General features: G+C 42.2%; 153 protein-coding genes, 1 tRNA gene and 1 riboswitch. Of the genes, 13 read left to right on the plus strand and 141 right to left on the minus strand.

Annotated features, from left to right (window positions below):
* Positions 1-90: 90 nt before the first annotated feature.
* The 17 genes from BUB77_RS06155 to BUB77_RS06240 all read right to left on the minus strand — a co-directional run bounded on the left by BUB77_RS06155 (position 91) and on the right by BUB77_RS06240 (position 20369).
* Positions 91-645, minus strand: a complete 555-nt coding sequence (locus BUB77_RS06155; protein WP_073273984.1) for a Holliday junction resolvase RecU — start codon at positions 643-645, stop codon at positions 91-93.
* A 5-nt stretch (positions 646-650) separates the two neighbouring features.
* Positions 651-1664: an RluA family pseudouridine synthase gene (locus tag BUB77_RS06160; protein ID WP_073273985.1), complete on the minus strand. Its 1014-nt coding sequence runs from the start codon at positions 1662-1664 to the stop codon at positions 651-653.
* A gap of 193 nt (positions 1665-1857) precedes the next feature.
* Positions 1858-2529, minus strand: a complete 672-nt coding sequence (locus BUB77_RS06170; RefSeq protein WP_073273988.1) for an HAD family hydrolase — start codon at positions 2527-2529, stop codon at positions 1858-1860.
* Positions 2526-3260 carry a pseudouridine synthase gene (locus tag BUB77_RS06175; protein WP_073273990.1) on the minus strand — a complete coding sequence of 245 codons (735 nt, stop codon included), beginning with the start codon at positions 3258-3260 and terminating at the stop codon, positions 2526-2528. Before BUB77_RS06175 ends, BUB77_RS06170 begins: the two co-directional genes overlap by 4 nt.
* A 32-nt stretch (positions 3261-3292) precedes the next feature.
* Entirely contained in the window at positions 3293-4699 is a 1407-nt protein-coding gene (locus BUB77_RS06180) for an RsmB/NOP family class I SAM-dependent RNA methyltransferase (protein ID WP_073273992.1), read from the minus strand.
* A gap of 232 nt (positions 4700-4931) precedes the next feature.
* Entirely contained in the window at positions 4932-5735 is an 804-nt protein-coding gene (locus tag BUB77_RS06185; protein WP_073273994.1) for a GTP pyrophosphokinase, read from the minus strand.
* Positions 5736-5940: 205 nt separating this feature from the next.
* Positions 5941-6936: a M23 family metallopeptidase gene (locus BUB77_RS06190; protein WP_242962400.1), complete on the minus strand. Its 996-nt coding sequence runs from the start codon at positions 6934-6936 to the stop codon at positions 5941-5943.
* A 108-nt stretch (positions 6937-7044) separates the two neighbouring features.
* A complete protein-coding gene (locus BUB77_RS06195) occupies positions 7045-8301 on the minus strand; it encodes an LCP family protein (RefSeq protein ID WP_073273996.1) in 1257 nt (418 codons plus the stop codon).
* A 103-nt stretch (positions 8302-8404) separates the two neighbouring features.
* Positions 8405-9634, minus strand: a complete 1230-nt coding sequence (locus BUB77_RS06200) for a CapA family protein (RefSeq protein WP_139241124.1) — start codon at positions 9632-9634, stop codon at positions 8405-8407.
* The gene (locus BUB77_RS06205; RefSeq protein WP_170866597.1) at positions 9631-11088 is read right to left on the minus strand and encodes an aminoacyl-histidine dipeptidase; all 1458 of its coding nucleotides are present in this window, start codon (positions 11086-11088) and stop codon (positions 9631-9633) included. Before BUB77_RS06205 ends, BUB77_RS06200 begins: the two co-directional genes overlap by 4 nt.
* 39 nt (positions 11089-11127) lie before the next feature.
* The gene (locus BUB77_RS06210) at positions 11128-12492 is read right to left on the minus strand and encodes a PFL family protein (protein WP_073274543.1); all 1365 of its coding nucleotides are present in this window, start codon (positions 12490-12492) and stop codon (positions 11128-11130) included.
* Positions 12493-12794: 302 nt separating this feature from the next.
* Positions 12795-13067, minus strand: a complete 273-nt coding sequence (locus tag BUB77_RS06215) for an ACT domain-containing protein (protein ID WP_073274545.1) — start codon at positions 13065-13067, stop codon at positions 12795-12797.
* A gap of 70 nt (positions 13068-13137) precedes the next feature.
* Positions 13138-13947: an MBL fold metallo-hydrolase gene (locus BUB77_RS06220; protein ID WP_073274547.1), complete on the minus strand. Its 810-nt coding sequence runs from the start codon at positions 13945-13947 to the stop codon at positions 13138-13140.
* 203 nt (positions 13948-14150) lie between these two features.
* Positions 14151-16385: a cell division FtsA domain-containing protein gene (locus BUB77_RS06225; RefSeq protein ID WP_073273999.1), complete on the minus strand. Its 2235-nt coding sequence runs from the start codon at positions 16383-16385 to the stop codon at positions 14151-14153.
* Between the two features lie 27 nt (positions 16386-16412).
* Positions 16413-17051 carry a dephospho-CoA kinase gene (gene coaE / locus BUB77_RS06230; protein ID WP_170866598.1) on the minus strand — a complete coding sequence of 213 codons (639 nt, stop codon included), beginning with the start codon at positions 17049-17051 and terminating at the stop codon, positions 16413-16415.
* On the minus strand, positions 17020-19683 hold the full coding sequence (gene polA / locus BUB77_RS06235; RefSeq protein ID WP_073274001.1) for a DNA polymerase I: 2664 nt from the start codon (positions 19681-19683) through the stop codon (positions 17020-17022). Before polA ends, coaE begins: the two co-directional genes overlap by 32 nt.
* Before the next feature lie 98 nt (positions 19684-19781).
* The gene (locus tag BUB77_RS06240; protein WP_073274002.1) at positions 19782-20369 is read right to left on the minus strand and encodes an anti-sigma factor family protein; all 588 of its coding nucleotides are present in this window, start codon (positions 20367-20369) and stop codon (positions 19782-19784) included.
* A gap of 261 nt (positions 20370-20630) precedes the next feature.
* Here BUB77_RS06240 and BUB77_RS06245 point away from each other — a divergent pair.
* The 3 genes from BUB77_RS06245 to BUB77_RS06255 all read left to right on the plus strand — a co-directional run bounded on the left by BUB77_RS06245 (position 20631) and on the right by BUB77_RS06255 (position 22148).
* Positions 20631-20714 (plus strand) — tRNA-Leu (locus BUB77_RS06245).
* A 154-nt stretch (positions 20715-20868) separates the two neighbouring features.
* Positions 20869-21780 carry an AraC family transcriptional regulator gene (locus tag BUB77_RS06250; RefSeq protein ID WP_073274004.1) on the plus strand — a complete coding sequence of 304 codons (912 nt, stop codon included), beginning with the start codon at positions 20869-20871 and terminating at the stop codon, positions 21778-21780.
* 128 nt (positions 21781-21908) lie between these two features.
* Positions 21909-22148 carry a ribonuclease HII gene (locus BUB77_RS06255; protein WP_073274006.1) on the plus strand — a complete coding sequence of 80 codons (240 nt, stop codon included), beginning with the start codon at positions 21909-21911 and terminating at the stop codon, positions 22146-22148.
* A gap of 65 nt (positions 22149-22213) precedes the next feature.
* Here the strand turns inward: BUB77_RS06255 and BUB77_RS06260 are convergent, their stop codons facing one another.
* The 47 genes from BUB77_RS06260 to nrdR all read right to left on the minus strand — a co-directional run bounded on the left by BUB77_RS06260 (position 22214) and on the right by nrdR (position 68771).
* Positions 22214-23524: an MFS transporter gene (locus BUB77_RS06260; protein WP_073274008.1), complete on the minus strand. Its 1311-nt coding sequence runs from the start codon at positions 23522-23524 to the stop codon at positions 22214-22216.
* Positions 23525-23845: 321 nt separating this feature from the next.
* Positions 23846-25159, minus strand: coding sequence for an aspartate ammonia-lyase (locus BUB77_RS06265; protein ID WP_073274010.1), 1314 nt, complete (start codon positions 25157-25159; stop codon positions 23846-23848).
* Positions 25160-25200: 41 nt separating this feature from the next.
* Complete coding sequence (gene hydF, locus BUB77_RS06270) at positions 25201-26415, minus strand: [FeFe] hydrogenase H-cluster maturation GTPase HydF (protein WP_073274012.1); 1215 nt, start codon at positions 26413-26415, stop codon at positions 25201-25203.
* A 433-nt stretch (positions 26416-26848) separates the two neighbouring features.
* A complete protein-coding gene (locus BUB77_RS06275) occupies positions 26849-27808 on the minus strand; it encodes a 3-oxoacyl-[acyl-carrier-protein] synthase III C-terminal domain-containing protein (RefSeq protein WP_073274013.1) in 960 nt (319 codons plus the stop codon).
* Between the two features lie 100 nt (positions 27809-27908).
* Positions 27909-27991, minus strand: a riboswitch (cyclic di-GMP riboswitch).
* Positions 27992-28219: 228 nt separating this feature from the next.
* Positions 28220-28822, minus strand: a complete 603-nt coding sequence (locus tag BUB77_RS30270) for an endolytic transglycosylase MltG (protein WP_207650834.1) — start codon at positions 28820-28822, stop codon at positions 28220-28222.
* A 142-nt stretch (positions 28823-28964) separates the two neighbouring features.
* A complete protein-coding gene (locus tag BUB77_RS06285; protein ID WP_073274017.1) occupies positions 28965-29609 on the minus strand; it encodes a DUF6115 domain-containing protein in 645 nt (214 codons plus the stop codon).
* Positions 29610-29656: 47 nt separating this feature from the next.
* Positions 29657-29968: a hypothetical protein gene (locus BUB77_RS06290; RefSeq protein ID WP_073274018.1), complete on the minus strand. Its 312-nt coding sequence runs from the start codon at positions 29966-29968 to the stop codon at positions 29657-29659.
* A 13-nt stretch (positions 29969-29981) separates the two neighbouring features.
* On the minus strand, positions 29982-31586 hold the full coding sequence (locus BUB77_RS06295) for a DUF342 domain-containing protein (RefSeq protein ID WP_073274020.1): 1605 nt from the start codon (positions 31584-31586) through the stop codon (positions 29982-29984).
* A gap of 14 nt (positions 31587-31600) precedes the next feature.
* Entirely contained in the window at positions 31601-32368 is a 768-nt protein-coding gene (locus BUB77_RS06300) for a FliA/WhiG family RNA polymerase sigma factor (RefSeq protein ID WP_073274022.1), read from the minus strand.
* A 79-nt stretch (positions 32369-32447) separates the two neighbouring features.
* Positions 32448-32660 carry a hypothetical protein gene (locus tag BUB77_RS06305; protein WP_139241125.1) on the minus strand — a complete coding sequence of 71 codons (213 nt, stop codon included), beginning with the start codon at positions 32658-32660 and terminating at the stop codon, positions 32448-32450.
* A 226-nt stretch (positions 32661-32886) separates the two neighbouring features.
* Entirely contained in the window at positions 32887-33372 is a 486-nt protein-coding gene (locus tag BUB77_RS06310) for a chemotaxis protein CheD (protein ID WP_073274026.1), read from the minus strand.
* Positions 33373-33381: 9 nt separating this feature from the next.
* On the minus strand, positions 33382-33996 hold the full coding sequence (locus tag BUB77_RS06315; protein WP_242962402.1) for a chemotaxis protein CheC: 615 nt from the start codon (positions 33994-33996) through the stop codon (positions 33382-33384).
* Between the two features lie 12 nt (positions 33997-34008).
* A complete protein-coding gene (locus BUB77_RS06320; protein WP_073274028.1) occupies positions 34009-34461 on the minus strand; it encodes a chemotaxis protein CheW in 453 nt (150 codons plus the stop codon).
* 12 nt (positions 34462-34473) lie between these two features.
* Positions 34474-36585, minus strand: coding sequence for a chemotaxis protein CheA (locus tag BUB77_RS06325; protein ID WP_073274030.1), 2112 nt, complete (start codon positions 36583-36585; stop codon positions 34474-34476).
* Between the two features lies 1 nt (position 36586).
* The gene (cheB, locus tag BUB77_RS06330; protein WP_073274031.1) at positions 36587-37783 is read right to left on the minus strand and encodes a chemotaxis-specific protein-glutamate methyltransferase CheB; all 1197 of its coding nucleotides are present in this window, start codon (positions 37781-37783) and stop codon (positions 36587-36589) included.
* Between the two features lie 100 nt (positions 37784-37883).
* Positions 37884-38645 carry a flagellar brake protein gene (locus BUB77_RS06335; protein ID WP_073274032.1) on the minus strand — a complete coding sequence of 254 codons (762 nt, stop codon included), beginning with the start codon at positions 38643-38645 and terminating at the stop codon, positions 37884-37886.
* Positions 38646-38660: 15 nt separating this feature from the next.
* Positions 38661-39542, minus strand: coding sequence for a MinD/ParA family protein (locus tag BUB77_RS06340; protein ID WP_073274034.1), 882 nt, complete (start codon positions 39540-39542; stop codon positions 38661-38663).
* Positions 39542-40774: a flagellar biosynthesis GTPase FlhF gene (gene flhF, locus BUB77_RS06345; RefSeq protein ID WP_073274036.1), complete on the minus strand. Its 1233-nt coding sequence runs from the start codon at positions 40772-40774 to the stop codon at positions 39542-39544. Before flhF ends, BUB77_RS06340 begins: the two co-directional genes overlap by 1 nt.
* Positions 40774-42807 (minus strand): flagellar biosynthesis protein FlhA, encoded by a 2034-nt coding sequence (gene flhA / locus BUB77_RS06350; protein WP_073274038.1) that lies wholly within the window; start codon positions 42805-42807, stop codon positions 40774-40776. Before flhA ends, flhF begins: the two co-directional genes overlap by 1 nt.
* A gap of 29 nt (positions 42808-42836) precedes the next feature.
* Positions 42837-43943: a flagellar biosynthesis protein FlhB gene (flhB, locus tag BUB77_RS06355; protein WP_073274040.1), complete on the minus strand. Its 1107-nt coding sequence runs from the start codon at positions 43941-43943 to the stop codon at positions 42837-42839.
* Between the two features lie 20 nt (positions 43944-43963).
* Positions 43964-44728 carry a flagellar biosynthetic protein FliR gene (gene fliR / locus BUB77_RS06360; RefSeq protein WP_073274042.1) on the minus strand — a complete coding sequence of 255 codons (765 nt, stop codon included), beginning with the start codon at positions 44726-44728 and terminating at the stop codon, positions 43964-43966.
* Positions 44725-45000, minus strand: coding sequence for a flagellar biosynthesis protein FliQ (gene fliQ, locus BUB77_RS06365; protein ID WP_073274044.1), 276 nt, complete (start codon positions 44998-45000; stop codon positions 44725-44727). Before fliQ ends, fliR begins: the two co-directional genes overlap by 4 nt.
* Positions 45001-45014: 14 nt before the next feature.
* On the minus strand, positions 45015-45917 hold the full coding sequence (fliP, locus tag BUB77_RS06370; RefSeq protein ID WP_073274553.1) for a flagellar type III secretion system pore protein FliP: 903 nt from the start codon (positions 45915-45917) through the stop codon (positions 45015-45017).
* An 11-nt stretch (positions 45918-45928) separates the two neighbouring features.
* Positions 45929-46366, minus strand: a complete 438-nt coding sequence (locus BUB77_RS06375) for a flagellar biosynthetic protein FliO (protein ID WP_073274045.1) — start codon at positions 46364-46366, stop codon at positions 45929-45931.
* Entirely contained in the window at positions 46366-46728 is a 363-nt protein-coding gene (locus BUB77_RS06380) for a response regulator (RefSeq protein ID WP_073274046.1), read from the minus strand. Before BUB77_RS06380 ends, BUB77_RS06375 begins: the two co-directional genes overlap by 1 nt.
* Before the next feature lie 142 nt (positions 46729-46870).
* Complete coding sequence (gene fliY / locus BUB77_RS06385) at positions 46871-47974, minus strand: flagellar motor switch phosphatase FliY (protein WP_073274048.1); 1104 nt, start codon at positions 47972-47974, stop codon at positions 46871-46873.
* A gap of 4 nt (positions 47975-47978) precedes the next feature.
* Positions 47979-48956, minus strand: coding sequence for a flagellar motor switch protein FliM (gene fliM / locus BUB77_RS06390; protein WP_073274050.1), 978 nt, complete (start codon positions 48954-48956; stop codon positions 47979-47981).
* Positions 48957-49033: 77 nt separating this feature from the next.
* The gene (locus BUB77_RS06395) at positions 49034-49552 is read right to left on the minus strand and encodes a flagellar basal body-associated FliL family protein (RefSeq protein ID WP_084123958.1); all 519 of its coding nucleotides are present in this window, start codon (positions 49550-49552) and stop codon (positions 49034-49036) included.
* Between the two features lie 100 nt (positions 49553-49652).
* Entirely contained in the window at positions 49653-49853 is a 201-nt protein-coding gene (locus BUB77_RS06400) for a flagellar FlbD family protein (protein ID WP_073274052.1), read from the minus strand.
* A gap of 114 nt (positions 49854-49967) precedes the next feature.
* Positions 49968-51443, minus strand: a complete 1476-nt coding sequence (locus BUB77_RS06405; protein ID WP_073274053.1) for a flagellar hook protein FlgE — start codon at positions 51441-51443, stop codon at positions 49968-49970.
* Positions 51444-51525: 82 nt separating this feature from the next.
* A complete protein-coding gene (locus BUB77_RS06410) occupies positions 51526-51918 on the minus strand; it encodes a TIGR02530 family flagellar biosynthesis protein (RefSeq protein ID WP_073274055.1) in 393 nt (130 codons plus the stop codon).
* Positions 51919-52000: 82 nt separating this feature from the next.
* Positions 52001-52819, minus strand: coding sequence for a flagellar hook capping FlgD N-terminal domain-containing protein (locus BUB77_RS06415; RefSeq protein WP_073274057.1), 819 nt, complete (start codon positions 52817-52819; stop codon positions 52001-52003).
* 16 nt (positions 52820-52835) lie between these two features.
* A complete protein-coding gene (locus BUB77_RS06420; RefSeq protein WP_073274058.1) occupies positions 52836-54245 on the minus strand; it encodes a flagellar hook-length control protein FliK in 1410 nt (469 codons plus the stop codon).
* A gap of 88 nt (positions 54246-54333) precedes the next feature.
* On the minus strand, positions 54334-55110 hold the full coding sequence (locus tag BUB77_RS06425) for a MotE family protein (protein WP_073274060.1): 777 nt from the start codon (positions 55108-55110) through the stop codon (positions 54334-54336).
* 11 nt (positions 55111-55121) lie between these two features.
* Entirely contained in the window at positions 55122-55568 is a 447-nt protein-coding gene (gene fliJ / locus BUB77_RS06430) for a flagellar export protein FliJ (protein ID WP_073274062.1), read from the minus strand.
* A gap of 59 nt (positions 55569-55627) precedes the next feature.
* Positions 55628-56932, minus strand: coding sequence for a flagellar protein export ATPase FliI (gene fliI, locus BUB77_RS06435; protein WP_073274557.1), 1305 nt, complete (start codon positions 56930-56932; stop codon positions 55628-55630).
* A gap of 31 nt (positions 56933-56963) precedes the next feature.
* Positions 56964-57788, minus strand: a complete 825-nt coding sequence (locus BUB77_RS06440) for a FliH/SctL family protein (RefSeq protein WP_073274064.1) — start codon at positions 57786-57788, stop codon at positions 56964-56966.
* Positions 57772-58782: a flagellar motor switch protein FliG gene (gene fliG, locus BUB77_RS06445; RefSeq protein WP_073274066.1), complete on the minus strand. Its 1011-nt coding sequence runs from the start codon at positions 58780-58782 to the stop codon at positions 57772-57774. Before fliG ends, BUB77_RS06440 begins: the two co-directional genes overlap by 17 nt.
* A gap of 13 nt (positions 58783-58795) precedes the next feature.
* A complete protein-coding gene (locus tag BUB77_RS06450; RefSeq protein WP_073274068.1) occupies positions 58796-60391 on the minus strand; it encodes a flagellar M-ring protein FliF C-terminal domain-containing protein in 1596 nt (531 codons plus the stop codon).
* A gap of 24 nt (positions 60392-60415) precedes the next feature.
* On the minus strand, positions 60416-60727 hold the full coding sequence (fliE, locus tag BUB77_RS06455) for a flagellar hook-basal body complex protein FliE (protein WP_073274069.1): 312 nt from the start codon (positions 60725-60727) through the stop codon (positions 60416-60418).
* Positions 60728-60741: 14 nt separating this feature from the next.
* Positions 60742-61182: a flagellar basal body rod protein FlgC gene (flgC, locus tag BUB77_RS06460; protein ID WP_073274070.1), complete on the minus strand. Its 441-nt coding sequence runs from the start codon at positions 61180-61182 to the stop codon at positions 60742-60744.
* A gap of 14 nt (positions 61183-61196) precedes the next feature.
* Positions 61197-61589, minus strand: coding sequence for a flagellar basal body rod protein FlgB (flgB, locus tag BUB77_RS06465; RefSeq protein ID WP_073274072.1), 393 nt, complete (start codon positions 61587-61589; stop codon positions 61197-61199).
* A gap of 308 nt (positions 61590-61897) precedes the next feature.
* Positions 61898-62668: a GTP-sensing pleiotropic transcriptional regulator CodY gene (gene codY, locus BUB77_RS06470; protein ID WP_073274074.1), complete on the minus strand. Its 771-nt coding sequence runs from the start codon at positions 62666-62668 to the stop codon at positions 61898-61900.
* A gap of 194 nt (positions 62669-62862) precedes the next feature.
* On the minus strand, positions 62863-64923 hold the full coding sequence (gene topA / locus BUB77_RS06475) for a type I DNA topoisomerase (RefSeq protein ID WP_139241126.1): 2061 nt from the start codon (positions 64921-64923) through the stop codon (positions 62863-62865).
* A 62-nt stretch (positions 64924-64985) separates the two neighbouring features.
* Positions 64986-66074, minus strand: coding sequence for a DNA-processing protein DprA (dprA, locus tag BUB77_RS06480; protein ID WP_073274078.1), 1089 nt, complete (start codon positions 66072-66074; stop codon positions 64986-64988).
* Between the two features lie 44 nt (positions 66075-66118).
* Positions 66119-67648: a YifB family Mg chelatase-like AAA ATPase gene (locus BUB77_RS06485; protein WP_073274080.1), complete on the minus strand. Its 1530-nt coding sequence runs from the start codon at positions 67646-67648 to the stop codon at positions 66119-66121.
* A gap of 664 nt (positions 67649-68312) precedes the next feature.
* Positions 68313-68771, minus strand: a complete 459-nt coding sequence (nrdR, locus tag BUB77_RS06490; RefSeq protein WP_073274081.1) for a transcriptional regulator NrdR — start codon at positions 68769-68771, stop codon at positions 68313-68315.
* Positions 68772-68930: 159 nt separating this feature from the next.
* On the opposite strand from nrdR, the gene BUB77_RS06495 reads away from it, so the two are divergent.
* The gene (locus BUB77_RS06495; protein ID WP_073274083.1) at positions 68931-69194 is read left to right on the plus strand and encodes a PRC-barrel domain-containing protein; all 264 of its coding nucleotides are present in this window, start codon (positions 68931-68933) and stop codon (positions 69192-69194) included.
* 11 nt (positions 69195-69205) lie between these two features.
* On the opposite strand, the gene BUB77_RS06500 is transcribed toward BUB77_RS06495, so the two are convergent.
* The 31 genes from BUB77_RS06500 to BUB77_RS06650 form a co-directional block, all read right to left on the minus strand.
* Entirely contained in the window at positions 69206-70252 is a 1047-nt protein-coding gene (locus BUB77_RS06500) for a ComEC/Rec2 family competence protein (protein WP_073274085.1), read from the minus strand.
* Between the two features lie 61 nt (positions 70253-70313).
* Positions 70314-70466: a transposase family protein gene (locus BUB77_RS30870; protein ID WP_334293041.1), complete on the minus strand. Its 153-nt coding sequence runs from the start codon at positions 70464-70466 to the stop codon at positions 70314-70316.
* Between the two features lie 632 nt (positions 70467-71098).
* Positions 71099-71878 (minus strand): RNA polymerase sporulation sigma factor SigG, encoded by a 780-nt coding sequence (gene sigG, locus BUB77_RS06510; protein WP_073274088.1) that lies wholly within the window; start codon positions 71876-71878, stop codon positions 71099-71101.
* Between the two features lie 154 nt (positions 71879-72032).
* Positions 72033-72773, minus strand: a complete 741-nt coding sequence (gene sigE, locus BUB77_RS06515) for an RNA polymerase sporulation sigma factor SigE (protein ID WP_073274090.1) — start codon at positions 72771-72773, stop codon at positions 72033-72035.
* 174 nt (positions 72774-72947) lie between these two features.
* The gene (locus BUB77_RS06520; protein WP_073274091.1) at positions 72948-74108 is read right to left on the minus strand and encodes a sigma-E processing peptidase SpoIIGA; all 1161 of its coding nucleotides are present in this window, start codon (positions 74106-74108) and stop codon (positions 72948-72950) included.
* 287 nt (positions 74109-74395) lie between these two features.
* Positions 74396-75595: a cell division protein FtsZ gene (ftsZ, locus tag BUB77_RS06525; RefSeq protein WP_073274093.1), complete on the minus strand. Its 1200-nt coding sequence runs from the start codon at positions 75593-75595 to the stop codon at positions 74396-74398.
* Between the two features lie 151 nt (positions 75596-75746).
* The gene (locus BUB77_RS06530; protein WP_073274095.1) at positions 75747-76478 is read right to left on the minus strand and encodes a cell division protein FtsQ/DivIB; all 732 of its coding nucleotides are present in this window, start codon (positions 76476-76478) and stop codon (positions 75747-75749) included.
* 41 nt (positions 76479-76519) lie between these two features.
* Positions 76520-77776 carry a UDP-N-acetylglucosamine 1-carboxyvinyltransferase gene (gene murA, locus BUB77_RS06535; RefSeq protein ID WP_073274097.1) on the minus strand — a complete coding sequence of 419 codons (1257 nt, stop codon included), beginning with the start codon at positions 77774-77776 and terminating at the stop codon, positions 76520-76522.
* Positions 77777-77880: 104 nt separating this feature from the next.
* Positions 77881-79026, minus strand: coding sequence for an FtsW/RodA/SpoVE family cell cycle protein (locus tag BUB77_RS06540; RefSeq protein ID WP_073274099.1), 1146 nt, complete (start codon positions 79024-79026; stop codon positions 77881-77883).
* A 23-nt stretch (positions 79027-79049) separates the two neighbouring features.
* Positions 79050-80405 (minus strand): UDP-N-acetylmuramoyl-L-alanine--D-glutamate ligase, encoded by a 1356-nt coding sequence (gene murD, locus BUB77_RS06545; RefSeq protein WP_073274101.1) that lies wholly within the window; start codon positions 80403-80405, stop codon positions 79050-79052.
* Positions 80406-80615: 210 nt separating this feature from the next.
* Positions 80616-81584 (minus strand): phospho-N-acetylmuramoyl-pentapeptide-transferase, encoded by a 969-nt coding sequence (mraY, locus tag BUB77_RS06550; protein ID WP_073274102.1) that lies wholly within the window; start codon positions 81582-81584, stop codon positions 80616-80618.
* Positions 81585-81742: 158 nt separating this feature from the next.
* A complete protein-coding gene (locus BUB77_RS06555) occupies positions 81743-83692 on the minus strand; it encodes a penicillin-binding transpeptidase domain-containing protein (RefSeq protein ID WP_073274104.1) in 1950 nt (649 codons plus the stop codon).
* A 77-nt stretch (positions 83693-83769) separates the two neighbouring features.
* Complete coding sequence (locus BUB77_RS06560; protein WP_073274105.1) at positions 83770-85854, minus strand: peptidoglycan D,D-transpeptidase FtsI family protein; 2085 nt, start codon at positions 85852-85854, stop codon at positions 83770-83772.
* A 17-nt stretch (positions 85855-85871) separates the two neighbouring features.
* Positions 85872-86444, minus strand: a complete 573-nt coding sequence (locus BUB77_RS06565; protein WP_073274106.1) for a septum formation initiator family protein — start codon at positions 86442-86444, stop codon at positions 85872-85874.
* A gap of 38 nt (positions 86445-86482) precedes the next feature.
* Positions 86483-87418 (minus strand): 16S rRNA (cytosine(1402)-N(4))-methyltransferase RsmH, encoded by a 936-nt coding sequence (gene rsmH / locus BUB77_RS06570; protein ID WP_073274559.1) that lies wholly within the window; start codon positions 87416-87418, stop codon positions 86483-86485.
* A gap of 37 nt (positions 87419-87455) precedes the next feature.
* The gene (mraZ, locus tag BUB77_RS06575; protein WP_073274108.1) at positions 87456-87884 is read right to left on the minus strand and encodes a division/cell wall cluster transcriptional repressor MraZ; all 429 of its coding nucleotides are present in this window, start codon (positions 87882-87884) and stop codon (positions 87456-87458) included.
* 269 nt (positions 87885-88153) lie between these two features.
* Entirely contained in the window at positions 88154-89086 is a 933-nt protein-coding gene (gene lgt / locus BUB77_RS06580) for a prolipoprotein diacylglyceryl transferase (protein WP_073274110.1), read from the minus strand.
* Positions 89087-89103: 17 nt separating this feature from the next.
* Complete coding sequence (gene ychF / locus BUB77_RS06585) at positions 89104-90201, minus strand: redox-regulated ATPase YchF (RefSeq protein WP_073274112.1); 1098 nt, start codon at positions 90199-90201, stop codon at positions 89104-89106.
* Positions 90202-90214: 13 nt separating this feature from the next.
* A complete protein-coding gene (locus BUB77_RS06590) occupies positions 90215-90871 on the minus strand; it encodes a thiamine diphosphokinase (protein ID WP_073274114.1) in 657 nt (218 codons plus the stop codon).
* Positions 90868-91536 carry a ribulose-phosphate 3-epimerase gene (rpe, locus tag BUB77_RS06595; protein WP_073274561.1) on the minus strand — a complete coding sequence of 223 codons (669 nt, stop codon included), beginning with the start codon at positions 91534-91536 and terminating at the stop codon, positions 90868-90870. The genes BUB77_RS06590 and rpe overlap by 4 nt, the downstream gene beginning before the upstream one ends.
* 38 nt (positions 91537-91574) lie before the next feature.
* Positions 91575-92456, minus strand: a complete 882-nt coding sequence (gene rsgA, locus BUB77_RS06600) for a ribosome small subunit-dependent GTPase A (protein ID WP_073274116.1) — start codon at positions 92454-92456, stop codon at positions 91575-91577.
* Positions 92457-92534: 78 nt separating this feature from the next.
* The gene (gene pknB / locus BUB77_RS06605; protein ID WP_073274117.1) at positions 92535-94730 is read right to left on the minus strand and encodes a Stk1 family PASTA domain-containing Ser/Thr kinase; all 2196 of its coding nucleotides are present in this window, start codon (positions 94728-94730) and stop codon (positions 92535-92537) included.
* A gap of 14 nt (positions 94731-94744) precedes the next feature.
* Positions 94745-95473: a Stp1/IreP family PP2C-type Ser/Thr phosphatase gene (locus tag BUB77_RS06610; protein ID WP_073274118.1), complete on the minus strand. Its 729-nt coding sequence runs from the start codon at positions 95471-95473 to the stop codon at positions 94745-94747.
* Positions 95474-95501: 28 nt separating this feature from the next.
* Positions 95502-96548: a dual-specificity RNA methyltransferase RlmN gene (gene rlmN / locus BUB77_RS06615; protein ID WP_073274120.1), complete on the minus strand. Its 1047-nt coding sequence runs from the start codon at positions 96546-96548 to the stop codon at positions 95502-95504.
* 38 nt (positions 96549-96586) lie between these two features.
* Positions 96587-97957, minus strand: coding sequence for a 16S rRNA (cytosine(967)-C(5))-methyltransferase RsmB (rsmB, locus tag BUB77_RS06620; RefSeq protein ID WP_073274122.1), 1371 nt, complete (start codon positions 97955-97957; stop codon positions 96587-96589).
* Entirely contained in the window at positions 97950-98651 is a 702-nt protein-coding gene (locus BUB77_RS06625; protein ID WP_073274124.1) for a zinc metallopeptidase, read from the minus strand. The genes rsmB and BUB77_RS06625 overlap by 8 nt, the downstream gene beginning before the upstream one ends.
* 15 nt (positions 98652-98666) lie before the next feature.
* Entirely contained in the window at positions 98667-99641 is a 975-nt protein-coding gene (gene fmt / locus BUB77_RS06630) for a methionyl-tRNA formyltransferase (protein WP_073274126.1), read from the minus strand.
* A gap of 14 nt (positions 99642-99655) precedes the next feature.
* Complete coding sequence (gene def / locus BUB77_RS06635; protein ID WP_073274128.1) at positions 99656-100129, minus strand: peptide deformylase; 474 nt, start codon at positions 100127-100129, stop codon at positions 99656-99658.
* A gap of 63 nt (positions 100130-100192) precedes the next feature.
* Positions 100193-102478 (minus strand): replication restart helicase PriA, encoded by a 2286-nt coding sequence (priA, locus tag BUB77_RS06640; RefSeq protein WP_242962404.1) that lies wholly within the window; start codon positions 102476-102478, stop codon positions 100193-100195.
* 91 nt (positions 102479-102569) lie between these two features.
* Positions 102570-104045 (minus strand): UDP-N-acetylmuramoyl-tripeptide--D-alanyl-D-alanine ligase, encoded by a 1476-nt coding sequence (locus BUB77_RS06645; protein WP_073274130.1) that lies wholly within the window; start codon positions 104043-104045, stop codon positions 102570-102572.
* 27 nt (positions 104046-104072) lie between these two features.
* A complete protein-coding gene (locus BUB77_RS06650; RefSeq protein ID WP_073274132.1) occupies positions 104073-105554 on the minus strand; it encodes a UDP-N-acetylmuramoyl-L-alanyl-D-glutamate--2,6-diaminopimelate ligase in 1482 nt (493 codons plus the stop codon).
* A 637-nt stretch (positions 105555-106191) separates the two neighbouring features.
* On the opposite strand from BUB77_RS06650, the gene BUB77_RS06655 reads away from it, so the two are divergent.
* From BUB77_RS06655 to BUB77_RS06665, 3 genes are all read left to right on the plus strand, one after another.
* Positions 106192-106569, plus strand: a complete 378-nt coding sequence (locus BUB77_RS06655) for a zinc ribbon domain-containing protein (protein WP_073274134.1) — start codon at positions 106192-106194, stop codon at positions 106567-106569.
* 282 nt (positions 106570-106851) lie between these two features.
* Positions 106852-107766: an ArsR/SmtB family transcription factor gene (locus BUB77_RS06660; protein WP_073274136.1), complete on the plus strand. Its 915-nt coding sequence runs from the start codon at positions 106852-106854 to the stop codon at positions 107764-107766.
* Between the two features lie 294 nt (positions 107767-108060).
* Positions 108061-108618 (plus strand): zinc dependent phospholipase C family protein, encoded by a 558-nt coding sequence (locus BUB77_RS06665; RefSeq protein WP_073274138.1) that lies wholly within the window; start codon positions 108061-108063, stop codon positions 108616-108618.
* Positions 108619-108716: 98 nt separating this feature from the next.
* Here the strand turns inward: BUB77_RS06665 and BUB77_RS06670 are convergent, their stop codons facing one another.
* Both BUB77_RS06670 and BUB77_RS06675 read right to left on the minus strand, forming a co-directional pair.
* The gene (locus BUB77_RS06670) at positions 108717-109061 is read right to left on the minus strand and encodes a YmaF family protein (protein WP_242962406.1); all 345 of its coding nucleotides are present in this window, start codon (positions 109059-109061) and stop codon (positions 108717-108719) included.
* A gap of 88 nt (positions 109062-109149) precedes the next feature.
* The gene (locus BUB77_RS06675; RefSeq protein ID WP_073274140.1) at positions 109150-109704 is read right to left on the minus strand and encodes a hypothetical protein; all 555 of its coding nucleotides are present in this window, start codon (positions 109702-109704) and stop codon (positions 109150-109152) included.
* 600 nt (positions 109705-110304) lie between these two features.
* On the opposite strand from BUB77_RS06675, the gene BUB77_RS06680 reads away from it, so the two are divergent.
* On the plus strand, positions 110305-111333 hold the full coding sequence (locus BUB77_RS06680) for a 3-deoxy-7-phosphoheptulonate synthase (RefSeq protein ID WP_073274141.1): 1029 nt from the start codon (positions 110305-110307) through the stop codon (positions 111331-111333).
* A 195-nt stretch (positions 111334-111528) separates the two neighbouring features.
* Here the strand turns inward: BUB77_RS06680 and BUB77_RS06685 are convergent, their stop codons facing one another.
* The 23 genes from BUB77_RS06685 to BUB77_RS06780 all read right to left on the minus strand — a co-directional run bounded on the left by BUB77_RS06685 (position 111529) and on the right by BUB77_RS06780 (position 137054).
* Entirely contained in the window at positions 111529-111903 is a 375-nt protein-coding gene (locus BUB77_RS06685) for a nuclear transport factor 2-like protein (protein WP_073274143.1), read from the minus strand.
* Between the two features lie 64 nt (positions 111904-111967).
* Positions 111968-112852, minus strand: coding sequence for a tyrosine recombinase (locus BUB77_RS06690; protein ID WP_073274145.1), 885 nt, complete (start codon positions 112850-112852; stop codon positions 111968-111970).
* A gap of 84 nt (positions 112853-112936) precedes the next feature.
* Complete coding sequence (locus tag BUB77_RS06695) at positions 112937-113542, minus strand: stage II sporulation protein M (RefSeq protein WP_073274147.1); 606 nt, start codon at positions 113540-113542, stop codon at positions 112937-112939.
* Between the two features lie 85 nt (positions 113543-113627).
* The gene (locus BUB77_RS06700) at positions 113628-114170 is read right to left on the minus strand and encodes an NUDIX hydrolase (protein ID WP_073274150.1); all 543 of its coding nucleotides are present in this window, start codon (positions 114168-114170) and stop codon (positions 113628-113630) included.
* A gap of 48 nt (positions 114171-114218) precedes the next feature.
* Positions 114219-115019 carry a pyrroline-5-carboxylate reductase gene (gene proC / locus BUB77_RS06705; RefSeq protein ID WP_073274152.1) on the minus strand — a complete coding sequence of 267 codons (801 nt, stop codon included), beginning with the start codon at positions 115017-115019 and terminating at the stop codon, positions 114219-114221.
* Positions 115020-115423: 404 nt separating this feature from the next.
* Positions 115424-115594, minus strand: coding sequence for a hypothetical protein (locus tag BUB77_RS29815; protein ID WP_170866599.1), 171 nt, complete (start codon positions 115592-115594; stop codon positions 115424-115426).
* Positions 115595-115651: 57 nt separating this feature from the next.
* A complete protein-coding gene (gene nifH / locus BUB77_RS06710; RefSeq protein ID WP_440198556.1) occupies positions 115652-116494 on the minus strand; it encodes a nitrogenase iron protein in 843 nt (280 codons plus the stop codon).
* A gap of 20 nt (positions 116495-116514) precedes the next feature.
* Positions 116515-117300 (minus strand): ABC transporter ATP-binding protein, encoded by a 786-nt coding sequence (locus BUB77_RS06715; RefSeq protein ID WP_073274156.1) that lies wholly within the window; start codon positions 117298-117300, stop codon positions 116515-116517.
* A complete protein-coding gene (locus BUB77_RS06720; RefSeq protein ID WP_073274158.1) occupies positions 117290-118354 on the minus strand; it encodes an ABC transporter permease in 1065 nt (354 codons plus the stop codon). The genes BUB77_RS06715 and BUB77_RS06720 overlap by 11 nt, the downstream gene beginning before the upstream one ends.
* Positions 118355-118366: 12 nt before the next feature.
* The gene (locus tag BUB77_RS06725) at positions 118367-119503 is read right to left on the minus strand and encodes an ABC transporter substrate-binding protein (protein WP_073274160.1); all 1137 of its coding nucleotides are present in this window, start codon (positions 119501-119503) and stop codon (positions 118367-118369) included.
* Between the two features lie 134 nt (positions 119504-119637).
* A complete protein-coding gene (locus tag BUB77_RS06730; RefSeq protein WP_073274162.1) occupies positions 119638-120942 on the minus strand; it encodes an O-acetylhomoserine aminocarboxypropyltransferase/cysteine synthase family protein in 1305 nt (434 codons plus the stop codon).
* Between the two features lie 49 nt (positions 120943-120991).
* On the minus strand, positions 120992-121348 hold the full coding sequence (locus BUB77_RS06735) for a NifB/NifX family molybdenum-iron cluster-binding protein (RefSeq protein ID WP_242962407.1): 357 nt from the start codon (positions 121346-121348) through the stop codon (positions 120992-120994).
* Positions 121341-121499: a hypothetical protein gene (locus BUB77_RS29820; RefSeq protein ID WP_170866600.1), complete on the minus strand. Its 159-nt coding sequence runs from the start codon at positions 121497-121499 to the stop codon at positions 121341-121343. Before BUB77_RS29820 ends, BUB77_RS06735 begins: the two co-directional genes overlap by 8 nt.
* An 81-nt stretch (positions 121500-121580) precedes the next feature.
* Positions 121581-122918 (minus strand): nitrogenase component 1, encoded by a 1338-nt coding sequence (locus BUB77_RS06740; protein WP_073274163.1) that lies wholly within the window; start codon positions 122916-122918, stop codon positions 121581-121583.
* A complete protein-coding gene (locus BUB77_RS06745; RefSeq protein WP_073274165.1) occupies positions 122915-124390 on the minus strand; it encodes a nitrogenase component 1 in 1476 nt (491 codons plus the stop codon). Before BUB77_RS06745 ends, BUB77_RS06740 begins: the two co-directional genes overlap by 4 nt.
* Positions 124347-124523, minus strand: a complete 177-nt coding sequence (locus tag BUB77_RS29825; protein WP_170866601.1) for a hypothetical protein — start codon at positions 124521-124523, stop codon at positions 124347-124349. The genes BUB77_RS06745 and BUB77_RS29825 overlap by 44 nt, the downstream gene beginning before the upstream one ends.
* Positions 124520-125815 carry an O-acetylhomoserine aminocarboxypropyltransferase/cysteine synthase family protein gene (locus BUB77_RS06750; RefSeq protein WP_073274566.1) on the minus strand — a complete coding sequence of 432 codons (1296 nt, stop codon included), beginning with the start codon at positions 125813-125815 and terminating at the stop codon, positions 124520-124522. The genes BUB77_RS29825 and BUB77_RS06750 overlap by 4 nt, the downstream gene beginning before the upstream one ends.
* A 360-nt stretch (positions 125816-126175) precedes the next feature.
* Entirely contained in the window at positions 126176-129754 is a 3579-nt protein-coding gene (locus tag BUB77_RS06755; protein WP_073274167.1) for a DUF4132 domain-containing protein, read from the minus strand.
* Positions 129755-129927: 173 nt separating this feature from the next.
* Positions 129928-130248 (minus strand): hypothetical protein, encoded by a 321-nt coding sequence (locus tag BUB77_RS06760; RefSeq protein ID WP_073274169.1) that lies wholly within the window; start codon positions 130246-130248, stop codon positions 129928-129930.
* Between the two features lie 277 nt (positions 130249-130525).
* Positions 130526-132433, minus strand: coding sequence for an SWIM zinc finger family protein (locus BUB77_RS29830; RefSeq protein ID WP_073274171.1), 1908 nt, complete (start codon positions 132431-132433; stop codon positions 130526-130528).
* On the minus strand, positions 132430-133578 hold the full coding sequence (locus BUB77_RS06770; RefSeq protein WP_330392511.1) for a VWA domain-containing protein: 1149 nt from the start codon (positions 133576-133578) through the stop codon (positions 132430-132432). The genes BUB77_RS29830 and BUB77_RS06770 overlap by 4 nt, the downstream gene beginning before the upstream one ends.
* 6 nt (positions 133579-133584) lie before the next feature.
* Entirely contained in the window at positions 133585-135978 is a 2394-nt protein-coding gene (locus tag BUB77_RS06775) for a DUF5682 family protein (protein WP_073274175.1), read from the minus strand.
* Positions 135939-137054, minus strand: a complete 1116-nt coding sequence (locus BUB77_RS06780; RefSeq protein ID WP_073274177.1) for an ATP-binding protein — start codon at positions 137052-137054, stop codon at positions 135939-135941. Before BUB77_RS06780 ends, BUB77_RS06775 begins: the two co-directional genes overlap by 40 nt.
* Before the next feature lie 307 nt (positions 137055-137361).
* On the opposite strand from BUB77_RS06780, the gene BUB77_RS06785 reads away from it, so the two are divergent.
* Positions 137362-139080 carry an FAD-binding oxidoreductase gene (locus BUB77_RS06785; RefSeq protein WP_073274178.1) on the plus strand — a complete coding sequence of 573 codons (1719 nt, stop codon included), beginning with the start codon at positions 137362-137364 and terminating at the stop codon, positions 139078-139080.
* A 141-nt stretch (positions 139081-139221) separates the two neighbouring features.
* Here the strand turns inward: BUB77_RS06785 and BUB77_RS06790 are convergent, their stop codons facing one another.
* The 14 genes from BUB77_RS06790 to BUB77_RS06855 form a co-directional block, all read right to left on the minus strand.
* Positions 139222-140079: a bifunctional 5,10-methylenetetrahydrofolate dehydrogenase/5,10-methenyltetrahydrofolate cyclohydrolase gene (locus tag BUB77_RS06790; RefSeq protein WP_073274180.1), complete on the minus strand. Its 858-nt coding sequence runs from the start codon at positions 140077-140079 to the stop codon at positions 139222-139224.
* Positions 140079-140693, minus strand: coding sequence for a cyclodeaminase/cyclohydrolase family protein (locus tag BUB77_RS06795; protein WP_073274182.1), 615 nt, complete (start codon positions 140691-140693; stop codon positions 140079-140081). The genes BUB77_RS06790 and BUB77_RS06795 overlap by 1 nt, the downstream gene beginning before the upstream one ends.
* Positions 140694-140928: 235 nt before the next feature.
* Complete coding sequence (locus tag BUB77_RS06800) at positions 140929-141279, minus strand: hypothetical protein (protein WP_073274183.1); 351 nt, start codon at positions 141277-141279, stop codon at positions 140929-140931.
* Positions 141280-142205: 926 nt separating this feature from the next.
* The gene (locus BUB77_RS06805) at positions 142206-144215 is read right to left on the minus strand and encodes a beta-galactosidase (RefSeq protein WP_170866602.1); all 2010 of its coding nucleotides are present in this window, start codon (positions 144213-144215) and stop codon (positions 142206-142208) included.
* A 152-nt stretch (positions 144216-144367) separates the two neighbouring features.
* Positions 144368-146113 carry a glycoside hydrolase family 35 protein gene (locus tag BUB77_RS06810; RefSeq protein WP_073274567.1) on the minus strand — a complete coding sequence of 582 codons (1746 nt, stop codon included), beginning with the start codon at positions 146111-146113 and terminating at the stop codon, positions 144368-144370.
* A gap of 187 nt (positions 146114-146300) precedes the next feature.
* Positions 146301-147938, minus strand: coding sequence for an ABC transporter substrate-binding protein (locus BUB77_RS06815; protein ID WP_084123961.1), 1638 nt, complete (start codon positions 147936-147938; stop codon positions 146301-146303).
* A gap of 55 nt (positions 147939-147993) precedes the next feature.
* On the minus strand, positions 147994-148899 hold the full coding sequence (locus BUB77_RS06820; protein WP_073274187.1) for a carbohydrate ABC transporter permease: 906 nt from the start codon (positions 148897-148899) through the stop codon (positions 147994-147996).
* Between the two features lie 11 nt (positions 148900-148910).
* Positions 148911-149873 (minus strand): ABC transporter permease, encoded by a 963-nt coding sequence (locus BUB77_RS06825; RefSeq protein ID WP_242962409.1) that lies wholly within the window; start codon positions 149871-149873, stop codon positions 148911-148913.
* A 327-nt stretch (positions 149874-150200) separates the two neighbouring features.
* Positions 150201-151238 (minus strand): LacI family DNA-binding transcriptional regulator, encoded by a 1038-nt coding sequence (locus BUB77_RS06830; RefSeq protein ID WP_073274188.1) that lies wholly within the window; start codon positions 151236-151238, stop codon positions 150201-150203.
* A 304-nt stretch (positions 151239-151542) separates the two neighbouring features.
* Entirely contained in the window at positions 151543-152592 is a 1050-nt protein-coding gene (locus tag BUB77_RS06835) for an HRDC domain-containing protein (protein ID WP_073274190.1), read from the minus strand.
* Between the two features lie 279 nt (positions 152593-152871).
* Positions 152872-153273, minus strand: coding sequence for a VOC family protein (locus tag BUB77_RS06840; protein WP_073274192.1), 402 nt, complete (start codon positions 153271-153273; stop codon positions 152872-152874).
* 18 nt (positions 153274-153291) lie between these two features.
* On the minus strand, positions 153292-153690 hold the full coding sequence (locus tag BUB77_RS06845) for a hypothetical protein (protein ID WP_073274194.1): 399 nt from the start codon (positions 153688-153690) through the stop codon (positions 153292-153294).
* Positions 153691-153864: 174 nt separating this feature from the next.
* A complete protein-coding gene (locus BUB77_RS06850) occupies positions 153865-154431 on the minus strand; it encodes a rhomboid family intramembrane serine protease (RefSeq protein WP_073274196.1) in 567 nt (188 codons plus the stop codon).
* Between the two features lie 391 nt (positions 154432-154822).
* Complete coding sequence (locus BUB77_RS06855) at positions 154823-155284, minus strand: ferritin-like domain-containing protein (RefSeq protein WP_330392512.1); 462 nt, start codon at positions 155282-155284, stop codon at positions 154823-154825.
* 369 nt (positions 155285-155653) lie between these two features.
* On the opposite strand from BUB77_RS06855, the gene BUB77_RS06860 reads away from it, so the two are divergent.
* On the plus strand, positions 155654-157429 hold the full coding sequence (locus tag BUB77_RS06860) for an oleate hydratase (protein ID WP_073274198.1): 1776 nt from the start codon (positions 155654-155656) through the stop codon (positions 157427-157429).
* Positions 157430-157539: 110 nt separating this feature from the next.
* Here BUB77_RS06860 and BUB77_RS06865 read toward each other — a convergent pair whose 3' ends face one another.
* The 5 genes from BUB77_RS06865 to BUB77_RS06885 form a co-directional block, all read right to left on the minus strand.
* Positions 157540-158247: a hypothetical protein gene (locus BUB77_RS06865; protein ID WP_139241127.1), complete on the minus strand. Its 708-nt coding sequence runs from the start codon at positions 158245-158247 to the stop codon at positions 157540-157542.
* A gap of 132 nt (positions 158248-158379) precedes the next feature.
* Positions 158380-160392 carry an alpha-amylase family protein gene (locus BUB77_RS06870; RefSeq protein ID WP_073274202.1) on the minus strand — a complete coding sequence of 671 codons (2013 nt, stop codon included), beginning with the start codon at positions 160390-160392 and terminating at the stop codon, positions 158380-158382.
* Positions 160393-160528: 136 nt separating this feature from the next.
* A complete protein-coding gene (locus tag BUB77_RS06875) occupies positions 160529-161359 on the minus strand; it encodes a carbohydrate ABC transporter permease (RefSeq protein ID WP_073274203.1) in 831 nt (276 codons plus the stop codon).
* Positions 161352-162257 (minus strand): carbohydrate ABC transporter permease, encoded by a 906-nt coding sequence (locus tag BUB77_RS06880; protein WP_073274205.1) that lies wholly within the window; start codon positions 162255-162257, stop codon positions 161352-161354. Before BUB77_RS06880 ends, BUB77_RS06875 begins: the two co-directional genes overlap by 8 nt.
* A 279-nt stretch (positions 162258-162536) precedes the next feature.
* Complete coding sequence (locus tag BUB77_RS06885; protein ID WP_073274207.1) at positions 162537-163892, minus strand: ABC transporter substrate-binding protein; 1356 nt, start codon at positions 163890-163892, stop codon at positions 162537-162539.
* A 204-nt stretch (positions 163893-164096) separates the two neighbouring features.
* On the opposite strand from BUB77_RS06885, the gene BUB77_RS06890 reads away from it, so the two are divergent.
* Positions 164097-165812, plus strand: a complete 1716-nt coding sequence (locus BUB77_RS06890; protein WP_084123962.1) for a cache domain-containing sensor histidine kinase — start codon at positions 164097-164099, stop codon at positions 165810-165812.
* On the plus strand, positions 165809-167323 hold the full coding sequence (locus tag BUB77_RS06895; protein WP_073274209.1) for a response regulator: 1515 nt from the start codon (positions 165809-165811) through the stop codon (positions 167321-167323). The genes BUB77_RS06890 and BUB77_RS06895 overlap by 4 nt, the downstream gene beginning before the upstream one ends.
* A 37-nt stretch (positions 167324-167360) precedes the next feature.
* Here BUB77_RS06895 and BUB77_RS06900 read toward each other — a convergent pair whose 3' ends face one another.
* Positions 167361-167822, minus strand: a complete 462-nt coding sequence (locus BUB77_RS06900) for a DUF1634 domain-containing protein (RefSeq protein ID WP_330392513.1) — start codon at positions 167820-167822, stop codon at positions 167361-167363.
* Positions 167822-168658 (minus strand): sulfite exporter TauE/SafE family protein, encoded by an 837-nt coding sequence (locus BUB77_RS06905; RefSeq protein ID WP_073274211.1) that lies wholly within the window; start codon positions 168656-168658, stop codon positions 167822-167824. Before BUB77_RS06905 ends, BUB77_RS06900 begins: the two co-directional genes overlap by 1 nt.
* 179 nt (positions 168659-168837) lie before the next feature.
* Here BUB77_RS06905 and BUB77_RS06910 point away from each other — a divergent pair.
* On the plus strand, positions 168838-169017 hold a 180-nt coding region (locus BUB77_RS06910; protein WP_207650835.1), incomplete at its 3' end, for a helix-turn-helix domain-containing protein.

A 169017-nucleotide genomic window follows, 5' to 3' on the forward strand; every position in this document is an offset into this window, starting at 1 on the left:
CTAGGAACAACTGCTGCCAGTTAAGTGTCATTAAGAACCCTTCAATGGAAAATTCTTAAATGTAAGCCAAACTCATCTGGTTAATTACAATTAATTCCTTCCTGCGTTTGCCGTGTCTCTGCCATCGGCATCTTTTGCAAGGTTGACCAGATAATGTATGTATATGCTGTTCATACAGGATATAGAATTTTCCGAATCCAGCTCTTCAAAACGAAAGCTCTTTCTTCCTCCCTCTTTCGCCCGGTTCCAGAATACCAGGAAATCCTTGAGGGGAAGGTAATGGTAATAATTTCTTTTGGAATAATAGATTAACAGAAAGGCAATACCCCCCTGATTCTCAAAATCCTTCATGAACTCTACCTGGTGCTCATGGACATTTTGCAGGGAAAAGGTATCGCTGGCACATTCCTTGGCGTCAAAGCACACCGGTATTCCCTGGGCAGTGCCAATATAGTCGACGGTACTCTTTTCCTCAAAATAGGCCAGTGTAATATGGCGGTTTTCCTTATCTATGTTAATTGGTGTAATGGGTGTCGGTATTTTCTGTATGAGAGCCAGGTTTCTTTCCCGGTACTTAGTGTTGGTCAGATTGATCAGTTCTTCCAGGGCGGAACCTCTAAGACCTCTTGAATTCCATGAGGGCATTTACATTACCTCCCTTTTCTTTCTATACATGCCTTTAAGATATCTTCAAAATACCCAGGCGGTTCAGCCGTAAGCTTCATTCCGGACAGATTCGCCAGTTCCCCTTCCAAGCCCTCAGGAAATATCATCTCATAGGAATGGAGCAATTGATGGGAAAGTTTAAACTGCTTTTTGAATTTATCATTGACAGCCCTGTCGCCATACTTGCTGTCTCCAATGATAGGATATCCCATACTGCTTAAGTGGGCCCTTATCTGATGGGTCTTTCCGGTTATCAGTTTAACCCTTAAAAGAGTATAGTCATCATTTCCTTTTAGGGGGATGTATTCTGTTTCAATATAATCGGCATTTTCTTTTTGTTTCGATAATATAGTAACCTGATTTGTTCTTTCATCCTTCAGGAGATATCCGGTTATCTTTTTCTTCTCCTTTACAGCTCCTTTTACAAGGCACAGGTAGTACTTGGAAAGGGTCCTTTCCCGAAAAAGCTCCGACAAAGTCTTAAGCCCTGCCAAAGTCTTTCCTGCCGCTACAAGACCGCTGGTATTCCTGTCAAGACGGTTGCAGATTCCCGGTTTAAAGGTCTCTAGTTCCTTTAAGGTTATGCTGTTTGTATCTAAAAGGTAAGAAATCAGATATTCCACCAGGGAAATGTCCGTCTCCTTTGCCTTTTGCGACAGCAGACCGGCAGGCTTATTTACGACCAGAACATTGCTGTCCTCGTATACCACCTGGATAGCAGCCGGTTTCATATTTTCCTTTTGCTCCGGCCTTTGTCCCACTAATGGACTCACATAGCTTTCCGAGAATTTTTCCACGGTTTCATCGGAAAGAAACAGCTTTATCTCATCCTCTGGCTGTACCATCTCGGAGCCTTCCGCCTTTTTCCCGTTTAAGGTTATGTTCTTTTTGCGCAGCATCTTGTAAACAAAGCTTTTGGGAGCTTTGTTTAACAGCTTAAACAGCAGCTTATCAAGCCTTTGTCCCGCCTCATTTTTCCCTGCAATTATGGTTTTCATTTCTTACCTCTTTCGCAAATATCCTATTTTGTCTGATATTCTTGAACCTGTCTCTTTTTACCGGATAAACCGAATTTAATTTATCCTTTTCCAGGTGTAAAAAAACTGGAATATATATGGCATTTTTATACCTGGAAGTTATGCAACTCACAAGGTTACTCACAAAGCTGCCTGAGTACTAAGTGAAAATTTCTTATTCATCTTCTATTAACTCCAGATAGGTATGGATATAGTAGTCGGAAAGCTCTTTCTTTTTGTCGTCGTCTTCCTCTGAGTTCCTGTCGTAAACGCTGCACACCTTCATTCCTGCATTCTTTCCCGCCTGAATTCCCTGTATGATGTCTTCAAATACCAGACAGTTCGCTGACTTTGCTCCCAAGTCCTCTGCCACCAGAAGGTAAATATCCGGGGAGGGCTTTCCCTTAGCCACTTCACAGGAGGTTCTGATGGAATCAAAGTAATCCCTTACTCCCAATTTAGTTATGACAAGCTCCACCAGCTCCTTGGAATTGCTGGTGGCAATCCCCATTAAGATTCCCTTTTCCTTTAGCTTTTTTAGAAAAGGCAGAACGCCTTCCTTTAAGGGCACCTCATTGGAATACTTATCCCAGGCCATTCTATTCCATTCCGCTTTAATATCCTCTAATGAATGAGGGATTAAAAACCGCTCTTTGAAATACACTGCCGTTTCTGAAAAGCTCATCCCCTGTATCAGATCCTGAAGGTCTCCCGGCAGTTCAATGCCAAACCGTCCCAAATACTCTCTGTCTATATCCTCCCACATCCACATGGAGTCAACTAATGTTCCGTCCAAATCGAACAAAACTGCTTCTATTCCCTGAAATAATTCATCCTTTAATGTCATATTTGTTCATTCCTTTGTTGATTCTGTAAAAGCTCGATTTCTTCCCTGGTAAGCTTTCTGTATTCCCCGGGGCTCAGCCTTTCGTCAAGGGCAAGTTCACCCATCTTAAGCCTTTTTAAGTACAGGACTTCTTTCCCTACTGCCTCAAACATACGCTTTATCTGATGGAACTTCCCCTCACTGATCGTAACAAATACCTCCGACTCCTCTTCTGCTTTTAGAATTTCAAGCTCTGCGGGAAGCGTGGTAAAATCCTCTTCCAGGCTTATTCCTTCCCGGAATTTTTTAACATCGTCCAAGGTTACTCTTCCCTGCACTTTGGCAAAATAAAGCTTCTTCACATGCTTTTTGGGGGAGAGCAGCCTGTGGGCAAGGTCCCCGTCATTTGTAATCAGCAAAAGCCCTTCCGTGTCCTTGTCCAGTCTTCCAACGGGAAATAAGTCCTTTCTCTTCCCTTCTTCGATAAGGTCTACAACAGTAGCTGCAAGCTTATCTCTGGCAGCAGATACTACTCCCGCCGGTTTATTCAGCATAAAATACTCTGTTTCTATATAAGAAATACATCTTTCATCAAAGGAAACCGTGTCCTCAGAGGCAATTTTACACTCCGGCTGCTTCGCTACCTGGCCGTTTACCTTCACTCTGCCTTTTCTGATGTATCCCTTCACCTCACTGCGGGTACCTACTCCCATATCAGCAAGGTATTTATCTAATCGAAGGTATTCTCCCATCTAATAACGGTATCCTTTCCAGTGTTATTTTATTACATCCATCTCCAGCCGGGAAGGTATTTATTTTTAATGGAGGTTCCCGTAAGCTTCCCCCATCCCAAGGAATAGGCATCTGCTGTTATCAGGTGATATCCGTCTCCAAAGGAGCTCTTTCCTTCAACGGTCTCACATTTCAGATATTTTATGGCCTGGGGACTGTCTCCGGGGAAATCGATTGTTTTTTTATAATCTCCCTTGTATAAGGCACATGCCAGCGCCTGGCTTGGCTCGAACCGCCCCTTCTTCATCTCTCCCAGTAAAAGCCCCTGGCGGAGAAGGCGAAGTCCCTTTAGTGACGGAAGTCCCTTGAGGGATGGTAGTCCCTCTGGAAGCAGATACAGCCTGTCCTCTTTTACCATAAGGTTTTCTTCTTTAAAAGGTATGACTAGCTCTGACAGGAACTCTTCCGCTTCCTTGGTCAGCTTTGCTTTGCCCAGATAGCTTTCCGGCTGTCCTGTCTGTCTGGGGGTATCCTCCGAATCTCCTTTTCGTAAAAGAGCAATAAAATGTCCTTCCCCTTTTATCTTATGGGGCCATAACCGGATACAGTTCTTAAGCTCTTCCCTGCCCTTTACCCATTCGGGTCTTCCGTGGGAAAAGCCCTCATAGGATACACTGCTGTCTGCAAGGGGATTTACCACCTGGAATTCCGGAAACTGCTCCAGGAGATATGAGATGGTGCCTTCGTTTTCCTCCGGAGAAAAGGTACAGGTGGAATATAAGAGATATCCGCCGGGTTTTAGCATTTTAGCCGCCTGTACGATAATTTCCTTTTGCAGCTTATTATAATAGTCAACTCCGTACTGTTCCCAATTCTTCATGATGGCAGGACTTTTGCGGAACATTCCTTCACCGGAGCAGGGGGCATCCACCAGGATTTTATCAAAATATCCGGTAAAGTAATCCACCAGCTTGCCGGGTGCTTCACTGACCACTATGGGGTTGCGGATTCCGAATAACTCTATATTCTTTAGAAGAGCCTTTGCCCTGGAATTGGATATATCATTGGATACCAGAACACCCTTACCGCAAAGCCTTGCTCCCAACTCCGTACTCTTTCCTCCCGGTGCAGCACAAAGGTCCAGGACCTTGTCCCCCGGTGTAACAGGCAGCAGGCTTGCCGGAGTCATGGCACTGGGCTCCTGTATATAATAAAGACCTGCAAAGTAATAGGGATGCCTTGCGGGCTGTTCATTCTGCTCATAGTAATAGCCATTCTTGATCCATGGAATCCGGGTTATCCCAAAAGGTGCTATCTTCTCGAATTCTTCCGGAGTTATCTTTAGCGTATTCAGCCTGATGCCGCTGTTATGCTTCTCTTCCAGGCTCTTTTCGTACTCCCCGTATTCCTCCCCCAATAATTCTCTCATTCGTGTTTCAAAGGTCTGTGGTAATTTCATTCTTTCCTCTTTCTATCCTTATAAATTATCGATTTTCTATTCATTCTTACATCCTTGGACTGTATTTTCCTATCCATTGAGCCGCAAATAATCATCCTTCGGCCAAGGTCTGTCAGATGAAGTGCCCTAAGGCTTGTTATATGGGGCTTTTCTGCTATCTGAAGCCTGAGCCGTTATACGAAGGGAACTGCTATCTGAGGCTTTGAGCTGTTATACGAAGCTTGTTAGCCAGCTATCTAAGGCTTTGAGCCCGGTAACCTTCCGATATCTTATCCAGTTCTTTATTAAACCGTTCCAGCTGTTCCAGATCTCCGGTCTCATATATATTAAAGAATTCATCCTGTATTTTTACGACTTCTCTCTTATTTGCCACCTTATAAAGGTTCTGGATATTGGTCAGTATATCTGCTACCATATTGGCCTTTACCTTAAAGGAGTTCTGCGCATCCATGATTTCATCCCTAACAGAAGACATTTCCTGGTCTAAGGATATGATGGCGTCGGCTGCCTTGCTAAGCCTTGCCCGTATCTGCTCCGGCATATTTTCCTTATATTTATATTGAAGAGAATGTTCGATGGTCGCCCAGAAATTCATAGCCAGAGTACGAATCTGTATCTCTGCCTGTACCTGCTTGGTTCCGTTTAAGGTCTCCACCTTGTAATAGATAATCATATGATAGCTCCGGTAGCCGCTTGGCTTCATGTTGGTAATGTAATCCTTCTCACTCTTTACCTCCATGTCCGTACGCATCTTTATGATTTCAACCACTCTCTCTATATCCTCAACAAACTGGCAGATGACACGGATACCGGCAATATCCTCCATCTTTTCTTCAATATCCTGCAATGGAATGCCCTTCTTCTGTGCCTTTTCCAGAATACTTGAAATCGTTTTGACTCTGCCGTTGACCTGCTCTATCGGTGAGTATTCCCCTTTCTTCTTATACTCTTCAATAATATGATTGAATTTAACCACCAGTTCATCTACTGCCAAAGCATAAGGATCCAGAATTTCTCTCCACAACTGTATTTCCATGTAAACCTCTTTCCGAATACGAACAGTACTTTCGCATCCCTTTATATAGCATATTATATTATGAAAGCTTATCTTTTGTAAGTATGAAATATTTCTGCCATTCCCAATATAGCTATAATAATCTCAAGATTATTATAACACAAATTCCCTCCTGTGGAAATAAATTAAAGGTCTTACTCGGGCAGATTCAGTATGGATTCTCTTTTCAATCACTATGCTTCTTTTCCAGATAAAGCAGGCTTCTGTAGGGATTTACACTTAATTCCCCTAAAACGGTATCCGCATAGATGCCAAAGTGCAGATGTACCGGAAATTTCCCCCTGGTTCCTTCCTTTCCGTATCCGCTGTCACCCATATACCCCAAAAGGTCTCCCGCTTTTATAATATCGCCTATTCCCAGGCCTTTTGCATAGGAATCCAGATGGGCATAATAAAAATAGGCTCCGTGGGGAGCTCTTATTCCAACCCTGTAGCCTCCCTTTTCCAACCAGCCAAGCCTTTCTACTACTCCGTCCGTAGCACTGATCACCTTATATTTGCCTCGGGTATTTTCTTTGGGAAAGATATCCGTTCCTTCATGTCTTCTATTACCGCCGTAATTTCTCAATTCGCTCCAGGTATCAACATAGGATACCTTTTCTGCTTCCTCAATCTTTACCGGAAACAGCTTGATGTCCGATAAAATCGATTCATAATAGCCCGTTAGTTCCTGACAGGACTTATTTTCCTGAAGCCGCTCCTTTAAGTAATCAAATTTTCCTGCGGAAACATTGTCTCCCTTTATCAATTTATTCTGCTTGAGCAAGGTGTATATTGCCGCATACTCCGCCTTGCATTCACTTTCTTTTTCCTCACCGCTTTGATAGCAGACATTAATATCCCTGTAAATATCCTCCGGCAGCAGCATTTCCCGGAAATAATCATAATCAATGCCCTCTTTTACGATAATTCGCGAGGTCCTATTAAGATTATAGGCGTCCAGCCAGATTACCATCCGAATTAAAGCAATGACCAGTATGATTAAAAGAGCCCCTATCCAGATTTTATGCCTGCTGCGCAGAATGTGTTTTTCCTTCCAGGCAAAAGGAAGCCTCCGTGGGTATGCGCTTTCTAAAGCCAACGGCCTTATTTTGTTTTCAGCCTTTTTCTTATTTCTACTGCTTATCCTGTAAAGTTGTTTTTTTATTTGATTATTGTTCATAGCACCATTTTATTACCAGATATCCCTAACATTATATGCCTGTCTATGAAAACTATGACACAAGGGACGAAAAAATGCCAAAAGCAAGGCTTTTGACATTTGTCCCAATTATTTCTTCTCTTCCGTTTCATTGATAAAGTTTTGAAGGAGTTCTTTATTTTCTTTCATATCGGGTATTAAGACGGACATTCCTCTGACCGTTCCCACATCGTAGGCATTATCTGCCGGTATTCTTAAGGTCTCCAGGGATTTCCCTTTAATCTCCGATACTTCCTTTAAATATTCCGTAAATTTCTCTTTCGTTAAGTCCGTTGTAATATCCGGCAGGATGTTATTAGCAATCAAAGCCAGCTCAGGCAGGCTTTTCGTCTTATATTTTTCATAAATGGCATTCAGTACAATTCTCTGCCTTGAAGTTCTTCCAAAATCATTGAGCTCATGATCTCCTGTGGCAACATAGCGTACCCTGCAATAGCCCAGAGCCTGATTGCCGTTCAGCTTCTGTGAACCGGCCACAACATGGCGGAATTCTTCTTTTGAAATATAGTTCGTAGTATTTAGATAGTCAGCTTCCTTTTGGGTCAAACTAATTGTTACTCCCCCAAGACTGTCAATAATATCCTCAAAGGCTTCAAATCCTACCAGCATATAGCCATCCAGATGAATTCCAAAATTGGCAGTAAGGGTTTCATATAAAAGCGGCACCCCTCCGTATTCATAAGCCGTATTTAATTTATTATCCCGAAATCCAGGTATCTGTACCAGCATATCTCTCATAAGGGAGGTCAGCTTTATACTGTTGGTCTTTTTATCCAGTGTGGCTATCATCATGATATCTGTCCTGCCCTTGGCGGAGCCTGAATCAATTGCTTCTTCACCCAATAACAGGATATTTACAGTGTCCTTCTCTTCCTGAGCCACAGAATTCACCTCAGGGGTCGGACTCAGGGCCGGCACCGTAGTTACCACAGAAACAGGATTGATATTTCCCTCCTGCAGGGTATTGCTGCTGTCATCATGAACCATCTTTCCATAGGCATAGCCCGATATGGCATTAAACAGAATACCTCTTCCGTAAGGTGTAATCAAAAGAAGTACTATAACAAGAGAAAGAACAGCAAGAGTTCCAAGGAAAACCTTTAATCCCGTCCTCTTCTTTCTTTCCGGCCTCTGTTCTTCTTTTATATCCGGAGCTATCTCAGCAGTCACCTGTTCCTTTAAGCTTTCCGTAATATCAGTTAACAGCTCGTCTTCCTGTCCTCTGATCAAGATTTTCATTCCCAGGGGCTCTTCAGGTGACTCCCCGTATGTTTCTTCCGTAATTGAATCTTCTTGTTTCTCCGTATCTGACTCTGGTATTTGCATAAACAGCTCCTAAATATAGATTACCATATCCTGGCAGAAAGTATTATAACATGGGGACGCCTTGTTGTAAAATCTTTTTACAATTTGTTCACGTTATGTAAAGTTATTGGGTCGCTGAAGCATATCCCGACTCTCCAAAATTTACATCAAAGGAAATGCTTTTCATATAATCATAAAACTCACGAATCTTTTCAGAATCATTTAGAAGCTGCGTCTTCCCATTGTAAGCATATGCCGGAAGCAGTTGTATTTTAGTGTTCAGCTCCTTATCCAAGGTTACCTTTAACACAGCCGTACTCTTTATATTACTGTAAAAAATGTAATTGCCAAGACTATAAATGATAGGTTTGCCTTTATAGTATTCCACTCCCTGTAGGACATGGGGGTGGCTTCCGATTACCAGGTCAGCTCCTGCGTCTATGTACTGCTTTGCCAGGTTTCTTTGATAATCCTTCGGCGTCTGCATCCTCTCTACTCCCCAATGAAGATATACAATTACATAATCACTGTTTTCCTTTGCTGTCTTAATATCCTCAAGCAAAAGCGATGGGTCATAGGTAGTCAGCATTCCTGCCTTTGTTTTCGTGGCATTCCATTCAGGAACCGGAATAACTCTGGAAGCAGCCAGAAAGGCAAGGGTCTTTCCATGTTCCTGCACATAATGGATTGTTCTAGCTTCAGTGAGATTATTACCGGCACCTACATAGGATATTCCGGCAGCTTTCAGGGCATCAAAAGAGTCTTTAAGAGCATCTGTTCCAAAATCCATGGAATGGTTATTGGCAAGGGTTACAACATCAATGCCCATATCCTTAAAAGCCGAAACATAATCCGGATTCACCCGGAAAGTATACTGCTTGTCCTCTGCCGCCTTTCCTCTGGTACTGAAGGTAAATTCCTGGTTCACCATGGCAACATCGGCAGTTTTCATAGCATTTAAAAGACTGTCATCTAAAATTCCTGTAATTCCCTGCTTATTATAGATACCTGCTACCGCGTCAGACAGATAGATATCCCCGCCAAAGAATAAATGAATATCCTTAGCTTCCTCCTCTGCAGGCTTATTGTCATTCCCTGATTTATCCGAATCATCCTTAGAGGTGTCTGAATCTCCGCTTTTCGTACCTTCCGCCGGATTTTGCGCTGCCCTATTCGGCGCAGAAGTTGTTTCCTCCGCCTGCCCGGACACTGATGCCTGGTCTCCCTCTATGGAATTGTTTTTTCCTTCCCCGTCCCATGGATAGCCCTTTATCTCGAAACGGATTACCAATGCCAACAGGCCAAAGGTAAACAGGATAAAGGCCAGGAGACCGTACATCTTGCGTTTACTCATAGATTCTTCATTCCCTCAATTACTTTCTCAAGATATTTATAAACTCTGACAGTAGAGGATATGCTTAGTCTTTCCTTTGGTGTATGGATATCCCACATATCAGGTCCCAGGGATACCATGTCAATACCGGGCACCTTTTCTGCAAAGAAGCTGCACTCAAGCCCTGCATGGATTGCTTCTAATTTTGGTTCTTTTTTATATTCCTCTTCATATACCCTGGAGAGATACTCCCTTAAAAGGGAATCCTTTTTATATTCCCAGGCAGGATATTGGCCTCTTATAAAAAATTCCCCGCCCATGAATTCACAGATATACCGAAGCTGCTTTGCGATAAATTCCTTGTAGCTGTTCACGGAGCTTCGAACCGAAAAACAGATAACTGCTTTTTCCTGTTCCATATGGAAGATTCCAAGATTTAAAGAGCTTTCTACCAGTCCGGGAATATCACTGCTCATATTTTGTACACCGTTTGGTGTATTCAATAAGATAAACAGCAGCTTTTCAAAGGAGGTCGGGTGAAGTACCCTGTATTCATCCTCTTCCCCTTTCATTACTCCAATGGTAAGGTCCGGTTCATTGGTTATATACTCATTCTTATATTTTCTGGACAAGCCGCCAATGATATCGGAAAAGCGCTCATATTCGTCTTCTTCTATCACAATTTCCGCCTTGGAGTCTCTTGGTATGGCATTATCCTTAAGACCGCCGCTGAGCTCTGCCAGATGGAAATCCATGGCTTCCTTCAGTTCAAATAAAAGCCTTGCCATTAATTTGGTAGCATTAACATGGTTCTTATGAATCTCTGCGCCGGAATGACCGCCCTTTAAATCAGATATGGCTATTACGACCTTAAGACCCTGTTCCTTCATTCTCTTTACAGGCAGCTCACAGGTTGCTGTCAGCCCTCCTGCGGAGCTGGTAAGAAGTATTCCTTCCTCCTCCGAGTCAATATTTAAAAGAATTTTTGCCTTCAGGTCTGATACGTCAAGTCCGATAGCTCCGTCCATGCCGGTTTCCTCATCGGTAGTTATAACAGCTTCCAGCCTTGGATGCTGTAAGGTATCATCATCAAAAAGAGCCAGAATATAGGCCAGAGCTATTCCGTCATCCCCTCCCAGGGTGGTGCGGTCTGCATGGATGTTATCCCCGTCCACAAACAGCTCAATGCCTTCCTTTCCAAAATCGTGTGTACAGTCATTGGTCTTTTCACATACCATATCCATATGTCCCTGTAGGATTAAGGCCGGTGCATTCTCATAGCCCGGTGTAGCTTCCTTTATCATTACCACATTCTCATGTTCATCCTGGCGGTGGGACAATCCCTTTTTTTCCGCATATTCTACCAGATAGTTACTGATTGCCGTATTGTGCCCGGAGCCTCTTGGAACTGCTGAAATCTCACTAAAATATTGAAATACCTTTTTATAATCAAGTTCTTGCAATGTCTGATTCATAATACCTTCCTTTCTGCGTTAATCTGCGCTTGCAAACTTTTAATTTTTAAAGCTGTGTATGGGAGCCGGAATTCTTCCTCCCCTGTTAATGAAATCATCACAGGAGAAACGGTTCACCGGCATAACCGGAGCATACCCAAGAAGTCCTCCGAATTCTACCATATCACCGACTTTTTTTCCAATTACTGGTATGAGCCTGACGGCTGTTGTCTTTTGGTTTATCATGCCGATTGCCATTTCATCCGCTATAATTCCTGAAATGGTAGTCGCTTTGGTATCTCCCGGTATCGCTATCATATCAAGTCCTACGGAGCAGACACAGGTCATGGCTTCCAGTTTCTCAAGGGACAAAGCTCCCAATTGAACTGCTTCTATCATGCCTTTGTCTTCACTGACAGGTATAAAAGCACCGCTTAAGCCTCCTACATAAGAGGATGCCATAACTCCGCCCTTTTTCACATTGTCGTTGAGCAATGCCAGTGCTGCCGTAGTTCCCGGTGCTCCCGCCTGTTCAAGCCCCATTTCCTGGAATATTTCCGCAATACTGTCCCCTACTGCCGGAGTCGGAGCCAGGGAAAGGTCAATAATACCAAAGGGGATATTTAATCTTTTGGAAGCTTCTCTTGCAACCAGCTGGCCGACTCTTGTAATCTTAAAGGCTGTTGTCTTTACTGTTTCGCAAAGAGTTTCAAAATCAGCACCCGTTACCCGCTTTAGGGCATTCTTTACAACGCCGGGTCCGCTGACACCTACATTTATTACGGCATCCCCTTCTGTTACACCATGAAAAGCGCCTGCCATAAAAGGATTATCATCGGGTGCATTGCAAAATACCACCAGCTTGGCACAGCCGATTGAATCTCTGTCTTTGGTATATTCCGCTGTTTTTAAAATGATTTCTCCTAAGAGCTTAACAGCATCCATATCAATACCGGTCTTGGTTGAGCCTACATTAACAGAGGAGCATACCCGCTCGGTAACGGAGAGTGCTTCCGGTATGGACTGAATCAGGTGATGGTCACCTGTGGTCATTCCCTTGGATACCAGGGCAGAATAACCGCCTATAAAGTTAACACCGACCTCCTTGGCAGCCTTATCCAGAGTCTTTGCTATGGTAACGTAATCTTCTGGTGACTTGCAGGCACAGCTTCCCACCAATGCAATGGGAGTTACGGAAATCCTCTTATTGACAATCGGTATTCCTAATTCCCTTTCTATGGCTTTTCCTGTTGCTACCAGCTCTTTAGCTACCGTTGTTATTTTATCATAAATCTTTTTATTTAATACTTCCAGATTATTATCAGCACAATCCAGCAAGCTTATTCCAAGGGTTATGGTTCTGACATCCAGGTTTTCCTGCTCTATCATTTTATTGGTTTCAATAACCTCATTTATGTCGATCATATTTACACCCATTGCATATTGCAGAATCTCCTGCAATACTGCCACAAATAAAAATCTGTGAAAGAATCTGTATGTGGCTTCCTTTCGTATCTGAATTTTCTTTCACTCATGTTCCCATTGCATTGAAAGCGCTTTTTCTTTCACATGTTCCCGTTGCATACCGCAGACTTGTCTGCGGTACTGCCATAGATAATAGAGTGTGAAAGCGCTTTTTCTTTCACATGTTCCCATTGCATACACTGTGGTAGTTATATTTTTCACGCATTGCCAGTACATCCTTTTGCAAATAACCGGACTGATTACTAGAGTCTGTGCATCACATTAAAAATATCCTCATGCTGGGCTTTTATAACAACGCCGATTTCCTTACCCAATTCCTCCAACTCTGTTGCGATGACATCAAAGCTCTTCGTCGCTTCATTGGCATCCACAATCATCATCATATTAAAATAGCCCTGAACGATTGTCTGTGAAATATCCATAATATTAATCTTATTCCCGGCAAGATAAGTGCAAACCTTTGCAATAATTCCAACCTGGTCTTTTCCCACAACGGATATGATTGTTTTTTTCATAATTTCCTCTTTCCTGAATATTTTAATATTCTTATTATGTAGTTGAATTGGGCCGGATACTGCTGCCACACTAAACAGTGCAGAGCATTTCCGACGGAACATCTCTTTTGGCAACACTTAACAGGGAATCTGTTTTTAAAGAGTAGGCGTTGTCTGAAATCACTTTATTCAGCTCAAGTCTTACTGTCTCATATGCCAGATCCTCAAAATTGTTCTCCCTGCTTAAATGGGCAAGTGTAATGTGGCAGATCTTATCGTGAAGAATTCTTCCGATGAGCCTTCCCGAATTCTCATTGGACAAATGTCCCCGCTCTCCCAGTATCCTCTGCTTCAGATAATAAGGATAAGCACCTGCCAGGAGCATATTCTCATCATGATTAGCCTCCATCAAAAGAATCTCCGAGCCGGACAGCTTTGATATAATATAGTCATCATAGACACCCAGATCCGTAGCCATGCCGATTTTATGTCCTTCCGAGGTAAAGGTGTAGCAGACCGGATTGACCGCATCGTGAGAGGTACTAAAGGGTTCCACTAATATATCGCTTATATAAAAACCTTCATCCGGTAAAACCGGGCGAAAGAGTTCTGACGGAATATCTCCCATATTTTTCATCCTGCTTATTGCCTGAAGGGTTTCCTTCGTGCCATAAATAGGTGTGTGGTAACGCCTGGCTAAAACTCCAATTCCCTGAATGTGGTCCGAATGCTCATGGGTAATTAAAATTCCTTCCAGGTCAGCCGGTTTGACATCAATACAGCTTAATCCATATTCGATTTTTTTCCCGCTGACTCCTGCATCAACAAGTATATTGGCATGGCTGCTGCCAACAAAAGTGCAATTGCCGCTGCTGCCGCTTGCCAGACTGCATAACTTCATAATTTTCTCCATTCCTGCCAGCTCTTAGCGAATCCAGGGCTCAAGCCGGGTGTTTCCGCATAAAGCTTTCTGCTCTTAAGACAGCTCCTGTCTTTTCTGTCACGTAAGTTCCTTTCTTTCAGGCCCTTTTTATGTCATTATTGTCAACCGTATTATGTAACTCATGAAAAGTATCCCTTATTCTTTCCGGTTTGTCAATAAAATTATTCCTTCCAATAAAGCTCTATTATGTCATTGTCCTTTATGGGAGCCGTAAAATCCGTTTTTTCTCCGTTCAGGGTAACAATCAGTTCAGAGCCTCCTACTTTGGTCAAATCAAAGGGATAGAAATCGAATACATCCACAAAGATATACTGCTTCTTACCAGTTAATCTGATGGGTTCTCTGTTTACGATAATATAGATTTCTGCGGCAGCCGAAGTATTTCCCTGCCCTTGAATTTCCATCCCGGAAGGAAGGGCTTCTCCCTTCTTCCCGTCTTCTCCCGAGGATTGTTCCTGGGATTGTTTTTGGGATTGTTTTTGGGATTGTTCCTGGGATTGTTCCTGGAATTCTTCCCTGGAAGAATTCCTCTCCTCGGAAGCTTCTGTGGTATATTCCTCCTGGTACTCCTCTGCTTCCTCTGTTACGGCTTCAAAGGAGTAATCCTCTTTTAGCCTCTCTGCAGCCCTCATGGCCTCCAGAGAATCGTATATTTCACATTTTACAGTAAAATTTTCGTATATCCTTTCCTCTTCCTCCGCAGGCATATTATTTACATAGATGGTTCCGGTATACTCGATATCCATAAATTTCAATACCTGCTTCAGAGTGTAATAATTCAATATTTCAACGGCATCCCCGTCTTTTATCTCATAAAATTCTGTTACCAGCCCCTTATTTACCTCCGCAAATTTGGGGCAGAGAATTCTGGTCCCATTCAAAACAAAGGTAATGCTGCTCTTGTATTCCGGAAGCTCTCCCACGGTAATCCTGGCATCTGCGCCTACTGTAGATTCCGTGATCTCTATGATATCATTCTGCTCAATACTGTGGCTGATACCAACAATTTCACCATTTAATTTGATCTGAGCCGCTTCCCCCAGTTCTCCTCTTAGCAGGCGCTTCACACCGTTTACCGTGTAATTTAATGGATTTCCCCTTCTGGGAAAGAGGCTTTCGTTGGGGAGTCCTGTCTGGATAGCCGTATCGGCAATTGTAAGCTTGCTGTTATCATATAGCTTTACTCTCTCTCCGTTTACCTGCACCAGAATAAAATTATTCTTCTGGTCATAGAAGTTAAGGCAGATTCCCACTGGTGTTACCAGCAGAGGGTCCTTTTTAATATTTTCCTGCAGGAAGGTAACCTCACCAAGTACCTCTTCTCCCCTCAGGGCAACCCTGTCCTTATTCAGATTCAGGTATTTTGCAAGGTTTTCCGTAAAGCCCGGCACCTTTCCGCCGCCGCCTACTACAAATACGGCACTGACGGACTTTCCGCCATTTAGCTCGATAATCTTATCTGCAACACATTTTGTGATGCTCTCTATGGTGGGCCTCAGCTCTTCTATAACCTCTTCCGTTGTTATCTTCTGGCTCATGCCCATAATATCCTTGTAGGAAACCTTCTTCTTTCTCAGGCAGGCCTGCTTTATGGTTTCCGCTGTCTTAAAGTCTACCAGGTAGCTTTTTGCAGCCGCTTCCGTTATCTCATCACCGGCTCTCGGAATCATTCCATAGGCGGTAATGCTCCCATCCTTTGTAATGGAAATATCGGAGGTACCTGCGCCGACATCTATCATAGCAATATTTAAAAGACGGAATTTCTCCGGAATGGCAACATTGATAGCGGCAATGGGCTCCAGGGTCAGATTGGCAACATAAAGACCGGCCTTTTCCACCGCAGCATAAAGGCTGTCAATAACCTCATCGGGAAGAAAGGTCGCTATGAGATTCGTTCCTATCCGGTTGGCTTTATGCCCCTCCAGCTTACCAATAGAATAGCCGTTCAAGGAATACTGGATAACGGAATAGCCCACGCAGTAAAAGTGGATTTTCTCCTCCTTCATCTCCTGCCGCAGGGTATCATAGGCCTTTTCTACACCAATTAAGTCCAGCGAATGTACATGCTCCTCCGTTACCACGGTTTCCCCTGAAAATTCAAATTCCGCTTCTACCGTCACTGTTTTGAGTACACGTCCCGCAGCGGCAATGCAGACATCCGTAAGCCGTCTGCCTACCTGCTCCTCCAGTTCCTTTTTTACATCCTCTATGGTCTCTGCCACCTTGTAAATATCATGAATCTGACCATCCAGCATGGCACGGGTTTCATGCTCCCTGACGCACTGGGCTACCACGATGAACTGTTTGTCCTCCTTATAGCCCACTGTGCCCACTATGCTCCTGGTTCCAATATCCAGTCCAAAAACCAGATGTTCCGGGTATCTTTTGTTTACCATCTTTTGTGTCCTCCGTAAAGTAGCTGCTTACTTTCGATTCTCACCATTTAATAATTTTTCCACCTGAGCCTTCAGCCCCTCTAAAGTACCGTTGTTGGTAAGAATATGGGTGCTTGCGGCTTCGTATTCCTCTTCCGAGAGCTGGTTTATAAGTACCTGCTCAAATTTCGTCCTGTTAAAATTCCGGGAGTTTTTCAGTCTTTCTTCCCTTACCTGCTTATTTGTGCTGACATACCATATTTCATCACAAAAATCTTTGAGCGCTGCTTCCCTGGGAAGGGCTGTTTCTACACAGATAAATGGATAAGAGTTCTTCTCTTTTACCTCTTTAATCCTGTTTCTCACGTAATCCAGCACATAGGGATGGGTAAAGGAATTGAGTATTTTTAACTTTTCTGCGTTCTGATAGACTTCCTTTCCAAGCTTTCCTCTGTCGATATTTTTATCATCATTCAGGATATCTCTTCCGAAATACTCCACAATCAGCCTGTAGGATACGCCGCCTTCCGTCATAAGTTCATGGGCAATGCGGTCCATGTTCAATAACAGTGCTCCGTAGGTCCCTGCCAGTATTTCTGCTGCTTCGGATTTGCCGCTTCCGATACCGCCGGTAAGGCCGATTACTTTTATCCCATTATTTTGCTTCATACCAGTTAGGTCCTTCATTGACATCTACCTCTAAGGCTACAAGCAAGTCCGCCGCATGCTGCATTTCTTCCTGCAACAGCTTTCTTACCTCTTCTATTTCATCCTTGCTGGCTTCAATTAAGAGTTCATCATGAATCTGCAGTAACAGTCTTGAGCGGAGCTTTAATGCTTTTAACTTCTCATTTACACGTATCATGGCAATCTTTATAATATCTGCCGCCGTTCCCTGAATCGGTGAATTCATTGCCACCCTTTCACCAAAGGAGCGGGTCATAAAATTGGAGGAGGCAAGCTCCGGTATGGGTCTTCTTCTGCCATACAGAGTAGTTACATAGCCTTCCTTTTTCCCTTCACTTACCAGGTCGTCCAGAAAGGCCTTTACCCCCGGATAGGTGTCAAAATATCTGTTGATATAGTCTTCCGCTTCTTTTTTGGAAATATTTAACCCCTGTCCAAGGCCGAAGGAGCTGATTCCGTAAACAATACCAAAATTAACTGCCTTGGCACTGCGCCTTTGTTCCGAGGTGACCTCCTCAAAAGGAGTATGGAACACCAGTGATGCCGTAATCCGGTGAATATCCTCATTCTGCTTATAGGCTTCAATCAGCCTCTCATCCCCTGACATATGGGCCAGTACTCTCAGTTCAATCTGTGAATAATCCGCATCCAGGAAAACATACCCCTCTTCCGGTATAAATACCTTCCGGATTTCTCTTCCCAATTCCATACGGATGGGAATATTCTGGAGGTTCGGCTCCGTACTGCTGATACGTCCGGTTGCAGCAATTGTCTGATGGAATTTTCCGTGTATTCTGCCATCTGTGCCTATATAAACAGCCAGTCCGTCCGCATAAGTGGACTTTAGCTTGGTCAGCTGCCGGTACTCCAGTATCTTTCCAACAATGGGGTACTCTGCCTGAAGCTTTTCCAAGACATCTGCCGAGGTAGAATAGCCTGTCTTGGTTTTCTTGCCGTTAGGAAGCTGCAGCTTTTCAAACAGGATGACCCCTAACTGCTTCGGGGAATTGATATTGAATTCCTCTCCGGATAATTCATATATCTCCTTTTCCAGCCGGTCTATACCAACTGTCAGCTTATCTCCGTATTCCTTTAATTCTTCCCTGTTGACCTTTATACCTCTTTGCTCCATGTCATATAAGGTATATACCAAGGGCATTTCAATGGTCTTATAAAGGGAATCCATCCCTTTCAGCTTTAATTCCTCCAGAATGAAAGGCATTGCCTTTAGTGCCGTGTAGGCATGGTTACAGAAGAAAGCCGTACTTTCTTCTTTTTTAAGCTTTAAAAATTCCTTATAGGAGCCCTTCCCAAGAATCTCACTTTGTGAGGGCAGTGTAAGCTTTAAATAATCTCTCGCAATATCATCACATTCATAAGAAGACTGCAGCGGATTTAACAGATAGGAGCCTATGGCCATATCAGATATCTTTTCTTCAGTTCCCTCAGGAAGATAGGGGAGCTGTTCCTTTAAATGAATGGTTGCAAAGGAGCTTCCTGCCCCAAAGAGCCTGCCAAGACCGGCTGCTATATCCTGTGCAGCTAAGTCTTCTGATTCTTCTCCGCAGAGGAAAAGACAGGTGTTCTCTCCGTAAGAAAGGGCCAGTCCCAGTACATCCCCCTCCGTTACCAGATAAAAGCCAACAGCAGCCTTCAAGGATGTCCTGACCGCCTCATCAAAGGTCTCCTGTGCTTTCTTTTTCTCTGTTATGACCTCAAATTTCGTTTCATTCTTTTCCGAACTCTTTGTATTGGACAGGCTCATGCCGTCAAAGCGTTTTAACAGGCTTTTTAATTCCAGCCTTTTAAAATAATTATAAGCCTCTTCATTGTAAATGTCCTGATAGTCTGCTTCTTCCACCCGGTAATCAAGCTCACAGTCCGTCTTTATCGTAGCAAGGACCTTGCTAAGGTAAGCCTGCTCCCTGTTATTTATCATAGATTCCCTGGCCTTGTTGGGCATTACCTCTTCAATATGCTCATAGGCATTTTCTATGGAGCCAAAGGTGGATATAATCTTAGATGCTGTTTTCTCTCCGATACCCGGTACTCCCGGTATGTTATCGGAAGTATCTCCCATAAGAGCTTTCATATCAATAAATTCTATCGGTGTTACACCGTAGGTCTCCACCACATCATTGGTATTGTAATTTTCAATCTCCGTGCCGCCCTTTTTGGTCTTCGGAATACGTATCCGGATAGCCTCCGTCGCTAATTGGAGCAAATCCCTGTCCCCTGATACCAGGGACACCTGATAGCCTTCCTTTTCCGCTTTCACTGCCAGAGTTCCAAGGATATCGTCCGCTTCATAGCCTCCCTTTTCCAGAATGGAAATCTTCATTGCCTGTAAAACTTCCTTTAATAAGGGAACCTGTTCTCTCAGCTCTTCCGGCATCCCTTTTCTGGTGCCTTTATATTCTGCATACATCTCATGGCGGAAGGTCGGCTGATGCACATCAAAGGCAATGGTCAGGTAATCCGGCTTTTCTTCATCCAGAATCTTAAAAAGGATATTTAAAAAGCCCAGCACTCCGTTTGTATACAGCCCTTCGGAATTTGTCAGTACGGGAAGAGCATAGAACGCTCTGTTTAATATGCTGTGTCCGTCAATCAATACAATCTTTTTACTCATGGGAACCTCATTTCCTTGCTTTTCTTTTTACTTTCTCTCTGTGTATCCCTTTTGTATATCTGATGCCCTTAAATCATCCGTACTGTCTTACGGCAGCACTAGTATTTTCTGCGATAAGGGCTGTTCTTATCAAAATGCTCCGGGAATTTTTCCTGTAAAAGCTTTGCCTCCTCTTCATCCTTTTCATAAAGATAGGTGTATATGTTATCCAATTGATACAAAATCCTGGCAGAGTACAACCCTCCCGGCACATTGGACAACTCCTCTTCCCGGTAACCGGAAAAATCCACAAAAAACAAATCCTGCGTAAGAAAGCTGCTGCTCTTTGGCTCGTCCTTTAAAACATCCTGTACTACATATTCACCAATGTGAAAACTGGAGGCGATTGCCGCAATGGATATTACCAGTATCAATATGATCCGCTTTCTTATATGGGAGAACTTATAATGGATGATCTTATCCTCATTCTCGTTCAGCAGCTCAATAAAATCCTCATGAAAGTTATCTGCTATTTCTTTATCCGCATCCAAACGTCTCATACCGGTCAACAGAATGTAATGGACCTCCAGTTCTTCCATGCAGTCGGGGCAGGATTTGATATGCTCCATAAATTCTTCCAATTGCTCTATGCTTAGTTTGTTATCAATAAAAGGCATCATAAGCCTTTGAACTTCCATGCAGTTCATATTCTTTCAACCCTTTCAGGTGCTGTATGCTTTCTCTTTTCCTTCTTTGGAGGGGTTCTGATGCATACAGTGTATATCATAGGAATTAATTTATATGTTTAATTATTTATTTTACCCTTTTTTTAATAATGTTTCAACTAAACTTTCAATTTATGCTTAAGATTAATTTATGTAAATTTTTCTTGCTTTCTGTTTAAGTTTATGTTAAAATGGATTTCGCTGGTTCAAGACACTGTTAAATCAGTAATAATATCATAATCAGCCGGTGTGTTGGAATTGGCAGACGAGACGGACTCAAAATCCGTTGCCTGCAAGGGCGTGTGGGTTCGAGTCCCACCACCGGCATTAAAGTATCTTGTAAAAAGAAGTCGATTAATAGCAATCGACTTCTTTTATTTTTTATTGTAAACTAGAAATCAGATTATTGGAATTTCCAGGATACCGATGTTTTTCTTTAAGTTCTACCCTGGTAGAATAAGCCAAAGGAGCTGAAAGCGTTTTGAAAAATATTTCTACTATAGAATTTCATACGGGAAGCAAAGAAGAATTATTACCGAATTTTGCTTCCGATTTTCCATACATTGCTTCACGTGTTGAATTCGATAAATACATGGGAAGCTTCGTACCCTGGCACTGGCATAAAGCAGTGGAATTATTTTATATGCAAAGCGGTGTTTTAGAGTATTACACGCCAAAAGGAAAACAGGTATTTCCGGCAGGTTCCGGCGGAATGGTCAATTCTAATGTACTGCACATGACAAGACCCCTGGCAGAATCAGGGAAAAGCATTCAGCTCCTGCATATTTTTGATACCTCTTTCATAGCCGGGCAGCAGGGAAACCTGATTGAACAAAGCTATATTACTCCGATTATTGCCGTCCCCCAGCTGGAAATCATCCCACTGTACCCTGATCATCCGGAGCAGTCCCAGTTATTAAATACAATTCGTGAATCTTTTCAGCTTTCCGAAGATGATTTTGGATATGAAATAAAACTGCGGGGAGTATTATCCGACATATGGCTTCAGCTTCTTTCCATGTCCCGCCCTATGCTGGATGAAAAGGGCGCTTATGACAAAATAAACGATAAGGTCAAATTGATGATGATATATATCCATGAGCATTATTCAGAAAAAATTTCAATCTCAGAGATTGCCTCTGCTGCTTTTTCCAGTGAACGTGAATGCTTCCGGGCTTTCCATGATTGCCTGCATACAACGCCTGTGGATTATATCAAAAGATACCGGCTGCAAATAGCCTGCCATATGCTGGCCAAGAGCCGGGAAACAATTACCTTTATCAGCCATGCCTGCGGATTGGGAAGCAACAGCTATTTCGGGAAGGTGTTCCGGGAATATATCGGCTGCACTCCCATAGAATATCGCCATAAATGGCAGGATAGTGATATATAAAGGCGGAAATAAGATATTTATTCAGAAAAGATTGCACTATAATGATATCCGTAAAGGTGGCAGGGCAATCTGAAAAATTCATTGCAGTCACCGCACGACCACTGTTTTTCCTGAATGGAGGGTATGCAATGATAAGACTAAATATCTTGAATATGGAAGGCTTTTTTAGAGTAGTAAATGAATGTGCCGGAGCAGTTAATCTGCTGCAGCCGGACGGCAGGAAAGAAAACATCAACAAACAATTCGGTATTCAGAATGAGCTGCTGCAAAGGTACCGGGAGAATAAAAATTTCCTGGGGCTCGCCCTGGATATTCCATTCCCAAAAGATTACATGAACATTGTCTTTTACTCCATTGGGGACTGCTGACAATTTGCTTGTAAGAACTTTATCATAAGGAGCCTGACCGCTTCCGGGTCAGGCTCCTCTCCTTTTTACTGCTTCTCTTCACTTTCCAATTGCCAGATATTCTTATCTCTCCGGAAAAGTAAACATACCACCACTCCGGCTGCTCCTGTCAGCATGAACAGCATGGCTGCTCCCGAACCCTTTCCGCTGCTAAACAGCGTAATCCAGGGACTATTCCCGGCCTGTGTTTTCATAAAAGGTTCGAACACCCGGTCAACCAGTATCCCGCCGGATAAGTACCCCAGGGGAATTGTAAAAAATTGCAGGGAATTGCGAGTGGCATATACTCTTCCCTGTATGGAAGCCGGAATTTTGGTTCGGAAAATTACGTCCATATTAGCCCCCATTACAGGAATGAATAGCCAGCCTGCAATTGCTCCCAGGCACCAAGCAGCACCGTTTCTTCCGAGAGCCAGAATAAAGTTTTCCGTACTCATGGAAAAAAGCAGGGAGTTAAATATAACCCGTACACGGTTCTTCGGCGCAGGCATAAAGGTCATGAACATACTGCCTGCCAGTGTGGCAAGGCCAGTGCAGGCATTTACAATTCCAAGGACATTTTCACCCCCGCCCTTTCTTGAAAGCAGCATGGCGGGAAGGGCCGCATTATATATGGATGCAAGAAAATTAATTGCTGCAAGAAACAGGATTAAATCCAGTATTCCCCGGTTATCTTTTAAATACTTTAAGCCGCATCTTACAGATTGGAACAGGGGTTCCTTTTTCGCGGAACTGCTATCCAATATCTCCGGAATATTTACAAATCCCAAAAGCGTAATAAATGCCACAAAAAAAGTAAATAAATCAAAAAGGATTACAGCTTCCATGCTTGTTAATGCAAGCAGGGCACTTGCCAGTATAGGTGCCAGTAAAGTAACCAGTGAATTAGACAAGTAGCGCATGCCGCTTGTCTTCTGGTAATGCTTTTGAGGTACCAGAAGGCTCATGGTAACATCAGCTGCCGGCTGCTGGACAGTGTTCATCAATCCATTAAACGTGTTGATTAGATACAAATGCCAGATTTCCAGGTTCCCTGATTTTATAAGTAAAAGGACTGTGACTGAACCCACTGCCGCCAGGCTGTCACAGACCAGCAGAATTATTTTCTTATTCCACTTATCACTTAAGGCGCCTGCAAAAATACTAAGCAAAACATATGGCATGTAAGAGCAGACTGCCAGCAGCGAGGTCGATAACGCAGACCCTTTCTCCTGATATGACCATACGACTAATGCAAAGCTTGTCATAGAACTGCCCAGCTGTGAAAAGGACTGGGTAATCCATAAAATCAAAAATGTATGAAGTTCTTTTACTGTTATTTTAAAATTTTGTATCACGACTTTGCTCCTTTAATTTTTTATACCCGTACAATATCATAAGTTTACTTGTGATATTGCTTAGAATAAAAGTGAAAATTGCTTTTTTAATTTTCACACTACCCGTGCATATCGCAAGTTTACTTGTGATATTGCTTAGAATAAAAGTGAAAATTGCTTTTTTAATTTTCACCAAGGATTAAATGCAAAGTCCTTAGGACGAATGATTTATTCTCCATGCAGCTTCGTCCGATTCAGACCTTGCATGGAGCATAGCCAATACAGAGCTTCAAATTATTTTCCCAACCTTTCCTGAAATTTTATGGTAAGCAGTTTTTTTAACTAGCTGTTTATCTCTTCTTCCAGCGCCTTCTTAACGGCACCTGGATTCCCTTTATACTGCTCTATTATCTCACTGACCCTGTCATATCCCAATACTCTGGTATAGGAGGTGGCAAAGGCATAGGAGCCTTCCAATAAGGCCTCACATCTTTCCCTGTCCGGCTCCAGCTGCTCGATACATTTGCTTCGGAACAGCTCCACTGCCCTTTCAAGGAGCATAAGGCTTTCAAGGAGACTGTCTGCGATCAAGGGCAGAAATGCATTCAGCTCGAATTCTCCCCGGGAAGCAGCCATGGTAATGGCATAATCATTTGCCATAACCTTCATAGCGACCTGGGTCACCATCTCGGGAATTACCGGATTGACCTTTCCCGGCATAATCGTACTCCCGGCCTGAAGGGGCTTCAGATGTATCTCTCCGATTCCCCCATGGGGACCGGAATTCATGAGCCTTAAATCACCTGATATTTTCATGAGGTTCACTGCCAAAGCCTTTAACAGCCCTGAAACCTCAACAAACACATCGTTATTCTGGGTAATATCCATCGGGTATTCCGCCGCTGCAAGGCCCATCCCGGTGATTTCCCGGAGCTCTTCTATTACCATAAAGCGGTACTTTCTGTCCGCATTACTGGAATTCCCCACGGCGGTTCCTCCCAGATTAACCTGCCGCAGCCTTTCTTCTACCTTGTAAAGCCTCCAACGGTCCCTTGCCACGGCTTGGGCATATGCACCGAATTCTTCTCCCAGAGTGACAGGAATTGCATCCATAAGCTCTGTTCTGCCAAGCTTTTTTATCCCTTCATATTCTCTTTCCTTTAATTGAAGAGCCTGCTGCAGCTTAGCACAGCCATCGCTTAATTCTCTCAGCAGCTCAATGGAGGCAATACGCAGGGCTGTCGGATACACATCATTGGTTGACTGTCCCCGGTTTACATCATCAAGAGGATGTATAAGAAGCTCTTCCTTCTTTTCTTCCCTCCAAATCTTACCTGCCAGGGCTGTGACCACTTCATTTACGTTCATGTTGGCGGAGGTACCTGCCCCGCCCTGAAGGGCATCCACTACAAACTGTTCCTTATATTCCCCGGCAAGTATCCTGTCACAGGCCCTGACCACCGACTCATATACACCGGCTTTCCCGGTTCCCAGCTTCACATAGGTTTTTGCCGCTGCTTTTTTTACCTTTACAATTGCATATATAAGCTTAAGGTTCGTTTCTTTATAATTCAGTGCAAAATTAGCAAGTGCTTTCCTGCTCTCTTCCCCATAGAGTACTTCCTTCTGAGGGGAGATTTGATATGCATCATCCATTTGCTTATCCTCTATTCAATGCAGATTTTAAGATATTTGAACTACTCCTCTTCCTGTAATTCCTCCAAAATGGCCGGAAATATTTCCAGGCTCCGTTTTAATATTCCCTGCATGTAGGCAATCAGAATACCATAATTGGTAATGGGTACCTTTTGGTCAACACTGCACTTCTGGCGGTATTTTACTTCCCTTTCCGTCAGCATACAGCCTCCGCAATGTACAATAAGCTTATAAGGGCTTAAATCCTCCGGAAACTGGCCGCCTGAGGTAAAGGCGAATTGAAATTCCTTTCCGGTATAATTTTTAATCCACCTGGGCAGCTTTACGGTTCCGATATCATCACATTGCCTGTGATGGGTACACCCCTCACAAATCAATATGGTATCTCCCTCTTCCAGCTGTTCAAGGGCAGCAACTCCTTTTACTGCTTCCTGTAAAAGCCCCTTATATCTTGCAAAAAGGATGGAAAAGGAGGTAAGGGGAATATCCCTTGGAGTATCTGCGGACACCTTGGCAAATACCTGGCTGTCCGTAATGACAAGGCTTGGTTTCTTCCCAAGGTTCTCTAAAGTCTCCTTTAATTCATACTCCTTAACAACAATAGCTGTTGCATCTGACTCTAATATATCCCGTATTGTCTGCTGCTGGGGAAGAATAAGCCTGCCCTTGGGGGCAGCCTTATCAATGGGAACAACCAGAAGGATAAAATCGGAGGGATGAATTACATCTCCTACAATGCGCAGCTTACTATCCTCTGTTGGAGCAAGTGCTGCAATTTTTTCCTTTAAGGCTTCTATATTTTCCCCGGTAACCGCACTCACATAAATTTCGTTTTCTTTTTGAGGTTTCTTTTCTTCTTCCAATAAATCTGCTTTATTATATACTACCAGACAGGGGATATTCTTTTCTTCAAAAAGCTTCATTAATTCTTCGTCAGAAACCCCTGTCCCGGTTACAGCATCAATAATGATTACTGCTATATCTGTTTTATTTAAGACCTGCCTGGTCTTTCTGATTCGAAGCTCTCCCAGGGAGCCTTCATCATCAATACCGGGAGTATCTATTATCATCACTGGGCCCATGGGCAGTAATTCCATAGCTTTATATACAGGGTCCGTAGTAGTCCCCTTTATTTCCGATACGACAGATAGCTCCTGCCCTGTAATCCTATTCACAAGGCTTGATTTACCTGCATTCCTCTTTCCAAAAAAGCCGATATGCACCCTGTCTGCGGAGGGTGTTTCATTTAATCCCATACTGCCATCTCCTTTGTGATTATTACATACCCATGCGTGCTAATGGTATCACAAAATCCATGTCAAATCAAGAAGTACTGACATTCCGAACGCGGCAAACGAATTAAAGAAAGTTTATGGAAGCGGACGATGACCAAGGGGGTTGTTTTGAGTTTTGTTATGCGAGAACCCTTATTTCGCTAAAGCGGCAGAAAACGTAACTGGCAGGTAAATCAGTACCAAACTCGCTGTATAAACTTGGCTGTGTTAGTTATCAAGCTCAAACAGTGGTACTGTTTTACCTAGTCACGTTTCCTGCCGCTTAAGTGTCATAAGGAACCTCTTGAGACAAAACTCAAAACAACCCCCTTGGTCATCTGTGCATATCCATTATTTGGTCTTCGTTTGTCATGACATTTTGCATACAGCAAGTTCATAACCCCGCTTCTACCACTTAAAATTTACAGAGTAAGGTTATTGTCTGGGCTCCTCTTCCAAAAGCACACATTAAAAAATAATCTCCTCTTTTGATTAACTGCTTTTCCCAGGCCTCATAGAGTGTAATAAAGGTACTGCTGGTACCTGTATCGCCGTAGATATCACCGATATAGGGGCTGATGGCCTTATCTATATGCAATATCTCCCGGATACTCTCAAGTCCCATTTTATTGTTCTGTGAAAAGCAATACATATTGACATCTTCCTTCGCCAGACCATTGCGGCTGAGAATCGTTGAAATGGAATCCTCCACAGACTTCATCCCATTTGGCTTTTTAACTGCCATGGAAAATCTTAAATTAGTTCCCTTTTTTATCATGAATAAATTGGAAAATCCGTAATTGGGAAACTGATTGCTGTCATTATCGTCCATCCCTACAAGGCTTAAGGTATCACATACTCCGCAGTCTTCTTCCGTCTTTTCCAGTATAATGGCACAGGCCGCATCCCCAAGATTATTTTTATCCAGGTTCATATAATCGCAGCCAACCAAAAGGGCGCGGTTTATATGAGGGCTTACCGACATATACTTTGAAATCTGGTCAAAGGCCATTGTCATACCGCAGCCATTGGAATTGACGTCGTAGCAGATACATTCTTTTTTTCCGCCGATTACATTATGTATTTTTACTGATGTGGCAGGTGCCACATATTCAGGCAGCTGACTGGATAACACAATCATATCCATGTCAGCCCCGGATAAGTTGCTCTTAAAAAACAATTCCTGAATAGCATCAAGGGAAAGCATAATTGTATTCTGCCAGTTATACTTGCTTGCACTTCTTTTATTGGCCGCCGCTTCCTCGACCACGATATTTCCCTTGATTTTCTCTGAAATAATTTTTCTGTTTTTAATTTGATTGGAAATATAATATCCATGGCTTACTGCTATGTCTCTGATTTTAATATGTACCATAATTGTTCCTCGATCTGTATACTTATTTCATCGTATATTTAACAAGTAAAGGTCCCATAAAAAACAAAAACCAGCCCAGAATGCCATGGCTAGTCTTAAACATGGTAGCCCGGCTGCCCTAGCAATTGCTTTAGACCCGTGGCTTTGCGTCCCTGCCTTTCGACAGGTTTGCCTTTATCTTACAGTATTAAATTTACAGTTATCTAAAAGCAATAGTAAAAATGACCTATTATCAATTATATTATATACATTTTTCGATTATTAGCAAGCATTTTTCTTATGATTTGCCATTCTTAGACAAATTATGTTTCGTTTTGGTCTCCATTGCAACTAAAATAGACCTTTGCTCAAATAATAATAAAAGCCCACAAGCAGATTTGATTGCTGCATATGAGCTTAGGCTGATATTTTTCATTTTTCTATTATCAAATCTGCGATATCCTTATAAGCAGCATAGGTCTTTAATTGAAATTTACCGATTTTTATGTCTGTGGTATAGTTATTGATTACCAGATACTGGTTGAATGCAGCGGAATCTTCCACAATGCCTTTCTCTTTTAAAAGCCTGGCCACCTGCTCTGAAGTCATTCCCACGGTTATATCTACTTCAATGGAATCTTCTGCAGATGTTCCTTTGGTCGTGGAAGCCGGAACATCTTTTCCCTCATCTTTTAAATCATTTGAATCTTTTGAGTCCTCTGCCTTTTTCGTATCAGCAGCTCCTTCTGTTTCTTTTGAATCCTTCCCCTTGCCTTCTTTTGACTTGTCTTCGGGAGTGGGAGTTTCCGTAGGAGTGGGGGTGTCTGTTGGCGTAGGAGTAGCCGTGGGCGTACTGAGCAGATCCTTTAAAGAGTCTGCCGATTCACTTTCAACCATTCCCAATTTTTTTGCCCTTTCCTTGATCTGAGCATCTGTAAGTTCTTTGCCTGGCATTGAATGAAATGCTACAGACATTATAACAGCTGTAAAAAGTATCCCGACACCTATCCCTCTGATATAATATTTTAAGTTCATATTTACACCCATTGCATATCACAGGCCTGCCAGCAGACCAGTCTGCAATATTGCCACAAATAAATATGAGTGAAAGAATCTGTTAGCGGCATCCTTTCTATGTTTCAATTTTCTTTCACTTCTTTCTGTTATCTAAATACTTTTACTGCTGCTTACCATTTTCCCTATACAGATCAACTACCAGTTTAACTTCCCCCTGCCCGATTTCCAGGGTCTTTGAAATATCCACAATAGAAAAACCATTGGAATACAATTCAAGTATTTTCTGATTGGAATTTCCTCCGGTTTCCACGTTATCTGCCGGCTTTACTGCTTTAGCCTCTGTTTTAGCAGAAGTATTTTTCTTAGGCTGCGGAGCTTTATTCTCTGCCGCTACAGGATGAGCGCTGGCTTCTTCCAGCAGCTTTTTCTGCCGGTCTGCATTTTTCATAAGGCTTTTAAGGTCCTCTTCTTTTTCTCCGAGCATATTGTAGAGAAATACAACCTCTTCGTGGTTGTGCTTAATCTTTTCCAGTATCTGCTCTGAAAAATCATTTACTGCTATAATTTTCTCATTGGAAAGCTGACTCAATTGATTATCCGCTTTGAATAAATACCCCTCCGTTGTTTCGTTGCATGCATCTTCAAATTTCTGCTTTAAATCACTGCTAAAATCAGTCATACTTTGGTTCAGTGCTGTATCAAGAACAAAATCGCTGCTCTTCTTATCGGTCTTATCCACCATAAAACAACTGATTATAATTATCGCAATTCCTATTATGATAAGGATAATTGCTAAAGTTCCCATAATATATCCTCCGGATAGAATGTGATATCTGTATCTACTTTACTGCATTATATCCTGATATCGATAGAGCCGGATTTCATCTTATTCTTCTCTTCCTTGGACTCTTCTTTTTTCTTTTTCTTTGAGTTTGAACCTGAATAGCTGTTATTCCCCTTTTCCTTGGCGTCATAACGGTATTCCTTGTTTTCACCCTTCGCTGTTTTAACAGCCTGCTGGCTGTTCTGCTTCACCTCATGGCTCAGCTTATCATGGATTAGAATTTGGTCATTGATGGGTTTCTGGCTTTCCTGATGCTTATAGTTTGAAACCTCCTGTGACTTAGGTGCCATGGATGCAACTTCAATTGGCGTTATCGGCATATCACTACCTCCTTTACAATCCAACAATCTTAATATCAGCCCTATCCCTGATAAATTTAGAGTAATGTACTTCTGTCTTTATGTAATAAATTACGTTGGATATCACAATTTTCACTCCAGGATAGGCAATATTTTCGACTTTAATCCACCCTTCGTCATTATTACCAATTTCTGCACGAAGCTGCTCAAACTGGTTCTGGCATTCTTTCAATTCTTTTCTTAACATAATGCAGTTATTGGTTGCTATTCGTATGTAATCTAACTTTTCCTGGGAGAATATTTCTCCCTGGCTTATCTTTCTTTTATAGGTATCTATAATAGGCAGCAGCTTATCAAGGTCTGCTTCAATACCGGTTATCCGTTTCTGCATAGCCTTGTAATTTTCCACCTTTTTAGGATCTATACCGACTTCCAGAAGGGTATAGGTTCCCATAGTAGAGCCTGCTGTCTTTACGGTAATGGCTGTACCGGATGTGATCTCACCGCCGGTTATAAAGCCCTTTTTGCCGCCTACGGTAATATCTCCTCTGGCCGAGACCTTACTGTGCAATATGGCCTCTGTGGTAATGTAGCCTCCTGATTTTACAACAGCATTTTCTATAAATTTGGTGATGATATTACCCTCTGCCTCCATGGTACCCTTGTTCATCCCCTGCATGCCTCGTTTTAAAACAATCTGGCCTCCTGCATAGAGTCTGGCACCTTCAACAACACCGTCAACAATAATGTCACCCTTTGCCCGTATGGAATATCCCGATGTAACATTACCCTTTACGGTAACATTGCCCTCGTATTCAATATCACCTGTGGAAGAATCCACATCTGCAAGGACTTCAAAGGTATTGGAAACAAATACTTTATCATTTACCAAATCAGCATGGCCGCTGACACTTGAAAACATCTTAAGTCCGTCTTCCGATAAATAGATGTCCCTGCCGTGCTTTAGTACTTTTCTCATTATTTTTTTGGGAAGTATGTTTGTGCCCATTACATCCGTACCAGGGGCACCATTTACCTCAGGTATTAATTGCGCCAGCAAATCCCCTTTGTTTATGGAGCTGATCATATCGAGCTGATGAAAATCTACTGTACCGTCATCCTTTTCCTTGGGCTTCAGTGTTTTGTCCGTATTAAAATAATAGATGATTTCAGCATCTTTTCCCTCAGTTGGTTTTGCTCCTCTGGCTATGATAATTACATCATTGTAAATCGGGTTTTTTATGTAGTCATCAATAATATTATCAATAATACCGTATTTAATTCCTGACTTTCTCATTATATCAACAATATCGTCCTTCTTTAACCTTCTTCCCCCCACAGAAGGCGGGTAAAAGATACCCTCCGCATACATCTTATCTGCTGAAATTGCTATCTCCAGCATCTCGTCAATATTTGGAATTTTTGCTAACGTAAGCTTACACTCGACCGGCTTTTCTTTGGACACAGTCAAGGCTTTTGCAAGAGAATTAATATCATAGTCATAAATTTTGACCTTACTTAAATATTTTGACAAATCGTCAAACTCCAGTGCTTTACCGTCCGGTCTGCCTGGAATCAATCTGATATAAGTTCCATCTGCTTTCATATCAAGTTGGAAATAACCGTTCCTATTATCCATACTCTTCTCCCTTATTATATCGTAAACAACAATTCAATATTATTTCCTAATTTAAGTCTCATCTTCTGCAATGCCTTTGTATGTAACTGTGAAATTCTTGATTCTGATACTTCAAGAACACTACTGATTTCCTTTAGCGTAAGTTCTTCGTAATAATATAATACAATGACCTTCTTTTCTTTTTCCGTCAGAATGTTTAAAGTCTCAGTCAGTATGGTTTTCAGTTCATTTCTTTCCGTAATCTGCTCCGGTGTTTCGTATTGGGAACTTAGGTTTGCTTCCATGCTGCCTTCACTGCCCTGCTCTAAATATTCATCCAGAGAAAATAAATTTGAAATATTCGTTTGATTTTGCCAAAGCTCCAATTCCTTTTGGGAAAGCTCTAACTCTTTGGCCATTTCCTCATCTGTTGCAGCACGGCCCAGCTGGCTCTCTAATTTCTGGTAGGCTGCATCCATTTTACGCTGCTTTTGTCTTAATGTTCTGGGTATCCAGTCCATTTTGCGGATTTCATCCAGAATTGCACCTCTGATTCGAAAGCTTGCGTAGGTTTCAAATTTGACCCCCTTTGAATAATCAAACTTGTCCACCGCATCAATAAGTCCGAAGACTCCGTATCCTACCAGGTCCTCATACTCAACATTGTATCCCAGATACATACTAAGCCTTCCGGCTACGACCTTTACTAATCCAGCGTATTCTGTTATGAGTTTTTCCCGCCCTTCCGGAGATTTATGCTTACTGTAATCTTCCCAAAGTTTGGCCTTACACTCTGTATTCATCCGTATACCCCCAAATTCCTAAAAATCTCAGCCTCCCTGCTTAATACAGCAAATTCCAATAACCATCTGCCTTCCATGTTTACTCTGTTTCGGTATCCTGAACGTTTTCCGCCTCATCAACATTCTCTGTCATACCAATATCCGCTGTCTCAGCTATAACAGTTTTCGTTGTAACCTTTCTTATAATTGCTGCTGCTATTTTCCCGATGATATAAAAGCAGACAAGTACAAGTAACAGTCTTTCAAGGCCTGTTAACAGCGATTCATGATTAATAATATTTATTATACTCATAACCACACCTGCTATAAGCATTACTGCCGGTGCTATATATCGGTCCCTCATATAAATAACCAAGCCTTTCTTAAAGCCTGCAAACTTTTGGCCGCAGGCACAAATTTGTGTGTGAAAATGGCTTTCTGATTTTCACACTAATCCCCATGCATATCGCAAGCTTGCTTGCGATACTGCTTAAATAGAAAGATTAAAAATGCAGCGCATTTTTCAATCTAATCCTTGATCAGATTACTTTTAACGGCTTACCCACCGATTTTACATAGAGTTCACCGGTTTCGGCATAGAATTCTATGGTCCTGCCATAATTTAATCCTGTATCCTCTGCAAGTATCTTAATCCCAAGGGAAGCCAGCTTGCTTTTACTTGCTTCCACGTTTCTTTCGCCAATGCGGAGCATGTCATTGTTAGAGCTGAAAGCGAACATTTGGGCTCCGCCTGCAATTTTAGCAACAAGGCGATGCCTGTTTGCTCCCAGTAAAACCATTTTGTCAATCAGGGCATCTATTCCCGTGTCCGCAAATTTGGCGATATTTTCGTTGTTCTTAATCTTAGTGCTGTCGGGTAACATAACATGCACCATGCCTGCCGTTTTCGAAACTGAATCATAAAGTGATATTCCAACACAGGAGCCAAGCCCCAAGGTCGTCAGTGCATCCGGTGAGCTGCATACATTCAAATCTGCCATTCCTACTTTAACCATTATGCTCATACAACCCACCTATAATCCCAATGATCTTAAGATAACATCATATGATTCCAATGTGGGTATTAAAATAAAATAGCCGTTAACATCTGAGTCGTCTTTCGTAAACTGTGTTTCTATAATGAGTGCCTTATCTCCTACTTTACCGAATTCAATAGCCGGTACACTTAGGATTGCTCCTGCCATATCGATAGACATATATGGTATACTTGCATTAATTTTAATTCCGGTTAAGGTTGACAAGGAGGAAAGATAAGCTCCGGCTATAATATTACCGATTTCTCTGAGTGCTGAATATTCCATTTCCGTAAATTCTTCCAGGACTGAATCTTTTCCCATAAGAATATTTACAATCCGGCATGCTGAGACCTGATCCATCATAAACATCATCATGCCGTTTATTTCACCCTCAAGGGTTATGAGAATACCTACAACAATCTCTTCCGCTCCACCGAGCATATCCGGTAACTCTTTCAGCTCAAGCAGGTCTACCTTGGGAACATTCATATCAACCTTGCTGTTAATCATGGTTGATAAAGCCGTCGTAGCATTGCCTGCTCCAATATTACCGATTTCTTTTAAAACATCAAACTGCATATTGTCTATATTATCTAAATTGATATTTGGCAATGAGAACACTCCTTAAACTGTTTCTTTTTCCATGATAACTCCGTTAATATTTAACAGGGATATCAGGCTGTCATTATGTTTACCGATTCCTGAAAGATACCCGTTCTTATCTTCTACCGCGCTGTTGGTAACCTTTTCAATCATATTTTCGTCCAGGGTCACTACTTCCTTCACTTCATCTACGATAATTCCCACAGCAGATTGGGAATCAAATTTTATGATAATGATTCTGGTAGCATTGCTGACCACGTCTTCCTCAAGGCCAAATTTTAAGCGGAGACTCATTACCGGTATGATTTCACCTCTTAAGTTAATCACTCCCCTGAAAAAGTGCTGTGCCTTGGGTACTCTGGTTATACTCTGCATTCTTACGATATTATCAATATATTTGATATCTATGCCATACTGCTCAATGCCTATCTTTACAACTATGTACTGTTTTCCGTCATTTACTGCGTTTTCCATATGAACCCTCCTCTAGACCAGTGTGTTTACATCAAGAATCAGGGCAACCTCACCGTCACCAAGTATGGTAGCTCCGCCAATGATCTTATTGTTGTTTATAAATTTACCAATGGACTTAATTACAATTTCCTGCTGTCCGATCAGATTATCTACAACCAGTCCGGCCAGCCTGTCTCCCTTGGATATAATAACTACAATGAGATTTTCCTGGTCTGCTTTTTCTCCCGGGACATCCAGGATTTCATTTAAACGAAGTAAAGGTATGACATTACCCCGTAAATTAATTACTTCCTTGGAATGCACGTATTTAATATCGGAAGCGGCAACATCTTCGATGGTCTGAATACTTCCGAGAGGTATCGCATATTTCTCTGTTCCAAGCTCTACCATTAAGGCCTGTATAATGGCAAGGGTAAGAGGAAGGCGGATAATGAAATTACTGCCTGCACCTAATTTTGTTTTAGCCTCAATATCTCCGCCCAAAGCTTCAATCTTTGTCTTAACAACATCAAGTCCAACGCCTCTGCCGGATACATCCGTTATGACTTCTGCTGTGGAAAAACTTGGCTTGAACAGTAAGTCAATAACCTCTTTATCACTCATTACCTCAGCCTGTTCGGAAGTTATGGTTCCCTTCTCAATGGCCTTTTTCTTGACCTTTTCCACGTTGATGCCCGCGCCGTCATCCCTTACTTCAATCACTACGTTATTTCCATCCTGATAGGCATCAAGGAAGATAGACCCTACCCCAGGCTTACCCTTTGCAGCACGTTCTTCATTGCTCTCCAAACCGTGGTCAGCCGCATTACGCAATAAATGCATAAGAGGATCGCCGATTTCATCAATTACAGTCCTGTCCAGCTCTGTTTCTTCACCGGTCATATAAAGTTCCATCTTTTTATTTAAGGACTTTGACAGGTCTCTTATCATACGGGGGAAACGGTTAAGAACACTCTCAATCGGCACCATCCTTACCTTCATAACAGATTCATGAAGATTTGTGGTAACTCTTTCAAGATATTCTATCTGCTCATTAAAGCCGGACTCTGTCTTTGTACCTTTTTCGCTGGTACTCATAGATACAAGACCATTCTTGGCAATAATCAGCTCACTTACAAGATTCATAAGTACATCCAGTTTTTCGATATCAACACGTACAGAACGGTTTACTACCGGCTTCGATGTCTGCTGTTTGGCAGCACTTTGGGCAACCGCCTTACTTTGAACATTATTTCTCAATCCGGCTTCTTCCGTCGTAGCAGCGGTCTCTTCTTTTTCCTCGGATACTTCATTTTCATTTACGCTGATTGGCTCTATGTATACTTCTTTAATCTCTGAAACATTCAGAATTGTTTTTCTGACAGCTTCCATATCATTCTTTGTCAGAAGAACTACGCTAAAATCCAGATCAAACTTCTCATCCTCAATATCCTGCACTTCCGGCTTTGACTTAATAACATCGCCCATACCCTCTAATGCCTTGAATACCAGAAATGCTCTTGCTGCCTTTAATATACAGTAATCCTGTACATAAACAGTTATTCCAAAAGCATTGACACTCATCTTTTCTGCTTTTACGATTGCATTTTTTTCGTAATCAGCAAGGGGCAGTTCCTTGTATTTATTAGCGGTACCGGAAGCCGTAGAGGCTGAAATTTCAGCCGCTGAAGCATCAGCCGCAGCAGCGCCGGCTGCCTGTACCTGTGCTTTTGTATCCTCATTGCCTGTTGCTTTTCCAAGGCCTACATTTAAAATATTATTGAGCTGGTCAATGATATCTTCGTAATCTTCCGTTCCTTCATCCGCACTTTCCTGAATATTGCTTAAATAGCCTTCCAGTGCGTCCAGTCCCTTAAATAGTACGTCTACCAGTTCTGCCGTAACACCCATCTTTCCATTACGGATTTCAGAAAATACATTTTCCATATCATGGGTCAATCTCTGCATTCTTTTAAAGCCCATTGTTCCAGCCATACCCTTCAGGGAATGGGCAGCTCTGAAAATCTCGTTGATTGTCTCGCTGTTCTCAGGCTCTGTTTCCAATATCAATAACTGCTGGTTTAAACTCTGTAAATGTTCCTTGGTTTCATCAATAAATATTTCCAGATATTGACTGACATCCATCTTATTGTACCCCCAGACTTCTATGTATTGCACCGGCAATTTGCTCTAGCGGAACAACCTCATCGACCAATCCGGCATCTCTTACAACCTTTGGCATGCCATAAACAGTACTGGTCGCTTCATCCTGTGCAATTACATATATATTTTTTTTCTCTTTGAGTTTCTTGATTCCATAGGTTCCGTCGCCGCCCATACCGGTCAATACCACACAGACTATTTCTGTAAAGCCTGATTCCGCCAATGATTCAAACATATAATCAGCACAGGGCTTTAAGCCATTCTTAGCTGCTTCCTGGGTAATTGTCAGGACTTCTTTTCCCTGCTCCGAACATCCAAGCCGCATCTGATACCCACCTTTTGCAATATAGACCGTCCCTTCTGTCAAGCCTTCCAGGTGCTCTGCCTCTTTTACCCTTACCATGCTTATTTCATTCAAACGGCCGGCTAAGGATGCCGTAAAGCCCTCCGGCATATGCTGGACAATCAATACACTGCATCCCAAAGAAGCGCTGAGCTTTGGCACGACCTGCTGTAAAGCCTTCGGGCCTCCCGTTGAACAGGCAATCGCCACCAGCTTCTTTCCAGTCCAGCCTCTGACTGGTCCGGTTCCACTCTTGGCCGGGCTTGTTACATCCGTGACCGTACCGGTTCCGCTCCTGGACAGAGCAGCCCTGTCAGCTATGGGATTCAGAATACTCCTTGCAGCTGCCTCTCTGGTCACCGCGTAACCGCCTGCCATTGCAAGAGGTGCCTGGGCTGCAGGCTCCGTTACCTCTCTTGTATTGAGTTTATACAGCTTTGTTGCCGTTTCAAGGCAGGCAATAATCTTGTTCTTGAACTTATCACTTTTGACCTCAAAAAAGCTCTCCGGTTTGGTAACAAAATCAAAGGCTCCCAGCTCCAGGGCACGTATGGTTTCCCTGGCACCTTCCTTTGCCAAAGTACTGACAATGATGATGGTTGCTTTAATCTTTTTTTGCTCCAACTGTTCTAATAGCTCGATTCCGCTCATTTGAGGCATATTGATATCTAAAATAATCGCATCGTATGTTTCCTTTTGCTGCGTCAATAATAGAAATGCCTCAAGCCCGTTAACTGCAACTTTTGAAACCTGAAACCTGGAATCTGAATTAATTATATCAGAGAGTACCCTTCTCATGAGTGCAGAGTCATCAACTATTAAAACTTTTTTCTGCATATTTACCTCTTTTCCGTATATTCAATCTAAAATCAGACTTTTTTCTTATGCTGTACTGACTATTAGGTTTTATATATCTGCCAGAATTAAATGTACATGGTTACAAATTGTTTTTATCCTTTGTACGCTGCTTGATTTCTTCTTCGAATATGTACTTAATGATCGATTCCCTGTCTTCCTTATGCAGCTCCAGGAACTGCACACGGTATCCATAAAAACCTACTCGGTTCGTCATTTTTTCCGTGGATATAATCACTCCCATTAAGCAGTCGGACTTCATGCTTACCTTGCTGTTAAAATGTATCTGCATCTGCATGGTACTTCCGACATCATGGATATTCTCCGACATCAGCCTGGCACCGCCGCCGCTTAAGTCCACTACAATTCCCAGCTTCCATTCTTTCTTGCACTGCTCCAGAGCATCAATACAAGCCTGTTTATCTTCCGGGCTTTTGAATATGTTCTGTTTCAGTTTATACCGAAGTGTAAGTTCTGCTTCCGTAGCGATATAATAATCCGTATCCAGTACACAGGACAATCTGAAAAACTGCCGCCTCTGATATTTTTCCAATGCCGATGTAAGTTCCACGGTCAATATGTATATTTTATCATCGTTGGCTCTGTCCGTAATTAAACCTTTACATTCATAAAGCCCGGTTTGTGTAAAGAAACGCAGGCTGTATTTATCTCCAACTGAAAGAGGTATCACCCTTCCCTTGATAATTGGCATCGCTATAATGACAGAAGCATAATCCTTAAAGTCCAGAACCTTACTTTTGTAGATTTTTTTTACTGCATCTTCATTTTTGTCCATTAGCTTAAGTTCTACTTTATCTCCAATGGCTACCACATCCCGTACCATGTCTCGTTACCTCCGTTATTTACTTGTCGTACGATGAAGAAGACTTGAAAAGAAATGAGCAATTCCTCTCTGCCCCGGGCTTTTAACCGGAATATCATTACATAAAGCGGCTGCCAAAGCAGACACGGCTCTTGAAGAAGGTGAATTAGGATACAATACGGAATAGGGTTTTTGCTGCATAACTGCTCTCGTAACATTAGGATCCTGCGGTATTCCACCCAGATATTCCAGCTTAATCGTCAGGAACTTTTGTACTACAAGGTTCATCTTATTATACAGGCTGCGTCCTTCCTCTTCCGAATCAATCCTGTTGGATATCATTTTAATGGATGTCATATCAGAGTTAAAATCCACTCTTTTATTGAGTACCTTCAGCAGTGCGTAGGCATCTGTTATAGAGGTAGGCTCCGGTGTTATCACCAATAATACTTCGGCGCTTGCCATCACAAATTCCAGTACACTGTCCGTTATTCCAGCTCCGGTATCAATTATAATTATATCGGCAATTTCATCTAACTCATACAGCTTCTGGTTCAGAAAATCTATTTGATACTTTGTAATATTGGATAATTCCTGAATACCGGAACCCCCTGATATGAACATCAGATTTTCGGGGCCCTTGGTTATGATTTCCTGCAGATTTTTATTGCCGTATATGATGTCAGCCAGATTGTACTTGGGTCTGATACCCAGCATGACCTCTACATTGGCAAGGCCAAAATCTGCATCCAGTATAACTACTCTTTTTCCCATTCTGCTCAGCTGGATTCCCAGATTTACAGAAAGATTTGATTTGCCAACTCCACCCTTTCCGCTGGTAACGGTTATAACTCTGGCGAGCTGGTCAGGCATACTTTGTCTTTTTATGATATTACGAAGCTGCTCCGCCTGATCCATCAATCAAACCCTCCCAACAGCTTTTTAGCCGTTTCCTGTGTGTCAAGCTTGCCGATGTCATCCGGGACGTTCTGTCCGTAGGTAGCATAGGATAACTCAGCATTGGTATACATCTTAATATTTAAAATATTCCCTACTGATATGGTTTCGTCTAATTTGGTAAATATAATACGGTAATTGGTTATTTCAGAATAGTTTTCCGTAATCCGGATCAAATCCTTATATTTTGTTGTAGCACTTAATACAAGGTATATTTCCTTTTGTTCCTCTTCTATCGTGCCAAGAAGCCTTTCAACATCGTCTCTCTGCTCCCTGTTCTTATGAGAGCGTCCGGCTGTGTCTACCAGTACAACATCATAATCCGATAATTCTTCCTTTGCCTGCAGCATTTCCTCCTCGGTATAAATTACCTTCATGGGAATGCCAAGTATATTGGCATAGGTCCTTAACTGCTCCACAGCGGCAATCCGGTAAGTATCGGAAGTCAGCATTGCTACCTTTAACTTTTTATTTAATTTTAAATCTGAAGCTATTTTGGCAATGGTTGTTGTCTTACCTACACCGGTGGGTCCTATGAAGAAAATAAATTTGCATTTATTCTCTATGATATTAATTATTTTGGGCTGGCCAAGCTTCAGGATTATCTTCTGATATACATGGGATAAAATATTATCGATTGTAATATCCCTTGTGACTTTCCCTTCAATCTCACTTATCAGCTGTTCCACATATTTTTCATCCACTTCATTTCTTAGCAGCTGATCATATACCAGCTTCATGCAGGCTTCCCTTTTCTGCTCCTCCGGGTCCTTTTGCTTTGGCGCCTCTTCCGCCTTTTTAGCCTCCTGACGCTCCTGGAGCTGCTTTTCAAGCAATTCCTGCAGACTGTTAAGCTTCTTTTCAATGGCTGAAGCATCCTCATTGGACTGATTGATTTCTTTCGGCCTTACAAAGGCAGAAGCTCTATCCTCTCCATCATAGGCTGCCGACAGGGTATTGGTAAAGAAAGAAGGCTTTGATTTTCCCTCTTCTGCCTCCTTCTTTCCTCCTGCTAAAGCACCTGTATCGTCAACAGCAGCCGTTATTTCAACGGTAGGCTTCCGGAAAAGGCGATAAACGCCTTTCGGTGAAATAGTCTTTATATTCATTACGATAGCATCCTTGCCAAGCTCATTCTTTGCAAGAAGAATCGCCTCTGTTTCTGTATTTGCCTGATATTTTTTGATTATCACTATACCGTCACCATCCCTACCGATTGTAATTCAACATTGGATTCAATTTCATTATAGGATATAACAATTAAATCCTTAAAATAATCCTGTGTCAGCTTTTTAAAATACATTCTGACAATTGGAGAGGTTATAACAATGGGGCTCTTCCCTATATTCTCCAATTTCTGAACTTCTTCCTCCACTGAACTCATAATACTTCTGGTCTTTTCCGGGTCAAGTGTTAAATAAGCCCCCTGCTCCGTCTGCTTTACACTGTTCATAATATCCTGCTCAACCTTCGGGTCCAGGGTTACCACACTTGTAACCTCTTCCACAGGAAAATATTTATTACTGATGGCTCTCTTAAGACTTTGCCGGGCATATTCGGTAAGGACATCCGTATCTCTTGTAGTAGATGCATAATCTGCAAGGGTTTCAAATATCGTAATCAGGTCTCTGATGGATATTCCTTCTTTTAATAAATTCTGTAATACCTTCTGTATCTCACCAACGCTTAAGAGCTTAGGAACAAGCTCCTGAACAAGGGTTCCGTTAGCTTCCTGAATATTGTTGATAAGGTTCTGCACATCCTGCCTTGTAAGCAGTTCATAAATATGGCTCCTGATAACCTCAGTCAGATGTGTTGCTATAATAGACGGAGGATCAACTACCGTATACCCCAGGGACTCTGCTCTTTCCCTCTGGCTTTCTGTTATCCAGATTGCCGGTAAATGGAAGGAAGGTTCAAAGGTAGGAATACCTGTAATCTCCTCCTCCACATAGCCTGGGTTCATGGCCATATAATGGTCAAAGAGAATTTCTCCCTCACTGATGGGGACTCCCTTTATCTTAATCAGATACTGGTTGGGATTTAACTGAATATTATCCCTTAATCTTATGATAGGCACTACACAGCCTAATTCCAAAGCTATCTGCCTTCTGATCAGAACAACCCTGTCGAGTAAATCGCCTCCCTGATTGACATCAGCAAGGGGGATAATACCATAGCCGAATTCCAGCTCAATAGGATCCACTTGTAATAGAGTTACTACATTTTCAGGTTTACGTATCTCATCTCCGCCGCTTTCTTCCATTGCAGCAGCACTTTCAATATCCTCCACCTCTATTCTGCCGGCAATCGTTCTTCCGCAGATTATGAACACAACACCATATGTACAGAATACAAGGGTATTAAGAGGTGTTGCAATACCTAAGAATATCAGTGCTCCTCCGACAATATAGAGTACCTTTGGAATGGAGAACAGCTGTTTTAGAAGGGTATCTCCGATATCCGCTTCCTTCGTTGCCTTTGTTACCACAATACCGGTGGACAAGGATATCAATAGTGACGGTATCTGGCTTACAAGCCCTTCACCGATGGTAAGTAAGGTATATTTATCAAAAGCTTCATTGATTGACATTCCGCCACGAAAAGCTCCAATAGCAATACCGCCGACAAAATTGATAATTACAATTATAAGTCCTGCAATGGCATCACCCTTTACATACTTGGTAGCACCGTCCATGGCACCGAAGAAGCTGGCTTCCTCCTGGATTTTCTCTCTTCTTTCCTTTGCCTGCACATCACTAATTGCTCCGGTATTCAAATCTGCATCAATTGCCATCTGCTTACCAGGCATAGCGTCCAGGGTAAATCTTGCCGTTACTTCCGCAACACGCTCTGAACCTTTATTAATAACGATAAACTGTACTAAAATCAGGATAACAAATACTATGATACCAATGATTGCATCACCGCCGCCTACGAAATTACCAAAGGTCTGGATTACTCCGCCGGCAAAGCCGTCTCTTAAAATCAATCTCATGGAAGATACATTTAATGAAATTCGGAAAATTGTCGTGAATAATAGAATAGTCGGAAATGCTGACATATTTAAAGCTTCTCTTGAAAACAAGGCATTGAACAGAACAATCAATGCCACAGATATATTCAGTGCCAGTAATATATCCAATAAAACACTTGGTATTGGTACAATCAGAAATATAATTGCTGCCAGCAAATAAATTCCTACAACCATGTCCGTCTTTTTCATTAACAATGCCCCCTGAATTTACAAAGTAATTATGTCTTATTTTTCAAATTATAAACATAAGCTAATACTTCCGCTGTCATCTGATACAGCTCCGGCGGAATTTCATTCCCAACATCAACATTGTAGTAAAGCATTCTGGCGAGTGGCTTATTTTCTACAATTTCAATATTGTTCTCTTTCGCAGCTTCTTTAATCTTCTGAGCCAAATAATCTGCGCCCTTCGCAACAAGTACCGGCGCTTCGCTGTTGTCCTTGTCATACTGGATAGCAGCAGCAAAGTGAGTAGGGTTTGTTATGACGACATCTGCCTTAGGAAGCATCTGCATCATCCTTCTTTGGGATACTTCACGCATTTTTGAACGGATCTTTCCTTTTATATGAGGATCTCCTTCTGATTGCTTGTACTCATCCTTGACTTCCTGCTTTGACATCCTCATATCTTTTCTGAACTTCAATTTTTGATAAATATAATCTGCTACTCCAATAATAAGGAAAACTACACTAATATTCAACCCCAGCTTTATTACTATATTACCTATGAACTGGATGGCCTGAATCAGTTCCATATCATAAAGCCTTTGAAGATTGGCTCCATAATTCATTAAAGTATTGTAAGCAATATATATTATGGCAATTATTTTAAGGACTTCCTTAAAGGTGTCCACCAATTTGTCTTTGGAAAATATTTTTTTAAAGCCTGTAATCGGATTAAATTTATTGAATTTGGGCTTAAGCGGCTTTGCTGTCAGCTTCCATTTTACCTGGAATACATTAATTATAATTACTGCCATTACCGCAATCAGGAATATCGGTATTATGATTTGAATAATACTCAAAAAACATTCTTTTAAGATTGCCGATGCCGTAGCGACATTAAAATCATCCGATGCTACTTTAACAATGTTGCTGTAAAACTCATAAAAAGCATTGATGAATTGATTGCCCATCCTTGCTACAAATACTTTTAGTGTAACAAATAAGGCAAGCAGGGCAGTGGCCGTAATCAAATCGGTACTTCTTGCAACCTGCCCTTCATCTCTTGCATCACTTAACTTTTTTGCGGTGGGCTCTTCTGTCTTTTCGCCCCCGCCTCCCCCTGCAAAAAATTGCAGGTTATAGGTCAATAACCTTTCCATTCTAATCCCCACACATTCAACTATTTTAATATTTGAACGGCTGACTTCATCATATCAATCATCTCATTGAAAATGAAACCGGATACGGTAGGTAAAAACCTTACAAGTAAAAACAGAATCAGTAAGCCGGTTATGATTTTTAGCTGAAAACCAATAACAAACATATTCATTTGAGGGGCTACCTTCGCTAATATTGCAAGTATTGTGTTTATAATCAACATAGCCGCAAAAACCGGCAATACGATGCGAAAACCAATTATAAAATAATCTCTGATAAAATCTACCATCAGCAGGTAAATATTAGGATTTAAATGAGCCTGTCCCAATGGAATTACCTTAAATGTATCAGCAAACGCTTTTATGATATAAAGGTGCATATCTGTTACTAAAAGCATTAGAATAACCGAATAAGAATACAGATTACTGGTTATGGTGGATTCCACATGGGCTACCGGATCCAGCTCATTGACCATGGAAAAACCAATTTCCATATCCATTATCTGTCCTGAAAAATTCAGGATATAATAACTTAAATTCGTAAAGAATCCAATTATCAGCCCGGTCAGTGCTTCCTTCAGCATAAGAGCAGCAAATCCGATTACTGTGTCATATTGTATAGCAACAGGCGTAATCTGAAAAAGAATCAGCGCAAATATAAGTGAAAATCCTGCCTTTACTCTTTGAGGAACATTGGGAATACTGAAAAACGGGGCTACAAAAACAAAAGCCGATATCCTCACAAGAATTAATAAAAAACCATCAAAGCCATCAATTGTAAATGTCATACACTTCTTATGTAATACGGGAGATTGTTGATAAGCTCCACAAAGAAATCTTTGGTCTCAGACATTATCCAACTTCCAAAAAGCATAATAACCAGAAAGATAGCTATAAACTTAGGAACAAATGTGAGGGTTTGCTCCTGTATAGAGGTTATAGTCTGCAGTATGCTTATTACAAGGCCTACTATCAGGGATATCAGCAGCATAGGTGCCGATACCTTTATTATGATCCAAAGGGCTTCTCTGATAATATCAATTACAATATTTTCATTCATACTCTACCAGCTTTCTACTTGTAAAAGGTCTTGACCAATTCTCCAATGACCAGATTCCATCCGTCTGCAAGAATAAACAAAAGAATTTTGAACGGCATGGATATCGTAGTTGGCGGAAGCATCATCATACCCATTGACATTAGAGTAGATGCAACTACCATATCAATAATGATGAAGGGTATATATATTACAAAGCCTATAATAAACGCAGTCCGCAGCTCACTGATTATAAAGGACGGTATGATGACTGTGATAGGTATTTCACTATAATCTTTTACCGGGCCAATTTCAGCTATGTCCATAAACAGCTTAAGGTCCTGGGGCCGATTTATCTCTTTCAGCATAAACTCCCTTATGGGCTTTACTCCTGTCTTAAAAGCTTCCTCCTGGGTTATCTCACCCTTTGATAAAGGCTTTACAGCATCGTTATTGATTTGTGTAAACACCGGCGCCATTATAAAAAATGTCAGGAATAATGCCAAGCCTACAAGTACCTGATTAGGCGGAGTGGACTGAGTTCCCAAAGCCGACCTTACAAAATGTAATACAATGATAATTCTGGTAAAGGATGTAACCATGATTAAAATTGACGGTGCCAGTGAAATCAAGGTAATCACCAGCATCATCTGCAAGGTGGATGTCATGCCGCCACCGTTGGCATCCGTGTCCAGGTTAAATTTAAACGGCCCAATCTGGCCGCTTAAATTATTGTTCGATGCACTGCTGGAACCCGTAGCTGCTTTACCGGTAGTGTCATTTTTTGTCTGCCCGCCATTAACAGTACCTGCTGTAGTTGTACTGTCGGTTTGTGACGCATAAACAAAAATAGTTGTCTTATTGGTTAATATACCGGTAATGAATAAAATACAGATAACACATACCAGCTTTTTTAATATTCTTTTATTCCTTCTCTCCATGCATACCAACCCTAGTGATGATCCTCTTTCTCTGTCAGATCAGACTCTTCTGACTGATTTACAAATAAATCACCACTTTTATCTTCTTTCTCAATTTGTTTCTTAAAGGTCTTTAAAATATCCTGAAAGTTATTATTTTGCCTGGTATTTCTATCCTTTACTGTGATTTCGTCTTCTTTCAGCTCTGTAAGCAGTCTTATATCATCTTTTCCCACTGCTATGACAAAATATCTGGTACCAACCTTTACAATCTGTAAATACTTATTCTGGGTAAGCTTATATGTATCGATGACCTTAAAATTACTTTCTCTTAAGGCACCCATTTTGACACCGCCGACAAATTTTGTTGTCAGATACGTTATGACTAATACCACTATAAAAAGGATTAAGACACCGAGAAGCTGCAGGAAGTTATCTCCTGATGTCAGCCTTGCTGCAAAAATGTTCATTAACCCACAGCCTTCTTAACCGCTTCCAATACTCTGTCAGCCTGAAAAGGTTTTACGATAAAATCCTTTGCTCCTGACTGAATGGATTCAATGACCATTGCCTGCTGGCCCATTGCGGAGCACATTATAATATTGGCAGAAGGATCTGCGGATTTGATTTTCTTAAGAGCCTGGATACCATCCATTTCCGGCATTGTAATATCCATCATTACTAAGTCAGGCTTTGTTTCATTGTATTTTTCAATCGCTTTAGCGCCATTTTCAGCTTCGCCGACAATCGTATAGCCATTTTTACTTAAAATGTCCTTAATCATCATCCTCATAAAAGCAGCATCATCACAAATTAAAATACTTTTACCCATTTTTATTCTCCTATCATGTGTTGTATTTTATAATTAATAAGATTACTATTCACCCTTAGTTTAAAGAACCCTCTTAGAATCAATTATTATGTTTATTTTCATGCTTGTAGGTTACATCACATGATTCATAGTTAACCAACTGCTACTTAATAATTTCTGTTACTCTGATACCAAAGGATTCTTCAATTACTACAACCTCACCTTTTGCAACAAATTTACCATTTACAAGAACATCTATCGGTTCTCCTGCTAATTTATTAAGCTCAATAATTGTACCCGGAGTAAAATCCAGTATTTCCTTTATGGATTTGTTTGTTCTTCCAAGTTCTACCGTAACCTCCAAGGGAACATCCATAATCAGGTTTATGTTCTCAGGTTGGGGTGTTACCTGCTGAGAAACGGTAAAGCTTTGGAATTGTGCAGGTGATACATTAATATCAGGTGCGGCATACGGCATTTGAGGCGCAGGTGTCTGCATCTGGGGAGCTGCTTGAACCGGAACTTCCGGTGCCTTGGGCTGTGCCTCAGGTTTCACCGCTTTTTCCTGTACCTGCTCTGTTTTCTGTTCACCTTTCACAAAGTTACTGTAAAGCTCTCTTGCCAGCTCGAAGGGATACAATTGCATCAGTTCACTGTCAACTAAGGTTCCTATTTCCATCTTGAATGCAACTTTAACAAATTTGCCTTTCAGGAAAGGTGCAATATCTGAACCATCAATGGTTTCATTCATATCCACCACCGTTGATATGGGAGGGGTAATATCAACCCTCTTTTCAAGCATTGCTGAAATAGAAGTTGATGCAGAACCCATCATCTGATTCATTGCCTCACTGATAGCACTTAAATGAAGCTCCGACAGTTTACCCTCCACACTTGTACCGTCGCCGCCCATCATTAAATCCGTGATTATCTTGACATCGGACTCTTTTAATATCAGAATATTGTTACCATCCAAACCATCCTTATAGTAAATCTGTATAAAAACACAGGGTCTGTCATAAGATTCTGATAAATCGGTCCATGTTGCATAGGAAACAACCGGAGTTGTTATGACAACTTTTTGATTAACTAAAGATGAAAGGGTCGTGGCTGCAGTCCCCATACTAATATTGGAAATTTCACCAATCGCGTCTTTTTCGGCATCTGACAGTACATCGTTCATTGTATCAGAACCTGCATTGCTTGTATCCGAATTCATCCCGCTTAGAAGCGCGTTAATCTCCTCTTGAGATAACATACCATCCATATTATTACTCCTCCCTAATTATTGATGTGATTCTCACTGCATAGGCATCCGAAGATGCACCCGGCAATGCTTTAAATTTATCTAAATTACCTACATAAACCTCTAACTCATCATCTATCTTTGTGTTTAGTTTAATGATGTCTCCTGCCTGAAGCCCAAGAAAATCATTAACTGAAATGGAGCTTCTGCCAAGTATTGCTTTAATTGGTATCTTTGCTTTGGCAATCGCCATCTCAATAAGCTCCTGGTAAGACTCATCATCCTTAACCTGCATTGTTGAAAACCAGTACTTGGTATTTAATTTATCTATAACACTCTCTAGACAAGCATATGGCAAACATACATTCATCATACCTTCCACATTACCTATTTTTATATTCATGGTAATGATGGAAATCATTTCACTGGGTGCAATGATTTGTGCAAACTGCGAATTCGTTTCTATTCTTATAAGCCTCGGCTCCAAATGTACTACTGTTTCCCAAGGTTCACTCAGCAGATTCGTACAGACATTGAATATCCTTTCCATTATAATTAATTCAATTTCTGTGAAATCTCTTGCTTTCTCCAGTGGTACCCCCGTTCCGCCTAACATACGGTCTACCATTGCATAACCTAGATTGTCCGCAATTTCGATAATTATGTTGCCCTCCAAAGGAGAAAAATCAACTATTCCCAGTAAAACGGGATTTGAAAGGGCATTTGTAAATTCAGAATAAGCAACTGCTTCCGAACTTACTACTTCTATTTGGACATTTTTCCGAAAATAAGCCGGTAAATTTGTAGAAAGCAATCTCCCATAATGTTCAAATATTATTTCCAATGTCCTAAGATGTTCCTTTGAAAACTTGGAGGGTCTTGCAAAATCATAGTTTTTAACTTGCCTTTCGCCACTGCCTTTAAACTCTTCTGCATCCAATTCCCCACTGCTTAATGCTTTAAGCAGATTGTCAATCTCATTTTGAGACAAGACGTCGCCCATTGCCACTACCTCCCGGGTGATTACTTAATACTATACTATAATATCATAAATTTCTACTAAAATCATCAAGTTACTTTTTATGAACCAGCCGTATATTCAATCGTAACTCCGATAATAAAATCAGAACCAAAGTATTCCTGTACGGCAGCTAATATATTACCCTTAATAACATCTTTTTTGTCATAAAGCTCATCCATGGTGTATTTTGCAAATTCATTCTGAATCATTTCATTAATCTTACTTTCATTGGTTGCTACCAGGGGTTGAAGCTTTGCATAATCCTCTGATTTCTTATTAATGGATAAGGAAGCGGTAACCAATGCATAATGATCTGTATTATCAGAACTCTTTTTCAGATTGATTGTAAGATCCTTGCTTAATTTATACTCTTCAATATCCTCAATGCTCAGCTTTTTATTCTCCGGTGAACCGTTAATTTCCAAATCAATGGTAGAAGCTACTTTGGAAATCAGCTCGTTTGTCCTCATAGTCGTCGGTACTACGGCAAATACAATAACCGCCGTCAGAATCATGTTAACTATTCCTAAAGCCAGGATAATGACCGTTAAGAAGCTCTTTTTCATACTATTTCCCATCTGCCTTCCAAAGGCATGTCCCTTCTGTATTAATTATTTTGTATGACTTTCTTTTCTTAACACCTTTCTTCCCTCCCTGTAGGTTAAGGTTTGCAGTGTGTCATAATTTAGGTATACCAACAGAATAAAGTTCTTTTTTGTAACATTTTACAAGATTTATAATCTCTTGTCTACTCTCTTTTACCAGTATTTTTTTCCCATTGGAAAGGGTAATTACCGTTTCAGGTACTTCTTCCACTGTTTCAATTAAGTCACAGTTAAGTGTTATTTCAACACCGCTCAACTTCGTTAAATTTATCATCCCTGCCTCTTTCTAAGATTAAATATGTATTGAAAGATGACTTTCCTGAATTCCATTGACCCTCTGCTATGCTGCAATAAAAGATGGCGGCGGTTCACGCCGCCATTGATTTATTTATCGTTTCAGATTAATGAGTTCTTCCAGTAAAGTATCAGAAGTAGTTATAATTCTTGAGCTTGCCTGAAAGCCTCTTTGTGTTGTGATCATTTCAGTAAATTCAGATGCAAGGTCTACATTGGACATCTCCAGGACACCTGGCATGAATTTTCCGCCATCGCTGGTAACATCATGGCCAATTCCATCGAATTTTCCGGAGTTCTGGGTCTCTGCATAGAGATTTCCGCCCTTTGCTTCCAGTCCGGCAGGATTAGAGAAGGATGCTACCGCAATCTGTCCTAACAACCTGCTATCCCCATTATCATAGGAGCCATAGATTTTACCGGAGGTATCAACACTGAGACCTTCCATACTTCCTGCTTTACGGCCTTTACCGGTGCCATCCACACCGCCTATATAGCCAGCTGCAGTAGTACTGCCGCTACCGCCAAACTGTGTAAGAGAAGAAAAGTCAATGGATATATCACTAAAGTGATTTGTTGCAGCTGTTGCTCCCAACTGCAATGAAATACTTTTATCCGTTGCTGTTGCTGTGCTTCCAATACCGACAAACTTACCTGTAGCAGCATTAAAGGTCAATAAATTCGGTTTTGCTGTAGTCTTCGGAGTAATGGCTCCAGTAGTAGTATTTACATCATAGTCAAATGTTTCCGCTCCAAGTTTAACCGAGCCTATCCCACTTGCCTTATATGTTACATTACCTGTCGCATCCACTACTTTTGTTGTCAAAATAGAATTTTTCTGTGAATCCACTACATCCACCAACTGTACCGAATACTGGTTATCAATAGCCACCGGAGGAGTACTGGAGTCTCCAGCATGTAATATTTTAAAGGTTGCGGTATAGGACTGCCCAAGCTTATCATAAAAAGATATAGTTGCCATTTTCCCTGATCCGTTTAATGCAAGCTGCGTATCCTTTTGATCTATATTACCGGCAAGATAAGCCTTGGTGGTAGCCTCGGGATCGGAATACAGATTTTGGGCCGACATAAGCTTCAGAGGTGATACCATATCTGCTACGGTCCTGGTGGGATCCTTGGGGTCCACCTGCCAGCCCATAACGGTTCCGCCGCTGGAAGTGCAAAGAGTTCCGTCAGCATCAATCTTGAAATCTCCAGCTTTTGAAAAATAGTTTGTTCCACCCTGGTTAACTATAAAGAAAGAATCTCCGCTTATCATAAGATCAAAAGGGTTATCCGTTCTCTGAGAACCACCTGTTTTTGTAGGCGATGACACGATAGATGCCAATTTACTTCCAAGACCTATCTGCATGGCATTCTGCCCCGCTGCTCCGGTGGATTCATTCGGGCCTGAAGCACTTTGAATATTCTGATAAAACACATCGGCAAAAGCTGCCCTGCTGGCCTTAAAACCAACTGTATTAACATTTGCTATATTATTACCAATTACATCCATTTTAGTCTGGTTAACACTTAATCCGGAAATACCGGAGTATAATGAACGCATCATAATGAATGACCTCCTTCTTTTGTGCCAAAAGTTGTCCTCTCTGTCAGTCAAGAACCTTAATGCCTCCCTAAGGTCCGGCATTTTACATAATTACGGCACCATCGATATTTGTAAATATTTTGTCTTCACCCTCATCAAGAGCTGTAATAACAGTGCTGTTCTTTACATTAACGATAAAAGCAATATTGTCGACCATAACAAGCGACTCTGATATTCCCTTTTCCTGGGCTTTTTTCGTTCCTGTCGACAGCTTTTCAAGCTGTTCCTCCGACAAATCAATATTCCTGCTTTGAAGCCTTTCATTGGCATGCTTTGAAAACTTCAGCACGCTGTCCTGTTTGGCATATTGACTTTCCAGAATACTCTGGAAGGATTTTTCTGTCTTAACCTGTTTTGTCTGTACCGCTCTTCCCTTTAACAGCTGTCCGGTCATTTGCTCTATGGTAGAGTATTTTGTCTGAGAAATATGATTCATATCAGCCTCTTTCTATGCCCACTTCCTTGTGAACATTATGGAAGAAAATTTGCAAGTCAAATCAATCATAGATCTTATCAGCTTAGGATTCCGTTCCACTGCCGCTTCCATCTCCTCCGCTTGTATCTGAATCATCCGGAGTTTCAGTATCCTTAGGAGTTTCTTTAGGGGGTTCGGTACCCTTAACCGTAATAACAATCTGATTTGATACCACCGTATAATTTGCATCATTAAACATAATGGTGGGTTTATATGTACCGTTATCAAGACCCGCCAGTGCTTCCTTGCTGATGGTAACCTTTGTGCCATCCAGTTTCACATACTTGGAATCCACTACCTTATTATTAATAATCACCGCAACATCTGTTGCAACAGTCTTTCCGGAGCCTAAGTTGACGTTAAAGCTGATATCTTCCTGCTTATCCCTGTCAAAAGTCGCTTCTACTTTGCTTGTGATATAAGGAAGCCCCTGTTCCAATAAAAATGTACTGTCAATTACCGAAGACACCTGATCCAGTGTATAAAGATTGCCGTTTACAGAAACCTTTGCCTCACCGTTACTCATAGTCACATAATCAACACGTCCGCTGCTTGTAACTGATTTTCCGGCGGAATCCGTAGTGCTGACTTCCACTTCCATACCCACAAGTCCAAATGCCTGATTATTTGAAGTTGTCTTATTCAAATTCTGCATCTGTTCCAATTGAGCAAAAGTCGCATACTGTTGAACGAACTGAGTATCCGTACTTGGATTTAAAGGATCCTGGTATTTCATTTGAGCAACTAATAGCTGCAAAAAAGCAGTTTTATCCAGAGATCCTGTTCCTGTTGTCTTTGTTTTTGCGCTTGATGTGTTTGTACTTTCAACGACCTTTCCATCTTTAACCGGTAAAACGCTCATGTTTCCTCCTTTCTTACTATACAGTATAGTCTACGCTGCTAGTATTTTCTTCCAAGCCTCCAAGGCTTGCATTCTCTTCCACTACAGTATCTGCCAGAGGTTCATTTATCTCATCCAGGCCTCTGAATGCCCTGTTTCTGGATCTTTCCTGGCTTTCTTTGCCGCCTTCGCCCTGAAACCCTTGTTCCTTTTGGTCAAAAGCAGAATAAGATACGGTAACTTCTACATTTTCAACCTTTAATCCCTGGTTATTCAAATTTTCCTTGAAAACCTGAAGCTGGCTTTCAATAGCTTCTTTTGCGGTTTCCGTACCGGTTACAAACTTTGCCGTAAGTACGCCTTCCTTTGAAACAACCGTCAAATTGATTTTTCCCAGATTTTCAGGATTTAACTGAAGCTCCATGGATGTCTGGTCGGGCTTGATATTAATCCGGACGGCATCCAGTATCTGAGTTGTTATTTCTCTTATCTGCTGTACCTTGGTAAGCTGGTCTGTAAAGATAGCCTGATCGCCGCCTGTATTTACTGCCAGGTTATGAATCAAAAGCTCTGTTGCTGATAAATTCTGCCCTGTTTTTTGACTGTCAGCCTTGTTTTCTTCACTTGGGCGGTTCTCTGCCTGCTTTCCTGATCTTACAACCGTTATATCAATTTTCTCTTCCGGTTCTGCCACATCATTGGTGTCAGTCTCTGTCTGTAATTCCTGGGGAACTTTATTCTCCGCAGTCATCACTGCCGGCTGGTTTAAAACAGGGAGCTGTTCTTTTAATGCAGGGAATTGTTCCTGAATGGTATTGCAGACATTCATCAGCTCTTTCAAAGAATTACCCAAATCTTCATTGGTTAAAAAAGCCGACATATCATCGTTGTTGCTTACCTTTAGAAGAAATTGCTTCAGATTGTTTACATCCAGCAGATTTAGAGGTGTTAATCCAAGAGCTTCCAATGCCTTATTAAAATCGTCCTCAGAAATACCCAGCTTTTGCTTCATACTGTCCTTGATTGTATTCAAAAGCTCCTGAATACCGGCATTGATGCTATCCTCCGGCTTCATTACCGGCAGTTCTGCGGGAACATTTTGTTCCTGGGGTATGCTTGGTACACTCTCATCCTGTAACTGGTCAACGGGCTGGCTGGCATTACCCTGGGTATTTGTATTATCTGCCTTCCCGCTTGCTGCATCATCAGGCTTTACCTGTGAATTGCCCTGGCTTGTATTAACATCCTGGGGTGCTTCATAGGAAGTTTTATTCGGAACAGCCTTGGCTGCATTGGAATTATCCGCCGCATCATTCTTATTTGCTTTCAGGCTGCCTGTAATAATATCCTCAAAAGAACCTTTACTGTTCTTTACCGCCCCTTTTGACTGCGTTCCGCCTACAGAAGCGGTATAATTTTCGATAAAACCAGCTTTTACACTTTGCATCTTTCCTTTTCCTCCTTTCTTCTTTCGTATTTATACTTAAGTAATTGTAACTTCCCTTTGAATCTGAAAAGTTATTCTTACCTTAAGCCTATTTATCCTTTACAAGCTGTGAATCCATATCAATCATCTTCTTGGTGATTTTAGCCGCTGCTGTCGGGTCCATGGCTGCTAATATTCCTGAGCTTTCCGATGCGTTCATACTAAGAAGCATCTGTGCTACCGTATCAATATCCGCTGTCATTGTCTCTAATATCTTCGCAGCTGCATCTGCCTTCATCTTTCTATATATATCAGCTTTTTCCTTTATGGCATTCGAATACTGGAGCTGTTCCACAACCTGTCTGTATATTTCTTCGGCATTGGTAGGATCAATGCTTTCATAGTATTTTTTATACTCGTCAATACTGGGAGCCTGATCTGCAAATACTACTTTTTCATCAAATTCCTTGACTTTTTCTTCAAAAGCCTTTTGATCCTTTTCGTAAACTTTAAGCCTTGCAATCTCTGCCTTCTGCTCTTTTACAGTTTTTGTATTACTGTCCTTCGTTTTGGTCAAAGCGTCGTTTTCCACTTCCAATTCCTTGATTTTCTTAACTGCTTCTTCCAGGTTATCGTAGGGATAGTCATTTTCATAGGCTAACTGCTCTTCCGATACATCCGGAAGAATCCTGTTCACTACGGGAATATCCTTAATCAATGGTCTTAATACAGACGAGCCAAGTCCATTTACATCCAATTTAATTAAAAGAGCAAATACCACAAGCCAAATCAGAATGACTACCAGCACTATTACTGCTATCGTTATTTTGCTGCCGATACTTTTCTCATTCTCAGAACCTTCTGCCCCTTTGTTCTTCTTTGCCATTTTCTTTCCTCCTAATTAGTAGGATTATTGTATCTAAAGCTTACCAATTCATCTATTTCTTTTCTTTCTCCCGAAGCTACCTCCAGGAAAAATACTTCTTTTGCATTCTCTTTTAATTTCTCATGGGTTTTCCGCTCCAGCATTGCAGCGTTCAACCGCTCCCTTGCAAGCTCCACCTGCTGCTCTGCTTTCTTTACAGCCAGTTCCTGCAGCTTAATCTCTTCCTTTACGATTTCAGAGGCTTCCGTATACTCCTTCAGCTTCATGATATCAAGCTTTTGCATTCTAAGTTCCTTGCCCTTATCCTGATATTCTTCCAGCCTGGTAATCAGTTCAGAAAGTCTTTCCTCTTCCTTCATAAGCTTTTTTCGGGCTATTCCATAAGAAGTTTTCGCCTGGTCTTCCAATTTATATTTTATTCCTAAAATATTTTCCATCTTATAAATAAATTTAGCCATATACCCTCGTTTCTTACCTAACGACTATGTATACTGAAACCCGACTGCAAAAATCAGGTTCAATCTTCAAATAAATTTGCCAGGTCATTCACTATCAGGTCAAAATCTACTTTTTCATCCACATTCTGCCGTAAAAATCCATTGACAGCATCAATTTTTGATATTGCATAATCAATATCTTTGTTAGAGCCGTTTTTATAAGCACCTATATTTATCAAATCTTCTGCTTCCATATAAGTTGCCAAAACATTCTTTAATTTTCCGGCTGCATTCTTATGCTCTGCCGTTACAATGGAAGACATAACACGGGATATACTCTGCAGCACATCGATGGCCGGATAATGGTTCTTATTCGCCATCTTACGTGTCAGCATAATATGACCATCAAGTATACCTCTTGCCGTATCTGTTATAGGTTCGTTAAAATCATCACCATCCACCAATACCGTATAAAGGCCCGTAATGGAACCTTTTTCCGAATTGCCCGCTCTTTCCAGGAGCTTTGGCATTTCAGAATATACACTCGGCGGGTAGCCTCTGGAAACAGGTGGCTCACCGGAAGCAAGGCCGATTTCTCTTTGAGCCATGGAAAAACGTGTAAGGGAATCCATCATTAAAAGGACATCTTTTCCCTGATCTCTGAAATACTCCGCTATAGCCGTAGCTGTTTTCGCCGCTTTTTTTCGAATAAGAGCAGGTTTATCGGATGTCGCTACCACTACTACCGACCGCTTCATGCCTTCCTCGCCCAAATCTCTTTCCAGGAACTCCCGTACTTCCCTGCCACGCTCACCAATTAAGCCAATGACATTGATATCCGCCTTTGTGTTTCTGGCAAACATACCGAGAAGAGTACTTTTACCAACACCGCTTCCTGCAAATATGCCGATTCTCTGACCCTTACCAACGGTTATCATACCATCAACAGCTCTTACTCCCAAGGGCAGCACTTCATCTATCAGCTTCCTTTTCATCGGGTCCGGCGGCTGTGCTTCAACGGAATATTCCGCTTTCATTTTAAGCTCCGTATCATCAAGAGGTCTCCCCAGTCCATCCAGGGTTTTTCCAAGAAGGTCATCACCCACGGAAACACTTAAAGGCCTTCCTGTTGTCTCCACTGTGCTGCCGACTCCCACACCTTCGATATCATCATATGGCATTAATAGTATCCGGTTTTCCCGAAAACCTACCACCTCAGCCATTATAGTCTGTGATTTATCAGAAGAAACTATGACACACAAGTCATTGAGATTCGCCTTAGGTCCTATGGATTCTATGGTCAGTCCGACCACTTTCACCACTTTTCCTAATTGCTTTTCATAGGTTCTGTCCAGCAGAATATCATATTTTTCCAGATCAGCCATTTTCATATCTACCTGCCTTTGCTTATCCAAATTACAGATTATCCATGGAAAGAAGCATAATATCTTTCTTTAGATTTTCCAATTGTGTATCAAGACTGCAATCGACTATTCCGGTCTCCATATCAATAATACACTGGTTTTTTGCAAGATTTTTGTCCAGGGCGATGTCCAGCTCTATGGATTCATTGAGAATTCCCACCAGCTTTGGTTTATAGGCCAGAACCTCCTCATAATCCTCCTTCGACACCTTTATGTGATAAAATTTACTGTTATCACCGTGAAGTATGGCCCGGTGAAGAAGATGGGTTATTACGCCCTTTTTCTCTTCCACGGCTACTCCGGCGACCTTTTCTATCAGTGCCGCCATGATACCTGCAAATTCAGGCTCCAAATCTATTATCTTTTCTTCATATTCCTTCTTAAGCTTTGCTTCCTGCTCTTCATACTCTTTTTGCTTTTTCAGGGCTTCTTCCATTCCCTTTGCAAAGCCGTCGTCATAGCCCTTCTTCGTGGAATCCTCATATAGCTTTCTGCTGTTTGCCTTGCTTTCTTCCTCTGCTATCTTTCGTATAAGAGCCGCTTCTTCTTCCGCCTTTGCAATCATATCTTCCAGACGGTCCCTCAGTTCTTCTTCGCTTTCCATTTCTTCATCAGTTTCGATGACAGGCGCCTCTATTCCTAATTTAAAGCCTTCGGAAGAAGTTGCTTCTTCCTTATTGGAAATATGTACCTTGGGCTTGTTTGCAAAGTTGATAAGCCGGAATTCCTCACTTCTTTCATTGGAATCGATAACGAACCTATCTTCTTTTTCTCTGGTTATGTACCTGGATTTAATAAGATTAGACAATAATCTCATCACCTCCACCTCTGGAAATGATAATCTCAGCGGAATCCTCTAATTTTCTAATAATATTAACAATCTTCTGTTGTGCTTCTTCAACATCCTTCAAACGAACAGGACCCATAAATTCCATATCTTCCTTAATCATAGCAGCAAGACGCTTGGACAGGTTGTTAAAGATAACATTCTGCACTTCTTCATTGGAAGCCTTCAATGCCACCGCTAATTCATTATTATCAACCTCACGCAGTACTCTCTGTATGGAACGGTCATCCAGTGTAAGAATGTCTTCAAATACGAACATCTTCCTTCTGATCTCATCTGCAAGCTCTGGCTCTTCAATTTCAAGAGTTTCCATAATATGCTTTTCTGTTCCTCTGTCTACGGTATTCAGGATGGATACGATAGAATCCACACCGCCGACAATGGTGTAATCCTGATTAACAAGGGAGGATAATTTACGTTCCAATACCCGTTCAACCTCTTTGATAACATCCGGAGAGGTACGGTCCATCTGCGCAATACGTTTTGCCACATCCGCCTGTTTATCCGGGCCAAGAGCCGATATAATGGCAGATGCCTGACCGGAGGACAGGTAGGAAAGTATAAGGGCAATGGTCTGAGGATGCTCATCCTGGATAAAGTTCAGCATCTGGCTGGCATCAGCCTTTCTGACAAATTCAAAAGGACGAACCTGTAAGGAAGCTGTCAGTTTTCCAATAACATCCTTTGCCTTTTCTTCTCCAAGAGCCTTCTCCAATAGTTCTTTTGCATAAGCAATACCGCCTTCTGCGATATACTGCTGAGCCAGACAGATTTCATAAAATTCATCCAGCACCTGCTCTTTGGTAGCCGGTGAAATACTTCTTGTATTGGCTATTTCCAAAGTCAGCTGTTCTATCTCATCTTCCTTTAAATGCTTAAAAATACTTGCTGATTTCTCGGGCCCTAAGGATATTAAGAGAACAGCAGCTTTTTGTACTCCTGATATTTCTGTGTTCTTTGCCATATTCTCCTCCTTATCAACCCCACTCGTCGTTTAGCCAGTTTCGCAGCAGCTGGGCAACGGCATCCGGGTTCTCGTCCACAAATTTTTCTATCATCTTCTTTGCTTCCGACTTCTCGCTGAACTCAATATCTTCTAATGTCTGATTTTCCTTTGTAGTTGCCAGCAGCTGTTCAACCGACAGCTCCGGCTCGAGCTCTGTAACCTCGACAGGTGATGTTCCCTTAAATACTACAAATACTAAAAGGCCGACAATTGCAGCTGCCAGGAGAATCTGCAGATAGAAGGACCAGTCTCTCTGGGTTTTTTCAGCCGGAACAAACACTGGCTGCTCATAGGCTAAAATTGAGATTTTATCCGTAGGAATACCAGTTGCCAGGGATACTGCATTATATACATCATTACCGACCTTTATTTGCTTAGGATTCTTATTTGCCAAAGCATATTTGGCAAAGGTCGTATTTTTTAATGAGCCATTAAGCTTTAATTCTTCTTCCGTATAAGTCACAACTTTGGTACAGATAATACTGCCCGAGGATTGCTCCGGCAACACTGCTCCAACTTCATATTCCGTATTTGTAACACGCTCATTGGGCAAATATTTGATTTGTACTGTAGAAGAAGAGGAACCATTTTCCGTACCGTTGTTGGTAGCATACGATGCTTCATCATTGGAATCCGTTCCCGGTGTTCCGCCGCTTGTAGCGCTGGAATTCTTTGTATCATATGTGTAATATTCACCATATAAGCCCTGATCCTGTCCGTCCGCCGGTATTTTTTCATTGTATAGCTGGGTTACTTTATCCATATTAAGCTTCCAGTTAAACATCGGCTGGACATCAGTATATCCAAGCTTAAGCATCAGCATATATATATTGTTGTTATAGGTATTCTGGAGTTTTTCCTTATACTCCAGTACGGAATTGGCACTCCCTGTATAGAGGTCATCTTTTCCGCCAAATAAAAGATTACCGTTCTGATCAATAATTTTAATCTTATCCGTCGTTTCATTTCCGATTGCAGCCGCTACATATTCCGCTACCGCAGCGGCATTAGTCGCCTTAAAATCATCCGTAATAGTAAGCGCCACACTTGCCGGCAAATCCTGTTTATCCGCAAGAACGCTGTAGGTTGCTTCTTCCGGAACATATGTAACCTGAGCATCTTTAATGCCCTTCATTTTAATCAGATAATTTCTGATCTCTGTCTGTACGTATAAATTATTTTTCAAATTACGGTCACTGTTGGTGGTACTTAAATCATTTTTCACCAACTGGTTCAGTGTCATTCCGCTTGTAGGTACATCACTGCCGTAAACTGCCAGCAGCGCATCGGAGAACTTTTTCTTATCGACGCTGATTGTCATTCCGTCATTGCTTAACTTATAGGCGATTCCCTCATCCTTTAACAGACTGGCAACGGTACTGACATCTTTTGTAGTCTCGCCCTTCATTAATTCTTTATATTCCGTCCTGTTCATTACAGTAACCAATATGACCAGCGCAAGAAATATTGTTGCAACAACCCCAATTATAATTGTCTTTTGCTTACTGGTGTATTTATTCCATTGATTCAGTAACTGAACTGGTATCTGCTTTAGTCTGTCAACCATAATACTGCTCCTTAAGTTCCATTGTTAGAATTGGAGATTCATAATCTCTTTGTAAGCATCTAGTACCTTATTCCTCACCTGAACAGTATACTGTAGTGACGCATTGGCTTTTTCCTGCGCAACCTGAAGGTCATAAGTATTATCTGACAGTCCCAATGCATAGGATACTTCTGCTTCTTTTGCAGCATTAGACAAGTCATTCGTTTCATTTAACATAGAAAGAGCAGATTTAAACATACTATCAAAGGTATTATTTCTTCCGGTCTTTTCTACTCCCGTATTTTCAGTACTATATGCATTTAAACCTGATATCCCATTAAGAAGTGTAATATCCATTAATTATTCCCCCACTATTTGCCGATTTCAAGACCTTTTAACGCCATGCTTTTGATGGAATTAAAAGCTGTTATATTCGCTTCATAAGCCCTGGATGCATCAATCATATTTGCCATTTCAGTAACAGTATTTACATTTGGATAAGTAACATAGCCTTCTTCATTTGCATCTGGATGGGAAGGATCGTAAACTACCTTCATAGGTGTTTTGTCATCGGCCTTAATTTCTGTGACCTTAACCCCCGAGCCGGCCTTTTCACTCATCTTCCCTCCAAGGACTTGTGCAAAGGGCGTTGTATTTCTCTCTTCAAAAACCAGAATCTTGCGCTTATATGGATTTCCATCTTCATCCCTGGTCGTATTCACATTGGCAATGTTCTGTGATATAACATCCATTCGAAGCCTTTGTGCTGTCATACCGCTTGCGCTTATATTCATTGCATCAATAACGGACATTTATTATTCTCCTCCTAATTATTGGATAATGCTAATCTTATTCTGCTGAATTCATGTGTAATAGATTCCAGTATGGCATTATTATTAATTACGTTTTCTCCCATATTTGCTGATTCAGTATCTACATCAACATTATTACCGTCAAGTCTGTAGCTTAAAGATGTGTTATCTTTATAAATGGTAGGCTCTATTGACTGTAAATTCACTCCTGCAACTTTTTGGTCCAGCGTTCCGTGACCCTGTTTCAAAGCATCCGCTAAATATGTCTGAAATTCAATATCCTGTCTTTTATACCCCGGAGTACTGACATTGGCAAGATTGTTAGCCAATAACTTACCTCTAGTCCAAGTAGCATCTGCTGCTTTATTTAGTATGTTTACATAGTTAAACACATCTGAATTAATCATACTTACACTCCTTTCATAACTAGATTCAATTATAAATATATTACGACAAAAAAACAAGCTAATTTTTTGAAATTAGTACTATTATATCATATAATGTAAATTATTCGAATATCAGCGCAAATGTATGATATTATGCATAAAATCTTTTATATATTTTGAGAAAATACGACTTTTTCAGGCATTTTTCATTCGACATTTAACATACATCATAAATCCTTTACAAAAACAAAAAGAACTTGCAAATTATTTTAATTTGCAAGTTCAATTCCAACAACTTTAAGGGTAATAGTAATGGAAAAATCAGTCCCTTATTTATTTAATTTTTTCAATTCATCAAATACAACATCATTCAGAACCTTGATATAGGTTCCCTTCATACCGGAAGAACGGGATTCGATAACACCGGCACTTTCAAATTTGCGAAGAGCATTGACAATCACGGATCTGGTGATTCCTACCCTGTCTGCAATCTTGCTAGCGACCAGAATTCCTTCATTTCCTTCCAGCTCCTCGAATATATGGATAATCGCTTCCAACTCAGAAAAGGATAAGGTGCTGATTGCAGATTTTACAATCTGTACTTTACGGTTTTCTTCCGCACTTTCTTCATTCACGGAACGCATCATTTCAAGTCCTACAACTGTTGTTCCGTATTCACTGAGTATAATATCATCTAAATCATATTGCTTCACGCTCTTATACAGGAACAAGGTCCCAAGGCGTTCTCCTGCAATATCAATTGGAATGATAATTGCCTGATAGTTTATATCCGTATCCAATTCAAATCCAAGAGTCAACAGATTGACGTTTTCTTTGGTGGAGAGGATGTTTAGAAGTCTTTCATTTAACATCTGATCAATGTATCCGCCAACGGCATCCTTAATCAGTTCCTTGATTTCCACAATATCGTCCCTGTTCTTGATTCCTAAAACCTTGCCTTTTTTACTTATTACCAGAATATTGGACTCCAGAATCTCGCTTAACACCTCACAGATATCGTTAAAGACTACCTTATGAGAATTGTTATTGTGTAATAGCTTATTAATCTTTCTCGTCTTATCCAGCAATTGTACACTCATAAAATAACCTCCCAGTACCCCCGCTTTTTTACCTGATTTTTCAAAATAACCAGTAATTATTTCACAAAAGATAAGATACCGGTCATTTATATTAGCATTAGATAAATATTAACATACCCTTTTCATAAAAACAATAGTTATTTCTTGTTTTTGACGCACATTTTAATTAAATTTATCTGTTTTTCTTATATTTCTCATTTATTCACAACAATAAACCCACATTTATCATCGGAACAAACCAGGCTGTTTCCTTTTTCTATCAATACTTTACCGCATTTAGGGCATTTCTGATTCGTGGGTTTCTGCCAGGACATAAATTCACATTCCGGATTATCCTCACAGCCATAATACTTCCGGCCTTTTTTCGTCTTGCGGATTACAACGTCCTTTCCACACAGGGGACAGGCAACACCAATCTTTTCAAGATAGGGCTTTGTATTGCGGCATTCCGGAAAACCGGGGCAGGCTAAGAATTTCCCGTGAGGGCCATACTTGATTACCATGTTCCTGCCGCATTCTTCACATATAATATCGGTTTTTTCATCTTCAATCTTGATTTCTTCCAGACTGTCTTTCGCATTTGTGACTGCTTCTTCAAGGTCCGGGTAGAAATTACGCACCACTGTCTTCCAGCCGACGCTGCCGTCTTCTACTTTGTCCAAAAGAGATTCCAGGTTTGCTGTGAAATTCACATCAACTATACTTGAAAATGCCTCTTTCATAATCTTATTCACTACTTCGCCAAGTTCCGTTACATATAGATTCTTATTCTCTTTTACAACATACCTTCTGGCTAATATGGTGGTGATAGTCGGCGAATAGGTACTGGGCCGGCCGATGCCCAATTCTTCCAGTGTCTTAACCAGTGAAGCTTCCGTGTAGTGGGGCGATGCCTGTGTAAAATGCTGGGATGGATTGAATTCCAAAAGCTTGACGGCGGAAGCTTCCGTAATATCCTTTAGCATCGCATTGCTCTCATTTTCTTCCTCTTCGGAATAAACGCTTAAATATCCGTCAAAGACCATTTTGGAAGCAGAGGCACTGAACTTATATCCCTTTGCCTCTAATTTTACATTAATCGTCTCATACCTTGCCGGTGTCATCCGGCTTCCTACAAAACGCTTCCAGATAAGCTGATATAAACGGAACAGATCACGGCTTAAGGATTCCTTTACTATCACAGGGGTAAGGTCCGTATAAGTGGGCCGGATCGCTTCATGGGCATCCTGGATTTTCTTTCCGTTTGTCTTTTTTTCTTCTACTTCCGATTTATAATTGCTGCCATAGGTTTTCTCTATAAAGTCTCTGGCAAAGGCATCCGCTTCTTCAGAAATTCTGATGGAATCTGTTCTTAAATAGGTAATCAGACCTATTGTACCATGTCCCTTAATATCAATACCCTCATACAGCTGCTGTGCCAGCCGCATGGTCTTAGAGGTAGAAAAGTTCAGGGTCTTGGCTGCTTCCTGCTGCAAGGTACTGGTGGTGAAGGGCAGCGGCGGTTTCTTCTGCCTCTCTCCCCTTTTTATTTCTGAGATTTTAAATTCTGCATTTTCAAGCTCTTTAACAATCGTGTTTAATTCTTCTTCCGATGATATATTCTTCTTATCGGAAGAGCCGGTTATGAACTTGGCCACCAGGGGCTTTTTCTCCCCTTCTACCTGAAAGCTTCCTTCCAGGGTCCAATATTCCTCCGGTACGAAGGCATTGATTTCATCTTCCCTGTCACAAATAATACGAAGGGCAACGGACTGTACACGTCCAGCACTTAATCCCCTCTTGACCTTTGCCCACAGCAAAGGGCTGATGCTGTAACCTACCATACGGTCAAGCATTCTTCTGGTCTGCTGGGAATCCACCAGGTCCATATCAATATCCCTTGCCTGTTTTATGGAGGATTTAACAGCATTTTTTGTAATTTCATTAAAAGTTATCCGGCTGCTGGTTTTCTCATCCAGCTTTAAAGTTTTTGTCAAATGCCAGGATATTGCCTCCCCTTCGCGGTCAGGGTCAGTTGCCAGATATATCTTATCTGCTTTTTTTACTTCTTTCCGCAGCTTTGCAAGAAGGTCTCCCTTTCCTCTAATGGTTATATATTTAGGTTCAAAATCATTTTCTATATCAATGCCAAGCTGACTCTTCGGCAAATCTCTGACATGTCCGTTTGAAGCCACTACTTCATAGTTTGCACCTAAAAACTTCTTTATGGTTTTTGCTTTTGCCGGTGATTCCACAATAACTAGATTCATGCGCACTCCCCTATCTGAATTTCCTGTTTCTTATTCTGCCGGAGGGAGAGAAGCATCCTCTCCCTTCCTTATATATCAGTCACATAATAATTTGCTCTGGTTTGTTTAATATAATTCTTATATTCTAATTGAAATAATACCGAAGCTAATGCTCCGATGGACAAATCAGCTTCTTTTGCAATGTCGTTCAAGTGTTTCGGGATACGACTTAAACAAGCATACACTATTTTTTCATTTGCTTCAAGTAATTTATCATTTTTTTTATCATCTTTAGTAATTTTTTTACAGATTTGAATGTAATCTTCCAGGATATCTTCCGGGTTTGTACACAGTTTGGCACCCATTTTAAGGATATTATTGCAGCCGTCACTTAGCACATCCCCCGGCCTTCCCGGTATGGCATAGATATTTTTCCCCTGCTCCAGACCATAGTCCACGGTAATTAAGGAGCCGCTTTTTTCCCTGGCCTCTACTACCAGTATCCCGTCGGAGAGTCCGCTTATAATCCTGTTTCTCATTGGAAAATGATATGCCCGGGGCTGAGTCATAGGCCCATACTCCGACAAAATTCCTCCGCCATTACCGATTTTTAAATAAAGGTTGAAATTCTCAACAGGATAACAAACATCCACACCACAGCCAAGGACAGCGAATGTATCTCCTTCTCCCATTAATGCCCCTTCATGGGCCGCTCCGTCAATACCCGCAGCCATTCCGCTGATTACCCCTGCACCCGCTCTTGCCAATTCCTTTGCAAAGCTCCTTGCCGTTTCCAATCCATAATCGGAACAATTTCTTGCTCCGATTACCGCTATGTTGATTCTGTCTTTTTCCGGCAACTTTCCTTTATAGAATATCCCTAATGGCGGTTCATATATATTTTTTAACTTTTCCGGATACTCCCCGTCCTCTATCGTTACAAAATATATGCCCTTATCCGCCAGTTTAGCATAGCTTTCCTCTACGCAGCCATTCATTCGGCTTATTTTTATCCGTTCAATATCTTTTTCAGTAAGTATCAAAATGCTGGAATAATTCTCTATCTTTTCCTTAAAAGCTGCCTCCGGTGAAGAGAAAAAGGAAAGGATAGCTTCCTTTTTCTTTTGCCCTAATTCTAACATTGCACAAAGCCAATACCAATATTCTTTTTCTGTCATGCCTGTCCCTTTCTTACATTTTCTTTATTTGTTATGGGTAGAAACTATTCCCAGTACTTTTTATCCATGCTGCGGTAGCAGACTGCTTCCGTTAAATGCTTTGCATTGATTCTTTCCTCCCCTTCCAAGTCTGCAATTGTTCTTGCTACCTTTAAGATTCTGTGATAAGCTCTGGCGCTTAAATGAAGCCTGTTATACGCCTCCTCCATGATTTTTTCTTCCTCCTTTTCCAATTTGCAGTAAACGGCCAGCATTTTGGCGCTTAGCTGGGAGTTAAATTGGATGTTTTCCTTTTCATACCGGACATACTGTAGCTCTCTTGCCAGCTTGATACGCTCTCTTATGGAAGCGGAAGTCTCGCCCTTCTCCTGCTTCTTTAATTCCCGGTAGTCTGTCTGAGGTACTTCGATACTGATATCAATTCTGTCCAGGAGGGGCCGGCTGATTTTCCCAAGATAATGCCTTACCTGGGAAAGGGAGCACCTGCATTTATTCCTGTCCGGGTAATACCCGCAGTTACAGGGGTTCATGGCAGCGCAGAGCATAAGATTTGCCGGATACCGGTAGGTTCCGTTGAGCCTTGTGATTGTTATTTCATTTTCTTCCAGTGGCTGTCTTAGAATTTCTATTGTATTGCGGTTAAATTCCGGAAATTCGTCCAGAAACAGGACTCCCAAATGGGCAAGACTGATTTCACCGGGCATTGGAAATCTTCCGCCGCCGGTTAAAGCTGTTGTTGTGATTGTGTGATGGGGTGACCGAAAGGGCCTGTTGCGAATTAAAGACTGATTATTGTCAAGAAGACCGGAAACACTGTATATTTTTGAGATTTCCAAACTCTCCTCAAAGGAAAGCTCCGGAAGAATGGTGGGTATTCTTTTTGCAAGCATGGTTTTCCCGGAACCGGGAGGACCGATCAATAAGATATTGTGCATGCCGCAGGCCGCAATTTCTATGGCCCGTTTGGCTAATTCCTGTCCGACGATATCGGAAAAATCAACCTCATAGGGTTCTTTCCCCGGTTTCAGCTCCTCTTCCTTTAACACACAGGGGTCTATCATCGGACTTCCCTTCAGGAAGCCTGCCAGCTGTACCAGGTTTTCAGCGCCATATACCTCAATGCCCTGAACCACAGCACCTTCCCTTACGTTGCAGGCAGGCACAATACACCTTTTAAAGCCCTGTTCATAGGCCATGTACACAATGGGCAGGACGCCATTGACCTTCTTAATCTCTCCGTTTAAACTCAATTCACCGATAAACAGGGTGCCTTCAAGACTTTCCTCTGTAAGAAATCCAAGAGAAACAAGAACCGAAACTGCAATGGGCAAATCAAAAGCCGTGCCCTCCTTGCGCATATCTGCCGGCGAAAGATTGATGGTTATTCGTTTTGCCGGTAAACGATAACCGGAATTCTTCAAAGAAATGCGGACCCGTTCCCTGGCCTCCCGAACCTCCGAGCCAAGGTAACCTACCAGGTCAAACACTGGCAAGCCGTCACTGATATCTGCTTCTACCGTGACAATCCTGCTTTCGATTCCGTGAACTGCTCCGCTAAAGACTTTACTAAACATTGTGCTCCTTTCCATAACTCTTAAAAGGGAGCATCATCCATGAAGAGTATAACAAAACTGGGGGGGATTTACAAGTGTGACTTTATGTAGGGGAGGGGATTTGGAAGTGGACGATAATTAGGGCTGTATTCCTTCGGGTTTCTCGTTCAGGACTCCAAATTCCACTAAAATGGCAGAAACTATTCCTGGGAAGAGTAAATGATACCAAACTTGCTGCAGCTGTTATCGCAGTGTACTGTTGAGAGCTTCGAACAGTGGTATCATTTTCTCTAGTCATAGTTTCTGCCATTTAAGTGTCATTAAGGAGTCCTTCAATAGAAACCCGAAGGAATACAGCCCTAATTATCTGGGTATTGCAATTGGGTTCTAAATGCATTATATGTATGTAAATTTGAAATTCCCAGATGAATTGGGCTTTCTGTTTAGGCGTTTTGTCTTGAAAGGTTCCTTAATGACACTGAAACGCCGGCAGCTATGACTAGGTAAAGCAGCTCCACTGTCTGAGCACAATACATATTACGTACTTCTCATCCTTCCAGCGAGTTTGGAGCTGCTTTGCCTGCCAGGAATAGCTGCCGGCGTTTCTAGTGGAATAAGGAACCTTGAAAACAAAACGCCTAAACAGAAAGCCCAATTCATCGTCCGCTTCCACAGCCTAATTATCCTATTTCTTAGTATCCAATATCTTTTTCAATTCATCCATAAAGGTATTCACATCCTTAAACTCCCTATAAACCGAAGCAAATCTCACATAAGCCACCGCATCCAGATCCTTTAGCTTATCCATTACGATTTCCCCAATTACGGAGCTTTTGATTTCCTTTTCTTCCATATTAAATATAATCGTTTCCACTTCATCGACCAGTGACTTCATCTGGTCAACGGATATGGGTCTTTTATGGCAGGAACGAAAAACTCCTGCTTCAATTTTGGACCTGTCATAGGGCTCTCTGTTATTATCTTTTTTGATAACTACCAGGGGGATAGCCTCTACCTTTTCATAAGTTGTAAACCGTTTGGAGCATTCATCGCACTGCCGTCTTCTTCTAATGGAGCTTCCGTCATCCGCCGGCCTCGAGTCTATTACTCTTGTATTTTCATCACCGCAAAAAGGGCATCTCATACCATATACCTTATCCTTCCCTCAAAACTGTTCTAATAAATTATTAAGCTATTTTAAATTGATTATATTGAAAGTTATTCCATCGGTCAAGATATTTTATTGTTTCAGTGTACATATATTTAATAATAATGGCATTTTAAGACATAGGAGGGCTGCCGTATGAGACTGTGCGATTTAAAGCAAAAGGAAGTTATTAACTGTAGGGACGGAGAAAGGCTTGGCTATGTCTGCGACCTGGAGTTTGATGTGAATACAGGTATAATTACCCATATCATTGTTCCTGGCCCCTGTAAAATATGGGGTATTATAGGCAGGGACCAGGAGTATATCATTGGCTATAACTGCATTAAGCAGATTGGAGCCGATGTTATTCTGGTTGATATCGATGCCGAAAAGGTTCTGATTAAATCTGCCTATATTTGATTTATACAGCCTTAGGGCTTACAAACGCTGCAGGGCTCATACCCTTCTTCTTTTGCTTTTTTAAGGGAAAAGGACCTGTAATTTCCTTTTAGATACTTACAATCCTTTCTATGGTACTTATTTCCCTTTTCTGTAACATATACCAGCCTGCCGCTGTTATCGGCATCCTTATTTTTATATGTATTTTGAGTTTTTACGGATAAATTTTTACCGTCACTGGTAATGATTATGGTTCCCTGTTTATCTGTGCGGTAGGTCTGCACGTCTTCCTCTTCCAGGCTTGCAAGGGTCGCGCTTGCAGGGTGTCCATAGGTATTGCCTTTGCCTACGGATATTACCGCATAGGTTGGGTCGACTGCTTTTAAGAATTCGGTACAGCTGCTGGTGGAAGAGCCGTGGTGGTTCACCTTTAAGACATCTGCTTCTATGGTTCTTCCGCTTGCAACAAGGTCCTTTTCTGCTACTTCCTCCATATCGCCGGTAAAGAGAAAGGAATTCTTTCCGTTAGTAAGCCTGATTCCCAAAGAGTAATTATTTGCATTATCCCCATAGTCTTTATCAAGAGGTGTAACAAAAGTAAAGGATGCATCACCCAGGGTGTAGCTGTCACCGGCAGTGGGATATGTCTTCTTTATTTTCTTTCTGCTGATTACCTGCAGCAGGTTATCATAAGTGGCGGAACTGTAATCAAAATCACTTAAGAATACCTCTTCAGTATTGCAAGATTGTATCACCTTTGCAATTCCTCCAATATGGTCGCTGTGGGGATGGGTACCTATGATGTATTTTAATTCCTTTATATGCTCACTTGCAATTGCATCTGCTACAGTGTCCCCTTCCTCCACTTCGCCTGCATCAATCAGCATAGCCTCGCCTTTGGATTCTATCAGGATAGAATCCCCTTGCCCGACATCCAGATACATTACCTTCAGAAGGCCGGTATCGGTAACCGTATTGGTTTCCTCAACGGTACATCCGCTTAAAGCAAGAAATAGTAATACCAGGGAAAATAGTTTTAAAAACCTCTTAATTTTACAGTACTTATCAGCGTTGTTCATTATTTTTACCATCCTTTGTTAAAGCAATGCTTTTATAGCTTACTAAAGGTTGGTTAAAAAATCAATACAAAAAAGCACCCCTGCACGACATACGCATGAGTATTTCTTCCCAATTATCTGCATTTGCCAGCGTAGCAAATAGAACTATCACCAGTATATCCTTTAAACAGTGCCTAACCTTCGCCTGCTGACGGCTGTCTTCAATTATTTCAATTCAAGGGGATTGGGAACGGACGATGATTTTGGCTTACCTTTCGTGATTTTCTCGTTCGGGGTTCCGAATTCCACTAAAATGCCGGCAGCTGTTCCTGGCAGGTGAAATTATACCAAACTCGCTGGAAGGCTGTTACAGTGTGAAGCTGTGAGCTCAGACAGTGGTATAATTTTACCTAGGAACAGCTGCCGCCATTTAAGTGTCATTAGGGAACTCCTCAATAGAAAATTACGAAAGGTAAGCCAAAATCATCTGGGGATTGGCAATAAACCCTTGGAAGTTTTTTTGTTGTCTATGTTTTATAGGGTTTAGGAACGGCAAACCCATAAGACTAAATAATGGATATACACAGATGACCAAGGGGGTTGTATTGGCATTTTGTCTCAAGAGGTTCCTTATGACACTTAAGCGGCAGGAAACGTGACTAGGTAAAGCAATGCCACTGTTTGAGCTTGATAACTAACACAGCCCTATTTGTTTCAGCGAGTTTGGCATTGATTTGCCTGCCAGTCACGTTTTCTGCCGCTTTAGTGGAATAAGGGTTCTCGTGTAACAAAAGGTCAATACAACCCCCTTGGTCATCGTCCGGTCCCATAAACTTCCTTTATGCATTTATTTAGTTGTTTTATAATTTATTGACTTAGATAATTCTTCATATTTTTAAGAGCTGATTTTTCAAGTCTTGATACCTGTGCCTGGGAAATACAGATTTCTTTGGCAACCTCCATCTGGGTCTTTCCCTCGTAAAAGCGCAGCTCTATGATTCCTCTTTCTCTTTCTGACAGCTTGGATAGTGCTTCCTTTAATGCTATTTCCTCTACCCAGTTCTCCTCTTTATTCTTTTTATCGCTGACCTGGTCCATGATATAGAGGGTATCACCGCCCTCAGAGTATACGGGTTCATATAAAGAAACCGGGCTTTGGATGGCATCCAGTGCATATACCACATCTTCTTTGGATATTCCGATTTCCTGTGCTATCTCGCAGACCGTGGGTTCCTTATCATTTTTCTTTAATAATGCTTCTTTGGTATATATGGCTTTATAGGCAGTATCCCGCAATGATCTGCTTACCCTTATGCTGTTATTATCCCTGAGATATCTTCTTATTTCTCCAATAATCATAGGAACTGCATAAGTGGAGAATTTTACATTCTGGGTGATATCGAAATTATCGATTGCCTTCATAAGACCAATGCAGCCTATCTGAAATAAATCATCGACATTCTCATTACTGCCTGAAAACCTTTGAATTATACTAAGTACAAGACGCAAATTACCCTTAATATACAATTCTCTTGCCTCTTTATCTCCTTCTAAAATGCGTTTAAACAATTCTTCCTTTTCACTATTGTTCAGTAATGGCAATTTCGATGTATTTACACCACATATTTCTACCTTATAAAGAGCCATATGAAAACCTCCAAATCATTTTTTCGTCATGTATCGTAGTGGCTGTAAACATTTCTTCCACTCATTGCATAAGTAAATGATTTACTATTCTGGTCATCTTTATACGATATATTTAGATGTAATAATTTCCTTTTTTATTAAAACAATATTTTTATTATTCCAAGCGAAGCATTTCTTTTTTCAGCCTTTTAATAATTTTCTTTTCCAGCCGGGATATGTAGGATTGGGATATGCCAAGAAGGTCCGCAACCTCTTTTTGAGTCCTCTCATTGCCATCTTCCGTATTGATTCCAAACCTTAGCTGAACAATAATCCGCTCTCTTTCACTGAGCTTTGACAGTGCCTTTCCCAGAAGCTTTCTGTCCACTTCTTCTTCTATATTGCGGTAGATAACATCTTCTTCTGTTCCAAGAATATCGGATAACAAAAGCTCATTCCCATCCCAGTCTACATTAAGGGGCTCATCAATGGATACCTCCAGTTTTGTTTTATTATTTCTCCTTAGATACATGAGAATTTCATTCTCAATACACCGGGAAGCATAAGTGGCAAGCTTTATATTTTTATCCGGATTATAGGTATTGATGGCTTTGATCAGTCCAATTGTTCCAATGGATATTAAATCCTCCACACCAACACCTGTATTATCAAATTTTTTAGCTATGTATACAACCAGCCTGAGATTATGCTCTACCAGTATTGATTTCGCCTCGGTATCCTCCTCTGTACCAAGGCGGGCTATCTCTTCCGCTTCCCGGACAGCGTCAAGAGGTGCAGGAAGAACTTCCGCTCCGCCGATATAATGAATCTCACCGCGTCCGTTAAACAAAATGCTTCTAAAGTCAGGTATCAACCGAAAAGTAAACTTATTCGGAATTGTTATTTTTAACAGCATGAATCTCTTTCCTCCCTTTCCAACACCAAATGCCCCTTACGTACCGCAGGCCTGCCTGCGATACTATCTGAATAAAAAGTGAAAATTCCCCCTTTAACTATCAAGTGAAAATTTCTCTTTAACTTTCAAGTGAAAATTTCTCTAAATTTTCAAGTGAAAATTTTTTTTTAATTTTCACATAACCTCCTTATGTAAAATGATCTGATAATCCTTACGGACGGATAATTTCTCTCTGCTGACAGCAGCCAGAACCTTTTCCCTGACAGTTTCTTCTCTTTCTTCCCACAGGATGATTTTATCCAGTTCAAAAGCAGGCAGAATTCCGTTCTTCCCAACTGAATGAAAAGGTATCAGCCGTATTGGAAGAAATTCTTCCTGGATGTTGCCCGGGATACTTCCTGAAACATTCTCCTGGAAATTTTCTGAGATATTTCCTTGAACGCTTTCCGGGATATTTCTTTGAACGTTTTCTGAAATCTTTCCCGGATTACATTCATGAATATTTCCTGAAGCTTTTCCTTGGATACTTTCATGAATATTTCCTGAATCTTTTCCCGGGATACTTTCCTGGATATTTCCTGAAGCTTTTCCTTGGATACTTTCATGGATATTTCCTGAAATCTTTCCATGGATACTTCTCCTAAGCTCTTCCCCTTTTAACCCATCAAAAGGTGAACTGCCGCTTTCAAAATCATCGAGTAATTTACGCAACATAGTATTCTGAGAATTCGTCAATAAGGGTTCAATCACCGTATATTCCGTTACAATTACCGGCTTCCCAAAATAAGGATCTCTCAAACAATTGCCGGTATCCATAAATCCCACTGCTCTAACTGTCTTTCCGTTGAATATAAGTTCTGTCTGATAAAACTCTGATCCCTTCCTTTTCAGTTTTCTTAAAAATCTTATAAATATAATCATGGCCGCCAGCGCTGAAACAAAAATGAACAACAGGTATAAATAGCTTTGATTCTTCATAAGATAAAAGCCAAAACTGGTATAGCTGTAAAGACTGTTAAGCAGGCCTCCTAAAAAAAAGGTTGAAATGTAAAGCAGCACCAATGCTTTTACCCTCTCCCTCCAGAACCTTTTTCCAAATGTAATAATTATCATAAGATAACTGAGAAGAAGATAGGCCAGCAGGAACCGTACCAGACGGTTCACTTCAGGTGTCACTGCAAACAAACAGGCCCCGATTGCTCCTGTCACGGCTCCTAAGCATAACCTTAAGAGAGAGCTTGCATACCTCAATATTTTTTTTACCGTAATTAAAAGAAGAAAATCCATGATGAAATTTATTATAAAAATGACATCAACATAGACCTCTAAATACAATGCCACCCCCTCGTTTCTTTTATAATAAATCCTATTATAGCTGTTCCCCTTTATTTAATTTGTCAAAAACTGGTATTTAATCTTAAGTTTTCATTTACCTTCACCTACAATATCCCCTCCTATTCAACGATATAATATGCTTTCCTGTTAGAAAACCATTCAATATGTAAATATTTGGTTATTTGTAAATAAAAAAAGACCTGCACCAGGATTTTACGCCTGATACAGGTCCTTCATTACTTCTTACTATCTATTCTTGATTCATATTATTTTCGTTATGTATCATATTATTTATGATTACGGTTCTTCTGCAAAAACTCCGGTATCTTTATACTTCCCGCATCATTATTTTCCCTTGGATGGTGGTTAAGACTGCTGCCAAAGGAGGAGGGAGGGGTATTATTTGCTGCCGCCACCTGAGACTGTGCTTTCTCATAGGGTGATACCTGGGGCTGGCTGTTAAACTTATAATCCGGCCTGCTCATGGGCTGTTTTAAGAAGCTTGGTCCTTTTGCTTCTGCTCTTCCGGAGCCTGCTGCTCCTTCAAGACCTGTCGCAATGACTGTGATGGTAACATAGTCCGGTGTAGTTTCGTCATACATGGCACCAAATATGATATTGGCCGATTCTCCTGACAGCTCCTGAACCATGGTCGCTGCTTCATTTGCCTCTATAAGGCTGATATCACCGGATATATTAATGATAACGTGGGAAGCTCCCTGGATGGTCGTCTCGAGAAGAGGACTTGTAATAGCCTGATTCACTGCGCTGATACATTTGTCATCTCCTTTTCCGATACCGATACCGATATGGGCAACTCCTTTGTCCTTCATAACAGTCTGGACATCTGCAAAATCCAGATTAATGAGTCCCGGTACATTTATTAAGTCCGTAATGCCCTGAACGCCCTGCTGCAATACCTCATCCGCTTTCTTTAAAGCATCGGGCATTGTAGTACGCCTGTCCACTATCTCCAGCAGTTTATCATTGGGAATTACAATTAAAGTATCCACATGTTCTTTTAAACGCTCAATTCCGCCAAGGGCATTATTCATACGGGCTTTGGCTTCAAATTTGAAGGGCTTGGTCACAATTCCTACCGTAAGAATACCCATGTCCTTTGCTATCTGCGCTACTACGGGAGCAGCTCCTGTTCCTGTTCCGCCGCCCATGCCGCAGGTTACAAATACCATATCAGAACCTTTTATCAGCTCTGTCAGTTCTTCCTTGCTCTCTTCTGCAGCCTGCGCTCCGATTTCGGGCTGTGCTCCTGCTCCAAGTCCTTTTGTAAGCTTTTCTCCAATCTGAATACATTGAGGTGCCTTACAGGTCTTCAAATGCTGCTTGTCCGTATTGACACAAACAAACTCAACTCCTATGATATTTTGTTCAATCATTCTATTTACAGCATTATTTCCTGCACCTCCTACTCCGATTACTAGTATTTTTGCAGTAGATTCTGCTTCACTCGTTCTTATTTCAAGCAAGGTACTTCCTCCTTCACTATACACCAAAAATTATATTAATTATATACGATTCCGCCAACATATTCAATATTGCTGTCTAGTAATATAAGGCTAGATATTCTAATAAATATCATATCTTTAATCCAGCAAATAATCAACCTTTTTTTACTTTTTATTCAATGGGCCTGGCAACAATTTTTTCCTGCCCTTCCACAAAATCCTTCATATTGATAAGGAGCTTTTTACCATCTGTCGCAGGTGAACTGGGCAAAAGATTTTTTAGCTCAGCCATCTGTTCATCGTAAGTATCTCTTTTTCCCAGAAGAACTTCATTCTCTCCGCTTTTTAAAAGTACCTCTGAATCCGAACCAAACCGTATGGTATCTACCTTGAGGCTGAATTTCTGAATCAGCCTGGTCAGGTCCAGGATAACCGGAAACAGTTCATTCTGACTTGTATCCATCTTACTGTGAAGTACAAAGCTGTTAAAATCAAGTCCTGAGACAAAAGGCACTCCCTTCAGTTTTTTTTCAGAGCTTTCAACCATAATACCATCTTTATCAAAATACATATAACTTCCCATATACTGTATACAGCCGATAACAGGCTTTTCATATACGTGAAGTTTTATCGAATGTCTGTCAACAAGGTTTACTGTAATATCTTCCACAAAGGGAATTGATGTTTTCCTGCCGTACTTCATTCTAAGATAGAAAAGAATTGTATTTCCATCTGTTTTACTTGACAGTATTTCCTGCTTTAATTCTTTTTCACTGTAATGGCTGCTGCCGGTTATGCTTACCGTCTTCAGACTACAGGTCGTATAAAGCAGGAAACCCGCAAGTAAAACAAAAAGAACAAACAGCATGATTATTTTTCTGTATTTATCCTGTTGTGTTTTCAAGGCTTCCTATCCTTTCTTAACGAAGTTTACCACCACTTAATCTAATTCTCTTTATATTCAATCTGTGCTCCCAAAGCTCTTAAGTCTCTGCATATATCCTCATAACCCCTCTGGATATGATAAGGATTCTTTACAATGGTCCTCCCCTCTGCCATAAGACCCGCTATCACTAATGCCGCTCCCCCCCTTAATTCACCTGCGGATACTTCAGAAGCTTTTAGAACAGGAACACCGGTAATGAAAGCCTCTCTGTCCTGTAAACAAATCTGTGCTCCAAACCTTGCCTGCTCCGGTACATTCTGATATCTGCCTTCAAAAATTTCTTCTACAATTTTACTGCTGCCAGAAGCCTTCATAAGCACTGACATAATCTGCGACTGCATATCCGTAGGAAATCCCGGATAAGGTGCCGTCTTAATTTCCGAAACAGCTTTTATGGCAGCGTCAGAATGGATGGTAATGGCATCCTGAAGGCATACAATATGACTTCCCATTTCTCTTAAGGTCTGTATTACTGCATACAGACTTCCACAGCCAATGCCTTTTAAGGTAACCTCTCCACCTGTGCCCGCAGCTGCTGCCAGATAAGTACCTGCCACAATTCGATCCGACGGTGCTGTATATTCCGTCTGATACAGGGAGGCTACCCCTTCAATTTCTATTCTGCTGGTACCTGCTCCATATATTTTAGCACCTGCTGAATTTAGAAACTTGCACAGTTCCAATATTTCCGGTTCTCTGGCCGCATTAAATATTCTGGTTTTTCCAAAGCCCAAAGTACCTGCAAGAATCACATTTTCCGTTGCTCCTACACTGGGAGAGGGAAAATAGATATCCGCTCCTTTTATCCCATTTGTAACACACTTAATCAGCCCGTCCTCTTCTTCCAGAGCAACATTCATTTTCTTAAATGCATCAAGATGAAAATTGATTGGTCTGGCTCCGATGGTACAACCGCCCGGATAAGTTACGACTGCGCTATGGCATCTGCCAAGAAGTGCTCCCAAAAGAATAATGGAGGAACGCATTTTCTTTATCAATTCGGTAGGTACGACATCCGTTGATAATCCTCTGGTATCCACAAGAATGGAGGAATCCTCCCAGGTAACGGTACAGCCTATATCTACCAGAATTTCAATCATGTGTTCGACATCCAGTATCTTAGGACAATGATTCAGCTTTGTAATTCCATTTATCAGTAATGTTGCTGCTAATATGGGTAAAACCGTATTTTTAGAACCTTGTATGTTAACCTCACCGCTTAGCTTTTTACCACCCATAATTTCAATATATGTCATGGTGCACCTCAAACCTAATATAATATTACTATATGTATTTTTTTTATATTTGTGCCTTACAGATTCAGCTGCTGCCAAATCTTCGCTAATGGTGAAGAATATACCTATCTTTCATATTTTATCTGATTGGAAACACTCAGTACAATTCCCATTTCCGCCAATAACACCAGCAACGAAGTACCTCCATAGGATATGAAGGGGAGTGGAATTCCGGTCGAGGGAATTGTATTTGTAACAACTGCGATATTAATAAGTACCTGTGCTGCTATATGTGTCAATACACCAGTTGCAATCAAGCCTCCAAAAAGATCCGGGGCATTGACCGCAATTACAAAGAGCCGCCAGATTATCAATACAAAGAGCAGAATTACCGCAACTGCTCCGAATAAGCCAAGCTCTTCACATATGACTGCAAAAATCATATCGTTATGGGATTCCGGGATAAATCCCAGCTTCTGCATACTCTCTCCAAGCCCTTTTCCGAATATCCGCCCGGAGGCTATGGCATATAGGCCCTGAAGTATCTGGTATCCTTTTGGATGAGTCTCAACGTGTTTCCAGACCTCAATTCTTTCACTTCGGTAGCTTACAAAAAATATGAATATGGAGCCGATTGCTCCCATCAGACCGCCGGATACAATAAAATAGAGCTTCTTCCTGCTGGCTACAAAGCATATGGCAACCATGATAAGTCCCATTACCAAAGCGGTACTGAAGTTCTGGGATAGTACCAGTCCAATAAGCGGAACAACCAGTGCTGCAATTTTTAAAAACCCTGTAAATTTATCCAGCCGCTTGGGTGCCAGGCTGACTATATAAGCTGTAAACAGGATGATACCGACCTTGGAAAGCTCCGAAGGCTGGAATCTTCCGAGGGGTCCCATGGGAAGCCACCGTTTGGAGCCGTTTATCTCTTTACCAAATATCAAAACAGCTATCTGTAAGAGTATACAGAGAAAATATAAAACTACTATGGGTCTTACTTTTATTACAGGAAATTTTGCTTTATAAATCCGATAATCTATTTTTGATACTATGAGCATTACAATAACACCGAACACCGCAAATGCTCCCTGTTTCTCAAGATAATACGCCGGATTTCCATAATCTTTGGCTGCATTGTATGAGCTGGTGCTGTAAACCATTACCAATCCAAAGCACACCAGAAAGATAGTCAGAAACAGCAGGTTATAATCATAGTAGCTATGCAGTTTTTTGGGTTTTCCTCTTTCTCTTTCTTCCCTTGTCATGCCGACCTCTCTTATTCATGTCCTTATAGGTTTCTTACGTATTCTTTAAAGAGGCGTCCTCTTTCCTCATAGTTGGGGAACATATCCCAGCTTGCGCAGGCCGGTGATAATAGAACACAATCGCCTTCCTGTGACAGCCTGTAACAGACTTCAACAGCTTCCTTTAAGGTCTCTGCTCTGTAAACTTTCGTAAAACCATGCTTTTCCGCGGTTTCCGCAATTTTTTCCTTTGTCTGTCCGATTAATACAAGGGCTTTAATCTTTCCTCCAAAGGCCTCCACCCACTCATCGTATTCTGAGCCTTTGTCATATCCTCCTGCAATCAGGCAGGTGGAGGAAGGCATGGATTCAATTGCTTTAATGGAAGCATCCGGGTTGGTCCCCTTGGAGTCATTATAATATTTCACACCATTTTTGGTAGTTACAAACTCTATTCTGTGTTCTACCGCGACAAAATCCCTGACTGCCTTGTTGATGCATTCGATGGGAACCTGAAGGGAAATTGCAATACCGATAGCTGCCATGGCATTTTCGTAATTATGCCTTCCGAAAATATTCATCTGCGTTACATCCACAATAGTCTGGGGAGCACTTCCGTCATTGTATACGATAATATCACCCTCCAGGTAAATACCCTTATCAAGCTTTCGCAGACTGCTAAAATACATTACATTTGTCTTTAAGGTCTTTCCTGCTTCCTTTAATACCTCATCCTCATAATTGAGAATGCAGATATCCTCTTCCTTCTGGTTCTTTGTGATAGCAAGCTTAGCTGCAATATAATTTCCCATGGTATGGTGACGGTTCAGATGATCGGGTGTAATATTCAGAATTGCACTTACCTGAGGCTTAAAATCAACGATTGTTTCAAGCTGAAAGCTGCTCATTTCTATTACTGTGACAGAATCTTTTGTTGTCTTTCCAGAAATATCCGTATAAGGAATTCCGATATTTCCCACAACAAAGACTTCCTGATAGAAGGTCTTCATGATGTCTCCTACAAGGGAGGTCGTGGTAGTCTTTCCATTTGTTCCTGTAATTGCGGCTATCCTGCCCTGGGCCTTATAATAGGCCAGCTCTATCTCACCCCAAATAGGAATCTTCCTTTCTCTCATCCGGTTTACAACAGGAAGGTCTGTCGGCACTCCTGGACTGAGCACAGCCAGCTCGATTTTACCGAAGTATTCTTCCGGTAAATCTCCCAGTATAATCTCGCCGGAAAAGTTCCGGGGCAGCTTCTCCCTTACAGCGGCTTTCTCCAGCTTTTCATTGGTATCATATATAATGATGCTTTCCGTAATGCCCTGTAAAAAACCAACGGCAGATATACCGCTTAAGCCTGTTCCGAATATCAGCACCGTTTTATTATCCAGTTTCATCTTTACTCCTTTCGCGAATATCAAGTTATTGATATTCCTGAATATGCAGCTGTTCCAGCTTAACACTTATGTATGCTGCCTATCCATCTTTCTAACTTTTCCAGTATTTTTTCAATTTTTATCATACAGGCAGGAACTTCTTCCTTCCGTTTTAATCCCCAGACATTTCACAAGTTCACTTGCGAAACTGACACTATCCTTATAGTTTTCTTATATTCCAAGTAACGCTATAATACAGCAAACTGCCGTAGCAATGGAAAATACGGATACCACTTTCATCTCCGACCAGCCGCATAATTCAAAATGATGATGTATGGGTGCCATCTTAAAAATACGTTTTCCCTTTGTCAATTTAAAATATGCTACCTGCAGCACCACCGAAATTACCTCAATCATGTATACCATGCCTACAATGATTAAAAATAATGGCATTTTAAGCATAAAAGCCGAAGCCGCAACAAAGCCACCAAGGGCTAAGGAACCGGTATCCCCCATAAAAACTCTGGCAGGATAGATATTAAATACCAAAAATCCCAGCAGACTCCCAGCCGCTGCATTGGTAATAGGAAAGATACTGCTGCACTGCACCATAGCCGCCACTGAAAAAAACGTTGTAATAAGCAGGGTCACACTGGCTGCAAGCCCATCAAGCCCATCGGTAAAATTAGCACCGTTTACCATACCAAGCAAGCATATGAGCATAAAGGGAATAAACCAAATGCCTAGTTCCAAGAATTTGCCATCCCTGAATCCTCCGGTAAAGGGTATCAGCATTGAGGTACCCACATTGGTATAGCGGATAAAATAATTAATAAATACCGCCGATACCAGTATCTGCCCCAAGAGCTTCTGCCATACCTTCAAGCCCATGGACCTTTTCATAACAATCTTAAGATAATCATCTAAAAATCCAATTAAGCCAAAGCCTACTGTAGCAAACAGCACAGGAATCATATCCCTGCTGGCTTTTATATACATAACCGAGGTAAGTGTTATACTTAAGAGAATCACAATTCCGCCCATAGTAGGGGTGCCTGATTTCTTAAAATGGCTTTTAGGGCCGTTGCTGCGCACATATTGCCCGCACTTAATTTTCTTTAAAAAAGGAATCATTATGGGGCACAATGTTAAGCTTATTACAAAAGCTATGACAACCGGCATTAGTATCCTAGAATTCATTTCCTGTTTCCTCCGTAAAAATGCCTATTCATTCTTTTGTATGTTGTCTTTTGTACGCCACGGATTATTATATGCCATTCCCATGGTTAGCGCAAGCCTGCTTGCGGCACTGCCTGAATAAATATTGAATTATCACAGTAAGCCTGTTTTCCTTCACTTTATTCCATATATAAAATCAAATTGCTGTTATTGTTAATTTCTTCGCCTGACAGCGGGAACTGGTTCTTGACCTTATCCCCTTCTCCGTCGTAATAAACCTCCTTAAATGTATAATCCTTTAACATCTTCTTTACTTCTGCTTTGCTCATACCGGCCAAATCCGGCATTCTCATGGTACCGATATTATTTTTCTTAATTTCCTCTTCCGTATAGGTGGGTTGAATACCCAGATAAGGAAGTGCATCTTCATAAACCTCGGCAATGACCGGAGCCGCTATGGTTCCGCCGTAATAAATGCCTACCGGCTCATCTATCAGTACAATGCCGATAATCTGCGGATTATCAGCAGGAGCAAAGCCCAAAAATGAGGATATGTATTTGTTGCTGCTTCTTGGAAGCTTTTCGGAAGTAGCAGTTTTTCCTCCAATATGGTAGCCGGCAAGATAAGCTCTCTTACCGCTGCCCTCGGATACTACCATCTCCAATAGCTGCTTCATTAAATCAGAGGTTTCCTTTGTAACGGCTCCTGATTCTTCTTTATATTTCAGAGTTTTTGCGATAGAGCCGTCTTTATTCTTAATTTCCACTCCAAAATGGGGTGTGACAAGTTTACCGCCATTTACAACGGCACTTGCTGCAACTAACAGCTGCAGAGGCGTAATCTGAAAGGACTGCCCGAAGGACATGGTGGCCAGTTCAACCGCACCGACATTCTCCGTTTTATGCATTATGGATCTTGCTTCTCCCGGAAGGTCAACTCCGGTCTTCCTCATCAAACCCAGCCTGCTATAATATTTATACATATTGGTAACTCCAACCCTTGCTCCAACTTCAATAAAGACAGGGTTGCAGGAATTCTTAATGCCATCAATAAAATCTTCACTTCCGTGTCCGCCTGCTTTATGGCAGCGGATTCTCCGGTCTTCCACAACCTTATAACCCGGACAAAAAAATCTGTCCGTTAATTTAACCACCTTTTCCTCCAGGGCTGCAGTTGCTGTTACGACCTTAAAGGTTGAGCCGGGCTCATAGGTATCGCTGATACTGGCGTTACGCCACATATTATTCAGCAGATCATTCTTTTGCTTATCGGTAAGAGTGGAAGGGTCCAGTCCGTTTAAAGCAGAATCCGTAAGGGTATAGGGTTCATTTAAATTAAACTCCGGTACATTGACACAGGCATAAATCGTACCATCCTGGGGATTCATCAGAATCATTTTTACATTCTTTGCATTTTTTGCTTCCATTACCTTTAAAGCTGCCTGTTCTGCGTATTTCTGGATATTAACATCCAGGCTGGTAACTAAATCTTTGCCGGCGACCGGCTCAATTCTATCTTCTGCTGCATTTTCAATCTCGACCCCATTGGCTGTTGTAAGGGTAAGTATGGTACCATCCGTTCCCTTCAGGTATTTGTCATATTCCACTTCCAGACCTATGATTCCCTGGTTATCACTTCCCGTAAATCCAATAACCTTAGAGGCCAGGTCACCGTAGGGATAATACCTCTTATAATCTTCATCCACCATGACTCCGTCCAGATTTAATTCCCTTATGGAATCTGCTACAGCTTTATCTACATTGGATTTCACTCTTTCAATAGAAGATTTTTTCTCTACTCTCTTTCTTACTTTGGCTTCACTAAGGCCCAAAGTCTCGGACAAAAGCTTTATTACTTTCTCCGGGTCAGTAATCTGACTATGTATAACGGAAATGGTACTGACAGGCTTATTGTCCGCCAATACTACTCCATTTCTGTCATAAATGATTCCTCTCTCTGCCTTAATTGCCCGCTCTCTTTCATGAAGTTCCTCCGCCCGTTTTGCATAATCAGCTGATTTCACTATCATTAAATAAGCAAGCCTTCCGGTCAACAGTACAGCTGCTATTATAATTACCGATACTACGATTAATACATTCCTGCGGTTGAAAGTCTTATTTCTTGCCATAAAGGATGCCTCAATTATCTGATTGTTTCATTTTATGACAATCCTTTATTGGTTATGTATAATAGAATAGAATCCTGTTAATTTCCTTCACCGGCAGGATTTTCTCCCTGATTGGCATTATTTTCAGGTGTGCTTCCTCCGCTTGGATTATCACCGGAGGTATCGCCTTCCACAGGCAGCACATCCAGATTTTCTTCATAATTCCAGGCGTTCCCTTCGTTTCCATTAGAAGGTTCCTCTCCTGTCTTTTGTGTTCCGGTATTATTATTCTGATTTTCCGTATTTTTCTTTACATCACCGCTTGTATTAGCGTCTGCCTTTTTCGTATTTGCCGCTTTATTACCCGTTTTAGACTGAGCCGCAGGGTAAATTTCCAGCAAAGGCATTATATCTTTTAATATGGCTCCGGCTTTTTCTGTTGCAAGGGAACTGCTTTGTACCGCAACCTTCTGGGGGTCATCTATAACGACATATATAACTGCCTGAGGATTGTCCGTAGGAACACAACCGAGAAAGGATACCAAATGCTTCCCTGCCGGTCTGGGCAGCTTTTGAGCTGTACCGGTTTTACCTCCTATTTTATAACCCGGAACCTTTGCCCCGCTGGCACTGCCTTCCTCGACTGTCTGATATAAAGCATTTTTCAAAAACGCTGAAGTCGCATTGGAAACAGACAGCTTTATCAGTTTCTTATCATAGGTGGATACAATGCCACCGCTGGAATTAAGCACTTCCTTGACAACATGGGGCTCATAATAATATCCGCCGTTTACCAGAGAAGAAAAACCGGCAGCCATCTGTACCATAGTTGTTGTAAAAGTCTGTCCAAAGCTGCTGATAGCAAGATCCAGCTTGGAAAGGCTGTCTTTAGACTTCAGAATACCGCTATCTTCTCCCGGAAGGTCAATGCCTGTTTTCGAACCAAATCCAAAAAACTTCTGGTAATCCACAAATAAATTACCACCCTCCTTTAGCCCAATATGCATTAGAGCATCATTGCAGGAATACATAATTGCCTGCGTAAGGGAAATTTCACCATGACCTGTTACTTTGGAGCATTTTACATAAGTCCCCTGAACGTTTTCTCCTCCGTCACAATAAAAAGTAGAGTTTTGTTTAATTACATTTTCCTCCAGTGCAGCTGCAATGGTAAAGGGTTTAAAGGTAGATCCAGGTTCATAGGAATCACTTATGGTATAATTCCGCCAGATTTTATTCAGGATATTCATCTTTTTCTTTTCGCTCATCTTATCGATTTTTTCCTGGGTATAAAAGGGGGTAAGATCCGTCGGTTTGTTTAAATCATATTCCTCATTGGAAGCCATGGCAATAATTTCACCATTATTGGGGTTCATAACGATTACGCCCATGTTAGCGCTGCCGTATTCTTTATTAAAGGATATTATATGTTTCTGTACTATCTTTTGGACATTGGCATCAATAGTGGAAACAACTGTGTTCCCATTAACGGCCGGTTTTAGATCTCTCTCCAGCTTTAAATCCGAATCAATATAACCAAATTCAACGCCATTGGTACCGTTCAATGTATCATTGTAATACTGCTCTATCCCCCAGTTACCAATGTTGCCGCTGGTGGTAAAGCCTAAAACGTCACAGGCAAGGGTCTTATAAGGGTATTTTCTGTTATAGTCCTCTTCAAACCATACACCCTGGATATTTTCATCCTTCTTTGTCAGTGCCTTGAACTTTTCCATGTCCTCATAGGATATACCCTTTTTAATAATGCTGTATCTGCTGCTTGCTTTGTTTTTATAAAGGGTATCAATATCTTTTTCCGTAATATCTTTAAAGCTGTCCGTCAGCGCCTTTTTCGTCGGTCCGCTGTACTTCTCATCGGAAAGAGCATAATATACATCTAAAATCACGTTGTAGACCTTTTCACTATACGCAAGCACGGTACCGTTCCGGTCAAGTATGCTTCCTCTCTGAAAAGGAACTGCCGAGCTGGTATAGGTCTGCTGAGACAGCACTTTTTTCTCATATCTTACACCATCCGTATTGTTAAGCTTTACAATCCTGACTATCAGTACGGACATAAGGGCAAGAACAATAGCAAAAACAAACATAAGTCGAGCACTCATACGGTTTGTAAATTTTTTAATTGACTTTGCTTTCCTTCTGGTTACTCCTCTATTTTCCATTGAGTGCCTCATTTCTCTTAATTCTGCTTCTTGATCTTATCAAGAATGGATTTCTCGTCTGCCTGCGGGATATCAGCGTATTGCTTTACATAGTCACTTACATTTCTCTTATAGGGAATAACCTGTTTATCATCCGGATATACCATTCCGAGCTTTTTCGTTGCATATTTATAGATATAGTTCAAATCAACGGAGGTGTCTATCCGGGCAAGACTGGCATCATTGTCATTTTCCATTTTGGCCAGCTTCCTCTCCAGCTCCGCAACTGTATTATTCTTTCTTGTTATTTCTGTCTGTACCTTCAGATAACCGACACAGGTATAGAGGGTTGCACAGATTGCCATTGTCAGAACAAAGACAGAAAAGATATCCAATGCCTGCTGTTTCTTTCTGGTTTTTCTGCGAACTCCAGGATTTCTCTTAACTCCAGGTATGTTTTCCTCTCTTCGCCTTTCTCTCTGAGGTAGTTCCCTTTCCGGCTGCCCGTAGGAAGGATAATCTTCCTCCTCCGGAAGCTCTCCTAATTTTCTTACGGCATTGCCATCGTAATAATTATTCTGTTGCCTGTACCTTCTTGAATTCTCCTCCATGCTTCTCCTCCCTTTTTAAGTCAATCTCTTCGGCCCTTTTATAAATGGCGCTCAAATACTCTCAATTTAGCGCTTTTAGATCTTTTGTTATTCAGAATTTCCTCTTCTGACGGTAAAATTGCTTTTCTGGTTATTACAGTTCCTAGTGGTTTTTTCCCGCATACGCACACCGGAAAGCTGGGCGGGCAGATACAGGGATTTTCTTTGTTTCTAAAAAATGACTTTACAATCCTGTCTTCCAGGGAATGAAAGGTTATGATGCAAAGCCTTCCTCCGTCATTTAGAAGCTCTACCATATCTTCCAGAACACTGCTTAGTACTTCCAGTTCTTTATTAAGCTCTATCCTTATTGCCTGGAAGGTTTTCTTAGCCGGGTGTCCATTGACACGCAGCTTGGCAGGTATGGCTGCTTTTATGACCTCTGCCAGCTGCCCTGTTGTTTCAATGGGGCTTTCTGCCCTCACTCTTAAAATATGCTTCGCAATATTCTTTGCAAATTTATCTTCACCGTAGTCTCTGATTATGCGGTATAAATCATATTCACTGTATCCGTTTACAATATCCTTTGCCGTGATATCCATTCGGGTATCCATCCTCATATCAAGGGGTGCATCTTCTCTATAGGAAAAGCCCCTTTCTATGGTATCAAGCTGATAGGAGGATACGCCAAGATCCAATAAAATACCGTCTACCTTATCTATCTTTTGTTCCTTTAACACTTCTTTCATATTGACATAATTGCTTCTGATAATCGTAACCATATCTGCAAAGTCCTTAAGCCTTGCTCCTGCTGCTTCAATAGCAGCCTCATCCTGGTCTATCCCTATTAATCTTCCATTGCCCTTCAGCCTTTTGCAAATTTCAAGGGAATGTCCTCCCCCTCCCAGGGTTCCATCAACATAGATACCCTCTGGGCGGATGTTCAGCTGATCTATGGTTTCATGAAGCAATACTGATATGTGGTTGAAGTCCAAGTTTTTTATTTCTATATCCATATTTTCATCTCCTGGGTTAAAAACTCAAACCAAAATCTGCCATATGTTCAGCAATCTGGTCCATGTTCTCATAATTATTGTTACTATCCCATCTTTCCTTGGACCAGATTTCGATTTTGCTAAGTACACCTACAAAAACAATATCCTTCTCCAGGGCTGCGGTTTCTCTAAGCTTTGACGGAATCAGCACTCTTCCCTGCTTGTCCACTTCGCAGTTAGCGGCACCTGCCATAAAGTATCTCTGCAGCTGCCTTGCTTCCTTGTTACCAGGAAGAGTCTTTAGCTGGTTTACGAAATTCATCCATTCTTCATTAGGATATACAAAAAGACATCCATCTAATCCCAGGGTAATAACAAAATCATCCCCCAATTCTTCTCTGAATTTGGAGGGCATTATAATTCTTCCCTTTGTATCGATTGTATGGATATACTCTCCCATGAACATGAATCTCACCACCTATCCACCACTTAGAACCACTTTCCACCACTTTGCACCACTTATACAGCTATTTTATACCACTTTATTTAATATGGCAAGCTTTTCTGAATAAATTTACGTTCCAATTTTTACATATTTTAGGAATTTTGTGCTGTGTTTTTTTCCCTCCACCATATATAGTATTGCAAATATTTTTTATTCCATTATTTGCCGCAAAAAACGACAAAAAAAGAAGGTGGGATTTTAGTCCTACCTTCTTTCAGGTTCCTGTATGTTTATGCAGTTTTCTTTTTCAGCTGGCGCCTTTTTATAAATATGATAGCAGCGGCTGCCAGAACCAGTACTCCCGAAAGCAATTGAGAAACTGCTACCGGCGTATTAAATAAAAACAGCTGGTCTGTTCGAAATCCTTCTATCCAGACTCTTCCCAGTCCATAGCCAAATAAATATAGAAGAATGAGCTCTCCGTCAAACCTCTTATGCTTTGAGTAGATAATCAGAAGAATGAGCACCATCAGATTCCATACCGATTCGTAAAGGAAGGTCGGCTGTACCTGTATATACGCAGCACCGCCAAGATTTACGGTATGGTTCCTTATCTCTAAAATCTTATGGTAAGCCTGCTCCTTTCCGGCAAATTTCTGTGCCAGATTTGCCAGGGGCATGGTATAATCACTGCTCACATCATTGATATTAAGCTGCATGGCAAATAATCCGTTGGTATATTCCCCAAAGGCTTCCCGGTTAAAGAAATTACCCCACCTTCCGATAATCTGCCCCGATATTAGTCCCAGACAGCCCGTATCGGCTAACAGTCCAAAGGATATTTTCTTTATCCTGGAATAAACAAGAGCCACCACCATTGCGGTAATGACCCCTCCGTATATGGCAAGTCCGCCATTGCGGATATCAAATACTTCAAGAGGTGAATTCTTATATTCACTCCAGTTGAATACTACATAATATACTCTTGCGCCAATTACAGAAAGTATGATGGCATACAACGCAAAATCCAGGTACAAATCAGGGTTCTGCCCTGTTCTTTTCGCCTGCCATTCTGCTACCAGATATCCTACGACCATTCCCAGGGCTATGATCATACCATAATAGGCAATGGAAAATCCAAATACTTGAATGTTAGACCCGACATCTTTCAGTTCGATACCCAGATTAGGAAAATTAATATTTGTACCTGCACTTAATAGCATCCTTCACCACCACTTTCTTAGACATTGAACCGGAAAAGAACCACATCACCGTCCTGAACGACATATTCCTTTCCTTCAGACCGAACCAGTCCTTTATCTTTTGCCTGGTTAAAATTGCCACAATCAATCAAATTATCATAGCTTACGATTTCTGCTCTGATAAAGCCTCTTTCAAAATCAGTATGAATTTTACCGGCTGCCTGGGGAGCTTTTGTTCCTCTCTTAATCGTCCAGGCCTTCGTTTCCTTCGGACCTGCCGTAAGATAGCTGATAAGCCCCAGAATATGATAGCTGGCTGCAATGAGCTTTTCAAGCCCAGACTCTGTCAGTCCCAGCTCTTCAAGGAACATTTTCTTTTCCTCTTCCTCAAGCTCTGCAATCTCCTGCTCTATCTGGGCGCATATTACGAATACCTCGGAGCCTTCCTCCTTGGCAAATTTCCTTACCTGAGCTACCCTTTCATTCTTTGCACCATCATCTGCCAAATCCTCTTCCTTTACATTGGCTGCGTAGATTACCGGTTTGCAGGTAAGCAGGTTATAAGTCAGAAGCAGCGCTTCCTCTTCTTCATCGGACAGTGTAAAGCTCTTTGCCGGCTTTCCTTCCTCCAGATGCAGTTTCAGTCTTTCCAGGAGCTCTAATTCCTTGGCAAGTGCTTTATCATTCTTGGCTCCCTTAGCTGTTCTTGCAATCCTTCTCTCAATTATCTCCAGATCTGAGAAGATTAATTCCAGATTTATGGTTTCAATATCCCTTAATGGGTCCACACTGCCATCCACATGAATGACATTGCTGTCTTCAAAGCAGCGTACCACATGTACGATTGCGTCCACCTCTCTGATATTGGAGAGGAACTGGTTACCAAGCCCTTCTCCTTTGGAAGCCCCTTTTACAAGGCCGGCGATATCTACGAATTCTATAGCGGCCGGAACGATTTTTTCTGTGTGATAAAGGTCACCTAATACCTTCAAACGTTCATCCGGCACCGGTACAATTCCAATATTGGGGTCTATGGTACAAAAGGGATAATTTGCTGATTCCGCTCCTGCCTTTGTGAGTGAGTTAAATAATGTGCTCTTGCCTACATTGGGTAGACCTACTATACCTAATTTCATATGTTTCTTCCTTTCAGTCTCTGGCTTCAATTACTAACAGAATTCCTGCGCCTATCAGAATCTCCGCTTTTTCTTCCGTCACTTCATTGCTTATGCATAAGCTGCTACCCATGGTAAGAGTCTTGTCCTCCAAAGGATATAAAAAACCTTTTAGGGTAACCCCCTCCACTATTTCCGTAAAGGGCAGCAGAGACACATAAGGCCCGTGAAGCTTGTTCCGGTATATGACCGTGTCACGATTTATGATATATATTTTATTATGCTTATCCACCAGGGAAGTCCTGATGTTCTCTCTTAAGGGTAAATATAACAATGAAACATTGGACATCATGTGGTCCGCTCTGGTTCCTGTTGCCCCAAGAATTACGATTTCCTCCGGTTCAAGCTCCATTGCAGCAAGAATGGCAAGCTCCGTATCCGTGGCATCCTTCATAGGATCATATTCCACCACCTGAACACCTTCCAGGGTCTTGTAATAGGAAATTACCTCCTTTGATACGGAATCAAAATCCCCGATAATATAATCAGGCTTCAGAGAAAGTGCCTGAACGGCTTCAAGCCCCTTATCCACCGCAATGATTTTATCAAAGTCCCTTCCTGTAAGGTACTCCTTTATAAAGGGAAGAGAAATCTCTCCTCCGGTCACAATCAGAACCTTTAATCCACTCATTTACCTGCCTCCCTCTGCCAGAAGGCATATTTAAAGGCTGCTACATTTTCCTTTATATTACCGTTAAATACAGCAGTTCCGGCTACAATCACATTAGCGCCTGCTTCTATAATATCCTTCACATTTGTAAGGTTCACACCACCGTCAACTTCTATGTCAATATCCAGCTGTTTCTGCTGTATGATTTCTCTCAGGGCTGCTATTTTATCCAGGGCAAGAGGCAGAAAGGACTGGCCTCCAAACCCAGGATTAACACTCATAATAAGCACCATGTCAATGTCCTGGTAAATATATTCCAGATTTGCAAGGGGGGTGGCGGGATTTAAGGAAACACCTGCCTTTAAGCCAAGTTCCCTGATTCCGGAGACAGTACGGTGAAGATGCCTGCAGGCTTCCTCATGGACCGTAATAATATCGGCACCTGCTTCCTTAAAGTCCTCCAGGTAACGAATAGGTTCCTCCACCATCAGATGTACATCAAATATCAGCTTTGACTCTTTTCTTATGGACTTCATAACAGGTGTTCCAAAAGAAATACTGGGTACAAAAGCTCCGTCCATTACATCAATGTGAAGGTAATCTGCTCCTGCCTCTTCCGCTTCTTTTATATATTCTCCCAGCCGCCAAAAATCAGCCGCAAGGATTGAGGGTGCCAATTTGTACATACTAATAACCATGCCTTTCATTTTCAAACATACTGTACCTAATACTTTTTTTTCTTCTGATTTAGCTCTTCATATAAATCCTTATAATTCTTATACCGAATACGGCTGATCTTACCTGTCTGCAGTGCTTCCTTTACCTTGCAGTCAGGTTCATTTAAATGCATACAGCCTAAGAATCTGCACTCTGAGGCATAGTCGCCAAACTCCGGAAAGAAATCCTTCAGCTCATCCTTTTCCATATCACTTAAATACAGGGAACTAAAGCCTGGGGTATCCATTACAAATCCATCCCCGCCAATGGAAATAAGCTCCGAATGTCTTGTGGTATGCTTGCCCCTTTGTATCTTCTCGCTGATTTCACCTGTTTTCGTATTGGCTTCCGGGGAAAGGAGATTGACCAGGGAAGATTTTCCGACACCGGAAGGCCCTGCCAACACCGTTGTTTTATGAGCGAGCATTTCCTTCAAAGAGGCAACGCCCTCTTCCGTATAGGTACTGGTAAACAGGGTGTGATACCCGCAATTCCGGTAGGTCTCTTCCAACAGCCCGATTTCCTTTTCCGTTACAACATCCTTTTTATTAAAACAAATTATGGTTTCTACCTGCTGCCTTAACATCAGTATGAGAAAGCGGTCAAGAAGGTTAAGATTTGGGGCAGGCTTAGCTGCAGCAAATATAATCAGCGCCTGATTGACATTTGCTACAGCCGGCCTTATAAGTTCATTCTTTCTTTCCAGAATGTCCGTTATATTTCCCTTTTTCGCCTCTTCATCCAGAACATCCATCAGAACATCATCGCCGACTAACGGCTTGATATTCTGATTACGGAATATTCCCTTTGCCTTGCATTCATAGACTTCTTCCTTCTCTGCAAAGACATAATAGAAACCACCAATACCTTTTATTATCTTACCTTTCATACTTATCCCCTGCATATCGCAAGCTTGCTTGTGATACTGCTTCAATAGAAATTTGAAAAATGTATAGCATTTTTCATACTAGCGCTCCGGAGTAAAGGGTACATCCCAGGAAGTTCCATATTCCTCATATACTACCCAGGTGCCATTCTCTTTCACAGCTCCCGGATCTCCCTGGCTTGCTTCTCTTCCGATAAACATGGATACCGTTGCATTGGAACCGCTTTTGCTGGTAATCGGAATGCTGAAAGGAAAGCTGTCATAATCCATCTGCTGCTTTTGCAGAGTGGTAGTCTTTCCATCCTGTACCATCTGAACCTTTACGATACCGCTGTCTCCCGGATAATCAAAAGGATTTTCATCAATGGTAACTGAACCGGTATAAGAAGAAGGATTGTCATTTCCCTGGGGTCCCCGGCTGAGTACCAGATCAACTGCTGTTCCCTTTTCCACCTCAGTTCCGCCTGTGGGGCTCTGCTCCATGACCGTTCCCTTGGCATAGGTGTCGGAATAGTCGTTTGTTATGGTTCCTGCAACCAATCCATTATCCTTTAATTTTTTTACAGCTGCTGCCTTGCTGTTATTACGCACATCGGGTACTAAGGTATTTGTCTTTTCGGGACCTTTGCTTACAATTAAGATAATGTTGTCTCCGGCTTTTACCATACTGCCTCTGACAGGCTCGGTGGAAATAACATCGCCTTCTTTTACCGTGTCATTAAATTCCGGTTCCGCAGTTACTTTCAGTCCCTTACCTGTTAAGGCAGCTTCCGCCTCTTTTTGACCGCTCTTATACACATCCGGCAGTTCAAAACTGGCAGGTCCAAGACTTATTACCAGCTTCACTTCACTGTCCTTTTCAAGGTCTGCTCCCTTTTTAGGGTATTGATCCATGACATAACCCTTCTCATAGGTATCGGACGTCTGTTCATCCTTTACGATCTGCAGGTCTTCGGATTTCTCCGCCAGCATTTTTTCGGCATCGGCCAGTTTATAACCAATTACCTGAGGCATGCTAATTGGCTCTGCTGTGTCCTCTGTGGGTGTGGCAGTAGGTGTAACCGTCGTCTCTACCTGATCTTTATTCCCATCCCCCTTATTGCTTGGGAACAGATGGAATATATTGATAGTAAAGAAAATAATTAAAGCTACCAGAATGATACCTGCCGCAATGGAACCAATCAATATGATCTTCTCCACACGGGGGTCTACCTGGTCAATATCTTCCTCATCCTCTTTACCCTTTTTATTCAGATTTGGATTGGTATTGGTATTTCTTAAATTAGTATTGGTATTCCTTAAATCGGGATTGGTATTTCCTTTTACCGGATCAAAAGAGCCGGTATTTCTTCCGGAATAGGTGGATGCACTTTTAATATGGCTGACTTCATCGTCTGAAATTGTTATGGTCGGAGAATCCGTAACGGTAGCCGCCGGTATCACAACGAAATCCCCATTGGGATTAGAAATAGAGCGTTTTAAATCCGCAATAAGCTCTGAAGCAGAAAGATAACGTCTTTCCGGCTTTTTCTGCATACATTTCTGGACTATTTTCTCAACGCTGGGCGGAATGGAAGGATCAACTTCCCTAAGCGGGATTGCTTCTCCCTGAATATGCAAAAGTGCTACGGATACTGTATTATCTCCTTCAAAGGGCACTTGGCCGGATAACATTTCATACATTGTTATACCAAGGGAATAGATATCGCTCTTTTCATCGCTGTATCCCCCCCTTGCCTGCTCAGGAGAAAGATAATGCACGGAACCCATGGCATTGGAAGTTATGGTATTGGAGCTTGTAGCCTTTGCAATTCCAAAATCCGTAACCTTGACTTTTCCTTCCTTGGAAATGATTATATTCTGAGGCTTGATATCTCTGTGAATGATATGATTGTTGTGAGCAGCTTCCATACCCATGGCTATCTGTATGGCAATGCCTACTGCTTCCTTAACTTCCAGCTTGCCTTTTCTCTCGATAAAGTGCTTTAAAGTTATGCCCTCAACTAATTCCATAACAATATAGTGAAGACCGTTGTCATCTCCTACATCATATACATTAACAATATTGGGGTGGGATAAACCTGCTGCTGACTGTGCTTCTCCTCTGAACTTCTTTACAAAGTTCGTATCATCGCTGAACTCTGGTTTAAGTACCTTGATTGCTACATAGCGGTTCAGTCTGTGGCATTTTGCCTTATAGACATCCGCCATTCCGCCGGAACCAACCTTGTCAATTATTTCGTAACGGTCGCTGATGTACATACCCGGTTTTAACATGTTCTCACCTCTTCTTACATTCTAATCATAACGATTGAAATATTATCTTTTCCACCGTTGTCATTGGCTCTTGCTGCCAGTTTCCTACAGGCATTCTCCAAATCATCCTGAAATTTATCTGTTATTTCAAGCATATCCTTATCATCCATCATGTTGCTGAGTCCGTCAGAGCACATTAATATCAGATCATCCTTCCTAAGTTCCACCTCGAAGTAATCGGGCACTACCGTCTCACTGGCACCAAGTGCCCTGGTTATGATATTCTTATTTGGATGAAAGCGCATCTGCTCCCTTTCAATCTCACCATTCTTCACCATTTCCTCTACCAGGGAATGGTCTTCGGTCACTTGCTTTATTTCACCGTTCCTGACCAGATAGAGCCTGCTGTCACCTATATTGGCAACATACAGGATGTCATTTAAAATAGTGGATATCACAAAGGTCGTACCCATTCCATTTAGCTCTGCCCTGCTTCTTGCTTCCTCCAGCAGTTCCTGATTTGTAACGGCAAGTGCGTGGGACAAAATACTGACTGGCAGGCCTTCTGTGCCGGGTTCTTTTATTATTTTTGTAAAAACTTCTACACAGAATCTGGAAGCATAATCTCCGGCGTTGTGTCCTCCCATACCATCGGCCACTATGAACAGATTCTCTAATTTCCCAATCTTTTCTTCTGTGGCAAACACATAATCCTGATTGACAAGCCTGGTTTTTCCTGTATCTGTTATAGAAAATGATTTCATGTCTGTACCTCCTAAACTTCCTTACAATTTACACACCGGAAGTCTCTTCCATGTAACTTTTTCTTAATTGTCCGCAGGCAGCATTTATGTCTGTTCCCATTTCTCTTCTTATAGTAACATTTATTCCGTATTTTTCAAGTATTAATTTGAATTTTTGAACACTATCACCCTTGGATTGCTTGTAATCACGCTCTTTTATGGGGTTTACAGGAATAAGGTTTATATGTGCATTTTTGCCTTTCAGAAGAGCAGCCAGCTCCCTTGCCTGTTCATGACTGTCATTTTCTCCGGCTATTAAACTGTATTCAAAGGTCATTCTTCTGCCGGTCTGACTGAAATAATCATCACAGGCATGAAGGACTTCCTCAATGGAATACCGGTTGGCAATAGGCATAAGTTCTCTTCTGACAGCATCATTGGAGGCATGAAGAGAAAGTGCTAGGGTTATCTGAAATTTTTCCTCTGCCAGCTTCCTGATTTTATCGACAAGGCCGCAGGTGGATACCGTTATGTTTCTCTGGCTGATATGAAGTCCCATCTCATCCGATAACAGCCTGATAAAGGCTACAAGATTATCATAATTATCAAGGGGTTCTCCCGTACCCATTACCACCACATTGGAAACCCTCTCTCCCGTAAGCCGTTGTACCAGATATATCTGGTTCAGCATCTCGGAGGCTGTCAGATTCCGCTCAAAGCCATTCAGAGTAGAGGCACAGAAACGGCAGCCCATCTTACAGCCTACCTGGGAGGAAATACATACGCTGTTTCCATGATGGTATTTCATAAGTACACATTCCAGCAGATTTCCATCCTCCAGCTGAAATAAAAACTTTTGTGTCTCTCCCGTCTTTGATGTGAGGGTTTGAATCAGCTTCAGATTTTTAAGGTCGGTATTTTCCGCCAGAAAAACCCTGAGGTTTTTGGGGATATTGGTCATTTCTTCATAATCCTGGATAAGCTTCACATGAAGCCACTCATAAATTTGTGCCGCCCTGAAGGGCTTTTCGTCTATGCTGACCAGATATTCCCTTAATCCCTGCAGATTCAAGGATTTTATATCCGTTTTACTCATTTTGCCCCTTTCATAAATACCAAAGCTTTGTTTCAAATTTAAGTATTCTTTCTAAGTCTTGCCATAAAGAAACCATCCGTTTCATGAATTCCCGGAATCAGCTGAAGATACCCCTTTTCCTTTGTTTCACAGGGAAGCTTCTCCGGAAGAAGGCCTTCAAGACTTTCCAGCTGGAAGGGATAATTTTCGGTAAACCATTCCACATTTCCAAGGTTCTCTTCCCTGTTTACCGTACAGGTGCTGTATATCAAAATGCCGCCTGCCTTTACATAGCCGCTTACAACGGAAAGAATTTCTCTTTGGAGCTTCACCAGCTCCTGCTGCTTTTCCCTTGTCATATTGTATTTGATATCGGGCTTTTTCCCGATTACGCCCAGGCCGGAACAGGGCAGGTCCGCAAGAACAATGTCCGCCTTCAGGATACTGTCCTCGTCCTTTAGGGTTGCATCCTTTTTTACTGCTTTGATATTAGGCAAGCCCATTCTCCGGATATTTTCCTGAATCAGGGCTACCTTATAATCTGTAACATCTCTGGTTTCTACCATGCCGGTGCCTTTTAGCAGCTCCGCCGCATGAAGTGCCTTTCCTCCCGGCGCACCGCATACATCTATGATAAAATCCTTCTCCTGTATTCCTGCAATGAGTCCAATCAGCATGGAACTCTCATCCTGCACTGTAAATCTTCCTTTTGCAAAGGCTTTTATGGATTCCATATTTTCAAAGCCTTGTATTTTAAGGGCACAGGAAAGGTAATTTCCGTCTATTGTCTCAACATTTTCCTCTTTTAATCTTTCCGTAAGCTCTTCCACTGTATTTTTAGCCAGATTTACACGTATGGTCGTATATTTTTTTTCCTCAAACTGAGCTGCCAGCATATTCTTAACTGTTTCGTAGTCATAATCCTTAAGCCATTTTTCAATTATCCACCTGGGTGTGGAATATAGGATGCTTAAATATTCTTCTCTTTCCTTTTCTTCCAAAGGAAATACACTGCCCTTGGAATTTCTTGCAATATTTCTTAAAACTCCGTTTACAAATCCGGAAAGGCTTTTAAAGCCTCTCTTTCCTGCCAGCTTTACCGCTTCATTGCAAACAGCACTGTCAGGCACCTGGTCCATGTATTTCAGCTGGTAAAGGGACATGCGGAGAAGGTTTCTTATAAAAGGCTTCATTTTCTCCACCTTCACCTTGGAATAACCATTCAGGATATAATCAAGGGTTATAAGCCTCTCCAGAGTGCCTTCCACCAGTCTGGTAATAAAACTTCTATCCTGCTTTGTCAGAGCAGTCTGCGTTTTCAGGGTTCTGTTCAGCTGTGTATGGCTGAAATCGCCCTTTTCCAGTATTTCAATCAGAATATCCAAAGCAATCTCTCTGGATGATTTCTCTGCAGCTTTTCTATCAGTCACGATTCCGTCCTCCAAACAGGATTAGCAGCCTTAAAAGCTGAAGTATGGCTGCTGCGGCTCCTGCCACATAGGTCAGGGCTGCTGCACCGAGAACCTTTTTTGTAATACCTACCTCATCTCCGTAAAGGATTCCGGATTCATCCAGAATCTTTACTGCTCTTCTGGATGCATTAAATTCCACCGGAAGAGTTACCAGCTGAAACAGCACAGCAAAGGAAAATAAAAATATTCCCGCATAAATCAACGTCTGGGACATACTAAGTATAATCCCAAGCAAAATCAACGGCCAGGCTATCTTGGAGCCGAAGCTGGCCACAGGAAAGATAGCAGTGCGCAGACGTAAGGGAACATAACTGTGCTGGTGCTGGATGGCGTGCCCGCATTCATGGGCTGCAACACCGATGGCAGCCACGGAGGTTTCTCCGTATACACTGTCCGAAAGCCTCAGCACCTTTGCGCCCGGATCATAATGGTCCGTTAAGTTACCGCTGATATGCTGAACAGAAACATCATAGATACCTGCTGAATTCAATATTCTCTGTGCTGCCTGGGCGCCGGTCATACCGGATAAGCTTCTGACCCGGGAGTATTTGCGGAAGGTAGAATTGACAACCGCAGATGCGCCAAGGGATAGAACGGCACCGATTATAATTAACATATAGGTAGGATCAAAGCCATAAAAATATGGATACATAAAAATCCTCCTTTCTTACTGAAGCAAGGTTTTAGGTTTCAAATCGTATCCCCTCAGGAAATTCTCGGCAGTCATTCTTTTCTTTCCCTCTAACTGCAATTCCTTTACTGCTAATATTCCCTCTGCTGTCTTTATCAACAGGGCATCCTTCTTAAGGGCAGACGCTTCTCCCGGAAGAGTGTCCTTTAAAAAGGGATTTCCGGAAATTCCTTCGCCGGAAAATGCCTCCCCGTTTTCTTCTATTACATCTGCATCCCAGATTTTTAACATTTTTCCCTCTAAGGTCGTATAAGCACTGGGCCAGGGATTTAAGCCCCTGATCAATCTTTCGATCTTTCTTGCCGGCTGGTTAAAATCAATATGCCCCATGGATTTATCCAGAATTTTTATATAGGAGGAGTCCTCATCCTTTTGCTTAATTCTCTCCGCCCTGCCGGCCTCTATATCGGAAAGGGACTGCAGCAGCAAGGGACCTGCTGCCTCTGCCAGCTTATCATGAAGACTTCCAAAGGTTTCCTTGGGAGCTATGGTAATCTCCTGCTTTCTTATCATATCGCCGGTATCCACTCCTTCATCCATGTGCATAATGGTAATACCGGTCTTTTCTTCTCCCTCGATAATGCACCACTGAATGGGTGCTGCTCCCCTGTATTTTGGAAGCAGAGACGCATGTACATTAATGCAGCCATACTTTGGCAGCTCCAGTATCCCTTTGGGTAGAATCTGTCCGAAGGCAGCCACTACGATTACCTCCGGATTTAATTCCTTTAACACCTCTATAAATTCAGGCTCCCTGGCACGCCTTGGCTGATATACAGGAATATCAAGGCTTAAAGCAAGCTCCTTAACAGGGGAAAATTGAACCTGATTGCCTCTTCCCTTGGGTTTATCCTGCTGTGTCACTGCTGCTATAATATGATGCCCGGCAGTATGCAGCGCTTTTAAGATTACCGCTGCTATCTCCGGTGTTCCCATATAAACAATATTCATAAATCGGTACTCCTTTATTCTTCGCTGTTTGAATGAAGCTCTCCGATTACCTTATCGACATAGAGCTCACCATTCAGGTGGTCGATTTCATGGCAAAGGGCTCTGGCTAAAAGCTCTGTTCCCTCCACGATAATCTCTTCCATATCTACATTAAGAGCCTTTACCTTTGCGTAATTCGGCCGCTTTACGACACCGGATTTTCCCGGTACACTGAGGCAGCCCTCCTCACCAATCTGCTCACCGTCCGTCTCAAGGATTTCCGGGTTTATGAGAATGATGGGAGAATCATTTTCTTCTGATACATCAATTACTACAAGTCTTTTTAAAATGCCTACCTGGGGAGCTGCAAGCCCGACCCCATAGGCATCATACATAGTATCTAACATATCCTGTATTAAAGTCTTTATCTTTGGAGTCATTTCCGTTATTTCCTTAGCCCTCTTTGTCAATATGGAATCTCCGATTGTTCTTATATTTCGAATTGCCATTTTATTATCCTCTCTGTTAAACTATAGAACCATACTTTATTTTACCCATATTCAGACTGAAAATCAATAACTGTTCATGGGATCGAAGTCAAACTGGACTGCAATACCTTGAAATTCATCACTGAAACGGTAAAAACCATCCAGAAAATCCTTTGCCGCCATCAGTCTTTGGTAGTCATCCTCCTTGATATAAAAGCAAAAGCGGAATATATCATTGGCCTTTGAAAGCCTGGCAGGCGCAGGTCCAATCACATGGTATTCCATCAATTCCTCTTTTTCCTCCCACTGCTTCAGGGCTTTTGTCAAAAGCTCCGAGGCCTTGGAGCCCTTTTCTTCCTCCTTTGACACCACAAGGACTGCCATTATATGAGAAGCCGGCGGATAGGACATCAATTTCCGGTACAGCATTTCCCGCTTATAAAATTCCTCATAATCGCCCTTACCTGCATATACAATGCTGTGATGCTCCGGCTGGTAGGTCTGTATGACTACCTCTCCGGAAAGCTCTGCCCTGCCGGCCCTTCCGGAAGCCTGGGTAAGCAGCTGGAAGGTCCTCTCGGAAGCACGAAAGTCCGCCGCATAAAGAGATAAATCTGCTGCCAGTATGCCAACAAGGGTAACCCTGGGAAAGTCATGGCCTTTTACTATCATCTGAGTCCCTACAAGGATATCTGCCTGTCCATTTGCAAAGGCGGAAAGTATCTCTTCATGTCCGCCCTTTTTCTTCGTCGTATCCATATCCATACGAAGTATTCTGGCATGAGGGAACTCCTTTTTTGCCATTTCCTCCACTTTTTGAGTACCGGTGCCAAAGGATGCTATATACTTGGAGCCGCAGGAAGGACATTTATCAGGAAATTCTTCTTCGTATCCGCAGTAATGGCAGACAAGCTTTCCGTTATTGTGGGAGGTCAGGGATATATCACAATGAGGGCATTTTAATACCAGCCCGCAGCTTCGGCAGGAGACAAAGCCAGCATAGCCTCTTCGGTTGATAAAGAGCATAATCTGCTCCTTTCTCTTAAGCCTCTCCTCCATGAGAGTTTGAAGCTTCCTGCTGAATATGGACTTATTCCTTGCCTTTAATTCTTCTCTCAAGTCCACCGTCCAGATAACAGGCATCTTCCGCTCTCCCTCTCTTTCAGAGAGCCGGTAAAGGGTATATTCCCCTTCCAGTGCCTTCTTATAAGACTCCAGGGAGGGTGTGGCAGAGCCTAAAATGACACTTGCCCCGCAAAGCCTTGCCCGTTCAATGGCGGTTTCCCTGGCATGGTATTTGGGAGGATTCTCACTTTTATAGCTGCCCTCATGCTCCTCATCCATAATAATAAGTCCAAGGTCCTGAAAGGGAGTAAAAAGTGCGGACCTTGGCCCTATCATAATATCAATATCCCCATTTTTCGCCCTGACATACTGGTCATACTTCTCACCCTGGGAGAGCTTGGAATTCATGATAGATACCCTGTCACCGAATTTCTGGTAAAAACGCATTACTGTCTGATAGGTAAGGGAGATTTCCGGTATCAGGACAATTACCTGCTTGCCTTCTTTTATCATTTCTTCAATAATTTTAATATAAACTTCCGTCTTACCGCTTCCGGTTACTCCATGAAGCAGGTAGGTCTTTCTGATTCCCTCATGATATTCCTTTAAGAAATCATCCGCAATCTCCTGCTGGGAGGGACTTAGAACAACGGATTTTGCAACAGTAGAAGGCTGCTTTACCGGATTGCGGTAAAGAACACTTGCTTCTCTGTGTATTATTCCCAATTTTTCCAAATCCTTCATAGTGGATAAGGAAATGTTCAACGTATTTTTGACCCATTCATAATCCAGGGAGGGATTTTTCAGAAGCTCTTCCAGTAAACGAACTCTTCCTTTATTATTTTTCTTTTTCTCCCCTTCTAAAACAGCCTGAAGCTCTTCCCCGGACAGAGCTGCCTTGATTACTCTGTTTTCTTTCTGTTTTACAGTCTTTTTTACAGGGAGTACAGTCTTAAGCGCTTCATTCATGGTCGAGCCAAAGTTGTCCTTCATCCAGCCGGCCAGACTGATAAGCTGGCTTTCTATCATTAAGGTATCCTCTGCTATGGCAGTGATGGGCTTGATAGCCTCCTCTTTCCATTTTGGAAGGTCTGACAGCCCGATAATATATCCTTTAATCTGCCGGTTTCCCTTTCCAAAGGGAACCAGTACCTGTACACCAAGCAGCGCCCTTTCCTTTAACTCCTCCGGAATCAGGTATTGATAGGTTCTATCCAGGTCTTCATGGGAAATGTCAACTATGATATCCGCATATTTCATTACCTTCATTCCGCCTTCCTGTGTTATTCTTTCGTATGCACCCATGGTATTTCATCTGCTGATGAAATGCTGTTTCTATCAGGATGCAAAAATTTTATATTCTATGCTTCAATCTATTTTATCAATCCGCTGATTTTTAGATCAGTTCCTTTACTATCTCGTCGGTCTTCATGCCTCTGGAACCCTTTATAAGAACGCCGTCTCCGCTCTTTAAATAGGCTTGCAGAAAGGCTGCCGCCTCTTTATTGTCCGTAAAGGAGTGGGTTTCCGTAGGTACACCGCTGTCCTTTACCGCTTTTGCTATATAATAAGCCTCTTCCCCTATGGTAACCACACAGGACAGGTTCTCACCTGCGATAAACTGTCCCACCTCATAGTGGCTCTGCTTTGATATTTCTCCCAGTTCCTTTACATCTGCCAGTACCGCAATATGCCGGCTGACATTATCCAGCTCCTTTAACACCCGGATTCCGCTCTTCATGGAATCGGGACTGGCATTGTAGGAATCATCAATTATTTTAATTCCCCGGACAGCCAGTATCTGTCCTCTCATTGCTATAGGACGGTATTCCCTTAAGCCCTCCTTTGCCGTACTTACCGGTATCTGATAGTTCCAGGCAAGGGCAAGGGCTGCCAGGGCATTGTAGACATTGTGGATTCCGGGAACCTTTAACTGAATCTCTTCCGTCAAGGTATCCTTTTCCGTATCCGAATTGCCTCTGTTAAAGGTACTCAGGCTTAAGCTGTCCTTTGGATAGGTCAGGGTAAAGGCCGTCTCCTCTGCCACAGTCCTTATATCCGAAGCCCTGAAATCGCAGTCTTCTCCGGTTCCGTAGGTAATTATCCGGCTGTTTTTCAGCTTTTCCTTTGTTACCTCTGATAAATCTATTGTAATATTTCCATTCTTTATACACTGTGCCGCTTCACTGAGCAAATCATCGTCTCCGTTTAATACCAGGCATCCGCCATTCTGAAAGGCATTGATAATATTCATTTTTTCCTTTCGGATATTTTCCCTGGTCTTTAGCTGGGCAATGTGGGATATTCCGATATTGGTCATAACAGCAGCCTCCGGCCGGGCGACATTGCACAGCCTTGCCATCTCGCCTTCTTCACTCATTCCCATTTCAATAACACCCATTTCGTGCTCTTTTAAAAGCTTGAACATCATTAAAGGAAGGCCAACCTGGCTGTTCATATTTCCCTCGGTCTTCAGCACACAGCGGGCTGTGCTGAGGGCAGCGGCTATCATCTCTTTGGTGGTCGTCTTTCCCACGCTTCCCGTAATTCCTATAACAGGCAGGGAAAATTTATTCCGGTAATAGGCACCCAGTGCCTGTAAGGCCTTTAAAGTATCCTCCACCAATATGCAGGCTTTTCCCTCTGCTTCTTCTATTTTTCTTTGTGACAGGCAGGCTGCGGCACCTCCTGTAAAAGCATTTTTTATAAAATCATGGCCGTCGACTCTTTCTCCTACAATTGGTACAAAGAGAGAGCCTGCCGTCACATTCTTCGAATTGGTCAGGACCTCTTCTATTTCTGCATTTTCATCTCCCCAGATAATACTTCCCTCAACTGCATTTGCAATTTCCTTTATTGTTAGCGCTTCCATTATACTTTCCTGCCTTTTATGTTAAACTTAGATTATTGTCTTACCCTCTGCCTTAATTTCCTCTATTGCCTGGCTGATAAGCTCTCTTTCATCCATCTTATATTTTACACCTTTGATTTCCTGGTAATCCTCATGGCCCTTACCGGCAAGAACAATTACATCGCCCTCCCTGGCATTCTCGATGGAGTATTTGATTGCTTCTTTTCTGTCAATGATTGCGATATATTCTCCCCTGCCCTTTTTAACGCCAATTATGATATCCTTCAGAATATCCTCCGGCTCCTCAAATCTGGGATTATCTGAGGTCACGACCGTAAGGTCTGCCAGGTTGGAGGATATTTCACCCATTTCATATCTTCTTAGCTTTGAGCGGTTGCCTCCGCAGCCAAATATGCATACAAGCCTTTTGGGTTCATATTCCTTCATGGTAGTTAAAAGACTTTCCAGGCTCATGGCATTGTGAGCATAATCAAGCATCATGGAGAATTTGGAGGAAATGTTTACAGGCTCCACTCTTCCCTTTACCTTAACCTGGGCAAGTGCTTTCTTTACATCCTCCTCATGGATACCAAAATGCCTGCAAATGGCAATGGCCGTTAAGGAATTGTAAACATTGAATTTTCCGGGAAGATTTACATATACCCCGTAATTTAAAAGCCCCTTCAGCTGATAGGTGACCCCAAGGCTTCCATCCTTGCTGTGCAGGTTGACGTTGCAGGCCATTAAGTCTGCTTCCTTTTCGATTCCATAGGTCTCAAGGCTGCAGGTATGCCCCTTTAATACCTCTGTCATATGGGAGTCGTCCCCATTGGCAATACCTACCACACAATTTTTAAACAGCATGCCCTTGCATTCCATATATTCTTCAAAGTCTTTATGTTCATCCGGTCCGATATGATCCGGTTCGATATTGGTGAAAATACCGTAATCAAAGGTAAAGCCGGCTACCCTGTGAAGCTTGAGCCCCTGGGAAGATACCTCCATTACCACACAATTACAGCCTTCTTCTACCATTTTAGCAAAATACTCCTGTATCTGATAGGATTCCGGCGTGGTATTGGCAGCAGGAATCACCTTATCTCCGATGATGACTTCTATGGTACCGATCAGCCCTGTCTTTAATCCTGCGTTTTCCAGCATGGAGCGTACCATATAGGAAGTGGTGGTCTTCCCCTTTGTCCCTGTAATCCCGATGGTTTTCAGCTTTTCCGCCGGATAGCCAAAGAAAGCAGCGGACATACAGGCCAGAGCATGGCGGGTGTCCTCCACTTTAATCAGGGTAACTTCTCCGTCCACCTCTACGTCCTCGGATATAATTAAAGCCTTTGCTCCCTTTTCTATTACTTCCTTCGCATAATCATGCCCGTTTATTTTAAAGCCTTTGATACATACAAAAACGGAACCTTCCGTCACCTTTCTGGAATCGTATACCAGATGAAGGATATTTGTGTCCAAGGTTCCTTTCACTACCGTATATTTCATTTTTTCCAACAATTCACTTAGCAGCATATAAAACCTCCCATATAATATATGATAGCCTATTACTCATATTCCATTCTTGGGTTAATGGCTGAAAAAGAGAAGCCCATCCGGGCTTCCCCGGGTGGGCTTCATTCCCAACTGTATTACCCATGCTTTTGTTCATTATATAACACCGGGCATACCTTGTCAATGAAAGGGGGAAGCTCCCTGCATGGTAAATGCATGAGGGAAGGTTATGGAAACGGACGATGGCGAAGGAGGTTGTTCTGGGAGTTTTGTTACGCGAGAACCCTTATTCCACTAAAGCGGCAGGAAACGTGACTAGGTAAATCAGCGCCAAACTCGCTGTAACAGATATGGCTGTGTTAGTTATCAAGCTCAAACAGTGGCACTGTTTTACCTAGTCACTTTTCCTGCCGCTTAAGTGTCATAAGGAACCTCTTGAGACAAAACTCCCAGAACAACCTCCTTCGTCATCTGCGTATATCCATTATTTGGTTTCATGCATATGCCGTGAAGCTCCTTATTATAGATATCAAAGGACCGGTACTGCCTTGCAGTACTGGGGGTCGGTTTGGAGTTTGAATTGAGAGGTTCTTTATTAGTATTTTTCTATTAGTTATGGTATACTAAATGGCATAAATTATTGGAAAGGATTTTCTGTATGTTTTTTATAATGGGTATTTCCCAGGGCAAAAAGAAGCTTGATTTTGTTAATACTATGGTATGCTCCCTCTGCGGTAAATTCGGGCGCCTGGAGGCTTATATGACTTATACATATTTTTCCCTGTTCTTTATTCCCCTGTTTCGATGGAATGTAGAATATTTTGTTACCTCCACCTGCTGCGGCACTGTTTATTCCATCGATAAATCCCTTGGAAAACGACTCCAAAGGGGCGAGGATGTCACCCTGAAGGAGGAGGACCTGTGTCCAACCGGCCGCCGCCAGGATGGACGAAGGGAAGCTTCAAGATGCCCTTCCTGCGGTTATATCACCAATGATGATTTTGACTATTGCCCCAAATGCGGCAGGAAGCTTTAAGCCGTACCCTGGCATTTCGTGGAAAACGCATGAAACCAATTTATGGATACCCAGAGGACTGGTGCTGCCTTGCAGTACCAAGGATTGGTTTGGAGTTTGCATTGAGAGGTTCTTTATGACACTTAAGCGGCAAGAAACTGAGCGTAGTGAGTTTGGCGCTGTTTTGACTGTCAGCTGCGCTTTTTCAGCTTTTATGGAAGAAAAGGTTCTGGAACAGCGTGCTTGATTTATTTTAAATATGACTATATAATAAATTACATTTTACTTGGGGAGGATAAATAAATGCTTCATATAAAGACCTTAGAGGAAGGCCTCGATGTCTTTAAAGCCTTGGGCTCTGATATCCGGATTGCTATTATCAGACTGCTTCTGAAGAATAATGGAATGAGCATGAACGAACTTGCTTCTTGCCTTAATATTACCAATGGTGCTCTGACAGGCCATATTAAGAAATTAGAGGACTGCGGTATTGTAACCATTGTAAACGAACCGGCTGCACACGGTAATTCAAAAATGTGCATGGTCTGGCTGGATAAGATACTGATTGATTTCGATACGGCGGAAAGCCAGAAAAATATCTGTGAAACTGAAATCCGTATCGGTCATTATACCAACTTCCAGATTTATCCTGTCTGCGGTCTGGCAACAGCCTCCCGTTTTATCGGTGAAGTGGATGACCCCAGGTATTTTGCTCATCCTGACAGGGTGGATGCGGAAATTTTATGGTTTGATAAAGGATACGTGGAATACGTAATTCCCAACTTTGTTCCTGCCTACCAAAAGATCGACCAATTATCCATCTGTGCGGAGCTTGGACCAAATGCGCCGGGTACCGATGCTGTTAATCCTGCTAATATTACTTTTGTTTTAAATGATACCGCCATCGGCAGCTGGATAAGTCCCGGTGATTTCGGGGACCACGCCGGTATCTTTACTCCCGACTGGTGGTATGGTAACTGGAATCAGCATGGTATGCTTAAAACAATTACAATTAATCAAGCCGGTACCTTTCTGGATGGTTTAAAAATATCCTCTGTCTCCTTAAAGGATTTTATGCTGGATTACAAGAGCACGATTAAATTCCGTTTTACCATAAACGAAGAGGCTGAACATACCAGCGGACTGACTGTCTACGGACGTAATTTCGGAAATTATAATCAGCATATCAATGTCCGTATCCAGTACAGTCAAATGTAAAATTAATCTTTTGCCTCAAACCTTATTCTGAACAGCCGAATCTATCAGTGAAGGTGTCCTGAAAGTCTCCTGATTAAAATGACTTTTAAGGCACCCTCTTATTTTTTTCCAACACCGGCATCTGTCTTAGTCCAAATGCTATTATCCTCCATGTGTGTCCTAATTTTTGCTTTCTTTAAACTTTTATACAAAATTCCATGGGTAATTGTTTAGAAATCCTTTACATTTTATAGCTTTATTCTTTATCTTTCTAATTTACTATAGTGGGTATAAGAAATGAAAGAGGCGGCTTAAATGAAGAAAAATACACACTATCGTATTGCACGTTTATCAGTTGAAAATATCATCCCAACTGAAACACCCGCTAAGAGCAGGCAGCTAAGCAAGTGGGCATTTTATATTGGAACAATTCTTCCTGATTTATCTTTTACTCAATTTACCCATCCGCACTATTATGAAAAATCATCGGATTATGTTTTTAATAAACTCTATAAAATCGAAAATAAACCTGCAAAAGGCATTAGGGATGCAATCAAGCTAGGTGAAATGGTCCACTATCTATGCGATTTTTGCTGCTTTGCGCATCTTGGCGGAAGCATTGGAAAAATTTCCGAACATTTGCAATATGAAAGGAACATCGGACAATATGTATTGGATAATTACTGCAGCTTACAAAAAATAATAGCCTCTGTCTTTTCGATTGATGAAAGTACAAAAGCACCCATAGAGCAGATAAAATATGAGCTTGAAGATTATAGAAATAAGGAGCCCGGCTTTGACTGGGATATCATGAAATCTATTCGAATTACTGCCATTATTTACTTTGAGATATTACGAAACGAATTTGCCTGAATAAAGGCAACAGTCCTATATTCAAAATGCCGGTTCTTTTAATATCTGAACCGGCATGCAATCTTTGTGTTCTTAACAAAGGATACAAAAATAATCTATTAGATATCTGTAGGATTATCCATAAGCGTAACCAAACGGAAGCCATGGGTATGACCATTTCCCTCCGTCGTAAATCCTTCCAGATAATGGACATGCCTGTCTCCCATGGGAATGGCACCGCAGGTCCTGCCCTTAAATTCATGGAAATGACCGTCGGTATTTTCCGTTTTGAAAACAATTTCATGACAGTGGTCACCCTTCCCATTAAAGATGGCTTCTCCGGTCACAAAAGAAAACCGGTGATAATGCTTATCTTCCGCCATCTTCAGATAACCCTGTACCTCGTGTACATGATTCTTATATTGGGAATTGCTCTTTTTCATTTCTATTTTTATATAGCCCAAGCTGCTCAACTCCTTAAAGACACCATCCTATTTGCAATCATGCCTAAATGTATCATATGCAGCTTACCGGAAAGGGTTCTTTCCCCCTTTACCGGAGCCTGTTACTCTCAAATCTGGCACGGGTTTTTAAACAGAAAATCAAATTATTGATTTTTTCCTCTGCATCTCCCTCACCGATAACACAGTCAACGGATATGGCCATATGGGTCAATAACCTGTCATCCAGATATTTGCGGCTTCCCGTCAATATATTAAGCTTTTCTTCAAAGGTGTCAGCATCCAGGAAGGCTAAAAGCACAGGGTTTACTGCTTCGGACTCCTCCCTGCTGCCACCGTCTCCGCCGCCTCTTTCCACCGGCTCTGCTGCTTCCACGGAGTTTGGTCTTATAAAGGAGTTCCCTGCTTCATCTGCCGGACGGCTGGCTTCCATGAAAGGTATTTCCTTTTGGGGTGTATAAGGCACCATTTCCATTATAAAATCGGCATAGGGCATAGCATATATTTTATAATCTCCCGATAAAGCCTGATATACAGCTATCTCGCCTTCCATTCTCTTATAGATTGCAATTGCGATAAACTGTACCAGTTTCTTCTCATTGTCTAAAAATAGCTGTCCGGCTGCCGGTAATGTTCTTTCTCCCATTTTATTTCTCCTTCCCTCGGGCGGTTAACTTAAAAATAATTTAAAATCTAACCCCTCCCTTGTAGCAATACCATATACATATATCACAAATTCCAGATTTTCTTTCAAAAGCTTTCCTCTTCATTATATTCTTTTATATTCAATTCTTCAACTTTAACCTTCGGAAAAGCCACAGCAAACGAATGGGCCAAATGCATGAGACCATATAATAACGGATATGCACAGATGACCAAGGGGGTTGTTTTGGAGTTTTGTCTCAAGAGGTTCCTTATTCCACTTAAGCGGCAGGAAACGTGACTAGGTAAACCAATGCCACTGTTTGAGCTCGATATCTAACACAACCATATTTGTTACAGCGAGTTTGGCATTGATTTACCTGCCAGTCACGTTTTCTGCCGCTTTAGACAGTGGAATAAGGGTTCTCGCGTAACAAAACTCCAAAACAACCCCCTTGGTCATCGTCCGCTTCCATAAACATCATGCGTTTGCCATATCGGAAAAGCTCATGCTGCATAATTATAAAAATATTGACTTCATTTTGAAAAACAGCTACAATGCATTTAAACCAAAAGTGATTATATGAAGCAAAGGAGTATTGTTATGAGTTTCGATTACCGAAAAGAAGTTATATCTCCTGCCGAACTACTGAGTACTTATTCTCTGACAGAAAAAGAAAGTCTGGCAAAAGCAGAAAGAGATAATGAGATTAAAGATGTTTTTATGGAGAAATCCAATAAATTCCTGGTTATAATAGGTCCATGCTCTGCGGACAACGAAGATTCTGTTTGTGACTACATCAACAGACTTGCCAAGGTACAGGATAAAGTCAAGGATAAATTAATCCTGATTCCCCGTATCTACACCAACAAACCCCGAACCACCGGAGAAGGCTATAAAGGAATTGCCCATCAGCCGGACCCTGAAAAGAAGCCGGATTTACAGGAAGGCCTTATTGCCATGAGAAAGATTCACTTACGGGCAATTAGGGAAACCGGCCTTACCGCAGCCGATGAAATGCTCTATCCTGAGAACTGGCCCTATGTAGCGGATATCCTCTCCTATGTTGCCGTAGGGGCCCGTTCCGTTGAGAATCAGCAGCACCGCCTTACCATAAGCGGTATCGACTGCCCGGCCGGTATGAAGAATCCTACCAGCGGTGATTTGTCCGTTATGCTTAATTCCTGTGTTGCGGCACAAGGCTCCCATACCTTTTTGTACCGTGCCTATGAAGTAAAAACTTCCGGAAACCCACTGGCCCACTGCATCCTTCGAGGCGCTGTCAACAAACACGGACAGGCTATTCCCAACTACCATTACGAGGATTTAATCCGCCTTCTTGAAATGTATAATGAAAGAGATTTATCCTATCCGGCAGCCATCATAGATGCCAACCATGCCAACTCCAATAAGCTGTATTATGAGCAGCCCCGTATTATCAAGGAAATCCTTCACAGCAGGTCCGTTAATCCGGATATCGAAAGACTTGTTAAGGGCGTCATGATTGAAAGCTATATTGAGCCAGGTAATCAAAAAGTATCCGAACATACCTATGGAAAATCCATAACCGATGCCTGCCTTGGCTGGGCGGAATCCGAGAAGCTCATCTATACCATTGCCGAGCATATTTAATGCAAATAAAACAATAAGGGGCTGTAAAACACATCAAACAGCCCCTAATACAAGAACCCTGTATAACAGAAGTCAATTTCTCTTCTTGGAACAGCCCTCCTGTCTGCCTGACAGAGGCTGTTTGCTATACAGGGTTCCTTCTCAATTTATTATAATTAAGCTTATTACTTCACATATATTGATACCGAATGAAATCTAATTGATTGGTTTTCCAATATTCATAGCGCGTCTCCACTCCGGAGCCTCACCGTCATCACCCCAATATTCATCCAGCGCCTTAATCTTTCCCTTCTCTATCTCAAAGAAGGAACATGCATGTACTGAAATATCCTCATTCCAGACCCGTGTGACTGTTATAATGCTATTTCCCATTTGTTCAAACCGCTCCACTATCCCCTTCCACTTGCCTGGATATTCACAGTTTGCTTCTATATATTCTTCCACCGTAAATCTCTCATTGGTACAATGCCAGTTTATACGGGCATCCGGGCAGAAGAATTTCCGCAGGTTAACTCTATCCTGAGCGGCAACATACTCCCAATATGCTACTATAAATTCCTTATCAACCATAAAACCTATTGCCTTCCTTACGAAATATGACTTTTTGCATAAATAACCATTTTAAAAGCTTACTCTATGCTCTTGGATGGGTGTCCGCATATACCTTCGCAAGATTTTTGTCCGTACCCTGGACATAATACTGGGTTGTTGTAATATCCGCATGGCCCAGGAATTCCTGGAGACTTCTTAAATCCGCTCCGTTTGCTATCATATGTGCGGCAAAGGAATTTCTTAGCATCTGGGGCGTGATTTCCATTGCTATCCCTGCATTTCTTCCATAAGCCTTAATGATCTTCCAAAAGCCCTGTCTGCTCATGGGCTCTCCGGAAAGGTTCGTAAATAGAAAATCCGTTTTGACATCTCCTACTAAAGCGGGCCTTCCCATATTAAAATAATTCTCCAAAGCATGCTTTGCCATATTTCCAAAAGGGATCAGCCTTTCCTTCTTGCTGCTGCAGCAGCGAAGGAACCTGTTCTTAAGATTCAGGTCTTCCAGCTTTATGGAAATCAGCTCAGTGACTCTGATACCGGTAGCATACAAAAGCTCCAGCATTGCCTTGTCCCTCATACCCTTGACCGTATCGGGATTCGGCTGCTCCAAAAGTCCGCTCACTTCCTCCTGTGACAGGGAGGTATGAGGCTTTTTCTCGATTTTAGGTGATTTCATCCGTTCGGTAGGGTCATGGCTCAGCTTCCCATTCTTAATCAGGTACAGCACAAACGCCTTAATAGAGGCTATATTCCTGGAAACCGTGGCAGGGGACATTCCTTCCTTTTCCAGTGTCAGCACATAGGAATTCAGGCTGGTTTCATTTATTTTATCCTCTTCGGTTATATTATGCTTATACATGTAATTCATAAGCTTCGTCAAATCATTCCGGTAGGACAGACAGGTGTTTACACTTGCCTTTTTCACCTCTGTCATATATGTAATAAATTCCTGCAATATAGCCTTCATACAGCAATTCTCCTTTGATTCAATCATTACTTAAGATAATTATAAATGTTCAATTTGGGAATTGCAAATCAAAAATAAAATTTTCTAGAAAAAGTGCAGGATTTTTCTTAAAATAAAGGAACCGATATAAGCTTCCGAAAGTCCTCCCACCGCCAGCACCACTCCTAACAGGAGTGCCATGGCCAGATACCTGCTTATCTTCTCCCTTCTTCCCTTTTTTCCTGCAATATCATAATGCAGGTTTTTATTCATCCAAAAGGCCATGCGGATACTGATAAAGATTACCGGTATGTATATCAGATACTGGGGAAAGGTATACCCTATTATCAGAAGTATCCCTTTTAATTTATATTTCATCAGGATTACCGTAATGAAAAAGCTTCCTTGAAATCCTATATAGGTAAGGCACAGAGCAATGAAAGGGATGCCAAAGGAGGTTGCACAGACCATCCAAAACAGAATAAAATTCTTAAAGATATCCCAGTATACATATTTTAATAAAACAGAATAATCTATGGGGGTTGTCTTTATCTGATAAAGATAACTGGAATCCAGGATATGAATATTCCCCCAGTAGAAGCCCTTAAATACCCTGGCAAACAGTATCCCTAATATCACCCCGAAAGCTACCAGAAATAGCCCGGCCTTTACTTCACCAAATCTGCGGAGTCGTTGCTTAAAAAAGTTCATAACAGCACCTGATACTTTCGTCTATATGATAGCATATGATGTCATGATAAAAATAATGCCGGCATCCAGGCCGGCACATCTAAAGTTATTCCCTCTCTTTTTTTGTCTTATAGGCTAAAATAGCTGCAATGGTTTTTGCATCGTCAATCTGCCCTGTAAAAATAAAGTCAACCAGCTCCTCAAGGGTATAACACTCAATTGATACAAACTCATCCTCGTCCAGATGCTGCCTGGAGGGAATCAAGTGCTCTGTATAATAGATACCAATTTTTTCGTTACAAAATGCCACCGTAGTATAAAGGTCAATTAAATGCCCGATTTCTTCCGCTCTGTATCCTGTTTCTTCTTCCAATTCCCTTCCTGCACAGGTTTTCATATCCTCACCGCTGTTAAGTCCTCCGGCCGGAATCTCAAGGGTATATTTTTCAACAGCATTCCGGTACTGCCTTACCATTATAATCTTTCCGTCCTCTGTCACGGGAACGATGGCTGCTGCTCCCTTATGTCCGATAAAATCCCAATCAGCCGTTTTTCCGCTTGGCAGTTCCATGGTATCCGTATAAAAATCTATGATGTGTCCCTTGTGTACCGGTGTTCTCTTTAGCCGCTTATATTCCTTATTCTCCATAAACTTCTCTCCTTCTGCATCTGTAATTCCCTTTGTCTTATGCTGTCCTTATTTATTTAAGGATACTGCTTTTTCATAACAGGCGTCCGTAGCCTTCATAATCGCATTACGGAAACCATATTCCTCCAAGGCTTCCACGGCAGCTATGGTAGTTCCGCCCGGAGAACATACTTTATCCTTTAAGCTTCCCGGATGTTCGCCGGTTTCCAGCACCATCCTGGCTGCTCCAAGCACTGCCTGTGCCGTGAGCTTATAAGCTTTCTCCCTTGGAATACCGTACTTCACCGCACTGTCCGCCAGGGCTTCAATGAACATATAGACATATGCCGGTGAACTTCCGCTGGCACACACAATGGAATTCATAAGGTTTTCATCCACTATTTCATATTTGCCGAAGGACAGGAAAAACATATCAATCAATTCCTTTTCTACCGTAGTGTATTCATCCTTTGAAAAGCATAGGGCTGACATTCCTTCACCTACCAGGGCAGGGGTATTCGGCATGGATCTTATGACCCTGACCTGCTCCCCAAGGGCCTGTTTTATAGAATCAATGGTAATACCGGCAGCAATGGATATGATAATATGCTCCTTTGTCAGGCTTTCCTTAATATCCTGATAGACCTCTCCAAAAAACTGTGGCTTTACAGCCAGTACAATATATTTACAGGCTTCTGCCAGGGATTTATTGTCTTCTGTGTAAAGTACTCCTGTCTTTTGGTGCACAGCCTCTTTTCTCCCATCGCTCTTACTGGTAAAAAGAATGGATTCTGTACCAAATACCCTGGAAGCTCCTGCTATCATCGGGAGTCCCATATTTCCGGCTCCAATAAAACCTATCTTATTCACTTTAGTTCCTCCTTCTTTTTATGTGCTTTCATTCGTTCTCAAAGAATTTCCTAGTAATTGTAGTATATTAATCCATATATTGCAAGCTGAATCTGCTAATATATACGACGTACGCATGAATCTTTATATGTCCCAACTTTAAAACCATCTTTTTTAATTTATAACTCCGGTAGTTCTTCCCAACTGTGCCTAACCTTCACCTGCTTTTAGTAAGGGGGGGGTTGGGAACGGACGATGATTGGCAATAAACCCTTGACAGTTGTTGCGTTGTTGGAAGCTTTTAGGGTTTTGGGCACGGCAACCACTTAAGACCAAATAATGGATATACACAGATGACCAAGGGGGTTGTATTGGCATTTTGTCTCAAGAGGTTCCTTATGACACTTAAGCGGCAGGAAACGTGACTAGGTAAAGCAATGCCACTGTTTGAGCTCAATAACTAACACAGCCCTATTTGTTACAGCGAGTTTGGCATTGATTTGCCTGCCAGTCACGTTTTCTGCCGCTTTAGTGGAATAAGGGTTCTCGCGTAACAAAAGGTCAAAACAACCCCCTTGGTCATCGTCCGGTTCCATAAACTTCCTTCATGCATTTATCGTGGAGCATTCAGTAAACTGTATAATTCCTATTTATCAAATCCGGTAATCGTCCTTGATTGAATCCATCAGTCCATATTCCAGCAGAATCTGCTCTAAACGCTCCTGGGACATGGGCTTTGGAATTGTAAAGTATTTGTTTTCATCAATGGCCTTTGCCAGGTTACGGTATTCCTGTGCCTGATGATCCTCCGGTGCATATTCGATTACCGTTTTGCGGTTAATTTCAGCCCGCTGGACAACATTGTTGCGCGGTACAAAATAAATAAGCTGTGTGTTGAGCTCGGCAGCGAAGGCACTCAGTAAATCGATTTCACGGTCTACATTACGGCTGTTGCAGATAATGCCTCCAAGCCTCACGCCACCCTTTTGTGCGTATTTTGCAATTCCTTTTGAAATGTTGTTTGCCGCATAAAGGCTCATCATTTCACCGCTTGCCACAATATAAATTTCCTTTGCCTTCCCTTCCCGAATCGGCATGGCAAAACCGCCGCAAACAACATCACCAAGTACGTCGTAAAAGACGTAATCCAGCTCCTCTGTGTAAGCACCCAGCTGTTCAAGCAGTCCGATGGATGTGATAATTCCCCGGCCGGCACAGCCTACTCCCGGTTCCGGGCCTCCCGATTCCACACATTTTATCCCGCCAAAGCCCTTGCGCAGAATACTGTCCAGTTCAATGTCATCGCCGGTTTCCCGCAGCGTATCCAGTACTGTACGCTGGGCAAGGGTGCCAAGCAAGAGCCGTGTGGAATCAGCCTTAGGGTCACAGCCGACTACCATGATTTTTTTACCGCTTTCGGCAAGTCCTGCCGTGAGATTCTGGGTCGTGGTGGACTTTCCGATTCCACCTTTACCGTAAATTGCTATTTGTCTGATTTCACTCATAAAAAACTCTCCTATATTATATATTCTAACTCCTGCCGTGCACTTGCCAGATGTAATTTTTCCAGTATATCTCCCCGTATAGAAAGAAATTCCGACCCTCCGCGGTCTCTGGGATGGGACATTTTTATCGATAAAATCTCGCTGATTTTGCCCGGCCGGGGTGTCATGATAACAATACGGTCACTAAGATATATGGCCTCATCTACATCATGGGTTACCAGTACCATTGTTGCGTCATTTTCTTTCCGAAGCTCAAGGAGCTTATCCTGGATATCCGCACGGGTGAAGGAATCAAGTGCACCCATAGGCTCATCAAGGAGCAGGGCTTTCGGTCTGTTAATCAATGCACGGGCAATTGCCACGCGCTGTGCCATACCGCCGCTTATCTGGTGGGGATAGGCTTTCTCAAAACCATTTAACCCGATTAAATTTATATAATGTGCGACCTGTGCCTTATTCTGACGGTAGACATGCCTTGCCTTCAGTCCCGTGGCGATATTTTGTTCCACCGTCAGCCAGGGGAACAGTCCCCCCTGCTGTACAACATAGCCTCTTTGGGGATCCGGAGCGGTGATTTCCTGGCCGTCAAGGGTAAGTATCCCTGTTTCCGGAACATCAAGACCTGCAATCAGGCGCAGCAGAGTCGTCTTGCCGCAGCCTGACGAGCCGATAATGGATACAAATTCCCCCCGCTTAATCGTGAGGTTAATATCCTTAAGTGCTTCAACCGTGTTGTCTTTTTCATCAATGTAGGTACGGTTGACCTCTTTAATTTCAATAATTGTGTCACTGCTCACTGCTTTTCACCAAGCCTTTCTGCCACCTCAGAACCCGGTTCTGAATCAGGCCAATCCCCTCCATTATTAAGCTGAACAGCACCGCCATTACAATAATTGCCGCAAAAACCTTATAATACGCGCTCCAGACCTTTGATGCATTAATATAATAGCCAAGGCCTCCCGGCTGTCCCATCATTTCTGCCATGACGAGAGTAGTAAACGCAAAGCTGTTCGCATTGGATATTCCGGTAAAAATCTGCGGTATCGCGTGAGGTATGGCTACATGAAATACCAGAAACGGTGTTTTTGCGCCAAGTGTACGCGCAACTTCAAACTGTGATTTCGGAGTACTTTTAATCCCCTGTGCCGTAAGAGAGGCAATGGAAAACCAGGCGCAGATAACTATTAGAAATGCCGCTGCCCAAAAGGGTGTGGGAAACAGCGTCAGTGCAAAGGGCATCCACGCTACTGCCGGAATAACACCTGTTATTTTCAATACCGGATACAGCCAATAATGTACTTTTGGAAACCAACCAATCAATATACCGGTTCCCACACCAAACAACACACCCAGTAGGAAGCCTACAGCAAACAAACGAAGGGAATACAACGTGTTCTGCCATATATAATCCCCCTCCATCAGAAATGCTTCAATAATTCGGGAGGGCCCGGGAAAGAAGGGCTGGGGAAGAAGCATCAGTTTTGTACCAAGGATATCCCATAGGGCAAGGGCACTGCCGATTGCAAAGCGAAAGGGTACACGCTTTGCAAACTTTATCCGCCTGTCAGCATTAAAGAACGAGTAAGCGGAAATTCCAAGATACATAAGTATCAGTAATCCAAGTACAAGCCGGTATGCCCCGTTAATATCAATTATCAGAGAACCATAGGCATACGCCGTTATTTTTACATTGGCTACCTGCCGAAACAATAGGTTTACAAGGATTGCAAGAGCAAATCCCGCCACCGTATATACTGTCAGCAGAATAAATTTCAGATTAGATATGTTTTTTTTACCGTTTCTCCCCTGCTTTAGCAAGGGAGGAACGGTTGATTGTTTATTATTCCCCAAGGCAGCTGCCTCCTATTGTCCAAGTGTTAAATCTACCTTTTGATATGCTTTTTTGGCAAATTCATCGGGATTGGTATTTAAATATCCGATGTTATAAAGCTCCGTCGCAAAATAGAGAACATCTGCGCCTACATCATGCTTATTCATCTCATGCTCCTGCATGGATGGATATTGATAGTGCTTCACCAGCTCAACGGCAAGCTCTTTGTCTTCAATTGCAGAATATTTGCCGTCAATAATGGTCTGAACCGCTTCCTCGGGATTCTCTGCAATCCAGTTCTGCGCCTTGTGGTAAGCGCGGAGCAGTGCAGCAACCTTTTCCGGATTTTCATCCAGTACTTTTTCAGAGGCATATAGGAAGCAGCAATATTTCCCTGCAAAGGTCGGATCGGTGGAAAGGTCAAAGATCACTTTATAATTGCCGGTCTTTTCCTGAACGGAACCGAAGGGATCCCATAAAGCCGCCACATCAATATCACCTTTGTTAAGAGCTTCCACTTCCAGGTTGCCGTCATCAAAGGGAAGGAACTTTACTTCCCCGTCTTCGGGCTTTGCGGAAATGCCGTTCTTCTCAAGCCATACCGAAGCCACCTGATGAGGTGTGCCGCCGATTTCATCCACGCCGATTTTAAGGCCCTTAAGGTCCTTTACCCCATTGATGGGAGAATCCTTTTTTACAAGTAATTTGATACAGCCGTTGTGAAGACCGTCTACGACCTTCACCTTAACATCATTCTCAATAGACGGGAAGAATTGAAAGTCACCGTTTACGATAGGGATGGTACCGTTGTTCAGGCCGATTTTACGTGCTTCAGCGTTGGCAGAGATAAGATTTACATCAAAGCCTTCTTCCGCAAAGAAGCCTTTTTCATATGCGATATAAATGGGTGCTCCGCAGAGTGCGCCGTCCTTGCCGGGAATATCGATTTTACCGTATTTGTAATTGACAGGGGCAGCTGTGGGCGTTTCCGCCGGTGTATCTTTGGATGCCTCTGCCGTTGTGGCAGCGGGTGTGCTGTTGCTGCTGCCTTCCCCATTTCCGGCAGTATTTTTACTTACTTCCACCGGTTTACCAGAGCAGGCAGCAAGCAATAGGTTAACTGTTAATATAATCACTAACAGGCCTGCAGGTTTCCTTAATTTCTTCATATTTTGTTCTCCTCCTTAAAAGAAATGATGCTTCGTTTCCAAAAGCTGCAATTATATGTATACATATATGTATAGTATGTTATACAGTCAAAAAAATATCTCTGCTAAATAATTGACTGGATGAGACTAAAAGGTTAGCTGACTGCCTTTTCAAACGCCTGCTCCAGGTCAGCAATTAAATCTGCCGCATCCTCCAGTCCTGCCGATATACGGATGAGATTCTCAGGTATATCCGCAATCTTCTTTTCCTCGGCTTCCAGTTCGCCGTGGGTCGTCTGGGGCGAATTGACAATAAGAGAACGTGCATCCCCAATGTTAACATGATAGTGGAACAGTTCTATCGAATTGAGAAATGCTTCCCGCTGCTCTTTCGTTCCTTTAAAGCCAAAGGATAATATTCCGCCTGCCCCTTTTGGAAAATCCCGTTTATACAATCCGTAATGGGGACTGTTCTTTAAGGCCGGATAGCGTACCCATTCCACCTGGGGATGCTTTAGCAGATACTCTGCCAGGGTCAGTGCATTCCGTGACTGTCTGCTCAGCCGTTCCGAAATCGTCTCAAGTCCGACCAGGGCAAGATAGGCATCAAAGGGTGACAAAGCTGCACCAAAGTAATTTAAGTAATTGAATCTGATCCGATTTGTAAAGGGGGCATCCGGGAATACCTCCGGAAAGCTGCGAAGCTTGTTATCAATGTCACGTAAAGTGTAATATTTCTCGCTGAACTGAGGAAATTTCTCTGTCTGATAATTGAAGTTTCCGCCCTCCAGGACAAGTCCTGCTATTGCATTACCATGGCCGTTCAGTCCTTTTGTTGCCGAATAGACAACGATATCTGCACCATGAGCAAGCGGATTGTATAAATAAGGGGTAGCCACCGTATTATCAACAACTAGGGGTATTCCATGCTCATGTGCGACTTTTGCTATTGCCTCGATATCAAGCAATACCGTGTTGGGATTGGATATACTTTCTATAAAAATCGCCTTGGTATCCGGTTTAATCTCCTCCGCAAGTCTTTCTGGGTCTTCAATATTTTTTGCATAGTCAAACTTAATGCCGAATTTGGGATAGATTTTCTTAAAGCTGTCCGTACTTCCGCCATAGAGGTACGGTGATGTCAGAATGCGCCCGCCGCCCTCAGCAAGGTTTAAGAGCGTATAGCTGATTGCTGCCATACCCGAGGCAAGGGCAATTATACCTGCCGCTTTGTCAAGGGTCCTGACCCGTTCCTCCAGGACAGCGACCGTCGGATTCCCGACCCGTGTATAGAGAAAGCCCGGTTCCCGAAGGCCGAAGAGCCCCGCTGCGTTTTCCACATCGCGGAAATCGTAAGCTGCTGTCTGATAAATAGGCGGTGATACGGCATAATTGTGTTCCTTTGGTTCATAGCCTGCCCGTAGTCTTTGCGTATCGAATTGATACCTATCTGTTGCCATGATGTTTTTCTCCTTTTTAATTTGTGTTTATGCTTAAGTTTATTGTTGCTTATTCCTTCAGCAGATTACCCTTTAAAATTTCAGTGATAATTGCAGAAACCTCTCCGGATGCTTCGAATACCCTTTTATTGTGCTGAATCATATACACAGCCGCACTTTCGCCAATCTGGCTTACGAACACCGCCTGGCAGTCGTTTAAAACAGTCAGCACCTGTTGAAATTTACCCTCATGGTGTCCCTGATACTTCACTGGTATCTTTCGGGTTTCGACAAAGGAGCTGCCGCTGCCAACATCATAAATCTGCCAATAACGCGCATTCCCAAAGTGCTGGTCCACACAGCTGTTATCCATGCTTGCAAATGCTATTCTCATATCCTCACCCATTGTATACCGCTTTTCATTCATACTTGCTCCCATTGCATTCCGCAGACAAGTCTGCGGTACTGCCATAAATAATGGAGTGAAAGCGCTTTTCTTTCACACTGCTCCCATTGCATACCGCAGACAAGTCTGCGATACTGCCATAAATAATGGAGTGAAAGCGCTTTTCTTTCACACTGCTCCCATTGCATACCGCAGACAGGTCTGCGGTACTGCCTTAAATAATGGAGTGTGAAAGCGCTTTTCTTTCACACTTTCACCTGTAAGTTGCAAGAACATTATGGTAAATGTCCTCAATTACTCTTAACCCGCCGGTAAAGCCAGCATAGTTCGTTGTCAGCACCAGGCGGTAGGGTGTGGGTACAGCAGCAGACAGGAAGTCATAATCCTTTTCCTTTGCCAGCTCCTTATCCCAGCCGCTGCCGATAATAATGCCCCTTCCCTTATGATGAAGCCCCCTTATGATATTCTGTGCCTTGCCTGCATCCGGCTCAAAATAAAGGGGTATCTCTCTCTTGTCGGAGGTACTGTTCAAATCCCTTCGAATCTGCTCCTGAAACTTCTCCGGTGTATTATCTACGATAAACTGCTCCTTTGGTACAATGCCGACTTCATGGAGCAAAAATTTACTTAATGCAGTCACATACCCGGCATCGTGGAGAATATGCACATGACTTGGAAGGCCATACCGAAACTCAAGGAGAAAGGTTGCCAGATTATCTATTTCTTCGTAATAAGCATCCGACTCCTGTTTGATAAATGCCAGGGCTTTCTTTTCCTCTATTTTCGCACCCTGCTCCAGGGCAAATGCAAGCACCTGCTTTAAAAACCTTTCCGTTTCATTTGCACCTATGGGAATATGGGGAAACCAGGTATAATCCTGCTGATATCTATTCTTTAATTTATCCACGACAGGCTTGCCGTACCATGGGCTGACTAAAATATTAAAATTAGCTCTTGGTATGGACTGCCATTCCAAAACTCCTTCTGACTGCGGCCCGAAGAGTATGTTGGCCTTGAGCCCTATGCCGGCCAGCAGACGCTTATATTCTGCAAGATTCCCTTTCCAAAAGGGGTCCTGATACGGTATTGAGGCAAACAGGTTAACGGTATTTGCTTCGCTTCTGGGCTCATTGCTATCCTCAAACAAGCTGACATACTGCTCAATAATCCCGTTCACCACAAGACTGTGGGCTTCAAAATTGCTCGCCTTAAAACCCGCTGTCTCAACTGATACAATGGGCTTGCCCGCGTCCTGAAACTCTTGTACAAGACTGTCGACATCATCCCCCACAATGCCGGCTGTGCAGCCGGTAAGGACGACCTGCAGATCCGTATCAAGCACCTTATAGGTATTCGTAATGATCTGGCGCAGCCTGTCTATACCGCCGAATACGACCTCTTTTTCGGTGAAGTTGGTACAGGGCGACGTACTGCCGCCGGCGTAACCGGTACTGCGTTCAAAGAAGCCCTGTATCATATCGCCGCAGCCGGGACCGGAATGGAGTATGGGCACTGCTTTCGGAATGGCCACAACACTTTGCAGTGCGCCGATGGCACAGGTATAACGCTCTTGCTCTATGATTCCGCTCATTTGCCGGTACCTCCTGCCAGGAAATAATGCGGTTCCTGATTCAGCCACCAGTTTGTATAGGGGTTCACCGCATGCTTTTCTAAATTTTTCACAAACTCATCATTTTCCAGGGTTTCAAGAATCCGTTCACCGTAATTGACCAGCCCTTCATAGCCCATTCCGTAATGTTCATCCCCTATGAGGAGGGACGGGATGCCAAGCTTTGCTCCCCATAAGGTCATGCCTCCGTGACGGGCCATGAGAATATCGGGACGGAGTTTATTTAAACTATTCACAAGTTCAAATTCCTGCTTGTTGCATATATTAAAGTTTGGTACATTGCCATAGTCATTTACACGCTGTGCAAGCTGGTCATTCTCCTCACGGCCGCTGTCGTAAATGGGGTCGTGATGGAAAATAGCAGCGCCGGACGCCTCTATGCCAAGCTCTCCCAGGATGTCTAAAATCGCGTGTCCGTGAGCCGCTCCCGCTGTTACATAGGCTGTCTTTCCTTTCAGCTTTTCCCGTAAGGCCTCTATCTGGGGCAGATATTCCCTTTTCTTTTCCGCAATGAGCTCTTCTGCTGTTTCTTCTTTGCCAAGAGTCCTTCCTAAAGCCCTGAACCACCTGTCAGTCTGTGCTATGCCATAAGGCGGGGCCGCCGGAATTTCAGGAACTCCGAATTCCTGTTCAAGGGCTGCCCCCAGGTAGCTTCCCAGAGTGGAACATGCCTGGACCGTCGCGGCTGCTTCTGAGGAATATTTCAAGGATTCCATCGTGGAATAGGGAGTAATATAATTTGGCTTTGCTCCAAAGGGGGCGAACCATTCTTTGAATATGTCACTTCCCCAGAAATTAACGACATTTATGATATCACTGCGGTGCTCACGGGGCTTTGCAATCAATTTCCGGGCAATGCCATGATATGCCGCATCAAATCCCGTCGTCCATACACGGGAACGGAAGCCTTCGCAGAAAATAGCCACAACAGGAATACCAAGCTCCTCTTCGGCCTGTTCACATACACTCTCAACATCGTCACCGATTATCCCTGCGGCACAGGTTGTAAGTACAAAGATGACGTTGGCTTTCGTTCGCTCATATACTTCGTTTATGGCCTTTGCAAGCTTAACATTGCCGCCGTATACGGTATCCTTTTCCTGCAGATTCGTAGAGTAAATCTTTCGCTGGGTAGGCTTATCAACATTCCGCAGGGGTGAATTTACTCTGTAGGTAAAGGCAAATTCATGGAAGCAGGACGAACAGCCCACAGGCCCATGGCTGATAACCGCCCCGTCCTGGACCAGTATTGTCATACATGCCGCTTTCGAGGTTGCACAGCCAAGACACTGGCTAAAGGAACGGTTTTTATCTTTTAAGCCGCATTGTGATTCATTGACCAGTCCTTCGGCGCTGCCCTGGTAACCGGTTATGGAGTTAATGCGTATTTCACGTATTTGTACAGCAGGTATTGATAAATTTACTTTTGACATATTGATAGGTACCTCCTATTTTGCTAATTTTAAGTTTGTCACCGTCCAGGCGGTATGTACGCCTGTCAAGAAGTGCTCTGGCACCGAGATGCCGATAGAACGCGGCACCTGCCAGGCGCATTTGTAAGCTCATCCAAACACTTCCTTAAATGCCTGCTCCAAATCGGCAATTAGATCCTTTGGACTTTCCAGCCCCAGGGACAGACGGATAGTGTCCGTGCCGAGACCCACAAGTTCCCGCTGGCCAGGGGTCAACTCAACGTGAGTCGTTTCAGTGGGATTGATGATCAAGCTCCTGGCATCCCCTATATTTGCCTGGTAGCCAAATACTTTTGTTGCGGCAAGAAATCTGCGTTTTTCTTCTTCCGTACCTTTGAATCCAAAGGACAATACCCCGCCTGCCCCTTTCGGAAAATATTTCTCAGCAAGGGATTTATAGGGATTGTTTTTCGCCGCCGGGTGACACACCCATTTGACATGGGGACTGTTTTCGAGATATTGAATAACAGCCAAGGCATTGGCCACCTGCTTACTTACCCGCTCGGACAGTGTTTCAAGTCCTAATAGCACGAGATAGGCATCAAAGGGGCTAAGCGCCGCGCCGAGATAATTCAGATGTACGGCACGTAGCCGTCCGGTAAAGGGGGTCTTTGGAAATACTTGCAAAATATTGCGTTCTATATTATCTGTACCACGGAGAAACCATAAGGGCCGTTCAAAATGTGGGAAATTACCGCTGCCATAATTAAACTTTCCGCTTTCGATTACCGCTCCTGCGATTACATTCCCATGGCCGGACAATCCCTTTGTGGCGGAGTAGACAACCACATCGGCACCATATTCAAAGGGATTTAAAAGATAAGGCGTAGCAATCGTATTATCCACAATTAACGGAATTTTGCGGCTGTGTGCTATCCCGGCAATTTTATTCATATCCGGAATTGTTGCAAAGGGATTTGTAAGGCTCTCTATGTATATGGCCCGTGTATTTGACTTTAGTCCCCTTTCAAAGGCAGACACATCATCGGGATTTTCTATTATGTCTATTTCAAGTCCGATATCCGGGAATATGGAGGTAAATGCATCAACCGTACCGCCGTAAAGCCTTGCGGTAGTAAGTATCCTTCCTCCCTTTCCGGCTGCATTGAGAAGGGCATAACTAACCGCTGCCATACCGCTTGCTAAAGCAATCGCTCCTGCCGCCCCATGAAGTGCCGCCAGACGTTTTTCCAGTATATCAACTGTTGGATTGCTCAGCCGCGTATAAATCGGGTCGTCCTCCGAAAATGAAAACAGCCGGTCAGCCCGGTAGCTGTCCCCAAGGCCAAAAGCAGCCGTCTGGTAAATAGGTACGGAAACGGCATTATTATGCAGGGATGCATCGTATCCTCCCTGGACTTTCAGTGTATCAAAATCGTAACTCATTTTCCTCTCTCTTTCCTTTTCCTTACAGATAATAGCTGGTACCCCTGAAACAGGGAAGTATGAGCAGCAGTATCCTCCAATACCAGTAACTAAAAAAGGAGGTCTAAAAAGCATACATTCGCAAATGACGCTTTTCAAACCTCCAGTTATCTGGTCAGTTAATTCAATATTAATTTTTTGCCTGCTCACATTTTTATCTGCCAGCTTTTTAATCTATCACTTTTATATAGCAATTTTTTAAATACTACAATTCCTATAGGATTATATTTACTAAACAGGATAAAACAATAAACCTATTCTGTCAAGTAAATTCATTCAAAAATTACTTTTTTATTAATGCCCTCGAAGGAAATACCTGTTTTATAACTTCTGCCTCCAGTTTTCATCCTTTTCCTTACTGGAAGCCGTTGCTTTTTCTAACTGGTAGACGATTTCACTAAAGTACCTTGCGGGCACCTTATCAAGGTCTATTCCCTTATCCTCTGTTACTTCATCATATTCATAGCTTCCTCTCTTAACCGTACCCGCTTTATAAAACCTGGCTTCATAGACAGTGACATCCTCTGTTTCATAGCCTACATAGGAGCCGGAAAAGTGGAGTTCTACTCCCAGGGATAGGGAAGCATCCTCTCTGTAAAAGGTATAATAACCTCCCGCATCCTGTACGGAGCCCCGGTACCAACCTATACCAAGAAGCTTTCCCGACAGTGACATGGGATTCAGTATTAACCCTCCGAAGCGCTCCAGGGATTTCTTTCCCTTTTCCTCCTCCGTCAAAGGAAATACCTTTCTAGCCAGCTGTTCCACCGGCTGTACGACTTCATAATCCTTTAGCTGCTCTTCCCATTTTTCAATGCTTTCCTTTGTCAATTCAATAGGATGTACCAGTCCGATTTTACCTTTCTCCGGAAGGAAATATTCTTCCTGAGGAAGGAAAAATTCTTCCTCATCCTCCGTATTAAAGCTTCCATCCTCCATATAGCGGAAGGTATGGAGCAGCTTATCCTCCTGATAGCAGCCCCAGATTAAACCAATGGCAAATTGGTGCATAATCGGATTCTTTACAAAAAGGCTCTTCCAGGCGGCTGTCTCCCACTTTCTCTCAACAGACAGGGCCAAATCCAGACGGAGCTTCTGATTTGCAACAGCTGCTTTCATTTGCTTCTTTAAAAGCTTGAATTCTTCCAGTGCAGCCTGTGCCTTTCCCTCATCATCCTTCTTGCCGGGGGACGGAAGGTTTTTAAGCTTTTTATCATTTTCATCCACAATTTCAATATCCAATGCCGGTGTAATATATACAAAAAAGCGCCTTTCACCATAATCGAAGATTCTCTGCATCTCCTCGTTAAAACCAAGGTCCGGTACTATTTTATCCGCTAATTCTTCCGTTGTCAGGCCAAGCTCTTTGGCCGCAAAATTAAGGGCTTCCATGGCTGCTGCTTTAATCTGCTTAAATTTGAACTTTCTGGATATGCTGTCAACCAGAAGCAGAGCGGAGGGCGTATCATTTAAAGCCAGGGCTTTTACTGCTTCTGCCGCAATGGCACCTCTTGCATTCTGAGGCCATTGGTTAATGCCGGTCTGAAGCTTGTACACAATCTCGGAACCGCCATGAATAGCCGATGCATAGAGAACCCATTTCTTCTTTGCTTCCGCTCCTGCTTCCATCCACTTATCGAACAGCTCGTTCATATAAAGTGCAAGCTTCTTCTTATTCAAAGGCTCTGTCAGAAGAAGCACTTCCCTGTTTATTCCCGGAACTGCCATGCTGTAATAGGAAAGCAAAATTGCCTGCATATATTCCTGGGATACTTCCTCCCCACCTTCCGTATGTACTGCCGTAAAAGGAGTCTCATAGGCCCATTGAAGCCCTTTCTTTCTGCCGCCCTTGTGCAGTTCTCTGACATATTCTTCTGCAGTCGCCTGGCCCCCAGCCCCTGTATTTTCTTCGATATTCAGAAGATTCTTTATCATATCCTGGAGCTTTTTGCTTTTCTCAGTTTCCAAAACTCCTTCCAGGACAGACTTGTAATCCTTTTTCCATCTCATAAGGACAAGAAGCGAAACCTCCCGCTCCGTGGATTTTTTTGATTTCAGCTTCTCCAGTACCTCCGGCTCCCATTCCTCATGAGCTGCCACAATCTCAACCAGACGCTCTGATACCAGCTTGGAAGTATCGGAAAAAGCCTTGAAAAGGTTATCCTTATAGCGGCCTGCATTTGCTCCCAGGGTGTTTATTCCTATAAACCTGCCGGTAGCACCTGCCGTTTCAAAGGCCTTCAATACTTCTTCTTCCTTTTGATCCAAATATTTTGCAAAGATGGAAACCAGATGTTCCAGGAAAGTAATCTTTTTCTTATCCGTATAAATTCCATCATAGATAATCTCCGCCGTATTCAGCTGGTAACCATAAGCCAATCCCAGCTCCTCCCAGGTCTGAAACAGCTCTGCAATCTCTTTCAGGCGGTACCCCTCTTCCTTATCCGCCACAAAGTTCTGGAAAAAGAAGTATGCTCCCTCCTGGAATGACAGATAAGTCATACAGCGCTTATAAAAGCTGTCATGTTTCTTAGCTTTCCTGTAATTCTCCATGACTTTACCGCTCCGGTTGTAATAGCTTCTTTGATTCTGAATTTCCTTTACATAGGGATACAGGATTTCTACCGGCTCATTTTCCAAAAGAAATCTCTTTACTGCAGCTGCCGCATTTCCATCGGGGAGAATGCTTTCAACAATTTTTTTCTGAAGCACTGCCGCCGTATTATCAGCCAATGTTTTATATTGTATGGGATAGCTTGCCCTGATGGCTTCCAAAAGATCTGCCTGAACCGACAGGGATGCCTGCTCCACAGCCTTGCCATAGGACTCATAATCCTGTATGATTTCATAATGCAGCGCTGCTTTTAACCCCTTGCCGCCGCACCAGATAATATAGGGGACAGGCGCCAGCATCAAATCGTCCTTCAGCCTGCCCTTCCAATAATCCCCATCCCCTTTCTTTATGAATTCATATATCGCATCCAGCGTATCCTCCATATTTCCCAGGGCACATAATTTTAAGAAGCTCTGGAAGCGATAGGAAAGCTTGTAATGAATATTAATGCTTCCGGCTAACAATTCCAGCAGGTATTCATCCATGGGATGCTTTTGGAAAAGCCTGGCGGCTTCTTCTCCCATAGAACGTTTTCCATCCTTGTCTGCCTCAATGTACTCCCGTATCTTCCCCTTTTCTGCCTCATTGACAGGCAGCAGATTATCAAGGCTTTCCATAATACTGTTTTCAAAGTTCTTAATATACTTTCCTATCTCAGGATTTTGTTCATATCCGGTTTCCTTTTTGCGGAAAACTCCGGCCAGTCCATTCAGAAGGCCCTTCTTCTCCTCCCTTTCCGGCTCTTTTTCCTTCACCAGGGTAAAATAGGCGCTATAAATCAGCAGCTTCCCGTTTATGTTCCGGCTCTGCCATTTGTCAAGGGCTTCTGAAAGCACTTCCATCCGGTTTCCGGCCAGGTCCAGTATCACTTCAATCATCCGTTTATCTAACATGTATGTATTATAGGCAAAGCCTTCCGCATACAGAGTGACAGCCTGATATGCCTCAATATTTTTTATAAATTCGCTCTCCTTGATATTGTAACGGATTTCCTGCATGGGAAATACATGGACACAGGTTGAGCCTCCAATCTGGAACACGATGTCAAATAACAGGTGTGCCTCCTCCAGTCGATTCTTTTTTAACAAGCCGGAAAATGCCTGGATACCGGCTTGCTGCTCCTCCTGCTTCAGTTCCGATAAATCCTTTTTGGGGAACAGGGACAGCAATTCTTTATCTCCCTCCAAAAGGTATTTTTCCGCCGTATCCATCAGGCTGGTGCTTAATCCGAGACAGCTTAACGCTTCGAGCATTTTTTCCAACTGCAGTTCGTTCTGATTCTTCAACTTCCTTCCTCCTGTCTGATTTTTTTAAGCAATTTAAATCTCTTATTTTTTAATCTGCTTATTATTTTTTAGTCGTTTTTTCTTTCCTGTCTGCTTATTATTTACTATTCGTTTTTTCTTTCCTGTCTATTTACTATTTTCTATCTTTTACTATTTTCTATCAGATTTTTTATTTATATTATCTGCCATGTTCTTACCTTATCCAGTGTCAGCTTCCTTTCGCACAGGGACAGGTATTGGTCCAGACTGCAAAACAAATCAACTGCCCGGTCAAAATCACCGGACATCCGGTGCCTGTTTGCTTTTACCTCTTCCGCCAGCTCCTTTAGCTTCTCTCCGGCAAAGGTGAGCCCGCACTGCCTGCAGGTATCCGATATTTTATCCATTTCCTCCAGTGTCCCGTCATGAGCGGATACCAGGCCGCTGGTAAACAAATCGGAAAGCAGCCTTTTTGTCTCTCCTAGGACTTCTTCCAGATAATCCATTTCTTCCATGCCAAATTCCTCCATGCCCTTTTCTTACACGCCTTCCCACAGGGCTGTTCACAATCTTCAGAGCTGTAAATGTCATTCTTAAGAGCGACCACGACATAATTCAGATGTGTCAACACTATCCTTCAGGGCTGTCAACATTATCCTTCTGGGATGCCAATGTTATCCTTCAGAGCTGTCAATACCATCCTTCTGGGCTGTCAGCACTATTCTTCAGAGCTGCCCACGACATCCTCCTGGGATATCACACCGTCTCTGATATCTGTCAGTGATTCCTCTCCTACTCCAGATCATCATAATAATTAATAGGATAAAGTCTCATAATCCCTTCCTTTACATAAAGGAAGCCAAAGAAGCAGGGTACTTCCGCGTCTCCCTGTCCGATTCTCTTTGCCAGACGCTCCAGATACCGTATGGTATAATGCTCTGTTTTCGAGTAGGACACTTCCAGAAGAATTTTCTGTTCCTCTTTGTCGTACAGCTCCATGGAATACTGCTGCTTGATACTATCAAAGGATGGATTTTTTATATAGGCCGGCTGCAAAAGAACCAGGTTGTTCTCAGCCTCTCCCTCCTGCTGCCAGGAATCAGCCAGACGTTCGTCAAATACCTGCTTAAAGCTCTCAAAATACTGGCCTTTTAACTTCTCCCTTACCAGCCTTCGCCGCCCCAGATATTCCGCTCTTGCCTCAGCTGAGGAGGAAAGCCTGTGTTCCCGGGAGGCCTTCCCATTCTGTAAAAGGATTCCGGCCTCTGCCAGCTCCTCCAGCTTGCAGGGGAGTTCCCAGGGGGCTTTTCCCTGGTCAACCGGAGCTCTTCTCTTTTCCTTTTCATAAAAAACAGGTCTTGCATTGGTATAGGTATACCATTCCAGGGTATCCTCATTCAGAAAATAGAAGGTCTCTCCCTCATAGCCGGATTTGCTGACAAACTCCCTTTGCCCCATACCGGAGAGCTTAAGGGGAGGACAAGGGAAATACCCGGTACGGAATTCTCCTGCAAGCTCCCTGACTTCTTCATTGGTCTGTGCCTTTTCCAGGGCCTCTGCCTTCCGGTAAAGGCTGCACAGCCGATGCAGCAGCAGTTTCACCTGAAAGGACGCTGTCCTCTTAAAATACAGTTGGTATTCAGCGCTTAATTCCCTTAAATCCCTTTCAAAATCCGGCAGCTCCCGGTTATGACCGATAATAGCCAGCCGTTCCAGGGAATCCATTACCGTCTGCGAGCTTCTGGCTAAGCCTGTTACCAGCTGTTCACCCAGAAAATCCTTCAGCAGTCTGGCAAATTCCCTTACCTCCTCCCATTGAAGGGGATTCTTCTCCTCCCATTCCGGCAGCAGCTCCTCCACTGTTAATTTTCCGGCATACAGCTGGTAGGATAGGACTGCTTCCGCCTTATGCTGGCAGAACTCTTTTTTATGGCAGCTGCAGGAGGAATATTCGACGGGCTCCAGCAAACGGACGGTTATGTCCGTATCCGGAAAATGGACGGTAATAATGGAGCTTACCCTAATATCCGGCTTCATACCCTGGTTTAGGGCATAGTACAGACTCTGAAACCGCTTTTCTCCTATTGCCTTCTTTAATTTTACCAAAGGATATCCCAAAATTGTAGGGAAGGCTTCCTGCTGCCGGACATTCTCTGCCATTTCCCCCGCCTTTTGCCCGCTCTCCTTTATTCCGCCTGCCTGCCTTTCTTTTAGGGCTCCCTCTTCCTCCGTTTTCCTTAATTCTTTACTGTTTTCTTTTCCCTTTTCTTCTCCAGTTTTTTGTCTGTTTTCTTCTCCAGCTTTATCTCCGTTTTCTTCTCCCTTTTCCTCTCTTATTTTTTCTCCGTTTCCCTCTTCTGTTTTTTCTCCATTTTCTTCTTCTGTTTTTTCTCCGTTTTCTTCTTCCTTCTCCCCATTCCCATCTTTACCGGAATTGTACAAATCCCTGGCATAAAGAACAGCCATTACGATATGCTTGCAGATACTTCTGGAAGGGCAGCTGCATTTGCTCTCTCCCAGGGGATATACCAGGGTACAGGTGGCATCCTCCACTTGTACCGTAAGACAGTTTTCTTCTTCCGTCAGGCTAAGAGCTGCCTGCTCCAAATCCTTGCAGGCCCTTTTCACAATTCCCTTATTTGTCAGCCCGGTAAGATATTCTTCATTGGCGCCCTGGAGGCGTTGCTTCCATTCACTCATCCGACTATCCTCCCCACCCAGTCTGCCAGCCCCTCCGGTGTCATGGCAGCTACATGGGCTCCCAGGTCTGCCAGGCGGGAGGCTGCATTCCTGTCATAATTGGGGTTGGCCTCCATATCAAGGGCTGTAAGGGCAATGAATTTGGCCCCGGATTCGATAATCTGCCTGCTTATGGAGTATAACCTCTGGTAACCCCCTCCTTCATAGAGGTCCGATATGAGCACTACCATGGTCCGGCTGGGATTTTCAATGAGCCCTTCACAATAAGACAGGGCACCTGCAATATCGGTTCCGCCGCCCAGCTGGACACTCATAAGGGTTTCCACCGGGTCCTCCACATAGCCGCTTAAATCCACTACATTGGTGTCGAATATAACTAGTCTGGTATCCAGCATGGGAAGCCTGGCAAAAATCCCGGCAGTCACTGCACTGTGTATTACCGAATCCAGCATGGAGCCGCTTTCATCTACAGCTAAGATAATCCGCCAGGTGTTGTATTTCTTTATTCTGGCATGGAAATAAACCCGGTTAAGCACCAGCTGCCTGCTCTCCCTATCGTAATATTTTAAATTGTTGTATATTGTTTTTTTAATGTCCAAATTTCGAATGGAGGGTACATGACTGGCCTTTGTACGGTCCAGCTTTCCAAGCAGGGCTTTCTTCATATCCTGCTCCAGCTTCTTCATCAGCTCCTCCGCCACCTTCTTCACGATTCTTCGGGCGGTTTCAAGAACCTCTCCTTTCATCATGGATTTCAGCTGAAGAATCGTCTTCAGCAATTCCTGGTTAGGCTCCAGCTTCTCCAATACTTCCTTATCGGTTAACAGCTCGGACATGCCGTAATTCTCCAATGCATGGTGCTCCATAATTTCCACAGTTTCCTTTGGAAAGAGCACCCGGATTTTATTCAGCCAGCCGGAAACTGTCAAATTGGAATCACCGCTGCCGCCTTCTTTTCGTACTCCCGAATCTTCTCCATACTCTTTTGAATATAAATAATCCAGCACTTCTTCCATCTCCATGTAGTGAAGCTCCGCACCTTCAAAGGATAGATGCTCTTTGGAATACTTGCCCAGAATCAGCCGCCATTTATTCAATTGCTCCATATCGTCTGCCATTGTATCACCTGCCTTTTCCTTTTTCACCGGCTGCTACATTCTATTTAATACCTTATCGTTAAGGTCTTTGCCGTATTTATAAATCAGAGGGGAGATTTCCCGTAAGGATAACAGCTCCTTTCCCTTAATTCCATGATGCTCTGCTGCCTTCCTTGCAATCTCATCAATTTCTCTTGGTGTAAAATAGCCAAAGGCCATGCGAAGCTCCGGCAGGATTCCCATAAAATCTTCTTCCGACAGCTTTTCCAGAAAGGTATCCATCATTCCAATAAAGGAATCTCCCACAAATACCAAATCCCTTGCAGTAAAGAAGAGTCCCCGGAACAGCTTTGCCCCCGACAGCAGCTTGTCATGGGTACCTGCCATATAGCCATAGCAGACCTGTTCAATTTCCGAAACCCCACTCCTTCCGCTGCCATAGAGAATTCCCCTGATACAGCCCTCCAGTCCTGCCTGTATCTGTACCTGCAGCAATTTTTCCAGAGCTTCGTAAAATAGTTCTGCTTTATCCTGGTATTCCTGCCTTTGCATCAATTGATAGAGGCTCTGTAACGCCGTCATGGTGGAAGGCACATCCTCTTCCTTCAGTCCGGCCATAAGGGGAAGGAGGAAGATGATTTTTTCACAGGCAGTGCCGATAAGATCTGACAGCTCTAAATCTGTCTGATACAGCCGGTTCTGCTCCTCCAGCATAATCAGCCCGGACAGGGCCTCCACCAGAGAAAAGAAATCCTCATCCCTGCGAAGAATCGTTTCCATCCGGTACATAATTCCAGGGAGCTGCTCTTTCATCCCCATTTCATACATCTGCGTCAGCAGCAGGGTTCCTTCCCTGCTGTTCATTTCCTCCTTCATACGCTTTAAAGCGATGGCTGCACAGGCCTCTGTCATACTGGCTCCGGATACGGATACGTCAATAAGAGCCGCCACGACCTGACTGCTCCATTTATATTTCCATATCTCCCGAATCAGATTCTTATCCTTTTTAGTCCGAAGATTGGGTCCTTTTACTTTGTGCGCAAATGCCGTATTCAGAAATTCTGTCTGGTAAAAAAATTTGCTGATGTCACGGTGCCTTTTTGACGAAAATATCTCAAGAGTTACTTCATTGGACAGAGTCGAGCGGATATTCAACCGAAACTGCCTGCACCTTTCTTCAAAGTCCTGCACAATGGGCGGAATACTGGCATTTTTACACAGACTGCCTATACCGTTCCCTGTCAGCTTCTCCTTCAGGATACGAAGAGGCAATTCGGTTGAAGGGCCATACTCACCCTTTACAAAGCAGGCCAGAATACTGTCAAAAAGTTCATAGACACCCGGTGCCCCTTTTCCCCGAAGGGATGCCAGGCCCGTAAGCATAGAATAGGCACAAATCTCATCATAGGAAGACAGGCCCCCTTCCTTCTTACGCATTGCTCCCCCGGTTGCTACAAGGTATTTTAAGGCCGTATCTTCAAAGGCCCTGAGATTATTCTTTTCTGCTTCCTCGTATATATCCTGGTAATATCCCGGATAGGGCATACCGCTGGCATAGCCGTTGAGACTGTCACAGGCTTCCATGGAATAAGACATCAGATAAGTTCCCTCCGCCTCCTTCTCCATAGCATGAAGGGGATATTCTTTTAAGGGCACGGTTTTATCCCTGCAAAGCTTTACCAGGGCCGGGGTATGAAAGCCTCCTGTTACGACCAGGATTTTATGGAAATCCTTTTCCTTCTCCCGAATCTTTTGTGCCATAAAAGCTTCCCTGCTCAGGCACCCTTCTGCTTCCAGGTCTGCCTCGCCTGAATGATGCCTGGATAGAATGCAGTAAGCCAGCATATGCTTTACAAACTGCTCCGTACTCTCCTGCATTCCTTCAATCTCAAAGTATTTCTCCCATAATTCGTCAAAGCTCCTAAGACCTGCTTTTGCTACCAGCTCTTCGATGTACTTATTCTTTGATAGCAGATAATCATCATTATAGTTGCTTTTTTCTTCTTTTTTTAATAGTCCCCTGCCAATTTCGGAGGCTATTAGTATCTCACTGTAAGGAAGGTCAATAAACTCTGCCTTGATTCCTCTTTTAACCCCTTCTCTGACCGAAACCAGCTCAGGAGAGCAATCCAAAAAAGGATAGTAGCATTTATAATCTTCCTTTTCTTCACTGATATAGCCCTTTGCATCCCGGTAGGAATAATAAATGGCAATGGGTGCCCTGGTGTCCTCATGGGTCATAACCGCAAGGAGCTCATTTGCGCTTATGGGCCCTTCCACTAAAATGCAGTCCGGCCTGTATTCCTCAATGACTTTTTTTAAATGCCAGGCACAGGCAGGGCTGTGGTGTCTCACGGGAAAATACACAGCCGGCCGGTTATAGGAAAAAGCCTCCGCAAATACTTCCTCTATCTGATCCATTTCCTCGCTTCGTAGTACTTCATCCATAATCCGCCCTCTTTATTTCCTTTGTCCCTGATAACTGTGTTAAAATATCCCTTTATCTTTTCAATATCGTCTCTGTTTTCCTTGGCAACGGCTCCCAGCAGGTTCTGTACCAGACAGTCCGTACTAAGGCTTCCGTCTCCGTAATAATAACCTGTCAGCATGGTCTGATAATAAACGGAAACTGCCTCTGCCGTACTCATAACAGCAGCGGGTCTATCTATCTGGTGCCCCATACTGGAAATCCCTTCACGCAATTCATGATAGGTGGAAGCCAGTAATTCCGCGATATCTTCATCGGCTGTTTTCTCTATGCTGCTTTCCTTTGCCAGTTTATTTACTTCATTGATTATGATTTGTTTTTCCAAAGCCGCTTCCCTAATGGGGAATACCGTTTCAAAATTAAACCTGCGCTTAAGGGCGCTGCTCATTTCATTGACCCCTTTATCCCTGGTGTTGGCTGTTCCGATCACATTAAAACCCTGTCTGGCAAATAAAAAGCCCTCTTCCCTGAGCTCCGGCACATTCAGCACCTTGTCACTCAGGACGCTGATTAAGCTGTCCTGTATTTCCGCCGGTGTTCTTGTGATTTCCTCAAACCTTGTGATAATTCCCTTTTCCATACCGACATACAGGGGAGAAGGTACCAATGCCTCCCTGACCGGACCTTTTGCTAAAAGCAGGGCATAATTCCAGGAGTATTTAATCATATCCTCTGTTGTTCCCGCTGTTCCCTGGACGGTATTGGTGCTTACCCCGCTGATAGCCGCCGATAAAAGCTCTGACAGCATGGTCTTTGCAGTTCCGGGCTCTCCTACCAGCATCAGTCCGCGGTTTCCGGCCAGCGTCACAATACAGCGCTCCACCAAGGCATCGTTTCCCAAATACTTTTTCTGAATATGGTATTCCTTACCCTCAAAAACAATGGGGTTCCTGCTTCCTAATATAAAGGTCTTAACTGCCTGAGGCGACATCTGCCAGTTTAAAGGCTTTCTCGCCGTGTCATTTGCCTGTATAGCCCGCAGTTCCTCTTCATATTCCACTTCTACCGGGGGCTTTATCTGCACCTTTGAATTCATCCTGATATCTCCTTTTGTTCTCCATGAAATTATGTATTCCTTTGGTTGTACATCCTTTTCATGCCAAAGGCATTATTTGTCATATTATATCATAGGATTGCAGGATATGCTTCTACTTTTTTCTGCAACATGAATAGTACGATAGACCGATAACAGCCCTGAATATCCTTGAAAAATGAAAAAAGCTATCAGAATTCCGGGTAACGTTCATATTCCGGCGTGCATATGATGTAGAAAAATGGAGTAATCCGTCTTTAATCAAACCCTATAGGAGTCCATAAAGAAATGAAGGAAAGAAGGTATCTAAATGGAGGAAGATTTTCTTGGCGGCTTGACAGGGCGTATTGTCATTCCCTCTGACCCTGATTATAACCTGGCCAGACAGGGCTGGAATCATGCGGTACAGAACTATCCTCTTATTATTAATTACTGCCAGTCCCAGCAGGATGTACGCAATGCAGTCTTATGGTCTGTAAACCACAGCTTTCCCCTTCGTGTTCGAAGCGGAGGCCATAATTATGAAGGATATTCAAACGGCAATCGTGTTCTGGTAATTGATTTAAGTGAAATGAATAGCATTACATTAGAGGAAGAAAAAAATTTACTTCATATTCAAGGAGGAGTCACGAACAGGCTGCTTTATGACTTTGTTTCACAAAAGGGCTACCCTTTTCCAGGCGGTACCTGCCCGACAGTAGGTGTCAGCGGTTATGCCTCCGGCGGAGGCTGGGGACTTTCCTGCCGCTATCTGGGTTTAGGGTGTGACAGCCTTGAAGAATTTGAGCTGGTAGATTACCGGGGAACTGTACTAAAAGCAAATAAAAGCTGTAATTCAGACCTCTTTTGGGCTTGCCGAGGCGCAGGCGGCGGCAACTTTGGAGTTATTACTTCCATGACCTTTCAGCTGCCTAAAAAAACCAGAAATGTTACCTTAATTGAAATTGACTATCTTCATGTAGATTCCCTGATACAGGAGAGGTTTCTTAAGGTCTGGCAGAACTGGCAGGCCACTGCCGACAATCGAATGACCTTATTAGCAAGAATCTATCACACGGAAGCGGACGGTCCCGCCATGCTTGTAAGGGGATTTTTCTATGGAAAACCAGCGGAAGCAAAAGAAATGTTAGAACCCTTCCTGCTTCTGCCCAAAGCAGTAAAAAACATTGAATACGTTACCTTCCTGGAAGCGGTTACAATTATCGGAAGCTTTTATCCCCCTTTTGAGAAATTCCAGGCCGTCAGTGGTTTCGTCTTCCAGGATTTCGTTCCCAGTGAAAGAGCCCAGTTGGTCAGCTTGATTGAGGCACCGGCACCGGGTTCTGTCTTTACCGGCTTATCCCTGTATGCATTAGGAGGCAAAGTGTCCGAAACAGGAACCAATGATACCGCTTTCTTTTACAGAAAAGCCCGTTACATCCTATGGCTCGAAACAATCTGGGAGGATGACCGGTATGCTTGCTACAATAGGAACTGGATAGCCTGCCGTTATCCCGAGTTCAATTCTCTGACCACCGGCTCCTATGTAAATTTCCCATATTCCGGACTTTATTGTTATAAAAAGAAATACTTTGGCGGTCACGTAAGACCCCTGGAAGAAATCAAGCTAAAATATGATCCTGACAATGTATTTACCTTTCCGCAGGGCTTGTTCCCCAGCGGCAATAGCCCCTTCGAACCGGTTAATAACTCGCAAAATCCTCTGAAAGATATCCCTTGGGATTCATTAGTGGATTTGCTGGAGGCAGAAAAACAAAAGGAGACAGAGAAACAACAAGGATCAGAGAATCAACAAGAGGCTGAAAATCAGCAGGAATCAGGAAGTCAACAAGGGGCTGAAAACAAACTGAAGCCAGGAAATCAACAGGAATCAGAAACTCAACAAGGGGCTGAAAATCAGCAGGGATTAGGAGAACAACTGGGTACTGAAAATAAACTGACACCTGAAAATCAACAAAACACAAGAAGTTCAAGAAATCCAAGAGGTTTCCGATATGTTACTCGACGCAGAAAATATAGAAGTTTTTGATTGTTTATTTATAGTTATTACGAAATTGATTCTGGTGCCATATGCTAATCACCAGAATCAAATTAAATATAAAAAACAGGATATTCCTTTATTCACCGGGTAACGATCTCCCTTTGGATAAAGGTAATCCTGACACTTTCTTTATATTCTTACCACTGCATTATACCTTTCTGCACTGATAATCGTATGCTTCAGCAATTCTATTGTTGTAACCGTTCCTACACCTCCCGGTACCGGCGTTATTGCCTGCACATAATCCGCCACATCATCGTACTTCACATCACCGCAAAGCCTGCCTTCTTCCACATTGATGCCTACATCAATAACAATTTGGGATGGGTTTGTAAATTCTCTGGTTATCATATTGGCAGAGCCTGCACAGGCAATAAGAATATCAGCTCTCCGGCATTCCTCCGGCAGGTTTTTTGTTTTACTGTGACAAATTGTGACAGTGGCATTCTTTTCAAGCAAAAGTATCCCCAGGGGTTTGCCCACTACCAGGCTTCTTCCTACGATTACCGCTTTCTTTCCTGCTAAATCCACTTTATAATAATCCAGAATTTCCATGACTGCCTGTGCCGTACAAGGCGGATATCCGTTTTTCTCTCCGGAAAACAAACGTGCCATATTGGTCTGGCTCATGCAATCAACATCCTTGTCCCCATTGATAACCGACTTTATTTTTTCATATGACAGATGCTCTGGAAAGGGTCTGAAAAGTAAGATTCCATGGACATTATTATCATTGTTCATTTTCTTTATTACTGCCTCGATCGTTTCCTGTCTTACATCGTAAGGCAGTCCGGTTACCTCGGCAACCGCATCCAGGGAGGAAAACTTTTTGATGATGCTCCTTTCATAGGAGATGTCATCCTCATTATTACCGATTCTGATAACTGAAAGCTTTGGTGTAATTCCTCCCAGCTTTAATTGATTTATACGTAATTTGAAAGCTTCCGTAAGGGAATTTGCAACAGGCAGTCCTCTCAATTCCATCATCAGACACACCTCAATTCATTTAATATTTCCAAATAGACTTTTTCACAGCGGCTGCAGGACTGCTCAAGAAGACTGGTTGTTTCGGCATTTATCTTTGCCGCATATTCCCTGTCTTTCATCAATTTTGTATTAATATAAACATTCATGGCAGCACCTTCCAAAGCAGACCGGCAGGCAGAAGCCGCCACTCCAACATCACTTAGAGCCATTCTTGAACCTTTGCTTTGCAATTCTTCGATAATGCCAACAATGCCGCTTACTTCTCTGATAATATCCAGCGGAACCGAACATGCGCCAATGAGTGCTTCCTCCAATATTTTATCTCTGTCAGGCTGGTCTTTGGGAATACGGTAAGCCTCCGCCAGGGGAGCAAATACTTGCCCATCCTTTTCAATCAAATGTAACAGCTTACCTATAGAGATTTTGGTCTTTTCTATCACCTTATCAATATCATCCTGATATTCCGCATATTTTTTCTTGCCTGACGTTAAATTTGCCACCATTGAGCACAGCGCAGCACTGACAGCCCCTATCAACGCACTTGCCCCACCTCCGCCAGGAGTCGGTGCCTGGGAGGATAATTCATCCAAAAATCCGTTTATTGTATTTTTCATAGTTACCTCTTGTTATATAAAATTTGCCCATTCTGCCAATTGTCCTCAACTGCAGGAAGTCTGAAAATTCAGTGCATAGAAATTTCCGCAGTAAACTTGCAAAATATATGGGTATTAAATCGTTTTAATAATATTATTCTACCACAGACTTTTATGGCATTAAAGAAAGAAAATGGATTTTTTAGCTAAGCCTCCAATAACTGAATAATAGCATCACTGCTGTCACCTATTATTTCTACTTTAACTTTGCTTCATGTTCCATTCTTTCCCATTCCTCATTCAGAAGATTCAGGATTTCTTTGGAAGCATCCAATTCCCCTGCTTCTTCTATCTTCTGAATTATTGCCCTTGCGGCAATTCGACGGATTACTCTTTTGGTAATGTCAGTCGCTTCACTGAATAATATTGTTATCATTACAGAGTATAATCCACTGAAGGTTAATGTATCGCAGTCCTCCATGGTTTTCAGCGGAGTAATTGAGGATACCCCTCTTTGTTCCAATATACTTTCCCATTCCAATGGGTTTTTATCAATCCAGTTGAGTAAACGGATTACTTCTTCTTCGGAATTTTCTTGATTATGCATGAGCTCCTCCATTCATATGTTAATATAAGGTAATACATTTTTATCGAATGAATAATGTAACTAATCAGTAACAAGAAATAACTTTATTTTAATTATATAACATGGGTTTTAATTAACTCCACACAATTACACTATATTCATTATTATACATCATAAAAAAGAAAGGCTTTGATTACCGCACCACTGAGACGGTAATCAAAGCCTTTCAAAAAATAGTTCTTTCGGGTAATATTCGTTTCTGGCATCATAACTTAATCTCAGCTATTATCTATGTATATATAGGGTATAAAATGCAACGAAGCTAGTTTCATGGAGCTGTGTTTATTTTTGTACTCCAGATATACATTCAATAAACATGAAATTGATTAATGATTCACAACCCTGTTTATTACTTCCAAAATCCCCATACCTTCTGCCCCATATTCCATGTGTCCAAATTCTATTTGACACTTTATATAAGTAATTTATATAATAAAATTATTCTTACCTTAATTACTTTACTTACTTGGGATATACTATATCAATTTGGATGGAGTGAATAAAAATTGAAAAGTGCAAAAGTGTGGAAGGTTGTTTTTCTCACCAGCTGTATTATTTTAATTTTAAGTCTAATGAGCCTATACATAGTTTATAGGAATTTTTTTGATTCTTCCTGGGTTTCTATCTATAGTAAAATTATATATTTAATAGTTTCCATTTGCCAGGCTCTATTTATTTTTAGTGTCCTCATTTATATCGTTTTAAGAAAACATCATAATACCCAATGACAATGGACCTTATATTTTCCCGCTTTATAAAAATAGCATGAAACCAATAGTTTTGGCATAATTGAAATTACTGAAAACAATTATAAACCTTTGGCTCATGCTATGAATTTTTGAACTGTTTTGTTATACGTTGGATTATCCATGTTTACTGCGAATTTCCTAATAACCAATCATGGGTATGGATTCCGGCAGTCTGGAATAGGGTTCTGCTTCCCCGTTCTTTACCTTGTAAAGTATTTTTGAGGTCTCATATGCGGCATCCATCAATTCCTTATAGGGCTGCATACAGATATCCACCATACCGATCTGGTAGTTTTCCCCGTCATATCTTCCCAGGCAGAACTGGTCGTTGTACTGGAACCAATGAGCGCCGACCCCGTAAGGATGTGCGGCAGCTTTTTCCACGAAATGCCTCCACATGACACCCCTTTCCTCCTGATTTTTTACACCCTTAAGCCCCGTAGCAGGTAATCCCCGGTCCAGAGCTCCGCAATGGTATTCTCCCAGTAATATAGGTAAATCCACACCGGCTTTCATTACAAAATTCATATCCCTGGAAGGGTCAAAGTCATAGCAGTTAATGGAGAAAACATCAAAGTATTCCCAGCCTGCCATCATATCAGCATTATAGGCCTTTGACCAGCGAAGTCCCAGATTCAGATGGTTTTTATCTGCCGCCCTGCATGCCAGAGACGGAATTTTGATATATTCACGAATCAGGTATTTTGAAAAATTTCGGATATCCTGCTGTGACTTTGGATAATCCGCGGAGCAGCAGTCTATGGGTTTCCTGAAATCGTCAAAGCTTTCAAAAGCAGAAGCCCAGGCTTTATTTAAGACTTCGATTGAACCGTAGGTCTCCTTCAGATACCGGATTAAACCAAGCCGGCAATAGGTCTGTTCGGGATTATGCAATACCTCATCCGCAATAGCAAGCCCCTCAACAAAGTTAAATTCCGGCTCATTTCTCAGGAAATAGCCAATCAGCCATACATCCTCTTTCCACTGTGAAAGATATTCCGCATATTTTTCCGATTTTTCATGGTATTCCAGAGAAAGCACATCGGGGAAATCCCTGAATATCAGAGTGCTTGTTGTGGGAAAGCCCGGCAGCTCACGTACATAAGGCAGCTTACTCCTGCCATTATTCACACACAGTCCCGGAAAATTTCCCTGGGAATTGATTCCGTTTCCCATCAGAATATTGTGGGAAATCTCCTCCCATTTCTCCTTCCAGCTTTCACCATACACTCTTTTCAGGTTAAGTGCCGTAAAGCTAAGCATCTTATAGGTGTCCGGCGGCATATATGCTGCACGGCGCATGGTCCCCGTCATATACAAATCCTTAAATTCAGGGTCATTTACATCCGGAAGCCAGTCACACACCTGCTCAAAGCTGTCAATACGGCAATGGTCTCCCGGATTAGTCCCGCAGGGACCCAGGGAAAAGTAATCACAGCCGTCAGGGTCCACAAGATGCCAGCGTCCATCCTCTGATTTGAAGGTTGAAAAATAGCCGGTACCTTCTTTTAATTTTCTGCCGGCATCACCGCCCCACCGGTTCCATTCCGGAAAAGGATATTCCGCTTTCTTCTCATAGCCTTTCAGCCTTGTCTTCAATTCCTCCATGGAATGGATTTTTCCGGGCCATTCCTTCTCTTTCCACTGCCCGAACTCATCCACCAGCTTTCTTTGCGGAAGGGGGTATTCCTCCGGCCTTTCATCCGTCAGGAAGAAATTCTCAAGCCGCACTTTCACATCATGAAAGGTCTCTTCCATTCCCAGTTCAAATCTGTCCACCGAATTAATATCCGTACGCTTGCCGTGGATGACCAGTTTCAGTGTACCCGGAGTACGATTGGTGAAAATAGTACTGTTATCCAGCAGGTCAAGATCCAGGCATATCCTTGTCTTGAACCCCGGAAGCAGGCCAAAGCGCATAAATATCCTTTCCTTTTCAGCGCCCGGTAAATAGCACCGGAACATCATTGCTGCAGAATGCTCTTCCAGCACCTCAATATCACCTGCAAGGTACCTCTTTCCGGAGCCCTTGATTTGAGGCAATGTTAAACCGCCTCCTCCGGCACCCAACACAATTGTACAGTTATCCGTACCTAATGAAATAAAGGCTGCATTCCGCGTTACAGAATTTTCAAAGTTTACCTTCATTTGCATTCTCCAATCCTCTTATTATTAGAACAAATTGACCCAATATATTATCTGCCTGCCTTTTCTCTGGTAGACCCTGACGGTTTCTCAAACGCCATATCTACCGGAAATACCTGCGGCAGTATATTTCTATTTAATTTAAATGCATAATTTTAACCTAAGTCCGGTTCATCCCAAAGACTTATGGTTTCCGTATGTTTACCTTCGGTTTCAAAAATTAAAATAGTATTTTTACCTTTCATTAATAGCGGTGCTGGTATATACAGCCGTTTCTGGGGACCAATTTCCCAGAATCGTCCGATATGAAAGCCGTTTACCAGTACAATTCCTTTTCCCCAGCCTGAAAAATCCAGAAACGTATCTGCTATTTCATCCGTTTCAAAAGTAAATTCATAAAACCCGGGAGCTCCCTCTTTCAGTGAAAGTTTAAAATCAAGTCCCGTTAGATCTTCCATGGGAAGACAATACTGTTTCCAATAATAATGCTGATGCCCGTTAATCTGTACTCCTCCGTCGATTCCCTTTCTCTGGTGTTCCAAGGCCGGGCCAAAATTGACACGTCCCATGTTTTCCACCAGAATATCCAGTACTTCACCCTTTTCCAGGGAATTTTCAAATTCATGCTCTGACAGGAGTTCCCTGTCATACAGTGTAAGAACCGGCTTCTTATCTACAAAAATATTCGCTCTGTCATTAGCACCCCACAGACGGATTTTTTCAATATCCCCTTCCTTCTCCAGTATACTTTCGTACAGAATATAGCCATAACCCTGGTTCAGGCGTTCCATTGACTGTGGTACCAAATTTTCTTTTGGATGTGCAAGGTTATGCAGATTCTCAAATAAGCCTGTCTTTCTGACTACCTGCAAGGTTCCATAAGCTTTCCGTTTAATTTCCGTTGTCAGTTCCACAGCAGGAATTTCCGCATATTTGCTGATGACTTTTTGAAAAGCTTCGTATTTGGGTGTAATTCTTCCATCCTCTGTCAATAAGGCATCGTAGTCATATGAAGTTACATCCGGTGTCAGTTCATCATAATAATTGGCACCGCTTGTAAATCCAAAATTGGTTCCTCCCTCAAACATGTAAATATTTACATGGCCTTCCGACAGGATTTCATCCAAGTCTTTCACATGCTCTTCCAAATCACCGGTCTGATGACACGCTACCCCCCAGTTATCAAACCAGCCGACCCAGAATTCCATGCACATCAGCGGCTGATTGCCTATCTTTTTCCTTATTATGGCAAACTGCTCTTTCCCTTTAGAGCCAAAATTTCCTGTTTGCAGGGCACCATCCACCTTACCGCATTCAAACGCATCCCCCCAGGGACCGTCCGAGGTAACAAGGGGAACCTCACAGCCATTATCAATCATCAGCTGCTTGATATATTCCATGTATGCCCCATCATCACCATAATAACCATATTCATTTTCCACCTGCATCATTATAACAGGACCCCCACGGGTTATCTGCAAGGGAGCAATGACCTCAAACAGCTTTTCAAAATATTCCTTTACATGCTTTAAAAAGGGCGGATACATGCAGCGAATCCTCATGCCCTCCTCTTTCATAAGCCAGTATGGAAGCCCCCCAAACTCCCACTCTCCGCAAATATAAGGCGAGGGTCTGAGTATTACCATCAATCCCAGCTCCTGGGCAATTTTTACATAACGTACAATATCAAGTATCCCTGTAAAGCTAAATTGTCCTTTTTCTTTTTCATGGAGATTCCATGGAATATAAGTTTCAACCGTATTACATCCCAGTTTCTTCAATTTTTCCAAACGGTCAAGCCAGTATTCCGGTACTATCCGGAAGTAATGCATGCCGCCGGAGATAATCTTTGTTTTTTTTCCGTCCAGATAAAACTCATCCCGAATTTCAAATTGATGCATCTTTTCCTCCTGTCCGGGCAAATAATAACTGCCCCTATATTTCATTTTGTCATTTTCGGGAAGAATTTTTCCCTTATCATAATTAAAAAACGGGGATACCAGTCCTGCACATTTTGTCATTGCAGACTTTGGCATCCCCTTTTTCCGGTAAACAACCAATTAAAAAATATGCTTAGAGGAAGTTATACTATTTACTCTGAGATTTCTTAAAAGCATCAAGGTCTGCCTGAATCGATGCTTTTACATCGTCATAACCGGCAGCTTTAACCTTTGCCCTCATCTCATCGATTTTTTCTTTCGGATTATCAAACTTGCCCCATGCCAGCTGCGGCCAGTATTCTGAAAGTACACTTGCAATAGCAGCCTGCTCTGTATCAATTTTATCCTTGTTAATGATCAGATTTTCATATTCATAATCGTATGCAATTTTATTAAGGCCTTCAATCATATCCGGACGGCCGGACCAGGTAAAGCTGTTAACAAGTTCCAGATCGTCGTTACGTCCGCACCAGTAATCAGACCCTAAAGCATCCGTACTTTGATCATAGCCTTCCGGATAGCCCAGTTTACCGTCATCGGTAATAACATAGTCCGTACCTTCAATACCATAATTAATCAAACGGTAGCATTGTTCGTCATTACGAAGCAGGTCATATACCATTAATGCACGCTCCGGATGCTTGGAATTGGCACTGATTGCAGCGGCACCATGGGTTTTTAAATCCTTGGCAATATTGCTGTTTTCTGAACCGAAGGCATACATTTTAGAGTCGGAACCAGCTTGTTTCGTATCCATATTAGGCTTAACCTGTGAATAGAAGGTCTGGCTGTGGTGCTGGTCAGCACCTGAAGTTCCGGCATAAAATTCTTCTCTGCTGTCTCCGTCATAGTTCAGAACATCTTCACGCCATACTCCCATGTCATTCCATTGTTTCATTAAATCTGCTGCTGCATAAATCGTATCGTCTTCCATAAAAGGAGCTGATACCGTAGCATCATCAGGCTTTGTAGACCAGATAGCGTAATTGCCTGCATTAACACCGATCAAGTTGCGGTAATTTGTATGGGACTGGATATAAAATCCCAATAAATCTCCTGAATTTTTACCTGCATCCCAGGGGATTACACCGTCTTTATTGTCTTTAATATATTTAAAATATGTTGTAAGATCTTCGAATTTGCTGACTGTTCCATCGGTTAAGCCTGCCTCTTTTGCCCAATCTCCACGATAGAACATACCATGGTTCGTATACTGGGTATAATGATCCTCCGGAATAAAATAAACCTCTCCGTTATATTTGCAGATGTCCCAGTCTCCGTCAGCGCTGACCTGCTCATAAGTCTTTGGAGCATAGGTTTTCAGCATATCGTCAGACAGCGGTAAAAAGGCACCCTTTTGGGTATTCTCCCATGCATAAAGCCAGTCTGTAGCCGTTGTGATAATATCCAGGGATGTATCACCGCTTAATAACTGTACATTATACTGTGTCTGCCAGTCAGCCCACTCTACATAAGTTAATTGCAATTCAGCATTCACTTTTTCCGTAAGTATCTTATTCAGTTCCTTTAACATAGCCTCAAGTCTTCCGTTTGTAGGCTTGTTACCGAGCACAAGAAAATTAATCACTTCATGCTTGGAAGTATCAACTGCAGAGTCCTTACTTCCGTTGTCTTTACTTCCGGTATCGCTCTTTCCCTGATTTGTAGTAGATGCGTTATCACTGTTGTTTTTATTACCACCCCCGCTACACCCAGCAAGACTCAGCACCATAATTACTGAAAGAATCATTGCCATAATTCGTTTTGTCATGCTTTTCTTTCTCATTAAAAATCCTCCTCTGATAAAATAATTTATATGAATCCATCCTATGGAATCCACATCAGCCTTTCACTGCTCCAACTGTAATACCTGAAATAAAATACTTCTGTACAAAAGGATACAGGAATATAATGGGACCGGTTGCTACTACAGCCGTAGCCATTTTCAGCGTATTGGACGGCAGATTCGTTATCGAAACATTTGCACCTGCCAAAGAGCTTTTTAACGCATTTGCCGTATTGATTATATTATAAAGGTAATATTGCAATGGCTTATAAGTCACTGCTGATCCAAGATACAGAGAGGATTGGTACCACTCATTCCAATAGCCCAGAGCCAGAAACAGTCCGACTGTTGCAAGGGCTGGTTTAAGCATAGGAAAAATGAGTGATATGAAAATCTTAAAATCTCCTGCACCGTCTATCTTTCCTGATTCCGTTATTTCAAAGGGCACTGATTTAGTAAAATTCTTCATCAGGATAATCAGCCACGGTGTCATTAACAGCTGCAGGAATACAGCCAGATAGCTTCCTTTCAAATGCAGGTATCTGGATACCCAGATAAAGGTCGGTGCCATACCTGCTGAAAACAATGTTGTAAAATAGATAAAAAAGGAAAGCATATTGCGGAAATAAAAATCTTTTCTCTGCAGTGCATAACCGGTCATTGCTATCAGAAACAGACCTACCACCGTACCGCAGACAGCCATAATAATTGTTACGGCATAAGAGCCAATTATCATCTTCGGATAGCGGAACACCCAAATGTATGATGAAAGGGTGAATCCCTTAGGCAAAAGCCCGAAGCCTTCTTTGCTAATGACAGACTCCGTACTGAAGGAGGCTGAAACAATCAAAATAAAAGGAAGAAGGCATAATAATGTAAATAATAAGATAACAATATAAGAAATAAATTTTATAGAAACCGTGCTTCTGCTCTGTTTGATTTTTGTTCTGTTGTTTTCCATCCTGAAACCTCCTAGAATAATGCGTAATCCGGATCAATCCGCTTTACCAGCCAGTTGCTTAACATAACCAGCGTAAATCCAAAGATAGACTGATACAGACCAACTGCAGATGAGGTAGAAAAATTATTTTGAGACATCATCATACGATATACTGATGTTTCAATAATATCTGTAGTTGCGAATAATTGAGAATTGTTTCCGACAAGATTCCAGAACAATCCAAAATTACCTTTCATAATTCCGCCCAGAGCAAATAGTAACAGAATAACAAATGTAGGCTTGAGACTTGGAAGAATGATATAGCGGATTCTCTGCCAGCTGCTGGCGCCATCTACCTCGGCAGCCTCCACCATGCTTGAATCAATACCGCAAATAGCGGCAAAATATACTACTGAGCCATAACCCGTTGACTGCCATAACTGGCAGAAAACAATAATAAAAGGCCAAAGACCTGCACTGCTGTAAATTTTAAGAGGATTCCCCCCAAAAGCCTTAATTGCCGTATTTAACGCACCGGTATCATAATTTAAGATATTAAAAGCAATGGCTCCAATTAGAACTGCGGATATAAAGTAAGGCAGAAACATAATTGTCTGAGAAACCTTTTTGAACCATTTATTCCTGATTTCATTCAGCATGACTGCTAAAGTTATCTGAAAAATATTTCCAATAATAATGAAGGCCAAATTATACAAAAGAGTATTTTTTGTCAAATGCCACAATTCTCCGGACTTTACCAGGAACTCAAAATTCTTAAATCCTACAAAAGGGCTGCCGAAGATCCCATCTCTGAAGTTATAATTTGTAAATGCAATATATACACCCGGCAATGGTAAATAACTAAAAACGATAAAAAATACAACAGCCGGCATACACATTAGTAGCAAGGTCTTGCTATCTTTCAATATATTCCACATATTTTTCTTAGGGGCCTTTAATGCAGCCGCTCCTGTGCTGTTCTTCTTTGCTCTCACATTTTTCTCCTCCTACTTTTGAAATCGGTTTCAAATGATTCCTAAAAAATGGATTTCCTTAAAATTATCCAATATTTCTCTAAATACTACCAGTATCAATAAATTTAGCCAAATTCCCTAATGATAAAAACAGTATATAGTAAATATTTTTTTGAAACCCATTTCATATAAATTATTATATTCTCCTTTTTGTAGTTTGTCAACAAATAATATAGATTTTTTTTAATAAATATGTGCAAACGTTGATACGGCCTAAAAATAAAGAACCGCCCATTGTGCATTTTGCACGTTTAAGCGATTCTTCTTCTGCCGTTATTATCGGGGATTTTACTGCTCTATGCTCCTGCATGATTCCCTGATCACCAATTCAGGTGGAATCAATTGTAATTTAAGTGGTTTTTTCCCCTCAAGTGCTGCAATTGCAGTATCAACCAATGTATCACCAAATTTATCATAGTTATAACCCATATCAGTTAAACGAGGTGTGCAGGAATCTGCAATAAAAGTATTATCAAAGCTTGCTACGGAGATATCTTCAGGGATTCGGTAAGAATGCTGGCGTATTGACTGCACTATTCCAAGAGCCGTAAAATCGTTTATTGCAATAACGGCACTTGGCAATTCCATATTGCTTGCAAACAACTCATCCATGGCTTTGAGACCGCTTTCAACGCTATACCCCTGGGTCTCTACCATATATTCCTCGCGAAAGGGTATTCCATATTTTCTTAGGCTGCTGCGGTATCGAACACGTTTGGCGTATGTAGAATTAACATCCTTCCTGCCGCCCATTATGCAGATATTCCGGTGCCCGTTACTGATTAAATATTCCATTAAAATATCCATTGCCTGGGCTTCATCAATATTTACCTGGTAACAATCGCTGCCATCTAATTTACCGGTAATTACCACAGGAGTTGTATCAGCAATCTGGTTCATCTTTTCAACATAGGCCTCGTCTGAAACAAGCTCATCTACTTTACCGCCCATCAGAATCAGTGCATCAACCCTTTGTTCAAACATTTTCTGCAAATGATACTCTTCCAGATTCATATTATTCATGGAATTACTGAGCAAAAGTATATATCCTCTTTCACTGGCCGCCCGTTCACACTCCACTGCAAGGTTCGCATAGAAGGGATTGCGGATATCCGGTACCAGCAGCCCGATTATTTTTGACTGAGTACTGCTTAATCCGCGAGCCATTGCATTGGGGCTGAAACCATATTTTTGAATTAGTTCTTCGACCTTTATTCTTTTCTCATCGCTCACATTTGCGTTATGCGTCAAAACACGTGATACAGTTGCCGGAGAAACACCTGCTTCCTTGGCAATACGATAGATACTGACTCTTTCTCTTCCCATAGATTCTCCTGTGAATTATTGATTTCCTATCAGAACATAAGTATAATATACGAAACTGATTTTCACAATAGATTTCCAGTATTTTGTGTAAATCAAAGGCGGTTGCTTACAATCTGATGCTGTTGATTTTACCTGAACTTTTTTACCATCTTAAGTTTTGTGCTCGAGTATTTTAAAACTCATTATACCACATTTTTTATGAACTTGGAATTTATTACTTTTGTATACTATATTCCAAACAACGGCTTTGTTTTGCTGTTAATAATAATTAACTAAGTAACAATATGGATTTAACATAGTACCCTTAATATTTTCCAACTATCTTAAGAATATCCTCTCCATACTTATTTACCTTTGCTTCCCCGAATCCGGCTACGGATGCCAGCTCTTCTTTCGTTCGTGGCATTTTGCTTATCAAATCTCTTAACTGATTATCATTACAGATATAATATGGCTTAATCTTTTCTTCACGGCTCTTTGCCAAACGATACGCCTTCAACTCCTGAAAGATTTCTGAATCTTTCAAACCGGTATCCGTGATTGCAGCTGCAGCTGTCTTGTTCTCAACTGCCTCGGCTTCAATCGGCTGAGCAGCACTGTCTCCCATTCTATATGTATCATATTTACTGGTATAATCCTTCTCGATTTCCTTATGTAATTCCAGATAGGAGTTTGCCCAGGTAAGAAGTCCCTCGTCCGATTCCTCAACTGCATTGGATTGCTTATATCCCTCTTTTATATAGCTTATTAACTGGTCTGCACGGATAACCCTGTCTTTTACTTCCTTTTTAGCATATTTGGCATTCAGAACAGTCTTAGGATTTGCTAATACAACTACAGATTTATTAAAATCCTCAAAGCATCTTTCAAACATAAGCTTTGCAAGGATATTATTCTTTTTGTCTGTTTTAATTTTCTTGATCAGCTCTAAATGACGCTGGTTTTGAGTGATGGGAGAATAAATGCCTTCCTTCTTCCTTTTCCCGTCGAATTCCATGGTCCGAATAAAATCTCCTGCATTATTGATTTCAATATTGCCGTATAAATTCTTGCATTCGATGATAAAACAGATTTTCCTTGTAAATACAAGATAATCTATCTGCGCACTTAAATCACCGCATTCCAAATAAATGTCATGAAGCACATACATTGGCATATGGCTGTTTTTTAATTCAAAGGCTATGTTATTCTCTCCGGATATCCCATATTCGAGGTACTTTATATCCTGTTTGATTTTAGCTTGCCCTTCTGGATTTAGCAGTGGCTCCAGCTTTTGTAATTTTTCTAATTGTATTTGGGCATTACTGCTCTCTTTCAAAAAAACTGGTTCTTTCATCCGATTAAATAATCCCATTAAATATTTCCTCTCATCTTTTCTGTAACATAGTACCACTATACCATGTTTTTCCTGTAGTTTAAACCCTTAAATTGTATATATATGGTTGTCGATAGTTGGTATAATACTTTAATTATAGTATTCCAATATATCAATATTCAGCTAATCTGGCTTTGGCTTCTACATATATAAAAAACCTTCAAACTAAAAATGCAGTCTGAAGGTTGGTTATAATTATATTATATAACTTGTTAATTTCCCGGTATACACATAAAAATTTATCTGACACCACAATATTTATTCCACTGAGAACATCCAGTTAACACCAAATCTATCCTGCAAGTGCCCATGAAGCTTTGCAAAAAAGGTGGGGCTAAGTTCCAGATATATCTTCCCGCCATCTTTTAACGTATACCATGCCTGCTGTATCATTTCTGCATTACCCGATGTCAGGGTAATATACATATTGTTTCCGAAGGTAAGCGCTTGTCCGCTGTCTGCACACATGATTTCTGTTCCGTCAATGACAAGCCTTGAATGCAGGACAAGGTTCAAATCCTCTTCTGCTACCGGAAAAGCGGGATTTTGAGGCATATCTTTATATTTCTGTAATCCGGTTACTTTTGTACCAAAAGCCTTTTCATAAATATTCAATGCTTCTTCACAGTTCCTGTTAAACATAAGATAATGACCTAACATATCAAATACCTCATAATTTTATTTTTTTTTAATATATGTTGAATTTCTCACTCTCATGGCTGACCAATCATCATCCAGTGAGATAAGTGATACACCTTCAAAGCCGTAAGGGAGGAGTGCTTCTCTTAAGGTATCCCTGTTGCAATCACACTTCTTATATTTCTTTGAGGTTCCCTTGGGATAGCAAATCCACAAAAATCCGTCACTCTGGATTGCACTTGTCAGACGCTGTCCTATGTCCGTAATTTCCTTTTGAGAATAAATAAATATCTGAATATAAGAATACTGACCATTGATGTCCTTCTCTACCATTCCATCATAGCCGCTTAAAACCTTCAGAAATTCTTCCGGGGGGTTCAAAACGGCAGCTATGTTGTACTTCTTTATTTTAAGTTTATCCAGAACGGTTTCATCCATTTTTGCTGCTCCTTTTATATTGATAACTTTGATAGCTCTAAGGTAGTAGAATATAACTGATGCTGCTATACATTTTCATCAGAAAATGGTGTAACTCCCATATTCATAGAAATCATCTCCAATACATTGACATTCTATGCGTATTAATTTATCTGATTTTTGCTGAATACCTATTTATGTGCGCCTGCGAGCCAGTCCAAAACCTGCTCCGCAGATTCCTCCTATGATATGGGCTGCATGGGCCACTCCATCCTTTGCTCCGATACTTAATACCTCACCTCCAAGATAAACGATGATGACCAATATCAGAGTGAGGGGGATTTTTCCATCCTTCATGCCAGACGCAGAGGATAGGACTATCATCATGAATACAATACCACTTGCACCTAATAAGATACTCCCCGGGTACAAAATAACATAAAATAATCCTGATACAAGGGCTGTAATGGCAATCATAAAAAGGAAATCCCTTGATTTATATTTTTCCTCCAGTATAGGCCCCAGAACCAGAAACAGAACCATATTTCCGGAATAATGGCTCCAATTTCCATGGCCAAGTACATGGCCGAACAGTCTGAAATAAGTCAATGGGTCCATCCAGGAAGAACGGTATACGCTAAACAGTAAATTCGTGGACAGTCCTCCTGTTAAATATCCCAGCAGCAGTACTGCCAGGGAAATAAACGTAAAAGTCAGTGTCACCGGTGAATTATATTGGAATTTTTCAAACAATCTCTTCATTTTATCTTTTCTTCATCCTTTAGCTTTTTAGTCCTTTCGCTTTCCTTCGTATTTTCATCAAAGGGATAAAATTTATTTTAACACAAACTTTTTCTTACTTCAATCAGTGTAGATAATTATGCCCAGGATATTTCCGGCTTTTGGCTGAAACACAGGGGTTCCCAGTGCATATTGGGGTACGGTTAGGTCTTCCCGATAGTTATATTTGAATGCATCAATGCGGTTATGCAAATCGTGCATGCATATCGGACGCCTTAGGCAGTACTTAGAACGAAAATAAGCTCCAAGACATTCTGGCTGTAACTCACCTGAGAATCTTGGAGCTATTTCACGATTTATTAAGTTTAAAAAAGAAAGGATTAAGTTTTAATTAAGCATCCCGTTTTTATATTTAGACCATTTCATTTACAGTTTTATATTTGTAAATTTTTTCAGCATGGTTTTGTTCTTCAGTCTGAATGTCATTCAAAAGTTTTCTGACATCGGAATTTCCAAACTGGAAAAGGTCATAATTATAAGCCGATGCAACATATTTCTCGGTAGTAATAGCATCCGTGCATAAAAACTTATCATTGTCCTTATCTGTCTGATTAAAGCTGCCGGCATAGGATGCTGTCGGATTATAATCTTTGCCTGCTGTGTCATTGGAATTAACTGAAGGTACTGTTCCATTAAGGAGTTGTGCTAAGGAATCAAAATGCTTCTGCTCTTCCTGCTTAATAGATTTGAATAGATTTTTTAACTCTGTATCTTTCGCAGAATTCTCATTTTTTGCATACTTTTCAATGCATAATTTTTCCTGATCCTGTAAATCTCTTAGAATAAAGCGCTCTTTTTCTGAAATATTAATCATATCAATTTTGTATATTATAAGTGATTTTTTATATGATTGAATTCACCTATAATACAATCTCCTTTTATATTTTTCAATCCAACTATATTATTATTAATTTTAAGGTAATTATTCATAAATAAGGTAATTGATGGATAAATCCTCTCTGCATGGTATTTTTTTTCAAAAGTTGGGGTAATATTGTTAAAAACCGGCTGTCAAAATCACATGCCGGTAAATCACATCAAACTCCTTAATATGATAAAAATTTATACATTTACCTCAGCCTGATAAAACTTTTGCCATACTGCTTTTATTGTCTATAGTTATTTTTTGTGAGTATGGATAAAATAAAAATTGTAAAAAATAAAAAAAAGTGAGGTATTACGCATGTATTATTCCAGTGGAAACTATGAAGCATTTGTACGCCCTGAAAAACCCGAAGGGGTTGACCGTAAATCCGCTTATATTATCGGTTCCGGTCTGGCCGCTCTCTCTGCGGCATGTTTTCTTGTTCGTGATGGGCAAATGGACGGGAAAAGGGTACACATTCTCGAAAAAGATCCTATTCCTGGCGGTGCCTGCGACGGCTACGAGTATGAAAACCTCGGATATGTAATACGTGGCGGCCGGGAGATGGACAATCACTTCGAGTGTATGTGGGATTTGTTCCATTCCATCCCCTCCATTGAAACCGAAGGTGTCAGCGTGCTAGACGAATACTATTGGCTTAACAAGCATGACCCGAACTATTCTCTGATGCGTGCTACGGTTAACCGTGGTGAAGATGCCCACACGGACGGCAAATTCGGCTTGTCAGAGAAAGGCTCAATGGAAATTATGAAGCTTTTCTTCACACCGGATGAAGATCTCTACGATAAACGAATCACTGAGGTTTTTGACAATGAAGTTCTGAATTCAAACTTCTGGCTGTACTGGCGTACCATGTTCGCTTTTGAAAACTGGCACAGTGCACTTGAGATGAAGCTTTACATTAAACGTTTTGTTCATCACATAGGCGGGCTGCCTGACTTCAAAGCTCTTCGCTTCACAAAGTACAACCAGTATGAATCCATGATTCTTCCCATGATTAAGTATCTTGAATCCTTTAATGTCCAGTTCCATTACAATACCAAGGTTGTAAATGTAGAATTTGATATCCAGAAAGATAAGAAAACAGCTAAGCGTATTGTTGTTAACCACGACGATGTTGAGGAATATATTGATTTAACAGAAAATGATTTAATGTTCATAACAAACGGCGGCTGCGTTGAGAATTCCAGCCTCGGAAGCCAAGATAAGCCCGCTTCCTTTAAGCATGAAATTAAAGCAGGCGGCGGATGGGATATGTGGCGTAAGATTGCGGCACAAGATCCTTCATTCGGTCACCCGGATAAGTTTTGCAAAGACCCGGAACAGACCAATTGGATGTCCGCTACCGTAACGACACTGGATGATCGTATTCCTCCGTACATCCGTAAGATCTGCCAGCGTGATCCTTTCAGCGGCAAGGTAGTAACCGGAGGTATCGTCACTGCCAAAGACTCCAACTGGCTGCTCAGCTGGACCTTTAACCGCCAGCCTCATTTCCGTAATCAGCCAAAGGATCAGCTGGTAGGATGGATTTACGGTCTGTTTAGTGATAAGCCCGGTAACTTTGTCAAAAAGACAATGCGCGAATGCACCGGAAAAGAAATCTGTATGGAATGGCTGTATCATATGGGAGTTCCTGAAAGTGAAATCGCAGATTTGGCAGAACACAGCGCAAATACAATTCCCTGCATGATGCCTTATATTACCGCCTTCTTCATGCCCCGCAGTGCAGGTGACCGTCCTGCCGTTGTGCCGGAGGGCAGCGTAAATTTCGCATTTCTCGGACAGTTTGCTGAAACAGTTCGTGATACGATCTTTACAACCGAATACTCTGTCCGCACCGGTATGGAAGCTGTCTACACGCTTTTGAATATTGACCGCGGTGTACCTGAGGTCTGGGGCAGCACCTACGATGTACGTGATTTATTGAACGCTACCGTAAAAATGAACGACGGTAAAGGTCTTTCTGATATGGATCTCGGATTAAAGAGAAAAATTGCTCTGAAAGAGGCTCTTAAAAAGGTAGATGGAACCGATATAGAAAAGTTGTTAAAGGAATATCATATTATCTGATTTTATCAGTGAAACAGGAAAAGAGGAAGCTGTCTGCTTGACAGCTTCCTCTTTTCCTTCTATAGCATCCTGATTATCCAGCCTTACCATTTTCGTATTAATTGTTTTTACTACTCTCCAAACATCTTTTTAACTACGCCTGCTATCAAATCACCAATCAGGTAATATCCTTCCCTGGAACAATGCAGCTGGTCCCCGTTATAAGGATATGGCGTGATATCTGTGTATTCCTCCAGCACAACTGCCCCATTTCTCTTCTGATAGTAAGTCTTTCCCCTTTCATAGGAAACCCTTTCCATCGAAACGGGATTTCCCAAAGGGTCCAATAAAAAGGGGGAGTAATTTTCATTTGCTTCTTCCCGGCAGGCACCGTAGATACTCCAGGTATACTTATTTATTCCGCTGTTATGCCATAAGTCACAGACAGCAATGTTATTTCTTTGTGCAACCTCTTTCATCCTACCGGAAAGGGACTCCATTGTTCTGCCTGTTCCTGCCGGGAATTCTCCGTAACCGTCCGCATCAATATATGGATAACGTCCGGCACAATGGGGTGTTACAATTAAAAGCCGGCAGGAAAGATTTTCTGCCTTCCTAAGTTCCTCGTATATTCTGTTAATACAATACTGCATCATACCTGCAATCGTAATTCCTGTTTGATTCTCTGGGGAATAGCATTCTCCTGGAATCCCATCCGGTATGCCTCTGTTATTGTAACCGGCATAAAAAATAATCAGATCCATCGGACGGACAAGCTCTGAGGACAAAGGAGCCAAGTTTCCTTCCGCCCCTACCCCTCCATCAACTATTTCCAACATGCCAAGGCCTCCTTTGCAGTGACGGTGAACATTGCACTGCAGTTTTTCCGCAAGTCTGGCTGGCCATATACCAGCTTCCGTCATACTGTCGCCCATGCATAAGATATTCCTTTTTTTCATGTTTTCCATGGGCTACTCTTCTTTCCCATCCGCATATTGAATACCCGCCATCTGATGACCTTCTATTTTTTCTACCTGAAAACGAATATAGCCATTCTCCTGTGTAAAGGCTGCCGGTTCTTCCTCCGGCAGTAAATATACTCCTGAAACCTTTCTGTTACCTGTAAATATACGAATTTCCGTATGGTATAAAGGAATTACATCTTCTATCGTTGAAATATCCTCCGAACGTTTTTCCGTTATGTAATGCAATAGATGGAGTATATCCCGATGAAAGTCCTTTTGGGTATTTAACGTACATAAAAGCGTAGAAGGGCCGTTATGGGATACCAATGGATTAGGAAGCAATATATCCAGCATGTCTTTTACCATTTGTTTACACCATACCGCCGAATTTTTTCGATATAATCCAAACAGAGGGTGGGCGCAATAAATCACATTCCCCTTTCTGGTAACTTCCGGCATATGGACCCTGCCGGAGGACGGAGCATGCTGGTGGCTGCAGAACTTCTCTCCTCCCCGTTCAAAATAAGGCGCTATCCGGTCCATTAATACTTCTGCCTGTGCTGCTTCTATATCATTTCCTCTTTCATACATTACAAATTCTTCTTTTGGAAGATTCTTTCCGATGATATCGTTTGGCATTACAAATTCACGGCTGAATACGGACCTGCCCATGTACTTTATGCCGTAAAGTCCGCTAATACCATCCTCCGGCAGGCAAGCATCGTAGGTGCCAAGAAGGCAGCCTCCCTTACCGACGTAGCCGGATAATATGGTTTCCAGTCTTTTGCTGTAGGGGATACCATCGGGTAAGATAACGACCCGGTAACCGTCAAGCTCCGCATCCGAATCCACAATATCAAACTGACAGGACAATTCCTGCAGCATTCGGACGGCACCAATCAAGGCTTTCGGAATGACCAGGTCTTTTACGGTATGGTCTAAATATTCTACCGGTGTCAGAATTGCAATCTCTGATTTTGCTGCTGCTCCTATGCAGTACTTTTCCTTTTCGGCAACACTTTTATAAACACTTCCAATCAACTCATAGGTAGCTTTCGAAAGCTTTCCCAAAGGATGCAGCTGGTCCCCCACCGAGCAGCCGGTTCCCATTGCAAGCATCTGGAAGCACTCATATTCCAAGGCCGCTTTATTCTTTAAGGAATGAAAATCCCCCCAATAGGTATGGAATTTACCGGTCATTCCAATAATCTCTTTGCCGAGTGTTCTGGCATAACGGACAACCGCAGGGAAATGGTCATATCCCCAGCTGCCGCTGGGAAGCGATTCCAGCTCCAGATGGCTGTAAGCGTCAAAGGCTCTTTTGGAATCTGTGTCAAAACGGGAGTCATTATAAAATATCGATATCCCCGGTGCATTTGCCCAGATAAATTCCGATATTTCCTCCTTGAATTCCTCCAGCATAATTGCCGCATAGCTTTCTCTTTCTTTTTTGCTGTCTGGGTCTATATTGTGCTCCAGCATTTTTTTACGGCAATGGTCACAGCAGCAATCCACCTGTACAACAATATCCATGAAAATGCCATCCAGATTATCCGTTCCCACCACATCGATAATATCCAGTAAATGCTCCTTCAGGAAATCACGGTATCCGCTGTTAAGGCAGATTGCATTATAAAAGTGGGGCTCCAAAACCTCCTGCATATTGATAAAATCGCCCTTCTCATCCACACAGAGCCATTCCGGGTGCTCTCTCATAACTCTGCCATCCCATCGGATCGTAGTATATACAGGCACTTTAATGCCATTCCTGTGGCAGGCCTCTATCTGCTCCAGCAGCAGATTATGATTGGCAAGCTCCGGATGTATCAGCTCAGGGAATTTCTTTGACGGATAATAGAGCCATCCGTGATGGCATCTTGCAAAGCAGGTTATTGAATCTACATAAGCCTCCTTTAAGGTTTGTGCAAACTCCTCCGCCTGAAAATCCTTTCCAATATCCTGAATATATTCACTTGTATGAAAATCAAGGTGAACCTGTCGGTATCTTAATTGTTTCATCTGTTATACCTATCCATATCGCAAGAGGGCTTACGATACTGCCGCTATATATGGGTTGAAAGCCTTTTTCGCGGTATCCTTTCTGTTTTATATTTACTTCCAACCTTAAACCTTTTTTCTTGTCAATCCGGTTTTCCTATTCCTTCACTGCTCCGGCGGCTAAGCCTCCTTCCACCTTTTCCTGGAACAACAGGTAAAATACCATGGGGACGGCTACGGTTATTACAATGGCAGCCATTAACAAGCCATATTCCGTTCCTCTTTCCCCGTTGAAATTCAATATTCCCAGAGCTATGGGCTTTAAATTCCTGTTCTTAATAAAGAGAAGGGGGAAGAGCACATTATTCCAGCCATTCAGAAAATTGAAAATGGAGACCGTTGCAATTGCCGGCTTGGTAAGCGGCAGCATGACGCGCATATATACCTGAAAATAGGTGGCACCATCCATAAATGCAGCTTCCTCCAGGGATTTATTCACACCTTTCATATAATTCGTAAGGACAATGATGCTAAAGGGCAGATTAAAAGCTACATAGACCAATACCAGAGCCAGTATATTATCCGAAAGCTTAAATACTCCGATTATGTAGGAGATAGGAACCAAAACCGTATGCATGGGAATCATCATCCCAAGCAGAAAGAAAACCGATATGAATCCATTGAATTTAAACGCGAACCTCGACAGGACATAGGATGCCATAGAGGAAACCACTGCAAGAAGAATAACGGAGGCTCCCGCCTGAATGAGACTGTTCAAAAAATAGCGGCTCATATTGGCACCTTTCCAGGCTCCCACATAATTGCTCCATTGCAGGGATTTTGGAAATGCGAAGGGTGCTGAGAATATCTCAATCTTGGTTTTAAAGGAGGATAACAGGGTAAAAGCCATGGGTGCTGCAAAAACCAAGGCCATCGCTATTAGAAAAAGATACATTACCGTCTTTTTTACTGATAATTTCTTAACCATTTCTTTTCACCTTCCTGTCTTCCCGGCCCTTCATAAGCCCATTGCTCAATAAGGTCCCTATCAGGCAGATGCCGAATATGATAACGCCGATTGCACTGCCCGTACCATAGTGCTTATATTTGAAGGACTCATTGTAGAGTAAGGTCGTAGGTAAATTAGTCAGTCCGTTAGGCCCTCCTCCGGTCATTGCAAAAACCAGATCAAATACCTTAACGGAACCTATAATATCCATTAAGATACACATGAAAATCGTAGACTTCAGCATAGGTACCGTAATAGAAAAGAATTTTCCCAGGGAATTGGCTCCGTCAATAGCTGCCGCTTCATATATATCAGAGGGTATGGTAGTAAGCCCTGCCAGGATAATGACCATATAATATCCGATACCGGCCCATATATTAACAAAAATAATGGCATTCATAGCCGTTTTTGTATTCACCAGCCAGGGTGTCACCAATTGCTCCAGGCCAACCATACTGAACAGGGAATTTAAGGCTCCGGTGGGCATAAAAACAAAATACCACATGAGGCCGACTGCTGACAGGGGGAATACGGTTGGTACAAAGAACAATACCTTAAATATACGGTATCCTCTGCATTTAGTATTAAGAGCCACTGCCAGAAGCAGGGCAATGGGTGTGTGAAAAATCACACTGAATACGACCATTTTCAGCATATTCTTTAAGGCCAGGATAAAATCCGGATTGGCTGATACCTCAACAAAATTCCGAAAGCCTACAAAATTAATCTTGGAACCGGCTATCCCATTCCAATCCACCAGGGAAAAATACAGGGCTCCAAACAATGGCGCTATCTGAAATACAATGTAAATGAGCAAGGCAGGCAGAAGAAATAAAGAAACCCCAAACACCCGCTTTTTATTTCTTATTTTAATCATTTTAACCTCTTTCTAATATCGGGGATTCCAGGCCTTATTTATTTCCGGGATGTCCGGGCCTTTAATATCCGGGATGTCCAAGCCGTTTTTGATATCCTGGATTTCTAAGCCGTTTTAGATATCCGGGACATCTGTCTTTTTAGATATCCCTAAGCCATTACCCCCAGCCTGAATAAGATTTGGCATCAAGCTTCTTATAACATCACCCGTGTAAGGAATACGTAATTTCATTAACGCTCCCCACGGGTGTAACGTTATCCTTTAAGGGCTGGCGGTCTCTTATTTGTTTATATCAATCTCCGACTGAATTTCTGCTGCCGCTGCTTCTGCTGTTGCATCGATGAACATGCTGACAATGGAATTACGTGTCCTGTCCTGCATGGAGGGCAGCGGATCAAAGTCAAATACATCCACACCTACACCTGAAGAATTTTTACCCAAAGCAACATTCTTAACCAAAAGGGGCGGGCATTTTGATTCATCCAAATCCATATCCGTTCTGGGTATAAGTACACCGGCCTCTTCTGCAAATCTTTTCGCTGCTTCTTTGCTCGTCAGCATTTTAATAAGCTCTACGGTCAGCTCTTTTTCTTTTCCTTCCAGCTCTCCGTTAATCATATAGCAGCCTAAAGTCTGCATATTTTCATTTTTAAATTCCGGTTTTTCTTCAAAATACGGAAAGTTTGCTACGTCAATGTCCTTTGCCACAGGTGTCTTTGCTTCGTCTGTAAAATTCGTAATATTCCAGGGACCGGTTATTACCATTGCCGCTTTTCCCTGCTGAAATTGCATCAGGGCAATATCATCTGTCATGCCAGCTGCACTTTTATCAAAAGCACTGGCGTCAACCAGGTCTTTTACATATTGAAGTGACTGGACAACGTCCTCATCCGTCCATTTCTTCTCTCTGCTTCCTAACAGCTTGGCCCCATTTGTACCAACCCATTTATAAAAAATCTGATCATGGAGGTGTCCGGCCATATAAGTACTCTGGGCTCCCATTGCCAGGGGCGTAACGCCGCTTTCTTTTAATTTCTCAATTACTGCCAGGAATTCTTTCCAGGTCTCAGGAAACTTGTCAATTCCGGCCTTTTGGAACAGGGCTTTGTTATAATAAACACCTATTACACCTGATTCCATAGGTATCGCATAGGTACCTTCATGTCCCGGCACCTGAAAATAGCTGAGGGAACCCTCCGTAAAGCCTCCTCCCCATTGGGAATCCTGTTCCAGATAGGATGAAACATCCAAAAGTAATCCGTTGTCGATATAATCTGCCAGATTGGCAACTCCCTGGATACGGAATATATTGGCCAGGTTACCGGATGCAATATCGGCAGCCATCATACTGTTAAAAGCACCTTCGTCACTTTGTGAATCATCAACAATTGTTACCTGGGGGTGCTTGCTCTTGAATTCATCTAAAATCTGATTAAAGATTTCCACCTGCTTTGAAGTACCCGCTATTCTGGTCAATATCCGGATTGTTACAGCCTCCTCCTGAGCTGAACCCTCGGTTTTAACACCAGTTTTCGGGGTATCATTATTGGTTCCTCCACTTTTGCCGCAGCCTCCCAGCAAACCGCCTATTACCATAACAGATAACAGGACTGCCATAAGTCTCTTTTGTTTCATTACTTTACCTCCCATAGAGTTGTTTTTTTGCTACAATCACATTCTAAAGTATTCCCTGTTTTTGAAGAATGGTCATTTTATTGTTTTTATGTATATTTTCTAGTTGAGATTTTGCAGCTTTTTAGTTAAGATTGACAAAGCTTTTTTTACTCACTAATATATAATATAGAATATCTTACAATTTGAAAATAATAAAGGTGGCCAATGAAAAAAACACATACCAATACTTTAAAAACAAAATTCTTTCTTTCCATGAGCTTGATGGTCACAATCATTGTGATCATATTGCTGGGCTGTATATTACCCATTTTTTATAACCAATTTCTGAAACAGCGCACGGAATCCTCTCTGAATCAGTTAAGCTATATTAAGAACCAATTGAACTATTATTTGTTTTCTATGGATAATTACTCTAAAATGATTATTACAAATGAAGATGTTCAAAAGGATGCTCTGAAATACAGGGATACTCCGGATAAATTTACAGCAAAGGATAAAAAAAATATGCAGACCGTTACCCGCAAATTCATCCAGTCCATACCCTATATTCATTCAGCTTCCATTTATGCCCCCGACCTGGCCTTAACCGGAACAACGGCAGTAGCCAGCTACCCTTCCTCCCTGGAATCGGTATTGCCCTGTGATTCTCCTAAATTTTTAATAAGAACCAAGTATTCCAATATCACCCTTCGTACTCCCATACAGACCCTTTCCCAGATAAGACCTTTTTATGATATTTCCTCCGGTTCCTTATTGGGCTATATTGAAATCAGTATTCCTGAAAAAGAGATTGCCGCCATATACCGTTCCAATTCTTCCTCCACAAGCAGATTTTTTATCGTGGACAGAGCAGGCCGTGTTGTAAGCACCGATGGTTCCTATGCTCTTGAAAGTGAATTTACTCCTTTTACTGCCCTGAAATCTAAAGTTCCCACAAGGTTTCAGATCAGCGGTAATGCCATATGCTTTACTACTTATCTGGAATCACTGGATTGGTATATCATCAACATGGTGGACCTTGCCGAATTTTACCGTCCCATCTACATGATTTTATTTATTACCGCCGCCATAAGTTTCCTGTGCATGGCCATTTCCCTGCTGGTCTCCAGAAAGATTTCAGATACGATTACAAAGCCCTTATACCATCTTATTACACACATTCAGAAGGTAAAGCAGGGCCACTGGATACCTATGAATGAAAAGCCCGATGATACGGATATCGGCCTTTTGTTCAGCGAATTTGACAGTATGATTATTGCCCAAAAGCAGCTGACAGACCAATTGCTGGATTCCCAGAAGCTCAAAAATAAAATATCCCTAGAGCTGCTGCAGCAACAGGTAAATCCCCATTTTCTCTACAATACCCTGGATAATATCTGCTCTCTTGCAGAGCTGGATGAAAAGGAGAACCTCATTCGTATTGTAATGAATCTTTCAAAATTTTACCGGGGAAGCTTGAGCAGCGGTAATTTCCTGATTACCATCCGGGATGAACTGGAAATTACCAGGTCCTATATCCGCATTATGCAGGTGCGCTACTATAATAAATTTGAATTTTCAATTGACTGCCCGGAATATCTGTATTCCTTTTCCTGCCTGAAACTGCTGTTACAGCCCATTGTTGAAAACAGTATTTATCACGGAATAAAAGAATTGAGCCATAAAGGAATTATTTCTATCCGGGTGCAGGCTGTGGGAGAAACTATTCTTTTTCAAATACAGGATAATGGTCCTGGAATCCCTCCGGAACTCAAAGAAGAAATCTGGAATTATCCGGAAGGGCATTTTGGGATTAAGAACATACACGAAAGAATACGGCTCCATTATGGATTGGAATACGGACTTTCCATGGAAAATGCCCCGGAAGGCGGACTCATCACCACTATTGCTATTCCCAGACAGGGAGGAGGACCAGCATGACAACCAATTTAGTGATTGCAGACGACGAATATTTTATCAGACAGAAAATAAAGAAGCTGATTCCTTTTGAGGAGCTTGACATAGAATTTATCGGAGAATGTGAAAATGGCTCAGAAGTAATCGAATTACTATCGAAATGCAGAATAGATATAATTTTACTGGATATCCGCATGCCCAAGTTTTCTGGCATCGAGGTTGCCAAATATGTCTTTGAACATCATTCGGACAGTAAGATAATTATACTTTCCGGTTTTAATGATTTTGAGTATGCCCGTACCACCTTTCGTTACGGAGTTTTTGACTATCTCTTAAAGCCCGTTGAGCCCGATGCATTGACTGCCGCCCTGAAAACCTGTGTTCAAAAGATAACTCTGGAGGCGGAGCAGAAGGAGCAGCTGGCCAAATACTATCATTACAGGAAATGTATGAAATTATCCGATGTCCTGCGGGGCAGCCTTGAGCTAAATTCCCTGCAGCACCAGTATCCGGAAATTAGACAGGCCGAATATTCCCTGTTCGAAGGGGTATATACCGTTATGGAGTGCGAAACCACGGCGAAAGAGCTTGCCGCACTGTATCAGGAACAGGGTGTGGACTGTGAATATTTTATTGAGTCAGAACACATATTTTATATTCAATTCTTCTTAAGGGATGATACCCTTGAGGCCCTATGCCGCTACCTGTGCAAGAAATTTGCTAAAGATACGAATACCCGCTGCTATTTTGCGTTCAGCAGTATATTTCCCATTGAGGAAAAGTGGGAGCCCCACCAAAAGGAAGCCCTCTTTTTACTGGGCGACCGCTACTTTGGCAGCGGTCCGGATTTGACAAAGCAGCTGATGGTGGCACAGCCTCCTCAGCCAATACCGGAAATATCGGATATCCGACATTCACTCCTGCTGATTTTAAATACCAATGACATTTCCGGATTTAAAAAGTATTTGGAGCATTTATTTCATATAATCGGAGAAAGGAAGTCCTGCCATTATTTAAATCTGGTGGTGGCGGAAATTCTGCTGACCTTCTCCATCCGCTATCCGGACTCCAAATTAACAGGGTACAGGCTCCACGATTATATTAATGCAATCATAGCGGAAGATTATCTTCTGGAAGAATTAAAAAACACCATATGCTCCTATGGATTAAAGTATATGGACAATGCCGGTGCCATTCCTTCGGATTTGATGCTCAGTAAGAAAATCACTGCCTATATACAGGAGCACTTTACCGAACACGATTTATCCGTAACGAAATTAGGCCTTATTTTTCAATTAAATGTCTCCTATATGGGAAGTGTGTTCAAGAAGACCAACGGCCAGTCCCTCCTGCAGTATATTACCTTTGTCCGCATGGAGGCCTCCCGGAAGCTCCTTATGAGCAATCAGTATAAAGTTGGAGAGGTTGCAGAAAAGGTCGGCTTCACGGATGTATTTTATTACAGCAAGCGGTTCAAAAAAATGTACGGATATTCTCCCAAGGATTTTATATCCTTGAACAACCAATCCCTATAACCCCAGTTTCCACAGGCATCCTGCAAAAGGCTATTGGCTATTCTACCTTTCCAAGCAGGAAGCTTATGATTAAAATTACAAATACAAGTATCGTGATGCCTACGTAAAGATAATCTTTTTCCTTAAGAAATACTATGACGGAAACGCCTACCCGGAATACCGGTGTCAGAATCAGGATAAACAATCCGGTCAGGATGATGGCATAGGGCTTCAGTAAAACAAGCCCTTTAAAAATCTCTGCCAGAGCTGTGGGATAGGCGCTGCCTGCATAACCGCTGCGGCCAGTAATCAGAAACATAAGAAAACCAATAAGTATCACAATGGCACTGGCCAGAACACCGATTTTCAGTGATTTACTGATTATGATTTCAACATCTTCTATGCCGTTTTTCTCCATGAGGCTGTTTTTCTCCTCGAGGCATTTTTTCTCCTCGAGGCCCTTTTCCATATTTCCCCGTAGCTTTTCACTGTTTGTAAGCTTTGATTTTTCTTTTGCCATTAGAGCTGAACCCCCTTTACAATCATCTGAATGGATACAAACAAAAGCACCGGTATAAATATCCACCGAATGGTTCTGCTCTTAAGCCGCTGCATGGCACGTGTTCCCACCGTTGCCCCCAAAAGGACACCAAGTGCCACCGGGGCTGCAATCTTAGGGTCAATATCCCCGCGCAGAAAATAAACACCGGCACTTGCTGCGGCAGTAACACCAATCATAAAGTTACTGGTAGCACTGGAAACCTTAAGGGGCAGCTTCATAAAAAAGTCCATTGCCATAACCTTAAAGATGCCGCTGCCAATACCAAGCAGTCCTGAAATCACCCCTGCCACATACATCATGCCAAGGCCGCCCCAGACACCATCCACGTTATAGGCAACCTGCTGATTAAGTACTTTATCGTAATATTCACCGTTCAAGGAAAGCTTTCCGGCCAACGGATGGTTTTTCACATCCTGGGGCAGCTCCGCCTTCGTTTTCCTGAGCATTGTGACCGCTGAGTATAGAAGCAGAAGCCCAAATATAACATATAAGTATTTCGGGTCCAGAATACCGCTTAAGAAGGCACCGGTAATGGCACCAAGGGTCGTTCCGATTTCCAGGAACATGCCAATCCTTACATTGGTAATTTTATCTTTCAGATAGGCTATAGCCGCTCCGCTTGAGGTAGCAATTACCGATACAATACTGGCGCCTATAGCATACCGGATATCAAGGCCGAACATTAACGTAAGGGCAGGTGTGATAATAATTCCGCCTCCCAGTCCTAACAATGCTCCCAGAAATCCCGCACATATGGCTACTAAAAATATTTTAATGGCAATGACCGTAAACATGCTTCCCACTTTTCCTTTCTACTTGAGTACCCTTCTGTTATTATGCTTTTTTCTGCTTTTAAAAATTCAGGCTAATTCCATGCCTTTATTTTTCATACCTAGTATATCGTTTTCAAATTAGCTGGTAAAACATGACTTTTTGTGCTATACTTGTACCATAAACGTTGGAGGTGCAAGTTATGGCAAGACCATCAAAATATTCCTGTATCAATCTCAGTGCCGATGAGGTCAGCAGATTGACCGATATAACAAGCTCAAGAACAGAAATGGTGCGCACTGTTCAAAGGGCAAAGATTATACTACTTACAGCAGAAGGTATTTCAGTTACTGCCATAGCAGATAAGCTTGACCTCAACCGT

Source organism: Anaerocolumna jejuensis DSM 15929 (genome assembly GCF_900142215.1).
GTDB lineage: Bacteria > Bacillota > Clostridia > Lachnospirales > Lachnospiraceae > Anaerocolumna > Anaerocolumna jejuensis.

Excerpts from the sequence above, each read along its gene's own strand:
- BUB77_RS06155 (WP_073273984.1), bottom strand. The coding sequence starts at position 645 with ATGCCCTCATGGAATTCAAGAGGTCTTAGAGGTTCCGCCCTGGAAGAA.
- BUB77_RS06160 (WP_073273985.1), bottom strand. The coding sequence starts at position 1,664 with ATGAAAACCATAATTGCAGGGAAAAATGAGGCGGGACAAAGGCTTGAT.
- BUB77_RS06170 (WP_073273988.1), bottom strand. The coding sequence starts at position 2,529 with ATGACATTAAAGGATGAATTATTTCAGGGAATAGAAGCAGTTTTGTTC.
- BUB77_RS06175 (WP_073273990.1), bottom strand. The coding sequence starts at position 3,260 with ATGGGAGAATACCTTCGATTAGATAAATACCTTGCTGATATGGGAGTA.
- BUB77_RS06180 (WP_073273992.1), bottom strand. The coding sequence starts at position 4,699 with ATGAAATTACCACAGACCTTTGAAACACGAATGAGAGAATTATTGGGG.
- BUB77_RS06185 (WP_073273994.1), bottom strand. The coding sequence starts at position 5,735 with ATGGAAATACAGTTGTGGAGAGAAATTCTGGATCCTTATGCTTTGGCA.
- BUB77_RS06190 (WP_242962400.1), bottom strand. The coding sequence starts at position 6,936 with ATGAACAATAATCAAATAAAAAAACAACTTTACAGGATAAGCAGTAGA.
- BUB77_RS06195 (WP_073273996.1), bottom strand. The coding sequence starts at position 8,301 with ATGCAAATACCAGAGTCAGATACGGAGAAACAAGAAGATTCAATTACG.
- BUB77_RS06200 (WP_139241124.1), bottom strand. The coding sequence starts at position 9,634 with ATGAGTAAACGCAAGATGTACGGTCTCCTGGCCTTTATCCTGTTTACC.
- BUB77_RS06205 (WP_170866597.1), bottom strand. The coding sequence starts at position 11,088 with ATGAATCAGACATTGCAAGAACTTGATTATAAAAAGGTATTTCAATAT.
- BUB77_RS06210 (WP_073274543.1), bottom strand. The coding sequence starts at position 12,492 with ATGATCGACATAAATGAGGTTATTGAAACCAATAAAATGATAGAGCAG.
- BUB77_RS06215 (WP_073274545.1), bottom strand. The coding sequence starts at position 13,067 with ATGAAAAAAACAATCATATCCGTTGTGGGAAAAGACCAGGTTGGAATT.
- BUB77_RS06220 (WP_073274547.1), bottom strand. The coding sequence starts at position 13,947 with ATGAAGTTATGCAGTCTGGCAAGCGGCAGCAGCGGCAATTGCACTTTT.
- BUB77_RS06225 (WP_073273999.1), bottom strand. The coding sequence starts at position 16,385 with ATGGTAAACAAAAGATACCCGGAACATCTGGTTTTTGGACTGGATATT.
- coaE (WP_170866598.1), bottom strand. The coding sequence starts at position 17,051 with ATGAAGGACCTAACTGGTATGAAGCAAAATAATGGGATAAAAGTAATC.
- polA (WP_073274001.1), bottom strand. The coding sequence starts at position 19,683 with ATGAGTAAAAAGATTGTATTGATTGACGGACACAGCATATTAAACAGA.
- BUB77_RS06240 (WP_073274002.1), bottom strand. The coding sequence starts at position 20,369 with ATGAACTGCATGGAAGTTCAAAGGCTTATGATGCCTTTTATTGATAAC.
- BUB77_RS06255 (WP_073274006.1), top strand. The coding sequence starts at position 21,909 with ATGATAAGACTAAATATCTTGAATATGGAAGGCTTTTTTAGAGTAGTA.
- BUB77_RS06265 (WP_073274010.1), bottom strand. The coding sequence starts at position 25,159 with ATGGATGATGCATATCAAATCTCCCCTCAGAAGGAAGTACTCTATGGG.
- hydF (WP_073274012.1), bottom strand. The coding sequence starts at position 26,415 with ATGGGATTAAATGAAACACCCTCCGCAGACAGGGTGCATATCGGCTTT.
- BUB77_RS06275 (WP_073274013.1), bottom strand. The coding sequence starts at position 27,808 with ATGGTACATATTAAAATCAGAGACATAGCAGTAAGCCATGGATATTAT.
- BUB77_RS30270 (WP_207650834.1), bottom strand. The coding sequence starts at position 28,822 with ATGAACTTAAAATATTATATCAGAGGGATAGGTGTCGGGATACTTTTT.
- BUB77_RS06285 (WP_073274017.1), bottom strand. The coding sequence starts at position 29,609 with ATGGGAACTTTAGCAATTATCCTTATCATAATAGGAATTGCGATAATT.
- BUB77_RS06290 (WP_073274018.1), bottom strand. The coding sequence starts at position 29,968 with ATGCCGATAACGCCAATTGAAGTTGCATCCATGGCACCTAAGTCACAG.
- BUB77_RS06295 (WP_073274020.1), bottom strand. The coding sequence starts at position 31,586 with ATGGATAATAGGAACGGTTATTTCCAACTTGATATGAAAGCAGATGGA.
- BUB77_RS06300 (WP_073274022.1), bottom strand. The coding sequence starts at position 32,368 with ATGAATACAGAGTGTAAGGCCAAACTTTGGGAAGATTACAGTAAGCAT.
- BUB77_RS06305 (WP_139241125.1), bottom strand. The coding sequence starts at position 32,660 with ATGAGTATAATAAATATTATTAATCATGAATCGCTGTTAACAGGCCTT.
- BUB77_RS06310 (WP_073274026.1), bottom strand. The coding sequence starts at position 33,372 with ATGAGCATAATGGTTAAAGTAGGAATGGCAGATTTGAATGTATGCAGC.
- BUB77_RS06320 (WP_073274028.1), bottom strand. The coding sequence starts at position 34,461 with ATGGAAAACGCAGTAAATGACGGAAAACAGTACATAGTTGTAAAGATA.
- BUB77_RS06325 (WP_073274030.1), bottom strand. The coding sequence starts at position 36,585 with ATGGATGTCAGTCAATATCTGGAAATATTTATTGATGAAACCAAGGAA.
- cheB (WP_073274031.1), bottom strand. The coding sequence starts at position 37,783 with ATGCAGAAAAAAGTTTTAATAGTTGATGACTCTGCACTCATGAGAAGG.
- BUB77_RS06335 (WP_073274032.1), bottom strand. The coding sequence starts at position 38,645 with ATGGTACGGGATGTGGTAGCCATTGGAGATAAAGTAGAACTTAAGCTA.
- BUB77_RS06340 (WP_073274034.1), bottom strand. The coding sequence starts at position 39,542 with ATGGATCAGGCGGAGCAGCTTCGTAATATCATAAAAAGACAAAGTATG.
- flhA (WP_073274038.1), bottom strand. The coding sequence starts at position 42,807 with ATGAAAAAGACGGACATGGTTGTAGGAATTTATTTGCTGGCAGCAATT.
- flhB (WP_073274040.1), bottom strand. The coding sequence starts at position 43,943 with ATGGAAAGGTTATTGACCTATAACCTGCAATTTTTTGCAGGGGGAGGC.
- fliR (WP_073274042.1), bottom strand. The coding sequence starts at position 44,728 with ATGACATTTACAATTGATGGCTTTGATGGTTTTTTATTAATTCTTGTG.
- fliQ (WP_073274044.1), bottom strand. The coding sequence starts at position 45,000 with ATGAATGAAAATATTGTAATTGATATTATCAGAGAAGCCCTTTGGATC.
- fliP (WP_073274553.1), bottom strand. The coding sequence starts at position 45,917 with ATGGAGAGAAGGAATAAAAGAATATTAAAAAAGCTGGTATGTGTTATC.
- BUB77_RS06375 (WP_073274045.1), bottom strand. The coding sequence starts at position 46,366 with ATGAACATTTTTGCAGCAAGGCTGACATCAGGAGATAACTTCCTGCAG.
- BUB77_RS06380 (WP_073274046.1), bottom strand. The coding sequence starts at position 46,728 with ATGGGTAAAAGTATTTTAATTTGTGATGATGCTGCTTTTATGAGGATG.
- fliY (WP_073274048.1), bottom strand. The coding sequence starts at position 47,974 with ATGGATGGTATGTTATCTCAAGAGGAGATTAACGCGCTTCTAAGCGGG.
- fliM (WP_073274050.1), bottom strand. The coding sequence starts at position 48,956 with ATGGGCGACGTCTTGTCTCAAAATGAGATTGACAATCTGCTTAAAGCA.
- BUB77_RS06395 (WP_084123958.1), bottom strand. The coding sequence starts at position 49,552 with ATGGGAAATAGTATGAAAAAGAGCTTCTTAACGGTCATTATCCTGGCT.
- BUB77_RS06400 (WP_073274052.1), bottom strand. The coding sequence starts at position 49,853 with ATGATAAATTTAACGAAGTTGAGCGGTGTTGAAATAACACTTAACTGT.
- BUB77_RS06405 (WP_073274053.1), bottom strand. The coding sequence starts at position 51,443 with ATGATGCGTTCATTATACTCCGGTATTTCCGGATTAAGTGTTAACCAG.
- BUB77_RS06410 (WP_073274055.1), bottom strand. The coding sequence starts at position 51,918 with ATGAATCATATTTCTCAGACAAAATACTCTACCATAGAGCAAATGACC.
- BUB77_RS06415 (WP_073274057.1), bottom strand. The coding sequence starts at position 52,819 with ATGAGCGTTTTACCGGTTAAAGATGGAAAGGTCGTTGAAAGTACAAAC.
- BUB77_RS06420 (WP_073274058.1), bottom strand. The coding sequence starts at position 54,245 with ATGCAAAGTGTAAAAGCTGGTTTTATCGAAAATTATACCGCTTCTGTA.
- BUB77_RS06425 (WP_073274060.1), bottom strand. The coding sequence starts at position 55,110 with ATGGCAAAGAAGAACAAAGGGGCAGAAGGTTCTGAGAATGAGAAAAGT.
- fliJ (WP_073274062.1), bottom strand. The coding sequence starts at position 55,568 with ATGGCTAAATTTATTTATAAGATGGAAAATATTTTAGGAATAAAATAT.
- fliI (WP_073274557.1), bottom strand. The coding sequence starts at position 56,932 with ATGGCTGATCTGGAAAAATATGATATTCTGCTGGACAGAACCTATGAA.
- BUB77_RS06440 (WP_073274064.1), bottom strand. The coding sequence starts at position 57,788 with ATGAGATTATTGTCTAATCTTATTAAATCCAGGTACATAACCAGAGAA.
- fliG (WP_073274066.1), bottom strand. The coding sequence starts at position 58,782 with ATGGCAAAGAACACAGAAATATCAGGAGTACAAAAAGCTGCTGTTCTC.
- BUB77_RS06450 (WP_073274068.1), bottom strand. The coding sequence starts at position 60,391 with ATGGTTGACAGACTAAAGCAGATACCAGTTCAGTTACTGAATCAATGG.
- fliE (WP_073274069.1), bottom strand. The coding sequence starts at position 60,727 with ATGGATATTACACTTCTTAATGGGATATCAGGTTTAAATGCATATAGT.
- flgC (WP_073274070.1), bottom strand. The coding sequence starts at position 61,182 with ATGTCCGTTATTGATGCAATGAATATAAGCGCAAGCGGTATGACAGCA.
- flgB (WP_073274072.1), bottom strand. The coding sequence starts at position 61,589 with ATGATTAATTCAGATGTGTTTAACTATGTAAACATACTAAATAAAGCA.
- codY (WP_073274074.1), bottom strand. The coding sequence starts at position 62,668 with ATGAGTGTACAATTGCTGGATAAGACGAGAAAGATTAATAAGCTATTA.
- dprA (WP_073274078.1), bottom strand. The coding sequence starts at position 66,074 with ATGACAGAAAAAGAATATTGGTATTGGCTTTGTGCAATGTTAGAATTA.
- BUB77_RS06485 (WP_073274080.1), bottom strand. The coding sequence starts at position 67,648 with ATGTTTAGTAAAGTCTTTAGCGGAGCAGTTCACGGAATCGAAAGCAGG.
- nrdR (WP_073274081.1), bottom strand. The coding sequence starts at position 68,771 with ATGAGATGCCCTTTTTGCGGTGATGAAAATACAAGAGTAATAGACTCG.
- BUB77_RS06495 (WP_073274083.1), top strand. The coding sequence starts at position 68,931 with ATGAGACTGTGCGATTTAAAGCAAAAGGAAGTTATTAACTGTAGGGAC.
- BUB77_RS06500 (WP_073274085.1), bottom strand. The coding sequence starts at position 70,252 with ATGAACAACGCTGATAAGTACTGTAAAATTAAGAGGTTTTTAAAACTA.
- sigG (WP_073274088.1), bottom strand. The coding sequence starts at position 71,878 with ATGGCTCTTTATAAGGTAGAAATATGTGGTGTAAATACATCGAAATTG.
- sigE (WP_073274090.1), bottom strand. The coding sequence starts at position 72,773 with ATGCTGTTAAAAATAACAATTCCGAATAAGTTTACTTTTCGGTTGATA.
- murA (WP_073274097.1), bottom strand. The coding sequence starts at position 77,776 with ATGACATATATTGAAATTATGGGTGGTAAAAAGCTAAGCGGTGAGGTT.
- BUB77_RS06540 (WP_073274099.1), bottom strand. The coding sequence starts at position 79,026 with ATGACAAGGGAAGAAAGAGAAAGAGGAAAACCCAAAAAACTGCATAGC.
- murD (WP_073274101.1), bottom strand. The coding sequence starts at position 80,405 with ATGAAACTGGATAATAAAACGGTGCTGATATTCGGAACAGGCTTAAGC.
- mraY (WP_073274102.1), bottom strand. The coding sequence starts at position 81,584 with ATGAATTCTAGGATACTAATGCCGGTTGTCATAGCTTTTGTAATAAGC.
- BUB77_RS06555 (WP_073274104.1), bottom strand. The coding sequence starts at position 83,692 with ATGGCAAGAAATAAGACTTTCAACCGCAGGAATGTATTAATCGTAGTA.
- BUB77_RS06560 (WP_073274105.1), bottom strand. The coding sequence starts at position 85,854 with ATGGAAAATAGAGGAGTAACCAGAAGGAAAGCAAAGTCAATTAAAAAA.
- BUB77_RS06565 (WP_073274106.1), bottom strand. The coding sequence starts at position 86,444 with ATGGAGGAGAATTCAAGAAGGTACAGGCAACAGAATAATTATTACGAT.
- mraZ (WP_073274108.1), bottom strand. The coding sequence starts at position 87,884 with ATGTTCATGGGAGAGTATATCCATACAATCGATACAAAGGGAAGAATT.
- lgt (WP_073274110.1), bottom strand. The coding sequence starts at position 89,086 with ATGCTATTAAGTGCAGGTACAAATATTAATTTTCCTAATCTGGGTATC.
- ychF (WP_073274112.1), bottom strand. The coding sequence starts at position 90,201 with ATGAAATTAGGTATAGTAGGTCTACCCAATGTAGGCAAGAGCACATTA.
- BUB77_RS06590 (WP_073274114.1), bottom strand. The coding sequence starts at position 90,871 with ATGAGTGGATTAAAGGTTCTGATTGTGACCGGAGGAGAGATTTCTCTT.
- rpe (WP_073274561.1), bottom strand. The coding sequence starts at position 91,536 with ATGTACAAATTGGCACCCTCAATCCTTGCGGCTGATTTTTGGCGGCTG.
- rsgA (WP_073274116.1), bottom strand. The coding sequence starts at position 92,456 with ATGAAAGGTAAGATAATAAAAGGTATTGGTGGTTTCTATTATGTCTTT.
- pknB (WP_073274117.1), bottom strand. The coding sequence starts at position 94,730 with ATGTTAAAACCGGGTATGTACATCAGCGACCGTTACGAAATAATTGAC.
- BUB77_RS06610 (WP_073274118.1), bottom strand. The coding sequence starts at position 95,473 with ATGAAATCATTTTCTATAACAGATACAGGAAAAACCAGGCTTGTCAAT.
- rlmN (WP_073274120.1), bottom strand. The coding sequence starts at position 96,548 with ATGAGTAAAACGGATATAAAATCCTTGAATCTGCAGGGATTAAGGGAA.
- BUB77_RS06625 (WP_073274124.1), bottom strand. The coding sequence starts at position 98,651 with ATGTATCCATATTTTTATGGCTTTGATCCTACCTATATGTTAATTATA.
- fmt (WP_073274126.1), bottom strand. The coding sequence starts at position 99,641 with ATGAATATTGTTTATATGGGAACACCGGAGATAGCAGCGGTAATCTTA.
- def (WP_073274128.1), bottom strand. The coding sequence starts at position 100,129 with ATGGCAATTCGAAATATAAGAACAATCGGAGATTCCATATTGACAAAG.
- priA (WP_242962404.1), bottom strand. The coding sequence starts at position 102,478 with ATGGGTGCATACGAAAGAATAACACAGGAAGGCGGAATGAAGGTAATG.
- BUB77_RS06645 (WP_073274130.1), bottom strand. The coding sequence starts at position 104,045 with ATGGAAGCGCTAACAATAAAGGAAATTGCAAATGCAGTTGAGGGAAGT.
- BUB77_RS06650 (WP_073274132.1), bottom strand. The coding sequence starts at position 105,554 with ATGCTGCTAAGTGAATTGTTGGAAAAAATGAAATATACGGTAGTGAAA.
- BUB77_RS06655 (WP_073274134.1), top strand. The coding sequence starts at position 106,192 with ATGTTTTTTATAATGGGTATTTCCCAGGGCAAAAAGAAGCTTGATTTT.
- BUB77_RS06660 (WP_073274136.1), top strand. The coding sequence starts at position 106,852 with ATGCTTCATATAAAGACCTTAGAGGAAGGCCTCGATGTCTTTAAAGCC.
- BUB77_RS06665 (WP_073274138.1), top strand. The coding sequence starts at position 108,061 with ATGAAGAAAAATACACACTATCGTATTGCACGTTTATCAGTTGAAAAT.
- BUB77_RS06675 (WP_073274140.1), bottom strand. The coding sequence starts at position 109,704 with ATGGGAGAAAGAACATTACCGGCAGCCGGACAGCTATTTTTAGACAAT.
- BUB77_RS06680 (WP_073274141.1), top strand. The coding sequence starts at position 110,305 with ATGAGTTTCGATTACCGAAAAGAAGTTATATCTCCTGCCGAACTACTG.
- BUB77_RS06685 (WP_073274143.1), bottom strand. The coding sequence starts at position 111,903 with ATGGTTGATAAGGAATTTATAGTAGCATATTGGGAGTATGTTGCCGCT.
- BUB77_RS06690 (WP_073274145.1), bottom strand. The coding sequence starts at position 112,852 with ATGAAGGCTATATTGCAGGAATTTATTACATATATGACAGAGGTGAAA.
- BUB77_RS06695 (WP_073274147.1), bottom strand. The coding sequence starts at position 113,542 with ATGAACTTTTTTAAGCAACGACTCCGCAGATTTGGTGAAGTAAAGGCC.
- BUB77_RS06700 (WP_073274150.1), bottom strand. The coding sequence starts at position 114,170 with ATGGAGAATAAGGAATATAAGCGGCTAAAGAGAACACCGGTACACAAG.
- BUB77_RS29815 (WP_170866599.1), bottom strand. The coding sequence starts at position 115,594 with ATGGAACCGGACGATGACCAAGGGGGTTGTTTTGACCTTTTGTTACGC.
- BUB77_RS06725 (WP_073274160.1), bottom strand. The coding sequence starts at position 119,503 with ATGAAGAAATTAAGGAAACCTGCAGGCCTGTTAGTGATTATATTAACA.
- BUB77_RS06730 (WP_073274162.1), bottom strand. The coding sequence starts at position 120,942 with ATGGCAACAGATAGGTATCAATTCGATACGCAAAGACTACGGGCAGGC.
- BUB77_RS06735 (WP_242962407.1), bottom strand. The coding sequence starts at position 121,348 with ATGAATGAAAAGCGGTATACAATGGGTGAGGATATGAGAATAGCATTT.
- BUB77_RS06740 (WP_073274163.1), bottom strand. The coding sequence starts at position 122,918 with ATGAGCGGAATCATAGAGCAAGAGCGTTATACCTGTGCCATCGGCGCA.
- BUB77_RS06745 (WP_073274165.1), bottom strand. The coding sequence starts at position 124,390 with ATGTCAAAAGTAAATTTATCAATACCTGCTGTACAAATACGTGAAATA.
- BUB77_RS29825 (WP_170866601.1), bottom strand. The coding sequence starts at position 124,523 with ATGAGCTTACAAATGCGCCTGGCAGGTGCCGCGTTCTATCGGCATCTC.
- BUB77_RS06750 (WP_073274566.1), bottom strand. The coding sequence starts at position 125,815 with ATGAGTTACGATTTTGATACACTGAAAGTCCAGGGAGGATACGATGCA.
- BUB77_RS06760 (WP_073274169.1), bottom strand. The coding sequence starts at position 130,248 with ATGGAAGAAATGGATTATCTGGAAGAAGTCCTAGGAGAGACAAAAAGG.
- BUB77_RS29830 (WP_073274171.1), bottom strand. The coding sequence starts at position 132,433 with ATGAGTGAATGGAAGCAACGCCTCCAGGGCGCCAATGAAGAATATCTT.
- BUB77_RS06775 (WP_073274175.1), bottom strand. The coding sequence starts at position 135,978 with ATGGATGAAGTACTACGAAGCGAGGAAATGGATCAGATAGAGGAAGTA.
- BUB77_RS06780 (WP_073274177.1), bottom strand. The coding sequence starts at position 137,054 with ATGAATTCAAAGGTGCAGATAAAGCCCCCGGTAGAAGTGGAATATGAA.
- BUB77_RS06785 (WP_073274178.1), top strand. The coding sequence starts at position 137,362 with ATGGAGGAAGATTTTCTTGGCGGCTTGACAGGGCGTATTGTCATTCCC.
- BUB77_RS06790 (WP_073274180.1), bottom strand. The coding sequence starts at position 140,079 with ATGATGGAATTGAGAGGACTGCCTGTTGCAAATTCCCTTACGGAAGCT.
- BUB77_RS06795 (WP_073274182.1), bottom strand. The coding sequence starts at position 140,693 with ATGAAAAATACAATAAACGGATTTTTGGATGAATTATCCTCCCAGGCA.
- BUB77_RS06800 (WP_073274183.1), bottom strand. The coding sequence starts at position 141,279 with ATGCATAATCAAGAAAATTCCGAAGAAGAAGTAATCCGTTTACTCAAC.
- BUB77_RS06805 (WP_170866602.1), bottom strand. The coding sequence starts at position 144,215 with ATGAAGGTAAACTTTGAAAATTCTGTAACGCGGAATGCAGCCTTTATT.
- BUB77_RS06810 (WP_073274567.1), bottom strand. The coding sequence starts at position 146,113 with ATGCATCAATTTGAAATTCGGGATGAGTTTTATCTGGACGGAAAAAAA.
- BUB77_RS06815 (WP_084123961.1), bottom strand. The coding sequence starts at position 147,938 with ATGAGAAAGAAAAGCATGACAAAACGAATTATGGCAATGATTCTTTCA.
- BUB77_RS06820 (WP_073274187.1), bottom strand. The coding sequence starts at position 148,899 with ATGGAAAACAACAGAACAAAAATCAAACAGAGCAGAAGCACGGTTTCT.
- BUB77_RS06830 (WP_073274188.1), bottom strand. The coding sequence starts at position 151,238 with ATGGGAAGAGAAAGAGTCAGTATCTATCGTATTGCCAAGGAAGCAGGT.
- BUB77_RS06835 (WP_073274190.1), bottom strand. The coding sequence starts at position 152,592 with ATGGGATTATTTAATCGGATGAAAGAACCAGTTTTTTTGAAAGAGAGC.
- BUB77_RS06840 (WP_073274192.1), bottom strand. The coding sequence starts at position 153,273 with ATGTTAGGTCATTATCTTATGTTTAACAGGAACTGTGAAGAAGCATTG.
- BUB77_RS06845 (WP_073274194.1), bottom strand. The coding sequence starts at position 153,690 with ATGGATGAAACCGTTCTGGATAAACTTAAAATAAAGAAGTACAACATA.
- BUB77_RS06850 (WP_073274196.1), bottom strand. The coding sequence starts at position 154,431 with ATGAAGAGATTGTTTGAAAAATTCCAATATAATTCACCGGTGACACTG.
- BUB77_RS06855 (WP_330392512.1), bottom strand. The coding sequence starts at position 155,284 with ATGATTAATATTTCAGAAAAAGAGCGCTTTATTCTAAGAGATTTACAG.
- BUB77_RS06860 (WP_073274198.1), top strand. The coding sequence starts at position 155,654 with ATGTATTATTCCAGTGGAAACTATGAAGCATTTGTACGCCCTGAAAAA.
- BUB77_RS06865 (WP_139241127.1), bottom strand. The coding sequence starts at position 158,247 with ATGTTGGAAATAGTTGATGGAGGGGTAGGGGCGGAAGGAAACTTGGCT.
- BUB77_RS06870 (WP_073274202.1), bottom strand. The coding sequence starts at position 160,392 with ATGAAACAATTAAGATACCGACAGGTTCACCTTGATTTTCATACAAGT.
- BUB77_RS06875 (WP_073274203.1), bottom strand. The coding sequence starts at position 161,359 with ATGGTTAAGAAATTATCAGTAAAAAAGACGGTAATGTATCTTTTTCTA.
- BUB77_RS06880 (WP_073274205.1), bottom strand. The coding sequence starts at position 162,257 with ATGATTAAAATAAGAAATAAAAAGCGGGTGTTTGGGGTTTCTTTATTT.
- BUB77_RS06885 (WP_073274207.1), bottom strand. The coding sequence starts at position 163,892 with ATGAAACAAAAGAGACTTATGGCAGTCCTGTTATCTGTTATGGTAATA.
- BUB77_RS06890 (WP_084123962.1), top strand. The coding sequence starts at position 164,097 with ATGAAAAAAACACATACCAATACTTTAAAAACAAAATTCTTTCTTTCC.
- BUB77_RS06895 (WP_073274209.1), top strand. The coding sequence starts at position 165,809 with ATGACAACCAATTTAGTGATTGCAGACGACGAATATTTTATCAGACAG.
- BUB77_RS06900 (WP_330392513.1), bottom strand. The coding sequence starts at position 167,822 with ATGGCAAAAGAAAAATCAAAGCTTACAAACAGTGAAAAGCTACGGGGA.
- BUB77_RS06905 (WP_073274211.1), bottom strand. The coding sequence starts at position 168,658 with ATGTTTACGGTCATTGCCATTAAAATATTTTTAGTAGCCATATGTGCG.